The organism is Enterocloster sp. OA13 (assembly GCF_022440595.1).
GTDB lineage: Bacteria > Bacillota > Clostridia > Lachnospirales > Lachnospiraceae > Enterocloster > Enterocloster hominis.
On the sequence record NZ_JAKNTF010000001.1, the window covers coordinates 6,742,758 to 6,934,247 of the forward strand.

208 protein-coding genes, 1 tRNA gene and 1 pseudogene (1 of these 210 cut by a window edge) are annotated in these 191,490 nt (G+C 50.0%); 172 read left to right on the forward strand and 38 right to left on the reverse strand.

What is annotated here, in order from left to right:
- The 6 genes from MCJ35_RS30390 to MCJ35_RS30415 all read right to left on the reverse strand — a co-directional run.
- Nucleotides 1-197, reverse strand: partial view of a TRAP transporter large permease gene (locus MCJ35_RS30390; protein WP_025483783.1) — the beginning only. 1,099 nt of this gene lie to the left of the window's left edge; only the first 197 of its 1,296 coding nucleotides appear in the window; the start codon lies at nucleotides 195-197; its stop codon lies beyond the left edge, outside the window.
- Nucleotides 198-199: 2 nt separating this feature from the next.
- Nucleotides 200-697, reverse strand: coding sequence for a TRAP transporter small permease (locus tag MCJ35_RS30395; RefSeq protein WP_162158525.1), 498 nt, complete (start codon nucleotides 695-697; stop codon nucleotides 200-202).
- Nucleotides 698-728: 31 nt separating this feature from the next.
- Complete coding sequence (locus MCJ35_RS30400) at nucleotides 729-1,760, reverse strand: DctP family TRAP transporter solute-binding subunit (RefSeq protein ID WP_025483780.1); 1,032 nt, start codon at nucleotides 1,758-1,760, stop codon at nucleotides 729-731.
- Nucleotides 1,761-1,788: 28 nt separating this feature from the next.
- The gene (locus MCJ35_RS30405) at nucleotides 1,789-2,997 is read right to left on the reverse strand and encodes an enolase C-terminal domain-like protein (protein WP_025483778.1); all 1,209 of its coding nucleotides are present in this window, start codon (nucleotides 2,995-2,997) and stop codon (nucleotides 1,789-1,791) included.
- A 66-nt stretch (nucleotides 2,998-3,063) separates the two neighbouring features.
- Nucleotides 3,064-3,816, reverse strand: coding sequence for a FadR/GntR family transcriptional regulator (locus tag MCJ35_RS30410; protein ID WP_025483776.1), 753 nt, complete (start codon nucleotides 3,814-3,816; stop codon nucleotides 3,064-3,066).
- A gap of 468 nt (nucleotides 3,817-4,284) precedes the next feature.
- Nucleotides 4,285-4,358 (reverse strand) — tRNA-Pro (locus MCJ35_RS30415).
- Nucleotides 4,359-4,442: 84 nt separating this feature from the next.
- Between MCJ35_RS30415 and MCJ35_RS30420 the strand changes: the two genes are divergently transcribed.
- The 9 genes from MCJ35_RS30420 (at nucleotide 4,443) to MCJ35_RS32445 (ending at nucleotide 13,883) form a co-directional block, all read left to right on the forward strand.
- Nucleotides 4,443-5,243 (forward strand): Cof-type HAD-IIB family hydrolase, encoded by an 801-nt coding sequence (locus MCJ35_RS30420; RefSeq protein ID WP_025483775.1) that lies wholly within the window; start codon nucleotides 4,443-4,445, stop codon nucleotides 5,241-5,243.
- Between the two features lie 24 nt (nucleotides 5,244-5,267).
- Nucleotides 5,268-6,698: a dihydrolipoyl dehydrogenase gene (gene lpdA, locus MCJ35_RS30425; protein WP_025483774.1), complete on the forward strand. Its 1,431-nt coding sequence runs from the start codon at nucleotides 5,268-5,270 to the stop codon at nucleotides 6,696-6,698.
- Between the two features lie 39 nt (nucleotides 6,699-6,737).
- Nucleotides 6,738-8,567 (forward strand): aminopeptidase P family protein, encoded by a 1,830-nt coding sequence (locus tag MCJ35_RS30430; protein WP_025483773.1) that lies wholly within the window; start codon nucleotides 6,738-6,740, stop codon nucleotides 8,565-8,567.
- A gap of 26 nt (nucleotides 8,568-8,593) precedes the next feature.
- On the forward strand, nucleotides 8,594-8,743 hold the full coding sequence (locus tag MCJ35_RS30435) for a hypothetical protein (RefSeq protein ID WP_155858419.1): 150 nt from the start codon (nucleotides 8,594-8,596) through the stop codon (nucleotides 8,741-8,743).
- A gap of 239 nt (nucleotides 8,744-8,982) precedes the next feature.
- On the forward strand, nucleotides 8,983-9,219 hold the full coding sequence (locus MCJ35_RS30440; protein WP_025483772.1) for a hypothetical protein: 237 nt from the start codon (nucleotides 8,983-8,985) through the stop codon (nucleotides 9,217-9,219).
- Nucleotides 9,220-9,277: 58 nt separating this feature from the next.
- Complete coding sequence (locus tag MCJ35_RS30445) at nucleotides 9,278-9,511, forward strand: hypothetical protein (protein WP_155858418.1); 234 nt, start codon at nucleotides 9,278-9,280, stop codon at nucleotides 9,509-9,511.
- Nucleotides 9,406-10,977: a 23S rRNA (uracil(1939)-C(5))-methyltransferase RlmD gene (gene rlmD / locus MCJ35_RS30450; RefSeq protein WP_240299821.1), complete on the forward strand. Its 1,572-nt coding sequence runs from the start codon at nucleotides 9,406-9,408 to the stop codon at nucleotides 10,975-10,977. The genes MCJ35_RS30445 and rlmD overlap by 106 nt, the downstream gene beginning before the upstream one ends.
- Before the next feature lie 346 nt (nucleotides 10,978-11,323).
- Complete coding sequence (locus tag MCJ35_RS30455; protein ID WP_025483771.1) at nucleotides 11,324-12,112, forward strand: hypothetical protein; 789 nt, start codon at nucleotides 11,324-11,326, stop codon at nucleotides 12,110-12,112.
- A gap of 1,009 nt (nucleotides 12,113-13,121) precedes the next feature.
- On the forward strand, nucleotides 13,122-13,883 hold the full coding sequence (locus MCJ35_RS32445) for a 3-hydroxyacyl-CoA dehydrogenase family protein (RefSeq protein ID WP_353656141.1): 762 nt from the start codon (nucleotides 13,122-13,124) through the stop codon (nucleotides 13,881-13,883).
- An 81-nt stretch (nucleotides 13,884-13,964) separates the two neighbouring features.
- Here MCJ35_RS32445 and MCJ35_RS30465 read toward each other — a convergent pair whose 3' ends face one another.
- Together MCJ35_RS30465 and MCJ35_RS30470 are read right to left on the reverse strand one after the other, a co-directional pair.
- Nucleotides 13,965-14,150 (reverse strand): hypothetical protein, encoded by a 186-nt coding sequence (locus MCJ35_RS30465; protein WP_025483769.1) that lies wholly within the window; start codon nucleotides 14,148-14,150, stop codon nucleotides 13,965-13,967.
- A 120-nt stretch (nucleotides 14,151-14,270) separates the two neighbouring features.
- On the reverse strand, nucleotides 14,271-14,975 hold the full coding sequence (locus MCJ35_RS30470) for a DUF4397 domain-containing protein (RefSeq protein ID WP_334301494.1): 705 nt from the start codon (nucleotides 14,973-14,975) through the stop codon (nucleotides 14,271-14,273).
- 301 nt (nucleotides 14,976-15,276) lie between these two features.
- On the opposite strand from MCJ35_RS30470, the gene MCJ35_RS30475 reads away from it, so the two are divergent.
- From MCJ35_RS30475 to MCJ35_RS30505, 7 genes are all read left to right on the forward strand, one after another.
- On the forward strand, nucleotides 15,277-15,858 hold the full coding sequence (locus MCJ35_RS30475) for an HNH endonuclease (protein WP_025483768.1): 582 nt from the start codon (nucleotides 15,277-15,279) through the stop codon (nucleotides 15,856-15,858).
- 293 nt (nucleotides 15,859-16,151) lie between these two features.
- The gene (locus tag MCJ35_RS30480; RefSeq protein ID WP_155858417.1) at nucleotides 16,152-16,523 is read left to right on the forward strand and encodes a hypothetical protein; all 372 of its coding nucleotides are present in this window, start codon (nucleotides 16,152-16,154) and stop codon (nucleotides 16,521-16,523) included.
- Between the two features lie 21 nt (nucleotides 16,524-16,544).
- Nucleotides 16,545-17,117 (forward strand): hypothetical protein, encoded by a 573-nt coding sequence (locus MCJ35_RS30485; RefSeq protein WP_227809792.1) that lies wholly within the window; start codon nucleotides 16,545-16,547, stop codon nucleotides 17,115-17,117.
- Nucleotides 17,118-17,175: 58 nt separating this feature from the next.
- Nucleotides 17,176-17,799 (forward strand): acetyltransferase, encoded by a 624-nt coding sequence (locus MCJ35_RS30490; protein ID WP_025483762.1) that lies wholly within the window; start codon nucleotides 17,176-17,178, stop codon nucleotides 17,797-17,799.
- A 34-nt stretch (nucleotides 17,800-17,833) separates the two neighbouring features.
- Entirely contained in the window at nucleotides 17,834-18,322 is a 489-nt protein-coding gene (locus tag MCJ35_RS30495) for a hypothetical protein (RefSeq protein WP_240299750.1), read from the forward strand.
- 18 nt (nucleotides 18,323-18,340) lie between these two features.
- The gene (locus MCJ35_RS30500) at nucleotides 18,341-18,676 is read left to right on the forward strand and encodes a hypothetical protein (protein ID WP_008721043.1); all 336 of its coding nucleotides are present in this window, start codon (nucleotides 18,341-18,343) and stop codon (nucleotides 18,674-18,676) included.
- Between the two features lie 63 nt (nucleotides 18,677-18,739).
- Nucleotides 18,740-19,348 (forward strand): hypothetical protein, encoded by a 609-nt coding sequence (locus tag MCJ35_RS30505; protein ID WP_025483760.1) that lies wholly within the window; start codon nucleotides 18,740-18,742, stop codon nucleotides 19,346-19,348.
- Between the two features lie 18 nt (nucleotides 19,349-19,366).
- Here the strand turns inward: MCJ35_RS30505 and MCJ35_RS30510 are convergent, their stop codons facing one another.
- Nucleotides 19,367-20,164 (reverse strand): MerR family transcriptional regulator, encoded by a 798-nt coding sequence (locus tag MCJ35_RS30510; RefSeq protein WP_025483759.1) that lies wholly within the window; start codon nucleotides 20,162-20,164, stop codon nucleotides 19,367-19,369.
- A gap of 105 nt (nucleotides 20,165-20,269) precedes the next feature.
- Between MCJ35_RS30510 and MCJ35_RS30515 the strand changes: the two genes are divergently transcribed.
- The 4 genes from MCJ35_RS30515 to MCJ35_RS30530 all read left to right on the forward strand — a co-directional run bounded on the left by MCJ35_RS30515 (nucleotide 20,270) and on the right by MCJ35_RS30530 (nucleotide 24,453).
- Nucleotides 20,270-21,640 carry an MATE family efflux transporter gene (locus MCJ35_RS30515; protein WP_008721046.1) on the forward strand — a complete coding sequence of 457 codons (1,371 nt, stop codon included), beginning with the start codon at nucleotides 20,270-20,272 and terminating at the stop codon, nucleotides 21,638-21,640.
- Nucleotides 21,641-21,855: 215 nt separating this feature from the next.
- Nucleotides 21,856-22,677 (forward strand): pyridoxamine kinase, encoded by an 822-nt coding sequence (locus MCJ35_RS30520; RefSeq protein WP_025483757.1) that lies wholly within the window; start codon nucleotides 21,856-21,858, stop codon nucleotides 22,675-22,677.
- Nucleotides 22,678-22,830: 153 nt separating this feature from the next.
- Nucleotides 22,831-23,919: an anaerobic sulfatase maturase gene (locus tag MCJ35_RS30525; protein ID WP_008721049.1), complete on the forward strand. Its 1,089-nt coding sequence runs from the start codon at nucleotides 22,831-22,833 to the stop codon at nucleotides 23,917-23,919.
- Nucleotides 23,920-23,967: 48 nt separating this feature from the next.
- Entirely contained in the window at nucleotides 23,968-24,453 is a 486-nt protein-coding gene (locus tag MCJ35_RS30530) for a DUF4624 family lipoprotein (RefSeq protein ID WP_025483755.1), read from the forward strand.
- Nucleotides 24,454-24,542: 89 nt separating this feature from the next.
- On the opposite strand, the gene MCJ35_RS30535 is transcribed toward MCJ35_RS30530, so the two are convergent.
- Nucleotides 24,543-24,776, reverse strand: coding sequence for an HPr family phosphocarrier protein (locus tag MCJ35_RS30535; RefSeq protein ID WP_025483754.1), 234 nt, complete (start codon nucleotides 24,774-24,776; stop codon nucleotides 24,543-24,545).
- A gap of 299 nt (nucleotides 24,777-25,075) precedes the next feature.
- On the opposite strand from MCJ35_RS30535, the gene MCJ35_RS30540 reads away from it, so the two are divergent.
- Nucleotides 25,076-25,495: an Hsp20/alpha crystallin family protein gene (locus MCJ35_RS30540; RefSeq protein ID WP_008721053.1), complete on the forward strand. Its 420-nt coding sequence runs from the start codon at nucleotides 25,076-25,078 to the stop codon at nucleotides 25,493-25,495.
- Nucleotides 25,496-25,986: 491 nt separating this feature from the next.
- On the forward strand, nucleotides 25,987-28,038 hold the full coding sequence (locus MCJ35_RS30545) for a methyl-accepting chemotaxis protein (protein ID WP_025483752.1): 2,052 nt from the start codon (nucleotides 25,987-25,989) through the stop codon (nucleotides 28,036-28,038).
- Between the two features lie 115 nt (nucleotides 28,039-28,153).
- Here MCJ35_RS30545 and MCJ35_RS30550 read toward each other — a convergent pair whose 3' ends face one another.
- Complete coding sequence (locus MCJ35_RS30550; RefSeq protein WP_025483751.1) at nucleotides 28,154-29,896, reverse strand: FUSC family protein; 1,743 nt, start codon at nucleotides 29,894-29,896, stop codon at nucleotides 28,154-28,156.
- Nucleotides 29,897-30,063: 167 nt separating this feature from the next.
- Between MCJ35_RS30550 and MCJ35_RS30555 the strand changes: the two genes are divergently transcribed.
- Complete coding sequence (locus MCJ35_RS30555; protein WP_008721058.1) at nucleotides 30,064-30,510, forward strand: MarR family winged helix-turn-helix transcriptional regulator; 447 nt, start codon at nucleotides 30,064-30,066, stop codon at nucleotides 30,508-30,510.
- On the opposite strand, the gene MCJ35_RS30560 is transcribed toward MCJ35_RS30555, so the two are convergent.
- Nucleotides 30,497-31,513: a choloylglycine hydrolase family protein gene (locus MCJ35_RS30560; protein WP_025483749.1), complete on the reverse strand. Its 1,017-nt coding sequence runs from the start codon at nucleotides 31,511-31,513 to the stop codon at nucleotides 30,497-30,499. The two genes, MCJ35_RS30555 and MCJ35_RS30560, sit on opposite strands and share 14 nt — an antisense overlap.
- A 199-nt stretch (nucleotides 31,514-31,712) precedes the next feature.
- Here MCJ35_RS30560 and MCJ35_RS30565 point away from each other — a divergent pair, with 199 nt between their 5' ends.
- From MCJ35_RS30565 to MCJ35_RS30680, 24 genes are all read left to right on the forward strand, one after another.
- Complete coding sequence (locus MCJ35_RS30565) at nucleotides 31,713-32,348, forward strand: endonuclease III domain-containing protein (RefSeq protein ID WP_008721060.1); 636 nt, start codon at nucleotides 31,713-31,715, stop codon at nucleotides 32,346-32,348.
- Nucleotides 32,349-32,469: 121 nt separating this feature from the next.
- Entirely contained in the window at nucleotides 32,470-35,748 is a 3,279-nt protein-coding gene (locus MCJ35_RS30570; RefSeq protein WP_240299822.1) for a PAS domain-containing protein, read from the forward strand.
- Nucleotides 35,749-35,779: 31 nt separating this feature from the next.
- The gene (locus MCJ35_RS30575; protein ID WP_025483748.1) at nucleotides 35,780-36,652 is read left to right on the forward strand and encodes a patatin-like phospholipase family protein; all 873 of its coding nucleotides are present in this window, start codon (nucleotides 35,780-35,782) and stop codon (nucleotides 36,650-36,652) included.
- Nucleotides 36,652-37,086, forward strand: coding sequence for a PPC domain-containing DNA-binding protein (locus tag MCJ35_RS30580; RefSeq protein ID WP_008721063.1), 435 nt, complete (start codon nucleotides 36,652-36,654; stop codon nucleotides 37,084-37,086). The genes MCJ35_RS30575 and MCJ35_RS30580 overlap by 1 nt, the downstream gene beginning before the upstream one ends.
- Nucleotides 37,087-37,093: 7 nt before the next feature.
- Nucleotides 37,094-37,774, forward strand: coding sequence for a FadR/GntR family transcriptional regulator (locus tag MCJ35_RS30585; RefSeq protein ID WP_034576709.1), 681 nt, complete (start codon nucleotides 37,094-37,096; stop codon nucleotides 37,772-37,774).
- Nucleotides 37,775-37,964: 190 nt separating this feature from the next.
- Nucleotides 37,965-39,062 carry an iron-containing alcohol dehydrogenase family protein gene (locus MCJ35_RS30590; RefSeq protein ID WP_025483745.1) on the forward strand — a complete coding sequence of 366 codons (1,098 nt, stop codon included), beginning with the start codon at nucleotides 37,965-37,967 and terminating at the stop codon, nucleotides 39,060-39,062.
- Nucleotides 39,063-39,272: 210 nt separating this feature from the next.
- A complete protein-coding gene (locus MCJ35_RS30595) occupies nucleotides 39,273-40,103 on the forward strand; it encodes an AraC family transcriptional regulator (RefSeq protein ID WP_025483744.1) in 831 nt (276 codons plus the stop codon).
- A gap of 171 nt (nucleotides 40,104-40,274) precedes the next feature.
- Nucleotides 40,275-41,804, forward strand: coding sequence for a xylulokinase (gene xylB / locus MCJ35_RS30600; protein WP_025483743.1), 1,530 nt, complete (start codon nucleotides 40,275-40,277; stop codon nucleotides 41,802-41,804).
- Nucleotides 41,805-41,871: 67 nt separating this feature from the next.
- The gene (locus tag MCJ35_RS30605; RefSeq protein ID WP_008721070.1) at nucleotides 41,872-42,492 is read left to right on the forward strand and encodes a DUF4867 family protein; all 621 of its coding nucleotides are present in this window, start codon (nucleotides 41,872-41,874) and stop codon (nucleotides 42,490-42,492) included.
- 111 nt (nucleotides 42,493-42,603) lie between these two features.
- Entirely contained in the window at nucleotides 42,604-44,088 is a 1,485-nt protein-coding gene (locus tag MCJ35_RS30610; RefSeq protein WP_025483740.1) for an L-fucose/L-arabinose isomerase family protein, read from the forward strand.
- Between the two features lie 347 nt (nucleotides 44,089-44,435).
- Nucleotides 44,436-45,461, forward strand: a complete 1,026-nt coding sequence (locus MCJ35_RS30615) for a substrate-binding domain-containing protein (RefSeq protein WP_008721073.1) — start codon at nucleotides 44,436-44,438, stop codon at nucleotides 45,459-45,461.
- Nucleotides 45,462-45,602: 141 nt separating this feature from the next.
- Nucleotides 45,603-47,114 carry a sensor histidine kinase gene (locus tag MCJ35_RS30620; protein ID WP_025483739.1) on the forward strand — a complete coding sequence of 504 codons (1,512 nt, stop codon included), beginning with the start codon at nucleotides 45,603-45,605 and terminating at the stop codon, nucleotides 47,112-47,114.
- The gene (locus MCJ35_RS30625; protein ID WP_025483738.1) at nucleotides 47,092-48,678 is read left to right on the forward strand and encodes a helix-turn-helix domain-containing protein; all 1,587 of its coding nucleotides are present in this window, start codon (nucleotides 47,092-47,094) and stop codon (nucleotides 48,676-48,678) included. The genes MCJ35_RS30620 and MCJ35_RS30625 overlap by 23 nt, the downstream gene beginning before the upstream one ends.
- A 64-nt stretch (nucleotides 48,679-48,742) precedes the next feature.
- Nucleotides 48,743-49,783 carry a sugar ABC transporter substrate-binding protein gene (locus MCJ35_RS30630; RefSeq protein WP_155858420.1) on the forward strand — a complete coding sequence of 347 codons (1,041 nt, stop codon included), beginning with the start codon at nucleotides 48,743-48,745 and terminating at the stop codon, nucleotides 49,781-49,783.
- 272 nt (nucleotides 49,784-50,055) lie between these two features.
- Nucleotides 50,056-51,243: a multiple monosaccharide ABC transporter substrate-binding protein gene (gene chvE / locus MCJ35_RS30635; protein ID WP_008721079.1), complete on the forward strand. Its 1,188-nt coding sequence runs from the start codon at nucleotides 50,056-50,058 to the stop codon at nucleotides 51,241-51,243.
- Nucleotides 51,244-51,345: 102 nt separating this feature from the next.
- Nucleotides 51,346-52,884 carry a multiple monosaccharide ABC transporter ATP-binding protein gene (mmsA, locus tag MCJ35_RS30640; RefSeq protein ID WP_025483736.1) on the forward strand — a complete coding sequence of 513 codons (1,539 nt, stop codon included), beginning with the start codon at nucleotides 51,346-51,348 and terminating at the stop codon, nucleotides 52,882-52,884.
- Between the two features lie 3 nt (nucleotides 52,885-52,887).
- Nucleotides 52,888-54,063 (forward strand): multiple monosaccharide ABC transporter permease, encoded by a 1,176-nt coding sequence (gene mmsB, locus MCJ35_RS30645; protein WP_008721081.1) that lies wholly within the window; start codon nucleotides 52,888-52,890, stop codon nucleotides 54,061-54,063.
- Nucleotides 54,064-54,266: 203 nt separating this feature from the next.
- Complete coding sequence (locus tag MCJ35_RS30650; protein ID WP_162158524.1) at nucleotides 54,267-55,292, forward strand: LacI family DNA-binding transcriptional regulator; 1,026 nt, start codon at nucleotides 54,267-54,269, stop codon at nucleotides 55,290-55,292.
- Between the two features lie 90 nt (nucleotides 55,293-55,382).
- Nucleotides 55,383-56,861 (forward strand): sulfatase, encoded by a 1,479-nt coding sequence (locus MCJ35_RS30655; RefSeq protein ID WP_025483734.1) that lies wholly within the window; start codon nucleotides 55,383-55,385, stop codon nucleotides 56,859-56,861.
- Between the two features lie 47 nt (nucleotides 56,862-56,908).
- Entirely contained in the window at nucleotides 56,909-58,087 is a 1,179-nt protein-coding gene (locus tag MCJ35_RS30660) for an ABC transporter substrate-binding protein (RefSeq protein ID WP_025483733.1), read from the forward strand.
- A 38-nt stretch (nucleotides 58,088-58,125) separates the two neighbouring features.
- A complete protein-coding gene (locus MCJ35_RS30665; RefSeq protein ID WP_025483732.1) occupies nucleotides 58,126-58,917 on the forward strand; it encodes an ABC transporter permease in 792 nt (263 codons plus the stop codon).
- Complete coding sequence (locus MCJ35_RS30670) at nucleotides 58,914-59,696, forward strand: ABC transporter permease (protein ID WP_025483731.1); 783 nt, start codon at nucleotides 58,914-58,916, stop codon at nucleotides 59,694-59,696. The genes MCJ35_RS30665 and MCJ35_RS30670 overlap by 4 nt, the downstream gene beginning before the upstream one ends.
- Nucleotides 59,675-60,445, forward strand: coding sequence for an ABC transporter ATP-binding protein (locus tag MCJ35_RS30675; RefSeq protein ID WP_025483730.1), 771 nt, complete (start codon nucleotides 59,675-59,677; stop codon nucleotides 60,443-60,445). The genes MCJ35_RS30670 and MCJ35_RS30675 overlap by 22 nt, the downstream gene beginning before the upstream one ends.
- An 8-nt stretch (nucleotides 60,446-60,453) precedes the next feature.
- Entirely contained in the window at nucleotides 60,454-61,197 is a 744-nt protein-coding gene (locus MCJ35_RS30680) for an ABC transporter ATP-binding protein (protein WP_008721090.1), read from the forward strand.
- A 6-nt stretch (nucleotides 61,198-61,203) separates the two neighbouring features.
- Here the strand turns inward: MCJ35_RS30680 and MCJ35_RS30685 are convergent, their stop codons facing one another.
- The gene (locus tag MCJ35_RS30685; protein WP_025483729.1) at nucleotides 61,204-61,908 is read right to left on the reverse strand and encodes an aspartate/glutamate racemase family protein; all 705 of its coding nucleotides are present in this window, start codon (nucleotides 61,906-61,908) and stop codon (nucleotides 61,204-61,206) included.
- A gap of 198 nt (nucleotides 61,909-62,106) precedes the next feature.
- On the opposite strand from MCJ35_RS30685, the gene MCJ35_RS30690 reads away from it, so the two are divergent.
- From MCJ35_RS30690 to MCJ35_RS30735, 10 genes are all read left to right on the forward strand, one after another.
- Nucleotides 62,107-62,589 carry a peptide deformylase gene (locus tag MCJ35_RS30690; protein WP_025483728.1) on the forward strand — a complete coding sequence of 161 codons (483 nt, stop codon included), beginning with the start codon at nucleotides 62,107-62,109 and terminating at the stop codon, nucleotides 62,587-62,589.
- A 69-nt stretch (nucleotides 62,590-62,658) separates the two neighbouring features.
- Entirely contained in the window at nucleotides 62,659-63,489 is an 831-nt protein-coding gene (locus MCJ35_RS30695; protein WP_025483727.1) for a GTP pyrophosphokinase, read from the forward strand.
- On the forward strand, nucleotides 63,470-64,525 hold the full coding sequence (locus MCJ35_RS30700) for a GNAT family N-acetyltransferase (protein WP_025483726.1): 1,056 nt from the start codon (nucleotides 63,470-63,472) through the stop codon (nucleotides 64,523-64,525). Before MCJ35_RS30695 ends, MCJ35_RS30700 begins: the two co-directional genes overlap by 20 nt.
- Before the next feature lie 15 nt (nucleotides 64,526-64,540).
- Nucleotides 64,541-65,374: a Cof-type HAD-IIB family hydrolase gene (locus tag MCJ35_RS30705; RefSeq protein WP_025483725.1), complete on the forward strand. Its 834-nt coding sequence runs from the start codon at nucleotides 64,541-64,543 to the stop codon at nucleotides 65,372-65,374.
- Nucleotides 65,375-65,555: 181 nt separating this feature from the next.
- Entirely contained in the window at nucleotides 65,556-66,461 is a 906-nt protein-coding gene (locus MCJ35_RS30710; protein WP_008721097.1) for a helix-turn-helix transcriptional regulator, read from the forward strand.
- 124 nt (nucleotides 66,462-66,585) lie between these two features.
- Nucleotides 66,586-68,109 carry a 4Fe-4S dicluster domain-containing protein gene (locus MCJ35_RS30715; RefSeq protein ID WP_025483723.1) on the forward strand — a complete coding sequence of 508 codons (1,524 nt, stop codon included), beginning with the start codon at nucleotides 66,586-66,588 and terminating at the stop codon, nucleotides 68,107-68,109.
- 256 nt (nucleotides 68,110-68,365) lie between these two features.
- Entirely contained in the window at nucleotides 68,366-70,372 is a 2,007-nt protein-coding gene (locus MCJ35_RS30720) for an ABC transporter ATP-binding protein/permease (RefSeq protein ID WP_240299751.1), read from the forward strand.
- Nucleotides 70,369-72,078 carry an ABC transporter ATP-binding protein gene (locus MCJ35_RS30725; RefSeq protein WP_240299752.1) on the forward strand — a complete coding sequence of 570 codons (1,710 nt, stop codon included), beginning with the start codon at nucleotides 70,369-70,371 and terminating at the stop codon, nucleotides 72,076-72,078. The genes MCJ35_RS30720 and MCJ35_RS30725 overlap by 4 nt, the downstream gene beginning before the upstream one ends.
- A gap of 53 nt (nucleotides 72,079-72,131) precedes the next feature.
- On the forward strand, nucleotides 72,132-73,544 hold the full coding sequence (locus MCJ35_RS30730; RefSeq protein ID WP_025483719.1) for a sodium:solute symporter family protein: 1,413 nt from the start codon (nucleotides 72,132-72,134) through the stop codon (nucleotides 73,542-73,544).
- A gap of 66 nt (nucleotides 73,545-73,610) precedes the next feature.
- Nucleotides 73,611-74,726 (forward strand): aminopeptidase, encoded by a 1,116-nt coding sequence (locus tag MCJ35_RS30735; RefSeq protein WP_025483718.1) that lies wholly within the window; start codon nucleotides 73,611-73,613, stop codon nucleotides 74,724-74,726.
- Between the two features lie 570 nt (nucleotides 74,727-75,296).
- Here MCJ35_RS30735 and MCJ35_RS30740 read toward each other — a convergent pair.
- On the reverse strand, nucleotides 75,297-76,595 hold the full coding sequence (locus MCJ35_RS30740) for an L-cysteine desulfidase family protein (RefSeq protein ID WP_025483717.1): 1,299 nt from the start codon (nucleotides 76,593-76,595) through the stop codon (nucleotides 75,297-75,299).
- Between the two features lie 292 nt (nucleotides 76,596-76,887).
- Here MCJ35_RS30740 and MCJ35_RS30745 point away from each other — a divergent pair, with 292 nt between their 5' ends.
- The 6 genes from MCJ35_RS30745 to MCJ35_RS30765 all read left to right on the forward strand — a co-directional run bounded on the left by MCJ35_RS30745 (nucleotide 76,888) and on the right by MCJ35_RS30765 (nucleotide 83,789).
- On the forward strand, nucleotides 76,888-79,092 hold the full coding sequence (locus MCJ35_RS30745; protein ID WP_025483716.1) for a sigma-54 interaction domain-containing protein: 2,205 nt from the start codon (nucleotides 76,888-76,890) through the stop codon (nucleotides 79,090-79,092).
- A 329-nt stretch (nucleotides 79,093-79,421) separates the two neighbouring features.
- Entirely contained in the window at nucleotides 79,422-80,591 is a 1,170-nt protein-coding gene (locus MCJ35_RS30750) for a MalY/PatB family protein (RefSeq protein ID WP_240299753.1), read from the forward strand.
- Between the two features lie 26 nt (nucleotides 80,592-80,617).
- Nucleotides 80,618-81,895, forward strand: a complete 1,278-nt coding sequence (locus MCJ35_RS30755) for a dicarboxylate/amino acid:cation symporter (protein WP_025483714.1) — start codon at nucleotides 80,618-80,620, stop codon at nucleotides 81,893-81,895.
- A gap of 80 nt (nucleotides 81,896-81,975) precedes the next feature.
- A complete protein-coding gene (locus MCJ35_RS30760; RefSeq protein WP_008721112.1) occupies nucleotides 81,976-82,233 on the forward strand; it encodes a glutaredoxin in 258 nt (85 codons plus the stop codon).
- Between the two features lie 430 nt (nucleotides 82,234-82,663).
- Complete coding sequence (locus MCJ35_RS32455; RefSeq protein WP_081739089.1) at nucleotides 82,664-82,984, forward strand: DUF6783 domain-containing protein; 321 nt, start codon at nucleotides 82,664-82,666, stop codon at nucleotides 82,982-82,984.
- Complete coding sequence (locus tag MCJ35_RS30765) at nucleotides 82,962-83,789, forward strand: MBL fold metallo-hydrolase (protein ID WP_025483713.1); 828 nt, start codon at nucleotides 82,962-82,964, stop codon at nucleotides 83,787-83,789. Before MCJ35_RS32455 ends, MCJ35_RS30765 begins: the two co-directional genes overlap by 23 nt.
- 724 nt (nucleotides 83,790-84,513) lie before the next feature.
- Here the strand turns inward: MCJ35_RS30765 and MCJ35_RS32460 are convergent.
- Complete coding sequence (locus MCJ35_RS32460; protein ID WP_081739090.1) at nucleotides 84,514-84,648, reverse strand: MobA/MobL family protein; 135 nt, start codon at nucleotides 84,646-84,648, stop codon at nucleotides 84,514-84,516.
- A 455-nt stretch (nucleotides 84,649-85,103) separates the two neighbouring features.
- Here MCJ35_RS32460 and MCJ35_RS30775 point away from each other — a divergent pair, with 455 nt between their 5' ends.
- The 7 genes from MCJ35_RS30775 to MCJ35_RS30805 all read left to right on the forward strand — a co-directional run bounded on the left by MCJ35_RS30775 (nucleotide 85,104) and on the right by MCJ35_RS30805 (nucleotide 93,285).
- Nucleotides 85,104-87,026, forward strand: a complete 1,923-nt coding sequence (locus MCJ35_RS30775; RefSeq protein WP_025483709.1) for an endonuclease MutS2 — start codon at nucleotides 85,104-85,106, stop codon at nucleotides 87,024-87,026.
- Between the two features lie 845 nt (nucleotides 87,027-87,871).
- Entirely contained in the window at nucleotides 87,872-89,032 is a 1,161-nt protein-coding gene (locus tag MCJ35_RS30780) for an ROK family protein (protein WP_025483708.1), read from the forward strand.
- Between the two features lie 224 nt (nucleotides 89,033-89,256).
- Complete coding sequence (locus tag MCJ35_RS30785; RefSeq protein WP_025483707.1) at nucleotides 89,257-90,201, forward strand: carbohydrate kinase family protein; 945 nt, start codon at nucleotides 89,257-89,259, stop codon at nucleotides 90,199-90,201.
- The gene (locus tag MCJ35_RS30790) at nucleotides 90,198-90,908 is read left to right on the forward strand and encodes a ribulose-phosphate 3-epimerase (RefSeq protein WP_025483706.1); all 711 of its coding nucleotides are present in this window, start codon (nucleotides 90,198-90,200) and stop codon (nucleotides 90,906-90,908) included. The genes MCJ35_RS30785 and MCJ35_RS30790 overlap by 4 nt, the downstream gene beginning before the upstream one ends.
- A gap of 4 nt (nucleotides 90,909-90,912) precedes the next feature.
- A complete protein-coding gene (hxlB, locus tag MCJ35_RS30795) occupies nucleotides 90,913-91,485 on the forward strand; it encodes a 6-phospho-3-hexuloisomerase (RefSeq protein WP_008721120.1) in 573 nt (190 codons plus the stop codon).
- Nucleotides 91,486-91,549: 64 nt separating this feature from the next.
- Complete coding sequence (locus MCJ35_RS30800; protein WP_034576668.1) at nucleotides 91,550-92,602, forward strand: aldose 1-epimerase family protein; 1,053 nt, start codon at nucleotides 91,550-91,552, stop codon at nucleotides 92,600-92,602.
- Nucleotides 92,602-93,285 (forward strand): D-lyxose/D-mannose family sugar isomerase, encoded by a 684-nt coding sequence (locus MCJ35_RS30805; protein WP_025483703.1) that lies wholly within the window; start codon nucleotides 92,602-92,604, stop codon nucleotides 93,283-93,285. Before MCJ35_RS30800 ends, MCJ35_RS30805 begins: the two co-directional genes overlap by 1 nt.
- Nucleotides 93,286-93,352: 67 nt before the next feature.
- Here the strand turns inward: MCJ35_RS30805 and MCJ35_RS30810 are convergent, their stop codons facing one another.
- Nucleotides 93,353-94,294 (reverse strand): transketolase family protein, encoded by a 942-nt coding sequence (locus tag MCJ35_RS30810; protein ID WP_025483702.1) that lies wholly within the window; start codon nucleotides 94,292-94,294, stop codon nucleotides 93,353-93,355.
- 4 nt (nucleotides 94,295-94,298) lie between these two features.
- The gene (locus MCJ35_RS30815) at nucleotides 94,299-95,138 is read right to left on the reverse strand and encodes a transketolase (RefSeq protein WP_025483701.1); all 840 of its coding nucleotides are present in this window, start codon (nucleotides 95,136-95,138) and stop codon (nucleotides 94,299-94,301) included.
- 257 nt (nucleotides 95,139-95,395) lie between these two features.
- Here MCJ35_RS30815 and MCJ35_RS30820 point away from each other — a divergent pair, with 257 nt between their 5' ends.
- The 10 genes from MCJ35_RS30820 (at nucleotide 95,396) to MCJ35_RS30865 (ending at nucleotide 106,210) form a co-directional block, all read left to right on the forward strand.
- Nucleotides 95,396-96,193 (forward strand): DeoR/GlpR family DNA-binding transcription regulator, encoded by a 798-nt coding sequence (locus MCJ35_RS30820; RefSeq protein WP_227797232.1) that lies wholly within the window; start codon nucleotides 95,396-95,398, stop codon nucleotides 96,191-96,193.
- A 13-nt stretch (nucleotides 96,194-96,206) separates the two neighbouring features.
- Entirely contained in the window at nucleotides 96,207-96,596 is a 390-nt protein-coding gene (locus MCJ35_RS30825; RefSeq protein WP_025483700.1) for a VOC family protein, read from the forward strand.
- Nucleotides 96,597-96,601: 5 nt separating this feature from the next.
- On the forward strand, nucleotides 96,602-98,098 hold the full coding sequence (gene xylB / locus MCJ35_RS30830; RefSeq protein ID WP_240299754.1) for a xylulokinase: 1,497 nt from the start codon (nucleotides 96,602-96,604) through the stop codon (nucleotides 98,096-98,098).
- A gap of 106 nt (nucleotides 98,099-98,204) precedes the next feature.
- Entirely contained in the window at nucleotides 98,205-99,404 is a 1,200-nt protein-coding gene (locus MCJ35_RS30835; protein WP_025483698.1) for a diphosphate--fructose-6-phosphate 1-phosphotransferase, read from the forward strand.
- A 29-nt stretch (nucleotides 99,405-99,433) separates the two neighbouring features.
- The gene (locus tag MCJ35_RS30840) at nucleotides 99,434-100,408 is read left to right on the forward strand and encodes a ketose-bisphosphate aldolase (protein ID WP_008721138.1); all 975 of its coding nucleotides are present in this window, start codon (nucleotides 99,434-99,436) and stop codon (nucleotides 100,406-100,408) included.
- Between the two features lie 17 nt (nucleotides 100,409-100,425).
- The gene (gene alsK / locus MCJ35_RS30845; protein ID WP_162158522.1) at nucleotides 100,426-101,331 is read left to right on the forward strand and encodes an allose kinase; all 906 of its coding nucleotides are present in this window, start codon (nucleotides 100,426-100,428) and stop codon (nucleotides 101,329-101,331) included.
- Between the two features lie 72 nt (nucleotides 101,332-101,403).
- Nucleotides 101,404-102,567: a sugar ABC transporter substrate-binding protein gene (locus MCJ35_RS30850; RefSeq protein WP_025483697.1), complete on the forward strand. Its 1,164-nt coding sequence runs from the start codon at nucleotides 101,404-101,406 to the stop codon at nucleotides 102,565-102,567.
- A gap of 108 nt (nucleotides 102,568-102,675) precedes the next feature.
- Nucleotides 102,676-103,701 carry an ABC transporter permease gene (locus tag MCJ35_RS30855; protein WP_008721144.1) on the forward strand — a complete coding sequence of 342 codons (1,026 nt, stop codon included), beginning with the start codon at nucleotides 102,676-102,678 and terminating at the stop codon, nucleotides 103,699-103,701.
- Nucleotides 103,702-103,713: 12 nt separating this feature from the next.
- Complete coding sequence (locus tag MCJ35_RS30860) at nucleotides 103,714-105,234, forward strand: sugar ABC transporter ATP-binding protein (protein WP_034576666.1); 1,521 nt, start codon at nucleotides 103,714-103,716, stop codon at nucleotides 105,232-105,234.
- A gap of 13 nt (nucleotides 105,235-105,247) precedes the next feature.
- On the forward strand, nucleotides 105,248-106,210 hold the full coding sequence (locus tag MCJ35_RS30865; protein WP_008721147.1) for an ABC transporter permease: 963 nt from the start codon (nucleotides 105,248-105,250) through the stop codon (nucleotides 106,208-106,210).
- Nucleotides 106,211-106,213: 3 nt separating this feature from the next.
- Here the strand turns inward: MCJ35_RS30865 and MCJ35_RS30870 are convergent, their stop codons facing one another.
- Nucleotides 106,214-107,413 carry an AraC family transcriptional regulator gene (locus MCJ35_RS30870; RefSeq protein ID WP_008721149.1) on the reverse strand — a complete coding sequence of 400 codons (1,200 nt, stop codon included), beginning with the start codon at nucleotides 107,411-107,413 and terminating at the stop codon, nucleotides 106,214-106,216.
- A 378-nt stretch (nucleotides 107,414-107,791) separates the two neighbouring features.
- Between MCJ35_RS30870 and MCJ35_RS30875 the strand changes: the two genes are divergently transcribed.
- The 4 genes from MCJ35_RS30875 (at nucleotide 107,792) to MCJ35_RS30890 (ending at nucleotide 115,933) form a co-directional block, all read left to right on the forward strand.
- Nucleotides 107,792-109,237: an MFS transporter gene (locus MCJ35_RS30875; protein WP_025483693.1), complete on the forward strand. Its 1,446-nt coding sequence runs from the start codon at nucleotides 107,792-107,794 to the stop codon at nucleotides 109,235-109,237.
- A 58-nt stretch (nucleotides 109,238-109,295) separates the two neighbouring features.
- Nucleotides 109,296-111,587 carry a glycoside hydrolase family 3 protein gene (locus MCJ35_RS30880; RefSeq protein WP_025483692.1) on the forward strand — a complete coding sequence of 764 codons (2,292 nt, stop codon included), beginning with the start codon at nucleotides 109,296-109,298 and terminating at the stop codon, nucleotides 111,585-111,587.
- A 1,124-nt stretch (nucleotides 111,588-112,711) separates the two neighbouring features.
- A complete protein-coding gene (locus MCJ35_RS30885; RefSeq protein WP_025483691.1) occupies nucleotides 112,712-114,949 on the forward strand; it encodes a PTS sugar transporter subunit IIABC in 2,238 nt (745 codons plus the stop codon).
- Nucleotides 114,950-115,114: 165 nt separating this feature from the next.
- Nucleotides 115,115-115,933, forward strand: coding sequence for a PRD domain-containing protein (locus tag MCJ35_RS30890; RefSeq protein WP_025483690.1), 819 nt, complete (start codon nucleotides 115,115-115,117; stop codon nucleotides 115,931-115,933).
- Nucleotides 115,934-116,007: 74 nt separating this feature from the next.
- Here MCJ35_RS30890 and MCJ35_RS30895 read toward each other — a convergent pair whose 3' ends face one another.
- Together MCJ35_RS30895 and MCJ35_RS30900 are read right to left on the reverse strand one after the other, a co-directional pair.
- Entirely contained in the window at nucleotides 116,008-116,922 is a 915-nt protein-coding gene (locus MCJ35_RS30895) for a DMT family transporter (protein WP_008721160.1), read from the reverse strand.
- Entirely contained in the window at nucleotides 116,912-117,778 is an 867-nt protein-coding gene (locus MCJ35_RS30900; protein ID WP_008721162.1) for a helix-turn-helix domain-containing protein, read from the reverse strand. Before MCJ35_RS30900 ends, MCJ35_RS30895 begins: the two co-directional genes overlap by 11 nt.
- Nucleotides 117,779-118,143: 365 nt before the next feature.
- Between MCJ35_RS30900 and MCJ35_RS30905 the strand changes: the two genes are divergently transcribed.
- The 11 genes and pseudogenes from MCJ35_RS30905 to MCJ35_RS30955 all read left to right on the forward strand — a co-directional run bounded on the left by MCJ35_RS30905 (nucleotide 118,144) and on the right by MCJ35_RS30955 (nucleotide 129,044).
- On the forward strand, nucleotides 118,144-118,905 hold the full coding sequence (locus MCJ35_RS30905) for an SDR family oxidoreductase (protein ID WP_025483689.1): 762 nt from the start codon (nucleotides 118,144-118,146) through the stop codon (nucleotides 118,903-118,905).
- A 388-nt stretch (nucleotides 118,906-119,293) separates the two neighbouring features.
- Nucleotides 119,294-120,313, forward strand: a complete 1,020-nt coding sequence (locus MCJ35_RS30910) for a zinc-dependent alcohol dehydrogenase (RefSeq protein WP_025483688.1) — start codon at nucleotides 119,294-119,296, stop codon at nucleotides 120,311-120,313.
- A gap of 24 nt (nucleotides 120,314-120,337) precedes the next feature.
- On the forward strand, nucleotides 120,338-121,291 hold the full coding sequence (locus MCJ35_RS30915; protein WP_008721169.1) for a C-terminal binding protein: 954 nt from the start codon (nucleotides 120,338-120,340) through the stop codon (nucleotides 121,289-121,291).
- A gap of 11 nt (nucleotides 121,292-121,302) precedes the next feature.
- Nucleotides 121,303-121,635: pseudogene (locus tag MCJ35_RS32465) on the forward strand (DUF6783 domain-containing protein).
- Between the two features lie 25 nt (nucleotides 121,636-121,660).
- Entirely contained in the window at nucleotides 121,661-122,431 is a 771-nt protein-coding gene (locus MCJ35_RS30920; RefSeq protein WP_025483687.1) for an IclR family transcriptional regulator, read from the forward strand.
- Between the two features lie 16 nt (nucleotides 122,432-122,447).
- Nucleotides 122,448-124,646: a DNA topoisomerase III gene (locus tag MCJ35_RS30925; RefSeq protein ID WP_025483685.1), complete on the forward strand. Its 2,199-nt coding sequence runs from the start codon at nucleotides 122,448-122,450 to the stop codon at nucleotides 124,644-124,646.
- A gap of 303 nt (nucleotides 124,647-124,949) precedes the next feature.
- Nucleotides 124,950-125,219 (forward strand): Fur family transcriptional regulator, encoded by a 270-nt coding sequence (locus MCJ35_RS30930; RefSeq protein WP_008721174.1) that lies wholly within the window; start codon nucleotides 124,950-124,952, stop codon nucleotides 125,217-125,219.
- Between the two features lie 501 nt (nucleotides 125,220-125,720).
- On the forward strand, nucleotides 125,721-126,563 hold the full coding sequence (locus MCJ35_RS30940; protein ID WP_025483683.1) for a MerR family transcriptional regulator: 843 nt from the start codon (nucleotides 125,721-125,723) through the stop codon (nucleotides 126,561-126,563).
- 177 nt (nucleotides 126,564-126,740) lie between these two features.
- Nucleotides 126,741-127,448, forward strand: a complete 708-nt coding sequence (locus MCJ35_RS30945) for a YkgJ family cysteine cluster protein (protein ID WP_025483682.1) — start codon at nucleotides 126,741-126,743, stop codon at nucleotides 127,446-127,448.
- A 51-nt stretch (nucleotides 127,449-127,499) separates the two neighbouring features.
- The gene (locus tag MCJ35_RS30950) at nucleotides 127,500-128,039 is read left to right on the forward strand and encodes a nitroreductase family protein (protein ID WP_025483681.1); all 540 of its coding nucleotides are present in this window, start codon (nucleotides 127,500-127,502) and stop codon (nucleotides 128,037-128,039) included.
- A gap of 63 nt (nucleotides 128,040-128,102) precedes the next feature.
- Nucleotides 128,103-129,044, forward strand: coding sequence for a ketopantoate reductase family protein (locus tag MCJ35_RS30955; protein ID WP_025483679.1), 942 nt, complete (start codon nucleotides 128,103-128,105; stop codon nucleotides 129,042-129,044).
- A gap of 256 nt (nucleotides 129,045-129,300) precedes the next feature.
- Here MCJ35_RS30955 and MCJ35_RS30960 read toward each other — a convergent pair whose 3' ends face one another.
- Nucleotides 129,301-129,936 carry an SGNH/GDSL hydrolase family protein gene (locus tag MCJ35_RS30960; protein ID WP_025483678.1) on the reverse strand — a complete coding sequence of 212 codons (636 nt, stop codon included), beginning with the start codon at nucleotides 129,934-129,936 and terminating at the stop codon, nucleotides 129,301-129,303.
- A 105-nt stretch (nucleotides 129,937-130,041) separates the two neighbouring features.
- Here MCJ35_RS30960 and MCJ35_RS30965 point away from each other — a divergent pair, with 105 nt between their 5' ends.
- Together MCJ35_RS30965 and MCJ35_RS30970 are read left to right on the forward strand one after the other, a co-directional pair.
- Nucleotides 130,042-130,962 carry a hypothetical protein gene (locus MCJ35_RS30965; protein ID WP_025483677.1) on the forward strand — a complete coding sequence of 307 codons (921 nt, stop codon included), beginning with the start codon at nucleotides 130,042-130,044 and terminating at the stop codon, nucleotides 130,960-130,962.
- Nucleotides 130,963-130,999: 37 nt separating this feature from the next.
- Nucleotides 131,000-131,356 carry an arsenate reductase family protein gene (locus MCJ35_RS30970; RefSeq protein ID WP_025483676.1) on the forward strand — a complete coding sequence of 119 codons (357 nt, stop codon included), beginning with the start codon at nucleotides 131,000-131,002 and terminating at the stop codon, nucleotides 131,354-131,356.
- 36 nt (nucleotides 131,357-131,392) lie between these two features.
- On the opposite strand, the gene MCJ35_RS30975 is transcribed toward MCJ35_RS30970, so the two are convergent.
- The 3 genes from MCJ35_RS30975 to MCJ35_RS30985 form a co-directional block, all read right to left on the reverse strand.
- The gene (locus MCJ35_RS30975) at nucleotides 131,393-132,262 is read right to left on the reverse strand and encodes a polysaccharide deacetylase family protein (protein ID WP_008721182.1); all 870 of its coding nucleotides are present in this window, start codon (nucleotides 132,260-132,262) and stop codon (nucleotides 131,393-131,395) included.
- Nucleotides 132,263-132,338: 76 nt separating this feature from the next.
- Complete coding sequence (locus MCJ35_RS30980; protein ID WP_227797247.1) at nucleotides 132,339-132,845, reverse strand: GNAT family N-acetyltransferase; 507 nt, start codon at nucleotides 132,843-132,845, stop codon at nucleotides 132,339-132,341.
- Nucleotides 132,846-132,972: 127 nt separating this feature from the next.
- Nucleotides 132,973-133,395, reverse strand: a complete 423-nt coding sequence (locus MCJ35_RS30985; RefSeq protein ID WP_008721184.1) for a DUF2000 domain-containing protein — start codon at nucleotides 133,393-133,395, stop codon at nucleotides 132,973-132,975.
- A gap of 367 nt (nucleotides 133,396-133,762) precedes the next feature.
- Here MCJ35_RS30985 and MCJ35_RS30990 point away from each other — a divergent pair, with 367 nt between their 5' ends.
- The 3 genes from MCJ35_RS30990 (at nucleotide 133,763) to MCJ35_RS31000 (ending at nucleotide 134,988) form a co-directional block, all read left to right on the forward strand.
- Complete coding sequence (locus MCJ35_RS30990) at nucleotides 133,763-133,960, forward strand: hypothetical protein (RefSeq protein ID WP_025483674.1); 198 nt, start codon at nucleotides 133,763-133,765, stop codon at nucleotides 133,958-133,960.
- Between the two features lie 77 nt (nucleotides 133,961-134,037).
- On the forward strand, nucleotides 134,038-134,511 hold the full coding sequence (locus tag MCJ35_RS30995; RefSeq protein WP_240299755.1) for a MarR family winged helix-turn-helix transcriptional regulator: 474 nt from the start codon (nucleotides 134,038-134,040) through the stop codon (nucleotides 134,509-134,511).
- Nucleotides 134,512-134,547: 36 nt separating this feature from the next.
- Complete coding sequence (locus MCJ35_RS31000) at nucleotides 134,548-134,988, forward strand: GNAT family N-acetyltransferase (RefSeq protein ID WP_025483671.1); 441 nt, start codon at nucleotides 134,548-134,550, stop codon at nucleotides 134,986-134,988.
- Between the two features lie 81 nt (nucleotides 134,989-135,069).
- Here MCJ35_RS31000 and MCJ35_RS31005 read toward each other — a convergent pair whose 3' ends face one another.
- From MCJ35_RS31005 to MCJ35_RS31035, 7 genes are all read right to left on the reverse strand, one after another.
- Complete coding sequence (locus MCJ35_RS31005; protein ID WP_155858410.1) at nucleotides 135,070-135,237, reverse strand: hypothetical protein; 168 nt, start codon at nucleotides 135,235-135,237, stop codon at nucleotides 135,070-135,072.
- 12 nt (nucleotides 135,238-135,249) lie between these two features.
- Nucleotides 135,250-136,971: a Na/Pi cotransporter family protein gene (locus MCJ35_RS31010; protein ID WP_025483670.1), complete on the reverse strand. Its 1,722-nt coding sequence runs from the start codon at nucleotides 136,969-136,971 to the stop codon at nucleotides 135,250-135,252.
- Between the two features lie 405 nt (nucleotides 136,972-137,376).
- Nucleotides 137,377-138,513 (reverse strand): tyrosine-type recombinase/integrase, encoded by a 1,137-nt coding sequence (locus MCJ35_RS31015; RefSeq protein ID WP_025483669.1) that lies wholly within the window; start codon nucleotides 138,511-138,513, stop codon nucleotides 137,377-137,379.
- A 538-nt stretch (nucleotides 138,514-139,051) separates the two neighbouring features.
- Nucleotides 139,052-139,927 (reverse strand): hypothetical protein, encoded by an 876-nt coding sequence (locus MCJ35_RS31020; protein ID WP_025483668.1) that lies wholly within the window; start codon nucleotides 139,925-139,927, stop codon nucleotides 139,052-139,054.
- 13 nt (nucleotides 139,928-139,940) lie between these two features.
- Nucleotides 139,941-140,432 (reverse strand): zinc ribbon domain-containing protein, encoded by a 492-nt coding sequence (locus tag MCJ35_RS31025; protein ID WP_025483667.1) that lies wholly within the window; start codon nucleotides 140,430-140,432, stop codon nucleotides 139,941-139,943.
- A 52-nt stretch (nucleotides 140,433-140,484) separates the two neighbouring features.
- On the reverse strand, nucleotides 140,485-141,186 hold the full coding sequence (locus tag MCJ35_RS31030; protein ID WP_025483665.1) for an ImmA/IrrE family metallo-endopeptidase: 702 nt from the start codon (nucleotides 141,184-141,186) through the stop codon (nucleotides 140,485-140,487).
- A 14-nt stretch (nucleotides 141,187-141,200) separates the two neighbouring features.
- The gene (locus MCJ35_RS31035) at nucleotides 141,201-141,530 is read right to left on the reverse strand and encodes a helix-turn-helix domain-containing protein (protein WP_025483664.1); all 330 of its coding nucleotides are present in this window, start codon (nucleotides 141,528-141,530) and stop codon (nucleotides 141,201-141,203) included.
- A gap of 194 nt (nucleotides 141,531-141,724) precedes the next feature.
- Between MCJ35_RS31035 and MCJ35_RS31040 the strand changes: the two genes are divergently transcribed.
- The gene (locus MCJ35_RS31040) at nucleotides 141,725-141,940 is read left to right on the forward strand and encodes a hypothetical protein (RefSeq protein WP_002602953.1); all 216 of its coding nucleotides are present in this window, start codon (nucleotides 141,725-141,727) and stop codon (nucleotides 141,938-141,940) included.
- 315 nt (nucleotides 141,941-142,255) lie between these two features.
- Here the strand turns inward: MCJ35_RS31040 and MCJ35_RS32470 are convergent, their stop codons facing one another.
- Entirely contained in the window at nucleotides 142,256-142,654 is a 399-nt protein-coding gene (locus MCJ35_RS32470; RefSeq protein WP_025483662.1) for a DUF2513 domain-containing protein, read from the reverse strand.
- A 360-nt stretch (nucleotides 142,655-143,014) separates the two neighbouring features.
- On the opposite strand from MCJ35_RS32470, the gene MCJ35_RS31045 reads away from it, so the two are divergent.
- From MCJ35_RS31045 to MCJ35_RS31175, 27 genes are all read left to right on the forward strand, one after another.
- A complete protein-coding gene (locus MCJ35_RS31045) occupies nucleotides 143,015-143,524 on the forward strand; it encodes a Rha family transcriptional regulator (RefSeq protein ID WP_025483661.1) in 510 nt (169 codons plus the stop codon).
- Nucleotides 143,525-143,563: 39 nt separating this feature from the next.
- The gene (locus tag MCJ35_RS31050; RefSeq protein ID WP_025483659.1) at nucleotides 143,564-143,761 is read left to right on the forward strand and encodes a hypothetical protein; all 198 of its coding nucleotides are present in this window, start codon (nucleotides 143,564-143,566) and stop codon (nucleotides 143,759-143,761) included.
- Nucleotides 143,758-144,024 carry a hypothetical protein gene (locus MCJ35_RS31055; protein WP_025483657.1) on the forward strand — a complete coding sequence of 89 codons (267 nt, stop codon included), beginning with the start codon at nucleotides 143,758-143,760 and terminating at the stop codon, nucleotides 144,022-144,024. Before MCJ35_RS31050 ends, MCJ35_RS31055 begins: the two co-directional genes overlap by 4 nt.
- 14 nt (nucleotides 144,025-144,038) lie before the next feature.
- Nucleotides 144,039-144,311, forward strand: coding sequence for a hypothetical protein (locus tag MCJ35_RS31060; RefSeq protein ID WP_240299756.1), 273 nt, complete (start codon nucleotides 144,039-144,041; stop codon nucleotides 144,309-144,311).
- 14 nt (nucleotides 144,312-144,325) lie between these two features.
- Nucleotides 144,326-144,631, forward strand: coding sequence for a hypothetical protein (locus MCJ35_RS31065; RefSeq protein WP_025483655.1), 306 nt, complete (start codon nucleotides 144,326-144,328; stop codon nucleotides 144,629-144,631).
- A gap of 45 nt (nucleotides 144,632-144,676) precedes the next feature.
- Nucleotides 144,677-145,222: a hypothetical protein gene (locus tag MCJ35_RS31070; RefSeq protein ID WP_025483654.1), complete on the forward strand. Its 546-nt coding sequence runs from the start codon at nucleotides 144,677-144,679 to the stop codon at nucleotides 145,220-145,222.
- 14 nt (nucleotides 145,223-145,236) lie between these two features.
- Entirely contained in the window at nucleotides 145,237-145,389 is a 153-nt protein-coding gene (locus MCJ35_RS31075) for a hypothetical protein (RefSeq protein WP_240299757.1), read from the forward strand.
- Nucleotides 145,386-145,547, forward strand: coding sequence for a hypothetical protein (locus MCJ35_RS31080; protein WP_240299758.1), 162 nt, complete (start codon nucleotides 145,386-145,388; stop codon nucleotides 145,545-145,547). Before MCJ35_RS31075 ends, MCJ35_RS31080 begins: the two co-directional genes overlap by 4 nt.
- Nucleotides 145,540-145,737 carry a hypothetical protein gene (locus tag MCJ35_RS31085; RefSeq protein ID WP_240299759.1) on the forward strand — a complete coding sequence of 66 codons (198 nt, stop codon included), beginning with the start codon at nucleotides 145,540-145,542 and terminating at the stop codon, nucleotides 145,735-145,737. The genes MCJ35_RS31080 and MCJ35_RS31085 overlap by 8 nt, the downstream gene beginning before the upstream one ends.
- A 3-nt stretch (nucleotides 145,738-145,740) precedes the next feature.
- A complete protein-coding gene (locus MCJ35_RS31090) occupies nucleotides 145,741-146,451 on the forward strand; it encodes an ERF family protein (RefSeq protein ID WP_025483653.1) in 711 nt (236 codons plus the stop codon).
- Nucleotides 146,444-146,902 carry a single-stranded DNA-binding protein gene (locus MCJ35_RS31095; protein WP_025483652.1) on the forward strand — a complete coding sequence of 153 codons (459 nt, stop codon included), beginning with the start codon at nucleotides 146,444-146,446 and terminating at the stop codon, nucleotides 146,900-146,902. Before MCJ35_RS31090 ends, MCJ35_RS31095 begins: the two co-directional genes overlap by 8 nt.
- A gap of 14 nt (nucleotides 146,903-146,916) precedes the next feature.
- Complete coding sequence (locus MCJ35_RS31100; protein WP_025483651.1) at nucleotides 146,917-147,426, forward strand: ERCC4 domain-containing protein; 510 nt, start codon at nucleotides 146,917-146,919, stop codon at nucleotides 147,424-147,426.
- A complete protein-coding gene (locus MCJ35_RS31105) occupies nucleotides 147,416-147,949 on the forward strand; it encodes a CHC2 zinc finger domain-containing protein (RefSeq protein ID WP_025483649.1) in 534 nt (177 codons plus the stop codon). The genes MCJ35_RS31100 and MCJ35_RS31105 overlap by 11 nt, the downstream gene beginning before the upstream one ends.
- Nucleotides 147,942-149,783 (forward strand): DUF927 domain-containing protein, encoded by a 1,842-nt coding sequence (locus MCJ35_RS31110; RefSeq protein ID WP_025483647.1) that lies wholly within the window; start codon nucleotides 147,942-147,944, stop codon nucleotides 149,781-149,783. The genes MCJ35_RS31105 and MCJ35_RS31110 overlap by 8 nt, the downstream gene beginning before the upstream one ends.
- 323 nt (nucleotides 149,784-150,106) lie before the next feature.
- Nucleotides 150,107-150,394 carry a hypothetical protein gene (locus tag MCJ35_RS31115; protein ID WP_025483645.1) on the forward strand — a complete coding sequence of 96 codons (288 nt, stop codon included), beginning with the start codon at nucleotides 150,107-150,109 and terminating at the stop codon, nucleotides 150,392-150,394.
- Nucleotides 150,387-150,581 (forward strand): hypothetical protein, encoded by a 195-nt coding sequence (locus MCJ35_RS31120; protein ID WP_025483643.1) that lies wholly within the window; start codon nucleotides 150,387-150,389, stop codon nucleotides 150,579-150,581. The genes MCJ35_RS31115 and MCJ35_RS31120 overlap by 8 nt, the downstream gene beginning before the upstream one ends.
- Nucleotides 150,574-150,747 carry a hypothetical protein gene (locus MCJ35_RS31125; protein WP_240299760.1) on the forward strand — a complete coding sequence of 58 codons (174 nt, stop codon included), beginning with the start codon at nucleotides 150,574-150,576 and terminating at the stop codon, nucleotides 150,745-150,747. The genes MCJ35_RS31120 and MCJ35_RS31125 overlap by 8 nt, the downstream gene beginning before the upstream one ends.
- Nucleotides 150,737-151,291 (forward strand): hypothetical protein, encoded by a 555-nt coding sequence (locus tag MCJ35_RS31130; RefSeq protein ID WP_025483642.1) that lies wholly within the window; start codon nucleotides 150,737-150,739, stop codon nucleotides 151,289-151,291. Before MCJ35_RS31125 ends, MCJ35_RS31130 begins: the two co-directional genes overlap by 11 nt.
- Nucleotides 151,292-151,304: 13 nt before the next feature.
- Nucleotides 151,305-151,943, forward strand: a complete 639-nt coding sequence (locus tag MCJ35_RS31135) for a single-stranded DNA-binding protein (protein ID WP_025483641.1) — start codon at nucleotides 151,305-151,307, stop codon at nucleotides 151,941-151,943.
- A complete protein-coding gene (locus MCJ35_RS31140; protein ID WP_025483640.1) occupies nucleotides 151,933-152,343 on the forward strand; it encodes a helix-turn-helix domain-containing protein in 411 nt (136 codons plus the stop codon). The genes MCJ35_RS31135 and MCJ35_RS31140 overlap by 11 nt, the downstream gene beginning before the upstream one ends.
- Entirely contained in the window at nucleotides 152,330-152,566 is a 237-nt protein-coding gene (locus MCJ35_RS31145; RefSeq protein ID WP_025483639.1) for a hypothetical protein, read from the forward strand. The genes MCJ35_RS31140 and MCJ35_RS31145 overlap by 14 nt, the downstream gene beginning before the upstream one ends.
- Nucleotides 152,563-152,799, forward strand: a complete 237-nt coding sequence (locus tag MCJ35_RS31150) for a hypothetical protein (RefSeq protein ID WP_025483637.1) — start codon at nucleotides 152,563-152,565, stop codon at nucleotides 152,797-152,799. Before MCJ35_RS31145 ends, MCJ35_RS31150 begins: the two co-directional genes overlap by 4 nt.
- Complete coding sequence (locus tag MCJ35_RS31155) at nucleotides 152,799-153,380, forward strand: helix-turn-helix domain-containing protein (RefSeq protein WP_025483636.1); 582 nt, start codon at nucleotides 152,799-152,801, stop codon at nucleotides 153,378-153,380. Before MCJ35_RS31150 ends, MCJ35_RS31155 begins: the two co-directional genes overlap by 1 nt.
- A gap of 184 nt (nucleotides 153,381-153,564) precedes the next feature.
- Nucleotides 153,565-154,161 (forward strand): phage tail protein, encoded by a 597-nt coding sequence (locus MCJ35_RS31160; protein WP_240299761.1) that lies wholly within the window; start codon nucleotides 153,565-153,567, stop codon nucleotides 154,159-154,161.
- A gap of 19 nt (nucleotides 154,162-154,180) precedes the next feature.
- Nucleotides 154,181-154,639, forward strand: coding sequence for a hypothetical protein (locus MCJ35_RS31165; protein ID WP_155858409.1), 459 nt, complete (start codon nucleotides 154,181-154,183; stop codon nucleotides 154,637-154,639).
- 266 nt (nucleotides 154,640-154,905) lie between these two features.
- The gene (locus MCJ35_RS31170; protein ID WP_025483633.1) at nucleotides 154,906-155,340 is read left to right on the forward strand and encodes a hypothetical protein; all 435 of its coding nucleotides are present in this window, start codon (nucleotides 154,906-154,908) and stop codon (nucleotides 155,338-155,340) included.
- Nucleotides 155,337-155,678 carry a TIR domain-containing protein gene (locus tag MCJ35_RS31175; RefSeq protein WP_240299762.1) on the forward strand — a complete coding sequence of 114 codons (342 nt, stop codon included), beginning with the start codon at nucleotides 155,337-155,339 and terminating at the stop codon, nucleotides 155,676-155,678. Before MCJ35_RS31170 ends, MCJ35_RS31175 begins: the two co-directional genes overlap by 4 nt.
- A 57-nt stretch (nucleotides 155,679-155,735) precedes the next feature.
- On the opposite strand, the gene MCJ35_RS31180 is transcribed toward MCJ35_RS31175, so the two are convergent.
- Nucleotides 155,736-155,927: a helix-turn-helix domain-containing protein gene (locus MCJ35_RS31180; RefSeq protein ID WP_025483631.1), complete on the reverse strand. Its 192-nt coding sequence runs from the start codon at nucleotides 155,925-155,927 to the stop codon at nucleotides 155,736-155,738.
- Nucleotides 155,928-156,387: 460 nt separating this feature from the next.
- Here MCJ35_RS31180 and MCJ35_RS31185 point away from each other — a divergent pair, with 460 nt between their 5' ends.
- Genes MCJ35_RS31185 through MCJ35_RS31755 form a run of 4 tightly spaced genes read left to right on the forward strand, consistent with a single transcriptional unit; the run spans nucleotide 156,388 to nucleotide 160,959 of the window.
- On the forward strand, nucleotides 156,388-156,939 hold the full coding sequence (locus MCJ35_RS31185; RefSeq protein WP_025483630.1) for a terminase small subunit: 552 nt from the start codon (nucleotides 156,388-156,390) through the stop codon (nucleotides 156,937-156,939).
- Nucleotides 156,929-159,412 carry a phage terminase large subunit gene (terL, locus tag MCJ35_RS32475; protein WP_155858408.1) on the forward strand — a complete coding sequence of 828 codons (2,484 nt, stop codon included), beginning with the start codon at nucleotides 156,929-156,931 and terminating at the stop codon, nucleotides 159,410-159,412. Before MCJ35_RS31185 ends, terL begins: the two co-directional genes overlap by 11 nt.
- Nucleotides 159,413-159,425: 13 nt before the next feature.
- Nucleotides 159,426-160,844, forward strand: a complete 1,419-nt coding sequence (locus tag MCJ35_RS31205; RefSeq protein ID WP_081739080.1) for a phage portal protein — start codon at nucleotides 159,426-159,428, stop codon at nucleotides 160,842-160,844.
- Complete coding sequence (locus MCJ35_RS31755) at nucleotides 160,828-160,959, forward strand: hypothetical protein (protein WP_275891652.1); 132 nt, start codon at nucleotides 160,828-160,830, stop codon at nucleotides 160,957-160,959. Before MCJ35_RS31205 ends, MCJ35_RS31755 begins: the two co-directional genes overlap by 17 nt.
- On the opposite strand, the gene MCJ35_RS31210 is transcribed toward MCJ35_RS31755, so the two are convergent.
- Nucleotides 160,956-161,282, reverse strand: coding sequence for a hypothetical protein (locus MCJ35_RS31210; RefSeq protein WP_025483628.1), 327 nt, complete (start codon nucleotides 161,280-161,282; stop codon nucleotides 160,956-160,958). The genes MCJ35_RS31755 and MCJ35_RS31210 overlap by 4 nt on opposite strands.
- A gap of 68 nt (nucleotides 161,283-161,350) precedes the next feature.
- On the opposite strand from MCJ35_RS31210, the gene MCJ35_RS31215 reads away from it, so the two are divergent.
- The 19 genes from MCJ35_RS31215 to MCJ35_RS31305 all read left to right on the forward strand — a co-directional run bounded on the left by MCJ35_RS31215 (nucleotide 161,351) and on the right by MCJ35_RS31305 (nucleotide 172,358).
- Nucleotides 161,351-163,009: a minor capsid protein gene (locus tag MCJ35_RS31215; RefSeq protein ID WP_240299763.1), complete on the forward strand. Its 1,659-nt coding sequence runs from the start codon at nucleotides 161,351-161,353 to the stop codon at nucleotides 163,007-163,009.
- The gene (locus MCJ35_RS31220) at nucleotides 163,002-163,271 is read left to right on the forward strand and encodes a hypothetical protein (protein ID WP_025483626.1); all 270 of its coding nucleotides are present in this window, start codon (nucleotides 163,002-163,004) and stop codon (nucleotides 163,269-163,271) included. Before MCJ35_RS31215 ends, MCJ35_RS31220 begins: the two co-directional genes overlap by 8 nt.
- 64 nt (nucleotides 163,272-163,335) lie before the next feature.
- Nucleotides 163,336-163,551 (forward strand): hypothetical protein, encoded by a 216-nt coding sequence (locus tag MCJ35_RS31225; RefSeq protein ID WP_025483625.1) that lies wholly within the window; start codon nucleotides 163,336-163,338, stop codon nucleotides 163,549-163,551.
- Between the two features lie 60 nt (nucleotides 163,552-163,611).
- Nucleotides 163,612-164,223, forward strand: coding sequence for a phage scaffolding protein (locus tag MCJ35_RS31230; protein ID WP_025483624.1), 612 nt, complete (start codon nucleotides 163,612-163,614; stop codon nucleotides 164,221-164,223).
- An 18-nt stretch (nucleotides 164,224-164,241) separates the two neighbouring features.
- Entirely contained in the window at nucleotides 164,242-164,664 is a 423-nt protein-coding gene (locus MCJ35_RS31235) for a hypothetical protein (protein ID WP_025483623.1), read from the forward strand.
- Nucleotides 164,665-164,677: 13 nt separating this feature from the next.
- The gene (locus tag MCJ35_RS31240) at nucleotides 164,678-165,697 is read left to right on the forward strand and encodes a major capsid protein (RefSeq protein ID WP_025483621.1); all 1,020 of its coding nucleotides are present in this window, start codon (nucleotides 164,678-164,680) and stop codon (nucleotides 165,695-165,697) included.
- 11 nt (nucleotides 165,698-165,708) lie between these two features.
- The gene (locus MCJ35_RS31245) at nucleotides 165,709-166,047 is read left to right on the forward strand and encodes a head-tail connector protein (protein WP_025483619.1); all 339 of its coding nucleotides are present in this window, start codon (nucleotides 165,709-165,711) and stop codon (nucleotides 166,045-166,047) included.
- A 1-nt stretch (nucleotide 166,048) separates the two neighbouring features.
- Nucleotides 166,049-166,435, forward strand: coding sequence for a hypothetical protein (locus MCJ35_RS31250; RefSeq protein WP_025483618.1), 387 nt, complete (start codon nucleotides 166,049-166,051; stop codon nucleotides 166,433-166,435).
- Nucleotides 166,435-166,989, forward strand: a complete 555-nt coding sequence (locus tag MCJ35_RS31255) for an HK97 gp10 family phage protein (protein WP_025483617.1) — start codon at nucleotides 166,435-166,437, stop codon at nucleotides 166,987-166,989. Before MCJ35_RS31250 ends, MCJ35_RS31255 begins: the two co-directional genes overlap by 1 nt.
- The gene (locus MCJ35_RS31260) at nucleotides 166,982-167,416 is read left to right on the forward strand and encodes a phage tail terminator family protein (protein WP_025483616.1); all 435 of its coding nucleotides are present in this window, start codon (nucleotides 166,982-166,984) and stop codon (nucleotides 167,414-167,416) included. The genes MCJ35_RS31255 and MCJ35_RS31260 overlap by 8 nt, the downstream gene beginning before the upstream one ends.
- A gap of 1 nt (nucleotide 167,417) precedes the next feature.
- Nucleotides 167,418-167,591, forward strand: a complete 174-nt coding sequence (locus MCJ35_RS31265; RefSeq protein ID WP_240299764.1) for a hypothetical protein — start codon at nucleotides 167,418-167,420, stop codon at nucleotides 167,589-167,591.
- Nucleotides 167,592-168,890: a phage tail sheath family protein gene (locus MCJ35_RS31270; RefSeq protein WP_025483614.1), complete on the forward strand. Its 1,299-nt coding sequence runs from the start codon at nucleotides 167,592-167,594 to the stop codon at nucleotides 168,888-168,890.
- 21 nt (nucleotides 168,891-168,911) lie between these two features.
- Nucleotides 168,912-169,157: a hypothetical protein gene (locus MCJ35_RS31275; RefSeq protein WP_240299765.1), complete on the forward strand. Its 246-nt coding sequence runs from the start codon at nucleotides 168,912-168,914 to the stop codon at nucleotides 169,155-169,157.
- Between the two features lie 292 nt (nucleotides 169,158-169,449).
- Nucleotides 169,450-169,917, forward strand: coding sequence for a phage tail tube protein (locus MCJ35_RS31280; RefSeq protein WP_025483612.1), 468 nt, complete (start codon nucleotides 169,450-169,452; stop codon nucleotides 169,915-169,917).
- Nucleotides 169,918-169,937: 20 nt separating this feature from the next.
- A complete protein-coding gene (locus tag MCJ35_RS31285; RefSeq protein ID WP_025483611.1) occupies nucleotides 169,938-170,369 on the forward strand; it encodes a phage tail assembly chaperone in 432 nt (143 codons plus the stop codon).
- Nucleotides 170,370-170,383: 14 nt separating this feature from the next.
- Complete coding sequence (locus MCJ35_RS31290; RefSeq protein ID WP_240299766.1) at nucleotides 170,384-170,551, forward strand: hypothetical protein; 168 nt, start codon at nucleotides 170,384-170,386, stop codon at nucleotides 170,549-170,551.
- Between the two features lie 59 nt (nucleotides 170,552-170,610).
- On the forward strand, nucleotides 170,611-171,021 hold the full coding sequence (locus MCJ35_RS31295) for a hypothetical protein (protein ID WP_025483609.1): 411 nt from the start codon (nucleotides 170,611-170,613) through the stop codon (nucleotides 171,019-171,021).
- On the forward strand, nucleotides 171,011-171,520 hold the full coding sequence (locus MCJ35_RS31300) for a hypothetical protein (protein ID WP_240299767.1): 510 nt from the start codon (nucleotides 171,011-171,013) through the stop codon (nucleotides 171,518-171,520). Before MCJ35_RS31295 ends, MCJ35_RS31300 begins: the two co-directional genes overlap by 11 nt.
- Nucleotides 171,521-171,608: 88 nt before the next feature.
- Complete coding sequence (locus MCJ35_RS31305) at nucleotides 171,609-172,358, forward strand: SHOCT domain-containing protein (protein ID WP_025483607.1); 750 nt, start codon at nucleotides 171,609-171,611, stop codon at nucleotides 172,356-172,358.
- 53 nt (nucleotides 172,359-172,411) lie between these two features.
- On the opposite strand, the gene MCJ35_RS31310 is transcribed toward MCJ35_RS31305, so the two are convergent.
- On the reverse strand, nucleotides 172,412-172,876 hold the full coding sequence (locus MCJ35_RS31310; RefSeq protein WP_025483606.1) for a helix-turn-helix domain-containing protein: 465 nt from the start codon (nucleotides 172,874-172,876) through the stop codon (nucleotides 172,412-172,414).
- A 129-nt stretch (nucleotides 172,877-173,005) separates the two neighbouring features.
- Between MCJ35_RS31310 and MCJ35_RS31315 the strand changes: the two genes are divergently transcribed.
- From MCJ35_RS31315 to MCJ35_RS31375, 13 genes are all read left to right on the forward strand, one after another.
- Nucleotides 173,006-173,149: a hypothetical protein gene (locus tag MCJ35_RS31315; protein ID WP_227116689.1), complete on the forward strand. Its 144-nt coding sequence runs from the start codon at nucleotides 173,006-173,008 to the stop codon at nucleotides 173,147-173,149.
- A gap of 114 nt (nucleotides 173,150-173,263) precedes the next feature.
- Nucleotides 173,264-173,833: a BRO-N domain-containing protein gene (locus MCJ35_RS31320; protein WP_025483604.1), complete on the forward strand. Its 570-nt coding sequence runs from the start codon at nucleotides 173,264-173,266 to the stop codon at nucleotides 173,831-173,833.
- A 2-nt stretch (nucleotides 173,834-173,835) separates the two neighbouring features.
- Nucleotides 173,836-174,006, forward strand: coding sequence for a hypothetical protein (locus MCJ35_RS31325; protein ID WP_240299768.1), 171 nt, complete (start codon nucleotides 173,836-173,838; stop codon nucleotides 174,004-174,006).
- 483 nt (nucleotides 174,007-174,489) lie between these two features.
- Nucleotides 174,490-177,093, forward strand: a complete 2,604-nt coding sequence (locus tag MCJ35_RS31330) for a hypothetical protein (protein ID WP_240299769.1) — start codon at nucleotides 174,490-174,492, stop codon at nucleotides 177,091-177,093.
- Nucleotides 177,093-177,743, forward strand: a complete 651-nt coding sequence (locus tag MCJ35_RS31335; RefSeq protein ID WP_025483600.1) for a LysM peptidoglycan-binding domain-containing protein — start codon at nucleotides 177,093-177,095, stop codon at nucleotides 177,741-177,743. Before MCJ35_RS31330 ends, MCJ35_RS31335 begins: the two co-directional genes overlap by 1 nt.
- A 12-nt stretch (nucleotides 177,744-177,755) precedes the next feature.
- On the forward strand, nucleotides 177,756-178,715 hold the full coding sequence (locus tag MCJ35_RS31340) for an XkdQ/YqbQ family protein (RefSeq protein WP_025483599.1): 960 nt from the start codon (nucleotides 177,756-177,758) through the stop codon (nucleotides 178,713-178,715).
- Entirely contained in the window at nucleotides 178,708-179,019 is a 312-nt protein-coding gene (locus MCJ35_RS31345; protein ID WP_025483598.1) for a DUF2577 domain-containing protein, read from the forward strand. Before MCJ35_RS31340 ends, MCJ35_RS31345 begins: the two co-directional genes overlap by 8 nt.
- A gap of 16 nt (nucleotides 179,020-179,035) precedes the next feature.
- Entirely contained in the window at nucleotides 179,036-179,431 is a 396-nt protein-coding gene (locus MCJ35_RS31350; RefSeq protein ID WP_025483596.1) for a DUF2634 domain-containing protein, read from the forward strand.
- Nucleotides 179,431-180,462, forward strand: a complete 1,032-nt coding sequence (locus MCJ35_RS31355; protein WP_025483594.1) for a baseplate J/gp47 family protein — start codon at nucleotides 179,431-179,433, stop codon at nucleotides 180,460-180,462. Before MCJ35_RS31350 ends, MCJ35_RS31355 begins: the two co-directional genes overlap by 1 nt.
- Entirely contained in the window at nucleotides 180,462-182,615 is a 2,154-nt protein-coding gene (locus tag MCJ35_RS31360) for a hypothetical protein (RefSeq protein ID WP_081739079.1), read from the forward strand. The genes MCJ35_RS31355 and MCJ35_RS31360 overlap by 1 nt, the downstream gene beginning before the upstream one ends.
- A 3-nt stretch (nucleotides 182,616-182,618) precedes the next feature.
- Nucleotides 182,619-183,233 carry a YmfQ family protein gene (locus MCJ35_RS31365; protein ID WP_025483593.1) on the forward strand — a complete coding sequence of 205 codons (615 nt, stop codon included), beginning with the start codon at nucleotides 182,619-182,621 and terminating at the stop codon, nucleotides 183,231-183,233.
- Between the two features lie 3 nt (nucleotides 183,234-183,236).
- The gene (locus tag MCJ35_RS31370; RefSeq protein ID WP_240299770.1) at nucleotides 183,237-183,830 is read left to right on the forward strand and encodes a hypothetical protein; all 594 of its coding nucleotides are present in this window, start codon (nucleotides 183,237-183,239) and stop codon (nucleotides 183,828-183,830) included.
- Nucleotides 183,831-184,267: 437 nt separating this feature from the next.
- On the forward strand, nucleotides 184,268-185,263 hold the full coding sequence (locus tag MCJ35_RS31375; protein WP_240299771.1) for a tyrosine-type recombinase/integrase: 996 nt from the start codon (nucleotides 184,268-184,270) through the stop codon (nucleotides 185,261-185,263).
- A 668-nt stretch (nucleotides 185,264-185,931) separates the two neighbouring features.
- On the opposite strand, the gene MCJ35_RS32630 is transcribed toward MCJ35_RS31375, so the two are convergent.
- On the reverse strand, nucleotides 185,932-186,294 hold the full coding sequence (locus MCJ35_RS32630) for a gp53-like domain-containing protein (protein WP_488473326.1): 363 nt from the start codon (nucleotides 186,292-186,294) through the stop codon (nucleotides 185,932-185,934).
- A 229-nt stretch (nucleotides 186,295-186,523) separates the two neighbouring features.
- On the opposite strand from MCJ35_RS32630, the gene MCJ35_RS31380 reads away from it, so the two are divergent.
- Nucleotides 186,524-187,063 (forward strand): pyocin knob domain-containing protein, encoded by a 540-nt coding sequence (locus tag MCJ35_RS31380; RefSeq protein ID WP_240299772.1) that lies wholly within the window; start codon nucleotides 186,524-186,526, stop codon nucleotides 187,061-187,063.
- A 3-nt stretch (nucleotides 187,064-187,066) separates the two neighbouring features.
- Here the strand turns inward: MCJ35_RS31380 and MCJ35_RS31385 are convergent, their stop codons facing one another.
- On the reverse strand, nucleotides 187,067-187,630 hold the full coding sequence (locus tag MCJ35_RS31385; RefSeq protein WP_240299773.1) for a hypothetical protein: 564 nt from the start codon (nucleotides 187,628-187,630) through the stop codon (nucleotides 187,067-187,069).
- 104 nt (nucleotides 187,631-187,734) lie between these two features.
- On the opposite strand from MCJ35_RS31385, the gene MCJ35_RS31390 reads away from it, so the two are divergent.
- The 6 genes from MCJ35_RS31390 (at nucleotide 187,735) to MCJ35_RS31415 (ending at nucleotide 190,775) form a co-directional block, all read left to right on the forward strand.
- Nucleotides 187,735-188,475 (forward strand): DUF4376 domain-containing protein, encoded by a 741-nt coding sequence (locus MCJ35_RS31390; RefSeq protein ID WP_025483588.1) that lies wholly within the window; start codon nucleotides 187,735-187,737, stop codon nucleotides 188,473-188,475.
- A complete protein-coding gene (locus MCJ35_RS31395) occupies nucleotides 188,456-188,902 on the forward strand; it encodes a putative ABC transporter permease (protein ID WP_025483586.1) in 447 nt (148 codons plus the stop codon). The genes MCJ35_RS31390 and MCJ35_RS31395 overlap by 20 nt, the downstream gene beginning before the upstream one ends.
- 23 nt (nucleotides 188,903-188,925) lie before the next feature.
- Nucleotides 188,926-189,291, forward strand: coding sequence for a hypothetical protein (locus MCJ35_RS31400; RefSeq protein ID WP_034576588.1), 366 nt, complete (start codon nucleotides 188,926-188,928; stop codon nucleotides 189,289-189,291).
- 41 nt (nucleotides 189,292-189,332) lie between these two features.
- A complete protein-coding gene (locus tag MCJ35_RS31405; protein ID WP_025483584.1) occupies nucleotides 189,333-189,593 on the forward strand; it encodes a phage holin family protein in 261 nt (86 codons plus the stop codon).
- Between the two features lie 45 nt (nucleotides 189,594-189,638).
- Nucleotides 189,639-189,863 carry a hypothetical protein gene (locus MCJ35_RS31410; RefSeq protein ID WP_025483583.1) on the forward strand — a complete coding sequence of 75 codons (225 nt, stop codon included), beginning with the start codon at nucleotides 189,639-189,641 and terminating at the stop codon, nucleotides 189,861-189,863.
- Nucleotides 189,864-189,932: 69 nt separating this feature from the next.
- Nucleotides 189,933-190,775 carry an NlpC/P60 family protein gene (locus MCJ35_RS31415; protein ID WP_025483581.1) on the forward strand — a complete coding sequence of 281 codons (843 nt, stop codon included), beginning with the start codon at nucleotides 189,933-189,935 and terminating at the stop codon, nucleotides 190,773-190,775.
- Nucleotides 190,776-190,812: 37 nt separating this feature from the next.
- Here the strand turns inward: MCJ35_RS31415 and MCJ35_RS31420 are convergent, their stop codons facing one another.
- The gene (locus MCJ35_RS31420) at nucleotides 190,813-191,040 is read right to left on the reverse strand and encodes a helix-turn-helix domain-containing protein (protein WP_025483580.1); all 228 of its coding nucleotides are present in this window, start codon (nucleotides 191,038-191,040) and stop codon (nucleotides 190,813-190,815) included.
- Between the two features lie 192 nt (nucleotides 191,041-191,232).
- On the opposite strand from MCJ35_RS31420, the gene MCJ35_RS31425 reads away from it, so the two are divergent.
- On the forward strand, nucleotides 191,233-191,490 hold a 258-nt coding region (locus MCJ35_RS31425; RefSeq protein ID WP_240299774.1), incomplete at its 3' end, for a hypothetical protein.

Genomic DNA, 191,490 nt, shown 5'->3' on the forward strand with positions numbered 1-191,490 from the left:
AGTGTAAACAGAGGAAGGGCCAGAAGCGGAAACGAATCAATGGAAGTGAACATTTTCTGGGCAATCGTAGGTAGAGCCTGAATATCACCTGCCAAAATCATACTGAATGCGGTTGACACACCGACAGATGCAGCAATAGGAGTACCAAAGACCAGAAAAAAGAGCATGGATGCAATCAGGAAAATGCCAGTTGCCATTTTTATTCATCCTCCTTTCTGAGGGATGCATGATACTTCCGTAAATCAATGATACCTTTTGCAATGTAATGAATCATGATGGACAGACCGCCGACAGGAACACAGGCATACATTATCCACATGGGTATTTTTAGTGAGGGACTGGTCTGGAGCATCATAATCTGTCGGTTTACAACCAGTATTCCGTAATAAATGGTAAATCCACAGAATATGATTACAATTAACGTGCGTATGATAATGAATGCTTTTTGAATCACGGGAGGCATCTTATCAGCAACAACACTGACATTAAATAACTCTCCTTTCAGCGCGCCGTATCCGGAACCAATAAAAACAGTCCAAAGCATGCAGTAGCGTGCGGCCTCATCACCCCAGCTCATCCGGAATAAACCTGTGTATCTGCCCACTGTGGACAGGAACACTACGATTAACATAACAGCAAGCATAATTCCGCAAAAATATCGTTCTGTTTTCATTACTATCATTTTCAAATGTTTCATATAACATGCCAACCCTTTCCTGTCAGACAAACTATTCCCCTCTGAGTGCATTAACGACATTCATGTCTATTTTGTCGCTGAAGTCATCAAAGATAAAACCAGCAGCATCCTGCCATTCATCTATATTCACTTCTGTAACCGTTCCGCCGGCAGCCTTCCACTCTTCAATTGCACTCAGATCCTCTTCCTGGACCAGTTGGCGTTCGTATGCGCGCGCCTCGGCATCTGCCCGCTTAAGTATTCCGCGCTGCTCATCGGTAAGGCTGTCATATAGGTCTTTATTAATCATATTGACAGTTGCACTGTATATATGGTTGGTAAGGATGCAGTTTGGCGCGGCTTCATAATATTTTCCGGTCAGAATAGGTCCTATAGGATTTTCCATAGCGTCAATGGTACCTTGCTGTAAAGCAGTGAAGACTTCGCTGACAGACATGGGGGTTGCATACGCACCCATTCCGTTCCACAGGGCGATATGAAGGTCATTTTCCATAACACGGATTTTCAGTCCTTTTAAATCGGAAGGGCTGGAGACGATTTTGTTGGTAGTGAAAAGCTGGCGGTATCCCAGTTCCCAAAAGCTAAGGCCATAGATGCCGGTATTGTTTAAGGTATTGAGGATATTCCTGCCGGTATCACCGTCCAGTGCATCATAGGCGGTCTGGCGGTCAGTTACCACATAGGGCATATCCAGTACAAAAAATGCATCAGAGAAATTCCCGACCGTACCGGTTGCTACATTGCACATTTCAATTGTTCCAAGGCTGACACCTTCAATCATATCCCTGTCACCGCCAAGCAGACTGTCAGCAAACAATTCCATGGTAATTTCCCCATTGGAGTATTCTTCTACTTTATCGCACATATACTGGGCGCCTTTTCCAAGGCTGGATTCTGCATTGGCGCCAATACCCAGACGTATGTGGATCTGTCCTTTTTCTTTGCCGGATTGCAACGCATCCTGCTGGACCGTGCCCGTATCCGTGCTGGCGTTCTGTCCGCAGCCTGTCATGGAACACAGTAGGGCTCCTGTTAATAAGATACTGACGAAACATTTTTTCATTTTGACATTCTCCTCTTTATCATGTGCATTATGGGGTGTAAAGACTTCCGTCTGTATGACGATATTCTGTCCAAAGGGTTACTTCGTCCGTGGCAGGATATTTCTTTGCCAGTCCCTCATCAAATTCGATTCCAAATCCCGGTTTGTCGTTGACATAGGCATATCCTTTGGATATCACAGGACATCCGGGGAACATTGCGGTTTCGATATCATTCATGCCGCTCCATTCCTGAACGCCGAAATTCGGGGAAATTAAGTCTAAATGCATCTGCGCTGCATGCCCAACCGGATTTAAGTCATAGGGCGCATGCCAGGCCAGACGGACACCGTGAAGCTCACACATATGCGCGCAGCGAAGCGCGGGAGTGAGTCCGCCAATCATTGTGATGTGGATGCGTATGTAATCAATCAGCCGCTCCGTAACAAGGGGAATCCACTCCAGCTGATTCGTGAATAATTCTCCCATTGCAATGGGCGTCCTGCATGTATTCTTTACTTGCCGGTAATAGTCGCGGTTTTCAGGAGAAAACAAATCTTCAATAAAAAATGGTTCCAGATCTTCCAGGGCTTTTGCCAGATATAGTGCATCGGTTGGAAGAATCCGTTCGTGCACGTCATGGACAAAATACGGCTCACTGCCCATGGCTTTGCGGGCTTCTTCAAATAGGCGGACTGTTTCCTTTGCGTATTTCCTGGAATCCAGATAATTCCCGCTTTTGGTCCCTTCTGATTTTCGGTTGCTGGTGAGCCAATCCATAGAAAAACTCTTAAGCGGGTCATACTGCAGACGGATGTAATTAAAACCGTTTTCCCAGTGGGCCTGTGCTTTTTCGATGACGTCCTGCAAAGATGTGCCATTGGCATACATGTAGACTGCAACAGCCTCCCTGCATTTACCTCCTAAAAGCTGATATACGGGCATGCCCGCCATTTTTCCTTTGATGTCCCATAAGGCTAAGTCAATTCCGCCGATTGCCGTATTCAGCAAAGGGCCGTTGCGCCAATAGGCGTTTTGGTACATCAAAGTCCATAAATCCTGGATATCATCCACTTCCCTGCCAACCAGCAACGGTCTTAGATATTCTTCGATAATTGTAACTACAGCTTTACAGCGCTGTGTGAAAGTGGCGCATCCCAATCCATTGAGTCCGGGCTGATTTGTTTCTATTTTTACCACCACCAGGTTGTTGTTGAAAGGACGCGTTAAAAATGTTTTTATCTCTGTTATTTTTACCATTCTGCACCTCATATAAAACATATTTATAACAACACGCCTGCCCCCGGCCGGTGGACAATTGCGATGCTACTCCTTATTCGGGTTACTATCCTTATTATCGTAATAGTAGTTCAAACGTGCGAAATTTCGGGTGAAAAGCCGTTTTCCTATATTGACTGATTCTTTGGAACCATTGATAATTGCATTGTACAACTCTTTATGATAGACCATGGAATCCGAAAAATATTCCCGTTGTTTTTCTTTGTCATCAGGAGAACGCAGTAAAAATTTATTGCTTTCATGTAGAAAATGAAAAATGTCATCCTTAAAAATCTGAGCTATCTGAGTTAATCTGTCATTGCCTGCAGCGGCGATGAGCGCTAAGTGGAACTTGGCGTCCTGTATGGTGTATTTTTCAACATCCAGTGCATTACTTGCATCTATCATGCCTTGATAAGCATTGGAAAAATGCCTGAAATCAACCGTTTCCCGGTTGGCAATGATAAGCTCCAGCGCCTTTTCCTCTAGCATCTCCCTTAATACGATTATCTCCTGAAATTCTTTTTTCGTCATTTCCAAGGTGAAATTAATTTCGGAAAAATCGAAAAGTTCTTCTGCTCCCAAAACATAAGATCCTTTTCCTGATTTGACCTCAATTAATCCGATTACTTTCAGTTTGCTTAATGCGCTTCGGACGGAAGCACGACTTACATTGAGCATTTCGCACAGTTCAGGTTCGCTCGGAAGTTTGTCCCCGCCTTTCCACACACCGTTTCTGATGTTTTCAAGTAGTTGTTCATATACAATGCAATCAATACGCTGTTTTGTAATTGGTTCCATATAGAATCCTCCTCATATTGTGATGATTACATTATATCATAAAAATCTCTTCCTGTAATCCGTCAGCCATACTTTGTCAGCTGTAATCTGTCACCTGGATTCTGTCTGATGTAACCTGTCTGACAAGTTAATTATATTAATAAGCAGATACAATGTCAATAGATTTTTATATTTTAGGGAATAATCACGAATAAATAGATGAAAAATTGTGCAATTTGATGGTGCCGATGATAAAACACGATAAGATTTCTGAAAGCAATTTATATACGGAATGTTTAGAAGATTTCACCGCATTATACGGCTTATCTTGAAGAATATGAATGTTTGGGGTATAATAGCAATGATTCATCTGCGGAACTGTAAAGTGTTGGGGAGAATGGGAAAGCGGTTAAGAAAAACCACTTATGTAAACTGGAAAGAGGATAACAAAAAACCCTTGATTTCCAGTAAAATCAAGGGTCTGCATCGTCGGAGTAACAGGATTTGAACCTGCGACCTCTCGGCCCCCAGCCGAGCGCGCTACCAAGCTACGCCATACTCCGTTACTATTTGTGAACCTCTAGTATTATAGCAAAGATTTTTCATTTTGAAAAGCCCTAATTTTAATTTATTCAGGAGAATGTAAAATGACACAGGAAAATGCTGTTAAGAAACGGATATTCAGCTTTGATTTGGATATGACGCTGCTGGACCATGCAACATGGGAAATCCCGGCCAGTGCAATGGAAACGCTGGAGCATCTCAGGAAGGATTCCGTGATTGTCATTGCCAGCGGCAGGAACATGGACCATGAGATGAGTTCGATGTACCGGGATATGATTAAGCCGGATGCAGTCATCCATATGAATGGAACCAAGGTGGTTGCAGAGGGAAATGTCCTGTATGAGCATTTAATGGATAAGGAGCGTCTGGAGCGCCTTCTGGCCTATGCGGATGAAAACGGCATTTCCATTGGAATCGGTACAGGGGGATATGATTATTATATCCATCCCGAAGGGGTTGTGCGCATGGATGAACTGCGCTGGGGTGTGTCAGAGCGTAATTTCAGGGATGGATGGGAGCTGATGGAACTGCCGGTGCGGACACTGGTATACATAGGTGGGCCTGACCGGGCAAAGGAGTTGGAGGAGCATTTCCCTGAGTTCAAATTCCCTATGTTTTCCGGGAAAATGGGCGCGGATGTGGTGGAGAAGGAGGCGTCCAAGGCAGAGGGGCTTCTGCGTATCTGCCAGCACTACGGAATCAGCATGGAGCACACGGTTGCATTTGGCGACAGCATGAATGACTATGAGGTGGTCCAGGAGGCGGGAACCGGTATCGCCATGGGGAACGCGGTGGAGGAACTGAAGATGGTGGCGGATTATGTTACGGATGATATTAACCGGGATGGGGTATGGAAGGCCTGCAGGCATTTCGGATGGATATAATATAACAGGATGGGAGATTTACATATGGCTAGGAAATATGATGTTGTGATAATCGGCGCAGGACCGGGAGGATATACGGCTGCCTTTAAGGCGGCGCAGTTTGGACTTTCTGTGGCGCTCATAGAAGCAAAGAAGATTGGAGGCACCTGTGTGAACCGGGGGTGCATCCCGACCAAGGCGCTGCTCCATGCATCGGATATGTTCCATATGATGCAGAACTGCGATGCGTTCGGAGTGTCAACAGACTTCATTGCATTTGATTTTGGTAAGATGCAGAAGTATAAAAAGCAGGCGGTGGCAAAGTACAGGGAAGGGATTGAAGCCGTTTTTGAGCGTCTGGATGTGGATATTATCCATGGAACCGCCAGGCTGCGCAGGGACAGGACCGTGGAGGTGGAACTGGCAGAGGGCGGCCGTGAATTCCTTCAGGGAAATGCCGTCATCCTGGCAACAGGCGCCGTGCCGATCATGAACGACATACCGGGAGCCAGCCTGCCTGGGGTATGGAACAGCGACCGCCTGCTGGCAGCGGAAAGCTGGAATTTTGACCGCCTGACTATCATGGGCGGCGGCGTGATTGCAGTAGAATTCGCAACCATGTTCAACAATCTCTGTTCCCAGGTGACCATTGTGGAAAAGCAGAAGCACCTGATGGCGCCCATGGATGATGTGATGTCAGTGGAACTGGAAAATGAACTCAGGCGTAAAGGGATTAAGGTATACTGTGATGCCACGGTAACAGAGATCCTGGAGGAGGAAGGCAGCTTAAGCTGTGTCATTACGCCAAATGACGGAAGCGAACCGGTTAAGACGCGGGCAGGACAGATCCTGATGGCAATCGGCCGCAGGCCGGATGTGTCACGTCTTCTGGGAAAAGACATTTCCCTGGATATGAAGGACGGCAAGATTGCAGTGAACAGTGATTTTGAGACAAGTGAGCCAGGCGTATATGCAATCGGGGATGTGGCTGCCAGGACACAGCTGGCCCATGTGGCGGCTGCCCAAGGTACCTATGTGGTGGAAAAAATTGCGGGAAGGCCCCACAGTATTAAGCTTGAGGTTGTACCCAATGGTATGTTTGTATCGCTTCCAATTGTGCCAAACTGTATTTATACAGACCCGGAGATTGCCACGGTGGGAATCACGGAGGAAATCGCCAAAACGTGCGGACTCAAGGTGCGCTGCGGACATTTTTCCATGAGGGATAATGGCAAATCCATTATCACCGGCGAAGAACATGGCTTTATCCGGCTGCTGTTCGAGGCATACTCCAATACCATTGTGGGTGCGCAGATGATGTGTCCCAGGGCAACGGATATGATTGGCGAAATTGCAACAGCCATTGCCAACGGCCTGACAGCCCAGGAAATGTCCTTTGCCATGAGGGCGCAGCCCACCTATAACGAGGGAATTGGGGCAGCCATTGAGGATGCCATGCGCCATGATCCGGTTTAGATGCAGGGAATATAAGCTAAGAAAAGAGAGGGAAAAACAATGAACGTGATTCAGGAGAGACTGAGCGCGCTCCGCGCTTTGATGAAAGAACAGGGCATGGACGCATACCTGGTGCCTACGGCAGATTATCATGAAACGGAGTATGTGGGGGAGCACTTTAAATGCAGGAAATATATAACCGGATTTACCGGTTCATCCGGAACCGCAGTGGTTACCATGGACGAGGCCTGCCTGTGGACGGATGGACGGTATTTTGTTCAGGCGGCCTATGAGCTGGAGGGTTCATCTGTCACCATGATGAAAATGGGGCATGAAGGTGTTCCTGAGGTTGAGGAATATCTGGACTACAAGCTTCCGGCCGGGGGCTGTCTTGGGTTTGACGGCCGCGTGGTCAATGCTGCCGTGGGTCTGAACCTGGAAGACATGCTGGAGGACAGGAATATCAGGATTTCCTATGGAGAGGATCTCATTGGAAGGATATGGGAGGACCGCCCTGCCCTGTCTGCACAGCCGGCCTGGGTACTGGCGGAACAGTATGCAGGTAAATGCAGCAAGGAAAAAATTGCAGATGTGCGCGAGGCCATGGAGAAGGCACATGCAACCGTCCATGTGCTGACTGCATTGGATGACATTGCATGGCTTTTGAACATCCGCGGGGACGATATCCTTTATAATCCGGTGGTGTTGTCTTATGTAGTCCTGACCATGGATCAGCTGTATCTGTTTATCAATGAGGATGTAATCCGCGGCAGGGCATATCCATATTTGGATAATGATGATAGTACGACTACCAGGGAATATCTGGAGGGTATAGGGGTTACCATACTCCCATATGATAAAGTGTATGACACGGTGGAGGGACTCAGGAATGAGAAGGTGCTGCTGGAAAAAAGCCGGGTGAACTATGCTATCTACCGACTGCTTGACGGTTCCAATAAGATAATAGGCAGGATGAACCCAACGGCGTTGATGAAGCCCATAAAGAACGATGTGGAAATTGAAAATGTGAAAAAAGCCCATATCAAAGATGGCGTGGCTGTGACAAAGTTCATTTACTGGCTGAAGAAAAACATAGGAAAGATACCCATGGATGAACTGAGCGTATGTGAATATATGGAAAATCTTCGTAAGGAGCAGGAGGGATGCATCAGTCCCAGCTTTGCAACCATATCCGCATACGGAGCACATGGGGCCATGTGCCATTACTCGGCAACCGAGGAAAGCAACATACCATTAGAGCCAAAGGGGCTGTATCTCATTGATTCCGGCGGACAGTATTATGAGGGAACAACCGATATCACCAGGACCATTGCAGTGGGGCCGCTGAAAGCAGAAGAAAAGGAGCATTTTACCCTGGTGCTTATGAGCATGCTGCGTCTGGGGGCGGTGAAGTTCCTCTATGGCTGCCGCGGTCTGAGCATTGACTATGTGGCAAGGGAGCCATTGTGGAGCAGAGGGCTTAACTTTGAGCATGGCACGGGCCATGGGGTCAGCTATCTTTCAAGCTGCCATGAGAGGCCTAACGGAATCCGTTTTAAGATGGTGCCTGAGCGCCAGGACAATGGGGTTCTGGAGCCGGGAATGGTAACATCCGATGAGCCGGGATTATATATAGAGGGAAGTCACGGCATCCGTACGGAGAACCTGACCCTGTGTGTAAAGGACGAGAAGAATGAGTACGGTCAGTTCCTTAAGTTTGAATTCCTGACCTATGTGCCCATTGACTTAGATGCTGTTGAGAAGTCATTGATGACTGAGCGGGATGTGGAGCTCCTCAATGAATATCACAGGCAGGTGTATGAGAAGATTGGTCCCCATCTGACAGAGGATGAAAGGGAGTGGCTGAAGGAGGTTACGGCTGCGATATAGGATGACTGGATGGAGAGATTGTGGATGTGGGAAGAAAACAGGAGGACTGGTTAGAGGTATTGGGGATGTGGGAAAAACCAGGAGGACTGGTTAGAGGTATTGGGGATGTGGGAAGAAACCAGGGGGACTGGTTAGAGAGATTGGGGATGTGGGAAGAAACCAGGGGGACTGGTTAGAGAGATTGGGAATATAGGAAGAAACTAGGGGGGACTGGTTAGAAAAATTGGAAATATGAGAAGAAACCGGAATGTGGTTCAGGATTTGCTGCCTGGGTGGGAAGATGGAACTTTCCAGGAGGGTGGACTTGGGCGGTTCCGGTTTCTTGTTTTGGTTATATATGTTTTTGTGGAAAAGGATGGGGAGATGGCGGCTGGGATGAGGCGGTTAGACTGTTGATTGGTTGAAGAGTAAAGAAATGGGGAAGCCAATTGTTGCAACAGATGGGGTGGGGAGTGAGAAGGGGGATTGGTCAGAACAGGTAGCTGTGATTTCAGTGGTAATTGAAGTGGTGATTGCAACGGTGATTATAGTGATAATTATAGTAGTAATTATGGCGTTCCTGTTTCGTTATATTTACACATTAGATGAAATGTATGGTAAAATGTCGATAGGGTTTTATTACAGATATATTTTGAATTATGAAGATGATTAATTAGAGTGATAGGAGAACGAGGGAATGGCTCAGAGTGCTGGGAATCATAAGAGTGGTAATGGGAAGGTTGGAAGTAGGAGTGCTGGGAACGGCGGTATGGGTAATAGAAGAGTGGGTAAGGGCAGTGCAGGTAATAAAGGTGTGGGCAACAGTGGCGCAGGTCATGGCGGCACAGGTAATAGCGATGTGGGATACAGGGGAACTGTTTATAAATGCGTTTCAAATAAAAGGGACGGGAAGGCTGGGGGGCTGGGAAGGACGAGAAAGCCAGGGAATCCAGATAGCAACGTAGGGGAGTTTGGCAGCGGTATAAGGGCGAGGAAAGAGGACGGGATGGGGAATCCGGGATGTAAGACGAATGCGGTCTATGAGATTAAGAAGAAAGGCACAGGGGAAAAGGATAAAAGAGTTCGATTTGGAAATGAAGAAAAAAGGGTAGGGCGCAAGGTGTCAGAAGGAAGAGGAAAGGGAGAAAAGAGAGGGGGCCTGAGGACGGTAAGGCAGGAAGATAAAGCGCAGAAATATAAAATGCAGAAGAATATTGTGCAAAAAAATGTGGTCCACGGGAACGTCAGCGGGAAAAGTACAGAATGGAAGAATACCGGGAAGAAGAGAAGCCTTTGTCCGGTTGAAAGATATTGCGGCGGATGTCAGATGCTGGATATGGAGTACGCGGAGCAGTTAAAGCGCAAACAAAAAGTGGTGGAAGATTTATTTCGGGGAGTATGCCCTGTAAAGCCTATAATAGGAATGAAGGATCCGTTTCACTACCGCAATAAGGTACATGCTGTATTTGACAGGGATAAAAGAGGAAATATTATCTCTGGTATCTATCAGGAAAACAGTCATGATGTGATTCCTGTGGAAACATGTATGATTGAAGATAAAAAGTCTGATGAAATCATCGGTACAATCAGGGGAATGCTTAAATCCTTCAAAATCCGCACATATGATGAGGACACGGGATACGGGCTTCTTCGCCATGTGCTGATTCGGAGGGCATTTTCAACGAATGAAATCATGGTGGTGCTGGTTACCGCGTCCCCGGTATTTCCATCTAAAAATAATTTTGTGAAGGCACTTCGGGAGAAGCATCCGGAGATAACTACCATAATACAGAATATTAATGGCCGTGGCACCAGTATGGTATTGGGGAATAAAGAGAATGTGCTATATGGAAAAGGTTATATTGTGGACGAACTGTGCAGGTGTAAATTCAGGATTTCATCAAAGTCTTTTTACCAGATAAATCCGGTGCAGACCGAAGTCCTGTATGGAAAGGCATTGGAACTGGCTGGACTTACGGGACAAGAGATGGTGATTGATGCATACTGTGGTATTGGTACAATCGGCATTATCGCCAGCAGACAGGCCGACCAGGTAATTGGCGTGGAGCTGAATCAGGATGCGGTGAAGGATGCGGTGAATAATGCTAAGATGAATGATATTGATAATATCCGGTTCTACTGCAACGATGCAGGCCGGTTCATGGTGAATATGGCTGAACGCGGGGATAAGGTGGATGTGGTGATAATGGATCCACCACGCAGCGGAAGTACGGAAGAGTTTATGGATTCAATTGCTAAGCTTGGCGCAGGTAAGGTGGTTTATGTGTCCTGTAATCCGGAAACACTGGTTCGGGATGTGCGGTATATGAAGAAGCTGGGGTATGCGGCAGAGGGGGTGTGGCCGGTGGATATGTTTCCGGCTACGAGACATGTGGAGACGGTGGTGTTGCTGGAGCGGAAAGCCAAGTAATACAAAGGGTTTCGGGGTTTTAAAGGGTATATGTAGGTGTGCTTTTGAGAGTGGTTAGAGCAAAATATGTTTCCAGTTACTGCGGTGGGGTAAGGGAAACGAACGTTTTGGCAAAAGAGTACGATTTTGATGTGACTATATGCATTGGGTGATTCTTCTTTGAAACAAAATCAACCTGGCTTAACCTAATTCAATCTTCGCAACTATTTTTAAATGATAAGGTTTTAAAAATAGTTATAATAGATAATAAGAAATAGATTTTTGAATTATTGGTATAAGAATTTCACTTTAGAAGTTTAATGTTTAAACTATGAGGTTTATTTGCTTTGAGTCAGGAGGTTTTGTGATGAGTAAATGGAAATTATATTGGGTTGCTTCAGATGGTTTGGAAGATTGTTTTGTTGTGGCGAAAAGTTCAAGAAGTGCTAAACGAATTGAAAAAGAGATGAATGGTTTTGAGAATCAGGATTTACGGGCTACTAGAATTATGGATATTCCTGACAAATATGAAATACTGGCTAATAGAAAATTTCGAGATTGGTCAAAAAAACATGATTATAATAAACATTTAGATGTAGAAAACTTAATTGCATGGCCATACTATGCAGATAAATGGCTATTAGATGAGCTAGGTGCGGAGTATAGAACAATTGAAGGAAAAGAAGAAATTCTGATAAATGATTTTGTTATAACTTCAGATAATATATATCCAGTTGGAGTAAGGGCTATGCAGGAACTGGCGGAATTAACCGGAGTTAAATTTCCTGATATTTCAAATGTTAGTTATGAAGGAATGAGAAAGACACTTGATAATATGCTCGGCATTTGTATAACTACAATTCACAAAATAGAAAATTACATAACAGATTCATTTATTTTTGCTATTGGTAATGAAAAATATGGGGAATTTACTATTAAAGAAGTAACAAAATTATGGAAAAGAAAATTAACATTTGGAAAACTAATTAAACTGATTCAAGAAAGATATGAAATTGATGAAGATATTCATCATGCACTAATTCTATTTTTGACGCAAAGAAATAGAATTGCCCATGGTTTAACTAAGGATGAAAGATATGAAATTGAGACTGTCTGGGGACAGAAAGAATTGGTAGCCTATTTGGCACTTTTTTGAGGAATGCATGGTTGCTAGAAGAAGTGTTTGAATCAGCTTTTATTGTTACGATAGGGGTTGGCTTTAATTTGATAAAAGAAAATAGTGATAATCCAGAGTTATTAAAAACTATTAGCGATTTTGAAAAGGATCCTATAATACAAGATAAAGTAGCCCTATTTTCGGAGGTGTTTCGAATGAAGGATTAACGTTTTATATATTTAAATGAAATATAGGATATTCTTGTATGGAGGAACTGCGTAATAATAAATATCTTATAGACTTTCGAAAATGGATAACTAAAAATCATAGCTCAATTCAACAAGGGGAAATTCGGGATTTTTGCTCAGACGTGGAACGTAGCATAGAAGAGACAAAAAACAAAGTATTCCGTAAATATTTAGATAATAATATTTTCTCGTTTTTAAACCCACAGGAAAAACAGTAATAAAAACGGGAATCGGCGTGTATAGTGCACCTTTTAGCATAGTTGATGCTATTGCTGGAATTGTAATAGATGGTAAAGAATCTTACAAAATAAAGTGTAACAGATGGCAAGGATTCGTAATGGATTCTAAAGAAATTGCAAGAAAAAATAATTTAATATGAGATAGTATTTCGTTGTTGTAAACGACATCCTGACTTAACTACGCTTTGTAGAAATTTATATATAAAAATAAATCATTGGATTGGTTGGATAATGACATGATGAGGATTTAAAAAGAAATATTCAGCTGCTTTTAGTTGTAATTCTTATTTGAGTGCACGTTGCATTCAAGTTTGATGCACCGTATCCTTTTTAATATTGGAATGGACACTGGATGGTCTACTTAATTCGGAGTGGCACTCACCTTTATAGGTATGACGATTTTAAGTATTGCTACTGCATACATAACGTCGAAACTCACCAAAAACAGTAATGACATGCAGGAATAGCAATTGAAATTTTATATACTTGTTTGAACATAATATCATCCGTATAGAAAGTGGTTCCAATAGAAATTATATATCTTATGATTAAATTCGAAGAATCGTAGAAACAAAAGAGGAAGGGGAGAAGGCAAAACAACTGATTGAAACAAGCATTTATATGCTTGAAGCCGTTGACTCTGCAAAAATGGTAGTTGAGGCTGTTGTGGAAAATGTTGAGGTAAAACAGAATTTATTTGCGCAGCTGGATGAAGCCCTTCCTTTGGAAGTCCCCGTATGCAGTAATACCAGTGGCCTTAGGATAACTGACATTAGTGCAAAATGCAGAAATCCGGAGCGTACCGTGACCACACATTTCTGGCTTCCGGCACATTTGGTTCCCCTTGTAGAGGTTGTGATGGGAGAGAAAACTGACTGGACAATTGCAGAAAAGGTGCAAAATGAACTGAGAAAATGGAAGAAATCTCCAGTGTTGGTTAAGCGGGATTTGCCGGGACAACTGGCGAACCGTGTGTTTCAGGCGATTATCCGTGAATCAGTATCCATTGTTGCTTCTGGTCTGGCAAGCGCTGAAGATGTGGATACGGCAATGCGTTTTCCGGAGTGGGGCCCGTTAAAGCATTTGGATGCAATTGGTTTGAATCTTGGACTTACTGTGCAGGAGACGGTTCTTCCGGATATTTGTGCAGACAGGCAGGCCAATGACTACCTTCGTAATATGGTGAAAGAAGGGAATCTTGGAGCAAAGACCGGAAAAGGTTTCTATGATTGGACAAAGCGAAATATAGATGAGGATATGGCAAAGCGTGACCGGTTTATTATCGAAGCAGTAAAAATCACATCGAAACTGAATCAGGGGTAAACCCGACAGGCATTGTCCGCTGGCGTTCACGGCTGATTCAGGTCCTGTTCCTCATCCCCATCAGCCCAATATCCCCTCCAACTACACATCCCTCGGATAAGCAAACTGCACCTCATCCACATAAGTCAGCCCATTCATATCATTCAGGCTGTAGCCGCAATCATTTTCATGATATCCATTCATATGGTTCAAATCAAAATGGGCGGATGGGTCATAGGTCAGTCCATTCTGGTTTTGATAATCAGGATAAATGGGATATATCATCATAAATATACCCTCCTTTCCGGTCTTTCTGTTAGGATGCCGGAAAGGAGGGTATTTTATTCTTTGAGGCCGGATGTTCTGGGGAGAATCCCTGTCATCATGGCTGTTATCGATATTACATAATTAATCCCTTCTATCCTCGACCATTAACGTCTGAATCGTATCCGGCGATGGATTCCAGTTTAATATATAAAGTGTATAAATACGTCTTGGGCGCATGGAAACAGTGGTGGTGACCAATGTTGTTTCCGGTCTGGCAGAACGGGAAACATGGACCGTATAGTTTCCGCTCATCATGGAACTGAAGCTGGCGGCCTGCCTGAAGCTGACTGAGTTAAAGTACACATTTCCAATGGCGGCATTAATGGCGCCGCTGTAATACGCCAGATTGCATACCCGGAAACATGCGTTGGAATATGACATGGGGCATGTGGTATCTGGAATTGAAATCAGATCCAGCCCCCTGGAAGAATTGATGATTGCAATGGTAGCCATTCCATCCCCGACATACAGGGACTTGCGGAGATAGGTGTACCCATTTGACGCTATGGAAAAGGTATGATATCCCTGGGATATCCGCTCATACCGGGTCAGCTCCGGAAAATCAAGGTTCCAGGAAACAGGGCGGTTATCAATATAGATAGTAAATGCATTATAGCCTGTTGCAGCATTGAGAAAACGGACAGCCCCGCGCTGCCAGTGATTGTTGTTACAGAAAAGGCAGGGCATGGGTGCCGGATTAACGGGCGGATAAATTGGACGGTCCGGATAATATGGCGGCATGACTGAAAAGTCCGGGTCGATATCATCATCATATGATGGGACCATAACCTCGTAATCCGGGACTGAGAAATCCGGGTCAACTAAAAAGTCCGGGTCAACAGACAGATTTTCAGTAGAAGAAACCTCCGGGATTATAGAGTCCTCAGAAAGCTGCGCAGCAGTTAGTGGTAGTGATTTGAATTGATTCATGATAATTTCCTAATGGTTGATTTATGATTAATATATTCTGTATTTTTTATATAGTGACCCTATCATGAATGATTTTTAATATAAGCGACAGTACCGCTGTTTTCTGCTATAATTGTTTTATAATCGTCAAAATAAATGGCTGGAAAGAGGGAAGTCTGTGTCCGAAAGAGAAAAAATAAAAGCCACAAAAGGGCAGATAGTGGATTATTGGATTGGTCATGAGGATGAGTGCGGGTTAAGCGTGGATTTTGCTGAAGCCCACGAAAGGTGCTGGCGATGTGGGTGCAAAAGAGGGCTGGAGAGATGCCATATCATACCCCATTCCCTGGGAGGCCGGGATACCCCTTCTAATTTTGTCCTGTTATGCAGCCGCTGTCATCTTGATAATCCCAATGTGTCGGACCCGGAAATCATGTGGGACTGGCTGCGCGCGTATGCTGTGCCATTTTATGATACATTCTGGAATATACATGGGATGAAGGAATATGAAAGGATTTATGGTGTTTCTTTCCGTCAGGAGATGAAAATCCGGAATATCACGAAAAAGAATCAGGATGAGATGAATGATATACTAAAAGAGATGATTCAAAATGCATCTTATCATTTTGGGGACCCACATCTTAATATAGCTACATTGGCTGGAATATACCGTATGGCAATCAAGGAATATGATATGCGGCATGGTCTGGATACGGAAAAGAAAATACATCCATGTATTAATATAGCGGAGTTTCTTTGAGATAGAATACGGATTCGGTAACCATGGAAATGATTGGGAAGATGGTTGATAAAAACTAAGTAAGGAAAGCCAAAGATTCATTTGGGCGGTGGATAATGAAAATATGTACATACTGCAAAAGTGAGATAGAGGACAGTTGTTTACAGTGCCCGAACTGCGGGGCAGCTGAGTTCGTACATAAATGCCCTGTATGCGGAAACAGCTACAGAGGTGAGACCTGTCCGGAGTGTACCATGCAGGCAATCAGTGAAGTGGTGGAATCCGTGGCTGCTTTGACTGGGCGTATGAAGGATATGATTGGGGAAGCGGAAACAAAGGGGAAAGTGGGAGTAAAAGGAGATGTGAAGGCAAAAGGGGAAGCGGAAACAAAAGGTGATATGGAGGATAGCAAAGCGGAAGCAATAACAGGAAAGACCGGCCATATAAAGACTGTCCCTAGACATCCAACCCGCACACACTCAACCCGCAAATACTCAACCCGTATGCAATCAGCCGGCACCGGGACAGAACGAAGGAAGGAATCCCTGTTTGCCAGGATAATACGGTATATTCTTCTGGGTATATTTTTTTATTTCCTTTTTCTTGTTATAATCGCAATTCTGGTAGCCGTATATATAGCCATAACCGGTAATATGCCGGGATTTGTAATGGGATTATCAAGCTGAATCAGGTGGATGGGAGGGGTAATGAAGAAGGTAGATTACTTGTATTATATCGTCATGCTGGCTCTTTGGCCGTTGGTGGACCGTCTGCTTAGTACCGGAACCAGGATCAGCCCTCTGTTTTTCTGGCTGCTTCCCCTATATGCTGCATGGTTCATCGGTTCCCCGTTCCTGCTGTATTGGCTCAGGCAGGGGCTGCCGTTTAAAAAGTCCTTTCATGCCAGCCAGGAATGTAAAATGGAATGGAGTACATTCTGGCTTGATGAGGAGCGCGGAGAGCTGGCGGCACTTTTTATTTTGAATCCTTTTCACATCCAGTATATAGCGGTGCCGCGTATTGACAGTATGGATGTAAGGCTGGATGGACTGACAGCGGACAGGAAATATGTGCAGCAGATCTGCGTCCTTCTTGTAATTGATGGAAAAACATATAGAATGCGGGCTTGCTCCATGGGCCGTTTTGGACCGGTGGGAATGGATGGATATGGCGGAATGGTGTTACGGCAGGTTCAGGGGTTTGCGGGAGCCATATTGGAAGTGAAACAGCGGATGTGTGAGGATGGTAATTGTAATCCCGCATTACCAAAGAGGTTATGAAATCATTTTCAACCAGCGGGGCGGCTGGGGAATATGTAACAGAATGGGGGAAATGGACATGAAGCGATTGCTGATTTGGGGAGCAGGGGACCAGGGAACCGTAACACTGGACTGCGCCCTGGCAATGGGGCAATATGGTGAGATTGATTTTCTGGACATGAAGGAAAAAGGCCACAGGGAGATTCCGGGATACCGGATCCATGAAGAGGCGAAGGTTGATTTGGAGCATTTCCTCCTATCATATGATGAGGTTATTGTTGCGGTTGGCAGCAATGAACTGCGTGAGAAGAAAATCACCCAACTGAAGTCATGGGGGATTCCCTTGGCAACCATCGTCCATCCCACTGCCATAATCAGTCCGTCATCCTGTATCTCACAGGGGTGTACCTTACTGGCCCGCGCGGTAGTCAACCCCAATGCACGCATAGGGATTGGATGCATTGTAAATACCGGTGCGATTGTGGAACATGACTGCGTGGTGGAGGATTTTGTGAATATCTGTCCGGGAGTGTCCATAGCTGGACATACACGGATTGGAAGGAAGTCCTTTATAGGAATTGGAAGTACGGTTATTGATGATATCAAAGTGGGAAAAGAAGTTGTGATTGGAGCCGGTGCAGCCGTAATCCGGGATATCCCTGATTATGCGGTCGCGGCAGGGGTTCCGGCTAAGATTAGATAGCGGTTACTTTCTAAGGACAGGAGAACCCGGTTCCATGCCGTTGGACTGCCTGGATATCAGCAGGTTGCGGGAAACGGGAACGGGTATGTCTGCATTGGACATCAGAGGAGGAAGCACCATGACGGTACCGGCAGGAAGCAATGGCAGTATGCGGCATTTCAGAAGGATTGTGGTAGATGGCATTGAATACATATGGCTGTTCCGGTATGAGGATTTTAAATATACGAAAAATCCCTATCTGCTGGTTGGAATGCCATCCCAGCCAAAAGCATGGGTACGGATGGTATTTGAACTGGGGGACCATTTCATGCTTAACAGCGGATATCCGGTATTGTTATCAGGAGAGGAAGTTCTGGTTAATATGAATCAGCCGTCTATGATAGCAAAGGCCATCCGTCAGTGCAGGAAGATGGGGATAAGCTTTGAAGGGACGGGGGAAATTGTTCTGGATGGTGTGGATGTACTGGAGGAAATGGGATATTCAATGAAGAAGGATATAGGACCAACCGCAGCAGGACGATAAAGTGAGGAGGAACCATGTATGTTTCGTATGTTTCAGAAAAAGAAAAGCCAGGAACCGCTGTTCATATACCGTATTGAAGATACATTTGCCATGAAAAGCGGGGATTGTGTGGTGACCGGACAGGTGGTTCAGGGAAGCGCAGGTGTAAACGATACGGTCTGGTATATGGATGCCCGCGGCACCAGACAGTTTTGTGTTGTAATCAGCGGGATTGAGTATGGCAGGGAAGGGATGAAAAAGACAGCTAAAGTCAACCCGTCCGGCACATATGGTTCCCATTATGGCATTCTCATAAAAGGATACCCCAAGGAAATGTTTGAAATCGGAGGAACGCTTCAGGCTGGGAACTGTTAGCCTGGGACCTCTAAACCCGGGACCTGCAAACCTGGGACTGATAGTTAACGGGGGAGGGTGAATATGACATATCTGGATGAATTCCTGAAACATGTGCTGGAAAATGTAGATGACTACACAGGTGAAACCCTGGCGGAGGAGGCTGCGTCCATTCTGTATAAAAAATACGTGTTTGCCTATCTTGACAGGCAGTTGGATGTCATAAAGACGGAGAAGGAAAGAATAGGTCTGCTGGGGACCGATGCGGTCAAGGCATCCCCGCCCGCAGCGGATCCAGCCATTACAGCGCTGACAAAGGCTAAAATCAAACATCTGGAAGACGGATCAGAATTAATTGATTTTGCCAATCATGCCGCTGAACGGTTATCAAAGGAAGACTACCAGGGATTCCTGTCATTATTTGATGATGTAAGGGGAACTGGGCCGGATGGGATCAGGCTTGCCTTACAGGGCCTTGATGCGGACCGACCTGCAGTAAAGATTGACAATCCATTTACGGCAGGAAATATCACGCCGCTGGCGGAACTGTATCCATATAGGGATGGAAGCGGTGTGGGCCTGGATTATTTCCTTAAAACAGATGGTGTGATGAATGATTTTGTACTGTCTGTTTCATTTGAGAAAACAGGGGATGGGATCAAAACAGTGTTTGTGGATCTGCGGGTCCAGTAATGGATGGACCCGCCCTGTCTAGTGGACCTCCACCTTCAGCTGCAGCTCCGTCACCTGTTCCTCCACATGCTTGGTGGTATGGATATCAATCCATAAAAGCTCCAGCAGAGGACCGCGGATTGCCATGCCATTGTCCCTGGCGTATTGGAGGAGCTGGGGCACATAGGTGCGGGTCTGTCTGAAACTGCCGCAGTAGCATACGGACAGATAGGAGCCGGCCTCGATGCGGTGTTCCCCATCCGGGTGAAGGATGAAGACAGCGTCATACTGCTGGCAGCGCCCGTCCAGGGCGTCTGACAGGTTGACGAAGGAACCCATCTGGTTGTTGCCGATGATATACTGCCGGTCCGGCCCAAAGGAAACCAATTGTTTAATCAGGATGTCCATTTCCTCGTCCGTCTCATAGCTCTGCATGATCCGGTGGCAGGGACGGGGCGGCATTTCTTTTAAACTGATTTGGCCAAGGACAAGTTCTCCGGCCTGGGTAATGGTTTCACGTCTGGTTATGATGTTCTCCCGCAGGGAGTTCAGCCTTGCAATCTGCTGGTCTATCACATGCATTTCCTTCCGGAACAGTTCCAGGGTGGAACCGATGCTTCTGTTTTCAATATAGGAGCGTATCTGATCCATGGAAAACCCAAGCTGGCGCAGGTCGCGGATGACATTGAGGCACCACAGGTCCTCTGTGCGGTAGACACGGTAGCCATTGGGCGCCCGGCGGGGAACCAGGATGCCAAGCTCCTCGTAATAGCGCAGGATGTCCGTGCTGATGCCGTATAATGCTGCAATCTCCCCGATTTTATAAAATGTTGACATGATAGCTCTCCTAAATATGGCAAAAATTGCTGTTTACCTTGGTATTATACCAAGGTTTATACTTTATTTGCAAGATTAGTTGTGTGAATATGAAGGAGAAGGATCATGAATTTCGAAGGAGTGTCGCTGAAGAAAGCATTTTGGAGGTTTGTCTGGCCGTCTGTTCTGGCGCAGTGGATATTTGCACTGTATACCATGGTGGACGGGATGTTTGTGGCCAGGGGCGTGTCGGAGGTGGCTTTGTCAGCTGTTAATATTGCATCCCCCTTTGTGAATTTCCTGTTTTCCGTGTCCATCCTTTTTGCAGTGGGAACATCCACCATTGTGGCTATTTTCCTGGGACAGGGGAAGCACAGGGAGGCCAATCAGGCTAATACGCAGAACCTGGCAGTGTCGGGTGTCATTGCATCTGTTATTATGGCTGCGGTGTGGCTGTGTCTGGATCCGCTGGTGATGTTTTTAGGGGCAACGGAGTCCACGGTGGGATATGTGCGGCATTATATCCTTTCCATCCTGCCCTTTACCTGGTTTTTTATCAGTTCCTATACGTTTGAGACCCTGGTAAAGACCGATGGGTATCCGCGCTTTGCAGCCATTGCGGTGACAACGGGCGCGCTGACAAACTGTGTCCTGGATTATCTGTTTGTCATGGTATTTTGCTGGGGGATAGGGGGAGCCGGTGTTGCAACCGGGATTTCGCAGATGCTGACCGTATTCCTGTACCTGAAGCATTTCCTTGGGGAAAAGGCAACCATCAGGTTTGCAAGACCTGACTGGAGCTTCGGGCAGTTCTGCAGGGTGGTGAAAATCGGGCTTTCCTCAGGACTTACGGAATTATCGGCTGGTTTCACGGTGTTCCTGTTTAACCACGCCATCTTACGTTATATCGGGGAGCAGGGGATTGTCAGCTATACAATCATTGCTTATGTGAATACCATAGTGGTCATGTCCATGGTGGGGATTGCCCAGGGAATCCAGCCGTTAATCAGCTTTTATTATGGGAAAGGACAGCGGGCGGCGTGCAGCAGGCTGCTCAGGTATGCGGTTACAACAGCGGTGGGTATGGCGGGAGCGGCATTCCTTGGCTCCATGGCAGGGGCGGATGGGATGGTTTCCCTGTTTATTTCTGAAAACCTGGAAAGCCTGAGGGTGTATTCTGCCGCCGTGTTCCGGATATTCAGCATATCATTCCTGGTACTGGGTTTCAATATTGTGGGCGCGGGATATTTTACAGCCATTGAGCGGCCAAAGGAGTCGCTGGTCATTTCCCTGGGAAGGGGGATGGTAATCATGGCTGCGGCCCTGGCCGGATGTATCGCCCTGGCCGGCGGCAAGGGAATCTGGTGGGCGCCAACGGTTTCGGAGACCGTGTGCCTGGGTATCACGCTTATATTGGTGTGCCGCCATATCAGGCGTGAAACGGCAACGGCAGATGTGCCCCATGGCGCTGTGACACCGGTCATGGACGAATCATGATTTCCATCGTATAAATCCAGGACGCTTCCTCTTGTGCAGGGGAGGCGTTTTGTGGTATGTGCCCTGCGCCTTGCGTCCTGTACCATGTGCCCTGAAATTCATTGCAGACAGCATATAAAACATTTATAATAGATACCGCAGGGCATCCGAATGGCCCTGGAAGCACCATGGGTTCCATGGATATAAAACAGAATAAAAGATTGGAAGGTGGAAAAATGGACAAGCAGGTCTTACTGATTAATGATTTGGCGGGCTATGGAAAGGTGGCGCTTTCTGCCATGATTCCGGTCCTGTCCCATATGGGATATAACCTATATAACCTGCCCACGGCGCTGGTATCCAACACATTGGATTATGGTAAATTTGATATTTTAGAGACAACCGGTTACATCAGGAATACCATTGGCGTATGGAAGGAACTGGGGTTCTGTTTTGACGCGGTTTCGACTGGTTTTATTGTGTCTGAGCTTCAGGCAGGGGTAATCGCGGAGTATTGCAGGGAGCAGGCGGGGAACGGGACACTGATTTTCGTGGATCCCATCATGGGGGATGAGGGAAAACTCTATAATGGGGTTACGCAGCAGACCGTAGGACATATGCGCAGGCTCACCGAAGTTGCGGACTATATCGTGCCCAACTACACGGAAGCCGTGTACCTGGCCGGGATGCCGTACAAAAAGGACGGCATCACAAAGGAAGAGGCCGGGAATCTGATTGACAGGCTGAGGCAGATTGGCGCTAAATCCGTGATTGTCACCAGCGCATGTGTGGATGGAAATGACACCGTGATAGGGTATGACCATAAAACAGGACAGCGCTTTTTCCTTCCCTTTACACTGATTCCGGTCCGTTTCCCGGGAACTGGGGATATTTTCTCATCCGTCCTTATGGGGAAGGTGCTGGCAGGGGAAGGGCTGCGGGAAAGCACCCAAAAGGCCATGGATATCGTAAAGGAGATGATCCTGCGCAACAGGGATAATGCGGATAAGTTCAAGGGGATTCCAGTGGAGGTCTGTCTGGAGCTGATTGACATTTAGTATGTGCTGTGCCAATCCAAGTGAAGCCTGACATGACAGCTGCCGCAGCCATATCCATATGGTTAAGGATCCGGCTATCCGGGACAGGATTTTTAGTGTATAATAAATACAGTCAGCAGTGCGCAGAATATACCAAAAGAGGAGAAGAATGAGATGCCGCCGTTAAATCTTTTAATAAAGCCGTCTTCCGGCATGTGCAGCCTGAACTGCACCTATTGCTTTTACCACGATCTGATGAGTAAGAGGGAGGTTCCGTCTTACGGCTTCATGTCGGATGAGATAAGCGGGATATTGATCCAAAAAGCGCTTACATATGCTTCCGGCCAGTGTTCCTTTGGGTTCCAGGGAGGGGAGCCTACCATGATAGGCCTGGATTTTTACCGGAAATTCGTGGAACTGGTGAAGAAGCACAATCACAAGAACCTGGAAATCAGCTACTTCATACAGACCAATGGATACCTTCTGTCAGAGGAATGGGTGCGGTTCCTGGCAGAGAACCATTTCCTTATAGGCATTTCCCTGGACGGAACCATACATACGCATAACCGCTACCGCAAGAATTATGACGGGAAGGATTCATTTGCCCAGGTCATGGATACCATTGAGCTTTGCAATCGGTATAAGGCTGAATATAATATCCTGACCGTGGTCAATAAGGCCACGGCCATGAGTGTGCGCAAAGTATACCAGTTCTACCGCAGGAAGGACTTCCGTTATCTGCAGTTCATTCCCTGCCTGGATCCCATTGGCAAGGAAAAGGGAAAGGAGGAATATTCCCTTCTCCCGGAGGAATACGGGCGTTTCCTCTGTGAACTGTTCGATCTGTGGCATGACGACTACTGCCATGGACGCCTGATATCCATCCGCAATTTTGACAACTATCTGGGCATACTGAGGGGATATCCGCCCGAGGCGTGCGACATGCGGGGACAATGCAGCATCCAGCATGTGGTGGAGGCTGACGGAAGCGTTTACCCCTGCGATTTCTATGTGCTGGACCAATGGAAGCTGGGCAATATCCGGGAAGAGGAGTTCGGTGATTTTGCCGCAAAAGAACGGGCGGAGGAGTTCATTGCCCTGTCCCGGAACCAGGACGCGGAATGCAGGAACTGCCGGTACTTCAACCTTTGCAGGGGCGGCTGCCGCAGGGTGCGGGAGGAAACCGGACAAGGCCGCAATTACTTCTGCCAGTCCTACAAAATGTTCTTTGATCATGCCCTGGAGCGGATGATGAAGATGTGAGATATGGAAGGAATCAACTGAACCGCAGCCGACAAGTGAGGAGGGGAAATGTCCAAGACAAAATATATAGCCGTATTGTTAGCCGGAATTATCAGTGCTGCCGGCCTGACCGCGTGCCTGAAAGCCAATGGCAGTCAGATGAATGCAGCGGATACCGCTGGTAATGAAACGCTTTCCCTTGAAATGGAAATGGATGCAAATTACAGTGATTCTGACCCGTTTGAGAATGGACGCCTGTTCTGTGTGTCCGAGGATTTGGAAGCTTTAAACGCAGAGGTTTCATTTCAAATGGATGGGGAACATGGGATTGTGGAAATAAAGGACAGGGATGCGGACCAGGTGTTATGGAGCAACGCCTGGGATGGAAGTGTCGACAGTGATACGCATGCAATCCTGCTTACGGACCTGAAAAAGGATAAAGAGTACGATGTACGGTTTACCGGGACAAAAATCAATCATGCGGTTGTAAATGTTACCTTTGAAAGCGGCTTGGTCCGGGAGAAAGAAAGACCCTCAAAACAGGCCTCCAATTGAATTGTTTGAACAAAAGCCGTGGCATATCAGGATGCCGCGGCTTTTGTCCATATGCTTTTCTGTATGAAACCTAAGATAAAACAACATTCCTACACAATGAACTTCGCGATTTTCTTCCTCAAATCCCCGCATCCATCCTCGTCAATATGAAGGACCAGTTCCACGGTACGTGAAATTGCGAGATAAAGAACACCCAGTATGGACTTGGCGTCCACAATCTGGCGGCCATATTTGATATCAGCGTCGTAATCAAAGCGGCTGATGGTATTGACAAAATCAACTACCTGATTTGGCTGTTCGAACCTGACTAACATGCTTGTCATAAGTATACACTCCTTTGTAGAACATTCAATTCATGTTGTTATAAGTATAGGAGGTATGGCCGGGTTTTTCCATGGTAAGATTTTATGATTTCATGCAAAATTTAACGAAGAATACGGAAAATCCGGTCTAATCCGGTCTTTTTATGGGAGAGGGGGGATGTTGGCGCAACGGTAACCATTGGATTATTAAAAAAATATAAAGTTTTCAATGGCTCTTGACAGTATATGAAATGCGTGTTATATTACATATAGAACAAATAAAACAATAACTTTATTTCATAGAAAAGGAGAGATGACTTATGTTGATGCCTAGTATTTTTGGAGAAAACTTATTGGATGACTTTTTTGATTACCCATTTGGCAGAAGCAGCACCTTTGATATGATGAATACAGATATCAAGGATACGGATGCAGGCTATGAGATTACCATGAACATGCCTGGTGTAAAAAAGGAAGATGTGAAGGCGGAGTTAAAGGACGGTTATCTTACCATCCGGGCCACAGCCAATACCAGCAAGGACGAGAAGGGGTCTGACGGCAGATACATCCGCAGGGAGCGCTATTCCGGTTCCTGCAGCAGAAGCTTCTATGTGGGCGATGCGGTGACCGAGGAGGACATCAAGGCTAAGTTTGAGGACGGCACCCTGAAGATGCTGGTCCCGAAAGCAGAGAACAGACCGGCGGTGGAGGATAAGAAGTATATCCCCATTGAAGGATAAGGGCTGCGGAATCCCGGCGGGGTAAGTTTCAGGGACAGAAGGTAAGAGCAGGAAATTAAGGGCAGGAAGATAAAAGCAGGAAGATAAGAAAAGATGGTGTACGGGCCGCAGCCGGTTGGTACACCATCTTTTTTCCTGTACGAATGAATACAACACCTTGATCTTACAGTTATTTTACAGAATATGACCCGGTAATTTTACATGGATTTTGTATAATGGATTCAGACACTTTTGAATTGTATCAAATGAATGCAAAGGAGGAATCCCATATGAAGCTGATAAAAGAATACTGGCCCCTGGCAGTGTTGGGAATGATTGGTGTATCATTGTTTGCAGGTGCAGCAGCCTTTGTGTTGCAGAATCCGTCTGTTTTATAAAATATATTGGGAAAATAAGCCAGAAACTCCCCTTTTCATTGCCTTTTATTGGAAGGATCGTTATAATGGATTACATAACTACTTTACCAATAAAAGGATAGCGGGGGCAATATGATGTCAGATTCTAAAATCCGGCCGGCAAAGCCTGGGAGAACAGGTGCAGACAGGTGGAAATCATCCGTCTCATTTAAGATTATCCTGAGTGTGCTGGCTGTCTTAATTCCATCCCTGGTGATTTTAATCGTAACCTCCTGTATCGTGGCCTCCGGCTCGATTTCAAGGCTTAGCGGAAAAATGCTGGATATACAGACCGATTATGCGGTGTCCATTGTGGATGAATTTTTTAACAGCAAGGCCGCGGCAATCAGTGTATTTGAAATTGACCATGATATACAGGCTTATTTTGATTCAGTGTCCCGGCCTGAGGATATAGATGTATATGAGGACAGGGAAATCATCCTGAGGGAACTTAAAGGGGCGTTGGACAGGATGTCGGAATCCATGGTAATCCAGGTGTGGATTGCCGATGCAAAGACAGACAGATACCTGCTGTCCACGGGCGGGACGGTGAAGGCTGATTTGAACAATACAAAGTGGTACCATTCCGTGCTCTCCAGCAAAGCCACGGTCATATCGGACCCGTATCTGGACCCGGCTACCGGTAAGACGGTGGTTTCCGTGGTCACGCCTGTGTTTTCTGCTGACGGGGCAGGTATCATCGGATTTGCAGGGGTGGATGTTGATGTGGACAGCCTGTCTGAACTGCTTGCAGGCATCAGGGTTGGGGAAGAGGGATATCTGGAGCTTTTGTCCAACCAGTCGGATTACATATACAGCGATGACCCCACAGCCATGGGAAAGAATGTATCAGATCTGGATATTTCAGATGATTACAAGGAAAAGGTCCGTTCCAATTATAATGGTGTGGTGGATTTCAGCTATGGCGGGGTAGGATATACTTCCAAATTCAAAAACTGTACAAGCACGGGCTGGCTGGCCGTTGCCACCATACCCGTGTCCGAGGTGGATTCCACCCGGGACAGCATGATAGGAATCATGATATCCATGTCCGTGTTCATCCTGTTTTTGCTGTGCGCAGTCATCATAGTACTGATACGGCGTGTGATGAAGCCCATGGCCATGATCAGCGGCAATATGGAGGCGTTTGCCCAGGGGAACCTGGATGGGGACATACAGGTACAGGGCAGTGATGAGATTGGGCGTCTGGCGGACAGCGTACGCTCGTCCACCCATTTGCTGAAAGAGATGATAAATGATGTGTCCCATATATTGGGAGAGATATCCAGGGGCAATCTGGAAGTAGGGACAGCGGACAGTTATATCGGGGATTTCCGGTTTATCCGGGAAGCATTGGAACAGATCATAGGGTCCCTTAATTATATCCTTGGGCAGATCAACATCTCCGCGGAGCAGGTGTCCTTTGGCTCCGAGCAGGTGGCGGCAGGAGCCCAGGCCCTGTCACAGGGGGCTTCGGAACAGGCAGGCGCCCTGGAGGAACTGGCTGCCAGCATAGAGGATATTTCCGGGAAAATCACGGTCAATGCAGACAATGCGGCCCAGGCCACAAAAAGGGCCGGCGAAGTGGGAAGGGAGGCAGTGGAAAGCAACAGGAGGATGCAGGAAATGCTTGCAGCCATGCAGGATATCCGCGTCAGCTCCCGGGATATAGCAAAGATATTAAAGACCATTGAGGATATTGCGTTCCAGACCAATATACTGGCCCTTAACGCGGCGGTTGAGGCTGCCAGGGTAGGGGAAGCAGGCAAAGGCTTTACCGTGGTGGCAGGCGAGGTAAGGAACCTGGCCGTTAAAAGTGCGGAGGCATCCAAGGGAACAGCGGCCCTTGTGAAGAATTCACTGGAAAAGGTGGACGAGGGTGTGCGGATCGCGGACGAGACTGCAAAGTCCCTGAAGAATGTGGTGGAAGGCGTGAAGGATGTGGTTGCGGCCGTGGATATCATATCTGCCGCATCCAATGAACAGGCCGTGTCTGTGAAACAGGTTTCCAGGGGAATTGAACAGATTTCCAGTGTGGTGCAGGTTAATTCGGCCACGGCTGAGGAAAGCGCGGCTGCCAGTGAGGAACTGTCCGCCCAGGCCATACTGTTAAAAGATCTCATAGGGAAATTCAGGTTTAAGAAATGATTCTGTCCTGAGGAAGGATCCTGGCTTGAGGAATAAAGGAATAAAGAAATAAAGGAATCCTGCGGCGCCCAAATGGTACATGGGCGCCGCAGGATCCTTTTATCCGTACCGTGTGTTAAACCAGGTGCCCTGCCTCGAATACCGGGGCATCCGTCCGCTCCTCAATCCGCATCCGGTGGGCGTTATGTACCTTTTCCCGGCAACGTGCCAGGATGTCCGGAACCTCCGCCCAATCCTCCAGATGCGCGTTGCTGGCCAGCTTTTCTTCCTGCAGATGGGCCTGGATGACCAGGCTGTAGTACAGCTGGGTATCCACATGTTCAGAACTGCATATACGGGTCAGAAGCTCCGTAAGGGTCTGGTATTTGGTCAGGAGGTGCCTGGTAGCCATGGAACGGCTGTAGGGGATTATGTAACAGTTGGCAATCAGTCCAAGGACTGCCCCTGCCAGGATATAGCCCAGCCGGATGACGAATAGATTCCCCACCTGCCAAAAGCCGAATGCGTTCATGAATACAGCGCCCCCCAGTGCGCCGATGGTGGAACATGCAAATGTTTCAGCATAATCGGTAAAATAGAATGAAAGGTAACCGGAGAGCATCATGGCAGCGGTGCGCCCGGCAGCCGAAGGAATCAGGGAGTAGATTACAACAGAGGCCAGGCCTCCGGTTATGGTTGCCAGGATACGTTTCTTTGTCTTGACCGGCACATCATCTGCATAGGGCAGGGATACGGAGGCCAGGGTGAACAGGAGCCATCTGCCGTGGGGCATCCCCAGTGCCCGTACCAGGCAGGCGGCTGCCGACAGCACAAGGGCTGTGCGCAGCGCATAGACAGCCCGCACCGGGCTTACGTCCAGGGCAGCCATGAGGCGGAACCGGAAGGACAGGGAGGTTTCGCGGTAGCGGGACCTGTTCTGGGGATCTGTCATGTGCAGCAGCCTGTCGCGGATATAATTCAGGCTGTTATGGAACAGGACAGCGGTTTTGCTGTTTTCAGTGTCCGGCGGGCCGGAGGGATCCGGAAGGGGAATGGTACCGGTTTCCTGTTGGAGGAAGGAATAAAAGGCAGCGAGCCAGGAGCGCACGTTCATAAGCAGGCCGCGGTCATTGGGGGATAAGGGGGCGGGCAGTTCATTTATAAGGACCAGCAGGTGTTCCAGGCCGCGGCCCGCATCAACCATGTAGAAACTGGCGTCGGAGATGCAGAGGATCCGTTTCCTGCGCTCATATACGGTCCGGCTTAACTGATACAGGCGGCTGCGCATGTACGGGAAGTCCGGCGCTTCCCCGTTGCCCTCCAGCCGTCTGTCAATGTAACGGCTGATCATATCAACCATCCCGCTTAAGACATCCTTGGCTGTCTCCACCACCCGCTTCCTTCCCATGAACCACTGGTACAGCATGATGGACACGGCCCCGGCCAGCATGGCCACAAGCCTTCTGGGAAGCTGGGCTGCGCTGACAGGGGAAATATATATCAGGAACAGATAGGATAAAATATAAGGAAAATACAGATGGCTGGAATACTCATAGGTAAATGCGTACAGGATTCCCAACAGTGTGGTAAAATTAATGATAAACGACAAGGGCATGGGAAGGGCATTTACCCAGTAGGCGGCCAGGGCCATTAAGACCAGTACCAGGGACTGGACAATCAGATGGCGGATGGGGGCGGCGGTCAGGTCACGGGCCATGGACGCGGACATCATGATTGTGAAGATGACGCCCACAATGGAATTCTCCGGGCCGAAAATGTGCTGGAAGACATTGATGTATGCAACGATAAAAATAAAGCTGAGTGTGCCGAAGCGGAATTTGTCCCGTACCGGCGCAGGGATTTTAAACCGGATGTTCATGAATGTATGCATCTCCTTTGTTCTGGCTGATGGTTGGATAGTGATTGACTTTGATTACATTTCATATATAATCAAAGAGAAAAAGTCATAGAAATATGATAGTCATGTTTTGTTTACTAATTAACAAGGATAACATTTTAACAGGATTTTGTCAATGGGAGAAAAAGATGAAGAATGCAAAAGCATCGGAGATGTTTGTCCAAAACCTGCTGCTGGTGATGCCGGACTGGCATTCCAAACTGGTTAAACCTTTTAGGGACACGCTGGACAATGAGATGAGCCTGGAGACATACTACTGCCTGGAGACGCTGCGGGCATGCGGCACCGCCACCATGTCAGACCTGGCCCACCAGATGAAGGTACCCAAGCAGCAGATGACAAAACTGGTTGACAGGCTGAGCCAGAGCAGGTTTGTGGAGCGGGTGCAGGGGAAGGATGACCGCAGGGTCACATGGATTCGGCTGACGCCGCAGGCAGTTTCCTATCTGGATGAATATTACCTTAAGAATACGGCATTCATCCAGATGCTGGAGGAAAAGCTGACCAGGGATGAACTTCAGAGGCTGAATGATGCGGTGGAGGCCCTGGAGGAGATACTGCCTAAGTTGACATGAAGTCCCAGCTGTCGGTGACATCCGGGCTGTTAAGCCTGCCAAGGGATACCATCTTCCTGCCGTAATCCCGGCCCGGTTCCAGGTACGCGGAAAACGTCCGGCTGTTGTCATAGGTGCGGAAGGAGTACTTCCTTGCGGACAGGTCAATCATTGCAGTGTACTGTGTGTAATCCGCGGTTTCCCGGTCCGTCATGACAGCGCCTTTGGGGATGCTGACATTTTCCAGTATATGGAATCCTGTGTTTAGCGCTTCTTCCTGGCTGGACGGGATGGGGGAATGGCTTTTCAGATAGGCTGCCCTTACAAATCTGGAGGGAGGGGTAAAATCCCCGGGCAGGCCCAGCGTGCCCGCGCCCTGCCCGAATGGCGCCAGCCTCACGGACCCCCAGTCAGCGTCCTGAGGCTGGTAAGGCGACAGGTCCATATAGTTGCGGAGATTGGTCATATGCCATTGGAAATCGGGACTGTTGGCCAGTACGCCCATTGGATCATCCATGAGCCGCAGTCCGTCCCCGGTCCGCTCTACAGCCATGCAGGCCCCGTCCTGGTCCGCAAGGATCCAGTGCAGGGGCGCCACCGTATTGGTAACGCTGTCCTTCTGTCCCACAATACGTATGGTGTCAAGCAGGGTGGCTGCCTGGCTTACGGATGCACAGAGTCCCAGCAGGAAGCTGACAAGTTCAATGGCCGCAATGGGAGGCCTTGGGTCATTAAGGCCGTCCCCGGAGTCCACGGTATCGTATTGTGCATAACCGGGAAAATAAAGGACAGCCGCCCCAAAGCCCATCTCATTGACTCCGTCTGCGAAAATCACAGGGGGAAGATCCTGGCCTGTGCCTATGAAACTGTAGCGGCTGCGGATCCTGTGGGTGGCTGCCAGGTTGTTCCATTCATAGCCCCTTGGGGATATATAAAGTTCTGGGTCAAGGGGATAGGAAAAATCCATGGTACGGCCAAAACAGGTATTGCCCTGTGCGGTCCGTATGGTGATTGCGGTACACATTTGCACCCCTCCTTACTCGGATGATCGGATTCAGTTCCGTTATGTCATGTATATTCCGCAGCGGATGAAACATTCCGTTTAAGTGGCTTGCTACGGAAATGTAAATGCGATAGAATAGACATGTGGCTTTTAAGGAAGCGCCTGTCCCGGGGAATGACCATGGACAGCCGTGGAATACCAATATGGGAGGAAGTGTGACATGACAAAAGAAGAACTGGCGTTGGAAATCATAAAACGCCTGAAAAAAGAATATCCGGACGCAGGCTGTACCCTGGATTACAACCAGGCATGGAAGCTGCTGGTCAGTGTCCGCCTGGCTGCCCAGTGCACGGATGCCAGGGTTAACGTGGTGGTCAAGGAACTGTATGAAAGATATCCGGACGTAGGGGCCCTGGCAGAGGCCAAGGTTGAGGACATTGAACGGATTGTGAAACCCTGCGGCCTGGGGCACAGCAAGGCCAGGGATATAAGCGCCTGCATGAAGATCCTTCAGGAAGAATACGGGGGCAGGGTCCCCGATGATTTTGACGCCCTTCTCAAGCTGCCGGGTGTGGGACGCAAAAGCGCCAACCTGATCATGGGGGATGTGTTCGGCAAGCCGGCCATTGTCACGGACACCCACTGCATCCGCTTGGTGAACCGCATGGGACTGGTGGATGGGATCAAGGAACCAAAGAAGGTGGAGATGGCTTTGTGGAAGCTGGTTCCGGCCAAGGAGGGAAGCGATTTCTGCCACAGGCTGGTCTATCATGGACGGGATGTGTGCACGGCCAGGACAAGGCCTCATTGTGATGCATGCTGTCTGAGTGACATTTGCGCCCGGAATGGGATCTGAGAGGCGGACATAAAGATAAGTAAGGCATAAGAGGATGTCCACATAACAGAGAAGGCGGTTTTTAATAGTGAAGAATTGGGATGGAAGAACAAACCACAGGCGTCTGGAAGAGGCAAAGGAGATGGCCAGCCGGATGATGCATATGCATTACTGTGAAAATGACGTGAATGGGATTGCTTCCCTGTTTGCCCCGGATGTTCTGTGGATGGGGGCAGGGGAGGAAGAGTATATTGCGGGCCGGGAAGCGTGCGTGGAGGCATTTGCGCAGATGAAAGGCAGCATTCCGCGGTGTAATATATGGAATGAGGAATATGACGCCATACAGCCTTCAGATGGAATCTATATCGTTACAGGACGGATGTGGATTGCCACGGATCCCAGCACCCGGATGTACCTGAAGGTACATCAGCGGGTGTCCTTTGTATTTCAGGACCAGGGGGACAGGCTGTCCTGCGCGCATATCCACTGTTCCAATCCATATCAGGAGATGATGGAGGGGGAAAAGTTTCCTGAAAAGATAGGCCGCCAGTCATTTGACTATGTAGAGGAGCGCATGAGGATCCTGGAGGAGGAGATGCGCCAGAAGAACCGGCAGATGGAGGTAATCATGTCCTCCATTGCAGGCGGGCTGAAAATCAGCAATGATGATGATACCTATTCCTATGCCTTTGTCAGCAGGGAAGCAGCGGCCCTGTTTGGATATACGGTGGATGAATTCATGGAAGTCACAGGGGGGACTGCGGTGGGCAATGTGTATCCGCCTGACCTGCCCGGCGCACTGGCTGACTGCGAAGCAGCATTTAAGGACGGCGGCCTTACCTACTCCACCCGCTACAGGGTGCGCTGTAAGGACGGGAGCCTTAAATGGATTATCGACAGCGGCAAGAAGGCCCGGGATGCAGAGGGCAGATGGATGGTGAACAGCCTATATCTGGATATTACCCAGTCAGAGGCGAATGCCCAGCGTCTGAGGGAACAGACAGAACTGCTGGCCAGCATTTATGACACCGTGCCCTGCGGCATCATCCGCTTTGTACGGGGCCGGGACGGCGGTTACAGGCTGATTTCAACCAACCGCACGGCCATCCGGTTACTGGGTTACGGCACCATGGAGGAGGGGCTGGCGGACTGGCACGATGGGGTGCTGGGAAATGTGCTGCCCCAGGACCAGGAGATGCTGCGCAGCTGCTATATGGAACTGAGGCAGCCGGGCGACCGGCAGGACAGGGAATACCGGGCCAGGTGGAAGGACGGATCCGTCCACTGGCTGGAAGGGACCAACATGGTGGTCTCCGCCACCCCGCAGGGGGACCATATCATCCAGCGGACCATAGTGGATATCACACAGCGCAAGGCGCTGCAGATACAGCTGGAACGGGAACAGGAGATGTACCGGGTGTCCATGGAAGCCAGCGCGGCCGTGATGTTTGAATACCTGATGGATGAGGATGTGTTCATCAGCTATGAACCGCGGCCGGGCATGGGAGTCTGCAGGCATGAACTTCACGATTATTCCAACATCCTTCTGGAACAGAAAATCATCCACCCGGACGATATCCCCATTGTGATTGATAATATCTGTAAGGGACGGGCGGAGACATTCGAAGTGCGCTGTTCCACGCCGGCGGGGCGTCCGGGGGATTATGTATGGTACAGGGTGAACAGCCGCCTGATCATGGAGGATGGGAAGCCGGGCCGTGTGGTGGGCGCCCTTTATAATATCCATGAGATGAAGTCCCTTTTGTTTGAAAACAGCGAACACCTGTATATGAACCAGTCAGCCCTGCAGGCAATCAACGGTGTGTATGTCAGCATGTTCTATGTGAATCTCATACAGGACAGTTATTATGCTGTCCGGCTTCCGGATGCAGGCAGGAAGAGGACATTGTCCAGGGCAGGACGGTTTTCGGAAAGCCTGAACCAGTATATCCTGGAACAGACGGACGAGGCTGACCGGGAGCGGGTGAAGTCCATGTGCGCCAGGGACTGGCTGCTCCGGGAAATCAACCAGGAAAATGAGCATATGGAGGCAGAGTTCCGTCTGGCCGGACCGGAGGACGGGGCATCATGGTACCGTCTGGAAATCCATCTGGTGGCCATGGAGCAAAACAGGCCCAAGACCATCATCATTGCAATCCGCAACATCAGTTCCGAGAAGCAGAAGGAACTGGAACACAGGGAAGAGGAGAAAAAGGCAAAACAGGCCCTTGAGGAGGCATATGCCGCTGTTAACCGGGCCAACCAGGCCAAATCCGAATTCCTGTCCAGGATGAGCCATGATATCCGTACCCCCATGAATGCCATTCTGGGAATGGCCGCTGTTGCGGAACACAATCTGGATAAAGGGGATAAGGTAAAGGACTGCCTTTCAAAGATACATACTTCAGGGGACCATCTCCTGGAGCTGATCAATGCGGTGCTGGATATGTCAAAGATAGAATCCGGCAGCATCTGTCTTGCGGAAAACCCGTTCAGCCTGTCCTGTATGATGGATGAGGTGGCGCAGATCATCCAGACGGACATAGGGCGGAAAGGTCAGCATCTGTCCGTGCATATGCAAGGGCTGGGGCATGACGCAGTGTACGGGGATATGGTCCGGGTCAAGGAAATCCTTCTCAATCTCCTGTCCAATGCGGTTAAATATACCCCGGAAAATGGAACCATCCAGGTATCCCTGGAAGAAAAGCTGTCCAGCCAGAGCGGCGTGGGCTGTTTTGAGTTCATTGTGGAGGATGACGGAATCGGCATGTCCCCGGAATTTCAGGAAAAGATGTTCACTCCGTTTGAGCGGGCGGAGGACGAGCGGGTCAGCCAGATTCAGGGAACGGGGCTGGGGCTTCCCATTACCCGCAACCTGGTGCAGATGATGAACGGGACCATCGGGGTGGAGAGCCATCTGAATAAAGGAACCAGGTTTGTGGTCACCATATATCTGAAACTGGTGGACCAGGATAAAACCCGCAGGCAGGAACCGGAAGCCATATCTGAAGTCCCAAGGACATTCCGGCCGGGTACCAGGATCCTACTGGCAGAGGATAATGAACTGAACCGGGAAATCGTAAAGGAGCTTCTGTCCCTGTGCGGACTGGAGATAACATGCGCTGTAAATGGCCGGGAGGCAGTGGAGTTATTTGAAAAGAATCCCCCGGGAACCTACGGGCTTATACTTATGGATATCCAGATGCCGGTCCTTGACGGATACGGCGCGTCCATGGCCATCCGCCGGATGGGCGTGGATGGAAGGCGTCCGGATGGGGCCGGGATTCCCATTATCGCCTTGACAGCCAACGCCTTTGCAGATGATGCATATAAGGCGAAACAGGCCGGGATGAATGAACACGTCACCAAGCCCCTGGACCTGGACCACCTGCTGGAGACAATGCACCGGTGGATGGATTAATTAATGATAGGATGAAGTAAGAGGTGAAGGAATGAGAACAGGAATCGTTGTAGAAGGCGGCGGGATGCGCGGTATATATGGAGCCGGCGTCCTGGACGTGCTTCTGGAGGATGACATAGAGGCAGACGGCCTTATCGGCGTGTCTGCCGGGGCAATTCACGGATGCAGCTTTGTCTCAGGACAGAAGGGACGCTCCATCCGGTATAACCTGAAGTACAGCCGCGACCCAAGATACATGAGCATGCGGTCCTTAATCAGGACAGGGGATATGTTTGGGATAGATTTCTGTTACCACGAACTGCCGGAAAAGTTAGACCCATTTGATAATGAGACATTTGAGGCAGCCAGGACGGAATACTATGTCACATGCACGGATGTGGAGACAGGCAGGCCCGTGTACCATCACTGTCCCAGCCTGAGGGGAAACCTGATTGACTGGGTGCGGGCTTCCGCCTCCATGCCTCTGGCCTCCCGGATCGTGGAACTGGATGGGAGGAAGCTGTTGGACGGGGGCGTGGCTGATTCCATCCCGGTCATGGCGTTCCGGAAGATGGGATTTAAAAAGAATCTTGTGATACTGACCCGTCCCGCGGGATACCGTAAGAAACCGAATCCCATGATGCCCATGATACGCAGGGTGTTCAGGGAGTACCCTGAATTCGTGGAGACGGCGGCCTGCCGCCACCTGGTATATAACCGGGAACTGGACGAGATCAGCCGTCTGGAGCGGGAAGGGGAGATACTGGTCATACGTCCAAGCCAGCGCATCGAGATCAGCCGTACCGAGCGCAGGCCGGAGCGGATTGAACAGATGTACAGGCTGGGAAGGGAAGACGCCCTGAAGGCGCTTTCAGATATAAAGGAGTTCATGGGGGCTTCAGGGAAGCGGAAAGGAGATTTGTGATGGAATACAGGAAGTTTGGACATAAGCTGGTACTCAGGCTGGACCCGGAGGAAGAGGTGGTGCAGTGCCTGACGGAGCTTTGTGAGAAGGAGGATATCAGGCTGGCAGAGGTCTCAGGGCTGGGAGCTGCCTCTGAGGTGGAACTTGGCCTGTTTGATACGGATACAAAATCATTTCAGGGAAAATGCTTCAGGGGGGCATATGAAATCGCAACCCTGACAGGCAGCGTGACAAGGAAGGATGGGGAACCATACCTGCACCTCCACACGGTGATAGGAAACCCGGTCAAGGGCGAATGCCACGGCGGCCACATGGTCCGGGCCGTCATCAGCGCGACCGCTGAGATTTTCGTGGACATCCTGCCAGGGGAAACCGGACGGAAGATGAACGATAGGATTGGCCTGAACCTGTTTGAGTTCCCGGAATCCCGGTAAACAGGACATGGAAAAGGTAAACCAGAAATCCCTGCCTGAACGGACCGCGGATGCCATCATGTCCATGCTCCACCATGAAAATTACGGGGTAGGACAGAAGCTTCCCAATGAAATCAGGATGGCGGAGCGTTTCGAGGTCAGCCGTTCCACCATCCGTCAGGCGGAAAAAATCCTTGAACAGAGGGGTATCCTGGACATTGAGCGCGGGGCGGGCACATTCGTATCCGGCAGTATGGGGATGAATGAGGATCCTTTGGGATTTTCCCTTATTTATGATAAAACCAAGCTGGCCAGGGACCTACTGGAACTGCGTCTGCTCATAGAACCCAAGTCCGCTTCCCTGGCAGCCCAGAACGCAAAGCGGCAGGACACGGAACTGCTGTTCCGGCTGTGCGATGAACTGGAGGCCATGGTGGCGGCTGGTGAGAATTACGTGAGGAAGGACATGGAATTCCACCAGGCGGTGGCCAACTGCAGCCAGAATGCGGCCATCCACAACCTGATTCCCTATATCCATCAGATGCTGGTGCTTCACGACAGCATTTCCACCAACCGCCATATGGAGGAGACGGTAAAGGAGCACAGGCGCATTGCCAGGGCCATTGCGCAAAGGCGGGGCGCGGATGCATATGACGCCATGGAGTATCATCTGATGGTCATACGCAGCCGGCTGATGGAGGACTGGTGACGGTGCGCGGGAAGCAGCGGATAGGAATGGACAAATGGAAATAGCCGGATAGAAATAGACAAATTTGTATAAAAATATATGACAATGGCCAGAAGTGATTAGAAAAACAGAGGTCCTGTTGAAGCCCGGAATCCGGGATGGTATGATGCATCCAGAATCAATTTCAGAAAAAGGAAGGGATGCATATATCATGGAGAAGATTGTGTTGGACAGCGCCATAAAATTCGGGGCAGGCCGTTACCGCCAGGACAGGAATATCCTGAAGGAGTGCGGACAGGAGATACGCCGGTTTGGGAAAAAGGCGTTTGTGATAGCGGGACCCAGGGCCTTTGATGCGGTTAAGGAGCAGCTGCTTTTGGGATTTGAGGCAGCGGGCCTGGATTATGTGGTGGAGATTTACAGCGGTCCCTGCAGCTTTGAGGCGGCAGAGGAATACGCGGGGAAATGCCTGGCAGCCGGCTGCGACGAGGTGGTTGGGGTGGGCGGAGGAAGAATCATGGATTTCTCCAAGGCCCTGGCCGAGACAGCAGGGCTTGGAACGGTGAATATCCCCACCTCCATAGCCACATGCGCTGCATTTACGGCCATGAGCGTCATGTACACACCAGAGGGGGCCAAGAAGACCTGCTGGAGGTTTGAGCATGAGGTGGATGCCGTCCTGGTGGACATGGACGTGATAGCTGGCTGTCCCGTCCGCTATGCGGCCGCGGGCATCCTGGATGCCATGGCCAAGCGGATTGAAATCCAGAATGGCAAGCCGGTAATGACACTGGAGGACAACCGTTTTGACCTGTTCACCGCATTCAGGATGTCGGAGTATACCTATGATGTACTGGAGCAATACGGTCCCCAGGCCGTCGAGGACATCCGGTGCCACAAGGTTACCAAGGCAGTGGAGGACATAACCTTCATCAACATAGCGGTAACAGGCGTCATAGCCAATATAACCAAGAGCTTCAGCCAGTCCGCCCTTGGTCACATGATGTATGACGGGGTGCGCACCTTCTTCACAAAGGAAGCCGAAGCAGCCCTGCACGGTGAAATCGTGGCCGTGGCGCTGTTTGCCCAGCTCTACTACAACCAGCTGGAGGGGGAGATGGAGCAGCTTAAGCGGTTCATGGAGCGTTTGGACATGCCCCTTACCCTGGACGCCCTGGGCGTGGCATGCAATGAGGAAAACCTTGGGATCCTGGAAGGATATCTCATTGATTCTCCTTATGTGGGACAGGACCAGGAGAGCCTCAGGCGCCTGCACGGGGCCATGGGGATGATGGGGGCGCGGATGTGATTGGCGGATAATTGAAAAAAGCGGGGAGCAGCATTCCGGGCCGGGAAACCTTTTTAAAGGTTCCCGGCCCGGAATACGTTGGATTCTTATTCCAATTCCCCGGCATTTCTGATAGAATGAAAAGAGCAAGAAATAGTTGTATGAGGAACAGCGTCATAAGCGGTATCAGGAGCTGCTCACGTGTTTATATGTGCAGGAGGGGGGATGGACATGGATTATAAGCATGAACTGGTTATTCCCAATGAGGATCTGCCATTCAGGATGTTCCTGTTTGAGGGCAGGGACGGCAATTACAGGGTGGCGAAGCACTGGCACCGTTCGGTCGAGGTTTTCCTTGTGCTGGACGGGCAGATGGAATTTTTCATCAACAATAAAAGGCTTCCGCTGAAGGCGGCTGATTTTGTGATAGTCAATTCCAATGAAATCCATTCCATCGAGGTCCCGGACCCTAATACCACCATTGTGGTGCAGATACCGGTTTCCTGTTTTGCCGGGTATCTGGAGGAAGGGGATTATGCGCTGTTTACCAAGCAGGAAGAGGAGGATAACCTGAACCTGGTGCAGCTGATCGTACGGATGTACCGTACCTATGAACAAAAGGAGTTTGGGTATGAGCTGAAGGTTAAGAGCCTGTTTTTAGAACTGCTTTACCTGCTTGTCACACGGTTCATGAAAAAGGAGGACGACCAGGGCAGTATCCGTCAGAAGCGCCATCTGGACAAGCTGTCCAATATAACCGCGTATCTGAAGAATAATTATGATAAGGATATTACATTGGAGAGCGTGGCGGCTACCTTCGGCTTTTCCCCCACCTATCTTTCAAGGATGTTCAAACGGTATGCCAGCGTCAGCTACAAGACCTATCTCCTGGACCTGAGGACGGAGTACGGACTCAGGGAAATGATGAATACCAGCCACAGCTTAAGCGAAGTTGCGCTGAACAACGGATTTCCCAATGGACGGGCTTTTTCCAAGGCATTTGTGAAGCGGTACGGGTGCCTGCCCAGCGAATACAGGAAGGTGATGGACGGGGATGGTTAAAATGTCTGCCTATTCAGGGAAGGAAGGGTGAAAAGGGCAAAAAAGTGCTGTCATGAAGTCAAGTTTGAATCTGGAAAGACAATCCTGTTCTGGTATAATCGTAGGTAGATGCGTTTACAGCAGGTTCCAGGTACTGGAATCATAAGCTGCCGGAGAAAGGGGAAGGGCAAGATGAAATATCTGATTGGAGTTGATGTGGGGACGTCCGCAACCAAGACCGTCCTGTTCGATGAGGACGGCGCCGTGGCTGCGTCCGCTTCCAGGGAATACCCGCTGTACCAGCCGGAGAACGGATGGGCGGAGCAGAGGCCGGAGGACTGGAGGGATGCGGTGCTTGCAACCCTTAAGGAGGTGACGGACCGGTCCGGCATTCCCGCAGGGGATATCAAGGGAATCGGTATTTCCGGGCAGATGCACGGACTTGTTATGCTGGATGGGAAGGGTGAGGTAATCCGCCCCTCCATCATCTGGTGCGACCAGAGGACCGGACGGGAAGTGGAGGATATGCTTGAAATCATGCCGAGGGAGCGGTGGATTGAGATTACGGCCAATCCGCCTCTTACCGGATGGACGGCGGCCAAGATACTCTGGGTCAGGAAGCATGAGCCGGAGAATTACAGCAGATGCCGCCATATCCTTCTGCCAAAGGATTATATACGCTATGTGCTGACCGGGGAGTTTGCCACCGAGGTATCCGATGCCAGCGGCATGCAGCTTCTGGACGTGCCGGGCAGGTGCTGGTCCAAAGAGGTATTGAAGGCCCTTGATATTGATGAATCCATGCTGGGTAAAGTGTATGAGTCCTGCCAGGTGACAGGGACCCTGCTTGAGCAGGTGGCAGGGCAGACAGGGCTGACCGTGGATGTGAAGGTGGTTGGCGGCGCAGGCGATAATGCGGCTGCGGCAGTGGGAACCGGGATTGTGAAGGACGGCACTGCATTTACCACCATCGGGACCTCCGGCGTTGTATTTGCACACACCAGCAAGGTGTCCATCGACCCCAAGGGCCGGGTGCACACATGCTGCTGCGCGGTGCCGGGCGCATGGCATATCATGGGCGTGACCCAGGGCGCAGGTCTTTCACTCAAGTGGTTCAAGGACCAGTTCTGCCAGGATTATGTGGCCCAGGCCCAGGCCGTGGGATGCGATGTCTATGACCTGATTAATAAGGATGTGGCGGAAATCGGACCCGGGAGCAGCCGGCTGGTCTATCTGCCCTACCTGATGGGGGAGCGGACCCCCCATCTGGATCCGGACTGCCGCGGCGTATTCTTCGGGCTTTCCGCCATCCATACCAGGAAGCACCTGCTGAGGGCGGTCATGGAAGGCGTGTCCTACTCCCTGTGCGACTGCAATGAGATACTGAAGGAGATGGGCGTGGAGGTCACACAGATGATGGCCTGCGGAGGCGGCGGCAAAAGCCCTGTCTGGAGGCAGATGCTGGCAGACCTGTACAACTGCACGGTCAAGACCGTTGAGATGGATGAGGGACCTGCCCTTGGGGCCGCCATACTGGCCGGCGTGGGCTGCGGCATCTATCCGGATGTGGAGACTGCCTGCAGCCGGATCATCCGTGAGAAGAGCAGCACGGAGCCTGTAAAGGAAGAAGCTGAGGTTTATGCAGGGTATCACAGGATATACCAGAACCTTTACCGCAGCCTGAAGGACGACTTTAAGGCTCTGGCAGGGATGAAAGGGTAAAATAAAACAGCCGTGGGCGCGGGGCCGCCACAAGGGGTCACCATGCCCGTGATGAGGAGGAAAAGAGATGGAGTTAATCAATGTATGCAGCCCGGAGTTCAGGCCGTATGGGCGTGTGATTACCGGATATGATGTGGACGGTCTTATGAAGGCCATGGAGTCCACGCCCCTTCCTGAGGACGTTGTCTATGTGGCTTCCGTACCGGAGCTTGAGGCGCTGCCCATCGGTGCGGAGCTGTCTGACGGAATCTATGGACAGATGGAAATCCAGCTGGGATACTGCAACGGCCATAATAAAAAGCTGAATGCCCTGGAGTACCACAGGGATTCAGAGGTGAACCTGGCTGTGACGGACCTGGTGCTGCTGTTAGGCAGGCAGCAGGATATAGAAGAGGATTTTACCTACGATACATCTAAGGTAAAGGCCTTCCTGGTCCCGGCAGGCACCCTGGTGGAAGTGTACGCCACCACCCTCCACTATGCGCCGTGCCAGACAGAGGACAGCGGGTTCCGCTGCGTGGTGGTGCTTCCAAGAGGGACCAACACAGACCTTGACCACAAGCCGCAGGTGAAGTGCGGCGAGGAAAAGCTGATCACGGCAAGGAATAAATGGCTGATCGGCCATGAAGAGGGCGGACTGGACGGGGGCGCATGGATTGGCCTTAAGGGGGAGAACATTTCCCTGTAGATAAACATTTCAGATAGATACTGCAAATAAAAACCGCAGATGAAAACCGCGGTTCATATGACCGTGGAACATTGGCCATAAATCAAATAATAAGACGGAGGATATATGACTATGATCAACATGCCGGAAGTAAAGATTGGTATTGTGGCGGTAAGCCGTGACTGTTTCCCTGAAAGCCTTTCCGTGAACAGAAGGAAAGCCCTGACAGAGGCATATAAGAAGAAGTATGACGCATCCAATATTTATGAATGTCCAATCTGCATCGTGGAAAGCGAGATCCACATGGTACAGGCCCTGGAGGATGTGAAGAAAGCGGGCTGCAACGCCCTGGTGGTTTACCTTGGCAACTTTGGCCCTGAGATTTCTGAGACATTGCTGGCAAAGCATTTTGACGGACCGTCCATGTTCATTGCAGCGGCCGAGGAGTCCGGGAACAACCTGGTCCAGGGCAGGGGCGATGCATACTGCGGCATGCTCAATGCCAGCTATAACCTGAAGCTGCGCAACATTAAGGCGTATATCCCCGAGTATCCGGTGGGCACGGCAGAGGAATGCGCGGACATGATTGAGGAGTTCGTACCCATTGCAAGGGCAGTGGTTGGGCTTAGCAGCCTTAAGATCATCAGCTTTGGACCCAGGCCCCTTAACTTCCTTGCATGCAATGCGCCGATTAAGCAGCTTTATAATCTGGGGGTTGAGATTGAGGAGAACTCAGAGCTGGATCTGTTCGAGGCATTTAACCGCCATGCAGGGGATCCCCGTATCCCGGATGTGGTAAAAGATATGGAAGCAGAGCTGGGCACAGGCAACAGGAAGCCGGAAATCCTGGAGAAGCTGGCACAGTATGAGCTGACCCTCCTTGACTGGATAGACGGGCACAGGGGATACCGCAAGTACGTTGCCATTGCAGGCAAATGCTGGCCCGCATTCCAGACCCAGTTCGGCTTTGTGCCCTGTTACGTCAACAGCCGTCTGACCGGACGGGGGATTCCCGTGTCCTGTGAGGTGGATATCTACGGCGCGCTCAGCGAATTCATCGGCACATGTGTGAGCCAGGATGCGGTCACCCTGCTGGATATCAACAACTCAGTTCCGGCCGACCTTTATGAAGAGGATATCAAGGGCCGGTACGGTTATACCCAGAAGGAAACCTTCATGGGCTTCCACTGCGGCAACACCAGTTCCAAGAAGCTGTCCTTCTGTGAGATGAAATACCAGCTGATCATGGCCAGGGCCCTTCCTGAGGAAGTGACCCAGGGCACGCTGGAAGGCGACATCACACCTGGCGACATCACCTTCTACCGTCTCCAAAGCACGGCGGATAACACGCTGCGCGCCTACATTGCCCAGGGAGAGGTTCTGCCCGTTGCCACCCGCTCCTTTGGCGCCATCGGTATCTTTGCAATCCCGCAGATGGGCAGGTTCTACCGCCATGTGCTGATTGAAAAGAACTTCCCGCACCACGGCGCGGTTGCGTTCGGACATTACGGAAAGGCAATTTACGAGATATTCAAATTCATCGGTGTGGATGTGGAGGAAATTGGATTTAACCAGCCTGCCGGCATGCTTTATAAGACGGAGAATCCGTTTGCGTAAATGAAGGTCTGGCAGGAACAGGTGGACTGCGAAGGTGGATATCCGCCATGCACCCCTGGACAGACTGCCGGTAAAGCAGGCGGGAAAGCCCTGTGTGGGCTTTCCCGCCTTGCCTGTTTGTGGAGGATGGCTTATTTATGAGGAAGGATTTTATACCAGCGCCTGTATGAAGATGGGCTTGCCTCCGTTTTCCGGCGCTTCAGGGGGGCCTGCCGCAAAAAAATGCTATTCCATGGCAAGATTATCCTGCTTTTGTTTTACCATGATTTTTTGTATAATGGTAAAAGATAAGCATTGTGCGGCGTCCGGATAGGCGCCAAGGGGGCAGACGGAGAGGGGATGGGGAGATGGACAGGAATAAAAGGAAACTGTTTTGGCTGGTGCTGGCCGGCCTGTTCTGCATTGTATTCCTCACCCTGCTGACCATCTCCTTTTATGGTTATGTGCTGGAGAAGATAGGGGTGGAGTACGCGGAGAATTCCAGGACCTATGACAGGCACTTCGTGATGATTGTAGGCAATACGGAGTCGCAGTTCTGGAAGGATACATATGCCTGTGTCAGGGAAGAGGCTGCTGGCCAGAACGCTTATGTGGAGCTAAAGGGAACCAGCCAGTCATCCTCCTATACCATGACGGACTTCATGGATATGAGCATTGCTGCCAAGGTGGACGGTATCCTGCTGGAGTGCACGGCGGAGGAGGCCCTGGAAGGAAAAATCAATGAAGCCAATGAAAAGGGCATTCCGGTTGTGACCATTTTAAATGATGCGCCAAAGACTGGGCGTAAGAGCCATGTGGGGATTAATCCATACCAGCTGGGGCAGGAATATGCAGGACAGATATGGAAGATACTTCCCAAAGACAAGGATAACCTTAGGATTACGGTCCTGCTTCATGATAATGCCATTGACAGCAACCAGTCACAGATTTTCAACCAGATTAACAATCTGATGGTCACTTCTGAGGAAACCCAGGGGCGTGTGCGGGTGGAGGAAATCAGGATTTCATCTGAACGGGCCTTTGAATCCGAGGAGATTGTCTGGAACCTGTTCCAGAATGAACAGGGGGCCCCGGATATCATCGTGTGTATGGATGAGGTGGACACCGAGGCTGTGTACCAGGCCGTGATTGATTATAACAGGGTGGGCGAGACCCAGATCCTCGGATACTATAAGTCACCTGCTACATTGGAAGCGGTCCGGCGGGGAACCATGGCCATGTCCCTTTATATCGATACGGAACAGATGGGGAAGTACAGCGTGCAGGCCATGATGGAGTGCATCCGGGACGGCCGGACCAATTCATTTTATAGTGTGGACCTGCAGTTTGTGAACAGTGACAATGTGTCTGGTTTTGTGCGTAAGGCACATTGAGTTTACGGCGGGCCGGACCCGGTATGGGACTGAAACTGGTACTGGCATGGACCCGGACCCGGTATGGGACTGAAACTGAAACTGGTACTGGTACGGACCCGGCACCGGGCATGGATGGACAGGGAGATAGGCGGGGCGCATATGGGTAAATGTTGGGACAGGATCTGGGGAAATATCCCAATCGCACATAAACTGTTTCTGGAGATAGCATTGACGGCTGCTGCGCTGTTTGCCAGCAACCTGTTAATCTATGCCCAGATTAACCGTATGGTGGTGCGCATGGATTCCGTGTATTCCAGCAATGTGAACCTGAATGAACTGTCTGACTGTCTGGCAGGGGTCCAGAATTACATGTACAAATATCTGGAGGTCAAGGATTCAGATTCCCTGACCGCCTATTATAAATCGGAACAGGAATACCGGGACCTTTTGGACGGCCTTAACAGGAAGGTTACGGATAATCCCATCCAGATCCTGGAAAAGAATATACGCAGCATGTCTGAGTCCTACCTTGCCATTACGGATGAGACGGTGCAGGCCAAGCGGGGACTGAACGTGGAGAAGTATAAAAGCTCCTATGAGTCCGCCCTGCGGCTTTATAAATTCATCAACGACGATATTTCCGTACTGAACGGACAGCAGTTCAAGAATAACTCAGCCAGTTACAAGACGCTTCAGTCCGCCCTGCGCTACCTGGAAATCATCAGTCTTGTGATCCTATGCATCGTGATGGTAATCAGCCTTGCGGTGATGATGATGATGACAAGGGACATTGTGACCCCGTTGACCAACCTGGCGCACACGGCCAAGCTGGTTGGCCAGGGGAATTTCCATGTCAAGGTGACGCCCATAAAGACCAGGGATGAGCTGGGGATTGTCACGGGAACCTTCAACCAGATGGTGGACAGCCTGGATGAATACGTGAATAAGATTAAGGAAAGCGCGGAGAAAGAGCAGGAGATGAAGGCGCGGGAACTTTTGATGGCAAACCACCTGAAGGAGGCGCGTCTTAAATACCTCCAGTCCCAGATCAACCCCCATTTCCTTTTCAATTCCCTGAACGCAGGGGTGCAGCTGGCCGTGATGGAGGATGCGGAGAAGACCTCGGTGTTCATAGAACGGATGGCTGACTTTTTCCGGTATAATGTGAAGAAGGGTTCAGGGGACGCCACCATACGGGAGGAAGTGGAGACAGTGGACAACTATATCTATATCCTTAATGTACGGTTTGCGGGGGATATCCACTATGTTTCCGAACTGGATGAGACGGTCCTGGACTACAGGATACCCAGCATGATCCTTCAGCCGCTGGTTGAAAATGCAGTGAACCATGGCATACGCGGCATTGAATGGCCGGGTGAAATCCGCCTGCGGGTACAGGATAAGGGCAGTCAGATTGAAATACGGGTGGAGGACAACGGAAAAGGGATGACCGGGGAACAGGTGGGGACAATCCTGTCCGGGAGCCACATAACCGTGGACAGTGACTCCACCGGCATCGGACTGGGGAATGTGATTGCCAGGCTGAGGCTTTACTATGGCACGGACCAGGTCTTTTGCATTGACAGTAAGGGGGAGGACCAGGGAACCTCGGTTATCCTGACCATACCGAAGAAGGAGGAGGATGGAAATGTTCCGGATATTAGTGGCTGACGATGAGGGAATCATGCTGGAATCCATCAAAAGCATTATCCTGTCCAACTTTGGAAGCGAATGCCAGGTGGTCTGTGTGAAGACCGGGCGGGCCGTGATTGAGCAGGCCGAGGCTTTCCGGCCGGATATTGCGATTGTGGATATCCAGATGCCGGGGCTAAGCGGGATACAGGCCATCCGTGAGGTGCGCAGGTTCAACTCATCCATGGTGTTCATCATCATTACGGCCTATGACAAATTTTCCTATGCCCAGGAGGCCGTCAACCTGGGGGTGATGGAGTTCATCACAAAGCCGGTGAACAAAAAGAAGATACTGGATGTGTGCATCCGCGCCATGCATCAGGTGGAGGAGGCCAGGCAGAAGCTCAGCGATGACCTGAAGATACGGGAAAAGCTGGAACTGGTGGTACCCATGATTGAGAGCGGTTTTATCTATAACCTGCTCCGGGATGACACGGATATATACCGCAATGATTATCTGGAGATGCTGGACATAAAAACCAGGTATGGGTTTACCATTGTCCTGGAATTTGGCGATGGGGTGGTGGACGGTCTGATGACCAACGCGGTGGGGGCCAATGTCAGGCTGAACAAGTATTACACCCAGCTCAGGGAACTGGTAAAGGATTACTTTGACTGTATCACAGGTCCTGTCATGGGGAACAGGATTGTGCTGTTCGTGCCATTTGAGAGGGAGAAGACCCGGTATGAGGAGCGGGTGGAGATCATTACCAGGACCAGGAACATGATTCACAGGCTGGAAGCCGGTATTGACATGCAGTTCAGGGGCGGCATCGGGATGGTGACGCCTGTGGAGGAGGCCAGGGATTCCTACAAGGGTGCGTTAAAGGCCCTGAGGGAGAGCGACAGCCATGTGGTACATATAACAGACATACCGGCCATAACGAATTATGACGGGGAATATCCCATGGAACTGGAAAACCAGTATTTCCAGAGAGGGGCAAAGGCGGACAAGGAGGGAGCCGCAGCCTGTGCCAACGAATTCTTTGACTGGATGCTGGAACATGATGGGAATGTGAGGGCCAATATCGAGGTGAAGGTGCTGGAACTGGTCATACGCCTGGAAATGACGGCGTTTGAGGCAGGAAGCGTCCGTTACGGGTTCCGTTACAGGGAAAATTATCTGGCGGAAATCCAGGGCGCTGCCGACATGGCCGCACTGCGCTGCTGGTTCATCCGGAAAACAAGGGAAATCTGCGATAACATCAGTACATCCAGGGAGCGGGAATCTGAAAACGTGGTATCCAGGGTAAAGAATTACATCAATGAGAATTACGCCCAGGATGTTTCGCTGGATGATGTGTCCCGCCTGGTGGACATCAGCCCCTATTATTTCAGCAAGCTGTTCAAGCAGGAGGTGGGGGAGAACTTCATTGAGTATCTGACGCGTACCAGGATAACCCATGCCATGCGCCTGCTGGAGGATTCCAGGTACAGCATAAAGGAAGTGTGCCTGATGTGCGGTTACAGCGACCCCAATTATTTCAGCCGCATTTTCAAAAAGTATGAGGGCATGACGCCAAGCGAGTACAGGGAGAGGTGATGGTATGGAAAAGAGAAGCAGGATCAGGGGGATGGCGGATAAGACCGCCGGAGCAGGAAAAAGGATGGCTGCTGCCGTGCTTGCCGCCATCCTGTTCCTGTACGCATGTATGGCCCTGGGCGGATGCCGCAAGGCGGAGGAAGCGCCTGAGACCAGACAGGAGGAGACAGGGGACCGCCTGCAGATCGGCCTGAGTTTTGAATCCTATGTGATTGAGCGCTGGATCCGGGAACGTGATGTGTTTGTCTCCACGGCCAAGGAGCTGGGGGCGGATGTGAACGTGCAGAATGCCAACGGGGACGTGCAGGAACAGATTGCGCAGATTGAATATTTCATTAAGAAGCAGATGGATGTGATTGCAGTGGTGGCCGGGGACTGCGACGCCCTGTCCGATGTGATGAAAAAGGCCAAGGACGCAGGAATCAAGACGGTCAGCTATGACCGGCTGATTAATAATTCAGACTGCGACCTGTACATCTCCTTTAATAATGAACTGGTGGGGAGATTGATGGCGGAGTGTTTCCTGGAATACGCGCCGGATGGCGGGGATATATTCATGATCCAGGGACCCAAGACCGACGGGAATGTCCATCAGATCAGAAAGGGGTTTGATGATGTCCTGAAAGGCAGCAGGCTGAACGTGGTGTATGAGGCCAACTGCGAGGGATGGCTGGCGGAGCATGCATTTACCTATGTAAAGGAAGGGCTGGCCCGGCACCGTGATATCGTGGGGGTCATGTGCGGCAACGATGACCTGGCAACCCAGGCATTCCGGGCGCTTTCCGAGGAACGGCTGGCAGGGAAGGTAATCCTCACCGGACAGGACGGGGACCTGATGGCATGCCAGCGGATCATGGAAGGGACACAGAACATGACCGCCTTCAAGTCCGTGGAGGAGGAGGCCAGGCTGGCCGCGGAATATGCAGTCATGCTGGGCAGGGGAGAGGAACTGACCGGTATCACCAAGACCATTAATGACGGTACCTATGACGTCCCTTACCGGGAACTGCTTCCGGTTGCGGTCACAAAGGAGAACATGGATGACGTGATCATAAAGGGCGGGTTCCACGCGAAAGAGGATGTGTATCTGAATGTTAAGAAGTAAGGGAAATGGCTGGCAGTGCCATGTTCCCGGCTCCATATGTATGAATCTTTTGGGCAGCCTATATCAGATCCTGATATGGCTGCCTTTTGTCATGTTTTCCTGACCGGAAGAGGAACGCGTCCATATAGCATTTTTTTGCTGTCAAAATGTCCAGCCGTCCAGGCCGCCATGGGCAGGCCGATAGTTTTGTGCTAATGGTTCACAAGCAAGTCCAGTCCATTCTGTGGTAGGATGAAACTATCAAAAATAAGTGTCTGGAGGAGGATTTTACAATGAAAAAGAGATTGATTGCAGTGGCACTGACAATGGCGATGGCGGCTGGAATGATGACCGGATGCGGCGGTTCCGGCAAGACAACTGAGAGCGCGGCTGCAACAGCTGCAGCAGATGCAGGAAACACGGAGGCGGCAAAGACAGAAGCGGCAAAGGAGCAGGAGGATAAGACGGAGGCGGCTAAAGATGATGCGGCGGCAGGCGGCGCAGGGGCGCTCATCGGCGTTGCAATGCCCACCAAGGACCTTCAGAGATGGAACCAGGACGGCTCCAACATGAAGGCAGAGCTGGAGGCGGCTGGCTACGCAGTGGATCTGCAGTATGCGAGCAATGACGTCCAGACCCAGGTGTCACAGATAGAAAACATGATTTCCAATGGATGCCAGATGCTGGTGATTGCGTCCATTGACGGAAGCTCCCTGGGCGAGCCTCTTTCACAGGCCAAGGAGGCCGGCATACCGGTCATCTCCTATGACCGTCTGATCATGAACTCGGACGCGGTCAGCTATTACGCCACCTTTGATAACTACAAGGTAGGCCAGAAGCAGGGAGAATACCTGGTGGAGGCCCTGGGACTGGAAAATTCATCCGAACCCAGGAACATCGAGCTTTTTACAGGCGACCCGGCTGATAACAACTGTGTGTTCTTCTTTGGCGGCGCAATGGATGTGCTCCAGAAGTATATTGATGAGGGGAAGCTGGTTGTGAAGTCAGGACAGACCGCATTTGAGCAGGTGGCTACTGCCAACTGGGATTCTGAAAAGGCGCAGAACCGCATGGATACCATCATTGCAGGCAACTATTCAGACGGGACGGTACTGGACGCAGTGCTCTGCTCCAATGACTCCACTGCCCTTGGGGTTGAGAACGCCCTGGCAGCATCCTACACAGGAACATATCCTGTCATCACCGGACAGGACTGTGACATTGCCAACGTGAAGAACATGTTAAATGGCAAGCAGGCCATGTCCGTATTCAAGGATACACGTACCCTTGCAACCCAGGTGGTCAAGATGGTTGACGCTGTCATGCAGGGCAGCGAGGCGGAAATCAACGATACCTCTTCCTATGATAACGGAACAGGCGTCATCCCCACCTACCTCTGTGAGCCGGTTGTCGTAACCATTGATAATTACAAGGAAATGCTGATTGATTCCGGTTATTATACGGAGGATCAGGTAAAGTAAGACAGAGACAAGAGAGGGACGGCTGGTACCTGAGCGCAGGGGTTTCCTGAAACGCTTTGGGACAGCCGTCCCTGACTAAAATCAGCTTAGGGAGGGAGAACGTTGGCAAAAATATTATTGGAAATGAAGAATATCACCAAGACATTTCCGGGCGTGAAGGCTCTTGATGATGTGAACCTGCGGGTGGAAGAAGGGGAAATCCATGCCCTGGTAGGGGAAAATGGCGCAGGGAAGTCCACGCTGATGAACGTGCTCAGCGGTATTTATCCCTATGGAAGCTACGAGGGGGATATCATCTATGACGGGGAAGTGTGCAAATTCAGCCATATCAATGACAGCGAGAGGAAAGGCATTGTAATCATCCACCAGGAACTGGCCCTGGTGCCGTATATGTCCATTGCCGAGAACATGTATCTGGGCAATGAAAAAGGAAGGAAATATGCAATTAACTGGAATGAAACGTATGGAGAGGCTGATGAATACCTGAAGACAGTAGGGCTTTCTGAATCCTCCCATACTTTGATAAAGGATATCGGCGTGGGAAAACAGCAGCTGGTGGAGATTGCCAAGGCCCTTGCAAAGCATGCCAGGCTTCTTATACTGGACGAACCCACGGCTTCCCTCAATGAAGATGATTCAAAGGCATTGCTGGAGCTGCTTTTGAAGTTCAAGTCAGAGGGCATGACAAGCATCATCATTTCCCATAAACTGAATGAGATAGCGTATGTGGCGGATAAGATTACGGTCATCCGTGACGGTTCCACCATAGAGACATTGGATAAGGCAACAGATACCATCACCGAGGACCGGATCATCAAAGGCATGGTGGGCCGTGAGCTGGTGGACCGTTTCCCGAAGCGGGAAGGAGTGGCTGTCGGGGATACCGCCATGGAGGTGCAGGACTGGAGCGTATACCATCCCCTGTATTCGGACCGGAAGGTGGTGGACCGTGTTTCCTTCCAGGTGGGAAAAGGAGAGGTGGTTGGGATCTGCGGCCTTATGGGGGCAGGGCGGACGGAGCTGGCCATGAGCATTTTCGGCAGAAGTTACGGAACCAATATTACAGGCAGGCTTTTCATCCATGGAAAGGAAGTAATCCTCCATTCGGTCCGGGACGCCATCCGGCATAAGCTGGCTTATGTGACAGAGGACAGAAAAGGGAACGGGCTGATCCTTTCCAATGCAATCAGGATTAACACAACCCTTGCCAACATGGACGCAGTGAGCAGTAAGACCATCATTGATAAGGATAAGGAATATCTGGTTGCCGAGGAGTACAGGGATAAGCTGAAGACCAAATGTCCTTCGGTTGAACAGAACGTGGGAAACCTTAGCGGCGGGAACCAGCAGAAGGTGCTGCTGGCCAAGTGGATGTTCGCGCAGCCGGATATCCTGATCCTGGATGAACCCACCAGGGGAATCGATGTGGGAGCCAAGTATGAGATATACTGCATCATCAACCAGCTGGCAGCGGAGGGGAAATCCGTTATCATGATATCCTCGGAACTCCCGGAGGTCCTGGGGATGTCTGACCGTATCTATATCATGAATGAGGGCAGGATGGCAGGCGAGGTAAAGGCAGAGGAAGCCACCCAGGAATATATCATGTCCTGCATCCTGAAATCAGATAAAGGAGAGTAGAGTATGGAAAACAAGTTGAAATTATCCGAGGTATTGAAGAAATATACAATGGTAATCGTTCTGGCCGTGGTGGTCATCCTGTTCACTGCCAACACGGGCGGGAAAATGCTCCTGCCCCAGAATGTAAATAACCTGATTGCCCAGAATGCTTATGTATTCATTCTGGCAACCGGCATGCTGTTCTGCATCCTGACAGGAGGCAACATTGACCTGTCTGTGGGTTCCGTGGTATGTTTTGTAGGCGCCATCGGCGGAAGCATGATGATTAAGATGGGAATCAACCCATACCTGTCCCTTCTGTCCATGGCATTAATCGGTATGCTGGTGGGGGCGTGGCAGGGATTCTGGATTGCCTATGTGAGGATTCCTCCCTTTATTGTGACCCTGGCCGGTATGCTGATGTTCAGGGGACTTTCCAACGTGGTGCTTCAGGGCATGACCCTGTCACCAATCCCGGACCGGTTCTTAAACCTGTTCAATACATACGTACCGGATTTTTTTGGCGGGGAGGGGATTAATATAACCTGTATGCTGGCAGGGATTGCCGTATGCCTGGTCTACGCAGCCAGCGTGCTGCGGGGGCGTATGAAGAAAATGCAGAAGGGCTACCGGGTGGATCCTCTTGGAGGAGTGGTTGCAAAAATAGTAATCATCAGCGTGGTTGTACTGTTTTTCATGTTCAAGCTTGCGCAGTATAAGGGGATACCCAACGCCCTTCTCTGGGTGGGTGTCATCATCGGCATCTACAGCTACATCTCATCCAAAACCACCACCGGTCGCTATTTTTATGCGGTGGGCGGCAATGAGAAGGCGACCAGGCTTTCCGGCATCGACACCAACCGGGTGTATTTCCTGGCATATCTTAACATGGGGCTTCTGGCAGCCGTGGCCGGCATGATTACCGTGGCAAGGCTTAATTCCGCCAATCCCACTGCGGGCAACAACTATGAGATGGATGCCATCGGCGCCTGCTTCATAGGCGGCGCCTCGGCATACGGCGGTACAGGTACGGTTCCAGGCGTTATCATCGGCGCAACCCTGATGGGCGTGCTGAACCTGGGCATGAGCATCATGGGCGTGGACCAGAACCTGCAGAAAGTGGTCAAGGGAGCGGTGCTGCTGGCGGCAGTCATATTTGACGTTGTCAGCAAGAGGAAGTCGTTTATTGTGAAGCAGTAGGAGGAAGCGGAAGGGGACGTTTCTGTGTCCCGCCGGAAACCGCCGTCCTGTATAACATCCAGATGTTATACAAGGGCGGCTTTTTGTGTGGATTTTTTCTTTTTTTTAAAGAAGGGGCTTGCTTTTTTTTGTGAATATGCATATAATACAGATAGGTCCGTTATCGATAACGGTAATCGAATAACCAGGAAGAGGACATGCACATGGCAGTAACGATTAAGAAGATTGCAGAGCTGGCGGGGGTTTCTGTAGGGACAGTGGACCGGGCGCTGAATAACCGGAAAGGGGTGAATCAGGAGGTAGCCGGGCGTATTAAGGAAATCGCGGATTCAGTTGGGTATGTGCCGAATACAGTGGCGAAAGGGTTGGTAGCTAGACGCAAGGAAGTTAAGATCGGCGTGATCATCCATACGCCAAAGCATGCTTTTATTGAAGAGCTTTTAGCAGGAATCCAGGCTGCCAATAAAAAGATTGCGGATTACGGCGTGGAAATCATGGCCAGATATGGGGAAGGCTATGATGCGGACAGCCAGATACGGATGATTGACGAGCTGGTGGATGAAGGAATCCATGCACTGGCCATCATACCCCTGAACGATAAGCGTGTGGTGGATAAGCTGGAGGAACTCAGGAAGCGTGGGATTACAGTGGCGCTCATGGTATCAGATATCGACGTGGACTGCCTTGCTTACGTGGGCTGTGACCTCTACAGGGGAGGCAGGATCATCGGAGGGCTGGCAGGCATGCTTGGGGGCAGGGACAGCAAGGTGGTTTATTGCACCGCGCCTCTTGAGATATTGGGGAATGTAAGGAGGCTGGACGGGCTGAAGGATGTCCTGCAGGAGCGTTATCCGGACATTCATCTTCTGGGGGTCTGCGAACTGCAGAATGATGACCTGGCAGCCTACCGGCAGGCGGCAATTGCGTTTAAGGAATACAGGGACGCTGACACGATTGTAGTGACAACCGGCTGTACCAAAGGTGTTTTGTCAGCCATTGAGGAAACCGTGTTTGAGAAAAAGGTGAATGTCATAACCCTGGATTTGGCAAAGCCGGTTGAACAGGCCATGGCCAGGGGCCTGGTGCAGGCCACGGTGGTACAGCATCCATTCCTTCAGGGAAAGAAAGTGATTGAGACACTGTTTAATTATGTGGTAATGGGGAAAGTTCCGGATTCAAAGAAAATCTACATTGATACGGACATAAAGATTTATGAAAGTATTTTTTAGGAGTATTACCGGCCGGCGCCGTGGTACTCCAAAAAATAACATAATACCGTTATCGATAACGGTAGAAAACATAAAAGGGGAAGTAAGACTATGAAAGCAATTATGCTGATGTTCGATTCATTGAACCGCCATATGCTGCAGCCGTACGGATGTGACAGTACCATCACTCCGAATTTCAACAGGCTGGCAAAACATGCTGTTACATTTGATAACTGCTATGTTGCAAGCATGCCATGCATGCCGGCCAGAAGGGAAATACATACAGGAAGGATGAATTTCCTGCACCGCAGTTGGGGACCATTGGAGCCATTTGATGATTCCATGCCGGAAATCCTGAAGGAGAACGGGATATATTCCCATCTGGTGACGGATCATTACCATTACTTTGAGGACGGTGGCTGTACCTATCATACCCGGTACAGCTCATATGAATTTGTCAGGGGGCAGGAAGGCGACCCATGGAAGGGGTCTGTGGGGGATCCTGAGATTCCGGAGACGCTGGGGGGAAGGACGAACTGTCTGTGGCGTCAGGACTGGGTCAACCGGCCATATATGCAGGGGATAAAGAGGCATTCCCAGACGCTCACCATGGACCTGGGGCTGGAGTTCATCGAGAAGAATAAAACGGAGGATAACTGGTTTCTCCAGATTGAACATTTTGATCCCCACGAACCGTTTTTTGCCCCGGAAGAGTTCAGGAAGCTGTATCCGGATGATTATGACGGCCCTCATTTTGACTGGCCTAATTACAAGCGGGTAACAGAGCCTGACCAGGCCTGCGAGCATGTGAGGAACGGGTACCGGGCGCTTCTGACCATGTGTGACCATACCCTGGGACGCCTTTTAGATAAGATGGACCAGGAGGGGATGTGGGAAGATACCATGCTGATAGTCAATACGGACCATGGCTTTTTACTGGGGGAACATGACTGGTGGGCCAAATGTGTGATGCCCTGGTATAACGAGAACGCCAACATCCCGCTGTTTATATGGGACCCAAGATGTGGGATAAAGGGAGGGAGAAGGAAGGCACTGGTGCAGGGGATTGACTTAGCACCCACACTTCTGGAGTATTTCAACCTTCCAATTCCTGGGGATATGATGGGTAAACCACTGAGGGACACAATTTTATATGATACCCCTGTCAGGGAGGCTGCAATTTATGGAATCCATGGAGGACATGTTAACTGTACGGATGGCAGGTATGTGTATATGAGGGCACCGGTTAACGCAGATAACCAGCCGCTGTTTAATTACACGCTGATGCCCAATCATATGAGAAACCGTTTTTCCGTGGATAACCTTAGGAAGGCCAGGATGAGAGATGGATTTTCATTTACAAAAGGCTGTCCGGTGCTGGAAATCCCATCTACCGGTATTCCTGAACTGGAATTTTCAGCATATGATTTCGGCACCATGTTGTTTGACCTGGAGAAGGACCCGGGGCAGCTCCATCCAATCAGTGACGCTGCGGTTGAAGAACGGATGGCTGGCATGATGGTGCGGATCATGAGGGATAATGACTGTCCGGGGGAACAATACACAAGGCTGGGGTTAGCAGTGGATTAGCCGGCAACAAATGAACGGTGGGAGAAAACACGAAAAGGAGAAGGAAAATGAAAAGAAGAACATGGAAAACTGCATTGTCGATGGTATTAACAGCAGCAATTCTGGCTGGATGCGGCGGGGTAAACAACGGGGGGACGCCGGGCACCGGGGCAGGGGAAGCGAAAACAGAAGAACAGAAAACAGAGGGGCAGAAGTCAAAAGTCCAGGGAGGCGAAACAGCAGCTGGTAATGATGGGGCCGCTGACACGGGGCTGTCAGGACAGAAACTGGTGGTGGGTACCATGGCAAAGGCAATGGGTCTTCCGCTTAAATACGCGTTGGATAAGGGGTACTTTGCGGATAAAGGGCTGGAAGTTGAAATTGTTACATTTGCAACAGGAGCGCCCATCAATGAGGCAATGAATGCAGGTGAGCTGGATGTGGCGGTGAGCGGGATGGCATCGGTCTATAATCTGGCAACAGGAAATTACACCTATATTGGCGACACCATGATATCGGAAGAGGGGCAGTCCCTGTACATAAGGCCGGACAGCGCCCTGGCATCCAGCGGTGAGAAAGACGGGATTGTGGGAAGTAAGGAAACCGTTAAGGGGATTTCCATTTTAGGGCCGCTTTCCACCTCAGCCCAATATAATGCCATTAAATATGTGGAGTCCTTCGGACTGACGTCTGAGGATTTCACCATGGTATCCATGGAATATGCCCAGGCCTACCAGGCTTTCATAACAGGTGAGGGTGACGGCATCGCAACCATACCGCCCTACTCTTTTCAGCTGGAGGCAGCGGGATATGTGGATGCGGCAGATGTGGCGACCCTGATGGGACAGCCATTGACCGATGGAATCTATGTGTCCAACAAAGTGCTGGAGGAAAAAAGGGGAGACCTGCAGGTGCTGATGGAGGTTTATTACCAGGCATGCCAGGAACTGCTGGATGACCCTGGGATGAGGGCCGAGGCCGGTATGAAATGGTATGGGGAGGAAGGCGTGACCTACAGCGATGAGGATATGGAAAATGAGATAAAAGCCCAGACCTATACGACTGTGGATAAGCTAAAAAGCCAGGATTACATATTTGGCGCAACCATGGCCAATATGGGGGCATTTTTCACAACCCAGGAATTAATAGAGGCGTCCAATCTTCCCAATATAGAAAAAAGTTTTGATACATCCTTTGTGGAGAATATCATTGGGACTACTGTCACGACGGCAAAGATTGACCTGTAGGTCTAAGCCTGCAATAATTCCCGTGGAAAGGAATGGGTATGAAACGTAAGAAAACCATGGAACTGAAATATATGATGATGTCAATATCATCGGTATGCGCAGTGTTGCTTGTCTGGTGGCTGTGCATTGATGTTCTGCATTTGAAAAGTGAAAGCGTGTTTCCCGGTCCGGGAAAGGTACTTAATACATTCATCGTCAAACTGACCCATAAAGCTCCGGACGGAGCAACCCTTATCACCCATACCCTGCAGAGCCTTAAAGTGGCTCTGACCGGGTATGCCATGGGCGCTGTCATCGGGATTCCCATGGGAATCCTGATGGCATGGAACCGGTTTGCGGACATGTTCATCCGGCCCCTGTTTGACCTGCTGCGCCCCATTCCCGGGCTGGCGTGGATCCCGCTGTTTATCCTGCTGTTCGGTATCGGGCTGCTTCCAAAGGCGCTGGTGATTTTTATTGCCTCCCTCATTGCGTGTGTGGTGAACGCCTACACAGGAATCCGCCAGACAAAGGATCTGCATCTGTGGGTAGGGGATGTGTTTGGCGCTTCTGATATGCAGAAGCTGTTTAAAATCGCCATTCCCACCGCAACGCCCATGATATTTACCGGTTTGCGGGTAGCCCTTGGCTCTGCCTGGACCGCGCTGGTGGCAGCGGAACTTCTTGCATCCAGTAATGGTCTGGGATATATGATCCAGCAGGCCAGGTCTATTTCCAGGCCGGACCTGGTGCTTGTGGGGATGATTACAATCGGAATCGTGGGGCTGGCCATGGACCGGCTGCTTCATAAGCTTGAATTAGTGGTAGCGAAAGGAATGAATGTACAATGAAGGCTGGCAGACAAAAAGTATATGAGTTCCTGGCCGGTGTATGCTCGATTGGATGTTTTGTCATTATCTGGTTTGTGGCTACCAATGGGACTCTGCTGGGAGAAATGATTCCGCGCCCGGATGTGGTGTGCGTGGCATTTTTTCAGGCAATTGCAGGTAAAATCGGAAGATATAACTTACTGGTACATATCGGATGGAGCCTCTCCAGGGTTTTGATCGCGTACTGTGCAGCATCCGCGGCAGGTATCGTCCTTGGCCTGGCCATGGGGTGGAGTAAAAGTGTGGAGGCTGTTTTCCAGCCGCTGTTCGGTATTATCCGTCCCATTCCGCCCATTGCATGGATTCCTATTTCCATTATCTGGTTTGGACTGGGGGAGAGCGCCAAATATTTCCTGATTTTCCTGGCTGCATTTTCCAATGTGACACTGAATGCGTGGGCTGGCGCAAAGGCCATGGATTATAAGCTGGTGGGAACCGCAAGGATGCTGGGGGCCAGCAGGACGCAGATTTTCCTGACCGTGGTGATGCCATCGTCCGTGCCTCAGATTTTTGCAGGACTTCAGATTGCGATGTCTTCCAGCTGGGCTACGGTTGTGGCGGCTGAGATGGTACGGTCCTCGGAAGGTGTTGGCTGGATCATCACGACCGGTATGAACAATAATGACATTGTTCAGATCCTGGTGGGAATCATGGCGATTGGAATTGTGGGATTCGTACTTGCAGTAATTATGAGGAAGCTTGAGGAGGTATTATGCCGATGGAACAAGAGCGGACAGTAAACAGTATGATTGAATGCAGACAGATATCCAAATCCTTTCCAGGGGAAAATGGCAGTATGGAAATCGTGCATTCCATGAATCTGTCGGTTGGGGAAAATGAGTTTGTCGTGCTCCTGGGACCCGGGCAATGCGGCAAGACCACAATCATTAACCTGATAGCCGGACTGGAGACGGTGACGTCCGGTGAGGTCATGGTGGATGGGAAGAAGGTGTTGGAACCAGGCCCGGAGCGCGGTGTTGTGTTCCAGACCACCAATCTGTTCCCATGGCTGACCACTATGGGCAATGTGGAATACGGTCCCAAAATGGCAGGTGTCACCAAGGCAGAACGCCAGAAACGGGCGCAGTATTATATTGACCTGGTGGGGCTGCATGGATTTGAGAAATCATTTCCAATCCAGCTTTCAGGCGGCATGCAGCAGCGTGTGGGGATTGCCCGGGCATATTGTATCGAACCCAGGGTCATGATCATGGATGAGCCTTTTGGCGCACTGGATGCCCAGACCAGGTACCAGATGCAGGAAGAGCTGGAACGCATCTGGGAAACGGAAAAGCGCACGGTGGTATTTGTGACCAATAACATTGAGGAGGCAATTTATCTGGCTGACCGTATCATTGTCCTGAGCAACTGTCCGGCCAAAATCAGGAAAGAATACAGAATCAGCCTGCCAAGGCCAAGGAACTATGTCTCATCTGAGTTCCTGGAACTGCGCAGGGAGATAACACAGGTCATGGACAGTACGCTGTAGGAGGGGATATGGAGAAGAAGGTAAAAGTGCAGGTCAGGGACCTGACAAAGAAATTCGGGGATTTACTTGTTCTGAATCATATGGACTTCGACGTGGAAGAAGGGGACCTGCTGTGCGTGGTGGGGCCTACCGGCTGCGGAAAAACAACATTTTTGAACAGCCTTACGAAAATATATGATATCACAGAGGGCCAGATCCTTCTGGATGGCAGGGAGGTCGACCCTAAGGTTAATAACATGGCATATATATTCCAGGGAAATTCCACTATGCCCTGGCTTACTGTGGAAAAAAATGTAAGCTTTGGCCTGGATATCAAGAAAGTGCCGTCTGCAAGAAAGAAAGAGCTGGTGGATAAATACCTTGATATTGTGGGGCTGACAGAATACCGTAATTATTATCCCAACCAGCTCTCTTCCAGCATGCTCCAGAGAGTGGGGATTGCAAGGGCATTTGCAACAGAGCCTGAATTGCTGCTGATGGATGAACCTTACGGGCAGCTGGATATTGAACTCAGGTTCAAACTGGAGGATGAACTGGTAAAGCTATGGCAGATGACAAAGACAACCGTCATTTTCATCACACATAATATTGAGGAGGCAGTTTATCTGGGCAATAAAATCATGGTCCTGACCAATAAGCCAACCACGGTTAAGACCACGCTGACGAACTCAATGCCCAGGCCCAGGGATGTGACGTCCAAAGAGTTTGTGGAACTGAGGAATAAGGTGACGGATCTGATAAAATGGTGGTGATACGGATTACTCCGTTACATGGCCGGATATGGAAGCCATGGCCGCTTTCCTGGCATGTATGACCGTGGTATCAAAAAGCGGGATATCCGTATCCTCCTGTCTGATCAGCAGGCCGATTTCCGTGCAGCCAAGGATGACGCCCTCGGCCCCCTTCTGTCCAAGTCCGCGGATGATGGCAAGGAAGCCTGCCCTGGATTCAGGGGAAATGGTGCCCAGGCAGAGTTCATCGAAGATGACACGGTTAATCATTTCCCTTTGTGGTTCCTCGGGAATCAGGACCTGGAGTCCGCTTTGGATCAGGCGTTCTTTATAGAAATCCTGTTCCATGGTGTAACGGGTGCCTAACAGGGCCACGGTCTTAATCCCCCTGTCCTTCAGGCACTCCGTTGTTACGTCTGCAATGTGGAGCAGGGGGATGGAGATATAGGATTGGATCCGGGGGGCCACTTTGTGCATGGTGTTGGTACAGATGACAATGAAGTCCGCCCCGGCTTTTTCAAGGGAACGGGCGGCCTGACCCAGTATGTCCCCGCTTTTGTCCCAGTCCCCGCAGGACTGGCATTTTTCTATTTCATCAAAGTCAACGCTGTACAGGATGCACCTGGATGAGTGGAGGCCGCCCAGTTCTTTTTTCACGGTTTCGTTGATGATCTGATAGTAGGTGACGGTGCTTTCCCAGCTCATGCCGCCGATTAATCCGATTGTTTTCATGTTGTGTTCCTCCTTGGGGTTTATCCATAGTATAGCATGCGGACGGCGAAGGTACAAGAAAGGCGTTTTCCGGAACCTTCTTTCTGAAAATTCCCTCATGTAAATCCTCTGGGTTAAAATACCGGAGGATTTTTTTGCATTAACGTGTTATAATGGCGTCATGCATTATGATTGATAATAGTACAAGGGGATGAAGAAATGGAGAAAACGATTTTACTGCTGGGTCATCCGGATCTGTATGAGGTGTGCAGTGAGGTGACCGAGGAAGAACTGCCCTGGATGGCGGAAGTGAAGGAGGACCTTAAGGACACGCTTCTGGCGTTCCGGAAACGTTATGGCGTGGGCCGCGCCATTGCCGCGCCCCAGATCGGCGTGAAAAAGCGCGTTATATACAGACATCTGGACACGCCTGTGCTGTTCATCAATCCAAGGCTTGAGTTTCCGGATGAGGAGGAGATGGAGGTCATGGATGACTGCATGTCCTTTCCGGACCTGCTGGTACGGGTAAGGCGGTATAAACGTTGCATCATCCATTACAGGGATGAGCATTGGAAGGAGTGTTCACTGGCGTTTGAAGGCGATATGGCGGAGCTGATACAGCATGAATACGACCATCTTGACGGCATTTTGGCAACCATGAGGGCAATTGATGACAGGGCATTTGTGATGAAGGAACACTAAGGCGGTATCAGGGAGCTTTAGGAAAATGCCCCTTCCATATAAATTTATAGAAGGGACCACAGGTTTATGATGATTGACAGGGACGGGTTTTTAAAAAGTTATAATATAGAACAGGAAGATTTTGAGGCAGCGGACATGCCGTGGGAGGAGCTGGCTGCCATTTATGAGGATTACCAGGCAATTGAAGGGAAGCTGCGCAATATCGGCAAGGATTTTGTTTATGATTATCTGTATGATATCGAGCGGGCCGGAATCCATTCCTACCGCTACCGGACAAAGGACCCGGGGCATCTCCTGGAAAAAATCATCCGGAAAAGGGTGGAACATTTTGAACGCTTTAAGGATATCAACCGGACCAATTACCATAAATATATGACGGACCTTATCGGTATCCGCGTTTTTTTCCTGTACCGTGAGGACTGGATTCATTTCCATAATTATATCACCAGTGTGTTTGAGAATGACCCTGGGCTTTATGTAAAGGACAGGATCCTGGATTTCGACGGGGATCCCAAGCATTACTATATTGCGGAGCGGCCAAAGGTATACAGGCGCAACGGGGATTCCAGGATATATGATGAGGATCTGATTGAAATCCGGTCAGACGGCATTTACCGCTCCCTCCATTATATTATCAAGTATAAGGGATATTATGTGGAGATCCAGGGCAGGACCCTGTTTGAGGAAGGATGGAGCGAGATTGACCACGATATCGTGTACCCATATTTTAAGGATGATGAGATGCTGAAGGATTTCTCCACCCTGCTGAACCGGCTTTCCGGCATGGCGGATGAGATGAGCTCTTACTTCCGCAGGATGAAGGGGACGAAGGAAGCCTGGGAGCGGAAGATTGAAGAGGCTGGGGCCAGGGAGGATTTAAGTGGAAAGACAAATGACTGAGCTGTCCCTGGAAGAATTGTGGGAACTGTTTCCGATTTACCTTACAAGGCACAGTGAGGAATGGAAGGGATGGTATGAGGAGGAAGCCCGCTGTCTGGAAGGCATGCTGCCCATGGACCGGATACGCAGGCTGGAGCATGCGGGCAGTACATCCGTAGAAACCATATGGGCTAAGCCAATTATTGATATCCTTGTGGAGATGAAGCCAGGGGAAGATATGGGGGCTGTGAGGACCATCCTGGAACAGAACGGGTATGTCTGCATGTCGGAGAAAGAGGACAGGCTGTCCTTCAACAAAGGTTATACACCTAAGGGGTTTGCAGAGCGCGTATACCACCTCCATCTGAGACAGGACGGGGATAATGATGAACTGTATTTCAGGGATTATCTGCGGGATTATCCGGATGTGGCTAAGGATTATGAGGCGCTGAAGCTGGGACTGTGGAAGCAGTATGAACATGACCGTGATGCCTATACTGACAGTAAGGGGGGATTTGTCAGGAAATATACCCGGAAGGCAAAATCTCTTTATGGGGAACGGTATGGGAAGAGGGGACGTGGTAAAAGTGGGTATGGGAAATCCAGGTGTGGGAAGTGGCGCCGGGCAGCGGCAGGGGATGCGGATGGTTTGAGGCGGATTGCCAGGGAGTCGGAAGCCCATTGGGGTTTTGATGAGGCGTTTATGGACACATTTGACAGGAAGTTCAACATCACCCGGGAGTTCATTGAGGAACACCCTGTATTTGTTTTTCTGAAGGATGAAGCGCCGGCTGCTTTCTGGGGCGTGGTGACCGAAGGAGACGGATGCGGGCTGGAATATTTCTATATTGCAGAGGCATATCTGGGAAAGGGATATGGGCGGCAGATGTGGGAACACCTTACCTGCTGGTGCGGGGAGCATGGTATCCGTGAGATGCATTTTGTCACCAGCTGGGAAGCAGCCGGTTTTTATGAAAAGATGGGGGCGCAGCGGGATGGGGAAGCTGTTTCTGTTATTGACGGCAGGAAAATCCCGCGTTTTTGCTGCTGTCTGTGAAAGGTGTGGATCAGGATGGAAATAAGACAGGATATCAGACTGGCCGCAGTTGACCTGGATGGGACGCTTATGGACAGCGCCAACCACATAGGGGAGACGGCCATCCGCCAGATAGGGCGTTTAAATGAGAACGGCTGTCTGGTGGTTCCGTGTACAGGCAGGTATCTGAGGTCGATTCCCCAGGAGCTTCTTCAGATGGGGAAAATCAGGTATGCCATCACGGCCAATGGGGCGCAGATATGGGATGTGAAATCCCTGACTTCCCTGTTCCGGGTGAAGCTTCCGCCCGGCGTGGTAAAAGAGGTGCTGGAGGTCATGAAAGGGAAGGAAGGATACATTGAACTGTTTTCCCAGGGAAAGTCCTACATTAATGAAGGGGATGTGCAAAAGGCGGCCGGAAAAGAAAAGGATTATAATTTCATACAATATTTCCAGAGGGACCATGTGATGGTGCCAAGCCTGTACGGGCTTGAGGATGTATGGGATGAAGCTGAGAAGCTGAATGTGTTTTTCCTGGAAGACAGTGACCGGGAGATGCTGAAGGCCAGGCTGAGGGCCAGGGGGGACGTCCAGATAACCAGTTCCATGGCAGGTAACATTGAAATCAACGGGGCGTCTGTCAATAAGGGCAAGGCCATGGAGTGGCTGTGCGGGTACCTTGGCATAGGCAGGGAAGCAACCCTTGCTATTGGGGACGGTGACAATGACATGGAAATGATTGGATTTGCAGCCTATGGGATTGCCATGGGAAACAGTCCTAAGGAATTAAAGGAGCGGGCTGTTTATGTTACAGGTGACCACGACAGCGGCGGTGCGGAAGCGGTGCTGCGCATGATACGGGCTTTCTGACTTGTCCAGGGGACGCACAGCCGGCGGAAAGCAATCTACAAACACGCCCCAGGGGGAGTTTGGATGTTCAATCCTGCCCCCTTTTTGCGTGTCCGGGTGCCTGCTGTCATGGAACAGGGCAAAAAAAGTCGAGAGCATTTTCCCTCTGATGATTATAATGTGTATGTAAGGCGGTGGACAGATGAAGGAGCAGGCAAAAGGGGAAGCGGTACAGATTGAGGCGGTGCAGAGGATGCAGGATTATATAGCGGAGCATTTGGATGAAGAAATCAGTCCCGGCGCCCTTGCCGCATGTTCCCTGTATTCACCCTGGTATTCCTACCGGCTTTTTGTACGCTATGTGGGTATGACGCCTTCGGATTACGTCCGCAGGTTCCGGCTTTCACGCTCAGCGCTCAGACTGAGGGATGGGAAGGTAAAGGTTGTGGATATTGCTTTTGAAATGGGATTTAAAAGCGTGGACGGCTACCAGCGGGCATTTTCCAGGGAATTTGGCTGCAATCCAAAGGAGTATGCCTTGAATCCTGTGCCTATTAGCCTGTTTACGCCTTACGGAGTCAAATACAGGTATATCAGAAGGGAGAAAACCATGGAAACAGTTAAAAATGTATTCATCCGGGAAGTCTGGAAGCCGGAGCGCAAGGTGCTGATTAAGCGGGGCATTAAGGCAGAGGAGTATTTTACTTATTGTGAAGAGGTGGGCTGCGATGTGTGGGGGCTGCTCACAAGCATCCGTTCCATCAGCGGGGAACCGGTGTGCCTGTGGCTGCCCGGCGCTTATGTAAAGCCGGGCACGTCCGTGTATGTGCAGGGGGTGGAGGTTCCGGCGGACTATGACGGCGTGGTGCCGGAAGGGTTCGATGTGATAGGACTTCCGCCGTGCAGGTATCTCATGTTCCAGGGGGAGCCGTTTGCCGAGGAGGACTACTGCCAGGCAATTGAACAGGTGCAGTCAGCCATCAGCCGGTATGAACCGTCTGCAGCCGGGTACAGGTGGGACAGGGACAACCCGCGGGTCCAGCTGGAGCCAATCGGGACCAGGGGTTATATTGAACTGCTGCCTGTCAAGGCGCTGGCAGATGGTTAAAATCAGGAACAATGGTTAAAAATAAGTTAATATACTTGCATTTGCGTGCCTTTCCTATATAATCGGTACTGTATTATCAAGTAATGAAGAACCGGTTGACCGATTGATGATAAGGAGGCACACCATGAGAGGCGTAGAAACGCGTATACAGGAAATCAGGCACAGGATATTCAGGGAAGTGGCCCGCATGGCTTACCACACGGAATGGCCTGTGGATAAGAGGATTGAGGAACTTCCCTATAAAATCATTCCGGGGGAGATTGGCAATTACCGCAGCGACGTATTCCTGGAAAGGGCCATTGTGGGGGAGCGGCTGAGGCTGGCCATGGGGCTTCCCTACCGCAGTGCGGCCGACCCTGCCCCGATATCGGATAATATAGAGGCAGCGGACCAGCCGGAGACGTATTATACGCCACCGCTTATCAATGTGATGAAGTTTGCCTGCAACGCCTGCCACGAAAAGCGGGTGGTGGTGACGGACGGATGCCAGGGCTGTCTGGCCCACCCCTGTGTGGAGGTGTGTCCAAAGGATGCGGTGAGCATTGACCGTTCCAACGGGCGCTCCCATATTGACCAGGACAGATGCATCCGGTGCGGCAGGTGTGCGGATGTCTGTTCCTACAATGCCATCATTATCCAGGAACGTCCGTGTGCAGCGGCCTGCGGCATGGACTGTATACATTCAGATGAAAACGGCAAGGCGGATATTGATTATGATAAATGCGTATCCTGCGGCATGTGTCTTGTGAACTGCCCCTTTGGGGCCATTGCGGACAAGTCCCAGATCTTCCAGGTCATCCGCGCCATCCAGTCCGGCGAGCGTGTGTATGCTGCGGTTGCACCTGCGTTCGTGGGACAGTTCGGTCCGAAGGTGACGCCGGGCAAGCTGCGTGCGGCCATGAAGGCGCTGGGATTCGCGGATGTATTCGAGGTGGCAGTGGGCGCCGATCTGTGCGCCACCCAGGAGGCGATTGACTTCATGCAGGAGGTTCCGGAAAAGCTTCCGTTCATGGCCACTTCCTGTTGCCCGGCCTGGTCCATGATGGCTAAGAAGCTGTTCCCTGAACAGGCTGACTGCATTTCCATGGCCCTGACCCCCATGACCCTAACGGCCCGCCTGATCAAACGGCACCACAAGAACGCCAAGGTGGTGTTCATCGGCCCGTGCGCAGCGAAGAAGCTGGAGGCCATGAGGACGGATATCCGCAGTGATGTGGATTTTGTGCTGACCTTTGAGGAGATGGATGGGATTTTTGATGCAAAGCATGTGGAGATTGAGAAAATGGAGGAGGACCCGGACGGTGTCAACGATGCGTCCATGGACGGGCGTAACTTTGCCGTGTCAGGAGGCGTTGCAAAGTCAGTGGTTGACGTTATCCACCAGCGTTTCCCGGACAGGGAAATCAAAGTTGCCAATGCAGAGGGGCTTAAGGACTGCCGGAAGCTTCTTACCATGGCCAAGGCTGGTAAATACAACGGCTACTTGTTAGAGGGAATGGCGTGTCCGGGCGGATGCGTGGCCGGGGCAGGAACCATGCAGCCCATTAAGAAGTCCCAGGCAGCAGTGAATCTCTATGCCTCCAAGGCAAACCATAAGACCTCCAATGAGACGGAGCATGTGAAGGAACTGGATAAGCTTGTGGATTAGTGGCCTGCGGGTGGATGAGTTTGTGGATAAATGGTCTGTAGAGGAACGGCCTTTGGATGGATAAGGTTGGATGGATGAGGAGGTTAAAATGCTTGACCTTGCCTGGGCCTTGTAGTAGAATAAGGGTAGTTAGCGGATGCTAATAGAACGGAGCGGTATAGCCATCTGAGGCTATGCCGCTTTATGGCGTTTTTATGAATTACGGTGCTGTGCCGTCCATGGCGGCACCAGTACTTATCTGACAGGGGGTAACCATATGCTTTTGATGAACCGTACACTGTTTAAACTGGCAAAGGGACTGTGGGGATGGATGGCGGCAATCGCCGGACTTAAAATGGTAACTTTAATCGGGGCAGCCGCGTTTGCCAGAACGATTTCAGGATTCCTGGGCAATATTGCCTCACCGTCCCTGACGGTTAAGGATGCGGGCGCTGCCATCCTTTCCGCGCTGGCGGCGGCATTTCTCATGCTCTGTTCCGAGCTTCTCCGGGGGGAGGCGGAGTACCGCTGCACGGCCAAGGCCAGGACCGCGTTAAGGGCCAGGATCTTTTCCAAAGTCCTGGAACTGGATGCTGGAAACATCGAGAAGATCGGACCTGTTTCGGCCATCACCTCATCGGTTGACGGTGTGGAATCCATGCAGACATATTACAGCCAGTATCTTCCGGGACTGATGTATTGCATGTGCGCCCCGGTTTATCTGTTCTTCCAGCTTAAAGGGGCGTCCCTTACGGTGGCGGTGCTGCTGTTTGCCATTGCATTTGTCCTGCTGCCATTGAATAACGTGTTCCGTTCCAGGATTGAGCTGCTAAAGACGGAGTACTGGAACGCATTGGAGGACCTGACCGGATATTATCTGGAAAGTGTCCAGGGGCTTGTGACCCTTAAACTGTTTGAACGGGACGCGGACAGGACCGCCGTGCTGACCGGAAAGGCAGATGCGTTTAACCGGAAAATCATGGATGTGATGAAGGTCAACTTCCTGTCCTTTTTGATGACGGACGGCATGATATACGGAGCCGTCCTTGCGGCCACGGGTATAATCTGCGGGGGACTGGTACGGGGAAATGTCTCATTCAGCGCAGCCCTCATGGTGCTGCTTTTGTCCTACAGCTTCTTTGACTCCGTGCGCCAGCTTATGGGAGCCACCCACACGGCGCTGGCAGGGGTTTCGGCAGCGGAGAAGGTATCGGACCTGCTGGATATGGATACTTCAAGGCCCTACCAGCCGGATTTCCCAAAGGAAGAGGAAGGCTATATGGGAATACGGATGGAACATGTCTCACACACTTATACGGGAAGGAACATTGCGCTTAAGGATGTGTCGCTGACAATCCAGCGGGGGAAGGTGACTGCCCTGGCAGGGCTTTCCGGCTGCGGTAAAAGCACGGTGGCAGGGCTGCTCATGCGCTTCTTTGACCCGGCGGGCGGAAGGATTGTGCTGGAGGGCAGGGATTATATCAGCTTCACGCCGGAGGAACTGAGGAAGCATATCATCATGGTCCCGCAGTCCGTCAGCATTTTTGCAGGAACCATTGCCGACAACCTGAGGATGGCAAAGGAAAATGCCTCCGATGAAGAGTTACTTGAGGCGCTGGACCAGGTCCGCCTGAAGGACTGGGTCCTGGAACAGCCGGATGGCCTTCTTACGGATGTGGGCGATGGCGGCGGCAAACTGTCCGGCGGGCAGAGGCAGAAAATTGGGATTGCCAGGGCGCTGCTTTGCCAGGCGGAATATATCATCTTTGATGAGGCAACTTCCAGCGTGGATGTGGAGAGCGAACAGGAGATATGGAACTGTATTGACAGGCTGGCCCTTACAAGGACCCTGATCATCATTTCCCACCGTCTGTCCACCATCCGGAACGCTGACTGTATCTATGTCCTGGACGGAGGGGAAATCTCTGAGAGCGGGCGCCATGACGGGCTGATGCGGCGGCATGGCCTGTATCACAGGCTGGTGACGGAGCAGGAGCAGCTGGAAGGGCAGGCCCGGTTGGAAGGGCAGGGGCAGTTGGAAATGCAGGTTCGGCTGGAAGGACAGACACAGATGGAAGGACAGACACAGATGGAAGGGCAGGCCCGGTTGGAAGGGCAGGCACAGCTGGAAGGACAGACCCGGTTGGAAGGGCAGGAGCAGCTGGAAATGCAGGTTCGGCTGGAAGGGCAGACCCGGTTGGAAGGGCAGGTACATCTGGAAGGACAGACCCGGCTGGAAGGGCAGACACAGCTGAAAGAACAGGCAGAAAGGGGGCCGCAATGATGAAGCGTAAATTTCAATATTCAATCCGCGAAATGACCATCCGGCTGTTAAAGATTGCGGCTCCGGTCAAAGCGCCTCTTGCGGCGGCAGCCGCTGCAAGTATTGTGGGAAATCTTTCCCATATGGGACTTATGGGTTTTGGCGCCCTTTGGATCCTTGCCTGCGCGGGCAGGCTGGCCTGGGGCAGTCCTGTGCTGTTTGGGACATTGACGGCAGTCTGTACCATCCTGATAGTAGCCTGCCGTTACATGGAGGGCGTGGCCTCCCATGCAGGGGCATACCAGCTTCTGGCAGACATGCGGATCCATCTGTTTAAGACCATACGCAAACTGGCTCCTGCCTGTCTGATGGACAGGAAGAAGGGGGATATCCTGAATGTGGCTGTGTCGGATATTGAGACAATCGAGTATTTTTTTGCCCATACCATCGGGCCTATGTTCACGGTAATCATCCTTCCGTGCACGACCCTTGGGCTGGCGCTGTACATCAATCCGCTGTTTGCGGCAGCGCTGCTGCCCGTGTATGTGATAATCAGTGTCCTGCTGCCCCTGCTTGCCATGAAGGCGGGAAGGCCGGTGGGCATGCGGTACAGGACAAGGCTCGGGGAGATAAAATCCCTTGTGCTGGAAAGCGTATATGGGATTAAGGATATCCAGATATTTGGTTTTGGGGATAAACAGCTGGCCCGGGTGATGGAACAGAACAGGAAGGTGAACCGGGCAGCCCATGGGCTGACCATGCATAAGCAGGCAATGTCCTCGGCACCCACCTTTTTCGTGTACCTGGCCAGGATACTGATCCTTCTGGTGGCCTCCGTCCTTGCTGCCAACGGCGCCTCCAATCCCGTTGGGACGGTAGTGATATCCTTTGTGGCGGTTGCCTCCTTTTCATCTACATTTTCGCTGACCATGGTCATATCCAGCCTGCTGGAAGCCTTTGCGGCAGCGGAACGGCTGTTCATCATCGAGGATACGCGGCCGGAGATTGTGGAAACAGTACATCCTAAAACCGTTGGAACCATAAGGAGCATTGAATTTGAAAATGTTTCCTTTGGCTATTCACAGGAGAGGGGAAAAATCCTGGATGGATTTAACCTTAAGATTGAGGAGGGGGATAAGGTTGGAATCGTGGGTGAAAGCGGTATCGGCAAATCCACGGTGCTGCGCCTCCTGCTGCGGTTCTGGAATCCGTCAGGGGGTTCCATCCGGATTAACGGTATTCCCATTGACCAGATTTCACTGGAGGAACTGCACCGCAGGATAGCGGTATTGGAACAGGATACCTTCCTTTTCAACGGTACCATTGCGGACAATATTGCCCTGGGAAAGCCGGAGGCGTCCATGGATGAAATCATGACAGCCGCAAAACGCGCGGGGCTGCATGAGTTTGTCCTGACATTGCCGGAGGGATACGCAACGGAGATGGGCACCATGGGCAGCCGCCTTTCCGGAGGGGAGCGGCAGCGGGTGGGCATTGCCCGGGTCATGCTGGCGGATCCTGACGTGGTGGTGATGGATGAACCCACCAGCAGCCTGGATATCCTGCACGAAAAAGAATTGTTAAAGACCCTGGAGGAAGAATATTCCCATAAAACCCTGCTGATCATATCCCACCGGATGTCCACCCTGACCGGATGCAGCAGGATCATACGCCTGGAACATGGAAAAGGGACCGGGGAACCGGGAAACGAAAACATGTTTGACTAATCTGCAATTAATTGGTATGATTTTATTAAAATTTTATAAATTGGAGGTTAGATATGGGATATTTGATTTGTATCCTGCTCTACATTGCCGGAATTATCATCTACGGCATTGTGATGGGCAAGAAAAAGGTTAAGACATCTGACGATTTCGTGGTTGCGGGACGTCAGCTGCCATTTATGATCCTGATAGGAACCCTGCTTGCAAGCTGGTGCGGAGGCGGCGGCATCACCGGAAGCGCCAGCGTGGTGTATCTGTATGGTCCGGTTGTGGGAACCCTGCATTTTGCCGGAGCGCCCATCGGTATGCTGCTCCTGTACTTCATATCCAGCAAGGTGCGCAGCAGCACGAAGATTACGGTGCCTGAGGTATTTGCGGCACGCTACGGCGACGGGGCAAGCATCATTGCCGTAATCTGCATCATGCTGGCTTATGTGGGCCTGTGCGCAACGCAGATTAAAGCTGCCGGCAATATCATCAGCCTGATTACGGGAATGGATGCAAATCTGGCGACCGTGCTGTCAGCGGTCGGTATCCTGCTTCTGACTGTTTCCGGCGGAATGATTTCCGTGGCTTATACGGATGCTGTCAGCGCGCTGCTGATGGTAGGCGGCTTCCTCCTTGCCATCCCGCTGCTGATCGGCAGGGCGGGCGGATGGTCTGAGGCCATGGCTGCCATCCCTGCAGAGAGGCTGACAGGAACCGGCGGACTGGGCGTGATTGCGATTCTTGGCTATATGATCCCAACCATTTCCCTGCTGTTGGGCGACCAGAACATGATGCAGCGTTTTGCATCTGCCAAGAGCGCGGAGGAGGCAAAGAAGTCGAATCTTGGATTGTTTGCAGCCGAAATCACGGTCTGTGTGCTGATTATCCTTATGTGTACCATAGGAATTGCCCTGTTCCCAAGCCTGGACGTGCCGTCCAACATTATTTTCTCACTTGCGGTTAATTATCTGCCATTTGTGCTGGGCGCAATCGTGCTGGTGGCCTGCGTGGCATTCATCGTTACCACGGCGGATTCCTATCTGCTGAGCGCTGCCACCAATGTTACATATGATGTATGGGGCAAATATCTGAACAAGAATGCGGATGATAAGCAGAAAATCCACTTTATGCGTATCACCATCCTGGTCCTCACGGTCCTGGCGGTTGTGCTGACCCTGTTCTTCCCCACCATCCTGAGCCTGCAGATGACAGCTTATACCATGTACGGTGCAGCCATCACCCCGGCCCTGCTGTTTGCCCTGTTCTCCAAGAAGGTGACAAAGGCTGGCGGTATCGCGGGAATCCTGACCGGCGGTGTGGTGACCGTTGTATGGACCATGGTGCTTAACAGCCCATACGGGATTGCCAGCGCCATTGTGGCTGTTCCGGCGGCAGTGGTTGTAATCCTGTTAGTCAGCGCGCTGACCGGATTTAAGGGGGAAGAGACTTATAAGCGTCTGTATGAGAACAGCAAATCATAATGAGGTCCGGTGTCAGGATGTCGTGCTGCACACCCTGGGACATGGAAAGAAAGGAATCTATTTAGTATGGAAGATCCACGTATTCGGAAATTCGCCAAGTTTTTAATTAACCATGCAGTGTATCTTCAGAAGGATGAGAAAATCCTTCTGGAGCTGCACGGAAAGCAGACCGGCCTTTTGAAGGCGCTGGTGGAGGAGGCCTATCTGGCCGGAGGAAAGCCTTTTGTGCACATATTTGACTATGAGGTGGAAGGCGCACTGATTGAGGGAAGCAGCGAGGAGCACATGGCCGAGATTGCATCCTATGAGCTGGAACGGATGAAGGACATGGACGCCTATATCGACATACGGGCCACGGATAACATCAGTGTGTGGAACCGTGTTTCAGATGAGAAAAATGGATACTACCGCAAGCATTACTGGGGCCCCATCCATCTGGCGGAGCGCTGCAACCACACCAAGTGGTCCGTGCTGCGCTATCCCAATGACGCCATGGCCCAGCTGGCCGGCATGAGTACTGAGGAATATGAGGATTTCTACTTTGCAGCCTGCCTGGTGGATTATGATAAGATGGGCAGGGCCATGGAGAAGCTGGAAGCGCTGATGGACCGCACGGACAAGGTGCACATCGTGGGGCCTGGGACCGATATTACCTTTTCCATCAAGGGAATCCCATGTTACGGCATGCATGGCAATAAGAATATACCGGACGGCGAGGTTTATACGGCGCCGGTTAAGGATTCGGTCAACGGAGTGATTACATACAATACCCCGGCGCCATATGACGGCTTTGTATATCAGAATGTGAAGCTGGTGTTTAAGGACGGTAAGATTGTGGAATGCAGTTCCAATAATACGGACCGCATGAACCGGATATTTGATATTGACGAGGGCGCCCGCTATGTGGGAGAGTTCGCCTTTGGCGTGAACCCGCAGATCCACAGGGCAATCGGCGACATCCTCTTTGATGAGAAGATTGCCGGAAGTTTCCACCTGACCCCGGGCAATGCCTATGACAACACGGATAATGGCAACCACTCCGCGGTGCACTGGGATTTGATCTGTATCCAGACGCCGGAGTACGGCGGCGGGGAAATCTGGTTTGACGATGTGCTGATCCGTAAGGACGGGATGTTTGTGCTGGATGAGCTGAAGTGCCTGAATCCGGAGAATTTGATTTAAAGTGGGGATTGGAATGGGGCAGGGGTGTTTCCGTCCGTGAGTGGAATGGGGCCGGGAAAACCGGGGGCCGGGACGGACCGTTCCGTTCTGGTTCCTGGTTTCCGCGGTGGGCCGGACTAAGGGGCCGGTATGCAAAAACAGAAGGTTCGCTGCCAATTACGGCGCAGGCTTGATGCCTGCCCCTCCATGGGCAGCCGGATTTGGGCGTGGAGCGCTCCAAATCCGCCTTCTGTTTTTGCATACCGCCCCCTAAGTCCGGCCGAACCGCTCCAAATGTCACCAGAACGGAACGGTCCGTCCCGGCCCCCGGTCTCCCCGGCCCCATTCCACTCACCCGCTGCGGTATTGCTTCTGCTGCCTCATTACAAATGTGGATTGGATGGTATGAGTGCGGGGAGGGATGTCTGGCATACCATGGTTTGTATGATGGTATGCCGGGCTTTTTTGTTGTCTGGTTTTATTTTGGGACGGTTTTGTGAATGGGGAGGGTGTGTGGTCGGGGGTGATATGGGATTTTTCTGTGTTTTTTGGCAATGGGGATGGGGGGGCTTTTTTGGCTGGCTTTTGGGGTCAGCCTTTTTCCATCATGATTTCCAGTATTGTCCGGTCCGTTTCTACCATTCCGGGGTTGCTGACACGTCCCATGTTTTGGATGGCTTCTTCCGGCGTGCAGGCGCAGATTCCGTCCGTGGGTTGGAGGACCGTGCCCTCCATGGCGAGGCAGGCGCTCATGAGGGCCGCGCTGCTGGCAGTGGCCAGCTTCAGGGCGCAGCCGATTTTTCCGCCGTCGCATATCATTCCGGTCAGGTTGCCGCTCATGTTGATGATGGCATTGCCCATCTGCTGGTGGCTGCCGCCCATGAGCCATACCATGGCGGCGGAAGCAGCGGAGGCGGCGGATACGCCGCAGCCGCAGGTGGCGGATAGTTTCCCGGTGAATTCCTTGATGTAGACATTGAGGGAGTGGGAGATGGCCAGGGCCTTGACCAGCTGTTCCTGGGATGCGCCCAGATAGTCTGCTGTCTCCAGCACGGGAAGGATGGTGGTCAGGCCGTGGTTGCCGCTGCCCGCACTGCTCATGACCGCATAGGGACAGCCGCACATCCTTCCTTCGGCGCTGCTTGCCATCACGGTCATGATCCGGGTCATCAGGCTGTTGCCCATGATATCGGTGGTGCTGTATTTTTTCAGTCCGGATGCAATGCCTATGCCAAGTTCGTGTTCCAGGCCATATTCTGCCATCCGGCTGTTCATGTCGGCGCCTTCCTTCATGAACGCCAGTTCCTCCTGGCTGCATTCTTCTATCAGGGATACGATGGCGGATATGGACATCCGGGTCAGCTTCTTATGAAGCTGCGTCTGGCCGGACAGGGAGTATTCTTTCTGGTCCAGGATTTCCAGTGTGTTTTGCGGAAGCATTTCCCGGGCAGTATATACAATATTGGAATGGGTATTGCGGATGGTGCTGGTTCCTCTGCCTGTGGTGGTGGTGACCACGGCATGGGCATAAAGCTGTGCTTCGTTGGATTTTATCTCAATGCTGACCTGATTGTCCTCCACCAGCCGGATGGAACGGCTGCTGACGGCGGGAGTCAGGTTTTCTAAAAGCTGCAGTCCCTTTTCCGGGTTGGACAGATAAGCGCCCAGGGCAGCCGCATACTTGAGGCCTACCCGGTCAAATCCCGGTATGCCCACGGACATCCCGTTTTTATAGATACCTGGATTCATTTCCACGTGGATGGAATGGATATCGCCGCCCACTGCTTTGGCTGCACTGGCGGCTGCCAGGGCAACGCATACTGGTTCCGTGCATCCCAGGGCTGGAACTACCTCCTGTTTTAATAAAGTAATCAGTTCTTCACGATTCATCTAAGTCTCCTCCTGCTGTTATCTGTGATTAGGTCCGTGCTGCGTGGTTCATGCGATGTGGTTTATGCGGCGCAGTACCGGACATTCAGACATTTACCAGACATCCGTTTTGTGATATGGATATCTTCAATAAATATTACAAGCAAGAAACGTGCCGGATGCTATATGGGACGATTGTAGTGGATTTGAATGCATTTTGGGGGGCTTTTTTGGGGAATTATCCGATTTATGGTTGAAATTATGGATTTATTGGAGATATAATGGTTTTAATGGTTAAAATGGAGGGGAATATATGGTAAAACAGGTTGCGATTGTGGCGCTGGACCCAAGGGCCAGCGCGTTTTATGGAAATCAGGTGCAGGAGTTATTTGGGGAATATGTGAAGGTGCGGTCTTACAGCGTGATGGAGGGGACCATTTCCAATATGGAAAGGGCTGACCTGTACATGATGTCCACGGATGCCTTTGACAACAGGGAGGAGGTTCCGCAGTACATACCCATTGATGCCCAGATCAGTGAGATACATGTGACCTATATGTGGGAGACCATACGGCGGCTGCGGACCATTCCGGCCGGCACAAGGGCGCTGTTTGTCAACATGACGGAAAAGATGGTCCGTGAAGCCACGGCTACCTTGAACCAGCTGGGCGTCAACCACATCAGCTTCGTTCCTTTTTACCCGGGGGCTGAACCGGTGGAAGGCGTGACGCTGGCAGTGACTCCGGATGAAGAGCGCTATGTGCCGCAGGGGGTGGAACATGTGATGAACATCGGGCACCGGTGCCTGACGTCGGAAACCATGATTGAAGCCGCGCTGAAGCTGGGCCTGGAGGAACTTCTGGAGACTCCCAGGTTCCAGGAGTATTTTGGGAATGTTGTCACCAGTACCTATAACTTTGATATGATGTTTGCGCGTTCCCGAAGGCTGGAGAGCCAGTTCGACATCCTTATGGAAATATTGGACGAGGGTATTATCGGGATTAATGAGCGGGCGGAGATATTTGCCATGAATAAAAAGGCGGAGGAGATTACAGGGCTGAAGCGTTCCCTGGTGCTGCATAAGCAGGCGTCCTCATCCCTGGCTTACCTGCCTCTGCTCCAATGCCTGAAGTCAAAGGAGAAAATAGAGCCAAAGGTAATCCGGATTAACGGGGTTAACGTGGGTGTGACTGTGGTTCCTGTTTTAAGGAAGGATGACTGTATCGGCGCATTTGCCATTCTCCAGAGATTCAATGATGCTGAGAACCGCCAGCATGAATTGAGGAACCAGCTGATGCACAAGGGCTACCGGGCCAAGTATGGCTTCGATGATGTGGTGGGGGTGTCGGATGGCATTGAGAGGACCAAACAGATACTCAGGCGCATGGCGGCCACGGAATCCCCGGTTCTCCTCATCGGGGAGACAGGCACCGGTAAGGAGCTTTTTGCCAATGCGGTCCATCAGGCGTCCAGGCGGTCCAAGGGGCCTTTTGTGGCAATTAACTGTGCCGCCATGCCTGAAAACCTGTTGGAGAGTGAACTGTTCGGATATGAAGAGGGGGCGTTCACAGGGGCGAAAAAAGGCGGAAGGCCGGGATTATTTGAGTTTGCCCATCACGGCACCCTGTTTTTGGACGAGGTGGAGGGGATGAGTCCCGCCCTTCAGGTAAAGCTTCTGCGCGTGCTGCAGGAGCATGAAATCATGCGGGTGGGAGGCAATAAGATCATCAGCATTGATGTACGGATTGTGGCGGCTACCAATGAATCCCTGGAGGAAAAGGTGCAGGACGGAAGCTTCAGAAGGGATCTGTATTACCGCCTTAATACCCTGCCTGTACTGATTCCGCCCCTGCGCCAGAGAGGCGATGACGTATTCCTTTTGATGGAGCGTTTTAACAGCGGACTGAAGGGGAATTTCGTGCTGTCGGATGAAGTGAAGGATCTGTTCCTTCATTATAGCTGGCCGGGGAATATACGTGAGCTTCGGAACCTGGCAGAATATTTCAGCTTTACAGGCAGTCCGGTCATAACGGTGAAGGATCTTCCGCCAACCTTTGTATATGAGAATAGGGAAATGAAGGATGGACAGCGGGAATCTGGTAAGGCGGTGAGGACGGCTGGTCCTGAAGTGCCGGGGGGATTGGAACCGGGAAATTCTGAAACATCCGTATCTGAGGCAGCTGTTTCTGACCGTCCCCGGTCCTGTCATCGTCCTGAACCGTGGCAGCAGGCCATGGAGGAAAGGGGGATGGAACCGGAAGAATACTGGTTTGTGCTGAAGGTCCTATACCAGTGTACAGAGGAAAGAAAGGCCATAGGGCGGGAGGGCATTCTGGAATGTGCAAAGAAAGAGAAATTCTTTCTATCGCAGATTGGCGTGAGGACAATCCTTGGCATACTGAAGGAATATGGCCTGGCGCGGGTCAGCAGGGGGAGGGGAGGAAGCCGTATGACCTGCCTGGGACGTGAAATCTGGGAAAATAGGGAGGATTATATAAAACCATATGGAATTCTATAAACCATATGTAACTATATTCAATCATATAAAACTATATAGAACCAAAATGAATCAATTGCAACCAATGCAACCTAATGTAACCTAATAAAACCAAAAACAACCCAATACAACCCCATAACCAACCCCTCACTCCCAACAGCAATCATTTCCCCAAATATAAAATAATTCCCCGCCCATTTTCATCCATGTATAAAAAGGCTTGATTTTCCAGGAAATCAGGCCTTTTCAATTCTTCCCCATCTGCTGCGCCTCGGAAGTTGGCACGGGTTTTGCTTATATATTTAATAGGTCCACAGAAACAGGGAAACCAAAAGAAAGGCGGCATAAAAATGAAGTATGATTTTGATGAAGTTATCGACAGAAGCCGGAACAGGGCGGCAAAGTACGATGAGCGCGTGAAGAAATTCGGAAGGCAGGATGTGATTCCGCTCTGGGTTGCGGATATGGATTTCAGGACGGCGCAGCCCATTATAGATGCGCTGAAGGAAAAAGCAGGGCAGGGAATCTTCGGATATACCTCCAGGCCGGATTCTTATTTTGAGTCAATACGGGGATGGCAGAGAAGGCGCAATGGATGGGAAATCAGACCTGAACTCATGAGCTGGAGCCTGGGCGTGGTGCCTGCGCTGTCCTCCCTTGTAAAGCTGTTTTCAGAACCAGGTGACAGTATTTTAATCCAGACTCCGGTGTATTCTGAGTTCTACGATGTGACTGAGGCCTGGGGACGGAATGTGCTGGAGAACCAGCTGGTGGAAAAGGACGGGGCCTGGTCCATTGACTTTGAGGACTTTGAGGAGAAGGCAAAGCAGGCCAGGATGTTCCTCCTGTGCAGCCCCCACAACCCGCTGGGGATTGTGTGGACCAGGGAAGAGCTGGACCGGATGGCACGGATCTGTATGGAGAATGATGTGTTACTGGTATCGGACGAGATTCACTCAGACCTGGTTTTCCATGGAAAGAAGCACATACCCACAGCAACCCTTTCAGATGAAATTGCAGGAAAAGTGATTACCTGTATATCAGGAACCAAAACATTTAACCTGGCAGGACTCCAGGCATCCGCAACCATTTTCCCCAATGAGGAGATGAAAAAGAAATTCGATACGTTCTGGATGGCCATGGATATCCACAGGAACAATGCCTTCAGCTCAGTGGCAATGGAAGCAGCCTTCAATGAAGGGGAGGAGTGGCTGGAACAGCTGCTGCCATATCTGGAAGCCAACTTTGATTTCATCCGTGAGTACTGTGAAGCCAATATTCCCCAGATTAAGCCCACTGTCCCGGATGCGACGTATCTGGTGTGGCTGGACTGCCGTGCCCTTGGCATGGACAATGAAAAGCTCCGCAGATTCATGATTGAGGAGGCGGGCCTTGGATTGAACGAGGGTTATACATTCGGACGCAGCCTGTCCGGTTACATGCGGTTAAATGCGGCCTGCCCAAGATGTGTCCTGGAAAAGGCGTTAAACCAGCTTAAGGAAGCTGTCAGCAGGCTGTAAAGACATAAGAGAAGGAGGAGAAAGGTATGAATAAATCAACGATATGGAAAAATTACCGTTTTCCAATCATATTATTATCAGGAATCACCATCGGGGCAGTGCTGGGGATTGTTCTGGGGGAAAAGGCAAAGGTACTTGCGCCATTGGGGGATATTTTCCTGAACCTGATGTTTACCATTGTGGTGCCGATGGTGTTTGTGTCCATAGCAAGTGCGGTGGGCAACATGGTCAACATGAAACGGCTTGGCAGGATCATGGGAAGCCTGGTGACCGTGTTCGTGGTAACAGGCGCCATTGCAGGCGTGTTGGTCCTGGTGGTGGTCAATGTCTTCCCGCCTGCGGCAGGTACGAGCATACAGTTTGCCAGCGCGGAGATGGAGGAAATGTCCAGTGTGGGCGACATGATTGTGGGCGCCCTGACCGTGGATGATTTCTCAGGACTGATGAGCAGGAGGAACATGCTGCCGATCATCGTATTCGCAATCCTGTCCGGTTTCTGTGTCAGCGCCTGCGGAGGCGAGGAAAGCCCGGTTGGGAAGCTTCTTAACAATCTGAATGCCATTATCATGAAGATTGTCAGTATCATCATGATGTACGCACCCATCGGGTTAGGCGCTTACTTCGCTTCCCTGGTTGGGGAGTTCGGCCCCGGACTCATCGGGGACTATGGACATGCCATGCTGGTTTATTATCCCATGTGCCTTTTTTACTTCTTTACCGCATTTCCTGCCTACGCATATTTTGCAGGGGGCAAAGAGGGGGTCAGCAGGATGTTCAAGCATATCCTGAACCCGGCGGTTACCGCCTTTGCAACGCAGAGCTCCATTGCGGCCCTTCCGGTAAATGCAGAGGCCTGCGACCGGATCGGCGTCCCGAAGGATATCCGCGATATCGTACTTCCCATGGGCGCTACCATGCATATGGACGGCTCCGTGTTATCTGCAATTGTAAAAATCAGTTTCCTGTTCGGCATTTTCAACCAGTCCTTTACTGGTGTGGGGACCTATGCCATGGCCATGGCAGTTGCCGTGCTCAGCGCATTCGTACTGTCTGGCGCGCCGGGAGGCGGCCTGGTTGGGGAAATGCTGATAGTAAGCCTTTTTGGCTTCCCTGCAGAGGCATTTCCACTGATTGCAACCATCGGTTTCCTGGTGGATCCGGCTGCAACCTGCCTTAATGCAAGCGGTGATACCATTGCGTCCATGATGGTGACGCGTATGGTGGAAGGAAAGGATTGGCTGAACAGGCGGATAAAAAAGGAAAAGGAAATGACGCCTGAGGCCCCAGGATTGGAACGTGCCTAAAAGAATCTGAAGCATATATTTCCGGGCCTGTTCCGGAACATATAGATAAGTAAAACAAACCTGAGAGGAGATCATGAATCATGAAAATCACTGTAATTGGAAGCCACTTATGTCCCGACACTTTATATGCCCTTTGCAAGCTGAGGGAAAAGAACGCGGAAATGGATTTTAAGAACCTGTCCGCCAGCCTCCCGGATCTGAAGGCGTATCTGGCCGTGAGGGAGAACTGCGGATTATATGAGCAGGTACGCCAGGCAGGAGGAATCGGAATCCCGTTCTTTGAACTGGAGGACGGTACCCGGACAATGGACCTGGATGAGGTTCTGGCTAAATTATAAAGATTAGGGCAGTTGGCGGGAATGAATTTTCAAACACGCCCTAAGATTGTGTGCCGGTTACGCAGAGGTACACTGGGTTATGGACAGAGGGAGGCATATGCTTCCCTCTTTTGGTATGTCCTCATTGCCCGCGTCTCCCTTTAAGATAGATGCCCCACCATGGCCGCGAATGTATCCGGCCCGGCGTATCGTCCTATGACCAGGGCATTGATGGTATTGTAGGACTGCTATAGTATATTGCCGGCTATCAGCGGTACGGTTAGTGATATGGGCTGGAATCGGATATTACCTGAGGTGGGATTTTTCATGAGGGATGTCCTTTCTGATACATACAGGATATACCGGAAGAATTTGGTTGTAAAATGTTTATTTTGGCCTTAGTATAGAAATGGTTATTATTTCCTGAGGGAAAAGAGATGCTAGAGCCTGTTTGAAAATTCATTCCCGCCGTCTGCACGTCCCACTTCGCGGTATATTTGGCCCCGATTCAGTCAGCGTAGCCCGCTACGCCTCCATCATCGGGACCAAATCTCCCACAAAGTGGGACGCACAGCCGACGGAAAGCAATTTTCAAACACGCTCTAGTATAACCCCCGAATACATAGCCAGGAGGCCGGAGGCGCGGGGCGGACTGGATATCTACGGACTACAGGACGGCCCGGCGGAATCCAGCAAAGGGGCGCCCATCTGGCAGAAGGCATTTTTCCAACCCATCCAAGGAGGTTTATATGAAGATACGGATCCTGGTTGACAACAACACACTGATTGACCAATACTATGTAGGGGAACCAGCGGTGTGCCATTACATTGAAATGGACGGCATGCGCATATTATTTGACACAGGATATTCCGATGTGTTCCTTAAGAATGCCAGGGCCATGGACATAGATATGAGGGATATAACACATATTGTGCTGTCCCATGGGCATAACGACCACACGGGCGGCCTTGCCCATGTGTGCGCGGACAGCATGGGAATCCATCATCCACGGCCGGACATCCGGCTGATTGCCCATCCGGGCTGCTTTGAACCCAAGGCATTTGACGGGGAGGATATAGGTTCGCCTTGGGGAAGGGATGTGGTTGAAACGTGTTTTGACTATATTCCTGCCGTAAAGCCATGGTTCCTGTCTGAAAACTGTGTGTTCCTGGGGCAGGTCCCCCGGGAAAATGGATTTGAAGGCAGGGATGCAATCGGGGTGAGGAAAACTTGGAACGGCTGGCAGCAGGACATGCTGGAGGACGATTCGGCCCTGGTCTGTAAGGTGGAGGGCGGATTGTTCATCATCACAGGATGTTCCCACAGCGGTATCTGTAATATCGTGGATTATGCGGTCAAAGTGTGCGGGGAATCCAGGATTGTGGGGATTCTGGGCGGATTCCATCTGTTTGATGTGGATAACCGGCTGGAGCAGACCATCCGCCATCTGGAGAGGATGGGGATAAAGACACTTTATCCATGCCACTGTGTATCCCTGAAGGCAAAAATAAAAATGGCAGAAACCCTGAATGTGTCGGAAGCCGGCGTGGGGATGGTAATCATGGAGCAGGATTGAGAGGAATGAATTGTGGAGGGTTATACTGGAAATAATTGTAGGAAGACCGAGCTGAAAAATTTCGGGTTTCCCTGCGTCTTTTTCATATATTCAACTGTCAGACTCCTGTGCAGACAGTATAGGAAATTTTTAAGAATCACTTGAAATCATGATGAAGATTGACTATAATAAAAGTGTAATAAAAAAGGAACAACCACCTCATACAAGAGGTTGGCCTATATCAACGATAGAAAAATCCACCCTCTCAACGGCCAAGTTTACAAGGGTGGTTTTTCTGTACCCGTTTCCGGGATTTAGAAAACGCTACTGACTAATCTTTAAGATTAAGGTCAATAATGCGAGAATGAACATGCCAAAGGCCATTAAATCCTTAAAGTCAAATTTCATCCGCACCACCTCCCATCTTATGTAAAATGGAAGGCCAACACCTTGTTATAACATGATTGTTCCCTATGAAATATTTTACCAGATTATCTTTGGTCTTTCAATAAAGGAATGAATGGGTTCTAAGAAAACAGGGGGGTGAATTGGTGGCTATTATCCTCCGCAATCTCTCTATTAAGATTACACATACTGGCCCAGGATTCCCTCCACCGGAAAAGAGTATCTTTTGAGTCCCAAACTGCTATTATTAGATTAGGGATATTCTGGTATTGATTTTTCAATGTCATCCTTATGGAATAGGTAACTTTTTTGATATCTTGGCTGCCATTGACCATCTTTATCAAGTGAATAGAGGTCTCCTTTTGCTGTCTGTGACTGGTGGATTATGAATTGCAAAGTCGGCGCACATGCCCTGTGAAATAAAATTCTGTTCTATGTATGCCCTTATTAGGGCTGTTTGCTGTTCTAAAGTCAGTTCATGAGGTTAGTCTGTCAAACTTCCGGGTGTCAAAGACCCGTGAAAAAATTGTAGGAAGACTGTACTGAAAAAATTTCCAGTTGACCTTTCATCGACTTTATGTTATCATCGGTACCATAATATTTTTGAACTTGAAAGCGAGGCGTCTTTTTGTTAATTGTATCTGTTAGTGGAAGATAATGAATCTATGGTGTACAGCAGGTCCGTGCTGCGCAGGTGATGATGTGCCGGGTATTACCCGGATACAAAGTAACCTGTGGGCGTTATTTGTTGTACCATCATCCCTGACAGATGGACATATAGAAGTGTGTGCTGCGGCGTGTGGATGCAGCACCTGGCAGACCTATGTGACGAAACCTGTTGGTGGATGTCCATGGGTTTTTTATTTTCCATTTTTATTCTCATGAAACGGATTGTAAGGAATAAGCAGAATGGAAAGGAATACAGATACAATGAATCATACATTTGACGCGGTTGCATTTACGGAAATCATAGGACAGCTGGAAGGATACGCCAATTCACCCCAGGCAAAGGAAAAGATAAGGGACCTTAAGCCATACCTGGATGAAGGGGAACTGAAACGGAACATGAGGGACACCACCCAGGCCAGACAGATGCTGGACCTCCTTGGCACGCCTCCCCTTCCTGTCATGGAACAGATTGGCCGCATTGTGGAAAAGGCAGTGCTTGGGGAGCTGCTGCTTCCGGAAGAGATGGAAGAGGTAGGGATGTTCCTGGCAGCCGTCAGGCGGATGCAGGCATATCTGGAACGTGGGAAGATGCATCACATCCCGGCTGCATTTTACAGTGATGATTTATCTCCTCTTACGGAACTGAAGGAGGAGATAGAGCGGTCGGTGCGCCATGGCCGGGTCGACGACCATGCATCCGGCGCCCTTTGGGGAATCCGCAAGGAAATCCGCGGCCTGGAGGAAAAGATTAAGGATAAGGCGGAATCCCTGTTAAAAAATAATAAAAAGTATATGTCCGAAGCCTTTGTGGTCACCAGGAACCACAGGCTGTGCCTTCCTGTAAAGAAAGAGTATAAGTCCAGGGTGCCTGGCAGCGTCATAGACAGTTCATCCACAGGGGCCACGGTGTTTATTGAACCGGAAACAGTGGCAAGGCTTCAGGACCAGAGGGAAATCCTGCTGGTGGAGGAGGACTGCGAGGAGAGGAAAATCCTCTACAGCCTGATGGACATGATTGCATCCCAGGAGCCATCCATAAAAGGCAACCTGGAAACCCTGGCAAAGCTGGACTTCATCTTTGCAAAAGGCAAGCTCAGCGCACAGATGGAGGCAAGGGAACCTGCCATCAACACCGAAGGGCGTATCTGCCTGAAGGATGCCAGGCACCCCCTGCTGCCTTCTGAATCCAATGTGCCCCTGCAGTTTGAAATCGGCGGTGAGAAACGCGGAATGATCATAACAGGCCCCAATACAGGCGGCAAGACCGTTGCCATAAAGACCGTGGGACTTTTCACGCTGATGGCCGGATGCGGGCTGCATCTGCCCTGCGCTTACGGCGATGTGGCCATGAGGAACCTGGTGCTCTGCGATATAGGCGACGGGCAGGACCTTGCGGATAACCTGTCAACATTTTCAGCCCATATCACCAATGTGATGGATATACTCCGCAGGGCCACCAGGGACAGCCTGGTAATCCTGGATGAACTTGGCTCCGGCACGGACCCGGCTGAGGGAATGGGGATTGCCATCGCCATACTGGAAGAACTGCGCCTTCGCGGCTGCCTGTACCTGGTGACCACCCATTACCCGGAGGTCAAGTCCTATGCAAGGAAACATGGGGAAATCATCAGCGCCAGGATGGCGTTTGACAGGGAAAACCTAAGGCCCCTTTACCGCCTGGAGATGGGCAAGTCCGGGGACAGCTGCGCGCTTTATATTGCAAAGCGCCTGGGAATGCCGGGACACATGCTTAAGGTGGCCGCAGGGGAGGCCTATGGGGATATCAAGGAAAGCCTGAAGCAGGAACTGGGGCTGGAACAGAAGGAAGAAGAGGGGATAAAAAGGATATATGAACCGGGTATCACGGTTATGAAAAAGAGGACGGAGTCCACGGATGTATCCGGGATATTCTCAAGAGGCGACAGCGTAAGCGTGGAACCGGCCGGGGAGCCTGGCATCGTGGTAAAGCCTGCGGACTTAAAGGGAAATGTCCTGGTTCAGGTGAAGAAGGAAAAGCGCCTGGTAAATTACAAGCGCCTGAAACTCAGGGTCAAGGCGGACCGGCTGTACCCGGAGGACTATGATTTCTCCATTATCTTTGACAGCGTGGAGAACCGTAAGGCCAGACATGCCATGGAACGGAAGTTCCAAGCGGGCAGGGAAGTTAAGGTTGAGGAATATTAATCCGTTCATGATGTGGCGGGGCCGCGGCTGGCCGGTCCTGCCACATCGGATTTACAAGTAGTTTACTGCATGTAAGTTTTTATAAAGGGCATATATATAACAGTTTAAACTAGATGGTGGGATTGGGCGCATGAAAAATTCTTGCATGTAATGATAAGAAATGTTACAATATAGATATAAAGAGGAACAACCGCCCACAAGGTGGGTTGACCAGTAAGAAGATAGAAACTCCACCCTGCTACTCGCCAAAGTTTAGGGGTGGTTTTTCTATGTTAAGCTAGTGTACTGGCACGATGACTTCTGGTAAAACTCCGCAGGATATTTTTCTGAGAGTGCAGGTCAAAAAACGGAGGCGTAGCGGGCTACGCTGAGTATTTTTGACCTGTGCTATCAGGAAAATAGACAAGGAGGTTTGCCTGAATGTCATCGTGTCAGTACACTAGTGACAAATCAAATAAATGAATGTCAGTAACGCCAAAATAAACATTCCAAAAGCCATAAGGTCTTTAAAATCGAAATGTTTCATAGACATCACCTCCATCCTATGTAGAATGAAGGTCAACGCCACCCTGCAACACGATTGCTCCCTAAGAAAAGTATATCATATATACAAGAGACGGCAACATATTCTTTTATCAGCAGTCCGTTTCATAGTCTGTATGTGGTAAGCAGTTTCTTGTAAACTGACCTAAAGATTGCTTATAATAACATAGAAAGCCGCATATCTGCCGATAATGCAGGCAGAAGGGTACCGACCAGGACCGGCCGGCATTGCGGATCAGGGATTGCTGCTGTGGGTAAGGAAATGTGGGACAGCCAAAATGAAAGGTACGGAGTAACATATCATGAAGACACTGGGGACAAAGCGCATTGATGTAAAAAAACATAACAGGGGACAGATCTTAAAACTGATTGCCACCGGGACCTGCAACAACCGTGTGGAACTGGTGGCCCACATGGGCATGACCAAGATGGCCATAACCAATATGGTGTCGGAGCTGGCGGATAAGGGACTTGTAAAAGAGGGCGGTGTGGACCAGTGCGATGGTGTGGGCCGCAATCCCATCAGCCTGAGGATACCGGAGGGCGCGCCGAAAACCATTGGGATCCTGATCCTCAGGGACCGGTGTGAGGCCGTGCTCTGTGATTTTTATCTGAATGTGCAGTACAGGAAGACGGTCATGCTGCAGCAGCCGGATAAAAGGGAACTGATATCCATCATTTACGCCCTGACAGATGACATGCTCGGATATGAAAAGAATATTTTGGGGATTGGGATTGCCAGTATCGGTCCCATTGATTTTGACCGGGGCATGATACTGAACCCGCCCTACTTTTACGGTATCCATGACATACCGGTGGCCAGCCTTTTGGAGGACAGGTATTCCCTTCCCGTGTTCATGGACCATGACAACCAGAGCGCGGCCCTGGCAGAACTTCTCTATGGGAATGGAAAGAACAGGGACAGCTTCATGCTTTTAGGCATGGCAAGGGGCGTGGGCTGCGGTATTGTAAAAAACGGGGCATTGTATGTGGATTCCAGGAAACTGGCGCCCGAGGTTGGCCATGTGAGCATTGACTACAGGGGAAAGAAGTGTATCTGCGGAAACCGCGGCTGCCTGGAACTGTATGTTAACACGGATGAAATCCTGGGCCGCCTGAGGAAGGCAACGGGCCAGTCCTTAAGCTTTGCCGGATTCTGCCATATGAAGGAAACGGACCGGATGTGCGAGATATTCGAGGATGTGACGGAAAAGATAACTTCCGCGCTGGTGAGTACCGTAAACCTGCTGAACCTGGACCTGGTCCTGCTTGGATATGATGGGGTCCATCTGCCTGAAAAGTATGTGAAACAGCTGGAGGATGGGATCAATGAATTGAAATTCGCCAGGGACAGGAGCAGGACCGGGGTAAAAAGGGCGTATTTCGGGGAAGATTCACAGCTGTTGGGAGCTGTCTGTAATGTGCTGAATCAGGTGTATGAGGGGAATATATTGTTGGATTAGGGATTGGATTTTCAAATATATATAAGGGTGTGCCAGGAGGTAAGCGGATGCCGGGCACGCCCTTTTTGTTGTCTTACAGCCTTTTAGACATCTTGCCATATGTATATCATGCACAAAAATGAACCGGAATTAATATGTAAATTATACAATATTCAATTAGTATATTGACTTTACTAATTAAAGGGCTTATGATGGAAATAAAGTAAGGAAAGGGAGATGATGCTGTGGATATCATTACGATTGGGGAGATGGTCATTGACTTTATCCCGGGAACAGAGGAGGGCAGCTATATCCGCAATCCAGGGGGCGCGCCGGCCAATGTGGCTATTGCAGCGGCCAGGAACGGGCTGCCCGCCGGAATCTTCTGCAAGGTGGGGGACGATGATTTTGGCCGTTTCCTGATACAGACCCTGGAAGACAATCAGGTGACGCCCCTCAGCCCGCAACTGTGCAGGGAGGCGGTGACCACCATGGCCTTTGTATCGCTCTCGCCAGGCGGGGAACGGAGCTTCACCTTTGCCAGGAAGCCGGGGGCGGATATGTTCCTGCGCGTATCGGATATCCGGGATGAGTACCTTGCAGGCTGCAAGGTCATCCATGGAGGCTCCTGTTCCCTGTCAAAGGGGGAGGCCAGGGCCGCAACCATCCATACGCTGAAACGGGGACATGAGATGGGGAAGATGGTGAGCTTTGACGTGAATTACAGAAACCTGATGTGGGACGATGACAGACAGGCGGCCGCGGACACCGTCATGGGCATACTTCCCTACATCGACCTCCTAAAAATATCGGAGGAAGAGGCAGACATGATTGGAGGGCGGGAAAACATACACCGGGTCATGAAGCAGAACCAGGTCGCGGTGGTGATTGAAACCCTGGGGGCAGAAGGGGCCGAGTGCTTTTTCGCAGGAAGTTCCTTTGTGGTAAAGGGACGCAGGGCAAGCGCCATTGTGGACACAACAGGAGCAGGGGATGCGTTCTGGGGAGGCTTCCTTTCCAGGCTGCTGATAAAAGGCGCTGACCGTACAGGGATATTTACAAGGGAAATCCTGGAGGACGCCATGAGGTACGGCAATGTAAGCGGTTCCCTGTGCATCCAGTCCAAGGGGGCCATTGCATCCCTTCCCGCCAGGGCGGAGATTGAACTGTATTTGGAGGAGGACAGATGAGCAAAGAAATATGGAACCACTCCTGCATTATTTCACCATCCCTGATCTGCCTGGATCTGTGCAACCTTGAGCAGCAGGCCAAACTGGTGGAGGAAAGCGGCATCCAGATGCTGCATGTGGACATTCTGGATGGACATTTCAGCCCAAGCATGCCTCTGGGGCTGGAGACGGTAAGGCAGCTGCGCAAGAAGACGGACCTGGAATTTGAGGCCCATGTCATGACGTCCGATCCCCAATATTTCATTGATGAGCTGTTGGAATGCGGCGTTTCACAGATTGTGTTCCACATCGAGACAGCGGACCATGTGGACGGGCTGTTAAACTACATCCATGGAAAGGGTGTGCGGGCCGGTGTGGCCCTGAAGCCGGGAACCCCCCTGACCGTCCTTGATTATGTCCTGGATAAATGTGACGCTGTCCTGCTGATGTTAATCAATCCCGGCTTTGCCCAGTGCGCCGGGGAGGCACAGGTATCCTACGGGGACCGTAAGATCAGGGATTTGAGGAAGATGATAGACCACAGGGGACTGGATACCAGAATCATCCTGGACGGCAGGATTTCCCCCAAGAACATAGAGGATTACGGCAGGGGGATTGCCAATATATTCGTGGCGGGAAGCACCTGTATCAAGAAGGATGATCTGGCGGGAAGCCTGAAAGCGGTCAATGACCTGGCACAAACCCTGAATGAGGATTCTAAGGAGTGATGAGATGGGATATTACAGCGATGAGTACAGGAATACATATACAACTGTTTTAAAGGAACTGGATACGGCCCTCGGCAGTGTGGACCCGGCGGCCGTGGAGGCGCTGGCGGATGCGGTGCTGGATGCGGACCAGGTGTTTTTCGTGGGTGTGGGAAGGGTGCTTCTGTCCCTGCAGGCCATTGCAAAACGTCTGGCGCATCTGGGAATCCGTACCCACTATGTGGGGGAAATCACGGAACCCGCCATCACGGGCAATGACCTGTTGATTGTGGGCTCGGGCAGCGGCTCCACCCTGTTTCCCCTGGGGATTGCCAAAAAGGCAAAGGCAGCAGGGGCCAGGGTGGTGCACATCGGCTCCAATCCGGGCAGTGAGATGAAGGACGTGGCTGAATTCATGGTGCGTATTCCTGTGCGGACCAAGAATTACCTGGAAGACGAGATTGATTCCGTACAGCCCATGACCTCGCTTTTTGAGCAGGGTCTCCTGATACTGGGGGATACCATTGCCAAGATGATTATTGATAAAAAGCAGATTGACATGAAGAGCCTGTGGAAATATCACGCAAATCTGGAGTAGAGGAAACAGAAGTAGAGGAAACAGAGGTAAAGAATCCAACGTAAAGAAAACTGGAGTGCATAAAATGAAAAAGGATTGGATGAAATACGCCGGCAGCATGCAGCAGCTGGCTTATGTAAGGCCGGTGGCATACAAAGAGGGGCGTGCAAAGAACATGAATGCCTGGGAAATCAAATCCGGCCACATGGCCTTCCACGTGATGGCGGATAAATGCCTGGATATATCGGATTTATCGTATAAGGGCATGAACATGTCATTTATGGCAAAGCCCGGGCTGATGGGACGGGGCCATTATGACACCAATGGACAGGAAGCCCAGAGAAGCATCATGGGCGGACTTCTTTTCACCTGCGGCCTGGAAACAATCTGCGCGCCCTGCAATGTGGATGGCAGGGATTACCCCATGCACGGCAGGATGAGGACGACGCCTGCTGAACATACGGGGGCGGACGCCTTCTTTGACGGGGATGAGTATGTGATCTCTGTGAAGGGGGAGATGCGGGAGGCTGAACTGTTTGGTGAGAACATGGTCCTTAGAAGGACCATAGAGACAAGGCTGGGGTCCAACTCCATCCTGGTTACGGATGAGATTGAGAACCAGGCATTCCGTCCGGAACCCCTGATGCTGCTCTATCACTGCAACATGGGATATCCCTTTTTAGATGAAACCTGCGAGCTGGTGCTGCCGGTTAAAAAGGTGTCTGGAAGGGAAGCATTTGCAGAACAGCATGTGGACAGATGGAACTGGATGGATGAACCGAAACCAAATGAACCGGAATACGTTTTCCTCCATGACATGGCTGAGGATGAATCGGGCAATACCATGGCCATGGTGGTGAACCACGGCAGGGAACTGGCCCTTTGCCTGGAATTCAACCGTAAGAACCTGCCTTACTTCATGGAATGGAAGTCCATGGCTTCCGGGGATTATGCCCTTGGGCTGGAACCCTCCAACTCCAGCGTGTACGGCAAGCCGTATCATATCAGCCAGGATAAGGTCCATTACCTGCAGCCCTTTGAGAAGGAAGTGAACCAGATTCGGTTCACGGTGCTGGAGGGTGAGGAAGCAATCAGGAACTGCCGGGAACGGATGAATAAAATAAAAGGAGAATCATGATGAAACGATCAGAAATCAACGCAGTCATTAAAAAGTTTGAGGCCCTGATGAAGGAGCACTGTTTTGAGCTTCCTCCTTTCCTTGGTTTTACGCCGGAGGAGTGGCAGGACAAGGGACATGAGTATGATGAGATACGGGATAACATGCTGGGATGGGATGTGACGGATTACGGCGAGGGGAATTTTGACAAGCTGGGCCTTGCGCTGATTACCATCCGCAACGGTAATGTACATAACCCGAAGTATCAGAAACCCTATGCAGAGAAAATCATCATGTGTGACAGCGGGCAGGTATCCCCCATGCATTTCCACTGGGGCAAGATGGAGGACATCATCAACCGCGGCGGCAATGACATTGAATTTACCCTTTATAACGCGGACAAGGAGACGGAACAGCTGGCTGACACGGACGTGGTGATCTGCCAGGACGGACGCCGGTACACCATGCCCGCCGGAACCAAGGTAATCCTGCACCCAGGTGAAAGCCTGACCCTGTATCCGTACCTGTACCACGAGTTCATCATACCCGAAGGCGGCCCTGTGCTGATTGGGGAAGTATCCATGTGCAATGATGACAATACGGACAACCGTTTCCTGAACCCGCTGGGAAGATTCCCAACCATAGAAGAAGATGAGGCGCCTTACAGGCTGCTCTGTAACGAGTACCCGTCGGCAAAGGATTGATCATAATCCGCCCGGGGGACCGTTAAGGGGTGGAAATGCCGCAGGCGGGGAACCTGCGGCATCTGCATCATTCCAGTAAGTTTCTTGCTGCGGCAATCACAGCGGCTGCATCCATACCGAACTGGTTGAGCAGGTAATCCGCCGTGCCCACCTCCCCGGCCCTGTCCGGGGCGCCCAGGCGCCTGAAGGGGATGCTGATTCCTTCCTCTGCAATCACTTCTGCCACCGCGGAGCCAAGACCGTTATAGATATTGTGGTTTTCAAGGGTGATGACCGCCCTTGTCCCTGCAGCGGCCTTTATGACCGCCTCCCTGTCAAGGGGCTTGATGGTGAACATGTCCATGATTTGGGCCTGGATGCCCTCTGCCTCTAACGCTTCTGCGGCTTTTAAGGCTTCCTTGATGCAGATGGTGCCGCATGTGATGATGGACAGATCCTTCCCTTCCCTCAGTATGGATGCCTTCCCGAGCCGGAAGTCAGTGCCTTCTTCATAGAACTGGTCCTTTGTCTTGCGCATGAGGCGGATATAGAAAATCCCTCTCTGGCTGACGGTCTGGGTGATGACGGAGCGCAGCTGCACCGGGTCGCATGGTTCCAGGATAACGGTTCCGGGAAGCGAACGCAGGATACCGATGTCCTCCAGGCTGATATGTGTACCGCCGTTTGGCCCGGCTGAGATGCCGGGATCGCTGCCCACGATACGCACGTTCTGGCGCGCATAGACGCCGGACATGAAAATCTGGTCCGCAATGCGGCGGCTTGCAAATGCGCCAAAGGAGTGGACAAAGGGGATGAAGCCTTCCTCGGAAAGGCCGGCCGCCACGCCGAACATATTGGCTTCCTGGATCCCGCAGTTAATGACCTTATCCGGGTATGCTGCTTTGAATCTGTTCATGCCGGAGGATGCCATCAGGTCGGCGTCCAGCCAGAGGATCCGGTCATTGGTACCTTCAAGCTCAATCAGTGTGTCTGCCAGGGCAGTCCTCATATCGGTTGCATATTGTTTCATGGGTTTACAGCTCCTTTCCTGCGAATTCCTGTTGGGCTTCTGCCATCATTTCGTCCGTTATGGCGATGTGGTGTATGCCTGTTTTTCCTTCCGTTACGCTCCAGCCCTTCCCTTTGACCGTATTAAGGACAATGCATTTGGGAAGGCCGTTCCTGGAAGCCAGGGCGTTCCTGGATGCTGTCACTATGGCGTCCACATCATGTCCGTCAATGGTAACTGCTTCAAAACCAAATGCTTTAAACAGGGTTTCAATGTTCCCCAGATCACAGATGCCGTCAGTATAGCCATCCAGCTGCTGGTGGTTCCAGTCAACAAACGTTATGAGATTATCAAGCTTGTGCTGTTTTGCAAACATGGTCATCTCCCAGACCTGGCCTTCGTTCAGTTCCCCATCGCCCAGAATCAGGAATACATTGCCCTTCCTGCCCAGCATCTTCTTGCCAAGGGCCATGCCGGCCGCGGTGGAGGCGCCCTGTCCAAGGGAGCCGGTTGTCATATCGATTCCCACGGTTTTGTTCATGTCACAGTGGCTGGGAAGATGGGTGCCGTTCCGGTTCAGGGTCATAAGCTCTTTTTCCGGGAAAAAACCGGAGAGGGCAAGGGCGCTGTAGAGGACCGGCCCGCAGTGTCCTTTTGAAAGCACCACCTTGTCACGTTCTTCCCAGTGCGGGTTTTGTGGGTCATAATCCATGATGCTCCCATACAGGACAGCCATGAGTTCACACAGGGATAATACGCCGCCCACATGTCCGCCTTTACTTGCGTACATGGATTTGATGGAGCTGAACCGGATGCGGTCGGCAAGTTTTTGCAGACCGGCAGAAGTTTGATAACTGGTAATCATTCATACACCCTCCTTGTTGTGTGGAATATTGTTGCAATGCTTTTCCACGATCCTCTTTGTCGTGGACGTCCATTAAAAAGGCAATCCTACTTTAGATGTTAGCAGAAAATAGATTTTTGTCAAGAAAAAACAACAGCAAACAATAACAAACAACAACAATAAAAAACAGTATCAATATAAAATAATAAAAAGTGAGAATTACATATTGCAATATATTGTGCTTTTTGCTATAATTACTTTCGTAAAGGGTGATGATAATGGACAAAATGACTACAGGCGTTTCAAATAAAAGCTTATTCGCCGAAGAACGCCAACGAAAGATAATTGAAACCATCAATGCCAACGGGAAGGCAGTGGTGCCGGTGCTGTGTGAGATGTTCGGGGTTTCCTCCTCAACCATAAGGAATGACCTGAAACAGCTGGAGAGCAAGAAGCTGATTACCAGGACACATGGAGGCGCCATCAGGAATTCCAAGATGGGACGGGAACTGTCCCCCACGGACAAAGAGACACAGATGATGCCTCAGAAAAAGGCAATTGCCAGGGCTGCCCTGGAACTGATTGATGACGGCGACATTATTGCGGTAACCACAGGGACAACCACATTTGAGCTGGTGAAGCTGCTTCCGGAGAAGAAGAACCTGACCGTGGTGGTCAACGATATCCGCAACGCGGTATGGCTGGAAGACCATACGGATTTCAATGTTTATATACTGGGCGGGCTGGTCAGGAGGGGATACCACTATACCACGCTGCCCACCAGGAATGAATTCCTGGGCATGATTAACATTGACAAGGGATTTTTCTCCTGCAACGGCTTCAGTGTCGAGCGGGGGATTACAGCACCTGATTTCGAGACAGCTAAAAGCGTGCGTGAAATCCTGGATGTGTGCTGCGCATCCTATCTCATGAGTGACAGCAGTAAGCTGGGTACGGTTACATTTGCACAGATAGCGGACCTTGGATATATAAACGGACTGATAGTGGACACGGAGATTGAGAAGGAAGATTTTGATTCCATTGTAACCATGACAGATATCATCCTGGCTGAATAAAAGGAGGTTTCCTATGAGGATTACAGGGCTGGACCATATAACGGTTAATGTCAGGGACCTGGACCGTTCCAAGGCGTTCTACGGGGATGTGCTGGGACTTAAGGAAGCCGGATCTGTCCATATGGGGGACCATACGCTTACATATTATGAGCTGCCCCAGGGCGTGCGGCTGGAACTGATTGATTATGAAGCCAAGGAAGAGCCGAAGGACATAAAGGAGACGGACACCGGTACCTACAGGCATTTCTGTCTGGTGGCAGAACAGCTGGACGAGGTGTACGGCACCTGCAGGGAGAAGGGGGTATATGTGAGGAAGGCCCCGTCCTATGTGGAACAGCTGGGATGCAGCACCATGCTGGTTACGGATCCCAACGGTGTTGAGATTGAAATCATACAAAGGTGATGGATATGGGATATTTAGCTGGAATTGATCTTGGGACGTCAAGTGTCAAGGTACTGGTCATGGACCCGGACGGCAGGACATTGGCGGTAAGCAGCAGGGGATATGACGTGATGACCCCGAAGATGTCCTACGCGGAGCAGGAGCCGCAGGTGTGGTGGGACTGCACGGTAATGGCCATCCGGGAAGCCATGGAAAAGTCCGGGATAAAGCCGGAAGAATTGGACGGCATCGGGCTTTCCGGCCAGATGCACGGACTGGTGGCATTTGACAGGGATAATGAACCGGTCATGCCTGCCATCATATGGATGGACCAGCGCTCGGCAGAAGAGACGGCCCGGATAAAAGAACTGGCAGGCGGGCTTCTGGACACGGAACTTCTTAACCAGCCCGGGGCCGGCATGATGATATGCTCCCTTCTCTGGCTGAAGAGGCACCGGCTGGATACATATGACCGGATAGAACATGTGATGCTTCCCAAGGATTACATACGGTACAGGCTGACGGGAACCATTGGTTCCGACTATTCGGACGCATGCGCCACGCTGGCATTTTCCGTCAAGGGCAGAAGCTGGTGCATGGAACTGATTAAACGGGCAGGGCTTAAGGAGGATATCTGGCCCGCGGTGGGGGAAAGCTCCCAGGTGGCGGGCCATGTATGGGCAGAAGCAGCTGCACGGACCGGACTGTCAGAACATACCAGGGTGGTATACGGGGCAGGCGACTCCTCTGCCCAGCTTACTGGGAACGGAGTGATAGAAGAAGGAATCATGGCCTGCAACATCGGCACGGCGTCACAGCTTGCGGCCGTGGTGGACCGTCCTTTATATGATACGCAGATGCGCCTGCAGACATGGTGCCATACCGTGGCGGACCGCTGGTATGTCCAGGGCGGGGCGCTGAATGGCGGAAGCACCTTGAGCTGGCTTAAGAAGAAGGTGCTGAGGGATGACCGTCCCTATAGGGAACTGGACGCGGAAGCAGGACAGGTGCCTGCCGGGGCAGAGGGACTTTTATTCATCCCGTATCTGGCAGGCGAGCGCACGCCGTTCATGGACCCATATGCCAAAGGGGTTTACTTTGGGATGGGCATGAAACATGAACAGGCCCACATGATCCGGGCAACCATGGAAGGTGTGATATTCAATCTGAAGGAATGCGCGCTGGTGCTGGATGAGATGGGAATCCAAAGGAGGAAGATGATTGCCTCCGGCGGGGCGGCCAAAGGGGTTACATGGAAGCAGATACAGGCGGATATCCTGGAGATGCCTGTATATACCACAAAGACAGAAGAAGAGGCCTGCCAGGGGGCTGCCATACTCGCAGCTGTGGGCTGCGGCATGTACCGGGATATCAAGGAGGCGTGCAGCCGGATTGTAATAATCAATGACTGCCCCGTGGAACCGGTGATGGAGCATGTGAAGCGTTACAGGGAGCAGCAGGAGCTGTTCCGGGAGCTTTACCTGAAGGTGAAGGATCTGTATCCAGGGCTTAAGACAGAGTAAGGCGCAGGATGCATAAGATCCACGCAGTAAGGGTTTTGCACGGCACAGGTTATCACAGGGCAGTAATTGGACAGAGGGAAAACGACATCGCAGAGGGGACAGATAAATGGAAAAAGTGGCAAATGCATTATATATCCAATCAGGAGGACCCACGGCAGTCATCAATACATCTGCCTACGGTGTGATTGATGAATGCAGGAGGCATCCGGAAATAAATAGGATTTACGCATCCGAACACGGGGTCGTGGGATTGATTGAGCGGAGGTTATTTGATATTACAGATGAGATGGCGGGCGAGAAACTGCTGCCCTCCACCCCATCCATGATATTTGGCTCCTGCAGGTATGAGATTGACGAGGATGACCCGCTGCAGACGGATTACAGGAAGATACTGAAAAACCTTAAATCCCTGGATATCCGGTATATATTCATAAACGGGGGTAATGGCTCGGTAAGGGCCGGGCTGAGGCTGGGCCGGTTTTTGAAATCACAGGCTTATGATTTCCGGCTGATGGTCGTGCCTAAGACAGTGGACAATGACATTTCCTGCATTGACCACGCGCCTGGATTTCCTTCGGCGGCAAGGCATGTGGCGGTTACGGTTTCGGAACTGGCCAGGGACATGATGACATATGACACGGAGCTTATCATGTTCACGGAGGTCATGGGACGCAATACCGGTTTTCTAGCAGCTGCATCCATGGCAGCCAAAAGGATTGATCTGGGGCCGGATCTGATTTATGTTCCGGAAGTGGTGTTCGACCAGAAGAAGTTCATAGGGGATATAAGGCGTGTCCTGGAGAAGAAAGGGAAATGCTTTGCAGTGGTTGCGGAAGGCGTGAAGACAGCGGACGGCAGGTTCCTGTTTGAAGACATTTCCGTGAACCGGGGCATGGACATGCAGAAGAATATGGGCGGGATCACCCCGTACCTGAACCAATTGTTAAGGGATAATTTTGAATGTAAGATCAGGGGCATTGACCTGGGGCTGATGCAGAGATGCGGCGCCCATGATGCGTCGGATATAGACAGGGAAGAGGCGGAAGAACTGGGAAGAAGGGCCGTAAGGGCGGCTGTGGCGGGGGAGTCCCTTAAGATGGTGACGCTCAGGCGGGTTCCCGGCCCGCAGTACCAGGCAGAATATGACCTGGCTGCCCTTGAAGAGGTGGCAAAGGAAGACAACTGCCTCCCCATGTCCTATGTGAATGAGGAAAAGGATTACATCAGGGAAGGCTTTTATGATTATATCATGCCGCTTATCGGGGAGCTTCCAAGGTACACGGTATTGAACAAACGCTATATCTAACAGATTATTACAACATGGAGGTGGCAGACATGTATCACTATTCAGAACTTGGACAGGTAAACACCAGGGAAATGTTTAAGAAGGCATATGATGAAGGTTATGCGGTACCGGCATTTAACTTCGTATCCATTGAACAGTTCAATGGAATCATGGACGCTGTGATTGAGAAACGTTCCCCTGTCATCCTGCTGGCGTCCCCTAACCTGCATAAGCAGCTGGGATATGAGATGCTTGCAAGGATCGTGCAGTCCGGGACGGACCGTATCAGGAACCAGGGGCTTGACATTCCCGTGGCCCTGCACCTGGATCACGGCATGACCTTTGCGCAGTGCGTGGATGCGGTGGAATTTGGATTTTCTTCGATTATGATAGATGGCAGCGCCCTTCCTTTTAAGGATAATGTTGCCCTTACGAAAAAGACCGTGGAATATGCCCATCGGCATGGGGTGACGGTGGAAGCTGAACTGGGAGTCCTTTCCGGCGCGGAAGAGGGCGGTGACGTGGGCCATCACGAAAGCCTGTACACGGATCCGGGGATGGTGGAGGAATTTGCAAAGGAGACAGGATGCGACAGCCTGGCAATCTCCATAGGCACCTGCCATGGCCTGGTGAAGATTAAGGCGAATCCGGACGGTACGCTCCCGGAACTGAGATACGATATCCTGGAGGACGTGATGCGCAGGGTGCCGGGATTCCCCATTGTGCTCCACGGCGCATCTACCATAGAGCCGCGGTTCGTGGACATGATCAATGCCTACGGAGGACATATTGAAGCCGTGGCCGGCATACCGGAAGAGCAGGTGACCAAGGCGGCCAGGATGGGGGTGTGCAAGGTTAACATCGCTACCGACGGCTGGATCAGCGCACTGGCCAATACAAGGAAGATCCTGGCAGAGAACCCGGGGGCAATTGACAGCAGGGTATTCACATTGAAGAACCGCGGCCTGTTAAAGGAAATCTATCTCCATAAGATTGATGTGATGGGCAGCGCATACAAGGCATGACGACAGGGATGATGGACGTGGAACATTTATACTTATCAATGGAAATCGGGGGGACCAATCTCAGGTATGGGGTTCTTGATGGGACATTCCGGGTGCTGGACTTTAAAAAGGAACCCAGCAGGCGCCTCTCAGACGCAGTGGACAAAGGGGAGTATATTGAAGGGCTTGTAAGGCCCTATATAGAGCGGTATGGGAAAGAAAATTTCCTGTGCATGGCCTTGTCGCTGGCTTCGCTGATGAACAGGGAACGCACGGTTAATTACAATTCGCCGAACATAAAGGGATTTAACAACATTTCCCTGGTGGACATCCTTACTGAAAGGACAGGGCTTCCGGTCTATATGGAGAGGGATGTTAACACGGCCCTTCTCTATGAGATATGGAAGGGGCATATTGATACGCGGGGAATCATCATCGGTATATTCATCGGCACGGGACTTGGCAATTCCATGTGCATTGACGGAAAAATCTATATCGGGAACACAGGCTCGGCCTGTGAACTGGGACACATACCGGTCCTGGGATTTACGGACAGCTGCGGCTGCGGCAAGAATGGCTGTATTGAGCTGAAAGCCAGCGGCAGGACGCTCCATCTTCTGGCAGAGGAGAAATACCACTGTCCCGTGTCGGAGATTTTTGAGCGGTATGGGGAAGAAAAGGACGTTAAGGATGTGGTCCATGCCTGCGCCATAGCTGCTGCAACGGAGATTACCATACTGGATCCTGGTTGTGTGGTATTGGGCGGCGGCGTGGTGGATATGAAAGGGTTTCCCATGGAGTACTTCGAACAGACCGTAAAGGAAAACCTGAGGATTCCCTATCCAAGGGATTCGGTACGCTTCATCAGGGCGTTGGGGGATCCTGAGTCGGGTATTACCGGGGCTGCCATCAACGCGGCGGCCAGAATGGGGCAAAGGGTGTAATGAATACTGGATGCTGATGAAAGACGGCATTTACGTATAAAAAACTATTTAAAAGTAGAAGGAGGAAGTAACATGAAAAAGAGAATGATCGCAGCATTAATGGCAACCGCACTGACTGTATCCGCATTGGCTGGCTGTTCCAGCAAACCGGCGGAGTCCGCAGCAGCACCGGCTGAAACCACGGCAGCAGCAACTGAGGCGGCAACCGAAGCAGCCAAAGAAAGCGCTGGGACTGAGGCGGCAACTGAAGCAGCAGCTCCGGCAGGAGAGGGTTCTGACTACCATCTGGCTATCTGCATCCATTCCATGGACAACGAGTACTGGGCACAGGAAGCAGAGGGCGCCAAGCTTGCAGCAGCATCCTACGGCGTGTCGGCAGATGTCCTTACCTGTGACAGCGACGACAACAAGCAGCTGCAGGGAATCAAGGACTACATTGCGCAGTACGGCGACAAGGCTGTCTTTGTAGTTGACCCGTCATCCACAGCCAACACAGCCAACATCGCAGAACTGTGCGAGGAGTCCGGAAACTACGTGGCAATCCTGGCACACAGGGCAGACGGCCTGTATCCAAAGGATTATCCACATTTCGTAGCAAGCCTTATGCTGGATGATATCGCAATCGGCAAGGCAACTGCAAAGGCCCTGTTCGAGTCCATTGGCGGCGAGGGACAGGTTGCTGAACTGCAGGGACTGTTAGGTGATGACTCTGCAACCAACAGGCACAAAGCATTTGAGGAAGCCCTGAAGGATTATCCGAACATCGAAGTGGTTGACAGCCAGACAGCAAGCTGGAGCCAGTCCGAGGCAATGACCCTGACAGAGAACTGGCTGGTTAAATATCCTGATTTAAAGGGTGTTTATTCTGCAAACGACACCATGGCCCTTGGCGCTGTTGAAGCCCTCAAGAACAAGGGACTGAACGGAAAAATCATGGTCAGCGGCTGTGACGGTATCGAGGCGGCCCTGAACGCTGTTAATGACGGCGACATGGTAATCACCAATGCGAACAACGGATACATGATTGCCGGCTACGGCGCATCCTACGCAATCCAGGCAGCCCTGGGCAAATTAGACCCAACCACCATTCCTGACAATGAGCGCCTGATTTTCTGTAAGACAACACTGGTTACAAAAGACAATGCAAATGATATCATTGACAAGTTCATTAAGACCAAGAATCCTGGCTATGACTACAATGACCTGTCATTCTGTATTGACAAATACCAGGAATAATCAGTATCAAGTAGGTAACTGTGAAGTGGGCTTGCCTGAGGGCAGACCCACTTCCTTTAAAAGGGGAATATTGTTCCATAATGACTATGTATATAAGGGGATAATATAATGAAGAATAAATGGGAAGAATCTTTAGCTGCTTTATCCGTGGGCCAGCAGTTTGCTTACAAGGTCAAGGATGACGCAAGGAAAGATAAGATTAGAAGATATGCACCACTGATTCTGTTAGTTATCATGACTATGATAGGAGCAGTTTCCCAGAAGGATTTCTTTACTTGGGGAAATGTGGTCAACATCATGTACCAGATGTCAATCCCTCTTGTAATCTCCGTCGGCCTGACCTATGTGCTGCTGCTGGGCAGCATCGATCTTTCCATTGAAGGGGTCATGGGATTTGCAGGATCATTTGTGGCATTTTTGGTTGTAAACAACTCAAACAGCAATGATTTTGGTATATTAGGTATCTTGTTCGTTATTCTCATCAGTACGTTTATCGGGGCTATAACAGGTATCATCCATGTAAAAGCAAGAATCGCGACATTCATTGTCACATATGCGGTGGGAAGCATCATGACCGGCGTGGCTGTGCTGGTTTACCAGGGCACGCCCATCCAGGTCAAGGATGAACTTTTTGTCGTGCTGTCACAGGGGAAATTCATCGGTATTCCCTACATAACCATCATCGCATTTGCCATCTTCATCATCGGTGCGCTGATTCTCAATTATACGGCCTTCGGAAGGGCTGTGTATGCAATTGGCGACAATGAGACAGCGGCAGCGTCCACGGGAATCAATATCGGTCTTACGAAAATAAAGGTTTTTGCCTTATGCGGATGTACGGCGGGTATGGCAGGCATACTGCAGTGCATACGTCTTAAATTAGGACAATCCAGCATCGGTCTGAATCAGATGTTCCCAGTTGTAACGGCTATCGTCATTGGCGGTGGTTCACTGGCCGGCGGCAAAGGAGGCGCACTGTCCGCCTTTGTCGGAGTTTTGATATATACAGAGCTTGCCAACTGGCTGACCCTGATGGGTGTGGACCCATACGTAAAAAAGGTCATCCAGGGCGTGATCATCATTGTTGCAGTTACCCTTACCATCAACCGTAACCGCAAGACCATATCAAAGTAAGGAGGGGGACACATGGGCGATCTGTTATTCGAAGCAAAAGGCGTTGGAAAGACATATGGAGCCAATACCGTTCTCCGCGATATCGATATGAAGGTCTACAGCGGAGAGGTAATTGGGTTAATCGGTGAAAACGGAGCAGGCAAATCCACGCTGATGAAGTTGATCAGCGGTGTTGAGAAACCTTCCATGGGAGAGATGTTCCTGCAGGGGAAACCCTATTCGGCCAGTTCCATCCTGGATGCCAACCACCAGGGAATCGGCATGGTGTTCCAGGAGCAGTCCCTGGTAGGGAACCTTACCATTGCCCAGAACATATACCTGGGCAGGGAAAAGGGCTATTCCAGGTGCGGGTTCGTCAACTGGAATAAGATGAACCAGGACGCTAAGAAGGCCCTGGGACGGATTGACATGGACCTGGACCCGTCCAGGAAGGTAAGGGACATTGACTTTGCGGCCCGCCAGATGGTGGAAATCGCAAAGGTGCTGGACGTGGTGACGGAAGCGGCAAACGGACATGCAATCATCCTTCTGGATGAGCCAACCACGGTCCTGTCCGACGAGGAAATTAAAAAGCTGTTTGTCCAGGTAAGGAATATGAAGGAACAGGGCAATGCGGTCATCTTCATCTCACACCGCCTGGATGAGGTTCTGGAAATCACGGACCGGATTTATGTGTTCAAGGACGGGGAGGAGACAGCCGTCATGCCCACCAAGGGTGCGGATGTGAACCTTCTCTATGAGAAGATGGTGGGAAGGACCACCACGGGCGAGTTCTATGTGGAGCACAAGCAGACCGTGCCCACGGACGAGGTGATCCTGGAGGTGAATGACTTAAGCCTGTTCGGCGCATTTAACCATGTAAGCTTTGACCTGAAAAAGGGAGAGGTGCTGGGGCTTTGCGGGGTGGAAGGCTCGGGCAAGGAAGATATCTGCGCGGTCCTGGTAGGCGATGCCGCGCCCACAGCCGGCACGATTAAGGTAAAAGGCCGGGAATGCACCTTCCCCAACCCCTGCGCGGCCAGGAAGAAAGGAATCCTGTCCGTTCCCAAGGAACGAAGGGATGAGGGGATGATCGGCCTGCTGTCCATCGAGGACAACATCATTGTCTCACACATGGATGAGCTGTCAAACCACAGTTTCCTGTCAGCTAAGAAAATGCACCAGGTGGCTGAAAACTGGGTTAAGAAAGCAGGTGTGAAATGCTTCTCCATTGCGGAGCGTATTAACCAGTTATCAGGCGGCAACGCGCAGAAGGTGATATTTGCCAGGGCCCTTGAAAGCGGGTGTGAGATACTGATCCTAAACCATCCCACAAGAGGCGTTGATGTCGGCTCCAAGGAAGAGATATATGATCTGGTCAGGGATATGACTGCTGAAGGCCACTCCATCATATTGCTGGGGGATACACTGGATGAGTGCATCGGCCTGTCCAGCAGGATCATTGTTCTCAGGGACGGACTTATCAGGGGAAGCTTTGAGTGTCCGGTTGGCAACAAGCCGCTTCAGCTGGATATTGTCCAGCAAATGATGTAGGAGGGTACATATCATGGCTAATAAAAAGAAAAGCTTTAGTATATCTGATTATTCAAAGTACATGTGCCTCATAAGCATTGTGTTGGTATTTGGCATATTCAGCATTGTGATACCGAATTTCATCGGCGCCTACAGCCTGCAGAATATGATGATTGAGGCAGCGCCCCTGCTTCTCATGGCCGGAGGCCTCTCCTTTGTCATTTACACCGGAGGCATCGACCTGGGCGCAGGGCCAATGGTATCCTGCACCTGCGTGCTTACCGGTATCTATGTGGCAAGGTTTGGCAATGTGATCATTCCAATCATGCTGGTGGTGGGGCTGGCGATGGGCCTTTTAAACGGCCTGCTGGTGACCAAGCTTAAGCTTCCGTCCTTTATCGTTACCCTGTGCACCACCAACTTCTGGTCCTATATAGCCCTGACGCTCTGCCCCAATGGTTCGGAGATCATCCCCATGGACAAACGTTTCATGGTAAAATGGGCCACCCAGAAGGTGGCAGGCATCCCGGTCGTGTTCCTCATCGCGTTGCTGGGAATCGTGCTGCTGTTCATCTTCCAGCAGTATACGGTGTACGGGAAATCCATCTATGCCGTGGGCGCCAACGTAAGCGCCGCAAGGCTGGCCGGTGTGGACACGGACAAAGCGCAGATATCCGCATTTGTAATGAGCGGCGCCTGCAGCGCCCTTGCAGGGGCATTCTACGCGTACAAGCTGAAATCAGCGGTTCCCACCGTAGGGGACGCCCTTACACTGACGGCAATCGCCTCGGTTGCACTGGGCGGAACCTCCATGGCAGGAGGCCGGGGCAGCGTCCTCAGGACCCTGATCGGCGTGGTGACCATCACAGGGGTTACGTCCGGGCTTAACATGATGGGCGTGGACCCGCTCTGGAAGAATATCGTAATCGGTATCATATTGATTGCGGCAGTGTGCCTGAATTCAGATACAAAGGGAAGGGATTTAATCATAAAGTAGGATTCAGGCCCCAATGGCAGAGGACGCCCGGTATTGCGTGGGCGTCTTCTTTTTGTGTTTCTTAAAGCAGCGGCTGAAGTAATTCAAATCGCCGAAGCCAACGTAGAACGCAATATTCTGTACGCTCATCCGGGAAAATGACAGAAGCTCGGCGGCTTTGTCGATTCTGGCCCGGGTGATGTAGTTGGATATGGACTCATGGACCTCCTGGTTAAAAAGGCGGGAAAGATAGGAGGGGCTGACCCGGATGCCCTCCGATATCCGCTTCAGGGTCAGCTGGTCCGCCAGATGGATGCGGATGTAGGTGATTGCCTTGCGGATTATTGGGGAGTACTGGTCCAGGCGGTTTTTCTGGACAAAACGGCAGTAGACGCTTATCATCTGGGATTTGAATTCCTCCAGCTCCTTCAGGCTGTTGGAGTTCTCTATGAGCATGGCAAAATTGGAGGAGATGATGTCCAGGTGTACGGGATGGATACCCGCTGTTTCCGCACTTTTGCGCAGCATGGTGTTGAGGGAAAAACTCAGGTTCTTGGAGGTCCGCACCGGATCCTCAGTGCGGACAATGGAACGGCTGTCCATGGAAAACTGGCGGTAATACCTGAGCGCCATGTCCTGGTTCCCCTGGGCGACCTCCTGGAGCAGGAGCTTTTCATAGTAGTACCTGTGTTCCAGAAGCTCCATTGTGGCCTCCTCCACCCCCTGGGGGGACAGGGAGGAGACTTCCTGGCTGTATCTGGCCTGCGGTTCATAATGACGGTAGGGGACTTCATCCCCATATCCGGTTACAACCTTCAGGGCGGTGCGCATGGCTTCCAGCATATAGGAATTGCCTACAATGGGAAGGGACAGGCAGAACTGGTGGAAGGGCACCAGCAGGGACAGGTTTTTCCCATTGTCCTGAAGCACCTGTTCGCAGAAGTCCGTGCCGGCCTGGCACGTAAGGTATGGGCCGGCAATCATTGCCCTGCTTTTATTGTCATAGAGGAAGAGGTTGAAATTAAGGCTTAGGAAGTCCGTTATGTGATACAGCACCAGAGGCTCAAAGGACAGGACCATGGATTCTGTGATGAAGAAGGGAAAGTTCTCCTTCAGGAAGTCCGGCAGGTGTGACTTCAGGCAGGCTTCAATCTCTTCTATGCAGACAGTGCAAAGGGATACCGGGACCTGCAGGATTGCCTCGATGAACTGCCTGGATATCATGGCCTTTTCATGCTGGGAACAGACGGGGGAGCTGTTTGGGCTGGCGTCCTTTAAATTCCCTTCTTCTGTATTAACCTTTTTGAAATCTGATTTCTCTCCTGATTGCTTCCGTCCATCATCAATCGTTCTATTCATATTTACCTCCCCGGAGCATATTTGAAAATGCCCTCTCCCATCTCTTCCTCCAAAATCCCCATTTGTACGAAATCCACAAAAACCTCTCTCAAAATCTATCTAATATCGCCAAATCAATATGACAATATATTACTAATTAGTATTATATACTCCTAACCATTGAAAATCAAGTGTGTTAAAATAGTGTTACAAAATAAAGCCGGCGGATAACCATAAAATGTATAAAACAGGGAGATAATGATGATGGAGAAGACAAAGGGAGCGGTAAGGCAGTACAATGACGCGAAGCTGTGGCAGATTGGTTTTTTCTCACTGAATAACTGTGCAACGAACATTGCCATGTTTCTGATGATGCAGTATTCATATTTTACACAGAACGTGCTGGGGCTGGCGGCTGCCATTATCGGGCTGATTGCAACGGGCACGCGTATCTTTGACGCGGTGACGGACCCGCTGGTGGGATTTATGGTGGACAGGACCAATGGACGTTTCGGTAAGTTCCGGCCCTATATGCTGGTGGGTAATATCATTATCTGGCTAAGCCTGATTGTGATTTTCAATACCCCGGCCCACTGGAGCGTGAACCAGAAGTACGCGTTTACGACTGTGTTTTATGTTATTTACATACTGGGGTATACCTGCCAGACCGTGGTTACCAAGGCAGGGCAGGCTGTCCTTACCAATAATCCCGGACAGCGTCCGATTTTCGCAGGCTTCGACAGCGTGCTGACCCAGATGGCAAGCGCCCTGGTCCCCATGCTGATTACCACCATCCTGGCTGAGAAATACTCAGTGGGGGAATTTTTAGGCCAGGACGGCAAGAGCCTGGGTATGATTAACCCTGCCATGTGGAAGGAAGCTGTCCTGATCCTGGCAGCCATATCCTTTGTGTTTACCGTATTGGCAATCATCGGAATCAGCCAGAAGGACAGGCCGGAGTTCTTTGGACAGGCCGGTTCACAGCCCAAGGTAAAGTTCAGGGATTATAAGGATATCGTGATGCACAACCGCCCTATCCAGATGCTGATCATATCCGCTGCAACAGATAAGCTGGGACAGCTTCTTATGAGCGGCACCATGACGTATCTCTTTGCCAACATGCTGCTTGATTCCAAGCTTCAGGGTGTATTTTCCAGCATACTGATTGTTCCCCTGGTAGCGATTTCCATTGGCGGAGTGTTCGTATCCAGAAGGTTTGGGCTTAAGCGCACCTTCCTGGTCGGCACCTGGGGTTCCATGATCATGCTGGCCATCATGTTTGTGGTGGGCCCTGACCCAAAGGCCCCGGCTATCTTCCTCGGGATGTTCCTGGTGCAGAAATGCCTTGCCAGTATGGGCAATTCCGGCATCATCCCCATGATTGCGGACTGTACGGATTATGAGCAGTACCGCAGCGGACGCTTTGTTCCAGGCATGATGGGGACCATGTTTTCCTTCATCGACAAGATCATCTCATCATTTTCAGCCATGATCCAGGGATTTGCCCTGACCCTGGCAGGTGTGGGCAATGTTGTGATCCGGCCCAATGAGCCGGTCAATGATACATTTAACATGGCCATCATGATCTGCTTCTGCATCGTTCCCATACTGGGACATGTTGCCACAATCATATCCATGCGCTGGTATAACCTGGATAAGGATAAGATGGCTGAAATCCAGGATGAACTGGAATCCAGACGGGCGGCATAGATGCGGGCTGGATGATGAAACTAAAATGATTAAATTGAAGTAGAGAAAGGAATGGGATATGACAATGGCAAAAGCCTCGGTTCACTATTACAAGAATACAAACGGCCCCACAATCGGGGTGACGGTAAAGCCGGTAATTGAAAAAGACGGCCTGTATTTCAGGGATCTGACAGGGGACGGAATCCTGTCCCCCTACAAAGACTGGAGGAAGTCACCGGAGGAAAGGGCAAGGTCCCTGGCAGAAGAACTATCCGCAGATGAAAAGATAGGCATGTTGTTTGTAAATTCCTGGAAAATGGGAATCTACCAGGAGGATAAATCCAAGGTGGATGAATCCGGCCTTTTGAATGAGGAGATTGTGGAAAAGGACGAATCCATTTTCAATGTGGAAAAGACATATGGCACCACCTATACCCTTAAGGAGATGGGAATCCGCCATCTGATCCTGCGCCAGAACCCAAGGCCGGAGGAGCTGGCGGAATGGGTGAACCAGCTGAACCAGGTGGCTGAAGCATCGGAACACGCGGTCCCGGTAATGGTCATATCCAATTCCCGCAACGAGAACGGAGAGATGGTGTTCGGGATGAATGACGCCGCAGGTGTATTCGCGGCCTGGCCCGGCACCATGGGGATTGCGGCGGCTGTGAAGGGAAGCGGCCTTGGGCTGATTGATGATTTTGCGTCCTGCATCCGCGAGGAGTGGGACAGCGTGGGAATGAAAAAGGGATACATGTACATGGCGGACGTGGTAACGGACCCCAGGTGGCAGCGGACTTACGGAACCTTTGGGGAGGACCCGGATCTGGTGTGCAGGATTATGGAACGTCTGGTTCCCGGCATACAGGGCGGAAGTGATGGGGTCACACCGGAGGGCGTGGCTGTGACGATTAAGCATTTCCCGGGAGGGGGAGCACGGGAAAATGGATTCGACCCCCACTATGCGCAGGGCCAGTGGAATGTATATCAGACAGAAAACAGCCTTCAGAAATACCATATTCCCGCATTCCAGACAGCAATAGACAAGAAGGCCTCCTCCATCATGCCGTATTATGCAAAGCCATGTAAAGGCAAGAGCCGGCCACAGTATGACCGGAAGGGCCGTCAGATTGAAATGGAACCAGTGGGGTTTGCATTTAACCAGGCATTCATACAGGGGCTGCTGCGGGAGCAGATGGGATTTGAGGGATATGTGAACAGCGATTCCGGAATCTCCAATAAGATGGCCTGGGGCGTGGAAATGCTGGACATCCCTTCAAGGATTGCCCTGGCAGTCAACAATGGGGTAGATATCATAAGCGGTTCCCTGGATGTGTTTTCTGCAAGGGAGGCCTATGAACGGGGGAAAAACGGATACTACACCACCATGGGTCACCCCGTGCCGGAGGGATTTACCGCGGAACAGCTGACCCTTTCGGATGAAGCCCTGACAAGGGCGGCAATCCGCACGCTCAGGGAGAAGTTTGCACTTGGTATGTTTGACAACCCATACCGGTGTCCGGATAAGGCTGCGGAGGTCATTGCCAGGAAGGAGCATTGGGACGCCGCGTATGAGGCGCATCAGAAATCCGTGGTACTGCTTAAAAATGCCGGAAATGTACTTCCCCTTACCAAAGAAAAGCTGTCCGGCAAAAGAATCTATGTGGAATGCTTCCGGGCAGACGGGGAAGCGGCTGCAAAGGAAACGGAAGCAGTCAGGGAAACCGTGGAGAAGCTTGTGAGGGGAAATGTGGAAATGGCGGATGGGTCTGCCCGTGAAGGCGGGGATATCTGCCTGACCCAAACATATCAGGATGCGGACTATGCCCTTCTCTTTATAAGCCCCAGTTCCGGTGAATACTTCAATGCAACAAAAGGATATCTGGAACTGGATATCTGTGAGGACAAAGAGGTGGCGGATGTGGACGGGGAAGGACGGCCAGCCGGCACATTCCACAGGGAAACCACGCTCTGCGGAACAGGACGGATCCGGGAAATCAGCGGGGCTGTGCGAAAACGCGGGGGAAAGGTGATTGCACATATTAACTTCACCCTTGCATGGGAGGTGGGCAATGTGGAACCATCTGCAGACGCGCTCCTGGCAGGTTTTGACACCTACACGGAGGCGGTGCTGGATGTGGCTTTTGGCAGGTATGCCCCTTCCGGGAAAATGCCCATTACACTTCCAAAGGACGACAGTGTCATACGGGTGGACAGCACCGGGGTATGCATTTCCCCCAATGATGTGCCGGGGTATGACAAGGACCTGTATATGCCGCAGGAGATGAAGGATGGGAACGGCAAGGCGTACGCTTACAGGGACAGCCAGGGGAACTACTATGAACTGGATTTTGGGCTGTCTTATGAGGGATAGGGTATCCTGTTGATGGAAGGATATTAGAGGTATTGCACAAAAATGAAAAACTAATTTGTTGCATATTACTTATTGACAGAAGAACTATTTTTATAAAGGGCATATACGTAACAGTTTAAACTGGATGGTGGGATTGGGCGCATAAAAAATCCTTGCATGTAATGATAAGAAATGTTACAATATAAATATAAAAAGGAACAACCGCCCACAAGGTGGGTTGACCTGTATATTGGATATAGAAATTCCACCCTGCTACTGGTCAAGTTTTGGGGTGGTTTTTCTATGTTAAGCTAGTGACAAATCAAATAAATGAATGTCAGTAACGCCAAAATAAACATTCCAAAAGCCATAAGGTCTTTAAAATCGAAATGTTTCATAGACATCACCTCCATCCTATGTAGAATGAAGGTCAACGCCACCCTGCAACACGATTGCTCCCTAAGAAAAGTATAGCATATATACAAAAAACGGCAACATATTCTTTTATCAGCAGCCCTGCTTCGCAGTCTGCGTGCAGTCTGTTGTAAACTGACCTGAAGACTGCTTATAATAACATAAAAAGCCGCAAGTCTGTCGGTATTGCTGGCAGAAGGGGTTCTAACCAGGACGGGCCGTCATTGCGGATCAGGGGTACGGCTGTGGGTAAGGAAGTGTGGGACGGCTAAAATGAAAGGTACGGAGTAACATATCATGAGGACACTGGGGACAAAGCGCAGATATCCGCATTTGTAATGGGCGGCATCTCCATGGCAGGTGGCACAGGCCCGTATCCAGCACTCCTGCGTTCCCGCGTGAAGGATAGGAAAAAACGCTGTGAGTAAAAGAATATTGGACATATTGCACAAAAATGAAAAACTAATTTGTTGCATATTTCTTATTGACAGTAGAACTAAAAATTGTTTATACTTAAGGCGCAATTAAAGAGAGAGCGTGTTACTGGTAAAGCAGGCATTAACTATAAAAGGACATTGGACACAGTGTTCTTTATGGTTAATGCCTTTTTTGCATGGCGCCGCAAATACCGGGGATACGCTGTGAAGTGCATGAGCAGAATATGCATGGGCAGGATATGCATACACAGGATGTAGAAGAACAGAGAATGGATTAAGATTGGAGAGAAAAGTATGAAAGACAAGATTTTTGGTGTACTTCAGCGCGTGGGACGAAGCTTCATGCTGCCCATAGCAGTGCTGCCCGTGGCGGGCCTGCTGCTTGGAATCGGCAGCTCATTTACCAACCCCACCACCATTGCCACCTATGGGCTGGGCAGGATTCTGGGAGACGGGACCGTGCTGAACGCCCTGTTGGTAATCATGAGCAAGGCCGGAAGCGTTATATTTGACAACCTGCCCATCATATTTGCAGTGGGTGTTGCCATTGGCATGGCCAAGGCGGAGAAGGAAGTTGCGGCCCTTTCCGCCATGATAGCGTTCCTGGTCATGCATATGTCAATCAATGCAGTGCTTACCATTTCGGGTAAAATACTTCCGGACGGAAGCATCGCACCGGGGGTCCTGGACGGAACCATTGCATCTGTGTGCGGCATGCAGACCCTTCAGATGGGAGTGTTCGGCGGTATCATCGTGGGGCTGGGTGTTGCGGCCCTTCACAACCGTTATCATAAGATCGTGCTTCCCAATGCGCTTTCATTTTTCGGCGGTTCACGGTTCATTCCCATTATCTCCACCGTGGTATACCTGGGAGTGGGCATCCTGATGTATTTTATCTGGCCTGTGGTGCAGAACGGGATCTTTGCACTGGGCGGACTGGTGACAGGGACTGGTTATGTGGGCACACTGATTTTTGGCATCATCAAACGCGCCCTGATTCCATTTGGGCTTCACCATGTATTTTATATGCCCTTCTGGCAGACAGCCGTGGGCGGGACCATGATGATAGACGGGAACCTGATCCAGGGCGGACAGAATATATTCTTTGCACAGCTGGCTTCACCGGATGTGGTACATTTCAGCGCGGACGCAACCCGTTATTTTTCCGGTGAGTTCATTTTCATGATATTCGGACTTCCCGGCGCAGCGCTGGCCATGTACCGGTGTGCAAAGCCGGATAAGAAGAAGGCGGCAGGTGGCCTGCTTCTGTCAGCCGCCCTGACCAGCATGCTGACAGGTATCACGGAACCCATTGAGTTTTCATTCCTGTTTGTGGCGCCAATGCTGTTTGCGGTCCAGGTAGTGCTGGCTGGAAGCGCCTATATGATTGCCCATATCCTGAACATTGCCGTGGGACTGACCTTTTCCGGCGGTTTCCTGGATCTGCTGATATTCGGTATCCTTCAGGGAAATGCAAAGACCAGCTGGCTATGGATCCTTCCGGTGGGAGTCATTTATTTCCTCCTGTATTACTTTATCTTCAGCTTCCTGATTAAGAAGTTCAACCTTAAGACCCCGGGCCGTGAGGATGAGGACGAAGAGACAAAGCTGTATACAAAAGCCGATGTCAACGCCAGGAAGGCGGCTTCTGCCAGCGGCACGGGTAAGGAGGATGGAACCGCGGACCCGTTAAGCGCCGAGATTGCAAGAGGCCTGGGCGGCGCAGGAAATATCACATCCGTGGACTGCTGTGCGACCCGTCTCAGATGTTCGGTGGACGAGGCGGGCCTGGTGGACGAGAAACTGTTAAAGGCAACAGGGGCAGTGGGCGTCATTAAGAAGGGACAGGGAATCCAGGTGATTTACGGTCCTAATGTAACCGTGATAAAGGCGAACCTGGAACATTTCCTGGAACATGCGCCTAAGGTGAAGGCAGGAATGACCGCTGAGGGTAACATGGAAGGCGGGAACGGGGCGTCTGAGGCTGTGGATGAGGCTGGTCTGACCGGGGCTGGCCTGACCGGGGCTGGTCTGACCGGGGCTGGAACCGGCAAGGGAGGAAACCCTGACAGGAAATTGCCCGGAAGCCATGTCCTTTGCTCACCGTTTAACGGAAAGGCGGCCTCCATTACCGAGGCAGAGGACGAAGCATTTTCCAGTAAGGCCATGGGGGACGGATATATGGTCATTCCATCGGATGGGGAGGTGGTTGCGCCGGAGGACTGCGAGGTTGTGTTTGTATTCCCGTCAAAGCATGCAATGGGCCTTAGGAATGAGGATGGCATGGAGTACCTCCTGCATGTGGGCGTGGACACGGTGAAGCTGGACGGCAAGGGATTTGAGACCTTTGTGACAGATGGACAGAAGGTGAAGAAGGGAAGCAGGCTCATGCATTTTGACCTGGATTTCATCAAGGCCAATGCGGCGTCTGAAGCTTGTATGGTTGTGTTCACGGGCCTGAAGGAAGGCCAGGAGATACATCTGACCAGGACCGGGGATGTGAAGGGGCTGGACGAAATCGGGTGGTATTAGGCGGCAGCAGATATAGGCTGACAGATGGCGTATAGTGATTCAGAGTTGTTCTTTCATACCCAAATATGCTATAATTCATTAGGAAAGCATCTGAGACAGTGTGAGATAAAAGCAGGGCATCAGGATTTGGATTAGTATCAGGATATCCGGTATGGGGAGGGATATATGTACCGCATCATAAAGGTTTTGAACAACAACGGAATACTGGTTCTGGATGTGGAGTCACGGCGGGAAGTCATCCTGTTAGGCAACGGTATCGGCTTCGGGCACAGGACTGGGGAGCGGATTGAATCCACGGGACAGGCAAAACGGTACGAGCTGGTCACGGGTAAGACATCGGCGCTCCAGCAGGTAAACAGTATCGAACCGGTGTACATCGAAGCTGCCGGCAGGATCATTGAAGAAGCGGAAGGAACCATGGGGGTGTTAAGCCACGATATCCTGATTCCCATGGCGGACCATATTGCCCTGGCGGTGAGCCGGGCCAGGGAGGGCCGGGAACTTCCCAATCCCTTCCGGCATGATATCAAGGCGTTATTTTCCAGCGAATACCAATCCGCCATGAAGGGCGTTGCTATCATCAGGGAACTGACCGGGGTGACCATATCAGAGGACGAGGTCGGATACATTACCCTTCACATCCATGCGGGCCTGTCAGAGGAAAATGTTGCGGCTGCCATGGACATGGCGCGGCTGGTACAGGACAGCATGCACCAGATTGAAAGCAGGATGGGATTTAACCTGGCTTCGGATTCGCTGGGATATAACAGGCTGGCAAGCCATATCCGGTATATGATTGCCAGGGCAAGAAAAGGAGAGCGGGCGGGCCTTGACATGCAGGATTACGCAAGGACCAGCTTCCCCAAGCCCTATGAGGTGGCGGAGAAGGTGTGCCGGGACATGGAGAAGCGCCTGGGGCTTCCCGTGGCGCCGGAGGAAACTGGCTTTCTGGCAATCCATATACAGAGGGTGATGCAGCAATAGAGCGTGTCCGGGCATTGGTACCTGCCCGGGCACGCTCCTGTTTTCTTTGATGATTTTTTCATGATGCTTACTTGTCAATGAACTGTCCCTGCGCGGTCCGGGCGCTGATGCATGGACGGGCGTTCGGACAGGAACAGGCCGGCAAGGGTTAATGCGATGCCGCATACGGCGGTCATGGTCACCGGTTCCTTTAATACAAGGGCGGAACTGACCGTGGTAATGACAGGCACCATGTAGATATACACACTGGTCCGGACAGAACCCAGGATTTTAACCGCCAGGTTCCAGGTGACAAAGCAGAGGGCGGATGCGCCCAGCCCCAGGAACAGCAGGTTGCAGAGATTTAAGGGGCTTGTGACCTGGCTCAGTGAGACATTGAAGTCCATCAGGGCCAGCGCCGGGATCATGAAGATAAGCCCATAGAAAAATGTGCGCCGTGTGGTCTGGATCGTGCCGTAGCCAAGGGCGCTTATTTTTTTGGTCAAAGTGGAATACACGGCCCATATGATGGCGGCGGCAACGGCCAGGATGTCACCCATTGGATTGATGGACAGGGAACTGCTTCCAAAGCTTAAAAGGAAGATTCCGGCCATAGCCAGCAGAAAACCGATGAAGAACTGCCTGCCGGGCCGTGTCCCCCCAAGGAACAGGCAGCTGAGGATAGCCGTGAAAAACGGTGCAATGGAGATGATGACGCCCACATTGGATGCAAGTGTGAAGGTAAGGGCGATATTCTCCAGCAGGTAATACATGGTTATGCCGCACAGGCCTGCCGCCATGAACAGCGGCTCCTGTCTGCGTGAATCCAGCTTAAGGGTTCTGGGACACACCAGCCACAGGGCCAGATAGCCCATGACAAAGCGGATGAACAGGATCTCCACAGGGGAAAATGTTTCTAACAGTACTTTTGTGGAAATGAACGTGGTTCCCCATATGAGGATGGTGATGAATGCGGCCAGATGGCCTGTGGGTGTTTTATCATGATTCATGGTGCGGCTCCTTTTCCGGTTCTTCCGGCTCTGATGCGGTGGTAAATATTTTCTGGTACTGCCTGGGGGTCAGTCCGATGAATTCCTTGAAGAAATTGGTAAAATGGCTCTGGTCTGAGAATCCGGCCATGGCGGCCGCATCCACGGGAGCAATGCCCTGCTCCAGGAAATGCTTTGCCTTATCAAGGCGGATGGTCTGCAGATACCGGTAAGGGGATACCCCAATCTGTTTTGTAAAGGAACGGAGCAGGTAGGATTTCCCAAAGGTGGTCATGGCTGTCAGCTCGTCAAGGGATATGTTGTCTGAAAAATGCTCCTCCATATAGGTGCACAGCGACTGTATCTGCGGGTCGGGCCTGGAGATGGTCTCCTCGCTGAAAGGCTCTGCATATTCCTGCAGAAGCTGTTCCAGAAGAAAGAACAGGGACTCCTCCTTTTCCAGTTTGGACGCATGCCTCAGTATGGAGTCATAGAGCGCTGCCACGGACCGGGTGATGTCGCTGCGGTACACCACATTCTGGGTGAAATACGGGCGGAAGCATTTGCCTGTAATCTCTTTGACGGACTTCTCCATTATCTCAGGCTGGATGTTTACCGCGCGGTAATCCAGAAGCTCGCCGTCCACCGGCGCGCAGCAGTGGTTATCCCTGGGGTTGAAGAGGATTAAATCCCCGGCGCTTACATCGCATTCCTGGTTTTTACACCACAGATGGCGTCTGCCCCCCTCCACAAAACCTATGACATAACATTCATGGAAATGATTGGGGAATTTTTGTACGATACCGCTGAGCTGGTAAGCTTCCAGCTCTAAGTCACGGTCATAATGGACATGGCGCTGTTCCTGGTTCTGTATCATTGCAGATTACCTCCGGTTCTGTCTGGCTGTGTCCGTCCTGTGGTATCAGGGCTGCCTGGAGCAGTCTTGCACAATTGGCGCTGCCTTGTGCATCTGGTGTTACCCTGTAACTGGCGCTGCCTTGTGCATCTGGTGTTACCCTGTAACTGGCGCTGCCTGGCACACCTGATGCCGCCCGTTGCCAGGTGTAGGATAGCTGGTGGGATACGGACACATCATAGTGTAGCATATTTTTGCGGGGATTTCTTGGATGATATGACACCGGGTGAAAAAAATCTTGATTTTTGTAAGGAATGATGATACTCTAAGGGTAACATATCACACACAGCCAGCTCCTGAACCATCACAATCAGGAGGGCAAAAGAATGAATTTATTTGATTTAACAGGCAAGAAGGCAATTGTAACAGGCGGAACCAGAGGTCTTGGCTATGGAATGGCTGAAGGGCTGATGGAAGCAGGCGCCGAGGTGGTCATATTCGGAAGCAGCGAAAAGGTACATGATGTGGCTGCCGGATTGTGCCATAAGGGGCTTAAGTGTCATGGAATCGCAGTGGACCTGGGGGACAGCGCTGCCAGGGCAGCGGCATTTGACGAGGCGGTTAAGAGTCTGGGAGATCTTGATATCCTGGTGAACTGCGCAGGAATCCAGAGACGCCACAAAAGTGAGGAATTTCCCCTTGACGACCTGGCAGACGTGATGAACGTTAACTTTACTGCCTGCTTTGAGCTTTGCCAGATGGCGGCCCGCGAGTTCATTGCAAAGGAGAAGCCTGGCAAGATCATTAACATTTCCTCCATGCTGGCATTCTTCGGAGGAATGACCGTACCTGCTTACGCCGCATCCAAGGGCGCAGTGACACAGATGACCAAGGCATTCTGCAATGAGTGGGCCAGCAAGGGCATCAATGTTAACTGCATTGCTCCGGGATACATGGACACGGAGATGAACACAGCCCTTACAGATCCGGCGAACCCAAGGTTTGCCGAGATTACCAACCGCATTCCCGCCCGCCGCTGGGGCACACCCGACGACATGAAGGGAACCGTGGTATTCCTGGCATCACCGGCCTCCGACTACCTGAACGGGGCAGTGATTCCTGTGGATGGGGGATATCTGGTTAAGTAGATTTTATGTGGACCGCTTATAGTAAATAGAATATACCAACACCGCATTCCGTGCATATGGATGCGGTGTTATTTTTTTATGCTAAAACTGCCCGTCTGTATTGACATTATGGGTAAAATGTGCTTAAATTAAGTCATAACAACAAAAAAGGAACATTGTTCCGAAATGCGGAACAATAAGAGCTGGCTGTAAAAATTATCTGTGTGAATGTGTGTTAGATGTGGATGTAACTGAGATGTGGATGTAACTGAGATGTGGATGTAACTGAGATGTGGATGTAACTGAGATGTGGTTGTAGCTAAGTTTTGGAAAGGGCTGAAATGTAACAAGCATCCGTCAGCCATACGTAGCCAATACAATGTAAATGAAGCAAGGAGGATTACAAATTATGAAGACTTTAGTTTATGCAGCGCCGGAAAAAGTGGAAGTCCGTGAAATGCCTGTTCCCGAGCCAAAGGAGGGCCAGGTCAGGATCCGTGTATCTTACTGCGGGATCTGCGGATCGGATATCGGGATATTTGCAGGCAAGCATCCGCGTGCAAAGGCTCCCCTGGTACTGGGACATGAGTTTATAGGAACCATTGATGCGGTTAACGGAGGGAGCGGTAATTTTAAGGTCGGCGACAGGGTGTCTGCCTATCCCCTTCTTTCCTGCGGACATTGCTTTGCATGTAAGACAGGAATCCCCCATGTGTGCCAGACCTTAAAGCTCATCGGCATTGACGTGGACGGCGGGATTGCAGAGTATGTGACCTGTGATGAGGATGTGCTGTTTAAGATTGACGAGGCTGTTTCCGACAAGGCGGCAGCTGTCATTGAGCCCCTGGCCGTCATCGTGCGCACCATGCACCAGGCCAGATTCCAGACCAGGGATACGGCTGCAATCATCGGCGCAGGCCCTATCGGACTTCTGACTGGCATTGTGTTAAAACATGCAGGCGCTTCCAAAATCATCATCTCGGATGTGGATGATGCAAGGCTTGCCATGTGTAAGGAATTTGGATTTGAGACAGTGAATGTGAAGAATGAGAGCATGATTGACTATGTGAACCAGGCAACGGGCAGCGTGGGAGTGGACGTGGTGTTTGAGTGCAGCGGCTCTGAGCCGTCAGCCCTGGAAATCACAAAGCTCTGCCGCATTGGAGGCATGATCTGCCTTACGGGCGTACATAAGGTTCCCCATGCAGTGAACCTTCAGGATGTGAACTTTAAGGAACAGACCCTGGTGGGCAGCCGTGTATACACACTCCGTGAGTTTGGCCAGGCAGTGGAGTATGCAAAGGAGATTGCTCCTGAGTTAGAGAAGATTGTTACCCATGTTGTTCCGTTAGCTGAGTCTGAGAAGGTCTTTGACCTGATTAAAGACCCCAGTGAGATGACGGTAAAAGTACTGGTTGACTGCCGGTAATATCAGGAAGGAGAAGGACAGCCCATGAAAATCATTGTTACGGATTGCGACCACGATAAGATGGTTCAGGAGGAAGAGGTATTTGCCAAAGCCGGCATGACCTTTACACACCTTGCCTGTAAGACTGAGGACGACCTGATCCGCCAGGCCAAGGGCGGGGAAATCATGCTGACCCAGTACGGTCCCTTCAGCCGCCGCGTGATGGAGGCCCTGAAGCCGGAACTGAAGCTGATTTTAAGATACGGCGTGGGTGTGGATACCATAGACTTAAAAGCAGCCACCGACCTGGGCGTGCAGGTATGCAATGTCCCGGATTACGGCATGAATGAAGTGGCCGACCAGGCCATGGGCCTGATGCTGGGCCTGGTGCGCAAGATATGCGAGATGAACGACTGCACCAAGCACAGGACCTGGAATTATACAGAAGCCATCCCGGTACACCGCATTCCCGGTTCCACGGTGGGAATTGTGGGCTTTGGACGCATCGGCCGCACCTTTGCAAAGAGGATGATGGGCTTTGACTGCCGCCGCATTGCCTGCGACCCTGTTTATGAGGTGGGAAGCGTGCATGACGGAGTGGAAATCGTGACATTTGATACACTTTTAAAGGAATCCGATATGATTTCCATCCACTGTCCCCTTCTGCCTGAGACCACCAACCTGATTAACATTGACGCATTCAGGAAAATGAAGCCGACTGCATTTGTGGTCAACACGGCCAGGGGAGGCATTGTCAACGAAGGGGACCTGCTAAAAGCCCTTCAGGAAAAGCTGATTGCGGGAGCGGCCCTGGACGTGGTATCCGAGGAGCCTATGGAAGTGGGGGCAGCCCTTTTCCAGTTTGATAACTTCCTGTGCAGCCCCCATATGGCCTGGTACTCCCAGGAATCCGCCCTTGAGCTGAAGCGCAAGATTGCCGAAGAGGCAGTGCGCTTTGCCAATGGGGAAGCAGTGAAATATCCAGTCAACCACTTATAAGAACAGCCTGTATGGCTGGGACGGTACCGGGTCGTAATCGCGCATTTGAGGCGGTTAAGGCCTGGTTTCTTTTTATCCGGCTTAGAGCGTGTTTGAAAATTGCTTTCCGTCGGCTGTGCGTCCCACTTTGTGGGAGATTTGGTCCCGATGATGGAGGCGTAGCGGGCTACGCTGACTGAATCGGGGCCAAATATACCGCGAAGTGGGGCGTGCAGACGGCGGGAATGAATTTTCAAACACGCTCTAGGGCGCGGAAATTCATTCCCGCCATCTGCATGTCCCAGCCCATTCATTTTCACCATTCCTTGCGCCCATTCCTGAACTATGCTATGATACAGAAATAAACAGTAAACAGAGGATGGAACAGTTATGGCAAAAGAGACAATACAGTCCGTGGAGCGGACCTTTCAGGTAATAGAGCTGCTGGCGGAAAAGGGCGCCATGGGTGTCAGGGAGATTGGGCATGAGACCGGCCTCCACTCCACCGTGGTGCACCGCGTACTGGGGACATTGGTAGACCTGGGATACGCGGGGCAGGAGGCGGAAACCGGCAAATACCTTCTTACCTATAAAATGCTGGCAGTGGGCAACAGCATCCAGGAACGCAACAGCGTGGTGAAGCTGGCCCATCCATACCTGGCGGCCCTGTCGGAGGAGTGTAAGGAAACCGTGCATTTTGTGGAACGGGCAGGGACCAACATACGTTACATTGACAAGATCACGCCTTCGGCCAACATGTTTGCAACCGGCTCCCATGTGGGCCTTGAGTTTCCTCTGGCAGGGACCGCGGTGGGCAAGGCCATCCTGTCCGAGCTGTCCGAGGCCGAGGTAAAGGCTGTGTGGGATGACAGCCGGATCGTGCAGTATACGCCCAACACAATCTGCGACCTGGACCGGCTTCTCGCGGAACTTAAGGATACCAGGAAAACCGGGTTTGCCTATGATATGGAAGAAAGGGAAGCAGGACTGTTCTGCGTGGGAGTCAGCGTGCCGGACTATAAGGGCGATTATGTGTACGGAATCAGTATTTCCGCCCCGTTAGCAAGGATGCAGGAGGAACGTCTGGAGGAAGTGAAGAAGCATCTGTGGGAGACGCGTGAACGGATCATAGGTGTGATTGGTAAAAAGAAAAACGGATAGAAACAGGAGTATCGAGATGAAATCACTTGTAATAGCTGAAAAACCGTCGGTGGCCAGGGACATTGCCCGTGTACTTAAGTGCGGTAAGAACATAAACGGAGCCATTGAGGGGGACCGGTATATTGTCACCTGGGGGCTGGGCCATCTGGTGACGCTGGCCGATCCTGAGGATTATGATAAGAAGTATAAGGAATGGAAGATGGAAGACCTTCCCATGGTACCGGACGTGTTCAAGCTGGAGGTCATCGGGCAGACAGCCAAGCAGTATCACGCGGTGAAGGCCCAGATCCACAGACAGGACGTGGGGGAAATCATCATTGCAACGGATGCGGGGCGTGAGGGCGAACTGGTTGCCAGGCTGATACTTAAGAAGGCGGGAAGCAGCAAGCCAATAAAGCGTTTATGGATATCATCGGTCACGGACAAGGCAATCCGCGAAGGCTTTGCCCATTTAAAGGACGGCAGGGAATATGACAGCCTGTATGACGCCGCCATGTGCCGGGCGGAGGCGGACTGGCTGGTGGGAATCAACGCCACCAGGGCACTGACCTGCAAATACAATGCCCAGCTTTCCTGCGGCCGCGTCCAGACCCCTACCCTGGCAATGATTGCAAAGCGGGAGGCGGACATCAAAAGCTTTGTCCCAAAACCATACTACGGGCTTCAGGCCAGGAAGGATGGGCTGGTATTCACCTGGCAGAACCGTGCGTCCGGAGGCTACAGCACCTTTGACAGGGAAATGGCCCAGAACCTGCTTACGCGCCTGAAGGGGGAAAAGGGTGTGGTGGACGAGGTGAGAAGGACGCCGAAGAAAACATCTGCCCCTCTCCTTTATGACCTGACTGAGCTGCAGCGGGATGCCAACAAGCGGTTTAACTATTCTGCCAAGGAGACGCTTAACATCATGCAGCGCCTGTATGAGAACCATAAGGTGCTGACCTATCCCAGGACGGATTCCAGATATCTGAGCAGCGACATCCTGCCGACCCTGAAGGAAAGGCTTAAGGCATGCGCGGTGGGTCCCTACCGCACGCTGGCAGGGCGCCTTACCATGCAGGCCCTTCCGGCCAAACCGTTTTTCGTGGACAATTCCAGGGTATCGGACCATCATGCCATCATCCCCACAGAACAGTTCGTGCAGCTGGACCATATGACCATTGATGAGCGGCGGATTTACGACCTGGTGGTGCGCAGGTTCCTGGCTGTGATGTACCCGCCCTTTGAATATGAGCAGACCAGCCTGATTGTTAAGATTGGAGGCGAAAGCTTTGTGGCCCGCGGGAAAATCGTAAAGGACCAGGGCTGGAAGGCTGCCTATGAAAACATTCAGGATGAGGACGAGGAGGATGAAAAGGAAGTAAAGGAACAGCAGCTGCCGGATCTGAAAAAGGGGGATGTGATTGGGAATCTGGGCATTTCCATGACAGAAGGCAGGACAAAGCCGCCTGCGCCCTTTAATGAAGCCACCCTGCTGTCCGCCATGGAGAATCCGGTGGCCTACATGGAATCCAGGGACAAGGAACTGGCCCGGACCCTTGGGGAGACAGGCGGGCTGGGAACGGTTGCAACCAGGGCGGATATCATCGAAAAGCTGTTTTCAAGCTTCCTTCTGGAAAAGAGGGGAAAGGACATATATCTTACATCCAAGGCCAAGCAGCTTCTGGAGCTGGTTCCCGGGGACTTAAAGAAGCCGGAGCTGACAGCGGACTGGGAGACAAAGCTGTCAAAGATAGCCAAGGGAAGCCTGAAGCGGGGCGTATTCATGAAGGATATACGGACCTATTCCCAGGAACTGATTGGACAGATTAAGGCCGGGCAGGGAAATTTCCGCCATGACAACCTGACCAATACCAAGTGCCCCGTCTGCGGGAAGCGCATGCTGGCCGTGAAAGGAAAGAACAGTGAAATGCTGGTGTGCCAGGACAGGGAATGCGGGCACAGGGAAACCATTTCACGCACCTCCAATGCACGCTGTCCTGTGTGTCACAAGAAGCTGGAGTTAAGAGGCAAGGGAGATGCCCAGATATTTGTGTGTAAATGCGGATACAAGGAAAAGCTGACCGCATTCCAGGCGCGCAGGAAAAAGGAGGGCGCCGGGGTATCCAAAAAGGATGTGGCCAAGTACCTGAACCAACAGAAAAAAGAAGCGGAAGAGCCTGTGAATAACGCCTTTGCACAAGCGCTGGCAGGACTCAGGCTGGACCCTAAAGACTGAAAAACTCCTTGACAATTCAGTTGGGAAATGCTAATCTATATATGCAGTTAGGAATGACTAATGTCCTGACTGCATATTTTGAAATACATAGTTAGCGTAAACTTACTGAAGAGCTATTGGGGATTTATTGAGAACTTACTGAGAACTTACTGCATGAAGGAGAAAACATGATGCCATTAACCATGGCAGAAGCCGGGAAAGCAGTGTCCATCATTCAGATTGGCGAGGCGTGTGGAGAATGGTTAGTCAAAACTATTTCATTGTCCCGATACATGAAAGAAGGGTAAAGGAGGAAATCATACTATGTGGCAGAAAGAACAGGTCATCCATAAGCTTCAGAGAAGCGGCAGGCGTGTAACCAGACAGCGGGAGGTACTTCTGGAAATCATCCTGGACGGTTCCTGGAGCAGCTGCAAGGAAATATATTATGAAGCAATCAAGCGCGACCCGTCCATCGGTCTGGCAACCGTGTACCGCATGGTGGGTACCCTGGAAGACATCGGCGTCCTGACCAGAAGCTACCGCTACTGCCTCCCGGCCAAGGAGCGGCAGGGTGGATGCATGAGCGCCTGAAGGAATGGCTCCATTCCATATCAACTATTTTCACTATATCCGTAATAACGTAAGCCGTAAGAGCCAGTATTCCCATATCCGGGTTTGAGAGGATGAGGGGGATTCTGGCTTTTGTTTATTATCAGATGCCTGTCCCTTCTTAGCGGGAGTAGAGCGCCCCATGTGGTTCATCATACCTTCCGCCATATATCGTCAGCCCAACCTTGTCCCATATATCGTCAGTCCACCCCAATCCGCCCCCCATCATCGCCCCCGCCCTACCCCAAGCCATCCCCAACCTAGCCCCTACCCCCAACCTAGCCCCTACCCCCAACCTAGCCCCATCCCCCACCCTACCCCCATCCCCCATCCCATATCATCACTTCCGATGCCGGATTTCCCATGACCAGATGGATTATTTCCCGTCTTACCATAAAATTACCATTCATATACAAATTTTTCTTGACATTCACCCCTCTTCACCCTTTACACTATAGGTGTCCCGGGACAAGGAGGAATCACATGACAATAAAAGAAGTGGAATTACAGGTGGGTATCACAAAGGCCAATATCCGTTTTTATGAAAAAGAAGGCCTGTTATCCCCTGTGCGGAGTGCAAACAATTACAGGGAGTATAGTGCGGAGGATGTGGAACGTTTAAAGAAAGTACGGGTCCTGCGCATGATGGGGATATCCGTGGCTGATATCCGCCTGTTCATGAACGGCCAATGCACCATGGCCAGCCTGCTGGAAAAGCGGGTCGTGGAGATAGAAAAAGAGGAAGCGGCCCTGTACCAGATCAGGGAATTATGCCAGGAGGTCAGGGAAATGGACTGGAGGTTCGAGACACTGAATCCGGGCTTTTTGGAACTGCGCATGAGCGAACTGAAGATGATGGGAGGGGAATTTATGAAGAAAGACAGGATTGACCGTCTGTGCAGGCTTAGGGACATGGCATTTTTGTTCTGTTTCCTGTGTATCCTTTCAATGATTGTGTTTCCGGTGAACCAGGTGCTTGGAATAGGGATGCCTGACCGGCTGCTGCGGATATGGAAGATCGTCCTATGCATTTCCCCGTTCCCGGCCCTGATACTCTGGAGCATCACGGCCGGAAGGGCCAGGTGGGGCGTGCCGGATATGAACCGGATCCTGACAGACAGCGGAAGCACCCTTAAAAATGTGGAGAAGGAAAAAGGGAAAGCCTACGAGAGGGCGTGGAGGTTTAACCAGGTATGCCTGCTGTCGCTGCTCATCATTCCGGTTAACCGTATGTTGGAAATCACCCTTCCCGTGTGGGTGACGGTCATATGGGTGGTTGTGGTGTTCGGATCGGCAGTGGTGCTTATGATCATGAAGAACCGGTGATCATGAAGAAGTGGTAGATATGAAGAACCGGTAAAACGCAGTCCCGTTGCCCGCTACCCATTGCCCGATACCCCTGGCCCGCATTTCCCCCAAACCCACGGTTGCGTTCAGATGGAAAAGAATGGTATACTAAACACATACTTGAGTGGTAAATAAACGAAGTGAGAGGATTCTGTTATGGAACGCAAGGTCAGCCTGGAAGAGATATCTGACGGAAAACTGTATGGAAGCAATGACCTGGTAAAGGCGGATTGCGGCGACTGCAGCGGATGTTCTGCGTGCTGCCGGGGCATGGGAAGTTCCATCCTTCTGGACCCCTATGATATCATGCGCTTGACAAAGGGGCTGCATATGCAGTTTGAACAGCTGCTGTCAGGCCATCTTGAACTGAATGTGGTGGATTATATGATTCTTCCCAACCTTAAGATGTCCGGCGGTGATGAAAGGTGCAGTTTCCTGAATGACCAGGGGCGGTGCTCCATCCACCCCATCCGTCCCGGCTTCTGCCGTCTGTTTCCCCTTGGAAGGGTTTACGAGGACCGCTCCTTCCGGTATTTTCTCCAGGTTCACGAATGCCTCAGGGAGAACCGGACCAAGGTAAAGGTGCGCAAATGGATAGACACCCCGGATTTTAAGGCGTATGAGCGGTTTGTGGCGGACTGGCATTATTTCCTGAAAGAACTGGGGGAAGCCATGAAGGACAGCGGCAGCCAGGAGACCATGAAGGCCGTGAACATGTATGTGCTGAACTGGTTCTATGTAACCCCCTACGGGGAGGATGAGGATTTTTATCCGCAGTTCTACAGACGGCTGGAGGAAGCAGCCGCATTTGCAGCCAGCCAGGGAATCCGCACAGGCGGCCAATACGGCAGCGAAAACGGATAAGAAAGCGGACAGAATACTGGAAAATGGTAAAATGAACAGGAGGAACATGTTATGGGACTGAATGAAATCTTAAGCGGGAGAAGAAGCATACGCAGGTATAAAGCCGGTGCAGGGGTGGACCCGGCCCTGATCCGGGAAATGCTGGAGGCGGCGATTCAGGCGCCATCCTGGAAAAATTCCCAGACATCCAGATACTACGTGGTCATGTCAGGGGAAATGCTGGAAAAGGTAAAGGCATCCTGCCTTCCGGAGTTCAACCAGAAGAACTGTAAGGATGCGCCGGTACTCATTGTCACGGCATTTGTGAAAAACCATTCAGGACATGACAACCAGGGCTGTCCGGTAAATGAACTGGGCAATGGCTGGGGCGCCTATGACCTGGGCCTTCACGATTCCAACCTGATCCTTAAGGCCAGGGAACTGGGCCTGGATACCCTGATAATGGGAATCCGCGACGCGGATGGGTTAAGGAAGCTTCTGGGGATTGACGGGAACCAGGAAGTGGTGTCGGTCATTGCCGTTGGATACAGGGACACCGACCCTGCCATGCCGGCCAGGAAGGGCGTGGAGGAGATTGCCCGTTTTTACTAAAGATGTTTATCAGAGGGCATTTTCAAGGTAAAGTAACTGGATTATGGAGACGGAGGGCGGCATATGGACAGGATTAAAAGGGTATCCATTGTAGGGATGGGAGCAATGGGGATTTTATACGGGGATTTCTTCGCCAATGCGCTGGGAAGGGAACAGGTTACCTTCCTGGCTGACAGTGACAGGACCCGGCGGTACAGGAATACCCCGGTATATTGTAATGGAAGGAAGCTGGATTTCCGGATTCAGGACGGGGCCGTGCCCGATTCCCAGGGGCCGGCCGGGCTGTTGATTTTTGCTGTTAAGGCAACTGCTTTGGAGGATGCCATCAGCGTGGCCAGGAACCAGGTCGGAAGGGACACGGTCATACTGTCCGTGCTCAACGGCATTACCAGCGAGGCTGTGATTGGGGAGGCGCTGGGCATGGAGCATGTGCTCTACTGCGTATCCCAGGGCATGGATGCGGTGAAGCTGGGAAATGAGCTGACCTATTCCCACATGGGCCAGGTATGCATCGGGATACCGGAGGACCAGGCATATAAGGAGCCGATGCTTTCAGCAGTCACGGATCTGTTTGACCAGACCGGATTTCCATATACACGGGAACCGGATATCATCCGGCGTCTGTGGTGCAAATGGATGCTTAATGTGGGCGTGAACCAGACCGTCATGGTGGCGGAAGGAACCTATGGTACGGTTCAGCATCCCGGCAGGGAACGTCAGATGATGCGGGACGCCATGGCAGAGGTGGTTGCATTGGCGGGGAAGGAACACATACGGGTGACCGAGGAGGACCTGCAGGGCTATGTGGATTTGATTGACACCCTGAATCCGGATGGGATGCCCTCCATGCGCCAGGACGGCATTGCCAAAAGGCAGTCCGAAGTGGAATTCTTCGCGGGCACGGTCATACGGATGGCGGAGCGTCATGGGCTTGACGTGCCGGTGAACAGGGAGCTGTACCGGAAGATAAAAGAGACGGAGGCGGGATATAAGGGGATTGGATGAAGATTCCTGACGCATGGATATAAAGATAGATACGGGGAAATACACAAGGAAACATACAAGGACACATACAAGAAAACATACAGGGAAACGCACAAGGACACATACAAGGATACATATAAGGATACATATAAGGAAACATACAGGGAAACACACAAGGGACAGAATGATTTACAGCCATGGATGAAGGTGGCTGTAAATGTTCTGTCCCTTAACGCATCGGGAGATGTTTATAAATTCCTTCCTGTCCTGATCCATCTTATGGTTCAAAAAATGATTTGACAACCGTCATGATGCCTTCCGCCAAAGCCCCATGGTTTTTGGCATCCATATGGAGCTGGTCCAGGGAGCTGGCCTGGGCTAGGGAAGCGGCGTCTATATACATACAGCCAAGGGATTTGGCAACCTGTCCATAGAGCGGGGCCAGGTTCCTTGACTTGGCAGGAGAAGTTTCATCAAAGCTTGCAAAGGGACAGTGGTCCATGTCCTCTCCGATATGGATGGGGGACACAACCAGGATCTGGGGGACCTTATAGCCCGGGCCGTAATCAAAATGCTGTACCAGGTTACACAGGTTTTCCATGCCTTTTGCAATGATTTTAGGCGTTGCATTCAGATGGACCTTGCAGTCATTGGTTCCAAGGGCGAGAATCACCAAATCCAGCGGTTTGTGGCTCTGGAGGGCAATGGGAAGCGCCTGGATCCCGCAGCGTCCCGGCTCCAGCGGGTCATCCCAGACCGTGGTGCGTCCGCCCATCCCTTCTTCAATCACATAATATTCAGGACCTAAAAGTACCTGCAGGCGTCCTGGCCAGCGGGTGTTCCATGCATGGCGTCCTCCCTTTGGATTGGTACCGAAGGTATTGGAATCACCAAAGCAGAGAATATTAATCATAAACAATGCCTCCTTCTTTTTGCTGTTTTCTATCATATCATAAGTGATAGTAAAATACAGGGATTTATGATAAAATATACAAAACTGTAACAGGAGGCGCTGTATATGAAAAATTTATCCAGGGAGTTTGTGGGAAGGACAATCCGGGCATTGCTGTTCATTGGCCTGGTGGTCATACTCTGTACCGCCGTATCCAGTGCAGGCCTGTTCCTGGCGTCCAGATTCGGACTGACCAGATCCAGGGAGCAGGTTCCCCTGACCGCACTTTCCATAGAAGGGGAAGGCAGTGTAGAACTGCCCCAGCGTGGGAAAATGGTGGAAGGAGAGGGCTGGAGACTGAGGAATTCCAGGGATATCTACACCCTTACCCTTGATAATGCCATGATTGGGGACGGGTCCGGGCAGCCGGCCATTTCCATATCCGGGGACCTGATCATGGAATTGAAGAAAGACAGCGGCAACTGGATAAGCTCTGATGGCAATGGCATACAGATAGAATCAGGGACCCTTGTCATCCGCGGAACCGGAAGCCTGAAGATTGACGCCGGGGGCGCAGCCATTGCCGGAAGCAGTATGGAATCCCCTCTCCCTGCGTGCAGGATAGAAGATGGAGAATTGGAAATAACTGGTTATGATTTCGGCATTACAGGCGTTGAACTGGAACTGGCCGGCGGAACCGGGATTATAGAGGCTAAATCTGAAACAGGAACCGGCATCTGCGCCGGAAGGCTTCTTGCGGAGCCGTCCCTGGGCAGTTTAACAATCCGTGGAAATGCAGGCGCAGTCCTCCTGGCCAGCCCCCAGCCAGGCACACCTGGGATATCCATACCGGACCAGGTCCGCATCCTTCCCCAGTCAGCCGGGATAAAAACATGGGGGACTGCCCGGATAAAGGGACTGCCAGGCAGCAGCCCGGACCTTTTATACAATGTAAAAACCATTGTATCCCAGGATGCGGTAACCAATCATCCTGGCGCCGGGGATACCTATGTGGGTGAGCCGGAGATTACATTGATAGGAAAATGATTCAGGAACACACATGAAAGAAAGGATGGAAATTCAGATGAATATGACCGTATTATGTTACAAAAAGTGCAGCACCTGCCAGAAGGCATTAAAGTGGCTGGATGCCAATGGAATCAAGTATGAGGAAAGGCCTATTAAGGAAGAGCATCCCAGCCAGGAGGAACTGAGGGAATGGTATAAAAAGAGCGGACTGCCCCTGAAGAAATTCTTCAACACCAGTGGAAACATTTACAAGGAAATGTCACTGAAGGACAAGCTGCCCCAGATGAGTGAGGAGGAGCAGCTGGCCCTTCTTGCCACGGACGGCATGCTGGTAAAGCGTCCGCTGGTAATCGCGGACGGATTCGTGCTTACTGGTTTTAAGGAGGCAGAGTGGAAGGAGAAGATGCTGTAGCCGGCAGGTCCTTACTCTGTGGGCACAAGTACAGCCCTATTCAGCAGCCACAAGGTCATCCAGGGAACCGAAATGGTATCCCATCCCTTCCCACTTTGTCAGGAGTTCATCCAGGATCTGTCCATTGGTTTTAGAGGTACTGTGAAGGAGGACGATGGCGCCGGGGTGGATGCGGCCCAGAAGCTTTTTAAAGGCTTCTTCCTTGGTTGGCTGTTTGTCTTCATACCAGTCCACATAGGCGAGGCTCCAGAAAAAGGTCCGGTAGCCCATGTCATTGGCCATTTTCAGGTTGCTCTCGCTGTATTTACCCTGCGGGGGGCGGTAGTATTTCTTCATGGGCTGGCCGGTGGTCTGCTGGTACAGGCTTTCCAGGTCATTCAATTCCTTTTCAAAGGATTCTTTGGTGGAAATCTTGGACATGTCCGGATGATGGAAGGTATGGTTGCCAACTGTGTGTCCTTCGGCCACCATACGCTTTACCAGGTCGGGACTGGTTTCAATGTAGTTGCCTACCAGGAAAAATGTGGCGTGGGCATTATGCTTTTTCAGGGCGTCCAGGATGGCGCCTGTGTTCCCGTTTTCATATCCTGCATCAAAGGTCAGATAAATCACCTTATCCTGTGTATTCTGGGCATAGTAGGCGTTGAACTGTTTCAGATAATCCGCAGTGGCGTTGCCGATGGGCATCTGTCCCTCATTGGGAAAGCTTAAGCCCCAGTTGCCGTCCGCGGATGTTGTGACAGCCTCGGGGGCGCTGGCATAGTCTGCTGCCTTTAGTCCCTGGTTGTATTCCACAACCTGGGCTGTCAGCCGCCCGGCGCAGAAGGCCAGGGCAAACAGCATGGTGGTTTTTAGAAGTTTTTTAATAGGAAGTTTGGCAGAAAGTCTTCTGAGCCTGTTTTTCATTCTGATTTCATTCCGTTTCAGACGTGTTTACTTAAATATATAGGGGAATGGGATGTACCATTCCACAAAAACGGAATTATATTTTCTTATACATAATGTGACGGGGGAGGGAACCGTATTTCCGCGTGGTTTCTACAATCCCAAACCCCAGCCTGAGAAAATTATTGAGGCTGTATAGGTTGTCCGGATGGACCGTGCCCATAAGATGGCAGAAGGAGGTCGGGGTAAGGTAATCCTCCCCGTATTTCATCAGCGTATACTGAAGGCCCTTGCCGCGGAAATCCGGCAGGACAGCCAGGGAATCCATATAAGCAACCTTCCGTAAATCCTCCGGCCCCAGATTCACATAATGCCCCAGGTTGTCATCTGCCCCACCGGGATAGTGGATGATGAAAAATGCCCCAATCCGGCCATGTTGGACGGCTTTAAACACAATGCCCTTATCCTGGTCCATTATGTGTTCCAGGATGTAGTCCACTGTATCAATACAGTACCAGCCCTTGTCATCCAATAGGGAACTGGTCACGGACATGATATGGTGGATTTCATTTGCATCAGATGGTTCTGCACGTAAGATTTCCATAGTTACCTCCTGCCTGGCGTGATGGTTTGTCTATGTTCAGAGACTGCCTGAAATTATAGTACCATGATTTTGGCAAAATGTCATTGCGGCGGGAGGAGATTCTTAATCATCTGGATAAATGTATTGCCTATCTCAGCAGGGGAAGGTTCCCGGTCAGTTTGTTGACCAGCTTTTTGGAACCGCAGATCCCGATGCCAAGATACTGGAATTCCTTTTCCTCGGCCTTTGCAGCCTTGTCAATGAATTCATCGTAGGTCCTGCAGCCCTGGGCCACATCGGAAAAATCCACAACCATTAAATCAGAATAACCGGGCTGGTAGAGCTGCTCGCGGATGAATCGGATTTTTTCCTTATCCGCCTTCAGGATTGGAACCGGAAATTCTATGATTCCAAGATGCTCCCTCCCGCTTTTATCCACGACGTCCGGTCCGACTGTTTCCGGCATGTGCTTACCAAGGGTTATTCCCATGATTCCGGCTGTATTGGCAATGACGCCTAAGGGTAAATCTTCATCCATGACCATGACACATTTCTGGTTTTGCATATCCATATTTCTTGACTCCTTTTCAGATACATTCTGGTATATTCCGCTTATTCCTTGGTTTTTCAATGATTCAATGCTTATTTTAGCATTATGATCAGGAAATTTCTTGGAAGATATGACACTGGGTGGACCTTGGATGGATTGTAAGAAAATAAATAATTAGGTACCTTGACAAAAATGATATAACCGTGTATGATGATAATGTAAAAACACAAGGTACCTAATTAATTTAAATCAGGAATAGAGAAAGAGGGATTGCAAATGGAGAAATCAATGGATTATAATGTAACTAATTGCACGCAGTGCCCAAGACACTGCCCTATAACGGACCTTCAGTGCAAAAGGGGAAGACAGTACATGGAACATCTGGGAAATGGGGAAGCCGACGCAGAAGGAGGCCAGGAGAAGATGCACCGGGAAGACGGAATGCAGGAGGGCCAGGGAGCGTTTGCAGGGCACAGGCGCCCTATGCCGCATGGACATGGCGGGAGCGGGAGACATGGAGAACATGGAATGCGTGGGGAACAGGGGAAACATGGAATGTGTGGGGAGCAAGGCAGACATGGAATGAGTGAGGAGCAAAGGGGACATGGAATGCGTGGGGAGCAAGGCAGACATGGAATGTGCGGGGAGCAAGGAGAACATGGAATGCATGGGGAGTATGGAAGGCGCAAGGGATATGGAAGGTTCGGCAGGCGTTTGGAAGGTATGGAGGGGGAAGACGGTCTTTCTGCGCTTTTAGGAAAATGCGGCCACTATCTTTATCATCGCCCTTATCATGGCCGTGGTCAGGGAAGAATCTTGAAAATGCTTTCAGGACAGGAGGAAGTCACACAAAAGGAATTACAGGAAACACTTGGGATTCAGGCCGGATCGGTCAGCGAGATCATTTCCAAACTGGAGGCCAGGGGATTGGTTGCCAGGGAAAGGGATGATGCGGATAAGAGAAGGGTATTGCTAAGAATCACGGAAGAGGGTAAAAAGAGGGCGGAGACGGATTTTGATGAAGGCAAGACGGAAGATTTATATGGGGTTTTAAGCGAAGAGGAGCAGGAGACTTTAAAAGGGCTTCTTGGAAGGCTGCTGGAGAGCTGGGGGATGACGGGCCAGGACCCGCAGTGAGATGACAGCCTAAGAGTCAAGGGAAAGGGGAACCACATGGGGGAGATAACCATAAAGAAACTGGAGATAGGCACAGCTGTATATTGGGCAGCATTTAATCTGAGGAATGAAATCCTGAGAAAGCCCAGGGGACAGAACCTCTATCATGATGATTTGTCATATGAAGCATTATCCTCCCATACAGCTGCATTGGAGGATGATAAGGTGATAGGGGCGTCCTGCTGGTATGAGGATGGGGGAAACGGACTTGTTAAGCATCTTGTGGTGGAGGATGCTGCCAGAGGCAAGGGCGTGGGAACACTGCTCTTAAGGTATGCGGAGGAGGAGATGGTATCCAGGGGAATCAGTAAGTGCGTGCTGAAGGCAAGGGTATCGGTTACGGGATTTTATGAAAAGCTCGGTTATCATACTGTGGGGGATATCATGCCGGATGATGTGCCGCATATTATGATGGAGAAGTGCCTGGGTGAGGATTAAGCCTGTCCCAAGGCTCTGTTACAGCTTGATTTAAGGGCTACGGGTAAAATAGTCATAAGGTCCTGTATTTTGTTTTATATCTTATCTTCCAAAGCAGCCGCATTTTCCTGGCAATGGCGAACAGCAGTACCTCCACCACTGCTTCCGGCGTGTGCTCGGAAGCATGGTATGGCCCAGGTCAAAGGCCAGAAGCAGTGCGCCGGACAGAATCGCAATGAGCAGGATGGCGGCTATTATGTGTCTGTTCACGGTCAGTTCCTTTTAAGCAGTCGGATTGATATAGGCTTTTGTGTCCCCAAGCTTGGCAAGTGCACGGGCAATATTGAATACATGGTCGCCGATGCGCTCGTAATCCGTAAGGATTTCAGAATACAGGATGGAAGTCTCCACATGGCATTTTCCATTCCCCATACGCTCAATCTGGTTGGATCGGTATAAGAGGGTCTTTTCGTCGATTTCCTGTTCCAGAAGCGTGGCCTGTTCCAGAAGGGAGACACATTCCTGGGACTGATTGAGAAATGCGGTTTTATCCGCTGACAGTGCCTGGGCGCCAAGGCTGCTGGCAGCAAGGTTCTTTGCGCTGCAGACAAGGTTTATGGCGCGCATGCTGGAATCCCTCATATCAGCCAGTTCCCCCTGGGCCTGTGCCGACAGCTCCAGTCCCCGCTCCATCATGGTCTGGGCATAGCCCGCAATGTTCTTGGCATGGTCGCCGATGCGCTCCACATTGCCGCTGATGGTGAATATGCGGCGCAGCGCGTCCACCTCGGCCGGGTTGTGTTCCACGGTAAGGACCTTGGATATCCGTCTGGAAAGCCGGGCATTGGCAAGGTCAATCTCTTCTTCACGCTTTAAAATCCACTCCAGTTCATCTGCGCTTTTTTCGCTGAATGCAAGGAATCCCTTATCAACATTTTCAGCTGCCAGGGAAAGCATCTGGCTGATTTCCTCCATCAGCTGCTTTCGGGCAATCACGGATACGCCAAGCACATGTTCGGAGGCCAGAAGCTCTTCAAACCAGTGCTCCTCATCCGCTGCCCGCTGGGGCCTGTCAGGAAGAAGCTTTTCGGAAATCCGCGCCAGCTGCGTACCGAATGGAAGCAGGAGCAGGGTGGTCACAATATTGAACAGCGTATGTACGTTGGCAATCTGCGCAGCCGGATTATCCGGCGTGAAGGCAGCTACCCAGCTGGTAAAAGGAATCATGATACAGACAATGGTAAATACAGTGGTGCCTATGATATTAAACATCAGGTGGATGAGGGTGGTGCGTTTTGCATCCCTGTTTGCACCGATGGAGGCCAGCACGGCCGTGATACAGGTGCCGATATTCTGACCAAACAGAACAAATACAGCGCTGTCGATTCCAATAAGCCCGCTGACAGCCAGGGCCTGCAGGATTCCGACGGACGCGGATGAGGACTGGATGATGGCTGTAAAGCCGGCACCGGCCAGGATCCCCAGGAGGGGATTGGAGAATCTGGTCATGAGCCGGACAAATCCTTCTGAATTGCGCAGAGGTATCATGGCAGCGCTCATCATGCCCATACCCAGGAAAAGGATGCCAAGCCCGGCCACGATGCCGCCTGCAAACTGTACCTTTTTCTTTTTGACAAACAGAATCAGGGCAACGCCCACAAATGCAATCAGGGGAGCAATGGCCCCGATATCCAGGGCAATCAGCTGTCCTGTGATGGTCGTGCCGATATTGGCGCCCATGATGATCCATACCGCCTGTTTCAATGTCATGATCTGGGAATTCACAAACCCCACTACCATGACGGTTGTTGCGGATGAGGACTGGATGATTGCAGTGATTCCGGCGCCCACCAGCACCCCAAGGAAACGGTTGGCAGTCAGCCTTTCCAGAATCTGTTTCATGCGGCTGCCCGCAGCTGCTTCCAGGTTGGTGCTCATCATCTGCATTCCATAAAGGAACAGTGCCAGCCCTCCCAGAAGGCTGAAAAACGATTCAATACTCAAAATGATTCCTCCTCTGAATTCATGGATTATTTCAAAAAGACATAGCCTGCATCCGTGTAAACGAGTGCAGGTCATGTCTTTTTAATCACATAGATTTATTAAAATGTAACTCAACTGGAATGTGATCAGCATCGCATCCGTTGTCCATAGGTATGTCATTTCCTTTCTGCCTTATGTGGATCATGTACTGGCCCTGATGGCATTATATGGGGACAGCATGGCGGATGTCAATCGTATGGACGCAATATTAACGACACTTTAATACGGAGTGGTTTCCAGAATGGTAGGATTTATATAAGATATGGGGTGAAAATGGTAGGTTTTATGCGGGTTTGCGGCATTTTTGAAACTTCCGGTTCCTACCGCTTTCTACCACGTTATTAGGGTTTATTGGTCACAATAAAGTCACAAATCAACGGTTATTTTTTCTATCTCTTTTTTCAGGTCTTCCATGTCGCGGTGACCGTAGACCTTGTTGGTAATGTCGGCTTTGAATGAGTGCCCCATCATCCGTTTACGGTCGTTTTCTTTTACCTCATACTTTTCGCATAACATGGAGAATGTATGCCGGCAGTCATGTGGCGTATGCTTGGGGTCACCTGGGATTCCGAGCCGGTTCAGTAGTTCCTCCATTTGTTTCCTGAAATCCTTGTCACTGCACGGAAGGAGCTTTCCATACTTTCCCATCCGGCGCCCGACCAAAGGGAGAATTGCAGAATGGATAGGAACGATACGCCCCTTACCAGCTTCCGTTTTCATTCCACCCATAAAATACTTTTCCGGCAGATTGACTTCAAGGCCAATGTATTCTGATATACGCCACCCGGAATAGCACATAATGAGAAGCATCTCTGCAGTTTCGTCTGTTTTGTTATCCCACAGGATTTTCAGGTCTGCGTCTGAGAAGGGCACACCATGTTCGTCATCGTCATCCCTTTTGATTTTAACATACTGACTATAGTCCTTATCGCACCACCCTTGACTGTCAGCATATTTATACATCTGCCTGTACAGATTCCTGATAAGTTCCAGGCTGGCATATTTTAGACCACAGGCATCCAGGTTATCCTGCAGGTCCTTTGTACGGAGTGCAGAAAATGCTTTACCGTAGAGGGATGCACAGTTCTTATAAGCGGCCTTGATTGAATATTTAGTTGCCGCAGAGTATTTATTGCCTTCTGCAAATTTATCGGCATAGAATGCATCGTAGACCGCTGAGAAGGTCTTCTCAGGTTCCTCAGGTTCGATTCCCTTGACACGGTTGTAATCGGCCATGATTTTTCCTGCCAGGGAATCAAGGGTATCGGGGGTATTAGGCAGATTCAGGGCGGCCTCCATACCTGGGGTATAGGTACCTGCCTTGTAGGATGTGAGGATTATGAAACCCTTCATCCAGTCATCCACGTAACAGAGGGCCGGAGGCCGGTTCCCGTCAATGTCTGCCGGCGGGTGGACCGCATAGGGGTTCTTCCGGCTCTTGCCAAGGTATCGGATGGAGCCGTAGCCGTTGGGGAGCCTGGGATGTTTCTTTCGTTTTGGCATGATATCATTCCTTCCCGTTGCGATATCGCAACTGATTTTGGGTATAAAAAATACGCCCTCTTGCCAGGACGCCCCAGGAATGATATAATTCAGATGTTAGTTGATTATATCGTGCCGGAGCAGTCCGGTAAGAGAATCTATGTGAGGGCGGCTCCTGCTGGTAACAGGGCCGCTTTCACATTTGACAATTTCCGTATATTTGGTATAATATACTTAACAAGACAGCCGGGAGATAGATTAAGCCTATCCGTCCTGGCGAATTATAACAACTTTAGTAAGTCGCCCATCCGGCCAAGGAGCAGGGCGGCTTACTTATTTTTCATGTTCAGGATTGCAACGATTAACAAGGCAACGCCTATTATAATCTGAAATTCCTCATATGTACTCATAAGCAACCATCCTTCCTGTCAAGACTCAGAACGAATGGCACGCACGCCCTCCCGGTTGCCCGGGTAAGGATATTATTGTCAAGGTGGTGGCCCCAGGAGCGTGGGAGTTGGTAGCTCCTGGGGGATTTTTGCTATGTATAGAGATTTAGTTATTCTGTCGCGGCCTCAGACTCAGGTGCTATAATTTGCATTGCCTCGTCATCACTAAATCCAGATGCTGTTAAAAATTCTAAGCGTGCACCAACAACTAGTATTGCATAATTAGTTGAGTTTTCTATGCCTGCTTTTGCATCAGATAAATCTTGGATTTTTTGTTTATCTACATATTTTTTCGTTGAGGATGCAATGGATTGCATATTGAGAATATAATCTTTAGCCGCCTTCTTATATTCCTTTATACCATCACATTTAACAGAATCAATATTGCCCCAATATATTCTAAAATTATTTTCAGCAGTCTTAGCTGCATCATATAAGTCTACCATAGATACGCCATCAGTACTTATTATTTTGGTAAGAGTTTGATAATCTGCTTCTGCAGACATTATTATATCGTAAATCTGCTTATCTGCTTCGGTAGCAGCGTCACGATTGTCGACAACCGTAGTTTCAGTTTCTTTTTCGGTTTCAATCGGTTGAGAATCGGTTATATTATTTACTTCAGTTTTTTGGGAAACAGAAGATACGTTTTTTTCGGTAGAGGAATTACCGCCGTTAGTTATTGCAATTATAACACCAAATGCGAAAAGTACAGTAAGTATAATTCGCACAGGTTTATTGAATTTTTTATATTTCCACATGAGAAACAAACCAACAGGAAAACAACAACAAAACATCATTAATACGATAAACCAGGTTTGCGAATAAACCGGTGGTTTAATTGTTGGGGTTTCAGCTCCATTAACATCCAATCTAACTGATGAAGGTTTTTGTGCAGATTCTTCTGTAGACGTAGACGCTATCGGTTCTCCACATTTTGGACAGAATTTCCCCTCAAATTGAAACCCGCATTTTCTACAATACATAATCATATCCTCCCTACATTTTGAATTTTTTACCGCATTTTAAACAGGTAACCTGTACCTTTTTTGCCCCAATATTACCAGCAACTAAGCCGAGTGGCCCAACTAATGCAGCACCAACAACAGCTTTTCCAATACCAAAGCCTTTTTTATTTCCTGATAATGATGTAGAACCGCAACGAGGACATCTGGCCATTGACGAATACTGTTGTTGCTGAAGCTGGAGTTGTTCTTGCTGCGCTTTTAAAGCCATGGCTTGCATTTTTATTTGTGCTTGCTGTAATTGAAGTTCACTTTGCTCTTTCATATTCGTTAGTGCTGTTTGAGAAAGCGGAGTGCGGCAATTGGAGCAAAAATTAGAATCCGTTGAATTATATGCTCCACAATTAGGACATACGATAGTATCTGACGGAATGACTTCGGCGGGAGAAGATTCTATACGCTTACCGCACGATGAACAGAAGATACTATCATCAGGAATTTCTGCATTGCAGTGTGGACAAATCATACTCATATTCCTCTTTTCATTTGTTTTATTAAAAAGCAATAAGCTATTTTAATCATAAGTCATTCCCATAGAGCCACTTATCCTCTGCGAGTCTAAAGCCACAATCTTTGCGCCATCTACTTAAGAATTTCATGAAATCGGAATGCTCATTGGTTTCCTCGTAATCCTCATCCACATAGCATTCCTTGGCTGGTTGGACAATACCTTGCCGGATTGGTACGAGTTCTATTTCTGGGAAAAAGATATGCTCAAGCTGTAGCTCCGGTTTTGTGGGCTTTCCAGTCGCACTGTAGGAGATGTTGCGGAACCATTCCTTGTAGGATATCAAGGCTTTGTTCGAAGCCTTATAGGACAGACCGAAAGCGTCATGCAGTTGTTCCGCGTCCCGGTAGCCGTATTTATGTATCATGATACGCGGCGCCAGAAAGTGACTGGCAAAGTCATCAGCCTCATCATCGTTTTCTTTTGTATCTCCAACATGCCCCAATAGTATGTGACCAACTTCGTGCATTAACGTAAAACGTTGGCGATAAATATATGGGAAAGCATCATTGTAATAAATTTTCCCCTTTAATTTAAATGCATCATCACTTACCCTGTAACATTCCCGTTCCTTTTTGGCGGATAACTCAGAATACTTAAACAGGGGAATCTTTAATCTTTTTATGACTTCTATACAGTCAATAGGAAAACTTCTGATGCCGCATATTTCATACGCATCTAAGATAACGCGGAAAAAGTCGTATTGTTCCAAACAAAACCACTCCTTTAATCATCATCAGATAATAAAGTTCTGATGATATCCTGTTTTTGTTCGACCGTGAGTTTTTTTCCGTTCCTTGCAATAAGACTTTGGATGTCTTCATATGTTGGCTCATATTTGGATTTGGATGTTCCTTCTGCCATTTCATCAAGTTCTTCAACAGTGATTCCTAATTCTTTACAAATTGAAATCACGATATTAACACTTGCGCCACCAACACCTCTTTTTAGAATTGAATAAAGAGTACTTTCAGATAAACCGCACTTTTCAGCGAAAGCTCTTTTGCTCATACCAGTATCGGAAATCAGTTTTTCTAAGATTCTTGCTTTCTCCATAATCCCACCTCGCTTCTAAACTTATTATACGCGCAATCACGTAAAAAGTAAATAGAAATATGCGCAAATCCGCACGATGAGAAAAATAAACAAAAAAAGTACGCGCAATCGCACGAAAAAATCCTTGACAATACGCGCAATTAAGCGTATATTACAATCATGGTCAGCGCAATTGCACAAAAGGAGGTGACAAAATGTACAAAAATCTTTTGGATACCATGTCTAATAAAAAAATTACATTTACTCAGATTTCAGAGCTTCTTCATTGCCAGTTAAGAACAGTATCAGAGAAAAGCAGAGGAGTAGTTCAAAGTGAATTTACGGTCACAGAAGCATTATTGATTAAGCGAGTGTTTTTCCCTGAGTATGATATTGACTGGCTATTTGAAAAAGAGGAATTAAGTGCCTGAACAAACACACGTTCGATAAGGGAACTATACCACTATCACATGCGTGTGTCAACTGGGAAAGGAGGGTGAGAGAGGATGATATCAGTTTCGGACTTGAATCAAATGTCAAATTTGACACTTATAAGTATTTATAAAAGTCTGAACTATTGGGAATGGACACCATTGCTCGGGGAAAAACCGGCTGGGTGGGATGAAATGCCGAATTATAAAAAAACCACTATGGGCGAATGTCAGACTAAAGATGCTATCATTCGCCCATATATGAGGGCCATCAATAAAAGAATTTCACACGAACAGATATATTCAAAAGCATGCTTATTTAGTGACTAAGCCTAATTTGATTTTCAGCGCCTCGGTTCCTAAGTCTATGGCTACGTTGGCGATAGTTTTGAAAGATGCGGAACTTCCTTGCTTAAAGGCGTAGGATAAACGTTCCCAATTACTTTTCGGCTTTATATCAGCCAAGAACTCATGTCCTTGGAAGGTTAAGTCACCTATACATCTGATGATAGGGTCTGAACTATTTGTTGGAGGATAAAAGAGAAACAGGTTTATATAACCTCCCTCATATAATCGCCAACAAGTGTAAATTATTTGGTTCAGAGAATATTGGGGTAATAGCAATGACAGGTCATGGGTTGATAACCGTACAAAATCGGATTGTTGCTCAAGGGTTATGAGAATGTCTCGGACACATTCAAGGTCAAGTTTCATAAATGAAGTCCCTTTCTTTTGTATTTCAGCATGGCAGTGCTGATAAGCAAATTGTATCACAACGAGAAAAAGATTACCAGACGAGAAAGGAGCGTGAGAGATGTGGAAAAAAATAGAAGCTCTTGAATTGGAGGTTCAAGAGCTTAAAAAAAGCTTGAATTGGGTTCGAGCAACGTTATTTATTATTGCTTTATGTATGCTCAGGCTCTGGTAATAATTCGATTATGCTGTCCATGTGAAATTTTTTGTATCTTCCCAAATCATTATAGTATAAACCTCCTTTCATTTACACTCGGCGCTGCAACGCCTGTAAGTCCAGTATGGGAGGGGGAGACAAAAAATCAAGAAAGGATTGATTTAATGAACGATTTAATAAGAACAACAATTACATCCATGGAAGCCGCCGAGTGGTGCGGCAAGAAACACACAGATTTGCTGAGAGATATCCGAAGATATGTCGGACAGTTAGGAGAAAGCAAAATTGCGTTCACCGATTTTTTCAAGGAAACTACCTACGTAACGGAGCAGAATAAGACGCTTCCCTGTTTCTTGGTCACAAAAAAAGGCTGTGAGTTCATAGCCCATAAAATGACCGGACAGAAGGGAACGGAGTTCACAGCGCGATACATCAACCGGTTCCATGAGATGGAGGAAGGAAAGCTTCCCTGCCCTCTCAATCCCCAGGTTGCATCTAGCGTAGCGGAGTTGGGACGGGTGACAGAGCGTGTAATGACCAAGCAGGGGTCACCAGCCTATAAAATTGCAGAAGCATTCAAGATGGAGTGTGAACAGTTTGGCATCCAACTCCCTGCGGATTTTGTGAAGGCACCGGAGTATGAGCAATTGGCGCTGTCACAGTTTATGCAGTAGGCGTGTGTCAATGGAAAATGAGGAAAGGAGGGGTGAGAGGTGGCAAAAGCATACATGAGTCCAGAAGAAGCCGCTCCGTTGTTGGGGATAAGCCCGAAAGATATCAGAAGAAACATGCGGAATGGGGCGCTGGATTTGGGACTGGCATTAGACCCCAAAAAAACTGGACGAAAGAACTGGAAGTTTAAAATCTATCCAGCAAAACTATACAAAATCACAGGAGGGCAGGAGCAATGACGAAAGTAACTGAGTTATCCATCCGTGCCAAGGCGGCCATCCGATACCCTGGCTGGCGCTTGGACATCGTAGGCCCCACCACTGCAGTGCTTACCAATGTGATGGGCAGACGGCGGACGGTCACGCTCCGGCGGCGCAGGAAGCGGTATGACGGTCCGTGGATGCGGCTGGCCAAGCGGCTGGTGCCCATGGTCATCTGGGGAGTGGGGATGTGGATGGTGTCCATTGTAATCATGGCATGGGCGCTGGGAGTGGAGCTGTGAAAGGAGGAAACGGATTGAACAAGACATATAGAGGTGCCTATGAGCGCATGGCTGACCGCATGATAGCGGGACAGGCCCAGACTATTGAAATCAACTGGATTAACATGTCTGCCAAGGAAGCCGGGAATGGCGGTGCAGACCGGGTTACTGCGAAGCTGGTTGCCGCCGGGTACCGGCCTGATGGGAGTGGGTGTGCGGAGAGATACCGGAAGGCCTATGAGGAGGGCCAGAAGGTGGATGGACGTTATATACGGCTTCCGCAGGAGACATGGATGCGGAGCGCATGAGAGGAGGTGAGGGAATGTACAACCCGAAGGAGGAACTACAGGCCATCCTGGACCTGCTGGGGGAGTGGCGTAACAGGAATGGCATAGGATATGTAACGATGTGCATCCTGGACGATGGTTTCGGTACGGCCTATGACTATGATGGCCACGAGAGCATGTGCGTTGTGACGGGGGAATATGGAGGTGGAAACCATGGGGACAGTGATATGCAGGACATGCCGGTACAGGAACCGGTGCATGGAGTACAGCCGGATGATACCGTGCCGGTCATACAAAAAATGTACCCAGACGGGTGGAGCCGTCAAGAGTCCAATAACTAAAAACATCACACCCTTAGTATAAGGGATTTCAAAGGAGATTGCAAGATGCTTACCAAAAAAGAAGTTACCAACTGGGTATATAGGGTCCGGGATAAAGCGTTCAGGAGCCTGCAGGATGCATATGAAAAGGCAGTCAAGGAAGAGGAGGACCGGATATTCAAGGAAAGTGGGGCCACCGACATAATCAAGAAGCTGGAAGCCTCGATGCGGGAGATGAACCGGGAACATGAGAAGCTTATAAGCCTTATGCGTGACAGCCAGGAGATGTCCTACGAGACAGCGTCATGCTATGGATTATCCTACCATCTTGACAAAATTGACCCGGTGGATAGAAAGGTCCGTAACGCAATTAAATATGATTCCAAAAAGCTCACACAGCTCAAAAAGAAATATGATGATGATGAGAGGAAGGTTGGCGCCAATTATGCGGCAGTGTTGGCGGAACTGAAACTTAAATCAAATGCCAAGCGCTGCGTTGAGTACCTGAAGGAGCTGGGCTTTGATACAAGCGGCCTGGAGAAACTGGAGCATACAGAGGTGGCCGTACAGCTGGACAGGCGGTATCTGTTTGTCTGCGGGGATAACAAATAGGGAGGGGGATATCCATGGAGGATAAATATCACCATCTCTGGATCCTTTTCCGGAGCCGGATGGCCCAGAGGGCAGACGATGCGGCCAGCACGGAAAAGAAGGAGATGTACGACTGGGTGCTGGAGGAGACAGCACTGATAGAAGCGGAGGTGTTCCTGGAGGAATGAAACAGATATTGATTGACCGGACGGAACTGCTGGGAAGGATAATTGCGATTGAATCCGGATGCCTGGACGTGAAGTCACGTTCCGTAATCCAGCAGATTAAGGAAACCATCCTGTGTCTACCGGTAAAGGAACAGGAAGGGGATGTAGACCATGGATGATGGTAAGATACACATTCCGGCCAGAAAAAGGCAGCCGGCCCCGGACGGGCAGCCGGTCATCAGGCTGACGGCAGAAGCCTACAACGTCCTGGTGGAGATTTACAATGAGAGCCAGATGTCAATGAAGCAGATTGCCAGCCTGATTATCATGCAGAGCCTGGACCGGATTGTTTATGATAAGGAGGGATAGATTGTGAATGTATATGAGAAACTGCAGCATGTGCAGTCTGGCTTAAAGGCACCAAAGAACCAGTACAATAAGTTTGGGAATTATTATTACAGGAACTGTGAGGATATCCAGGAGGCGGCCAAGCCCCTCCTGCAGGAGGTAAAGGCGGCATTGGTGGTAGGAGATGAGCTGGTCATGATTGGGGACCGGTATTACATCAGGGCCACTGCCCGGTTTGTGGACTGTGAATCCGGTGAGACGGTGGAGAATACGGCCTATGCAAGGGAGGAACAGGACAAGAAGGGGATGGATGCATCCCAGGTGACTGGGAGTACAAGCAGCTATGCCAGGAAGTATGCCCTGAATGGGCTCTTCTGCATTGATGATGTGAAGGATGCGGACAACCAGGACAATACATCTGGAAAAGGGCAGACGGCCGGCAGGAGCGGCAAGACTGGGACTAAGACATCCGGGAAGCAGGAAACAGGGAAGCCGGGAGGGGCAGGACCGGCAGCGGGGCTACCAGAGAATAGGACAGAAACGGAGAAGGTGACCCCGGCCATGATCAAGTCCGTCCAATCCCTAGTGGAGAAATACAGCACCAAAGGCCTGAAGATGGAAAAAATCCTTAAGATGTACAGTATCAGGGGCATTGCAGAGATGGATGTATCCCAGTATAAGGACTGTATGGGAAAACTGGAATTATACAAGGAAAAGGAGTTGGGAAATGAATAGAGTGATTCTTATGGGCAGGCTGACCCGGGACCCGGAAATCAGATATTCACAGGGAGAACGTTCCATGACGATTGCGAAATATACGCTTGCAGTTGACCGGAGAGGCCGTAGGAGTCAGGACAATGACCAGGCAGCGGATTTTATCAACTGCGTGGCGTTTGACCGGGTCGGGGAGTTTGCGGAGAAGTATTTCCGGCAGGGCATGAGGGTCCTTGTGTCAGGAAGAATCCAGACAGGAAGCTATGTGAACAAGGAAGGCCAGAAAGTATACACAACCGAGGTCATCCTTGATGACCAGGAATTTGCAGACAGTAAGGGCGCATCATCTGACATGGGCCGCGGCTATACGCAGTCAGCCCCATCCCAGGGACTGGTGTCTGCAGGTGCGGTTGGTGATGGGTTCATGAATATCCCGGATGATGTGGAAGATGACGGCCTGCCCTTTAATTAGCCGGAGGTGATTACTTGAACATACAGATTGACAGCCGCGAGAAGGCCCGCGCCATCCGGAAGATTGTGGCGGAGTTCGACCGCCAGGGTGTGGACCATTTCGTATCAAAATTATATGTCGGGGATTATATGAATTATGATAATCCCCGGTTGATCATAGATAGGAAACAGGACCTGACGGAGCTGTGCGGGAACGTCTGCCAGGGTCATAACCGGTTCCGGGATGAAATCCTGCGGGCCAGGGAACATGGGATTGGGATCATCATCCTGTGTGAACATGGCCGGGGGATTGAATGCCTGGAGGATGTCATATGGTGGAGGAACCCCAGACGGATAGAACGGTATAGGGACGCGCATACAGGAAGATGGACGGAGCAGGAGACAAAGGCTACTACTGGGGATAAGCTCTATAAGATTTTATGCACGTTTGAGCGTAAGTATGGCTGCCGGTTCCTGTTCTGTGAGAAGAAGGATACCGGGAAACGTATCATAGAACTGCTGGGTGGTGACGGCCATGACCAGTGAGGAGATAAAGGTGGCCTACAGCATGAGGGATGTAGTGGAGCGGTATGGATTCCATCCGAACCGGGCAGGGTTCATCAGCTGTCCGTTCCACCAAGGCGATAGGACACCATCCCTTAAAATTTATGAAAAAGACTATCATTGCCACGCCTGTGGGGCCAATGGGGATATCTTCACATTTGTGCAGATGATAGAGGAGATATCCTTCAGTAAAGCATTCAGAATGTTAGGAGGTACCTATCAGCCGGGGAGCCAGAAGGCACTACAGGCCAGAAGGATACAGTACTTAAAAGCGAAGCAGGAAAAGAAAGAGGCTGACAGGCGGTTCCGTATATGGCACAGGGACAGGATTGGGGAAGTGTGCAGGACCCTCAGGATGCTTGATGGGCTGCTCCCAGTGATGACACCGCTCACGGAGGAATGGGTAGCGGCGGTTAACCTGAGGGAACACAACCGGTATAAGTATTCAATCCTGTCATTCGGGGACAGGCAGGAACAGGAGGAGATGAGGGAGTCGGATGGATGACGTAGTCAAGGTTTACACCAAGGATGAATTTAATACAGAAGAACCTTACCGCTTCCTGTTTGAGCACCGCGATTCAGGGTTTACATACATGCAGCTGTATAATGAGCTGAATGCAAATGCGGAAAAAGTAGGATTCAGGCGGTTCGGTACCATGGTAAAGGCATACTTCGGCCAGCATGAGGAACGTAAGGGCGGTATCAGCAGTGTGGTGAACAACCTGACCAGTTTCAGGGACCAGCCCATTGAACTGTTCACCGGGGACTGGATTGCCAATGATGATGGGATTGTCCGGCGCAATGACAACCAGGGCATGGATGTTGCCTGTGTGCACCCAATCCTTCCGGTACAGCGCCTGGTAAACATTGATGATGGGACGGTGAGGCTTAGGCTTATGTTCCGGCGGGATTTCAAGGGCTGGAAGGAGGTTGTGGCCAATAAGAGCACACTGTTCAGCGCAAAGGAGATTAAGAGGCTGGCAGATAAGGATATCTCCGTGTCGGATAAGAACGCGTCATATATGGTGGAATATCTCCAGGACCTAGAGGACCTGAACCACAACATCATACCGGAGTCACAGTCCGTCAGCCATCTGGGATGGACCTCAAACGGGCTTTTCAGTCCTTATATGGACAGCCTGGAATTTGATGGGATGGATAGTTTTAGGAAGGTATTTGAAGCCGTGCATCCATACGGGAATTATGAAAAGTGGCTTGAAGTTGCCAAGGCCGTCAGGAGGACGGATTCTGTGGCTAGGATAGCGCTTGCCGCTGGATTTGCGTCCGTGATAATAAAGACAATTGAGAAACTAAACTTCATCCTGCATTTTTGGGGACGTTCCGGGACAGGGAAGACAGTCGCACAGCTCCTGTCAGTGTCTGTATGGGCGGACCCTAATGACGGAGCCGGGTATTTCCAGACATTCAACGGAACCCTGGTGGGGCTGGAGCAGCTGGCTGGATTTGTGAACAACCTCCCACTGGTATTGGATGAGTTCCAGCTTGTGAAGGATAAGAAGTCATTTGAGCAGACCGTATACATGCTGTGTGAAGGAATCGGGAAGACCAGGGGGGCAAAGACCGGCGGGCTGCAGAAGACACCCACCTGGAAGAACTGCACCATCACATCTGGAGAGTCACCCATTACACATGCCGCTTCAGGCGGCGGGGCTATAAACCGTATCATTGAAATCGAATGCAGGGCCCCACTTTTTGTGGATGTCGTTAAAGTCCTTGATATCATCCGGGCAAACTACGGACATGCAGGGAAACTCTTCATGGCATTCATGTCAACGGAACAGGCCAAGGAAAAAGCCACCGGACTTTATAAGGGGTTCTATCAGGCCCTCGGGACAGCGAGCACGGAAAAACAGACCATGGCCGCCGCCATCCTCCTGACAGCAGATGCGCTGGCCACCGAATGGCTGTTCTGTGATGGCCGGGGCCTGACCGTGGAGGACATAGAACCATACCTCCATACAAAGGAGGCCGTTGACGTTGGTGCCCGTGGCTATGAGTATGTCCATGATTTCTATGTGAGTAATTCCGCTAAGTTTGAGGGTAATACAGACCCATGCTTTGGCTCCACATCTGGGGATGAGGTACGTATCATCAAGAGTGTGTACGAGCGTATATGCGATGAGGGGGGATACAATCCCAAGGCACTGCTGTCATGGTTGGACCAGACTGGCAGGCTCTCCAAGGGAAAGGACAACCTGTATAAATCAGCAAAGGTCAACGGTAAGGCTGTGCGCTGTGCGTGTATCAATATGGCGGAGCGTGTTTATAATCAGGAGGAATTTGTACCAACTGAAGATGGAGAATTGCCTTTTGATTGAGTTGGGTTACAGAAATCTATAAGCCGGTCACAAAAATCAGAACTCTTTTGTAACCCCAAAAACCTAGCATCCATGCGGGTTTGAAGGGTGCGGTTACAAAGTTACAAGTGTTACAAGATTTTTATAAGCTTATAGGAGGGCGTATATGTATGAGAAAAACCGGTGTGGTTTTGATATTATATATACCCCGCGCACGTGAGAGAAAAACGTTGTAACCTTGTAACTTTGTAACCGATGATAAAAAACCTAGTGTTTATGCGGGCTTGAAGGTATAAAAGTGGTTACAAATCCCTGTAACCGGTTGTGACCAGACAGGAGGAGAAGTGGATAATAAAATTGTATCAAATATATTCAAGGATGTATATAACCGGTTTTGGAAAAAATGGCGCGATAATGTTCCTTCCAGGGATTCAGACCAATGGAATGTCCTATTAAGTGAGGCGGATGCCGTCAAGGCCAGATATGGCACCCGATTGGTCAGGAAGTGGGAAGGCCCTACCCCGACCATGGAGGAGGAACCGATAGCGGCGCCGATTGTCAACTGGTTCATGGATGAGCTGGAGGCTAGGGAACGGGAGAAGTATGGGAAGGAGCGTCAGGATAATGGATAGTGGCATGACGGTAAAAATCAACCCCAAGGAATTGACAGAATATATAGCCAATATCGAAAGCAGGAAGACATGTAGTGAAAAAGCAACGGAGTTATTTGAAACCAGAGGAAAGGATTTCTGCGTGGGATTAATCCTGCATCTGGTCATGTATGTTTCTGGGAGCTATGAAGGGATTAAAAATGCCTAAGGTAAAAGAAAAGAAAACAACTGAAAAGCTAAAGGTATACATTTGCAGCGAGTGCGGCAGGGAGATAAGCGGGGACCACGTATATACCAGGACCAGGCGGCGGACGGAATTACATATACACTTCGGCTGCATGCCGGTGGGAAGGAGAGGACAGGATGAAGGTTAGGATATCAATGCCAGGAGTATATATGGTGATGGATATGGAAGAGGGCCAGGCGCGGGCGGCGTTCCGTAAATTGGCGGAATCAATGTGGCTGATTGGGAGCAGGGGACAGAAGCCGCAGGAAAGCGTAGCTGTGGAGCCGGAACCGGTCCAGGAGCAGACAGAAGAAGTCCATCCAGGTCAGGAAGGCCAGGAGGTTGGTACAGTGGTGGAAGCTGCTGGAACCTCGGAAGAGGAAGGCGGGGAACCGGCGCCTAAAATCATCTCTTCAGGGTATGGCGGGTATCTATACATGAAATGCCCTGTCTGTGGGAAGACCAGGGGGTTCTGTGCCAAGGCACGTCTGAACAATTACCGGTGCGGATGTGGGGCTGTGACGAGGATGGAGAATATGGTCCCGCTGTACATGAAATGTGAGTGCGGCAGGCAGGCCAGGTATCTGACCAACATGACGGAACCTGAATTTGACATGACCTGTTATGACTGCGGGGCCCCGGTTGCAGTGGAGTGGAACGAAAAGAAACAGATGTATGAGACGATGAGATAAGGAGGGATATACCATGTCAGAAAATACGATTGAGAACAACAAGGTAAGCGTGATTGGTGAGGTTGTAACAGGATCCACCTTCAGCCATGAGGTATGCGGGGAGGGATTCTATATGATGGACATTGCAGTGAAGCGTCTGAGCGGCCAGGCCGACATCCTCCCGCTGATGGTATCTGAGCGGTTGTTGGACGTACACCAGGACTATTCAGGAAGCACCATTGAGGCGCTGGGCCAGTTCCGTTCCTACAACCACCATGAAGGTGTGAAGAACAGGCTGGTGCTTTCCATTTTTGCCCGGGAAGTCCGTTTCATGGAGGAATTTACGGACTATACAAAGACAAACCAGATATCCCTGGACGGCTATATCTGCAAGCCGCCGGTTTACCGCAAAACTCCCCTGGGCCGTGAGATTGCAGATATCCTTCTGGCAGTCAACCGTCCATATGGCAAGTCTGATTACATACCATGCATCAGCTGGGGGAGGAATGCCCACTATGCATCCGGTCTTGAAGTGGGGGACAGGGTCAGGATATGGGGCCGGATACAGAGCAGGGAATACATGAAACAACTGAATGGGACCGAGAGTGAGAAGCGGATTGCGTATGAAGTCTCAATCAGCAGAATGGAGGAGGTTGGGGATTATGTTGGTTAGACAGATTGATAGGGATGAGGCCTTGGGCCTGGCAGCCAAGGGGATGGAGATAAAGGTACTGGCGCCGAATACCCCAGAGCCAACGTCCTGGACGGACTATGCACCGGATACACTGCAGAACCTGCTGGACGGCTGCCTGTTCTTTCGGGATGAGGTTACCCCGGTCCGGCCGTCCGGTGATGCCCCAGTCAAAAAAGCCGATGACGCCCGCCTGGAGAACAGGCCAGTGGCGGATGGTGGTACCAAACGGGTCAAGAGGGTGGATACCGGGAAACTTCTGGCGCTGTATAAGGCAGGATGGAGCCAGAAGAAGATTGCCGAGGAACTTAAGGTGGCACCATCCACGGTCTGTGCCTACCTGAAGAAGATTGAAGAGGGACAGAATCATGAGAAAGATTAAACTATTCCCGGCGCATCACACAGAGCTGCGGATTGATGTATCGGATGAGATGGAGAAGGATTACCAGGAGTGCCGAAGGATGGCGCAGTCACAGGGGAGTGGTAAGGACTGTAATACCTGTAGCTGGAGGTCGGTGGAGATTGAAGACACAGGGTTATGTGAGTGGCCTGAGGTGATGAGGCTGATGGAGGAGGGAGATGGGAAGTGGGAGGTACCTGATTGAGAAAGAAAGCAGACAGTAAGCAGTCCAAGGCCAACAGGGTCTTGCGGGCATCGGCCGTGGCGGCATCGGCTGAATCAGCCATCCGGGAACCGCCGCCGGACACGTGGCCTGTGAGGATGCCGCCCTATGCATACACCAGTCTGTGCCCGGACTCGGAACTGCGCAGGCCGCCGGAAGGGGTGATACGGTACTATGAGACAGTGCTACATAGACAACGGGCGCCGCGGCTGTGATGGACAGCGTAACAATAAGGGCAGGATACGGTATGGATGCTGGGCGTGTCCGTACCTGGATGTGGGAGGAGGTGATGCCGATGAAACAGGCAGAAGCGTTGGAGGAGGTGGCCAGGCTGGCCGCGAAGGAAGCCCTTAAGGAGCATGAGAAGCAGCTCAGGAGGGAAAAGAGGATAAAGGTATTCCAGAACACCAAGAAGCTGATGGAGAATTATAACCGCATTTGTCAGAGCGTGGAGGAGGGGGTGGCAGAACTGTCCGATATGGATAATGGCGATGAACTAGAGGAGTTCACGGAGGAGGATATCTTTATCAACAGCATCCTCAAGAGTAAGCTCCGGAGTATTGTCATGATAGGACACATAGACAAGTGCCTGCAACTCCTGGAGGACGAGGAGTGCCGAAAGAATACGCATGAGAAGTATCTGGCATTCAAGTATTTCTATCTGGATGGGATGACATATGAGAGTATTGCAGAGATTTATGGATATGGGGAACGGACGGCCAGGCGGTGGATAACAGAGCTTACGGGAATACTCAGTGTATATCTCTTTGGGTCGGATGCCCTCATGTTGGATTAGGGGCTTGACAGGAGCGTGTCAAAATCGTGTCCTTGTCATGTCCGCTTGGACGATTTATAATTGTAATATGCAAGATTGGGTGATACGAAAAAGGCTTGATTTTGCACTCCCCCACAATGAGCGGCTGTCCGGTATGTAACTGGATGGCTGCTTTTGTTTTATGAAGGAAAGAGAGGTATTTTTTATGAATGAGAAAGCAAGCTGTATTACGATTAACTGTGGGTGCTGCGGGAGTGGTAACAGTGACACGGCACCAACACCTGTAACGGGAGATGGCACGCCAGTGGGAACAATTCTTCCCTATATGGGCACTAAGGCACCACAGCATTACCTGATTTGTGACGGGACAGTGCTTAATATTGCAGATTATGAGGTGCTGGCGCATCAGATTGAAGACGAGTTTGGTTCGGTGGATTATTTTGGTGGAAATGGAACCGAGACCTTTGCAGTGCCAGATTTGCGAAATGAGTTCTTGAGGGGGTATCGTGGGGACGCGGAGGAGCAATTATCTGGAGAGATTGGTAAATGTCAAGACGCAACACTGATTCCCAATGCATGGACCTATATAGGAAATTCAGCCTCTTCAACGTTTTATCTTGTTGGTGAATTGGACAATAATGCAGATAATACAGTTAAAAATGCAGACACACTGTTGATAGCAAAATCATCATATGGGGGAACTGTGGCAGTATCAAAAGAATTGTTTGCTGTTGACCGATTAGTGAAGTATTCTACTAGGCCAACTAACGTTGCCGTACTCTACTGTATCAAGTATGAGTAAGAAAGGACAGGGTAATAACATGAGCGAGAATAGGTATTGTTTACAGATGGTGGCATGTGATGGTGGTTGTGGGAATGATAGTACCTCAGGCGGTGGAATGGGTACAGAGAATGTGTATTCTACTGAAGAGACAGTGTGTGGTACTTGGATTGATGGGAAGCCAATATACCGGAAGGTTCTTTCTGGACACCTGGAAATCAATAGTGGAAATGCCTGTGTATTTACAGATGTGTCAGATTTGTTTATTGAAAGATTGATTAATTTGTATGGGAATATGATTGATAATCAAGGTGTAGGGCATATTACAATGCAAACATCATACAATTCAGCACAGGGAATAAATGCGTCTGTGAATATGTTTTATAAGAGTACAACGAAGAAGATACACTACCATTTCTTAAATTGCGGGGGAGCTTATTCTGGATGTACAGCATATGTAGTCCTAGAATATACAAAGAAAACTGACGGCGCTTCTTAAATGGTCAGACAGATTACGGCTGCCAGGTGTCATACCCTGGTGGCTGACTAACCGGTATTGTGTAATCCCTCATAAGACAGACCTGTACTTTACGGGACAATGCCGCAGGGTATACAAGCGGTGAGGTATCTGGTTTTATCCCCCATGACGTTTTCCAGATTCGTTGATTTTTCTCCTTTGGATTAGTCCTTGCAGTGATGCGGGGCTTTTCTTTTAAATTAATATGTGGTAAGATACGAAAGAAGTCTTTAATAGAGGAAAATTATATGTCCACGTTAAGAGAGAAAAGAGAAATGGAAAACAAAATTAAACTTGATAATATACAACAATTACATAATGCAGTACTCCAATTTTCTAACAACACAATGGAAATAAAAAAATTATTAGTTAGTGTATTGATAGCTTTTTTTACTATTGTTGTAGCTATAGACAATAAATTTGAAACGTTTGCTGATTTTCATATAATTATTTTGAGCGTTATTATAATATTATTTTGGTTGTTAGATGCACAATCTTATTATTATCAAAAGAAATTGCGTAGCCGTATTTCAAAACTACAAAGTGAGTTAAGCGAAAGTGTTAAATATGAAGAAGTTAAGACATGCAAACTTGTAATTATAAGCATATTTAATGTGTCTATGTTTATATATTGGGTTGCTTTGGGAATTGTTCTATTATTAAGAGTGATGGTGCTGAAATGAAGAAAATATTTGTATCTTATACTTACAGGGATAAGAATGTAAATAGAGAATTCCTAAGAAAAGTTCAAATATTTTTAAAAAAGTATTCTATTCCATACATTGATATTTTTGATAATAAATCATTAACCCCACAATATAATATTTTGCAGAGATTATCTGAAAGTGACATACTTTTGGTTATAAATTCAGGGGAGAGGGCAGAATCGAAATGGGTAAATACCGAAATACAATTAGCCAGTATTCTAAATAAGAAAATATTATATATTACTAGTGATTCTTTTTTTGAAAAAGAAGTATTAGAAAGAATAAAAAGAGAACTTGCTAAACAGGATAAGTGAAGGGCCACCTCCGGGCGGCTCTTTCCCATACCCCAAAACAAACAAAGGAAAGGCCGCCTAATCGGCCGCCTCATCCCTACAGAGTTCATCCAGTGTGACGCCCAGGGCATCCGCCAGTTTGATTGCAGTATCTACCTTGCAACGGTCAAACCTCTCTATGTCTTCGATTGTCCGTTGTGGTACGTTGGCCAATTCGGACAGGGCACGGATGCTTAAGCCATGGTTATTTCTTATCTTTTTTAAGTTCATGGTATGACCTCCTTATCCTGGGGAGTGTACAGCACAGTACATAAATGGAGCAGCATATCACAAGAATGCATGACGGGATGGACCAATCTGTACCGAGGGCGTAAATAAGGGTGAATATTAATAGTACTGTATCAAACTTCATTGATTAAATTTAGCTGATGTGGTAAGATTTTATTAGGAGGGGAGATTTCTCTCCCCGGTGTCCTATTTGAGAGCTTGTATCAACTGTGCGATTGCGGTAATCAGAGCGGCGGTGGCGACCATGGCTTTGATTATTTGGTTGAACAAGTTCTCATTTTTCTTTTGTTTCTTACCCATCGGCTATCCTCCTTTCCTTTTGATAATACAATTATACCACGTTATAACGTGGTAGTCAAGCGGAATATGGATATTTTATAAGTTTGTTGCATCTGCTGATACTGGTAGGTGCTATTTTATTGCATGAAAGAAGGTGAACCTGATGGCATTAACGCCAAAACAGAAAATATTTGCGGATGAGTACCTGATAGACCTGAATGCCACCAGGGCCTACAAGGTGGCGTATCCGAAGGTCAAGAAGGATGAGGTGGCAAAAGCTGCAGGGAGCAGATTGTTAACCAATGTTAACGTTGCAGAATACATACAAGAGCGCATGAAGGAGCGGGAAAAGCGTACTGAGATCACTCAGGACAGGGTGCTGCAGGAACTGGAAAAACTGGTCCTGTTCGACATCAGGAAGTTGTTTGACAGTAATGGAAAACCAGTGGATATATCAATACTTGATGATGACACGGCTGCCTGTATTGCAGGGCTGGAAGTGGTGGATTATTTCGAAGGAGCTGGCGAGGAGAGGGAGTTTGCGGGATATGTAAAGAAGTATAAGCTGACTGATAAATTAAGGGCAATCGAACTGATGGGCCGCCATCTGGGAATGTTCAAGGATAAACTGGAGCTGTCCGGACATGTTGATACAACTAACCCTTACGCCGGCCTGACCACCGAGGAACTGAAGAAGCTGATACATGGTGGATAGGGAAATGATAATCAGGGGAGCGAAGATGGAACTTGCACGGCGTGAGTTCTTTTTTTATTGCAATCTCAAAGCCCCGGACTTCTACAAGGAGGATAGGAAGTATCTGGTAGATTTATGCGGCGGGTTCCAGGACTTCATCCAGTCTGATGATGAGGTGATGATAGTCAACGAGCCTCCCAGGCATGGAAAAAGCCGCACGGCCGGCCTACTGGTTGAATGGGTACTGGGCAATGACCAGACGCAGAAAATCATGACCGGTTCCTACAACGAGACTCTTTCCACCATGTTCTCCAAGAACGTCCGTAATGACATCCAGGAGGAGAAGGCGGATGAGAACCGGATTGTGTTCTCGGACATCTTCCCTGGGGTATCCATCAAGCGCGGTGACGGAGCCATGAACCTGTGGAGCCTGGAGGGCGGATACAACAATTACCTTGCTACATCCCCAACCGGCACGGCCACCGGATTTGGCGCCACGTGCTTTCCGCAGGGGATTAAAGTTTTTAGCGATAGAGGGAAAATTGATATTTCTGAAATATACAACGATAAAAACTGTATACGTATCTTGTCGTACGACCATAATAATGATAGACTTAGATATAATAGAGTTGTAGCAAAAAGGAGGCTTATATCTAGTGAATTCATTGAAGTCACAACCAGTACAGGAAGAAAAATCAAATCAACCGCAGACCATAGATATTATACGAGAGAATACGGATATTTGGCGGCGCGAGAACTTAAAAGGGGATATACAGTTAAGACCGCAGAGATACAGGGGAATATGCGTTCAATGCGGACAACCCAAAAAGGGAACCGGAAAACTATGCAGGGCATGTTACGACAAGAACAGGACTGTAAAAATAGGTTTAACTTGTTCACGCTGTGGGAAAGAATATCAAGTATTAAAATATCAACACGAAAAAGCAGTGAAAAACGGTTATGTGGAGTCGTATTGTTCAAAAGAGTGTTCTTGCAGAGCCAATGCAGAGAAACAGAAATCAGTCAAATGCCCAATTTGTGGGGAATATGTACCAAGAGGAAGAAAGTACTGTTCAGATGCCTGCAAAAAAATCGGTTTAAGAAATCGAAGGGACTTAGGAAATCTTATTTGTCCTGTTTGTGGAATCGATTTTCGACCAAGGTCACATCGGACGGTGTATTGTTCGGTGAAGTGCAAGAACAAGGCGCATTCACAGAAAATGCAAGGAAGTGGGAATTCTCATTACAGAGATGGCTCAAGCTATTTAAAAGAATTCGACAATATAAAACCATTTATAAAGAAAAGAGACAATTATGCTTGTCAAATTTGTGGCGAAAAGGAAAAATTAGTTCCAAACAAACGATATGGGATGATTACGAATTTGAGAATACATCACAAAGACGAAGATATAACAAACAATACAGAAGAGAACTTAATCACTCTTTGCCAAGAATGTCATATAAGATTACACAAGACGAAAAAATAATTAGAGTTGATTACATTAGCGAAGAAAATTATGTCTATGACTTACAGGTCGAAAGGGACAGTAATTTCTTCGCTAATGGTGTTTTAGTACATAATTGTTTGATTATCGATGACCTCATCAAGAACGCCGAGGAGGCCAACAACGAACTGACCAAGGAAAAACACTGGGCCTGGTTCACGGACACGATGCTGTCCCGTCTGGAAGAGGGCGGGAAGATTATCATTATCATGACCCGGTGGGCCAGTGATGACTTGGCAGGACGCGCGCTGGAGCATTTCAAAGAGGCAGGGGCAAAGGTGCGGCATATCTCCATGAAAGCACTCCAGAATCCGGATACACATGAGATGCTCTGCCCGGAGGTTCTATCCTATAAATCCTACCAGGCCAAGATACGGGCTATGGGAGCCGACATTGCATCAGCCAACTACCAGCAGGAGCCGATTGACCTAAAGGGCAGGCTGTACACCAGTTTCAAAACCTATTCAGGGGAGCTGCCACAGTTTAAGGAAATCCGCAACTATACAGATACAGCGGATACCGGCGAGGATTACTTGTGCAGCATCAACTACGGCGTTACCTTTGCCAATGAGGCTTATGTGCTGGATGTGCTGTATACTAAAGAGCCCATGGAGGTCACGGAGCTGGCCACGGCCAGGATGCTGTTAGAAGGAGCAGTCAACCTGGCCAGGATTGAGTCTAACAATGGTGGCCGCGGGTTCGCACGTAATGTGCGCCGTATCCTGGAGCAGGAGCTGGACAGCAATTACACTACAATAAAGTGGTTCACACAGACACAGAATAAACAGGCCAGGATATATTCCAACTCAGCTTGGGTGATGCAGCATATCTATTTTCCAGAGGATTGGAAGAACCGTTGGCCTGAGTACCATAATGCAATGATAAAATACCAGCGTGAAGGTCAGAACAAACATGATGATGCCCCGGATGCAACGACAGGGATTGCCGAGAACTGTGCCAAGAAGGGCGGCATATCGGTCTTAAAATAAAGGAGGTGGTGGGATGCCACAGGTTATGCCAATCGATATAGTAAAGGAGTTGATAAAGAGCTATTCTGTAGGGCACCGGCGTTTTGTCCGGGAATCCAAGGTGGCGGAACGGTATTATGAGAATAAGAATGACATCCTCTATGGCGTAAGGAAGAACCGGGATAATGACCCGTTGCGGAATGCGGACAACCGGATACCACGGAACTTCCATGGGCTATTGGTCAACCAGAAGGCGGCCTATATGTTTTCTGCCCCGCCACTATTTGATGTAGGTAATGAAAACATGAATAAACAGATTGCGGACATGCTGGGGGACAAATATGCCAAGGTATGCAAGGACCTGTGTGTCAAGGCTTCGAACTATAGGGTGGCATGGTTGCATTACTGGAAGGATGATGATGGCCAGTGGAAGTATGGGACCATAGACCCGAAGCAGATCATCCCGGTTTATTCCGCCGACCTGGACCGCCAGTTGGAGGCCGTGCTGCGGAATTATAAGACAAGGGATGCCGTGGATGGGAAGGTCATCTATGTATGGGAATACTGGACGGCAGAAAAATGCCATGTGTACAGGAAGAAGGGCAGTTCCATCTCAGAGTCGGGGCTGGAGGCCTACAACATATATGAGATGGCCGATTACCCGGAGGGAGGTATCCAGATGACCAATGAGTTTGAGCATGGCTTCGGGGAGGTCCCATTCATCCCGTTCTACAACAACAACATCCCCACGGATGACCTGGTCAATGTGAAGCCGTTGATAGACGCCTATGACAAGGTATTCAGCGGTTTTCTGAATGACCTGGAGGACATACAGGAAATCATCTTCATACTGACCAATTATGGCGGTGAGGATTTAAAGACCTTTGTAAATGAACTGAAGCAGTATAAGGCAATCAAGGTGGAGACCGATGGCACCGGGGCCGGAGGTGGGGTGGAGGCGCTGACAATCAGCATCCCGATTGAGGCAAGGGAGAAGTTCCTGGATATAACCAGGAAGGCAATATTTGAGCAGGGACAGGGAGTGGACCCGGACCCGCAGAAGTTCGGCAATACATCCGGCGAGGCACTGAAGTACCTGTATTCCCTCCTGGAGCTGAAGGCAGGGCTGATGGAGACTGAGTTCAAGCTGGGTTTTGGCCGGCTGGTGCGCGCAATCTGCCATCATCTGGGTTCTGAGTGTAAACAGATTACCCAGACCTGGACCAGGACGGCCATCCGGAGTGAATCAGAACTGGCCGACATCGCCACAAAAAGCGTAGGCGTCATTTCACACAAGACCATCCTCAAGAACCACCCGTGGGTGGAGAATGCGGAGGAGGAAGAGAAACAGATTAAGAAGGAAGAAGAGGAAGATGCCCGGAAGGTGGATGTCTACCAGCAAGCGTTTAAGCAAGAAGAGGAAGGTGGTGAGGAGGATGGAGAAACAGATTAAGATAGAAATTGATACAGAGGATTTGGACGATGCTTTGGAGAAAGCGAATAAACTTTTAGAACTTTTAAAGGATGTTCAACAGATTGTTTATTCGCTTTCTAATTCAAATAGTTAAAGTCCCAACTTTTTAAGCGTATACAGTTCTGTTGCTTTACCAAGCATATCTTCCCAATCTGTAAACGTTGTAACGGTGGCAACATGGCGGTCGAATGGTTCATCAGGTATAGCTTCAAACTCTTCCTGGGAATCCGCTTTGAAACCACCGGATTGTAAAAATTCGTCAAAAGACGAAAAATGTGTATACTTTCTCATGAATGATGGCGTGAAAAGTTCCGTAAAGGACACCTGTTTTGTTCGCTCCAGTTCTTTGGCGCCCTTTTCCATTTGTTTTAACTGTTTTTGTAACTTATCAAGACCAGTTATTTTTATACCAGACATAGCGCTCCCTCCTTCCTTTTTGTACTTGGCATGCCAGTGCCTGTAGATACATTATAGACCGGAGGGGGATGAAACGCAATGAGAGGGAGGTGGGTCCCGCGGCAAAGAATAAGGACTATTGGGGGAAACGCATGGCTGCCCTGGAGGATGACCAGTACCAGCGCGGTGCTGCTTACTACAAGGATGTCCAGAGGCAATACATGCGGGCGACCAACAGCATACAGATGGACGTTATGCGGTGGTATCAGCGCCTGGCCGACAATAATGGGGTCAGCTATGCCGGGGCCAAGAAGCTGCTTAAAAAGGATGAACTGGAAGAGTTTAAATGGACGGTCGAGGATTACATAAAGGCCGGCAAGGAAAATGCCGTGGACCAGCGCTGGATGAAGGAACTGGAGAATGCATCCGCCCGGCACCACATCTCATACCTGGAGGCCATGAAGTTCCAGATGCAGCAGCATGCGGAACTGCTGTCAACGGAGTTTGATGGAGGCATGACGGATTATCTGCATGAAGCCTATAGGGAACAGTATTACCGGACCGCTTTTGAGGTGGCAAAGGGAACCGGGGTGGGTACCAACCTTGCACGGCTGGATGACCGGAGGATGGATGCCATCATCAGGCATCCCTGGGCACAGGATGGGGAAAACTTCTCAAGCCGTATCTGGACCAATAAGGAGAAGCTGATTAGGAACCTACATACCGAGTTGACTCAGAACATCATCCGTGGTGAGTCCCCACAGAAGGCCATAGACAGCCTGTCAAGGACCATGGAGGTCAGCCGAAGCCAGGCCGGGCGCCTCATTATGACCGAGTCGGCAGCCATCTCTTCGGCGGCCCAGAAGGACTGCCTGAAGGGGCTGGGGGTGGAGAAGTATGAAATCCTGGCCACGTTGGACGGCCAGACGTCTGAGATATGCAGGGATATGGACGGCAAGGTCTTTGACATGGAGGATTATGAGGTCGGGACTACGGCACCGCCCTTCCATCCGAACTGCAGGTCCACTACGGTGCCGTATTTTGACGACGAATTTACAGAGGGTGAGATGAGAGCCGCCAGAGACAGTAGCGGGAAAACATATTATGTTCCCTCTGACATGAAATATAGGGAGTGGGAAAAGCGGTATGTCCCCAGGTCTGAGAAAGCAGGGGCATCTGGGATGAAGAGGACTTCCGGACAGATGGAAAAGCAGTGCATACCACTGAGGACGGAGGTAGAAAAGTACTCTCCACGGAAAAGCAGATGGAGTGGGAAAGTCAAGGCAGATAATGAACGATGTGAACAGGAAGGCTGTTCAGGCATAAAGGAATGGAACTGTGACATTACTGTAAGGGATGATGTACCGGACGGGATAATGCTCCATGAGTTATTACATTCCTGCTCTGCCAGTTACCATAGCCCAGCGGATTATATCGCGCATCAGGGTATAGAGGAAGCAAGTGTGGAACTATTGACCCAGGAGATTGCGGAAAAGATGGGAATAGCCCATATCCCTGGCTATACGGACACGGTTGGAATCCTACGGAACCTAAACAATGGATTAGGCCTATATGAGTCCGATATGGAATTTGCGAAGGAACTTTTCAAGCAGCCGATGACAGAACGGTTCAACTGGTTGCAGGATAAGGTGAATGGGAGTATAATCCATAATGAAAAGGTATCCATTGATGAGGCCGCGGCAATCATGGATTATGTTAGCAAACTGGGGGGTGGATCTGTTGGATGATAAGCTTCAATCGTTATTAGGGGAGATTAAGAACCAGAAGAAAATAAGGGAAGAGCTAAAGTACAGTAATTCGGAAGGTGACCGATTGTTTTATTGTCTATGTTACAACCAGCCAAAAAACAAGGAAGGATGGTTCGCTCTCAAAACAAAGGTATCCGCCTTCCTAAAATCGGATAACCCTGAATCTGAAAAACAGAAGCTGATGCAGTATACGGAAATGCTTGCCATGATAATAAGCGGATATGAAAGTATGGAGGATTGATACCACCAGTCAGTAATGGCCGGTGGTATTTTATTGTTGCAGTATCGCAACAGGAAGGAGTGTTATGTATATAAACAAAGAGGATTACGATATCCATTACAATGGCAAACTGATTAAGGACGTTGTGGATATTGATGTGTGTGAGGTCTTGCGATTAGGGGACAAGGGGATTGGAGCATGCCAGGATATCCTGACGGTGACGTTTTTAGGCCACAAAGGAATGCTTCTCCGGGTGAGGGACAGCGCAGAGAAGTTCAGATTTGAGAAAAGAACAGAGTAGAGGTAAGCACGCGGGACTATCCTGTGTGCTATTTTTACGTCCAAAAGAAAGGAAGGGACTATGAAAAAAGAAGAATTTGTCGCCCTTGGCATCAGTGAGGAACTGGCGGCCAAGGCGGAGCAGGAATCAAAGAAGGAGCTGGAAGCCTATGTCCCCAAAACGGATTTGGAAGCTGCCAACACCACGAAGGCGCAGCTGGAGAAGGACATCAGGACCAGGGACAAACAATTGGAGGAACTGAAGAAGGCCAGTGGCAGCAATGAGGAACTCCAGAAACAGATTACGGACCTCCAGGCGGAGAATAAGGCCGCCAAAGAGAAGTATGAGGCGGACATGAAGGAGCTGAAGCTGACAACCGCCATCAAGCTTGCCATCGGTGAGTCCGCCCATGATGCCGACCTGGTGGCAGGATTGCTGGACCGGTCGAAGCTAATCCTGTCGGATGACGGGAAGGTTACCGGCCTTGACGAACAGGTTAAGACGCTGAAGGAAGGGAAGGCGTTCCTGTTCAAGGAATCCACGGCTTCCGGACCGGACAAACCGGGAAAGAAGCCATCCTATGCACCCAAGGCCGGTGAGGCATCAGAAGGCGGCTGGGCCAAGACAGTGGCGGAGAGCCTGAACAAGGAATCAGCCAAGAACCCCTATGCAGATGCATGGGCAACAAAATAAGGAAAGAGAGGAAAAGACATGTATTTAGTAAAGAAGACGTACGATAATTCCCCGGAGTTCCTGAGGAATGAGCACTACGAGAACATCACCTGTACGGTATCGGATACCGGGGTGACAGCGGACACGGAGGGGAAGAAGTCCGTCCTGGCAGGCAGCCTGTTGGATAAGGATGGGAAAGCGGTCAAGGTGACCCGAGCGGGAAGTTCCGGGGCTTATACCTATGCGTTTTCCACGGAACCGGTAGGCATCCTGTTCGCGACAACGGAAGTCACCCATGGACCCCAGGCCGGAGCATTGATGATAGCCGGTTCCGTCAACACGGAGCGGCTGCAGGGGGAATATTTGGTTGATGCCGTGGACCAGCTGGTAGAAAAGATGCCATTCATTAAATTTTTTGTGGACGGGAGCCTGAAGGTCAAGGCCACCGCACCCACAGTATAAGGAGGATTAAGACATGCCGAGAGTAGAGGAATTATTAACACCGCAGGAGCTGATTGATTATACGAAGGAAAGACAGACCGAGGCCTACATGGGTGAAGTGCTGTTCCCGGAACGTAAGACTGAAGCCATGGAAATCAAGATGATTAAGGGGGCATCCGACCTCCCTGTGTCCGCCCACATCCATGCGTTCGATACCGAGACGGAACTGGGGTCCAGGGAAGGTGCCGATTACAGCATGCAGGACCTGGCCCTCATCAAGAGGAAAATCCGCCTGAATGAGAAGGAAATCATTGCCCTTGAGAGCCCGAGGAATGACCAGGAGGAGGCCGAGATGGTCCGCAAAATCTACAATGACGTGGACAACCTGGTGGCGGGCGTGAAGACCAGGGTCGAGTGCCTGAGGATGGAGGCCCTGTCAACAGGTAAGCTGTCCATAAACGAGAATGGATTCAAGGCAAGCATCGATTATGGGATTCCAAGCACGCATAAGGCTGATAAGACATGGGGGAGCGGTGACCCCACCATCCTCGAGGATATGGACGCCTTCGTGGACCGGATTGTCAAGGATACCGGGTTCACGCCGACACGGGCCCTGACATCCAAGACCAACCTGAACCGCATCTTACGGGACCACAGGATACGCGCCGCAATCTACGGGGTGAACAGTGACCGGGTGCTTACCAGGGCGGAACTGAACGCCTTCCTGGCCCAGCAGAGCCTCCCGCAGATTGCCATCTATGACAAGCAGTACCGCCAGCAGGATGCGAAGGGGAAATACTCGTCCGCGCGCTTCCTCCCGGAATCCGCATTCATCATGATGCCGGATGGGAAACTTGGGGATACCTTCTATGGGCTTACAGCCGAGGAACTGGAACTGCGTAAGAACCCGGATGTGGATGTATCTGCAGTGGGTAATGTCGTGGTCGTACAGTATGATACGGTGGACCCGGTCGGCAGATGGATTAAGGCTGTTGCCACGGCCATGCCGTCCTTCCCTTATGCAGACCAGGTATTCATCGCGACCATCTCCTAAGGAGGGATGCCATGGAACTAAAGAAGCTGAAGGGGCTGTTAGGGATACAGGAGGGTGACACAGCGCAGGATATCGCGCTGCAGTTCCTTATGGAGGATGTGGACGAGACTATCCGGAACTACTGTAACTTAAAGGCAGTTCCGGCTGGCTTGGCCATCACATCATACCGTATGGCTATGGACCTGTACCGGTATGAGCGTCCAGGGGATGGGGACGCGCCGGTCCAGATATCATCCATATCAGAAGGGGACACATCCACAAGCTTCACCAGCGCGGCGGATGCCTTGTCAGGCGGTATCCTGAAGGATTATCAGGGACAGCTGAACCGATATAGGAAGCTGGGGTGGTAGGATGATAAGGGATGCAATCAGGCAGGCCCAGAGGATGCACAGAAAGGCCGTGGAGGCCACTTATGATGGGACATGCAGGATTTATGGGATGAAGCCTGTAAAGGACCCTGTGACGATGGTGACAAGGCAGGAAGAGGTCCTGGTACAGGATGGTATAGCCTGCCATCTGTCCTATTCCAGTACGTCACCGGCGGCTGGGAGTGATACGGTCACGGCTGTGGCGCAGGCCATAAAGCTGTTCCTGGCCCCGGAGCTGACAATACCGCCCGGATGCCGGATTGAGGTAACACAGCGGGGACGGGCGGAAAGCTATGCCCAGAGCGGTAAGGCGGCCGTATACCCTTCCCACCAGGAAATCCTGCTGGAGCTGTGGAAGGGGTATGCATGATGGCAAAGGGTGGAAGTTTTGATTTTAAGGATGTCAGGAAGCTGCAGAGACAGATTGAGCGCCTTGAACAGGAGCGGGAGGCCTTCAACCAGGAGTGTATCCAGGAACTGGCATCCCGGCTTCTGAGGAAGGTCAAGCAAAGGACACCGGTAGGGAAGGCACCAAAGCTGGACGGGCCAAAGACTGTAAAGGTAAAGGGTTCCGATGGGAAGTCAAGGACCTTCCTGTCAAAGAATGGCGCCATAAAGCAGAAATACTGGGCTGGATACCAGGGAGGGACATTAAGACGCGGCTGGACGGTGGGTGATATCCAGAAGGTAGGGGATAACTACCAGATTGAGATAATCAACCCGACCGAATATGCATCCTACGTGGAATATGGTCATCGGCAGACGCCCGGCCGCTATATCCCCGCTTTAGGTGTGAGTGCAAAGAAAGCCTGGGTTCCAGGAACGTTCATGCTGACCATATCAGAGAAGGAACTGGAGGCTCAGGCTCCGGGTGTGTTGGAAAAGAAGTTAAGGGAATATTTGAAGGGAGTATTTGATGCTTAACGATATCATGGATGCCGTCACCAGGCGGCTGAATGAGCTGTTCGGCGATGGATATGAAATTTACACAGATGCGGTAGGACAGGGCCTTACGGAGCCTTGTTTTTTTGTGCGGTTCCTGGAGCCGTCTGAAAAGCCGATGATTGGTCGGCGATATTATCGTGAGACGGCTATGTGTATCCAGCATCTTCCTGGCGATACCGTCCAACCCTCCCGGGAACTGAACCGTGTGGCGGACATCCTCATGGACGGGCTGGAATATATCACATTGGGGGATGGCAGCCTGCTGCGGGGGAACGGACGCAGTCACAGGACAGAGGATGGTGTGCTCACCTTCTTTGTCAGCTACAATATGTTCATCATGAAACCGGAGCCCCAGGAGGAACCAATGGAGGGGCTGGGGGCCAGCACGCAGTTAAGGAGGTCGTGAATTGAAAGAAACAAAACAGGGAGAAGCAACATTTTCAAAACAGGAGCTGTTACAGGCGGAGTGCTACCAGGAAAAGAAGGACCTGGTGAGTGCCCTGTTGGAGGATGGCAGGAAGTATTCATTGAAAGAAGTGGATGCGGTGATTGAGAAATTCATGAAAGGAAAGGTGAGATAGATGTTAGGAGGCGGAAGCTTTACGGCTCAGAATAAAATACTTCCCGGGGCTTATATCAATTTTGTCAGTGCTGCCAGCAGTGTGGCAGTGCTTTCAGACCGCGGGACGGCGGCAATCCCTCTGGAATTCGGCTGGGGACCGGAAAAGGAGGCTTTCATTGTGACAGCCCAGGATTACCAGGAGCGGTGCCAGGAGATATTCGGCTATCCGGCAGATGCGCCACAGATGTGGATGATAAGGGAATTGTTCAGGAATTTGACCAAGGGTATCTTCTACAGGCTCAATGCAGGCGTGAAGGCTGCCTGTGATTACGGGCAGGCAAGATACAGCGGTGTACGTGGCAAGGACCTCACGCTGGTTGTCAGCGCCAATGTGGATGACAGCACGAAATTTGATGTGAGGACACTGCTTGACAGGAAGGAAGTGGACCATCAGACAGTTGCGGCAGCCACGGAGCTTACAGACAACCGGTACGTTGTGTTCAAGAAGGATGCGACCCTTGCGGCAACGGCCGGGATGCCCTTTACCGGAGGGACTGATGGGGATGCGGTGACAGGTGAGGATTATGCGCGGTTCCTGGCAAAAATGGAATCCCATACATTCCAGACATTATGCTGCCCATCCATGGATGATGCGGTCAAGGCCGTGTTTGCGGAGTACACAAAACGGATGCGTGATGAAGCCGGCGTCAAGTTCCAGACGGTCATGTACCGGAATGCCGGTGCTGACTATGAGGGAATCATATCCGTTGAGAACAAGGCAGCAGAACAGGAGCAGGGGCTTGTGTACTGGACAACCGGGGCCCAGGCGGCCTGTGCTGTCAATAAGACCAATGAGAACCGTGTGTATGATGGGGAGCTTACCGTGGATGTGGATTACACCCAGGGGCAGCTGTCAGCGGGTGTACGGTCCGGGAAGTTCATGTTCCACCGGGTGGGCGATGACGTGCGTGTCCTGATGGACATCAACACACTGACGACCTTCACGGAGGAAAAAGGCGAGGACTTTTCCGGCAACCAGACCGTGCGTGTCCTGGACCAGATTGGCAATGACATCGCATCCATGTTCAACACGAAGTACCTGGGCATCATGCCGAACGATGACGCGGGCCGGGTGAGCCTCTGGAATGACATCGTGACCTACAACAAGGAGCTGGCAAGGCTGCGGGCGATTGAGGCCGTGGAGGCCAAAGAAATCACGGTAGGGCGCGGGAACAGCAAGCGGTCTGTTGTGGTGAACTGCCCGGTGACGCCGATTAACTGTATGTCGCAATTATATATGACAGTGGTCGTGTCTTAAGAGAGGAAGGAGCATGAAGCCATGAGAGATCTGGTTGAGATAGCCAATTCAATAAGCACTGATTTACTGCCAGAAAAGAGACGTGAGGAATTTTGTAATATATTCCTCCAGGAACTTCAGACACTGAAAGGCAAGGATCTGGCTCCATACCTTTCAGAATTTGTTTTTGACATGATAGAACCAGGAACTCGGGTCGTTTTAAAGTTTCCGATTGGTGCGCATGTATTCGATTCCCCGGGGTGTCAACTCAAAGTAAATGGGGCCTGAAAATGGACTGATTGAATCCTCAAATACGAAGTCAGATACATTAGCAATATATCCATCTTCATAAAGCTGATTTGCTGCTTCAGTTGAGAGGAACATATCATCCGCATTTTTGAACTGATATGAAAAAGTTTTGTCAGAGGTTTTTTCATAGTGTTCGTAAGCCAAAGATAAGAGTTTTATAGCAATTGGACTCATATGACAAACTCTCCTTTTATTCGTATTTCAGCAGTGCTGATATAAGGATTGTATCACAGGGAGGGGATGTTTGCCAGACAAGAAAGGAGATACATATATGCAGTCAATGAATGCAAAGGATGCCGTGAGCGCATCCCTGGCGGAGTGCTTTATTACGATTGAAGGGAACCGCTATAATTTTATGCAGGCGATTAACCTGGAGGCCAGTATTGAAAAAACCAAGTCTGAAATCCCGATACTGGGCAGGACCGGGAAAGGAAATAAGACGACCGGATGGAAGGGGAGCGGTTCCGCCACCTTCCACTATAATACCAGCATCTTCAGGGAACAGTTGTACCGGTACAAGGAGACCGGCCAGGACGTGTATTTTGATATCCAGATAACCAATGAGGACCCGACTTCCAGTGTGGGACGGCAGACCATCGTGCTGAAGGATTGTAATGTTGACGGAGGAATCTTGGCGAAGTTCGATGCAGATGCGGAGTACCTGGACGAGGACCTTGATTTTACCTTCGAGGATTGGGAAATGCCGGAGCAGTTCAGCCACTTACAGGGGATGCAGTAAGAAAGAGAGGATGAGAGATTATGGGAGATTTAAGCAGGTTTTTAAAAAAGAATAAGAGAACTAAGGAGAATTTAAAGATTGCAGCAACGGCCTCCTTTTTGGACGAGAATGGAAAACCGATGATGTGGGAAATTCGGCCTCTGTCTACAAAAGAGGATAATGCACTGCGGGATGATTGTACCGTGGATATACAGGTGACGGGAAAGCCAGGAATGTACCGGCCAAAGTTTTACGCCAATCGTTACCTGGCTAAGATGGCAGCTGCATGTGTGGTATATCCAAACCTGAATGATAAGGAACTTCAGGACTCCTACGGTGTAATGGGTGCGGAACAGCTGATAGTGGAGATGCTGGATGATCCTGGGGAATACAATGCATTTATGGGCCAGCTGCAGGAGTACCATGGGTTTGATAAGACCATGCAGGATAAGGTGGACGAAGCAAAAAACTAATTGAAGGAGGCGATATGGAGGCAAATGTGGCCTACTATTGCCTCCATAAACTCCATAAGTGGCCGCATGAGTTCCTTGAGCTTGATATTGACGAACAGGCTTTTGTGATGGCGGCGGTTGAAATGAAGCTGGAAAGGGATAAAAAAGAAGCGCAGAGACTGAAAAAAGGGAAGAAACGGTAGAATATGAAAAGAAGAGATGGTATAATATTCCCAGATTAAGAAAAGGTGGAGGGGATGTTATGGGACTGTTTGGGAAGAAAGAGAAGATACCAGATGGGATAAGAGTTATGTATTACGAGGGGGAACTGAATGAGTTTCCTGTTAATCAGCCTTGCCAGATATTATTAATGGAGGATTGTCTGCGCATCACTAAAAATAATCCATACACGGAGGTGAGACTTGACAGAAACCGGATATTGTCTGTGGAAGTCCTTGGTAAAAATGATTATATGCAAAGGTATAAAGGGAACGCTGAAAGCGGTTTTAGAAAGGGCGATATTCCGACGTCATATTATGTCATAAACTATTTAGATAAGAATGGGGATAAGAAACAAATCGTTTTTTGGAGTGCATCGTCATCAGCATTAAAAGTGATGAGATTGAGGGACGAATTGGCTAATAAACAAAAGTCAAAAAGTTATGAAATTTAGCAGTAGAGTATGGGAGAAAAAGGTAGAAATAACTTCCAATCCACGCTATAATAAGGATAGATTATTATGGTGTGAAGGGGATGTTATGGGACTGTTTGGGAAGAAAGAGAAGATACCAGAAAAGGTTACTGTGCAATTCTATGATGGGGATTTACCGGGATTTGTCTGTAATTTTCCATGTAGTTTGCAATTGACAGATGACGCAATCTTACTAACTAAAGCAAATCCATTAGTTGAAGCTAGATTGGATAGGCAGAGAGTTTTGAGTATTGATATCTTCATGCAGGAAAATCAATATATGGCGAAATACAAAGGAACGAATATAACAACGACTAAATGCAAGTCTATACCTAAGCACTATTACGTTATTAATTACTTGGATAAGAATGGGGATAGTAAGCATATTGATTTTTGGGGAGTGTCAAGTGAAACAAGTAAGATGATGAAAATAAGAACTAAGATAGCTGAAAATCAACAATCATCAAGCTATGAAATTTAAGGAGTAAAGTACCCGGAGAAAAAGGTAGAAATAGTTTCCAATCCACGCTATAATAAAGATAGATTATTATGGCGTGGAGGTATTGAGGATGGGATTGTTTGGGGGGGATAAGGAAAACTGTTCTATATGTGGTGGGCAGAAAGGTGTTAAGCAGATAGCAGATGGATATGTTTGTAAGGAATGTATCGCTAAATGCGGAGTTTGTTTAATCACACTTGCATGGAAAGATATATCTCTAAAAAGAGTAAAAGATGCTATTAATGATAATGAAATAAATCAACAAAGAAGTAGAATATTTCATCAAACTAAAGTTATTGAAAAAGAACTTTTTATTGATGAACAAAATAGGCTGTGGAAACTAAAATCATATGGGAATTTATATTTCACATTTGATGATATTATTAACTATGAATGTCAAAAAAATGGTACTGGTGTTTTGTCCGTAGGTGTAGGAAGCGCTTTGGTAGGAGGATTACTATTTGGCGGCGTCGGTGCGATTCTGGGAGGATTATCGGGCTCTAAACAGAAAGAAGAAATAAATGAATTTAAAATTATTGTTAATCTTTATAATAATTCGTATCCTCAGTTAAGCATAAATTTGTTACCTACCGGAAAAGTAAAATCTGATTCAATACTATTTAAGTCTTACTGTGAAAAGGCTGAGAAGATAATGTTAGGATTAAGTGATATGGGAGGTATAGAAAAAAGTACTGAGGGCTGCAATAACACGGAAGTATCACCAGCTGATGAGATTTTAAAATATAAAAATCTTCTTGACGCAGGGGCCATCACACAAGAAGAATATGATGATAAGAAGAGACAGCTTTTAGGTTTATAGGGACAAAAGCACCCGGAGGAATCCAGGTGCTTTTATAATGCAGAAAAAGCCATCTACTCGGTGGCGGGTGAATCATCGCAAGGCTCCATAATAGGAGGATAGAGAGTTCGTTCGGTAGCAAATTTTGCGTATGAAATTATTTGTTCTTTTAGGATATTATACTGTTTTCTCATTAGCGGGATTTCCTCATCAAATATTTCGATAAAAACCCCTCCAGTATCGCCAACAGAAACTTTATATCCTATAGAATCTAAAAATACTAATACAGGATCAGTGTTTGCTTCTTTTAGCCGAGGAAGAAAGTCATCAGCATTAATACCATTTAGTTGTAAGAAGGAACAGTCCAATTGCTTGGCTATTTTAATAAGTACATTTTTAGGAATTTCAACTTTGCCAGCTTCGTATTTTTGTATTGAACTTTCAGTTTTTCCAATAAGAGAAGCCAATTGTTTTTGTGTAATACCTTTTTTTTGACGATATGATTTTATGTTGTTTCCAATGGTTTTATTACTTGCCATATTAATCGCCCCTTTTTCTTTGAGTGTATCACAATACGCAATTTAATTCAAGTTTCACTTGACGAACGTAATTTAATTGCGTATAATCTACAATAGACATACAATTAAATTGTGGGAAAGGAGATAGGGATGAAACGGATAACAATTAAAATGAATGATGAAATGCATAAAACAGCTAAGATAAAAGCTGTTATGCAAGATAAGACATTTATGCAGTATGTGATTGATTTGATTCAAAAGGATTTAGAAACAAAAAAAGAGCAAACACAGTAAGCTTTGGTCGGCAGTGTGTTTACTCAATCATGAGGGAATAGGGTATGTCCTATCCTTAGGGTTACTATACCTTATTTTCTCCGAATTGTCAAATTTGAAAGGAGATTGAAGGTTATGCAGAATGAAATTAAAGTGTTTGGAAACGATGATTTTAATGTAAAAGTTATGGTCGATGAGTATGGAAACTATCAGTTTGACGCTGAATCAGTGGCTATTAGCCTTGGTTTAACCACCGTTGCCAAAAGTGGCAATGTCTGCGTGAGATGGAAACGGGTCAATGAATATTTAAAACTTCTCGGTACATCTGCTGAAGTGGCAAAGGGGTCATATATCCCTGAACCGGGGGTCTATAAACTTGCGTTTAAAGCAAACAATGAGGTTGCAGAAAATTTTCAAGACTGGCTAGCAATGGAGGTTCTTCCAGCTCTCCGTAAAACCGGTACATACTCTGTAACCACTACTTGCCAGTATCCGGTATCGGCAGCCGCCATCGAAAGCGCAACAAGCGCGGGCCGACTCTTTGAACGCCTAATGAAGAACCAGGGTATTCCACCCCATGAGATAGCAATGGCTATTCGGGACATATTTCTCCAGGCGGGGGTGAATGTGCCAGACTACGTTGTGAGGATACCGGCCTATGAACAGATGGCGTTGGCATTTGGTAAGAATGGGGAGGTGGCGTAATTATGACATATCCAGTAGATGTAAATGCATATACAGATTGTAAAGTTGCAGACTTAAAAAATCCAGATGAAGGTGACAGGGAATTATTCGAGGCGATTGCAACGGTAATCAACCGGGCGTACTATGCTGGCCTGGAAGATGGAAAGAAGGAGGCCGCAGTATGCAGAAATTAATAACCATCCCCGTGGAACAGTATGAGAAGATGTTGAAAAGTTATGATGATACAATCAAGGAACTGATGGCCTTGCGGGAGCAGTTGGAAACACATAAGACGCAGTAAAAAAGGGGCCGGTGCGAATGTCAAGCTGACATGATACTGCTAAAGCATTCGCACCAGTTTTTCTACCCCAAAAAGGAAGTTATGCGTAGTATGTGTTGCGATAGCACAAAATGTAGTATAATAGTAGTTGCAAGTAGCAATACTTGCGGTCGCTCCCTATTTGGGGGCGTGGATTGAAATTTATCAAGTCCAGCCTGTGCGCCTTGTATGATTAGTCGCTCCCTATTTGGGGGCGTGGATTGAAATCCTGCAAGTGACTAAATTGCTCCGGCATCTCCCAGTCGCTCCCTATTCGGGGAGCGTAGAATGCAACAATAATCAGAACGTCCTTCGGGGCGTTCTTTTTATACAAATTTTTAGGAAAGGAGAGTGACGCATGTCTGCTATATCAACATCTATCCAAATAGACGATAGGATGTCACCAGTTCTATCCTCCATTACTACTGCTATGAATATGATGGTAAGCAGTTTTGGAGCTGCACAGACGGCCAGCGAGACAGCAATCAATACAGCCCAATGGGAAGCAGCAGTACAACAGGTAAATATTGCAGCAGCAGCAGTCGTACAGTATCAGGAAGAACTGGAACGCGTACAAAACAAGCCGGTAAGTGTGCCAGAACCCACTTGGGCGCAAACATCGGAACCTAAAGTATTTACAAGTTATGGGGCAGACAGGTTTGTGGCTGAATATCAGTCAGCTAATCAGATGGCGCAGAAGTTGTATCAGACCCAGCAGGCGATATCATCACAGGCAAATAGGATGTCAGTAATCCCTCCGGGCATGCTGAATGACATGGCATCAATACAGAACCGTATCCAGTCATTGTCAAATCAGATACAACAGCTTAATGATATACCTGTTAATCTGAGGACGGAACAGATAAACAATCAGATAGAGGCGATGAGAGGAAATCTTGGTCAGATAGTACCTATCCAGAATGAGCTGAACGACGCAATATCAAGGATGGATATCGGCGCAGCGAATAAGGCTTATCAACAACTTAATTCTGTAGTGAATACGGCGGAACGGAATATAAGGGATAACATAGCAGCCCAAGAACGGTTTAATCAATCTGTTCATGCGGGTAGCAGCGCCTATGATGGCTTGGGAAGCCGCATAAAGCAATTAGTAGGAATGTATACGGGCGCCCAGGGAATCAAGATGGCAGTCCATTTTATTGGTGATACTACTTCGCTTCAGAATGTACAAAGCGAGGCAGAGACGAAACTGGGAGCCATCATGAGACAGCGCATGGGAGCAAGTCCGGCTGATATACAATCCGTAAAGGAACTCACAGCGGCCCAGCAGGCACTTGGTGTTGTTGGGGATGAGGTGCAGCTTTCAGGCGCTCAACAATTGGCTACATTCCTTAACTCAACAGATGCCTTAAACACACTGATACCTGCTATGAACAACCTGGCTGTGCAGCAGAATGGTGTTAACGTAAGTACACAGGATGCTGTCAATATTGGTAACATGATGGGAAAGGTCATGCAGGGACAGGTCGGAGCGCTTACGAGGGTAGGCGTCACGTTCGATGCCGCCCAGGAGAAGATATTAAAGTATGGAAATGAGCAGGAGCGTGCGGCCACCCTTGCGGAGGTAGTTACGAACAACGTGAGCAACATGAATGCCATCATGGCGAATACACCGCAAGGCCAGATTCAACAGATGGCAAATACCTGGGGGGACATCAAGGAGACTGTGGGGGCTAGGCTCTATCCGGCTATGATGCAGTTTTTTGCCACTGTAAATGCCAATATGCCAGCTGCGGAAACAGCAGTGATGGGTTTTGCAGGAGTCTTAAGTGATATCATACCCATCGTTGGACAAGTGATTGAATCGATGGTGGGCGCAGCTGGATTCATACGTGATAACTGGTCATGGCTTGGACCTGTTATAGGAGGTGTTGCAGCCGCTTTGATTGCTTATAAGGGAGTTGTAATTGCTTATAATACTGTACAGGCAGTTAGTAACGGATTAAAAGCTATTGCGGCGGCAAGGGCAGCTTTAAAAACAAGTGCAGATTTAGCGGAGGCAGCCGCTACAGCGACAGCCGCAGGAGCACAAAATGGATTGAATATGGCTTTATTAGCCTGTCCATTAACATGGATAGTAATCGCTATCATGGCAGTCATAGCGGCTATCTTGGTATGGATTCATCACGTAGGCGGGATTAAGGTGGCCTGGCTGACGGTAGTAAACTCTGTCCTTACCTGGGCTGATAAGCTACGAATCGGATTCGTGACCACGTGGAACGGCATCCAAAACGGCATAGACAACATGCAGTATGGCTTTGTCGCATTCAGAACAGGCGTACTAAACACCCTTGGAAACCTAAAGGTGGCTGGTCTGACAATCCTACAGGATTTTATTAATGGTGCGATTGACCGAATCAATAAGCTGATTCAGCTGACCAATAGTATCGCGGGAACTTCCATTGAGGTGATTTCACATGTTGAATTTGCAACCGGTGCGGCGTTGGAAGAGGAAGCAAAGCAAAAACAGAGAGCCGCAGACCTTGCAACATTGCAGAACCAGAATCTGGCTGACAAGAAGGCCAGAGCACAGAATTTGTATTGGATGCAGTACGAGGCCAACCAAAGCCAGAAGGAGCGGGAACGTAGGATTGCTGCAGCGAAGGCGGAGGCAGAAGAAAAGAAGAACGCTAAGAATACAGCCGAGGAAAATTATTATTCCGGTGGTGTAGGCCCGGAAATAGCTGGTAACACTGGAAGCACTGCCGCCAATACTGCAGCCATAAAGGATTCAATGGACATAATGGACGAGGACTTAAAATACATGCGTGATGCTGCGGAGCAGGAAATCATCAACCGGTTCACCCTGGCTGAGTTAAAGGTGGATGTCAAGAACAACAACACCCTGACCAAGAAGACCGACTTCGATGACATGGGCAGGGCGCTGTCCATGTTTACCAGTGAGTTCCTGGCGGCTGCCGCGGAAGGAGGGCATATCTGATGGCATATGAGGTATACATAGACGACATGCTCCTCCCAGTCCCACCCCAAAAGATACCCATCAAGTATCCCGGCCAGAACAAGACGGTCATGCTGATAAACGGGGATGAAATCAACCTCCTACGGCCTCCGGGCCTTGCGGAAATCAGCCTGGACATAATCCTGCCCCAGATGGACTATCCAAGTGCTGTCTGGGATGGGAGCGTGGACGATGCGGAGGACTTCATAAGCCATCTGCAGGACCTGAAGGACAGCAGAGGCTCCTTTGAGTTCATCGTCATCCGTGATTCCTTCGATACCAACATGGACGTGACCCTGGAAGATTACAAGGTATCGGATGACGTGAAGGAAGGCCTGGACCTGGTGGTCTCCATCACCATGAAGGAGGCCAGGCATTACGGGACCAAGGTCATGAACTTCACCATCGTTGAGGACCAGCCCACCCCAACCGCTGAAACGCCACAGGATGACCGGCCGGCGGAGCAGCCACAGGCCAGGACCTACACCGTGCAGGGCGGTGACTGCCTCTGGAACATAGCAAAGAAACAGCTTGGGGACGGGGGCAGGTGGAAGGAAATCCATAACCTCAACCTGGATAAGATAAGCAACCCAAATAAAATTAATACCGGCCAGGTATTGACAATGCCATAAGGAGGTGGGTCCATGAATGTACATGTCTATATACAGAATGGCCAGGCGGTCTATGAGCCGGTGGTGGAGGGGAGTGTCACCTGGGATACCGCACGTAAGGGGCAGCCGGGGAAATGTTCCTTCACTGTCATCCCGGACGGGAAGCTGGAGATTGAGGAAGGAAATGCCGTCCGGCTGGATGTGAACGGGAAACCGGTATTTTTCGGATTCATCTTTGAACGGAACTGGAACGGTGATGGGGAAGTCAAGGTCACGGCCTATGACCAGCTCCGGTACCTTAAGAACAAGGACAGCTACAGCTATGAGGATAGGACGGCAGGAGAGGTAATCCAGATGATAGCCGGGGATTTCAACCTACGGACGGGCGTGCTTGACGATACGGGGTATAAGATACCATACCGGAATGAGCCGGACACCACCCTATTTGACATCATCCTGAATGCCCTGGACCTGACCATGATGGCCACAGGTAAAATGTATGTCCTTTATGACGATGTCGGTAAGCTGGCACTGAGGAATGTAGAGGACATGAAACTGGACATCATGATAGATGACGGCACGGCCCAGGATTATGACTTCACAATCAGCATTGATAAGGATACCTATAACCAGATCAAGCTTTACCGCGACAATGATGATACCAAGAAACGGGATGTCTTCATGACCAGGCACACGGAGAACATCAATAAATGGGGTGTGCTGCAGATGAGCGAGTCACTGGATAAGGGGGTGGACGGGCAGAAAATAGCGGAGACGTACCTGGGGCTGTATAACCGTCCCACCAGGAGCCTGTCCGTCAAGGGGGCATTTGGGGACATCAAGGTACGTGCAGGATGCCTCATCCCCGTGTTCCTGGACGTGAAGGACATGCAGCTGAAGAACTATCTCCTGGTGGAGTCCGTCACGCATAAGATTGATGGAGGAATACATACAATGGACCTGGCATTGAGAGGAGCTGGTATCAATGGATAATGTGTGGATTGAGAATATGCGGCAGATTTCCATGCAGGCCGTGGAGGCTGGAAGGCCGTGTGACGTGATGCAGGGGACCGTTGTATCCGCAATACCCCTGGCGGTACAGATTGACCAGAAGACCACGGTCACTGGAAACCAGCTTCTGGTGCCGCAATATCTGACGGACCATGCGCAGCAGATGTCCATCCCCGGTGTGGGTATTGTTTCCGCTGCCATTAAGAATGCCTTGAAGGCGGGCGATACGGTAATCCTGGTGCAGAAGCGTGGTGCCCAACAGTATCTTGTGGTGGACCGGTATTAATAAGGAGGTGTTTAAGATGCTGCCGAAGACGGGAGACATCCTGGAGTCTGATTTTGAGGTACGGGAGATTCCATCAAAGGCATTCCGGATGAATGACGACACATTGTCCGGTTATGTGGATGGAAGGGATGCGGTGCAGCAGGCCGTACACTGCATCCTCAACACGGAGAGGTATGATTGGCTTATATACGACTGGAATTATGGTGTGGAACTGAGGGGACTGTTCGGGAAACCCATGGGTCTGGTCAAATCAAAAATAAAGAAGCGTATAAAGGAGGCATTGATGCAGGATGACCGGATACAGGGGGTTGATGCGTTTTCCTTTGAGGGGGCCGGCCGGAAACTTTCCGTGACGTTTACGGTCCATACCCGGTACGGGGATATTGGTGCAACCAAGGAGGTGGATGTGTGATGTATGAAGATACTACATATGAGGTCATCCTTGACAGGATGCTCCGGAGGGCAAAGAATCATAGCCCAGGGATGGATACAAGGCAGAGTTCCCCCATATATACGGCCCTTGCACCTACTGCGGTTGAACTGCAGAATGCATACATAGGGCTTGACTGGACCCTTGACCAGGTGTTCGCCGGCACAGCAACCCGTGAGTACCTGATCAGACGTTGCGCGGAATGGGATATGACCCCACATCCGGCAACCAAGGCTGTCCTGAAAGGTGAATTTAACATTGATATCGAGATAGGTTCCCGGTTCTCCCTGGGGACCTTAAATTATGTCGCCATAGACCGTATGGAGGAAGGTATTTACCGTATGGAATGCGAGACGGCAGGCTCTGCCGGGAGCCGGGAACTGGGAACCTTGGTCCCCATTGATTACATCCAGGGACTCACGAGGGCGGAACTGACAGGAATCATCGTGGACGGGAGCGATGAGGAACCCACGGAGGCCCTGCTGGAGCGGTACCTGACAAAGGTACAGAAACCATCCACCAGCGGCAACCGGTATGATTATTACAACTGGGCCATGGAGTGTGAGGGCGTAGGGGCCGCCAAGGTCTTCCCGCTGTCCAGTGGACCGGGGACGGTCAAGGTCATCATAGCGGATGCCAACATGTCCGCCGCCGGTACCGGCCTTCTGGAGATGGTGCGGGAGCATATCGAGGAGCTGCGCCCCATCGGAGCAGATGTCACGGTGGCATCTGTGGTGGAGAAGGCTGTCAATGTGTCGGCTGGAATCAAGCTGCAGGCAGGCATGAACCTGGGGGGCGTCCAGAATGCATTCCAGGCGGTGTTGACAGACTACCTGCATAATGAGGCCCTGGACCTGTCCTATGTAAGCCTGGCCAGGGTAGGGAACCTGCTGCTGGGGACTGAGGGCGTGGAGGATTATTCGGGGCTGCTGCTTAACGGCGTATCCGGCAACGTGGCCCTGATGGAGGATGAGATTGCGGTGACCGGTACGGTCACACTGGAGGTGGGCTGATGCAGGTGAACATTTTTTACGATAAGCTGAATAAGGTTGATGGGAACATCTATGTCGTGGAGGAGGAAATCCATCTTACCAATGGCGTGTATGAGGCGGAGCTGCAGCATGACAACATCAACGAGGCTACCTTCGCTGTGTTCACCGGCCCGAAGCTGACAGGGGAGCGTCTGGAAACATATACCCTGTCAACGCCCAGCCTGGCGCCCTGGAAACGGATAGTCCGGGTGTATGCGGATGCGCCGGTGGTCTACATCAGCTATGAGACTGACGGGGATACCGTTGAGGGGGATGACATCAACCGGGTGCAGGAATCCATCGTTGCAACACAGGAGGCGCTGAACGCGGAGGAAACCAGGGCCCTGGGGGCAGAGAAGAAATTAACAGATGACCTGCAGGCAGAAACCAACCGCGCCACGCAGGAGGAGGACCGTCTGGATGGCCGGGTTGATACGGAGGTCAGACGGGCGGAAGAAGCGGAACAGGGGCTGAAGGTTGACCTGACGGCCGAGGTGACGCGGGCAAAGGCGGCGGAGAAAGTAAATAGCGATGCAGTCACAGCGGAGAAATCCAGGGCCACGGCTGCAGAGGATGCCATACGGGCTACCATCAATACCAATAAGCCCAGTTGGGATGATAAATACACCCGTAACGAGGTGGACAATAAGTTCTCCGCCCTGGAGACAGCCATCGACTGGAAAGAGGCGGTTGATACTTATGCAGACCTTGCAGCAACGTATCCCCGCCCCGATGACGGATGGACGGTAAATGTCAAGGACACGGATTACACATACCGCTGGAGTGGCACTGCCTGGATTGCCATATCTGCCAACGCAATCCCCAAGGCGACCCAGAGCGTGGATGGGCTGCTCAGCAAGGAGGATAAGACCCATTATGATGACGCATACAATAAGCGTCATTCCCATAGCAACAAATCCACCCTGGATAAGCTGACGGAAACCCTGCTGGCCAATTGGTCGGACGCCTATACCCACATCAGTAATAAAAGCAATCCCCATGGGGTGACAAAGTCACAGGTGGGGCTGGGGAGCGTGCCCAATGTGGCGACCAATGACCAGGTACCGACCTTTACGCAGGCAACCACACTGGCTAATCTTACCAGCGGAGAAAAGCTGGCTGTGATGCTGGGGAAGATTGCAAAGGCAATCGCGGATTTTATCACCCATAAAGCCGATACGGTCCAGCATATCACGGCAACGGAACGGGCGAACTGGAACGATGCCGATACCAAGAAGCATGCCCACAGCAATAAGGGCGTGATTGACAAGCTGACCCAGGCCATGCTGGATAAGCTGGCGGGGATTGCATCAGGGGCTGAGGTCAACGTACAGCCAGACTGGGATGTGACGGATACCGGCTCCGATGCCTATATCAGGAACAAACCGTCCTCCATGCCCGCATCGGATGTCCCAGCCTGGGCAAAGGCATCTGCAAAGCCTGCATATGCCTGGACAGAGATAGGCAGTAAGCCATCAACCTTCCCGCCATCCTCCCATAGCCATACCAAGAGCCAGATTACGGACATGCCCACGAAGCTGTCACAGTTCACGAACGATTCCGGCTATCTGACTGCTGCGGATGTGGACACCAGCCAGGACCACACACATGCGAATAAGACGGTACTGGACAAAATCACCCAGGCCATGTTAGATAAGCTGGCAGGGATTGCGGAGGGGGCCAATAAGTATGTGCACCCCACCACGGCAGGGAATAAGCACGTCCCCTCCGGCGGGTCCAGCGGGCAGATACTACGATGGAGTGCTGATGGGACTGCGGCGTGGGGGGCAGATAACAATACCACATATGCCGTATTCAAGGCAGCCACCTCAAGCGCCGCCGGCGGGACGGGTCTGGTCCCGGCCCCGGCTGCAGGGGCGCAGACAAAATATTTAAGGGCGGATGGGACCTGGCAGACACCGCCTGATACGAAATATAGCCATCCAAGCAGTGGGGTGACAGCCGGAACCTACCGGAGTGTCACGGTCAATACGCAGGGCCATGTGACGGCCGGCACGAACCCGACCACCCTATCCGGGTACGGCATTACGGATGCGGCTGCCAAGAACCATAACCATGACGGCACCTATCTTAAAAAGGGGTCCGTCACCTGGAATGACCTGAAGGGGGTGTAAGGCATGTATGGGAAGACATTATATGGCCGTAGCCAGTACGCCCAGGAAGGTTCAAGCAGCATTGTCCCGGAGGAGTATTTTGTGGACCTGGCGCGGTATGCGCCGCCATTCCTGGCAGAAATCCGGGAGATGGAGGAGATATACCGGACACAGGGGTATGAGGTAGGGCAGCTGCAGCACAACCTGGAGGACCTGATTGACCAATGCTATATCGTGACAGCCACCTGGGGGCTTTCCAGATGGGAGCAGATGCTGGGTGTGGCCACGAACATGTCCCTGACCTATGAGCAGCGCCGGGAAATACTCATGGCGAAGCTCCGGGGCCAGGGGACCACAACCCGGAAGATGATAGAGGATACGGCCGCGGCCTTTTCGGGCGGGGAGGTAAAGGTGATTGAGGATAACCCCAATCACTTTTTTATTATCCAGTTTATCGGCATCAAAGGGATCCCCCGGAACATGCAGGCATTTGTCTCCATGTTGGAGGACATAAAGCCAGCGCATCTGGCCTACCGGTTTGAGTACCGATATACCACATGGAACGAACTGAAACCATATACATGGAACCGTCTTGGGGACATGACCTGGGATGACGTAAGGACATTAAAGGAGGCATAGGATATGCAGTTAACACCTAATTATAATCTAAAAAAGCCGGAAGGTACGGACCCGGTTGATATACAGGATTTCAATGACAACGCAGATGTGGTAGACGCAGCGCTGAAAAAGAAGGCAGAATCCTCCGGTGGGGATATATCTGAGATGACGGTAAAGACGCTGGATAACATAACCACAGATTTCCCGGTCCCAGTGGCCGGTGAGAAGCCGAAGACATGCCTGGGGAAGGTCAAGAAATTTTTTGAGGACACTAAGAACTGGATGACGGGTGTCTGCCTGATTGGCAGCATAGTCAACAACTGTGTGACGGATAATGCCAAACTGCCCCTTTCGGCGGCACAGGGTAAGGCTTTGATGGACCTTTATACTGTGCTCAATACCAATTTGGCGAATACAGCTCTGGTAGCCAATACAGCTAATACTAAAATAGAATTAAATGGACCAATAAAAGTAATTGCCTATGGAAGCGACAGAAACAAATGGGCGTTCCAGCAGCAGTTTTCTGATGGTGTCATACTGTCTTTAGGTATCAGCGAGACCGAAATTTTCTATGACTATTATGACGGAAAGAGTTGGACTCGTAAATGGACAAGATGATTACTTTCGATATCCAATTATATTCCAGGTCAGTCCGGCATTTCGGTTAAAATACGTTACTCCAGATGCTGTAATATTGGCCTGAACCATGTAGGACGGTGTAAGGGTCTTACCATTGTTTGATACAGTCCAAGCTCCACAGCATAAGACCATCGCATCACCGGATACGCTTACTGTTCCTGCACGAATTATGGGCTGAGCGCCATAGATAGGACTGCTGGAAAATCCAAAGTTGGAGTTCTCAAATTGTAACATCTTATAGTTATATACGCTGTCTGACAATGCGATGACGCCGGATGCATTCTGGCAGAGATTGATTACTTCGGTGAAGCACATAGTCAAATTGGTATTGCGCACAGTAAAGAAAATTGCCCAAATCAAGCCCCCTGGCTTATGATTAAGGTACCACAAAATCATAAGGAAAGGGGCTATTTAGGATGGATGAAGTAAGATTAAAGGATGAACTGATGGCCAGGCTGTCCAACGAGTTGGAACGGCCTGCGCTACAGGTGATTGATGGGGCACTGTCAGCGGTGCTCCGGAACTACGAGGTGGCCAAAAGGGAGACTGGGGTGAGCACCAATGTAATCAGCTTCCCGGAATTGGATATATTCATCGGAAAAATGCGGTTTGAGAATTACTCGGCCAGTACAGTCAATCAATATCAGAGGTTTTTGACAGATCTACTGGTGTATGTGGGAAAGCCGGTGCAGGAGATTACGGGGGAGGATGTGGTGGAATGCCTGAACTACTATGAACAAGTACGTCAGATTAGTGCCAGTACAAAGGACCATAAGCGGCGCATAGCCAGTTCCTTCTTTGCTTTCCTGCATGACCGGGGATATATCAGACGTAATCCTATGGCAACTGTGGACCCTATTAAGTATGTGGCAGAGATAAGGGAGGCACTGAGTCCGAGGGAAATGGAGAAGATGCGGATTGCCTGCGGCACAAATATCCGTGATAATGCAGTGCTGGAGCTATTCCTGGCCACTGGATGCCGGGTATCCGAGGTGGTCAACATGAACTTGGCTAATATGGACCTACAGGCAGGATATGTGAAGGTAATCGGAAAAGGCCAGAAAGAACGGATAGTATTCTTTTCAGAGAGGGCGTTAGAGTACCTTGAGACATATCTGGGTGACCGGCGCAGCGGTCCAGTCATACTTTCCAGCCGGGCGCCGCATCAAGGCCTAAAGAAGAATGCCCTGGAGAACATAATACGTAGGATTGCAAAACGGGCAGGGCTGGGAAAACGGGTATTTCCTCATCTGCTACGGCATACGTTTGCAACACGCGCCCTGAATAAAGGGATGCCGCTGCCGACACTGTGTGACATAATGGGACATGCCAGTGTTGAGACAACGCGTATCTATGCCAAAAACGGCGCCGGAAAGATGAAATATGAGTACGATATGTATGCTGCCGGATAAGGATTAAAACAACATAGATTTTTTGAAGCCTGCCAAATGGGAGGCTTAGTTGTCGTGTATCCGATGAGAATGTTGAGCACAGTTACAATTGCGCGGAATTGTTATGCAGAATATATTTTACGGCTTCAGGGCGTTATACCAATTTAGGAAAAAGAATAGCTCGAGGAAATCCTTTTACCGGATTAGATACCCTGTATGATAATGGACAAAAAACGCGTCTATATCTATCCAATAAGGGTGTTGCATCTCTCTACACTTCATCCATAGACAATGACTCGAATTGGATAAAAAAGGGGGATGTTGTTACAAGCGCGGATTCCTTAAAAATTGATGATTACCTTACCCTTAATAGCGGATATAGCCTATCTGGGGACAATGGCATGATAAAATTTGGGAATGTGATTATGCTTGTGTTAACTATTAAGAAAAATAACGGCGTATATCCTGACTCTAATAATAGCCCCGTAGCTAAATTAAAAAAACATCTTCCAATGTTTCAAGTGAACACGGCGTGTGTTCTAGGCACATCTGAGTGGAACTATAATACTACAGATTATTTGTATATTGCAATTAATGGAGACATTAGGGTTTGTACATCTGCTACATCCGGAAACAGCAATTTCGCCAGAGCAACTGTCTGTTACATAACCAAATAGTCATTTTTAGTATTATCTCATAATGGCAATCCACGCAACGGATGCGGCTTGGGCTGCATCTGACCGTGATATATATATCCTGCAACCTGTAGAGGTGATATTTGCAACGGATGCGGATATCATATTTGGACTCGATGTCATCGGGGTGACAGTAACTGATGGGACAGCTGCGAAAGCCATAGGAAATGTTATCGTTTTATACGCCGATTGGTTTACGGCAGTAGGTGTAATAGACACAGTCCCTCCCTGGGAATCACGATTTGAGCGTAGCCTAAACCAATCCCCCCAAGTACCATTAGCTTTTGCTCGTAAGAACAACGTATCCGCGGCACCAGCTGCAATGTATAGGATAGTACCATAATTTGCTGATGACATACTGATTATGGCAGTCCCGGATTGTAATGTGGTTAAACCGGCTTTATATGGCGTGTTTTGTGTGTTATCACCGCAATTGACAATCCGTTTTCCAATAGGGCCAGCATCAGCTTCTGCAATCAAATCAGCAACCACAGTACGGTTATCCAAATTGGTATTGAACACACTACGGAAAATGCATAAAACTGAGTTTTGCCTGAATATTTATACTGATGGGCGCAATACCAATTTGAAAGAATACTATTCGCTAAAAGATGCAGTTACGATACCTAAGGGGGCTAACCTAAATAATTATACAGAATTTGGTAATTTTGTATGTTTTAGTGCCGAAACAGCAGCCACATTGATTAATTGTCCTGCCTCTAATGGTGGTTTTGTACTGCACGTAGAACGATCTACCGGTGCCACTAATGGAAACTTTTTTAAACAGAAAATCATTTATAATACAAAGAGCTGCACGGAATTTTGGAGAACAAACGTAGGAGAAGCTGGTTGGGGGCCTTGGGTATTCCCGCTTACAAATGCGGATATCCAATCTGGCTCCGTTTCAATAACACCGACAGGAATAAATAAACCCACCTATAAGCAGATAACCTTCCCCATACCATATAGCGCTATGCCAGTTATTGTTGTGAGCCCAATAACATCTGGTCCCAATGTAGTTTCGGCATCTGTTTTGGATGCTACATCTACAGGGTGCAAAATATATCTAACAAGGTCAGATCCCATCCAGGCTACATCAGTGATGTGGATAGCTGTAAGAAAATGATTATTATACATAATACTCTGCGATATTTATGCCAACCCCAGATGCGATTGTTGTTTGTGGCGTAAGTACAATATTTCCATCTGTAGTAATACGCAGATAGGCAACTGTATTTATTCCGTTGATACCACAATGTATATTGTGATACCATTCCACGCGGGATTTGACCTCAGTATTAGTAGCAATAGTATATGCTGTACCCGCTGACAGGGCTTTATTTACATATCCCCCGATTTTTATTGCTTTAATAGTATCACTGCCAAACGTAAATAAAACTATTGTAAGGCCGTAAGAATTAGTGATTTTTTTTGCTTCATAATCCGCTTTTTTTAAGAGTTCACCCCAATTACTCCAGATTCCGTTATCTTTGGACCGCAAAAATATCCGATTAGTCCCAGATACGATATATAATATTGTCCCATAATCGACAGATGACATGTTGATGTATGCTGTGCCACTTTTACCATTGGTCAGTCCTGCCTCATACGGTGTATTAAGCGTGTTTTCATTGCATTGTACAATCCGTCTACCAGATGGCCCAATATTAGCAGTTGCAAGCAAATCAACCACTGCATTTCTAACATCTAAATTGGTATAACACACAGCAAAAACGAAAATTCAGGCCCTCCAAGGGCCTTTTATAATACATAAAAATGCAGAAAGAAGGTAAAAACATGGAAAAAATCAGAATAGGAAAGGATGAGCCGCTGTATGAGATTAAGGGTATCCGCCCCATGTCTCCCAATGTCATGCAGATTGTGTTTGCCGGCCCCGTGCCCATCTCCTGGGGAGACATCGCCATCTACACCGAGGATGGCACGGAGGCAGCAACCCTGACCGGGTATGACACGGTATATCGGGACGATGGCCAGACCGTGTACCTGTCCAATGATGGCAGCGTGTATCAGGCGCCTGAGACGCCGGATGGACCAGGGGAGCCTCCGGAGCCTTATGTCCCGACACTGGAGGAGCTGCAGGCAGGCAAGCGCCGGGAGGTGGCAGCGGAGTGTGAGCGGCTTATCTATGCCGGTATCAACGTGGCGTTGGCTGATGGCAGCGTGGAGCATTATGCGCTGACCATCGAGGACCAGCTTAACCTGTTCGGCAAGCTGAGCCAGATAACTGCCGGGGCAACTCAGCTGGAGTACCATGCCGATGGGCAGCCCTGCAGGTATTACAGCGAGGCAGACATGCAGGCCATCATCCAGGCGGCCATGTGGCATGTGTCCTACCACACCACTTACTGTAATGCACTTAATATGTGGATTGCTGGCTGCCAGACCACGGATGAGGTAACCGAGATATTCTACGGCGCCGATGTGCCGGAACAGTATCAGTCCGATGTACTGCAGGCGTATCTGGTGGAGATTGCCGCTATGGCAGGAGGTGGAACGGATGCCACACCGGAAGGTTGACAAGTACGTAGCCCTGTTGGCTACCGGAGGGCTGTTGTACATAATCCTGGAGATGGCCTGGCGTGGCAGGAGCCATTGGACGATGTTCTTTCTGGGCGGCATCTGTTTCATCAATCTGGGCCTGATTAATGAGGTATTACCCTGGGACATGCCCCTGTGGCAGCAGATACTATCCGGCGCCTGCATCGTGACGGCGCTGGAGTTCCTGACCGGGTGCATCGTCAATCTGTGGCTGGGTTGGGGCGTATGGGACTACAGCGGCCTGCCGGGCAACGTCCTGGGGCAGATATGCCCACAGTACTGCCTGCTCTGGCTGCCGGTGTCATTGGCCGGGATAGTGCTGGATGACTGGCTGCGGTATCGGTGGTGGGGCGAGGAGCGGCCGCGTTATAACGTAGGCATTACACGGCGCAGGCCTAATGGATAAACCTAAGAAAGGATATGATAATCATGGATATAAGTGTCAGTATCGCAGCGCTTGTTGGTGCCATGTGCATACCATCAGCAATCACGGGGTTCTGTTTCTGGCTAATACAACGGGAAATCAATAAACGCGATGAAAAAGACAAAACAGAGCGTGAGGCAAGGCAGCAGCTTCTTGATGAGCGCGAAGCCACGCGCGAGAAGAATGAACTATACATTATTAAAAGTGTAAGCGCTTCAATTGCTTTAGGGGAAGCAACGGCTCGTGCTGTCCAGCGGATTCCTGACGCACACTGCAACGGAGATATGCATGCTGCACTGGAGTATGCACAGACAATCAAGCATGAGCAAAAGGATTTCCTTCATGAGCAGGCACTTAAGAATTTGTATTAATAAAACTTAGCATAGAACAAGTAGAAAGAGAGGAATGGATTATGGATTTATCGTTTTTGAGTAACTACACGGTGGCAGTCATTGTAGGAATCTGCCTGGTGACCGGATACATAACCAAGAAGTGGGTGAAGGACCTGGATAACAAGTACATCCCCACCCTGGTGGCCCTACTGGGAGCGGCGCTTAACATTTGGATTATGGGCGGTGTAAGTCCGGATATCATTCTGGCCGGGGCCTTTAGCGGTCTTGCAAGTACAGGCCTGCACCAGGCATTTAAACAGATGATAGAGGGTCAGCAGTAATATAATGCTCGTAACTATTAATCAACCAAGAAAGCGAGGTACACAATGAATTATCCATTACCGAATGAACCATGGAAACCTGTTAACATTGCAGAGATTCCTGACCTGGAGGCAAAGATTGCGGCTGCCAAGGGAACGCCTGAATACGACACCCTTAAATCCCAGTATGATGGCCCGGACCACGGGATTGACTATCACGATGATACCGGGAAGTTTGTGATTGCATCCGGTTGGCATGTGGATGCATCCGGGAATATTGTCCGGGATTAGTTGCGATATCGCAACGATGTAGGCAGGCCTGGGGATATCCCTGGGCCTTATTTTGATTGGAGGAAAGATATGACAGCATTATTAAGTAGACAGGCCGTAATCGATAAATATGCAGAGATTATAGGCCGCAACATATATAGTCAGTCCCTGAGGGACTACTGCTACGTACGGTATAAGGATGGCAACTATTACAGTGACTGCAGCAGTTCCATCTGCCGGACTTATGAGGCGGTAGGACTGGAGTTCGGAAATCTTAACACCGCAGGCATCTACCAGTCCAAAAAGCTGACCACGGTGGATGCGGACATAGCCCAGGGCATCCCGGATACGTCCAGGCTCCGGCCGGGGGACATGCTGCTGTTTGCAGGTACGGACGCCAGCCGTCCCCTGCGGATAGGCCATGTGGAGATGTACTGTGGCAACGGCATCATCTGTGGCCACGGCAGCGGCAGGCCATCCTATAAAGACCTGGTGGCCTACTGTAAGAGCCGGTATAACTCCTGGGCGTCCGGAGGATGGCGTAAGGGGCTGGTGTGTGTGCGCAGATACATACAGGATGATGTGACCTCGGAGCCGGAGCAGCCGAAGAAGTCCGGTTGGGAGCAGGGCGCGGACGGTGCCTGGAGCTTTTACCTGGGAAATACCGGTGAGCCGGTCCGCAACTCCTGGTACCTTGATACGGATGGCAAGTGGTACTGGTTTGACGGCACCGGCCACATGGTCACCGATACCTGGTATCAGTACAAAGGTGACTGGTACTACCTGGGCGCGGATGGGGCTATGGTTCAGGGACTGCAGGCCGGTGGAGGCAACTACTATTACCTGATGCCGGATGGTAAGATGGCCACGGAGCCTGTGACACTAACACCGGATAAGGATGGGGCGTTGCGCTGGCCAGGACTAGGAGAGTAATAAAAAGCGGCGGGGATTATCGGTCCTCGCCGTAATGTTACCTTTTCTTCTTGGGATACGGATCCTTAACATCTGTCCGTCCTATCAGATAATCAACACTGGTGTCATATAAATCAGCAAGCGCAGATAGAATCTGGAACGGTATCATCCGTTGGTCATTCTCATACCTGGAATAGGTCCGTTGGTTTATATGCAGGTAATCCGCAACATATTGCTGTGTCAAATCCTTGTCATCCCGTAAATCCCGTAGTCGTTCCAATCTCATAATCATCCTCCAATACAGAGCATTATAATTTAGTCTGTATTGGCCTATTGAAATTTACTCCAATTTGGCCTAAAATATGTAGCGAGGGGGGATTGTGAGATGGATATAAGAAAAGACGGTAACTACCATAATTTACCATGCTCCATTTGCGCTGGACAGGCGTACAATGTCCTTATAAAGGAGGGACACGGTATGGAAAGGAAACAGGAAGACAAGCCGCCAGAAGAACCACCAGAAGAACTGCTGAAGGAGTTTGAGTGGGCCAAAGACCACATCCGGATGATGAGGTGCCGCAACCGGCGCCAGATGAGTTTGAGAAGGTGTGGAAACGGATTCAGGATGGACATGGAAAGTAAGGAAAAGGCGGGAACCGGATTGACCGGACCCGCCAATTTCATACTATTTCATACCTATATATGCCGCCCTATTAGACACAGTAAAGTCACAAAT

Excerpts from the sequence above, each read along its gene's own strand:
- MCJ35_RS30630 (WP_155858420.1), top strand. The coding sequence starts at position 48,743 with ATGGCTGCTGCCGTGCTTGCCGCCATCCTGTTCCTGTACGCATGTATG.
- MCJ35_RS31055 (WP_025483657.1), top strand. The coding sequence starts at position 143,758 with ATGACGAAAGTAACTGAGTTATCCATCCGTGCCAAGGCGGCCATCCGA.
- MCJ35_RS31040 (WP_002602953.1), top strand. The coding sequence starts at position 141,725 with ATGTACAAAAATCTTTTGGATACCATGTCTAATAAAAAAATTACATTT.
- MCJ35_RS30445 (WP_155858418.1), top strand. The coding sequence starts at position 9,278 with ATGGGAAGGTTGGAAGTAGGAGTGCTGGGAACGGCGGTATGGGTAATA.
- MCJ35_RS30945 (WP_025483682.1), top strand. The coding sequence starts at position 126,741 with ATGGAACGCAAGGTCAGCCTGGAAGAGATATCTGACGGAAAACTGTAT.
- mmsB (WP_008721081.1), top strand. The coding sequence starts at position 52,888 with ATGGAAAACAAGTTGAAATTATCCGAGGTATTGAAGAAATATACAATG.
- MCJ35_RS31420 (WP_025483580.1), bottom strand. The coding sequence starts at position 191,040 with ATGAGATTGGAACGACTACGGGATTTACGGGATGACAAGGATTTGACA.
- MCJ35_RS31235 (WP_025483623.1), top strand. The coding sequence starts at position 164,242 with ATGTATTTAGTAAAGAAGACGTACGATAATTCCCCGGAGTTCCTGAGG.
- MCJ35_RS30395 (WP_162158525.1), bottom strand. The coding sequence starts at position 697 with ATGAAACATTTGAAAATGATAGTAATGAAAACAGAACGATATTTTTGC.
- MCJ35_RS30705 (WP_025483725.1), top strand. The coding sequence starts at position 64,541 with ATGGAAATAAGACAGGATATCAGACTGGCCGCAGTTGACCTGGATGGG.
- MCJ35_RS30765 (WP_025483713.1), top strand. The coding sequence starts at position 82,962 with ATGAAGATACGGATCCTGGTTGACAACAACACACTGATTGACCAATAC.
- MCJ35_RS30835 (WP_025483698.1), top strand. The coding sequence starts at position 98,205 with ATGGAAAAAGTGGCAAATGCATTATATATCCAATCAGGAGGACCCACG.
- MCJ35_RS30660 (WP_025483733.1), top strand. The coding sequence starts at position 56,909 with ATGAAAAGAAGAACATGGAAAACTGCATTGTCGATGGTATTAACAGCA.
- MCJ35_RS30800 (WP_034576668.1), top strand. The coding sequence starts at position 91,550 with ATGAAAAAGGATTGGATGAAATACGCCGGCAGCATGCAGCAGCTGGCT.
- MCJ35_RS30480 (WP_155858417.1), top strand. The coding sequence starts at position 16,152 with ATGATTGGGGAAGCGGAAACAAAGGGGAAAGTGGGAGTAAAAGGAGAT.
- MCJ35_RS30715 (WP_025483723.1), top strand. The coding sequence starts at position 66,586 with ATGAGAGGCGTAGAAACGCGTATACAGGAAATCAGGCACAGGATATTC.
- MCJ35_RS30780 (WP_025483708.1), top strand. The coding sequence starts at position 87,872 with ATGAAGACACTGGGGACAAAGCGCATTGATGTAAAAAAACATAACAGG.
- MCJ35_RS30910 (WP_025483688.1), top strand. The coding sequence starts at position 119,294 with ATGAAGACTTTAGTTTATGCAGCGCCGGAAAAAGTGGAAGTCCGTGAA.
- MCJ35_RS30530 (WP_025483755.1), top strand. The coding sequence starts at position 23,968 with ATGTCCAAGACAAAATATATAGCCGTATTGTTAGCCGGAATTATCAGT.
- MCJ35_RS30925 (WP_025483685.1), top strand. The coding sequence starts at position 122,448 with ATGAAATCACTTGTAATAGCTGAAAAACCGTCGGTGGCCAGGGACATT.
- MCJ35_RS30670 (WP_025483731.1), top strand. The coding sequence starts at position 58,914 with ATGAAGGCTGGCAGACAAAAAGTATATGAGTTCCTGGCCGGTGTATGC.
- MCJ35_RS30760 (WP_008721112.1), top strand. The coding sequence starts at position 81,976 with ATGAAAATCACTGTAATTGGAAGCCACTTATGTCCCGACACTTTATAT.
- MCJ35_RS31300 (WP_240299767.1), top strand. The coding sequence starts at position 171,011 with ATGAAATTTAGCAGTAGAGTATGGGAGAAAAAGGTAGAAATAACTTCC.
- MCJ35_RS31210 (WP_025483628.1), bottom strand. The coding sequence starts at position 161,282 with ATGTCTGGTATAAAAATAACTGGTCTTGATAAGTTACAAAAACAGTTA.
- MCJ35_RS31755 (WP_275891652.1), top strand. The coding sequence starts at position 160,828 with ATGGAGAAACAGATTAAGATAGAAATTGATACAGAGGATTTGGACGAT.
- MCJ35_RS31345 (WP_025483598.1), top strand. The coding sequence starts at position 178,708 with ATGGATAATGTGTGGATTGAGAATATGCGGCAGATTTCCATGCAGGCC.
- MCJ35_RS30655 (WP_025483734.1), top strand. The coding sequence starts at position 55,383 with ATGAAAGCAATTATGCTGATGTTCGATTCATTGAACCGCCATATGCTG.
- MCJ35_RS30710 (WP_008721097.1), top strand. The coding sequence starts at position 65,556 with ATGAAGGAGCAGGCAAAAGGGGAAGCGGTACAGATTGAGGCGGTGCAG.
- MCJ35_RS30620 (WP_025483739.1), top strand. The coding sequence starts at position 45,603 with ATGGGTAAATGTTGGGACAGGATCTGGGGAAATATCCCAATCGCACAT.
- MCJ35_RS31075 (WP_240299757.1), top strand. The coding sequence starts at position 145,237 with ATGGAGGATAAATATCACCATCTCTGGATCCTTTTCCGGAGCCGGATG.
- xylB (WP_025483743.1), top strand. The coding sequence starts at position 40,275 with ATGAAATATCTGATTGGAGTTGATGTGGGGACGTCCGCAACCAAGACC.
- chvE (WP_008721079.1), top strand. The coding sequence starts at position 50,056 with ATGAAAAAGAGATTGATTGCAGTGGCACTGACAATGGCGATGGCGGCT.
- MCJ35_RS31330 (WP_240299769.1), top strand. The coding sequence starts at position 174,490 with ATGTCTGCTATATCAACATCTATCCAAATAGACGATAGGATGTCACCA.
- MCJ35_RS30735 (WP_025483718.1), top strand. The coding sequence starts at position 73,611 with ATGGAAGATCCACGTATTCGGAAATTCGCCAAGTTTTTAATTAACCAT.
- MCJ35_RS30665 (WP_025483732.1), top strand. The coding sequence starts at position 58,126 with ATGAAACGTAAGAAAACCATGGAACTGAAATATATGATGATGTCAATA.
- MCJ35_RS30850 (WP_025483697.1), top strand. The coding sequence starts at position 101,404 with ATGAAAAAGAGAATGATCGCAGCATTAATGGCAACCGCACTGACTGTA.
- MCJ35_RS31135 (WP_025483641.1), top strand. The coding sequence starts at position 151,305 with ATGTCAGAAAATACGATTGAGAACAACAAGGTAAGCGTGATTGGTGAG.
- MCJ35_RS30650 (WP_162158524.1), top strand. The coding sequence starts at position 54,267 with ATGGCAGTAACGATTAAGAAGATTGCAGAGCTGGCGGGGGTTTCTGTA.
- MCJ35_RS30615 (WP_008721073.1), top strand. The coding sequence starts at position 44,436 with ATGGACAGGAATAAAAGGAAACTGTTTTGGCTGGTGCTGGCCGGCCTG.
- MCJ35_RS31175 (WP_240299762.1), top strand. The coding sequence starts at position 155,337 with ATGAAGAAAATATTTGTATCTTATACTTACAGGGATAAGAATGTAAAT.
- MCJ35_RS31295 (WP_025483609.1), top strand. The coding sequence starts at position 170,611 with ATGGGACTGTTTGGGAAGAAAGAGAAGATACCAGATGGGATAAGAGTT.
- MCJ35_RS30515 (WP_008721046.1), top strand. The coding sequence starts at position 20,270 with ATGAATTTCGAAGGAGTGTCGCTGAAGAAAGCATTTTGGAGGTTTGTC.
- MCJ35_RS31070 (WP_025483654.1), top strand. The coding sequence starts at position 144,677 with ATGCTTACCAAAAAAGAAGTTACCAACTGGGTATATAGGGTCCGGGAT.
- MCJ35_RS30750 (WP_240299753.1), top strand. The coding sequence starts at position 79,422 with ATGAAGTATGATTTTGATGAAGTTATCGACAGAAGCCGGAACAGGGCG.
- MCJ35_RS30970 (WP_025483676.1), top strand. The coding sequence starts at position 131,000 with ATGAATATGACCGTATTATGTTACAAAAAGTGCAGCACCTGCCAGAAG.
- MCJ35_RS30825 (WP_025483700.1), top strand. The coding sequence starts at position 96,207 with ATGAGGATTACAGGGCTGGACCATATAACGGTTAATGTCAGGGACCTG.
- MCJ35_RS30520 (WP_025483757.1), top strand. The coding sequence starts at position 21,856 with ATGGACAAGCAGGTCTTACTGATTAATGATTTGGCGGGCTATGGAAAG.
- MCJ35_RS31390 (WP_025483588.1), top strand. The coding sequence starts at position 187,735 with ATGGAAAAAATCAGAATAGGAAAGGATGAGCCGCTGTATGAGATTAAG.
- MCJ35_RS31160 (WP_240299761.1), top strand. The coding sequence starts at position 153,565 with ATGAATGAGAAAGCAAGCTGTATTACGATTAACTGTGGGTGCTGCGGG.
- MCJ35_RS30810 (WP_025483702.1), bottom strand. The coding sequence starts at position 94,294 with ATGAAACAATATGCAACCGATATGAGGACTGCCCTGGCAGACACACTG.
- MCJ35_RS30485 (WP_227809792.1), top strand. The coding sequence starts at position 16,545 with ATGAAGAAGGTAGATTACTTGTATTATATCGTCATGCTGGCTCTTTGG.
- MCJ35_RS30490 (WP_025483762.1), top strand. The coding sequence starts at position 17,176 with ATGAAGCGATTGCTGATTTGGGGAGCAGGGGACCAGGGAACCGTAACA.
- MCJ35_RS30950 (WP_025483681.1), top strand. The coding sequence starts at position 127,500 with ATGGGACTGAATGAAATCTTAAGCGGGAGAAGAAGCATACGCAGGTAT.
- MCJ35_RS30685 (WP_025483729.1), bottom strand. The coding sequence starts at position 61,908 with ATGAAAACAATCGGATTAATCGGCGGCATGAGCTGGGAAAGCACCGTC.
- MCJ35_RS30400 (WP_025483780.1), bottom strand. The coding sequence starts at position 1,760 with ATGAAAAAATGTTTCGTCAGTATCTTATTAACAGGAGCCCTACTGTGT.
- MCJ35_RS30720 (WP_240299751.1), top strand. The coding sequence starts at position 68,366 with ATGCTTTTGATGAACCGTACACTGTTTAAACTGGCAAAGGGACTGTGG.
- MCJ35_RS31285 (WP_025483611.1), top strand. The coding sequence starts at position 169,938 with ATGGGAGATTTAAGCAGGTTTTTAAAAAAGAATAAGAGAACTAAGGAG.
- MCJ35_RS31140 (WP_025483640.1), top strand. The coding sequence starts at position 151,933 with ATGTTGGTTAGACAGATTGATAGGGATGAGGCCTTGGGCCTGGCAGCC.
- MCJ35_RS31275 (WP_240299765.1), top strand. The coding sequence starts at position 168,912 with ATGAGAGATCTGGTTGAGATAGCCAATTCAATAAGCACTGATTTACTG.
- MCJ35_RS30510 (WP_025483759.1), bottom strand. The coding sequence starts at position 20,164 with ATGTCAACATTTTATAAAATCGGGGAGATTGCAGCATTATACGGCATC.
- MCJ35_RS31215 (WP_240299763.1), top strand. The coding sequence starts at position 161,351 with ATGAAACGCAATGAGAGGGAGGTGGGTCCCGCGGCAAAGAATAAGGAC.
- MCJ35_RS30570 (WP_240299822.1), top strand. The coding sequence starts at position 32,470 with ATGGCCAGCCGGATGATGCATATGCATTACTGTGAAAATGACGTGAAT.
- MCJ35_RS30790 (WP_025483706.1), top strand. The coding sequence starts at position 90,198 with ATGAGCAAAGAAATATGGAACCACTCCTGCATTATTTCACCATCCCTG.
- MCJ35_RS30990 (WP_025483674.1), top strand. The coding sequence starts at position 133,763 with ATGGGGAAGCCGACGCAGAAGGAGGCCAGGAGAAGATGCACCGGGAAG.
- MCJ35_RS30985 (WP_008721184.1), bottom strand. The coding sequence starts at position 133,395 with ATGGATATGCAAAACCAGAAATGTGTCATGGTCATGGATGAAGATTTA.
- MCJ35_RS30495 (WP_240299750.1), top strand. The coding sequence starts at position 17,834 with ATGCCGTTGGACTGCCTGGATATCAGCAGGTTGCGGGAAACGGGAACG.
- MCJ35_RS30505 (WP_025483760.1), top strand. The coding sequence starts at position 18,740 with ATGACATATCTGGATGAATTCCTGAAACATGTGCTGGAAAATGTAGAT.
- MCJ35_RS30690 (WP_025483728.1), top strand. The coding sequence starts at position 62,107 with ATGGAGAAAACGATTTTACTGCTGGGTCATCCGGATCTGTATGAGGTG.
- MCJ35_RS31415 (WP_025483581.1), top strand. The coding sequence starts at position 189,933 with ATGACAGCATTATTAAGTAGACAGGCCGTAATCGATAAATATGCAGAG.
- MCJ35_RS30540 (WP_008721053.1), top strand. The coding sequence starts at position 25,076 with ATGTTGATGCCTAGTATTTTTGGAGAAAACTTATTGGATGACTTTTTT.
- MCJ35_RS31290 (WP_240299766.1), top strand. The coding sequence starts at position 170,384 with ATGGAGGCAAATGTGGCCTACTATTGCCTCCATAAACTCCATAAGTGG.
- MCJ35_RS30920 (WP_025483687.1), top strand. The coding sequence starts at position 121,661 with ATGGCAAAAGAGACAATACAGTCCGTGGAGCGGACCTTTCAGGTAATA.
- xylB (WP_240299754.1), top strand. The coding sequence starts at position 96,602 with ATGGGATATTTAGCTGGAATTGATCTTGGGACGTCAAGTGTCAAGGTA.
- MCJ35_RS31170 (WP_025483633.1), top strand. The coding sequence starts at position 154,906 with ATGTCCACGTTAAGAGAGAAAAGAGAAATGGAAAACAAAATTAAACTT.
- MCJ35_RS31000 (WP_025483671.1), top strand. The coding sequence starts at position 134,548 with ATGGGGGAGATAACCATAAAGAAACTGGAGATAGGCACAGCTGTATAT.
- MCJ35_RS30440 (WP_025483772.1), top strand. The coding sequence starts at position 8,983 with ATGGGGAAGCCAATTGTTGCAACAGATGGGGTGGGGAGTGAGAAGGGG.
- MCJ35_RS31080 (WP_240299758.1), top strand. The coding sequence starts at position 145,386 with ATGAAACAGATATTGATTGACCGGACGGAACTGCTGGGAAGGATAATT.
- MCJ35_RS30960 (WP_025483678.1), bottom strand. The coding sequence starts at position 129,936 with ATGATTAATATTCTCTGCTTTGGTGATTCCAATACCTTCGGTACCAAT.
- MCJ35_RS30595 (WP_025483744.1), top strand. The coding sequence starts at position 39,273 with ATGGATTATAAGCATGAACTGGTTATTCCCAATGAGGATCTGCCATTC.
- MCJ35_RS30545 (WP_025483752.1), top strand. The coding sequence starts at position 25,987 with ATGTCAGATTCTAAAATCCGGCCGGCAAAGCCTGGGAGAACAGGTGCA.
- MCJ35_RS30565 (WP_008721060.1), top strand. The coding sequence starts at position 31,713 with ATGACAAAAGAAGAACTGGCGTTGGAAATCATAAAACGCCTGAAAAAA.
- MCJ35_RS30745 (WP_025483716.1), top strand. The coding sequence starts at position 76,888 with ATGGTAAAACAGGTTGCGATTGTGGCGCTGGACCCAAGGGCCAGCGCG.
- MCJ35_RS30695 (WP_025483727.1), top strand. The coding sequence starts at position 62,659 with ATGATTGACAGGGACGGGTTTTTAAAAAGTTATAATATAGAACAGGAA.
- MCJ35_RS30805 (WP_025483703.1), top strand. The coding sequence starts at position 92,602 with ATGAAACGATCAGAAATCAACGCAGTCATTAAAAAGTTTGAGGCCCTG.
- MCJ35_RS30880 (WP_025483692.1), top strand. The coding sequence starts at position 109,296 with ATGACAATGGCAAAAGCCTCGGTTCACTATTACAAGAATACAAACGGC.
- MCJ35_RS31365 (WP_025483593.1), top strand. The coding sequence starts at position 182,619 with ATGTATGGGAAGACATTATATGGCCGTAGCCAGTACGCCCAGGAAGGT.
- MCJ35_RS30535 (WP_025483754.1), bottom strand. The coding sequence starts at position 24,776 with ATGACAAGCATGTTAGTCAGGTTCGAACAGCCAAATCAGGTAGTTGAT.
- MCJ35_RS30965 (WP_025483677.1), top strand. The coding sequence starts at position 130,042 with ATGAAAAATTTATCCAGGGAGTTTGTGGGAAGGACAATCCGGGCATTG.
- MCJ35_RS31250 (WP_025483618.1), top strand. The coding sequence starts at position 166,049 with ATGATAAGGGATGCAATCAGGCAGGCCCAGAGGATGCACAGAAAGGCC.
- MCJ35_RS30975 (WP_008721182.1), bottom strand. The coding sequence starts at position 132,262 with ATGAAAAACAGGCTCAGAAGACTTTCTGCCAAACTTCCTATTAAAAAA.
- MCJ35_RS31315 (WP_227116689.1), top strand. The coding sequence starts at position 173,006 with ATGAAACGGATAACAATTAAAATGAATGATGAAATGCATAAAACAGCT.
- MCJ35_RS31110 (WP_025483647.1), top strand. The coding sequence starts at position 147,942 with ATGGATGACGTAGTCAAGGTTTACACCAAGGATGAATTTAATACAGAA.
- MCJ35_RS30430 (WP_025483773.1), top strand. The coding sequence starts at position 6,738 with ATGAACGTGATTCAGGAGAGACTGAGCGCGCTCCGCGCTTTGATGAAA.
- MCJ35_RS31400 (WP_034576588.1), top strand. The coding sequence starts at position 188,926 with ATGGATATAAGTGTCAGTATCGCAGCGCTTGTTGGTGCCATGTGCATA.
- MCJ35_RS30915 (WP_008721169.1), top strand. The coding sequence starts at position 120,338 with ATGAAAATCATTGTTACGGATTGCGACCACGATAAGATGGTTCAGGAG.
- MCJ35_RS30865 (WP_008721147.1), top strand. The coding sequence starts at position 105,248 with ATGGCTAATAAAAAGAAAAGCTTTAGTATATCTGATTATTCAAAGTAC.
- MCJ35_RS30555 (WP_008721058.1), top strand. The coding sequence starts at position 30,064 with ATGAAGAATGCAAAAGCATCGGAGATGTTTGTCCAAAACCTGCTGCTG.
- MCJ35_RS30955 (WP_025483679.1), top strand. The coding sequence starts at position 128,103 with ATGGACAGGATTAAAAGGGTATCCATTGTAGGGATGGGAGCAATGGGG.
- MCJ35_RS30755 (WP_025483714.1), top strand. The coding sequence starts at position 80,618 with ATGAATAAATCAACGATATGGAAAAATTACCGTTTTCCAATCATATTA.
- MCJ35_RS30870 (WP_008721149.1), bottom strand. The coding sequence starts at position 107,413 with ATGATATCCAGGCAGTTCATCGAGGCAATCCTGCAGGTCCCGGTATCC.
- MCJ35_RS30550 (WP_025483751.1), bottom strand. The coding sequence starts at position 29,896 with ATGAACATCCGGTTTAAAATCCCTGCGCCGGTACGGGACAAATTCCGC.
- MCJ35_RS31155 (WP_025483636.1), top strand. The coding sequence starts at position 152,799 with ATGGACAGCGTAACAATAAGGGCAGGATACGGTATGGATGCTGGGCGT.
- MCJ35_RS30730 (WP_025483719.1), top strand. The coding sequence starts at position 72,132 with ATGGGATATTTGATTTGTATCCTGCTCTACATTGCCGGAATTATCATC.
- MCJ35_RS30605 (WP_008721070.1), top strand. The coding sequence starts at position 41,872 with ATGGAGTTAATCAATGTATGCAGCCCGGAGTTCAGGCCGTATGGGCGT.
- MCJ35_RS30855 (WP_008721144.1), top strand. The coding sequence starts at position 102,676 with ATGAAGAATAAATGGGAAGAATCTTTAGCTGCTTTATCCGTGGGCCAG.
- MCJ35_RS31405 (WP_025483584.1), top strand. The coding sequence starts at position 189,333 with ATGGATTTATCGTTTTTGAGTAACTACACGGTGGCAGTCATTGTAGGA.
- MCJ35_RS31130 (WP_025483642.1), top strand. The coding sequence starts at position 150,737 with ATGAAGGTTAGGATATCAATGCCAGGAGTATATATGGTGATGGATATG.
- MCJ35_RS31230 (WP_025483624.1), top strand. The coding sequence starts at position 163,612 with ATGAAAAAAGAAGAATTTGTCGCCCTTGGCATCAGTGAGGAACTGGCG.
- MCJ35_RS30725 (WP_240299752.1), top strand. The coding sequence starts at position 70,369 with ATGATGAAGCGTAAATTTCAATATTCAATCCGCGAAATGACCATCCGG.
- MCJ35_RS31065 (WP_025483655.1), top strand. The coding sequence starts at position 144,326 with ATGTACAACCCGAAGGAGGAACTACAGGCCATCCTGGACCTGCTGGGG.
- MCJ35_RS31325 (WP_240299768.1), top strand. The coding sequence starts at position 173,836 with ATGACATATCCAGTAGATGTAAATGCATATACAGATTGTAAAGTTGCA.
- MCJ35_RS31260 (WP_025483616.1), top strand. The coding sequence starts at position 166,982 with ATGCTTAACGATATCATGGATGCCGTCACCAGGCGGCTGAATGAGCTG.
- hxlB (WP_008721120.1), top strand. The coding sequence starts at position 90,913 with ATGGGATATTACAGCGATGAGTACAGGAATACATATACAACTGTTTTA.
- MCJ35_RS31240 (WP_025483621.1), top strand. The coding sequence starts at position 164,678 with ATGCCGAGAGTAGAGGAATTATTAACACCGCAGGAGCTGATTGATTAT.
- MCJ35_RS30900 (WP_008721162.1), bottom strand. The coding sequence starts at position 117,778 with ATGATACAGAACCAGGAACAGCGCCATGTCCATTATGACCGTGACTTA.
- MCJ35_RS31205 (WP_081739080.1), top strand. The coding sequence starts at position 159,426 with ATGCCACAGGTTATGCCAATCGATATAGTAAAGGAGTTGATAAAGAGC.
- MCJ35_RS30740 (WP_025483717.1), bottom strand. The coding sequence starts at position 76,595 with ATGAATCGTGAAGAACTGATTACTTTATTAAAACAGGAGGTAGTTCCA.
- MCJ35_RS31025 (WP_025483667.1), bottom strand. The coding sequence starts at position 140,432 with ATGATTTGTCCACACTGCAATGCAGAAATTCCTGATGATAGTATCTTC.
- MCJ35_RS30560 (WP_025483749.1), bottom strand. The coding sequence starts at position 31,513 with ATGTGTACCGCAATCACCATACGGACCGCACAGGGCAATACCTGTTTT.
- MCJ35_RS31035 (WP_025483664.1), bottom strand. The coding sequence starts at position 141,530 with ATGGAGAAAGCAAGAATCTTAGAAAAACTGATTTCCGATACTGGTATG.
- MCJ35_RS31335 (WP_025483600.1), top strand. The coding sequence starts at position 177,093 with ATGGCATATGAGGTATACATAGACGACATGCTCCTCCCAGTCCCACCC.
- MCJ35_RS31125 (WP_240299760.1), top strand. The coding sequence starts at position 150,574 with ATGCCTAAGGTAAAAGAAAAGAAAACAACTGAAAAGCTAAAGGTATAC.
- MCJ35_RS30585 (WP_034576709.1), top strand. The coding sequence starts at position 37,094 with ATGGAAAAGGTAAACCAGAAATCCCTGCCTGAACGGACCGCGGATGCC.
- MCJ35_RS31095 (WP_025483652.1), top strand. The coding sequence starts at position 146,444 with ATGAATAGAGTGATTCTTATGGGCAGGCTGACCCGGGACCCGGAAATC.
- MCJ35_RS31320 (WP_025483604.1), top strand. The coding sequence starts at position 173,264 with ATGCAGAATGAAATTAAAGTGTTTGGAAACGATGATTTTAATGTAAAA.
- MCJ35_RS31340 (WP_025483599.1), top strand. The coding sequence starts at position 177,756 with ATGAATGTACATGTCTATATACAGAATGGCCAGGCGGTCTATGAGCCG.
- MCJ35_RS30860 (WP_034576666.1), top strand. The coding sequence starts at position 103,714 with ATGGGCGATCTGTTATTCGAAGCAAAAGGCGTTGGAAAGACATATGGA.
- MCJ35_RS31310 (WP_025483606.1), bottom strand. The coding sequence starts at position 172,876 with ATGGCAAGTAATAAAACCATTGGAAACAACATAAAATCATATCGTCAA.
- MCJ35_RS32470 (WP_025483662.1), bottom strand. The coding sequence starts at position 142,654 with ATGAAACTTGACCTTGAATGTGTCCGAGACATTCTCATAACCCTTGAG.
- MCJ35_RS30890 (WP_025483690.1), top strand. The coding sequence starts at position 115,115 with ATGTACCGCATCATAAAGGTTTTGAACAACAACGGAATACTGGTTCTG.
- MCJ35_RS30885 (WP_025483691.1), top strand. The coding sequence starts at position 112,712 with ATGAAAGACAAGATTTTTGGTGTACTTCAGCGCGTGGGACGAAGCTTC.
- MCJ35_RS30420 (WP_025483775.1), top strand. The coding sequence starts at position 4,443 with ATGACACAGGAAAATGCTGTTAAGAAACGGATATTCAGCTTTGATTTG.
- MCJ35_RS30875 (WP_025483693.1), top strand. The coding sequence starts at position 107,792 with ATGGAGAAGACAAAGGGAGCGGTAAGGCAGTACAATGACGCGAAGCTG.
- MCJ35_RS31270 (WP_025483614.1), top strand. The coding sequence starts at position 167,592 with ATGTTAGGAGGCGGAAGCTTTACGGCTCAGAATAAAATACTTCCCGGG.
- MCJ35_RS31350 (WP_025483596.1), top strand. The coding sequence starts at position 179,036 with ATGCTGCCGAAGACGGGAGACATCCTGGAGTCTGATTTTGAGGTACGG.
- MCJ35_RS31395 (WP_025483586.1), top strand. The coding sequence starts at position 188,456 with ATGCCACACCGGAAGGTTGACAAGTACGTAGCCCTGTTGGCTACCGGA.
- MCJ35_RS31180 (WP_025483631.1), bottom strand. The coding sequence starts at position 155,927 with ATGAACTTAAAAAAGATAAGAAATAACCATGGCTTAAGCATCCGTGCC.
- MCJ35_RS32630 (WP_488473326.1), bottom strand. The coding sequence starts at position 186,294 with ATGTCATCAGCAAATTATGGTACTATCCTATACATTGCAGCTGGTGCC.
- MCJ35_RS30465 (WP_025483769.1), bottom strand. The coding sequence starts at position 14,150 with ATGATGATATATCCCATTTATCCTGATTATCAAAACCAGAATGGACTG.
- MCJ35_RS31225 (WP_025483625.1), top strand. The coding sequence starts at position 163,336 with ATGTATATAAACAAAGAGGATTACGATATCCATTACAATGGCAAACTG.
- MCJ35_RS30905 (WP_025483689.1), top strand. The coding sequence starts at position 118,144 with ATGAATTTATTTGATTTAACAGGCAAGAAGGCAATTGTAACAGGCGGA.
- MCJ35_RS30455 (WP_025483771.1), top strand. The coding sequence starts at position 11,324 with ATGAGTAAATGGAAATTATATTGGGTTGCTTCAGATGGTTTGGAAGAT.
- MCJ35_RS30940 (WP_025483683.1), top strand. The coding sequence starts at position 125,721 with ATGACAATAAAAGAAGTGGAATTACAGGTGGGTATCACAAAGGCCAAT.
- MCJ35_RS31355 (WP_025483594.1), top strand. The coding sequence starts at position 179,431 with ATGTATGAAGATACTACATATGAGGTCATCCTTGACAGGATGCTCCGG.
- MCJ35_RS31375 (WP_240299771.1), top strand. The coding sequence starts at position 184,268 with ATGGATGAAGTAAGATTAAAGGATGAACTGATGGCCAGGCTGTCCAAC.
- MCJ35_RS30895 (WP_008721160.1), bottom strand. The coding sequence starts at position 116,922 with ATGAATCATGATAAAACACCCACAGGCCATCTGGCCGCATTCATCACC.
- MCJ35_RS31105 (WP_025483649.1), top strand. The coding sequence starts at position 147,416 with ATGACCAGTGAGGAGATAAAGGTGGCCTACAGCATGAGGGATGTAGTG.
- MCJ35_RS30775 (WP_025483709.1), top strand. The coding sequence starts at position 85,104 with ATGAATCATACATTTGACGCGGTTGCATTTACGGAAATCATAGGACAG.
- MCJ35_RS30625 (WP_025483738.1), top strand. The coding sequence starts at position 47,092 with ATGTTCCGGATATTAGTGGCTGACGATGAGGGAATCATGCTGGAATCC.
- MCJ35_RS30405 (WP_025483778.1), bottom strand. The coding sequence starts at position 2,997 with ATGGTAAAAATAACAGAGATAAAAACATTTTTAACGCGTCCTTTCAAC.
- MCJ35_RS30840 (WP_008721138.1), top strand. The coding sequence starts at position 99,434 with ATGTATCACTATTCAGAACTTGGACAGGTAAACACCAGGGAAATGTTT.
- MCJ35_RS31360 (WP_081739079.1), top strand. The coding sequence starts at position 180,462 with ATGCAGGTGAACATTTTTTACGATAAGCTGAATAAGGTTGATGGGAAC.
- MCJ35_RS31370 (WP_240299770.1), top strand. The coding sequence starts at position 183,237 with ATGCAGTTAACACCTAATTATAATCTAAAAAAGCCGGAAGGTACGGAC.
- MCJ35_RS30500 (WP_008721043.1), top strand. The coding sequence starts at position 18,341 with ATGTTTCGTATGTTTCAGAAAAAGAAAAGCCAGGAACCGCTGTTCATA.
- MCJ35_RS30815 (WP_025483701.1), bottom strand. The coding sequence starts at position 95,138 with ATGATTACCAGTTATCAAACTTCTGCCGGTCTGCAAAAACTTGCCGAC.
- MCJ35_RS31085 (WP_240299759.1), top strand. The coding sequence starts at position 145,540 with ATGGATGATGGTAAGATACACATTCCGGCCAGAAAAAGGCAGCCGGCC.
- MCJ35_RS30575 (WP_025483748.1), top strand. The coding sequence starts at position 35,780 with ATGAGAACAGGAATCGTTGTAGAAGGCGGCGGGATGCGCGGTATATAT.
- MCJ35_RS31410 (WP_025483583.1), top strand. The coding sequence starts at position 189,639 with ATGAATTATCCATTACCGAATGAACCATGGAAACCTGTTAACATTGCA.
- MCJ35_RS30980 (WP_227797247.1), bottom strand. The coding sequence starts at position 132,845 with ATGGAAATCTTACGTGCAGAACCATCTGATGCAAATGAAATCCACCAT.
- MCJ35_RS30820 (WP_227797232.1), top strand. The coding sequence starts at position 95,396 with ATGGACAAAATGACTACAGGCGTTTCAAATAAAAGCTTATTCGCCGAA.
- MCJ35_RS31305 (WP_025483607.1), top strand. The coding sequence starts at position 171,609 with ATGGGATTGTTTGGGGGGGATAAGGAAAACTGTTCTATATGTGGTGGG.
- MCJ35_RS30680 (WP_008721090.1), top strand. The coding sequence starts at position 60,454 with ATGGAGAAGAAGGTAAAAGTGCAGGTCAGGGACCTGACAAAGAAATTC.
- MCJ35_RS30610 (WP_025483740.1), top strand. The coding sequence starts at position 42,604 with ATGATCAACATGCCGGAAGTAAAGATTGGTATTGTGGCGGTAAGCCGT.
- MCJ35_RS31245 (WP_025483619.1), top strand. The coding sequence starts at position 165,709 with ATGGAACTAAAGAAGCTGAAGGGGCTGTTAGGGATACAGGAGGGTGAC.
- MCJ35_RS31015 (WP_025483669.1), bottom strand. The coding sequence starts at position 138,513 with ATGCCAAAACGAAAGAAACATCCCAGGCTCCCCAACGGCTACGGCTCC.
- MCJ35_RS31145 (WP_025483639.1), top strand. The coding sequence starts at position 152,330 with ATGAGAAAGATTAAACTATTCCCGGCGCATCACACAGAGCTGCGGATT.
- MCJ35_RS30675 (WP_025483730.1), top strand. The coding sequence starts at position 59,675 with ATGGAACAAGAGCGGACAGTAAACAGTATGATTGAATGCAGACAGATA.
- MCJ35_RS31045 (WP_025483661.1), top strand. The coding sequence starts at position 143,015 with ATGAACGATTTAATAAGAACAACAATTACATCCATGGAAGCCGCCGAG.
- MCJ35_RS31280 (WP_025483612.1), top strand. The coding sequence starts at position 169,450 with ATGCAGTCAATGAATGCAAAGGATGCCGTGAGCGCATCCCTGGCGGAG.
- MCJ35_RS30590 (WP_025483745.1), top strand. The coding sequence starts at position 37,965 with ATGGAGAAGATTGTGTTGGACAGCGCCATAAAATTCGGGGCAGGCCGT.
- MCJ35_RS31120 (WP_025483643.1), top strand. The coding sequence starts at position 150,387 with ATGGATAGTGGCATGACGGTAAAAATCAACCCCAAGGAATTGACAGAA.
- MCJ35_RS30525 (WP_008721049.1), top strand. The coding sequence starts at position 22,831 with ATGCCGCCGTTAAATCTTTTAATAAAGCCGTCTTCCGGCATGTGCAGC.
- MCJ35_RS30410 (WP_025483776.1), bottom strand. The coding sequence starts at position 3,816 with ATGGAACCAATTACAAAACAGCGTATTGATTGCATTGTATATGAACAA.
- MCJ35_RS31020 (WP_025483668.1), bottom strand. The coding sequence starts at position 139,927 with ATGTATTGTAGAAAATGCGGGTTTCAATTTGAGGGGAAATTCTGTCCA.
- MCJ35_RS30580 (WP_008721063.1), top strand. The coding sequence starts at position 36,652 with ATGGAATACAGGAAGTTTGGACATAAGCTGGTACTCAGGCTGGACCCG.
- MCJ35_RS30930 (WP_008721174.1), top strand. The coding sequence starts at position 124,950 with ATGTGGCAGAAAGAACAGGTCATCCATAAGCTTCAGAGAAGCGGCAGG.
- MCJ35_RS30470 (WP_334301494.1), bottom strand. The coding sequence starts at position 14,975 with ATGGTCCCATCATATGATGATGATATCGACCCGGACTTTTCAGTCATG.
- MCJ35_RS31255 (WP_025483617.1), top strand. The coding sequence starts at position 166,435 with ATGGCAAAGGGTGGAAGTTTTGATTTTAAGGATGTCAGGAAGCTGCAG.
- lpdA (WP_025483774.1), top strand. The coding sequence starts at position 5,268 with ATGGCTAGGAAATATGATGTTGTGATAATCGGCGCAGGACCGGGAGGA.
- MCJ35_RS30995 (WP_240299755.1), top strand. The coding sequence starts at position 134,038 with ATGCATGGGGAGTATGGAAGGCGCAAGGGATATGGAAGGTTCGGCAGG.
- terL (WP_155858408.1), top strand. The coding sequence starts at position 156,929 with ATGGTGGATAGGGAAATGATAATCAGGGGAGCGAAGATGGAACTTGCA.
- MCJ35_RS31165 (WP_155858409.1), top strand. The coding sequence starts at position 154,181 with ATGAGCGAGAATAGGTATTGTTTACAGATGGTGGCATGTGATGGTGGT.
- MCJ35_RS31185 (WP_025483630.1), top strand. The coding sequence starts at position 156,388 with ATGGCATTAACGCCAAAACAGAAAATATTTGCGGATGAGTACCTGATA.